This is a genomic window from Silvibacterium dinghuense (assembly GCF_004123295.1).
Lineage (GTDB): Bacteria > Acidobacteriota > Terriglobia > Terriglobales > Acidobacteriaceae > Silvibacterium > Silvibacterium dinghuense.
Window position 1 is genome coordinate 749,731 of the sequence record NZ_SDMK01000002.1, and the last position, 230,686, is coordinate 980,416.

Below are 230,686 nucleotides of genomic sequence, written 5' to 3' on the forward strand. Positions count from 1 at the left end.
TACGTCCAGGGCGGAGGGCTGTTCTTTTCCGGTGTCCGCCTCGGCGTCAAGGACGAGCACTCCCGCATGGTCGAGACCCCGCTGCCCGGCCTACTCCGCGACGTCATGGGCGTCGAGCTCGAGGACTACCAGCCCATCTACACCGAGACACAAAATGTGAAGTTCTCGGGACCGCTCACCGCTCCCGATGCGCCGGTCCATCTCTGGGCCGACATCCTCGAGCCGAAGACTGCCGAGGTCCTAGCTACCTACACGGGAGGCGCTTATGCGGGCCGCGCCGCCATCACCGCTAACCGCTTCGGCCAGGGCCACGCCGTCTACCTCGGAGCTCATCTCGAAGCCCCCGAGCTGGCCCGCGTGCTGATGACTCTTCTGACCGCACACGGGATACCCCGCGCCTTCGATGCCCCGCGCGGCGTCGAGATCACCAGCCGCTCCGTCGGCCAGAACAGCTGGACCTATTTCCTCAACCATGCGCCGCAGCCACAGCAGGTTCCGCTCGCAATGTCCTACCAGGACGCCTTCGACAGCACGTCCGTCTCAGGCTCATTCTCCTTGCCTGGCTATGGCGTACGCGTGCTCAGGAGCACCCCCCGGAACGGATAAAAACAAAACGCGGAGGCCAAAGCCTCCGCGTCCCTTTTCCATGGTGAAGTATCCGGCTAATCCAGCTTCTCTGCCTCGATGCCGATATTCTTCTCGCCAGCTGCCTTCTTTTCGAAATACTTCTTCACCCACGCCTCGAAGGTCTTGCCGGCTGCCGTATCACGGCCGGTAAAAGCCAATGCGGCGATATCGGCATAGGGGATGCTCAGCTTCGTCCGCTCGGTCGACGGGATGACCCGCACAGCCGAATTCTGCAAATTGGTTCCTGTGCGGCGGTCAAAAATATAGCCGTTGACCTGCTGGCCGCTCTTCAGCGTCAGCGTCACGTCGCCGCGATAATCGAAGGCCTTCTCCAGCGCATCGAAGATCTCCGGTTCGGTCGCCAGCGACGGAATCCAGCCTTCGAGGTTCTCGCGATCGCGTCCGGCAATGTGCTCGATCTCGTCCGCGCTCTGGTGCTTGAGTTGCTCGATGCGCAAGTGCTCCTGCTGTTCGGTCGCCATGGTTAGTCTCCTGCCACCGAGGTTTCAAGCGAGCGTTTTTCCGACGCTGCGGACTGGATCTGCACCAGCGGATGGGAATTAGCCGGCTTCCAGTCATTCAGCAGCTTCTGCGCTTCGGGGTCCGGATAGAGCGAGGGGAACATGTACTTCTTCGCCGTCTCCCAGAAGCCCTTGAGCGAGCCGAAGTTGTAATCGACCGCCGAGGCTTCATGACCGGAGTGCACCATGCAGTTGGCGCACTGCGGATTGCCGCTCTTCGCGCCGTAATTCTCCCACTTTGTGGTTTCCATCAACTCTTTGAAGGTGTCGGCGTAGCCGTCCTGCAGCAGATAGCACGGCTTCTGCCATCCGAAGATGGAGAAGGTCGGCATGCCCCACGGGGTGCATTCAAAATCCTGCTTGCCCATCAAGAACTCGGAGAAGAGCGGATGCGTGTTGAACTGCCAGCTCTTGTTCCGGTTGGAAAGGATCATGCGGAAGAGCTTGCGCGACTTTGCCTTGCCCAGGAAGTGGTTCTGGTCAGGCGCCTTCTCATAGGTATAGCCAGGCGAGACCATCATGCTCTCAACACCAGCGGCCATCAGCTCGTCGAAGTGGGCGCGCACCGAGTTCGGATCGGCACCGTCGAAGAGCGTGGTGTTGGTCGTTACCCGGAAACCGGCAGCAACCGCCGCATGAATGCCTTCCATCGCCATGTCATGGCCGCCTTCGCGGCAGACGGAGAAGTCGTGATGCTCCTTCTGGCCGTCGACGTGGACGGAGAAGGACAGATACTTGCTCGGCTTAAAGAGGTGAAGTTTTTCTTTAAGAAGCAGCGCGTTCGTGCACATATATACGTACTTTTTGCGCGCCACCAGTCCGGCCACAATCTCCGGCATCTTGGGATGCAGCAGCGGCTCGCCGCCGGGAATCGACACCATCGGCGCGCCACACTCTTCCACCGCCTTGAAGCATTCCTCAGGCGTCAGCTCTGCCTTCAGAATATGCGCCGGGTACTGGATCTTTCCGCAGCCCGCGCAGGCCAGGTTACAGCGGAACAGAGGCTCAAGCATCAGCACCAGCGGATACCGCCTGCGCCCCTTCAGCTTCTGCTTCAATACGTAGCTGGCAACCGTCCATGCCTGTGAAATCGGTACGCCCATCGTTCTCCCCTGATCTGAAAAATCAGATCAAAAAACTGTCGATCGAAATGCATCGATCCAAAATTCAAACCCGGGCCTGCAACAAAAACCTGCCGCCCGCTCTTCCCTGAGTGCAACGACTCCGTCCGGAACTGCTAAGCCTTCTGGAGCGCCTTCTTATAGGTCGTCAGCGCAAGCAGCGGGAAGTAGTTCCGGTACAGGTGATACGCCAGATAAAACACCCGCGGGAAACCCGTGCCGGTGTAAATCGCCTGCCGATGTACGTCTTCTCCGGTGCTTTCGTCCCAGGAGCCATCTTCCTCCTGATGCGCCAGCAACCACTTGATGCCCTTGGCTACGGAATCGCTCCGGTCATCACCGGCCGCCAGCAGTCCAAGGATCGCCCATGCCGTCTGCGAAGGTGTGCTCGTTCCCACTCCGCGCGTTGCGGGATCATCGTAGCTTCCGCAGCTCTCACCCCAGCCACCGTCCGCGTTCTGCACCGAGCGAACCCACTCTGCAGCCTGCTGCACCTGCGGTTCGTGGTTCCAGACACCGATCGCCTCGAGGCCACGCAGTACCAGGAAGGTTCCGTAGAGGTAGTTCACCCCCCAGCGGCCAAACCAGCTTCCGTCCGGCTCCTGCTCACTGTAGATGAACTTGATCGCCTTCTCGATGCGCTTGTCTTTGCGTGTATATCCGTAGGCGGCCAGCATCTCGAGCATGCGGCCGGTGATATCTACCGTCGGCGGGTCCAGCATCGCGTTGTGGTCAGCAAACGGGATGTACTGGAAGATCATCTTCGTGTTGTCTTTATCGAAGCTTGCCCAGCCGCCGTTCTTGCACTGCATGGCGAAGAGCCACTCAATCGCCCGCTGCGCCACATCGTACTGATACCGCTCCCGGGGATTATCCACCTTGTTCAACGCAAGCAGAACCTGCGCAGAATCATCAGTATCCGGGTAAAACTCATTGTTGAACTCGAAATACCATCCACCCGGCTCTACACCACGGACCTTGACGGCCCAATCACCCTTATGGCGGACTTCCTTCGAGAGCATCCAGTCCACGGCCTTCAACAGGCGCGGATCGTTGCGTGAAACTCCAGCCTCACCCAGCGCATAGACCGCCTGCGCCGTGTCCCATACCGGAGAAACACAGGGCTGCATGCGGAAGGTCGGCTCGGCATAATCCGGCGTACCGTTCGGCGCATCAATCCCCAGCTTCTCAAACTCATCGATCGCCCGGATCACCTGCGGGTCATCGAGCGAGTAGCCGAGGCAGCGCATGGCGATGATCGAATTCAGAATGCCCGGGTAGATCGCACCGAGACCGTCCGACATCTCCAGACGCTCCAGCATCCACTTCTCGGCTTTCTTGAGCGCAACCTTGCGCAAGGGCCGAATGTGAATCCGTTCCATCCAGTGCGTCATGCGGTCACAGACCAGGAAGAAGTTCCGCCAGCTGATCAGTTTCTTGCGATCGAACTTCAGACGGAGATCGGCATTCTCGCGACCACCGACGAAGAGCTCATCGATGCCCTGCTCGGCAGGAATCTTCTTGAACGGCTTCTTCGCGTACGCGATCGAAAGCGGCACCAGGATGGCGCGCGACCACGACGAAATCTCGTACAGGTTGAAGTAAAACCAGTTCGGAAAAAGTACGATCTCCGGCGGAATAGCCGGTACGGCGTCATAGTCGTACTGGCCGAGAGCGCAGAGATAGATCTTGGTAAAGGTATTACACTCGGTGACGCCGCCATGAGCGAGGACCCACTCCCGGGCCTTCGCCATGGCTGGATGATCGGGGCTCATCCCCATCAGCTTGCCGGCGAAATAGCCCTTCACCGACAGACTGATATTCGAGGGTCCGCCCGGATAATTCGACCATCCGCCATCCGCGTTCTGAAAACGGAGAATCTCCGTCATGGCGCGTTCCATCTTGCCCGCATCGCCACTGCCCAGCAGTACGTGCGCGAAGATGTAGTCCGCCTCGAGCATGGAGTCCGCTTCCAGCTCGCCGCACCAGAACCCGGCCGGGTCCTGCTGCGAAAAGAGATAGTCACGCGACCTTCCGATGGACGACTCTACATCCGCCAGGTCCGCATCAATGCGTCCAAAACGAACCCTGCCCGCTGCGGCAGGGTTCGTGGCCGATGCTGTACCTTTCGTCTGTGTCTCCGCCCCTCGCGTCTGGTGCCCCTTTGCGGGATCGGGGTGCTCGGGTGCGCCGGATTGGGGAAATTCGAATCGTGTACTCATTCTGTCCGAAGCGCCGGCCTGACCTGCGCCAGCTTATGCTGCTTACGGTTAGACCGTCGCCGAGGTTCCACCGGGAGCTGCCTGGATCGCCTGAACGATCTCCGGCGGCAGACCGAAACGTACATTTTCCGGCATGACCTCAACTTCTTCGACCGAACCGTAGCCGCGTTCTTTCAGATAGGCGACCACGTCCTCCACCAGAACCTCGGGAGCCGAAGCACCCGCCGTCACAGCTACCGTCGAGATACCTTCCAGCCATGCAGGATCGATGGCCGTCGAGTTTTCGATGAGATAGCCGTTGGTGCCCAGGTTTTTCGAAACTTCTACCAGACGATTCGAGTTCGAGCTGTTCTGCGAACCCACCACCAGTACCAGGTCGGCGTTGTGAGCCACGTTCTTCACCGCCGTCTGGCGATTTTCGGTCGCGTAGCAGATGTCCTGCGAATGCGGACCGGCAATGTTGGGGAATTTTTCCTTGAGCGCCTGGATGATATCCCGCGCCTCGTCGAGCGAGAGCGTCGTCTGGGTCAGGTAGGCTACGCGGTTCGGATCGGGAACCTGGAGAGCCTGCACTTCTTCGACATTGGAGACCACCTGGGTCACGTCGGGCGCCTCGCCCATCGTGCCTTCAATCTCATCGTGGTCGCGATGGCCGACCAAAACCAGCGAATAGCCCTGCTTGGCAAACTTGATCGCCTCGACGTGGACCTTGGTCACCAGCGGACAGGTCGCGTCGATCACCTTGAGCTTGCGCTCCTTCGAGTGTTCACGCACCGCCGGTGAAACGCCGTGGGCCGAGTAGATGACACGCATGCCCTCGGGCACCTGGTCGATATCATCGACAAAAATCGCGCCCTTTTCCGCTAGTTCATTCACAACAAAGCGGTTATGGACGATTTCCTTGCGGACGTAGATCGGCGCGCCGAAGGTCTCCAGCGCAATCTTCACGATATCGATCGCACGCACCACACCGGCGCAGAATCCGCGCGGCTTGAGCAGGAGAACACGCTTGTCGTTCGAAGAATCGTTGGTCGCGAGACCGGTAGGCGTAAGGGTATCAATGCTAGTGGCTGTCACATCTCTTAGTATACCGTTCTACGCGGGAACGGGACAGTGGCAAACCGCCTACACCCTGAAAAGGTCCTCTGGGCTAAGCTATAGTTCCAGGCCCTGATTTTCCTTGTATTTACGAGAAGACCGGATCTAGCCTTGGTGGCATCATGATCCGCGACCGGTTCACTCCTCTCGCAATCCTTCGGGCATTTGTCGGCGCTTCGGTTGTGCTGCTCCTCTGCGGGCTCTTTGTACCTGCACTTTCGAAAGTCCACGACTTCCTCATTGGCGCGGCCACCGGCGTCCTGATCGGCGCATTCGTTCAGCTGATGGCGCTCGACTCTGTCACCACGAAAGACGATGTCCATAGGCGCGAATCCGAACTCCAGTCCCTGCGCCTGAGTTAAGGTTTGTCTCCGGACCACTTCTGTCCGCCATGACCGGCTGCCCACATGGCCGCCCCGATCTCGTCAAAGAGCCCCATCCGGTCCTTGTCGACACGATAGAGATCGAAATGCGTCCGTCCATCGACAAACCGGAACTCGGCATCCCCACCCAGCTTCGTCAGCACCGCATCCAGCCGGTGCGCTGCCCCATCGAGGTAAAAGGTATCCGCTGTCCCGACGTAGAGGTGAATCTTGCCCTTGAGCGCCGGTCCCCGGTCTGCCCAATCGGTTTCAAGCTCGTGCGCGAGGTCGTAATGGTCGCGCCAGTAGGCAACCACCTCCGGATTGACTGCCCCGGTCTCCCGGTCAAACATCGGAAGCGGTCTCCCATTCGCGCCTCGCGGTGAAAAGACCCACTCGAAAGAGCCGATTTGGCCGCCGTAGTCGCCCAGCACGCGCTCGAGTCGGGCAAAGCTCTCAAAGGTACCGACAACCTTGCCGTCCATGCGGACGAGAGGGTATGGCGTGCCATCCGGGCGATGGTAGACATTCGCGCCCGGTGCATAGAGATCGACACCGGTGAAGTCGTGGAAATCGCTCGGGTCCGGCGAGGTGGACCATGTCCCGCCGAAGACTGTCGGGTAATTCACCTGTAGCTGGAGAGTCGCCCAGCCGCCCGAGGAATGGCCGTTGAGAAAGCGGCCCTCGGGGGTGCCGTTCATGCGGTACTTCGCCTCGAGATACGGAATAAACTCCGAGATCAGCGCTGTTCCCCATGGGCCGTTGTTCGCCGAGTTGGCGAACTCATGGGTCCCCGTGGCCCAGGACTCATCGAGCATGACCCAGATCATCGGCGGCATTTTGTCCTGGGCCATCCGCCCGCGAATCATCTCACCCGTTGCTTTCGCATAGTCCAGACCGCCACCGAAGCCGTGTGTCCAATAGGCGGTCAGATAGCGGTCCCCGGGATGCTCCTCGTATCCCGGCGGCAGGATCACCCAGGCCCGCATGTGCACTGGCCAGCCGAAGAAAGTGCTCAATGCCGGGCTGACAAAATCCTCGAGCCGGGCCGAATCTTCGGTCGTCTGCTTTTCTTTTTCTGCCTGAATTCGCTCATGCGCGGCCACACGCAGTTCCAGCTGAGGCTCGGAACTCACGCCCGGTGTCCAGTTACGCAGCTGGGTCACTGCGCTGATCAGATCTCCCTCGCCACGCCCGGAGTAGGCATACGTGTGCCGTGTATCGAGCACCGCCTGCACTTCGTAATTTCCCGGTTTCAGCGTCGAGAAGCCTGCCGGATAGGCGAGGTCATCGGCATCCACCTCCATGCGATCGCCCGGCTTCAGTCCCACGACCTCTTTTGCGGCCACATATACCGGCTTCGGAGCGAAAGGGTTGTCGTCTATCTCTTTTGCACCTTCTCCCTCGGAAATAAAGATCAGAACACGCCCGGAGAGCGGAGCAGCCGCAGCCTCGCGGCTGAGCGAAACAGAAATAAACACATGCGGCGTAGAGCCGGCCCACACCGGGCAGGCTGCAACGATCAGGATCAGGGCAGGAAGCACACGCAAAATGCGGCAACGCATGACGAGTGATTGTATGTCAGCCGCTGTACCGCTGCAGAAAAACAGCACGACTTTCCGCATCAGGAAATCACAACGGCACAAAAGAAAACGGTCCCGGCCTGATGCAAGCCGGGACCGTCCAATCGAACACTGGATCTACACAGCAGGGGTATTCCGTTCCGTAAACTGCCGCTGGTGCCAGTAGGGATAAATCGGCGTCACCGCGCTTGCCGCATCGAGGCGAGCTATCTGCTCCTCGGTGAGGCGGAATTCCGCCGCAACCAGATTCTGCTTCAGCTGCTCCTCGTTCCGCGCACCGATGATCACGCTTGAAACCGTCGGGCGATGCAGCACCCAGTTCAGCGCGATCTGCGGCACGGTGCGGCCTGTCTCAGCGGCGATCTCGTCGAGCACGTCCACGATCTTGTAGAGGTGTTCATCGGATACCGGCGGCCCGTTCTGCGCGGTCTGCGGCAGACGGCTGTTCTCAGGAATAGGCTGCCCACGGCGGATCTTGCCGGTGAGCCGTCCCCACCCGAGAGGACTCCACACCAGCGTCCCTACCTTCTGGTCGAGGCCCAGGGGCATCAGCTCCCACTCGAATTCGCGGCCTACCAGCGAGTAGTAAGACTGCTGCGCGACGTAACGCGCCCAGCCGTAGCGCTCCGAGATGGCCAGCGACTTCATCAGGTGCCAGCCGGAAAAGTTCGAGCAGGCGATGTAGCGGATCTTGCCCGCCTGCACCAGTCCGTTCAGCGTATCCAGCGTCTCCTCGATCGGCGTCAGCGAATCCACTTCGTGCATGTGGTAGATGTCGATGTGATCCACCTTCAGCCGCTTCAGGCTTGCCTCTACGGCGTTCAGAATATGAAAACGCGATGAACCGACGTCATTGATCCCGTCGCCGAGCCGGTAGGTTGCCTTGGTTGAAATCAGCAGGCGGTCGCGCTTGCCCTTGATCGCCTCTCCGAGCACTTCTTCGGCGTGACCATCTGAATACACATCGGCCACATCGAATAAATTGATCCCCGCATCGAGGCAGATATCGATCAGCCGCGACGCCTCACTTACGCCTGTTTGTCCCCACGCGCGAAAAAACTCAGTTGAACCACCAAAGGTACCGGTGCCGAAACTCAGCGCCGAAACCTTCAGACCGGAATGGCCAAGCAGTCTGTATTCCATGTCTCAATGGATGCGGAACATGGCGTCACGACTCCCATATCCTGCAGATTCCCTGCACTCTGCGCCGCCGCACCTTGCAGCCGCGACGGGACCTTGCGTATAGTTCGACCAAGATCAGTCCTTCTCTTTAAGGAGTGTCAAGATGCCCCCGTCCGACGCAACCGGCGCCGCCTCTATCGGTAAATCTGTGCAGATTCGTGGTGAAGTGAAAGGCAGCGAAGACCTCCTCGTCGACGGCCTGGTTGAAGGCACCATCACCCTTACGGAGAGCCGGCTCACGATCGGCCCCAACGCCCGCGTCAAGGCCAACGTCTCGGCCCGCGATGTGGTGATCCTCGGCGCCCTCGTCGGTGACATTACCGCCACAGGCCGCGTTGAGCTCCGCTCGGGAGCGAACATTCTCGGCGACGTGAAGGCCGCGCGCCTTTCCATCGAAGAGAACGCCATCTTTTCGGGCAAAGTCGATCTCGTCCAGAACGGGGCGGCACCAGCCGCAGCCACCACCCAGCCCGGCGCGCTTCAGGGCGCATCCTGATCTGGAACAGCGTGAAGGCGAGAGTCCATAACGGCCACTCGCCTTCACGCTCATACAACCTGAGCGCTGCAAAGCCCAGGTAACGAGGTAAGATCAGCACGCGTGCTCCGCAGCCTCTTCAAGCGAAATCAGGAACCCGAGCGCAATAGCCCGACCATGCTCTCAGGTCCGCGTATCCCCCGCCACTCGAGCGGCTGGGCTGCCATGCTCAAACACATGAAGGAAGAGGAAGGCCTTCGCGTGCTCGACATCGGACCAACCTCGCCGCAAAATATCAACTTCATCACCGGACTGGGCCATAGCGTCTACATGGGTGATGTTGTCCATGAGGCACTGACTGGTCCCGCCGACGGCTCCTGGATTCTCCCTGTCGACGAGGCCACCGGAAAGCCTGGCTTCGATGTCACCGGCTTTTTTGAGCAGAATCTGAACTTCGGCGGCCGCGAGTTCGACGTCGTCCTGCTCTGGACTACGCTCGACTACCTACCCGAAGGGCTCATCGAGCCGCTCGTCGCACATCTCCATCACTCCGTCTCCAAGGGAGGGCGTATTCTTGCGCTCTTTCACAGCAAGCTCGCAGGCGCCACAGCCTACTGCCGCTATCACCTCACCGAAGGCGATACCATCGAGATGCAGGAGACAGAGCCGCACCCCATTCAGCGCGTCTATACCAACCGCAACATCGAGAAGCTCTTCTCGAAGTACAGCAACTATCGCTTCTTCCTCGCCAAGGACAACCTCTACGAGGTCATCATCACGCGCTGAAGCGCTTCCCTGCGCTGCGGGCCGGTACTTCTTCAGGTCCGGCTGACTTTCCGCCTTCGATCTTCACCGGGCCGCGGCGCTCCTGTTCAACGGTGAACAGCTCTCCCTGCCACGAAACCTCCGCTCCCTGCGGATCATCTCGTGGCCGCAGTCCTTCGGTCGTTCTCCGTCCCAGCCCGTATTTCTGCCTCACCACCCGCACCAGTTCCCTAAGCCGCTCCTGATATGCCTCGGAGGTGAACGCATCCGTCGCATAGCGCCGCTCATAACTGGCCAGCAGCTGCGGAAAGTGATCCTTCACAAATTCGAGAAAGGTTCCCTTCGAGCATGGCTTGAGGAATAACGGATTCGCAGAAAAGAAGCTCGCGTCCGCCTCTTTCGCCCGCCGCGCCACTCCCTCAATGGCTGTCAGGTGATCGGTAATCCCGGGCAGCAGGGGTGAGCACAGGACTCCGGTTCGCAACCGTGCTTCGCGCAGCCGCTTCACCGTCTGGAAGCGAAGATCAGGCCGTGGCGCGCGTGGCTCGAGAATACGCGCCAGCTTCGCATCGGCAGTGGTGATCGTCATGTGGATGACCAGATCATGCCGGCAGGCGATCTCCGTCAGCACATCGATATCCCGCTCAATCAGCGTCGACTTGGTGACGATCCCCAACCGCAATCCGCGCCGCTTCGCAAAGACCTCGAGAATCCCACGCGTCACCCGCGCTCTCCGCTCAATCGGCTGGTAGGGGTCTGTCGCAGTACCCAGCGCAACCTCTTCGCCTGGCTTCAACTTCGCCAGCTCCTGCTCAAGCAGCCAGCGCGCATTCTCCTTGATGAAGATCTTGCGCTCGAAATCCGCCGGGTCGCGTAACTCCAGAAACTCGTGCGTGTAGCGCGCATAGCAATAACGGCAGGCGAACTCACAGCCCCGATAGGGATTGATGCTCTTCGCGAACCAGATCCCTCGTTTTGACACGGAGTGGTTCAAGAGTGAGCGCACCGGCAGCGTCCGGAATTCGATCTGGTATCCCTCCCCAGCCTCGCTCCCCTGAGCAGCAAGACGCGCAATGCCGCTAAGCCTGGATGTCTTCTCCTCGGAAAAGCCCTGCAAATTTCCCTGTCCAAGGATTGGAAACAGCGTCTCGATTTTCGCTTTTTCTTCGCTCATGACGACAACAGTACTCCGGGGCGCGCCCACCGTCAACGGTGAATATTCTGAGGCTTTTGACTCCATCAGAATCCGGCCACGCTCCTTCCGCATCCCATGAAAGGGTAGGATTTCTTCCTATTCCTCAATGGTTTACATAAGGAGCACGCACGCGATGACCGACTTCAAGGGAACCTCTATCACCTGGCTGGGCCACGCCTCCGCCCTCATCACAACCGCTCAAGGGACCCAGATCCTCATCGATCCGTTCTTCGCTCAGAGCCCGACCTTCCCCAAGGATTACGTGCTCCCTGAGAAGCTCGATCTGGTGCTCCTCACCCATGGCCATTTCGACCATATCGCCGATGCAGAACCGCTTGCGAAGCAGTACAAGTCGCAGGTGGTGGGCATGGTCGAACTCGCAGGCTGGCTGGCCTCGAAAGGTGTGGAGAACACCGTGGGGATGAATCTTGGCGGAACATACAGGTTCAAGGATGTTGCCATCACCATGGTCGAAGCCAAGCACAGCGCCTCGATCCAGGACGGCGACAAGACTCTGTATGCCGGAGTCGCAGCCGGCTTTATTCTCACCATCGACAATGGCCCGGTGATCTATCACGCCGGCGATACTTCGCTCTTCTCCGACATGAAGCTGATCGGTGAGCTCTACCAGCCGGAGATCGGTCTGCTCCCCATCGGCGATCACTACACTATGGGACCGAAGGCTGGCGCCATCGCGGCACAATATCTCGGGCTCAAAACAGTGATTCCCATTCACTGGGGAACTTTCCCTGGACTCACCGGCACACCTGCAGAGCTTCGGAAGCATCTTGCCACCGGCATTGAGATAACCGAACTGGCTCCAGGTGAAACCGCAAAGTAAACGCTGCCCTGCAGACACCCAAAGGCCCGGCCATGACTGGCCGGGCCTTTGGGTGAAAATACCTTTATGTTACTTTCTGCCGGTCTGCTTCTTTGCTGAAGTTCGTTTCACCGCGCGTGTCCGAGGCTTAGCAGCTATAACAAGTTTCTTACGGCCGGTAGCTGACCTTTTTACCGCTGGTTTCTTCTTAGGTATAACTGGAGTGACCACGGACTTATGACGCCCGCGCGATTTCTTGGCCCATGTACCTAAGAGAGTCCTGGCCTCTTGTAAGGCGACTATCTGCTGGTCAATTTCCCGGAGAATCAACTCGATCTGCACCTGTCCTCCCATACGACTCCTGAATGAAAACGGCTTGCCGGCAACACAGATAACCATGCTGCCCGTTCAATGCTTTGGAGATACTGCGCAAGCATAACCGCGACTGAGTGTGTTGCCAAGTCCGGATGGTGTAATTTCTACGCTTGGACTTAGGTCAGCATTACGAAGGACTGCTGTTGACATTACGAACGATCTACCCGCTCTCCCCTTCTATCGTGCAAACGGATGTATTCCACCAGGAGAGCGTCGTTATTCTTCCTGTCCCGATGCCGAACGTGAAGAGCGTGGTGCCGGAATCGAATATCCGTCGCCACCATGTGCGTAATCTCGCCCTTCCCGCTCCCGCATGGCATAAACCGATGCACCAGTCGGAGCATTTCCGTCCTGCGTATAACGGCGCAGTTCTTTGACCGTTTCCACCTTGTCACGCGCATATTCGCTGGCTAACCGCGTCAACGCGTAGGTCACGATATCGCTGTGATGGAGCCCTTCCATCTCCGGATCGCGGCGGAAGTTCAGCCACAGGCGATGCACCAGCTGTACATCCTCGGCCTGCAGCTGCGGCGCATGCGGGCCGATATGGAAGGCCTGCGCCTCGCCATCCGGCATCACGACGTAGAAGGTGAACTGCCGCTTCGGTTCGGGCAGGCTCTCCCACGCCTGCCCGACATGATAGGCCTGCTCCTGTGCTGACATCTTCGTCGAGAGGCCGGAGACCAGCGCAGACGCCTCGAGCTTGCTTGCTGTTTGCACCAGAGCTGCGAAAATATCGCCCGCCGGAACCACCAACAGTGAAATATGCTTGCCGAAGCTCTCCGCAACCGACACAGCCTTGGTGAAGAGCATCTGCTCGTGCTCGCTGAAGGGTTGCTCGTCGATGATCTCCGGACCACCGGCTCCCATCATGCGCACCGTCATCACCACCACGTCCTGCTCGTCGGTGTTGGTGCGGGAGAGTGCCCACTTGAGCGCGAAGGGATTTCCCGAATCGCGCATGGTGACGAGCATGGCTCCCGGATTGATCTCCAGCGCCTCCCGGTTGATTGCCTCCGGGTGCTCGAGCTGGAAGTGCTCCTTCATCTGCGCCGCGGTCGCAGCCTGTTTCTTCAGGTTCTTCTGCTCGGAAATCGAAAAGATCACAAAGAACGTCGCCGCAAAGGCAATGCCGCTCTCTGTAGCCACACTCTTGGTGAACAGGTTCACGATCGCCGTCGTGAATAGAACAAGAAAGACGGAAAACAGTCCGACCGGAAACTCTGTCTTGCCAATCTTGAGATTGATCGGCACCTTCCAGCCGCGCTCGCCCTTGAACTTCCAACGCAGCACCAGCATGGCCAGGCTGTTGAAAGTGAAACTCCAGATCACACCGAAGGCATAGGCCTCGCCGAGCGTGATCACGTTGCCCCGGCTCACGATGATGGTGAACAGCTGCAGCGCCGTCACCAGGTTCACAATGCGGTAGCTCGTGCCGTACTTGTGATGCGGCTTGCGGAACCAGTCTGTAAGCACGCCGTCTTCGGCCACGCGCATCAGAACGCCGGTCGAGCCGATGATCGAGGTATTGATGGCGCCCGAGAGGATCAGGAAGCCGACGAGCACCACGAAGACGCGGAAGATAATCTTCAGCGTCAGCGGCCCGACCATATACATGGCCAGACCGGCGATCAGGTTGTCGCGATAGAGCGGAATGCGCACCGAATCGGGAATGATCATGACCGCCAACAGCGAGACGATGCCGGTAAAAACAAAGCTGTAGATGGCAATAACGATCGCCGCGCGCTTCAGGTTCCTGAGCTTGGGGTGTTCGATCTCGCGGTTGACCTGCGCAAGCGTCTCTTCACCGCTCATCGCCAGCACCGAGTGACCAAATGCCATCAGGATGCCGAAGAGCCCCAGGGAGCCGGCCAGTTTCGTGCCGGAGAGGAAGCCCAGGGCATCTTTCGAGAAGTGCAGATTCGACGGCACAGGCAGCGGCGGCAGGGATACGTGCCGGAGAATCGCGGTCACAATGCCCCAGCCCAGCAGCAGCACGACCATAATGGTCGTGATCTTCATCACCTCGAGAGCCTTATCGCTCGACTCCTCGATGCCCTTGATGTTCTGCCACCAGTAATAAATAGTTACGGCGATGCAAAAGACAGCAGAGGTCTCGTCCACCGGGAACTGCCAGGCCGTTTGTCCGTGCACCAGAGCCGCGGGCAGCCAGCCATGCAAGGCTCCCTGCTGCATCAGCTCATTCATCAGCCCGGTGATGTACTGGCCGGCTGAGACGCCGGAAATAGGACCGGTGAGGATGTAGTCGAACATCAGCGCCGAGACGCTGAGCTTGGCAAATGTGCCGCCGAGCGCTTCCTTGACCACGCGGTAGACTCCGCCGCGGGTAAACATGGAACAGCTCTCAACGTAGACCGCACGTACGGCGAAAGAAAAGAGCATGACGCCGAGGATGAACCACGGCGCGGCTTTACCTACCGCCTCTTCCGCGATGCCTCCGGCATAGAAAGCCGAAGAGCCCAGGTCGTTCAAAACGACCGCTGCTGCCCTCCAGAACGAAATGAAGGTCAACATGACCGAGGAGGCTACAACAAGCCTGACTCGATTCGATTGCGGAGCGGAAAAAGTTTGTCCGGATGACATGGAATGTGGGCGAAGACTGTGGGTCAGAATCGGATGCCGGTACTATCTTTCATCTACCGGCCGGCGATCTTTCGTCCTGACGCTCTCGCTGAGTGTATGACCCACCGGCGAGCACGTCAATCGAATCGTCCCCTCCGTTACTTCTCTAGCAGCTCGGCAAAATCCTCAATAAAGCTGATGACTACCACCACGGCCGCACCTGCCAGTCCCAGAAAAAATAAACCGGTCAGCAGATGCATCCCGAATTGAGCTACTGCAATCATCTGTCTGATTGTACCTCTGCTTTCTGTCTTCGGCGTCCCATCTCCGGATACCCTCGGAGATGTTACACTCGCGCTGAATGGCCGTGGCAACCGACACCAGCAAATCCAGCGTGCCGCAAGCCCTTCGCCGTAGCGGGAGATGGCCCTCCGTTACCGCTGTGGTGCTCGCCCTGCTCGCAGCCTGCCTGCTCGATCTCCCCTTCCCGATTGCCGGACCGCTGCCTCCATGGCGCGCCTCGTTTGCGTGGATCGCGCTCATTCCGCTGATCGTTGCGATTCTCCGCCCCGCAGCTTCGGGAGCCGCGCACTTTCTGCGCCGCAGCGCTCTCACCGGGTACGTCTGCGGCATTGCGTGGTATGCGCTCAATTCCTACTGGATCGAGCGCACCATGCATCTCTACGGCAATGTGCCGGTCCCTGGCGCCATCGGCATTCTCCTGCTCTATGCGTTGATTCTCGGCCTGTACTTCGCGCTCTTTGGATTCCTGCTGGCGCTGGTGCGCTCCGTTACCCGCAGCATCGTCCCGGCACTGGGGCTCGCGCCGTTTGCCTGGGCTGCAGTGGAACTGGCCGCTTCCCGCGTTACCTGTGTGCCATGGGATCAGTTCGGCTACTCGCAGGTGGACAACCTGCTCCTGACTCGACTGGCTCCCTTCACCGGCGTCTACGGCATCTCGTTTGTGCTGGTGGCCGTCAACGCAGTGCTCGCAGCCGGGTTTCTGGTGAAGCCGGTGCGCCTGCGTCTTGCGCTGGCCGCGGCTGGCATCGCAGCGGCTGCATTATTGCAGGCCGGCACATGGATGCCTGTTGCCCCCGCGAAGACAGAAGCAACGGCCGTGCTGCTGCAGCCGGACTTCAGCGTGGATGAAGACCACGACTGGCCCGGCACCGAGTGGGACCAGAACATCGGCCGATTCCTGGCACAGAGCTCCAACACGCTGACCCCGTACTACACCGGCATGCCGAGTCCGGCGAAAACATTGCATGCGGCTCCCGCCGCGCCCGCTCCACCGATCTCGCTCATTGCCTGGCCGGAGGCGCCATCCCCCTTCGAAGAAACCGATCCGCGCTTCCTCACGGCCATGCACCAGCTCGCGGCGAATACCCACGCCGGCATCATTGTCGGCCTGCCCGCCGCCGACTGGGCGACGGACAGCCGAGGACGGCAGTATGTCCAATATTTCAATTCGGCAACGATTTTCAACACAAGTGGCGACCGCATCGGGCGCTATGACAAGATTCATCTCGTGCCCTGGGGTGAATACATCCCGTTCAAAGATCTCTTCTTCTTCGCGCACAAGCTCACACGCCAGGCCGGCAACTTTACGCACGGAAATCATCGCAGCGTCTACTCACTGAATGGTCATCGCTACGGAGTTTTCATCTGCTATGAGTCGATCTTCGCGGATGAAGTCCGGCACTTTGCAGATAACGGCGCCGAAGTCTTCGTCAATATTTCCGATGACGGCTGGTACGGCGACACCAGCGCCCCGTGGCAGCACCTGAACATGGCCCGCATGCGCGCCATCGAGAACCACCGCTGGCTGGTGCGCGACACCAACACCGGCGTCACCAGCGTCATCGATCCCGAAGGCCGCCTGCTGACCAGCGCGCCGCGCGGCATCTTCACCTCGCTTGCCGTGCAGTACGGTTTCCGGAACGACGTGACCTTCTATACCCGCCACGGCGACCTCTTCGGTTACACGTGTGTGATAATCACACTGGGCGTGGTGCTGCTGCTGGGTAAGCGGCGCATCCGATTCCAGCCCTGAAGACAGGTCCCGATCTCGTGTTGAACGATCTCGAATTCGCCTACGCTCCGGTACGCGAAAAAGTCCGTGGCCTGCGGGAGTACCTTTGACCCCGCCCGCCTCAAGTCTGATCTAGCCGAGATCGAGCAGAAGCTCTCCGATCCCAGCCTCTGGTCGAACCCCCAGCTCTCACAGCCGCTCATGCGCGATCGCAAGCGTTTTGAAGCGCTGCTGGCCGATGACGCGGAACTAGAGCGCCGTTCCGGCGATGTCGATGCGTATTTCGATCTGGCCCGGGAAGGCGAATCTGTCGAAGCCGAGCTCAAGCGCGAAATCAATTCGCTGAACGAATTTGCCGAGGCCATGGAGGCCCGCACGCTCCTCTCCGGCGAAACCGATGCGCTCAACGCGATTGTGACCGTGCATCCCGGCGCCGGCGGCACCGAGAGCCAGGACTGGGCCGAAATGCTGATGCGCATGTACCTGCGCTGGGCCGAACAGCAGGGCTTCAAGACGGAAATGAACGACTACCAGGATGGCGAAGAGGCCGGCATCAAATCCGCGACCTTCACCATCACCGGGGAATACGCCTTCGGCATGCTTTCCGGTGAAACCGGCGTGCATCGCCTGGTCCGCATCTCGCCCTTCGATCAGGCGAAGCGGCGGCACACTTCATTCGCGTCGGTCTTCGTCTCGCCGGAAATCGACGACTCGATCCAGATCGACATCAAACCGGATGAACTTCGCACCGATACGTACCGCTCCGGCGGCAAGGGCGGCCAGCATGTGAACACCACGGACTCGGCTGTGCGCATCACGCATCTTCCCACCGGCATTGTGGTGCAATGCCAGAACGAGCGCTCGCAGCACAAGAACCGCGAGAAGGCAATGAAGATGCTGCGCTCGCGCCTCTACGAGTACGAGCTCGAGAAGAAGAACGCAGAGACGAAGAAGCTCGAAGACTCGAAGCTGGACATCAACTTCGGCTCACAGATTCGCTCGTATGTGCTGCAGCCCTATCGCATCGCTAAGGATCACCGCACCAAGGTTGAAGTGGGCGACGTGGACCGTGTGCTCGACGGCTATCTCGAGCCCTTCATCCGCGGGTACCTGCTGCTCCGCCGCAATGGCGGCGTGCCGTCGGTGGTCGATAGCGGCGACGATCTGGAGTAATTGCGATGAATGAGCCCCAGCTGATCCAGCAGATTCTCGAGACGACGAAAATCATCGCCGTGGTCGGCCTGAGCGACAATCCTGCGAAGGCCTCGCACGGGGTCTCGAAGTTCATGCAGTCGCGCGGCTACCGCATTGTCCCGGTCAATCCGGCGATCGAAAGTGCACTCGGCGAAAAGTCCTACCCTTCGCTCGAAGAGGCCGTCGTGGCACTCGCTGCGGAAGGCATGAAGGTCGATCTCGTGAATATCTTCCGGCTGCCGCAGCATCTTCCACCGATCATTGACGATGTGATTCGCCTCAATCTGTCTGCCATCTGGATACAGGAAGGCATCGTGAATGAAGAGGCAGCGGCGAAAGCAGAGGCGCATGGCGTGAAGGTGGTGATGGACCGCTGCATTCTCAAAGACCGCATGGCTGCCGGATGGCAGTAGGACTGAGCACAGTCTCCGCACCATCTGCGACAATGTTGCTGCTATGACCCAGAGCCATTCCTCGCAGCCTGTCCTTAAGCCAATTCGCGCCGGCGTTATCGGCTTCGGTCTCGGCGGACGTATCTTTCATGCCGCCGTCATCGCCGCTACGCCTGGCCTTGAGCTTGCCGCTGTGGTGCAGCGCAGCAGTAAATCCGCGGCAGAAGTCTATCCTGACATCGCCATTGCTCATTCCCTCGATGAGCTGCTCGCGGACGATTCGATCCAGCTGGTTGCGGTCAGCTCACCCAGTGGCGACCACTACGCGCATGCGAAGCAGTGTCTCGAGGCGGGCCGGCACGTCATGGTCGATAAGCCCTTCACCCTGACCTCGGCCGAAGCACGCGATCTGATCGATCTGGCAACAAGCAAGGGGCTGGTCCTCGCGCCGTATCAAAACCGCCGATGGGATGGCGACTTCGTCACGCTGAAGCAGGTCCTGGCCTCAGGCGCGCTTGGACGCATCGTCACTTACGAATCGCACTTCGACCGCTTCCGCCAGGAATCGCGCACCAACTGGAAGGAAAACGGTGTGCCCGGCGGCGGGCTGCTCCTCGACCTCGGCCCGCACCTCATCGATCAGGCTTGCTCGCTCTTTGGCAATCCTGAAAGCGTCTGGGCCGATGTGCGCATCGACCGCGAAGGCAGCATGGTCGTGGATGCTTTCGACATCGAATTGAAGTTTGCCCACGGCCTCTCGGCATGGCTGCGTTCTTCGCTCACCGCATGCTTCCGCGGACCGCGCTTCCTTGTTCATGGCACCCAAGGGAGCTTTGTAAAGTGGGGACTCGACCCACAGGAGCCGCAGCTTCTTGCGGGTATGGAGTTTACCGATGCGGGCTTCGGCGAAGAACCGGAATCCGACTGGGGCACACTCCACATCGACGGCAAAGCAGACGAGCGTGTCCCGACCGTGCGCGGCGACTACCGCAGTATTTATGCCAATCTCCGGGATGCCATCCTGGGCATCGCACCGCTCGAGGTTACGGCTGAGCATGCCTGGCGTACCGCACGCATCATCGAACTGGCCATCGAATCCAGCCAAACCGGCCGGCGTTTCACTTATCCGGATTGAGCCCTGCAGCAGGAACCTACTGCGGGCCCTTAGCCTTCGCTTCTTTCAGGCGGCGGATCTCCTCCATCCGCTGCCCGAGAAGTTTTTCGCGGCCTTCCGCAGTCGGGTGATACCAGCGCCGTCCGCGCAGGCGATCAGGCAGGCACTCCATATCTGCCACCTTGCCCGCTTCGTCATGCGCATATTTATAACCGTGACCGTAGCCTAATGTTTTCATCAGGCCGGTTGGCGCGTTGCGAAGGTGCAGCGGAACAGGCTCAGCGCGGTTGTGCTCGATCTCATCGAGGATTTCGCCATAAGCCGTGTAGACAGCATTCGACTTCGGCGCCAGGGCAAGATAGACGACGGCCTGCGCCAGCGCCAGATCACCCTCCGGCGAGCCGAGAAACTCCATCGCTTCCCGCGCAGACAGGGTCAGGTTCAACGCCTCGGGCGAGGCAAGGCCGATATCTTCGACGGCCATGCGCACCACGCGGCGAGCAATGTACATCGGGTCTTCACCAGCCTGCATCATGCGCCCTAACCAATAGAGCGCCGCATCGGCATCGGAATTGCGCACCGACTTATGCAATGCAGAGATGAGGTTGTAGTGTTCCTCACCCTTCTTGTCATAGAGCAGTACACGCTGCTGCAATGCTTCGACAGCAAGATCCTTCGTGATGGTCTTCTCGCCGCGCGCCTCGGCCAGCTTTGCCGAGACTTCGAGAGCATTCAGCGCATTGCGCGCATCGCCGCTTGAGTACGACGCCAGCGTAATCAGCGCATCATCCTCCGCGCCGATCTGCATCCGCCCGAGACCACGCTCTTCATTTTCGAGAGCGCGGCGCAACAGTGTGAGCAGTTCTTCTTCGCTCAGCGCCTGCAGCGTGTACACGCGGCAACGAGAAAGCAGCGCGCCGTTGATCTCGAACGAGGGGTTCTCGGTCGTCGCGCCGATGAGACGAATCGTCCCGTGCTCCACGTAAGGCAGAAAGGCATCCTGCTGCGCGCGGTTGAAGCGGTGAATCTCGTCGATAAAGAGGATGGTGCGCGAGCCGAACTGCGCGGCCTTCTCCGCATCGACCATCACCTGCTTGATTTCCTTGATCCCCGACATGACCGCCGAGAACTCGATGAAGGTGGCATGCGTGGCATGGGCGATGATCTTGGCCAGAGTGGTCTTCCCTACGCCGGGAGGCCCCCAGAAGATCATGGATGCAGGATCGTCGCGCTCGATCTGCACGCGCAGCGGTTTGCCCGGCGCAAGCAGATGCTTTTGCCCTACATACTCTTCAAGATTGCGTGGACGCATGCGCTCGGCCAGCGGCGCAGCGAGATTGCCGGAAGAGGCCAGATCCGGTGTCGGTTGAAAGAGGCTCATCGCGCACCTCCACGCTGGCGTGCTGCTTCATAGAGCAGCACGGAGCCCGCAACGGCTACGTTCAGCGATTCGACAGGACCAGGCATGGGAATAGTCACACGTGCATTTGCCCGCTCTACGAGCGAAGCTGCCAGGCCTGCGCCTTCGTTGCCCAGCAACAAAGCAGTTGGCTGCGTAAAATCCCAGCTTGTGGCAGAGCCGCCATCGACTGCCACCGCGGCTACCGTCTTGATGCCCCGTGCTTCCAATGCTGCAAAGAATTCACTTTCCTTTGCCGTCACGCACGACAGACGGAAGGCTGACCCGGCTGATGCACGCAAAACTTTCTGATTAGCTACGCTCACGGTGCCTGGCAGCATGACAAATCCTGTAGCGCCAAATGCCTCCGCCGAGCGGATCAGAGTGCCGAGATTTCCCGGGTCCTGCAGACCACCCGAGACCATCACCAGCGCCGGTCCTCTACGATCGAGCACCTGGTTCAACGTCCAAAGCGGCAGCCGCACCAGCGCAGCCACGCCCTGTGGCGACTCAGTATGCACGGCGCTGGCAAAAACATCCGGAGCAACAGCCAGCAGTTCCGCATCCGTGGGCAGGTGCAGCCGTGCGAGCCTGGCCTCCTGCCCCTGCTCCACGAAAACAGTCGAAAACTTCAGCCCGCTTGCAGCGGCTTCGGCGAGCAGATGCTCGCCTTCGATTGCGATATCCCCGGCAGCCGACACGCCCGCGCGCAATTCCTTCACACGTGCATTCTGTCGGCTCTGGATCAATCGTGGCGCGGCCATGGGCATTTATGGATTCTATCGCTCCCAGCCCCTGCCCCTCTGTGGACAGCCTGTGGCATAGAATTGACGTGTCGTACCTGTTCCGGACGGATGCCGTCCTCGAGAAGCCCAAGAACCGCCGGACAGCCATGTTTTCTTTGAATGGGAGCCACCTTGTCTGCAGAGATTCTGCGCATCCATCCGGATGAGCCCGAGCCGGATCGCGTGCAATACATTGCTTCGTGCCTGAAAAGCGGCAAAGTTGTCGCCATGCCCACGGATACGTTCTACGGGCTGGCTGTCGACCCCGTGAACCTTCGCGCGGTCGAGCGTATTTACGAGATCAAACGCCGGCTCAAGCACAAGCCTCTCTCTCTGCTCATCGCCAATGTGTCTCAAGCCTACGAACTGGCGAGAGAGACCGGCTCCACGCTTGACCGCCTTGCCGAGCGCTTCTGGCCTGGCCCGCTGACGCTGATCGTCAAGGCCGGCTCCAAGCTGCCGCTGCGCAGCACTGCCAACACCGGCAATGTGGCTATCCGCGTGCCCGATGCCGCTATCCCGCGTGCCGTGGTCGAGGCCTTCGGCCTGCCCATCACCGCGACCTCGGCCAATCTGCAAGGCATGCCCGAGTGCACCTACGCAGCAGGCGTCCGCGATCAGATCGGCGACCGCATTCCTGTCATCGTCGACGGCGGCCCGACCGGACGCAGCCTGCCCACCACCATCGTCGATCTTTCCGGCGGCGAAGGTACCTGGCAGATTCTCCGCGAAGGCGCCATCCCGACCCACGAGATCGCTCTCGCTCTACAAGCCTGATCCACCCCGCGTCTTCGCATGATCGTCCCGGCTTCCAATCTTCGACATCTCCACTCGCCGGCGGGTTCAACCCGCCGGGGCCGAAGCCGGGGCAAAATGATTGCCCTGCTCCTCCTGCTGCTGTTCGTCGCAGCGCTGGGCTGGACTGCCTGGGTCTACAGCCAGGTTCTCAACTATGCTCACCGCGACGAGGCCCGTCCGGCCGACGCGATCGCCGTCTTCGGCGCAGCCGAGTATGACGGCCGGCCCTCGCCCGTGCTTAAAGCCCGCCTGGATCACGCTCTGGCGCTCTACCAGGAAAAACTCGCGCCCATCATCGTCACCCTCGGCGGAGGCGATCCCGCAGACCTTCATTCCGAAGGCGGAGTAGGCCATGATTACCTGCTGGGCCACGGCGTGCCGGAACGCGCCATCATCGCGGAAACCGAAAGCCGCAATACGGAACAATCCACCCGCCGTCTCGCTGTCATCGCCCGCGCAAACCAGTTGCACACGATCGTAGTGGTCAGCGACGGCACGCATCTCTTCCGCACCCATGCGTTGTGCGAGAGCCTTGGTCTCACCGTCTTCACTTCTCCCCGGAGCATGGGCAAAGGCCTGAGCCGGCAAGAAGAAGCGGAACGCATCGGGCACGAGGTTCTCAGCTATACGGCATGGCGTTTGCGGCGGATGATCGGCTTCGATCGCACTCCGCCGGGAGCACCCTAACTAAGACGTATCTACCTATAGCTACAAGAAAGGGTTGTCATTTCGACCGGAGCAGGACGGTTTTTGGTCCTGCGGAGTGGAGAAACCTGCAGTTCTGCCTGGGCCGGAGAAAACTGCAGGTTCCTCCGCTACGTTCGCCTTACGGCTCACTCCGGTCGGAATGACAATGCGCAATAAATATAAGTCGCTTATTTTCAGTCTGGATATAGGGGGATACGCCCTAAAACGAAAGCATCCCCGCCAGCAGGAATCCGGCCAGGGCCGCCGCGCAGGTGGAGAGAAAATTCACCGCATCGTTATTCAGCCGCCCTGCGCGCTCGAGCGTCGCACCGAGCAGGCTATCCACAAAGAGCCCCAGGATTCCTGCTCCGGCCGCAATCGCAGCCTCCAGCGGGCGCAGCGGCAGGACCAGACCCGCCAGCAGCGCGATCGCCATAGCTCCAAGGCAGCCTGCTAGCGTCCCTGCCACAGAAATCGCGCCGTCGGTGCCCGGAGCGACCCGCCTCCCGGTCGTGATCATCAGTGGTTCGCCACCCAGCACAGCTCCCAGTTCCGAGGAAAGCGTGTCCGCCGTCGCCTCGGCCATCGCTGCGACCGAGGCCACCAGCAGCGGCCTCCCCAGGATCGCCAGTACCGGGACCGCACCACGTAACCAGACCACAGGCATCACCACCAGTGCGGCCATCCCCAGATTTGCCGCCACCTGCGAGGCCGAACGACCACCATGGCCCTCGGCAACGGCCAGCTTTTCCTTCTTCGTTTTTCCAAACTTTGTCGCCGCAAAGGTCAATACAAAAAGCGCCGCCAGCGGCCACAGAAGCGTCCTCCAGCCTGGCTGAGCCAGGTAAAGTGTCACAGTAAACAGGCCGCCCGTCGCAGCCGCCCCGGGTGTCGCGGCCCGCAGCCCAAGCACCAGCAACGCAAATCCGGCCCCAATGGCTACTGCCTGCCCGAAGAGCCATAAGCCGGCCGAATTCCGCGCTTCCAGCACACCCGGAACAGAGGCCAGCGTTCCCAGCAGGCACACCGCCAGCACTGCCCATGACTGCCAGCTCAGGGATTGCAACCCTGCTACCGTTCGCACCTGTTCCTGCTTCTCCACGCGCTTTTACCTCTTATCGGAATCGCCGCCTGCTAACTTTTCGGCGGCCAGGATTTACCTTCTCAGCTTTCCTTCCCCCCTTCTGTTAAGTCAAACCCTACGGTGATTTACAATCGAATTTCCATCGGGTTTCGCTCTTCTATTCACGGAAGGCGGCGGGCATCGATCCGGAACGATCGTGGAGTGAGGTATTTACGAGTGCAGAGTATGAAATGGCTGGCAGCCGCGTCGCTGCTGGTTCTGGCCGGTCTCACGGGTTGCGGTAGCCAGTATCGTCCCGTTATCAATCAGGTAACCGGCACAGGTCCCGCGTCGGAGCCGACAGCCTATGCCGTGGTCGTTTCGCAGCCTGAGCTGACCCCTCCCAGCAGCCTGGCCACCACCAAGCCGCCCTGCCCGACCACGCAATATTCCGATGCGGGCATCGTCACTCTGTACGATTTCTCCGGCGACAGCGTCATGGCGCAGGCTCAGCTCGGCACAGGCCCGCTCGGCTTTGCCTTCAATGCCTCCGGCAGCGATGCCTATACGCTTAACTGCGACAACACGATGAGCACCATCCCCATCTCCCAATCGCTGCAGACGAAGAACGTGCTGAGCAGCACCTTCTTTTCCGGCGCCGCGCCGATCAATGCCCTTGCTGCCAGCGCCAGCGAGTATGTCGTCGAAGAGGCCCGCGACGCCGTCGCTGCCTACAGCGGCAGCCCTGCTGCGCTCGTCCAGGAAGTCACGGTTGCGCCCTCCGTGGTCAACGTCACCGGCATCAATTCCGGCGCCCGTATTTATGCCATCAGCCAGGGCAACAGCTCCAACAGCCTGGCCTGGGGAAGCTGCTCCGATCCGTCTTCCGTCTCGACGAACGGTGAGGCAGACGGCATCGAAGTCTCTACGAACACCGTCTCTTCGCAGCTCCAGCTCGGCATCTGCCCGGTCTACGCTGTTACTTCGGCGGACGGCCTGCGTACCTTTGTGCTGAACCGCGGCAGCGGCACGGTCACAGTCATCAATGCGCAGTCGAATTCGCTCGATACGAATTCGAACTCCTCCTATCTCGGCTCGACTGCCACCATCAATCTCTGCAACACCTCTAATTCCACCAGCGGCATCACCGCTTCCTGCGGCGCACAGCCTGTCTACGCCGCCTTCTACACGCTCGGCGACCTGCTGGTGACTGCCAACTACGGCAACAACACCATGAGCGTCATCGATGTCTCCACGGATATCTACGGCAACGACAGCTCAACCTTCGGCAAGATTGTCGGCACGATCAGCACCGGCGCCAATCCCGCTGCTCTCACCATCCTCGGCGACGGCAGCAAGGTCTACTCGGCAAACGAGGGTGACGGCACGGTGACTGTCGGCAGCCTCACCAGCTACACGGCGCAGTCGACCATCACGCTGCTTGGAACAGCCACCTCCAACAACACCATCTCGGACACGGCCATCCTGCAGCCCCGAGTCATCGACTCGATCTACAACTACCCCTCCGGCCGCGTTTATGTCGGCGCTCCGAACAGCGAGTATCTGAACATCATCGATACGGAATCCGACACGATCACCGCCTACCCGGCGGTAGAAGGCCAGATCGTCGATCTGCACACGACCACGCAGTATGCCGGCGGCACCTGCACGGCAACTTCAACCACTGGCGCTGAAACCTATTGCAATCAGATCCTGACCAGCCATAGCTACGGCTCTGGTACTCCATAGCCAGAAACTTATGGAAAGAACAAAGGGCGGCCGAATGGCCGCCCTTCTCTTTTCTCCGAAGTCGGGAGACTCTACATCAGGTTCACCGCATCCACATCCACAATCAGGTTTCGCCGTGGAACTCCAGCCGCATCGGCATGCGCCAGCATCATCCGCAAGGTGCGAGCCAGCGCTGAACGCTTCTCTGCCTTCAGCACCAGGTGAAAGCGGTAGATCCGCTTGATCCGCGCCAGCGGAGCCGTCGCAGGCCCAAGCACCCGCACACCGTCGAGTTGCGTCTTCTGGAACCACCGCCCCAGCGTCGCCGACCAGCCGGCGGCCTCTTCCAGGTGTGGGCTCTGGATGATCACATTTGCCAACGCTGCGTAAGGCGGATAGTGCATCCAGCGCCGGTATTTCATCTCGCGCTCCACAAAACCATGAAAGTCATGCTTCGCCGCACACTGCACGGCATAGTGGTCGGGATGGTAGGTCTGCACCAGCACCGTACCGGGCAGTTCACCGCGTCCGGCGCGGCCTGATACCTGCGTCAGCAGCTGAAAGACCCGCTCCGCAGCACGAAAATCCGGCATCCCCAGCGCGTGATCGCAGCCAACTACGCCGACCATCGTCACACCGTGAATATCGTGCCCCTTGGCGATCATCTGCGTGCCGACGAGGAGGTTGATTTCGCCTGAGTGCAGCCGCATCAGCAGCCGCTCCATGTCATTGCGCCCGCGCACGGTATCGCGATCCATCCGTCCGATACGAGCACCGGGGAAAATCTCCTGCAGCCGCTCCTCGCCCTGCTGCGATCCCACGCCAAGAAAATATAGGTGCTCGCTCTCACATTTGGGGCAGCGCGGCGGCACGCCGGTTTTGTAACCGCAGTAGTGACATTCGAGGCGCTGGCCCACCGGCGCAATCCCGTCTTCACCCGTCACCTGCTTGTGATAGGTCAACGCGATCGAGCAGTTCTCGCACTCCAGCTTGTCGCCGCAGGAACGGCACATGACCACGAACGAATACCCGCGCCGGTTCAGGAGAATGATCGCCTGCTCTCCACGCTCGAGCGTGGCCTGCGTTTTCTCGATCAGCGCTCGCGAAAAGATATGCTCCTGCCCGGTTTCCTGGAACTCCTGCCGCATATCCACCAGCTCGACCTTGGGCAGCGGACGATTCTGCACGCGCTCGTGCATCTCGATGCGCGCATACTTCCCTTCTTCCGCATTTCTCCACGACTCAAGCGACGGCGTGGCCGAGCCCAGCACGACCGCCGCGCCGGCAAGCTTTGCGCGCACCACGGCCGTGTCCCGCGCGTGATAGCGCGGCATCGACTCCTGCTTGTAGCTCGAATCATGCTCCTCGTCGACAACGATCAGGCCGAGATTTTCAACCGGCGCAAAAACAGCAGAGCGCGTCCCCACCACCACGCGCGCCTCGCCACGCCGGATACGATGCCATTGCTCGCTGCGCTCCTCCGGCGTGAGCGCGGAGTGCAGCAGAGCCACTTCGCGGCCAAAGGCATGATGCAGCTGCGCGGCCATCTGCGGCGTGAGGCCGATCTCCGGCACCAGCAGAATCGCCGTACGCCCGCGATTCAGCGTCTCGCGCATCGCGGCAAGATACACCGCCGTTTTGCCCGAGCCGGTAACCCCATGCAATAAATGCGGCCGGAACTCGCCGGCATCGACCGCTGCCGTCATCACCGCCAGGGCACGCTGCTGCGCTTCATTCAGCTCGTAGGCTGCCTTCTTCATCAAAGAGAGATGCGTGAGGTGAAAGTCGGCTGGACGCTCCTCGATACGCACCAGTTCACGTTTGACAAGCGTGGCAAGCGTAGACTGCGGCACCTCGAGCTCACGCAGTTCGGCCACCGGAAGCTCGCCCCCGCTGCCTGCCAACTCCGCGAGGATAGCCTGCTGATTGTCATTGAGCTTCGGCAGTCGCGTCCCTTCGACCAGCACCGCGTAGCGCACCAGCCGACGCGCATCGCGCTGTGCCGCCGCAGTCTCGCGCACGATCCACTTCTTGCGCAGCATCCCGGCGAGGAGCTCGCGGCTGATGCCGGTAGCCGAACGCAGGGCCGTCGCCTTCGCTGCTTCACCGTTCTCCAGGTAATTCAGCGCCTTGTACTCGGTGTCCTGGTCTTCCGGAGAGAGCTTCGACCGGCGCGAGCTGCCGCAATCAGCGCCATCGAAAAGCGCGGCACGCCCCGCATCCGTGATGCGGTAGAGAATCTGCTTTTTGACCTCGCTCATCAGGGGAAGCATGGCCCGCAGCACCTCCCCGAGAGGCGCGACATAGTAGCCTGCGATCCACTGCGCAAGCTCCAGGAGCTCAGGCGAAACGATCGCCTCTTCGTCCATCACCGCGACCAGAGGCTTGGCCTCGACCGGCGGCGGCTCGTCATGCAGCCGCACCACGACCCCGGCCATCTTCTCGTTGCGGAAGGGCACCAGAACCCGCCCACCAATCGGAGGATCAGCCGCGCCGACCGCATACGTAAAGACACGGTCCAAGGGCACGGGCAGGGCTACATCACAAAAGGCTGACACTGTTTCAGGGTACTAGAGCCTGCTACTTCGCTGGCTTCAGCCCCAGTTCCTTCATCGCAATCTGCAGGTCCTTCCAGGCTTCTTTCTTCTGGTTGGGATCGCGCAGCAGGAAGGCGGGGTGATAGGTGACGATCAGCTTGGAGCCGCGCAGAGAATGGATTCGGCCGCGCCAGCTGGCGAGTGATGCCTTCTGCCCCATCAGGTACAGGATCGCCGTCGCGCCCAGCGCCACAATGACCTCAGGCCGAATGATGTCGATCTGCTGCCAGAGGAATGGCATGCAGGTATTCGCCTCTTCCGGTTCCGGCTGGCGATTCTTCGGCGGCCGGCATTTGACCACGTTTGCGATGTAGACCTCTTCGCGCTTCAGCCCCATGGCCGCGATCATGTTGTTCAACAGTTGGCCGGCCTTGCCCACGAAAGGCACCCCCTGTGCGTCTTCATCCGCGCCCGGGCCTTCGCCTACGAAGAGAATCCGCGCATTCGGATTGCCGTCACCGAAGACGATCTTGTGGCGTCCCTGGAAAGCCAGCGGGCACCGCGTACATTCGCCGATCTCGGCGCGGACCGCCTCGAGCGCCGCGGGGCGTGCGGCTGCGGGCAAAATCTCCGGCACAATCGCCGGCGGCTGTGGAAGGGGCTTGCGAGGAGGAATAGCAGACTCCGTTTCAGACAAAAGTTCAAATGCCGGCGCCAGCACCGGTTCGGCGGGAATTTCTTCCACCGCAGCGGCAACTTCCACCACCGTGGGAGCAGGCTCGGGTGCCATTTCTGTAACCACCGCAGGCACATACTCACCGCGACGATAGAAATCGTACACGCCCAGGTCGCGAAAATACCGCAACCGCGCAGCTAGCTCCAGCTCCTGTTCTGGCGTAAGAAAACTCATGCGTAGCAATGCTCCGAGGACATAGGCTCGAGGCAAATCCCAGTGTAAAAGCAAACAGGGTGTGGATGTTCGTGCATCCACACCCTGCTTCCAGGTCTGTTTCTTACTCTATTCAACCAGCGGCCCGGTCTCCGCGACCACCTGCTGCGGCCGACGCAGCCCGAGAACCTCTTCGAGAATTCGATCGGCAATATCCCGCTTGGCCATCTCCGGCAGATCCAGCGCCCGGTGCGGCGTGAGAAAGGTGACCGCGTTGCGGTCGGAGTCGAAGCCAATGCCCTCGCGGGAGACATCGTTGAGCACGATCGCATCCGCGCCCTTGCGCAGCAGCTTATCCCGCCCATGAGCAACGGCATTCTCGGTCTCTGCCGCGAAGCCGATGATCAGCTGCCCCGGATGCCGGTGCGAAACCACTTCTGCGAGGATATCTTCCGTCGGTTCCAGTTCCAGAGACAGCGGCCCCACACGCTTCATCTTCTGCTCGGCCTGCTGCTTGGGGCGATAGTCCGCAACCGCGGCCGCCTTGATGACAATCGAAGCCTGATCGGTACGGTTGAGCACCTCGCGGCGCATCTCTTCCGTGGTGATCACCGGCACCAGCTCCACACCCGCCGGTGGCCGCAGCGCTGTAGGCGCCGAAACCAGAATGACTCGTGCACCGCGCCGTACCGCGGCTTCTGCCAGCGCGTAACCCATCTTGCCGCTCGAACGATTACCCAGGAAGCGCACCGGATCGAGCGCCTCACGCGTGCCGCCGGCGGTGATCAGCACAGTCTCGCCGCTCAGATCATTGCGATGGTGCAGCACGCCCAGCACTGCATCGACAATGCGCGGCATCTCGGCCAACCGGCCGCTGCCGGTCATGCCACAGGCCAGGTAGCCTGACTCCGGCTCCACGATGCGTACACCGCGGCTGGCCAGCGTCTCCAGGTTGGCGCGCGTCGCCGGATGGTTCCACATGTTCACATTCATGGCCGGAGCAACGATGACGGGAGCCGTCGTCGCCAAGTAGAGCGTCGTCAGGAAGTCATCCGCAATGCCATTGGCAAACTTGGCAAGAATGTTTGCCGTTGCCGGTGCTACGACGAGCGCGTCTGTCGACTGCGCGGCTTCGATGTGCTCAATCGCCGAAGAGAGGTTGTCGTCCGGAACCTCGGGCAGTGTCCACAGGCTGGTAATCACCTTGTGTCCACTGAGCGCGGCAAACGTGACCGGCTGCACGAACTGCTGCGCCGATTCCGTCATGACCACATGCACATCCAGGGCCTGCTGCTGCAGGGCACGGACCAGTTCCGCTGCCTTGTAGGCAGCGATGCCACCGGAGACTCCGACGGTAACCTTCATAGTCAAATTCTAAAAGGAAAGCGCGCTCAGTCCGTGGACAAATTTGGTCCTATTTTTCGGACACAGGGAGACCCATCCGCCGCGAGCAGCGGGTCTCTCCAGCCGATGACGAAAATGTAAGCTAGGAGGCGGCGAACTTCGGGATATCGGGAGCTGCAACTTCGGGCTTATGCACCGGAGAGCCCATGGTTACATAACCCACCTTGCCAGCGGCGATTTCATCCTGGGCGACCCGGCAGGCCTTGCGCGAGCGGGAGTCCACCAAGGGCTGCGAACCATTTTGAAGCTGACGGGCCCTGCGAGCGGCCACCATGACATAACGGAAATTGCTATCGAATCCCTGCTCAACGCTCATGGCTTCTCCTGAAGTTACCGATCCGCCAAGGCGCCCTCCACAGGTGCAGCCTCGGCATTCCCTACACCGAAGGCCTGAAGCACCGGCTTGATCCGGACTTCAGAGTTTCGCTGCCGGCATCGTTCTGCAATTTCTTGTAGTCGTCGGTCTTCTTCGGTGACGGGGCCCGTACCGCGGCTGAGCCGCTCCGAGGAGACGATCGCTGACATCTCTTCTACTGCAATATCGAGGACGTCGTTGACGAGAATATATCCATATTCCCGGTAATTCTCAATCTCCAGCCGCGCCTTGGCCAGCCGCCGCCGGATAACCTCTTCATCTACTACGCCCTCGGCCCGGCTGCGGCCACGCAGCCGCGTCTCCAGAATCTGCGGCGAGGGGGGCATCAGAAAGATGCTCACCACCTCCGGCAGCCGTTCACGCACCTGCCGGGCACCCTGCACATCGATATCGAGCAGCAGATCGCGCCCCGCCCGGAAGGCGTCCTCGAGCGAATGCCGCGCCGTGCCGTAGTAATTACCGAAGACCTCGGCATGCTCCAGGAATGCGTCCTCGGCGATCATCTGCTCGAAGCGCTCCCTGGTAACAAAGTGATACTCCTGTCCATCGCGCTCCGAGCCGCGCGGTGCGCGGGTCGTGTACGACACCGAAAACTCGAGGTCCGTCACCAGCGAGTGCAGCCGGTTCACCACCGAAGACTTCCCCGAACCCGAGGGAGCTGAAATCAGAAATAAAATGCCGGCCAAAACGCTGCCGCCTCCTTCATGCAAACTATCCGCTTCGCCTCGGACCGCGGCTCCTGCACAGGACCTGCGCTTACTCCAGATTCTGGATCTGCTCGCGCGCTTTTTCGATCTCCGCCTTCATGCCCAAGCCAATCTCGGTAACCCGCGCACCGTTGCCGGCCACGCCTCCTGTCTTCGAGAGCAGCGTGTTTGCCTCGCGGTTCATCTCCTGCAGCAGAAAATCCAGCTTCTTGCCGATCTCTCCGCCTTGCGCCAGCAGCTCTCGGAAGTGCCCGATGTGCGCCCTGAGCCTCGCGACCTCTTCTTCGACATCACTCTTTTCGGCCAGCAGCGCCGCCTCCTGTAGCACCCGCTGCGGATCGAAGGCATCGCCCACCATTGCTTTCAATCGCTGCGCCACGCGTTCGAAGTAAGCCTGCTGCACATCTTCGCGCAGAGCTGCGGCTTCGGCAACCAGGGCCTCCAGGCGATCGAGTCCGGCGCGAAGCTCCGCAGCGAGCACACCGCCTTCGCGGGCACGCATCTCATTCAATGCTTCCACCAGAGCAGGGAGTTCGGCCAGCACCGCTACTTCCATCGCCTTGGCCTCTTCTTCTGAATTGCGTTCTCCCTGCGCCCGCTCGCCGCGGTTTTCTCCGAACACACCCGGCATGCGAAAGATCTCATTCAGGTCCGGCTCGCACACCAGCCCGTGCTCCGCCGCTGTCTTGCGAAAGATTTCCAGGTACGCTGCGACCTGCGACGCATCGTAGGCCAGCTCGCTCTTGATCGTGCGGTCCAGATTCAGCGTCACTTCGACGTGCCCACGGGAAAGCCGCGCCTTCAGCTCGCGCCGCAGCTCCATCTCCAACGCGTCTGTATTCGAAGGCAGGCGCAGATGCAAATCGAGAAAGCGGTGATTGACACTCTTCAGGCTCAGCGTAAACCCCAGCAGGTCGGAGACACGCCCGTTGCGCCGAGCGAAGCCGGTCATCGAATACACAGGGGGGACCTGGCCGTTCTGGGAAGCCGCAGCAGCGGCCTGCTTGGCAGTCTTCATGAGTCAGTCCTCACGCTCAGCACAGGCTCATGTGCCTCGGGAGTCGAGGCATCCATAAACTGCAGCCTGTAGAGCTTCTGGTAGGTCGGCGAAATCTGCAGCAGCTCTTCATGAGAACCAATCGCCGTGATACGGCCACGCTCGAGCACCGCAATCCGATTGGCACGCCGCACGGTTGAGAGCCGGTGCGCAATCACAAAGCTGGTGCGGTCCTGCATCAGGTTATTCAAGGCACCCTGCACCAGCGACTCGCTTTCGGCATCGAGCGAGGAGGTCGCCTCATCGAGGATCAGGATCGGCGCATCTTTCAGGATGGCCCGGGCAATGGCGAGGCGTTGACGCTCGCCGCCCGAGAGCCGAAATCCCTTCTCTCCGATCACCGTGTCGTAGCCCTCCGGCAGCCGCTCGATGAAGTCATGCGCCAGCGCCGCTTTTGCCGCTTCGATCACCCTGGCCAGCGGCACATCCGGCTGCCCATAGGCAATATTGTTGCGCACTGTGTCGTTGAAGAGAATGATTTCCTGCGTCACCTTGCCGATCTGGTCGCGCAGCGAGCGCAGACTCACATCGCGCAAGTCGTGGCCATCGATGAGAATCCGTCCCGAGGTCGCATCAAAGAAGCGCGGAATAAGATTGACGAATGTTGACTTGCCAGCGCCGCTGGGACCCACCAGCGCCAGCACTTCGCCACGCGGCACGGTGAGGTCGATATCGTGCAGCACCTGGCTTTCACCCTCATCGCTTCGATAAGCAAAACCCACATGCTCGAAGCGAATGGATTCCTTGAAGCTCTTGATCTGGTGCGGATGTTTTTTCTCCTGCACCTCGTCACGATCGTCCATGAAGTCGAAGACCGCCTGGGATGCACCCATCGCCTGCTGAAAGCTGTTGTAGTACACGGCCGAGCGACGGATCGGATCATACATCTTGAACAGCGCGATGATGAAGGTGAAAAACATGCCCGACGTCATGCGATGTGAGTTGATGGCATTACGGCCCACAAGCAGCAGCAGCGCGATGGCGATAGCGCCGATCAGGTCCATCAGCGGCGAGCTGATAGCCTGCGCGCGCACCGAGTTCAGGTTTGCACGGAACAGGCGCCTGGCCGCCTTGCGGAAGCGCAGCAGCTCCCAGAACTCCATGTTGAAGGCTTTCACGATGCGATTGCCCGTGATCGTTTCATGCAGGATGTTCTGGATCTCGGCCAGCTTGTCCTGGCCCTTCCGCGTCGTCTGGCGCACACCGCGGCCAATCTTGCGGATCGACCCGGCAACCACGGGCACAAAGATTAGCAGGATCCAGGCCAGGTTGCCGCCGATCTTGATCACCACAGCCGCAGTGAAGGCCAGCGTGAAGATTTGCTGCAGAAAATCGGAGAGTACGGACGACATGGCCGATTGCATCCGCTCGATGTCATTAATCAGCGCGGAAAGCAGCGTGCCGGTGGCGTGCTTCTGAAAGAAGGAGATCGAACGGCGCAGGATGACCTCGTAGAGGTCATCGCGCAGGTCCGTGATGATTCCGAAACCTGCATAGTTGGCCAGGTAGGTCCCGACGTAATCGCACAGGCCCTTGAGCAGCGTGGAAAAGACGAACGCAAATGCCACCACACTCCACGGATTGTGGAGATGCGAGGGCACCAGCTTCATGAGATAGTCCTGCAAATGAGCGCTGAAGGCAGAGAAGTTGCCCTGGCTGTGCTGCTCGCCGGGGCTCAACACGGTATCGAAGATCGGGCCAATCAGCAGTACGCGGAACGCGTCGAAGAAGCCGACGCCAGCTGCCAGCAACACGGAGGTGATCACCTGCAGCCAGTACCGCCGTGCATAGTAGAGGAGTCGCCCTACGCGCTTCATGCGCGCACCGGGAGAGTCGGCAGTTGCCGGTCTTGCTGGGCCATCGTTCTATTTTAGACGGTCTCTCCCCGGTGGAAGTTCAGTGCCGGCCTTCGAGCGATGCGGCGATGTTGGCCTCGTCCGCGTTGCAGTCCTTCACGCCCATCTGCGGAATGATCCACACCACGGTGACCACGGAATTCAACGCCAGGGAAATCCATGGACGATAGTAGGCCACGGCAATCGAAACGAGATAAAGCAGGAGGCTGAGACGGTGCTTCCAGAATTCGTTCCGGTCGCCGACGGTCAAGACTCCGATCCTCGCTTGCATTTTCAATATCGTCCAGCGCAGAACGTAGAAGGCAAAGCCCGCAAACAGCATCGCAATCTCGTAAAGCACGGTTGCAAATGAGCTGAACTGCTTGTCGTCCAGGTAGTCGACAAAATATGGGATCAGAGACAGGGCGAAGAGGAAGACCAGATTTGCCCAGAGCATGGGGTAATCGGCCTGCTCGGTGCGGCGCAGCAGCTCGTGATGGTTAATCCAGTAGATACCTACAGCCAGGAAGCTCAGCAGATAAATACCCAGCCGCGGTGCTACCGACCATAGGCCGGCAATGCCGTCCTGATGCGGAACGTGCAGCTCGAGCACCATGATGGTGATAATCACGGCGATCACACCATCGGAAAATGCCTCCAGCCGCGAGGTCTTCATCGCTGAATTCTCTGCCGTCACCCTGTCCTCCTAGCGTCTGAGCTTATCGCGCTCTGCTACGAAAGAAGAAGCCGGTCGGCCATTTCCTGCGTCTACTGATTCATAGGCATTTATTTTTCGGGGTTGCGCCTGCCCGCGACTGACGCCGCCCGATCCTTCTGTCGCCGGAATCCTTCCGGCCCGAACATGACCGGAGAGCCGATGAAGACATCGGAGCTGCTGCAGGCCTGGTCTCGTATCCTCACAGGCCGAGCCCCCTCGCTTTCGATTGAAATTACCAAGGAATGCCCGCTGCGCTGCCCAGGCTGCTATGCCTTCGACGACGATCACCTGGGCACAGGCACCAGCATCCGCTCCCTCGCCGACTACAAAGGCGAAGAACTCATTCAACGTGTCCTTGCCCTGGTCGATGAAAAGAAGCCGGTGCATCTCTCCATCGTGGGCGGCGACCCTCTGGTCCGCTATCGCGAGCTCGACTCGCTGCTGCCCCAGCTCGGTGCGCGCGGCATCCACGTGCAGCTCGTCACCAGCGCCTTCCGCGTCATCCCCAAAGAATGGATGGAGATTCCCGGGCTCTATGTGGTTGTCTCCATCGACGGCCTGCAGCCCGAGCATGATGCCCGCCGCAAGCCGGCTACCTACGAGCGCATTCTGAAGAGCATTGCCGACGCGCGGGTAACCATTCACTCGACCATCACGGCGCAGATCGCAGGCCGCCCCGGCTATCTCGAAAAGTTCCTGCGCTTCTGGAGCGCCCAGCCGCAGATTCAGCGGGTCTGGTTCAGCCTCTTTACCCCGCAGCGCGGCGCGACCGACCCCGAAATCCTCTCCCCCGCCCAGCGTGCCGAGGTCGCAGTCGAGCTCAAGCGCCTGCGCCGCCTCTTCCCGATCCTCGAAATGGGCGATCAGCTCATCGACGAGATCCATACCCCGCCTTCAAGCCCTGACCAGTGCATCTTCGCCCGCACCACCGAGACCATCTCCGCGGATCTCAAGACCCGGATCACCCCCTGCCAGTTCGGTGGCGACCCCGACTGCTCGCAGTGCGGCTGCATTGCTTCGATGGGCCTCGCGGCAGTCGGTCATCACGGACTGGTCAGCAGCCTCACCGTCGGTGATCTCTTCCTCGCCTCTGACCGGGTCGGCCAGGCCTGGAAAAGAGTGCAGGAATGGTTCCAACCCGCCCCCACAAATCAACCTGAGCTTTCTCCATTCAAAATCCTGTAAAGTATCGCCGGGGTTCCCCGGTGCACCATAAAGGAACGTACATGGAAGATCGCAGCGAAGCCTCCCACGATGCCGCTCTGCCCGGCTCGTTCTTCCCCGCCGAGTCCTCTGCTCGGTATGAAGCTACCGTGCGCCGGGATATCGTCCGTTTCGGACGCTGGCTTGCACGCCTCGGCTATACTCCCGGCACCTCGGGTAACCTTTCTGTCCGCATGCCTGGCGGAAACATCCTCGTCACGCCTACCGGGGTGAGCAAAGCGCTCCTGCGCTCCGCCGACATGGTCCTCGTCGATCCGGAAGGCCGTCATCTCGCCGGCAAGCGCAAGGCGACCAGCGAGCTCGGCATGCATCTCGCGGTCTACCATCTGCGGGAAGACGTCCGCGCCGTCGTCCATGCCCATCCGCCGCTGGCCACCGCCTTTGCCTGTACGGGCCGGGCACTCGACGAGATGCTCTGCCAGGAAGCGGCTATGGCTCTCGGACCAGTTCCCCTCGCGGTCTATGCCACGACCGGCACGGCCGAGGTCGCGGCCAGCCTCGAACCGCTCATCCCTGGTCACCAGGCGATTTTGATGGCCAACCATGGGGCAGTGAGCTACGGCACATCGGTCGCAGACGCCTTCTACAAGATGGAGACCGTCGAGCACCTCGCCCAAATCCGCCTCGCGGTTCACCAGCTTGGCACCCCGCAGCCGCTCACCCAGCGTCAGCTCGAGCAGCTCGTCTTCGCCCGTCACCGATATATGCAGAATGCGGGCTGAGGGCTACTGCAGCCGCAGAGCCCTCCCCGTCTGCTCCGTGATCTTCACATCGACCCTCGTAAAGCGCGGGAACTCCACTTCCCTCCCGCGCCGCAACCAGCGGCGGTAGACTGAGACAGCCGCGCCGTAAAATCCGATGCCCGCAGCCAAATTGCGCGAGGCCGAGGCCATCCCCACCACGCGGCCAATGAGCCCGATCCCGTTCGAGCCGACCGTCGCTCCGGCCAATTGATTTCCGTCTGAATCGAGCGGCCGGCTGGCCAGAAAAACCATGGCCAGCGGCACAATCACCCTGCTCGGAGCCTGAGGCTTCACTTGTCCCTCTCCATCTAATTGGAGGCTCCCTGACGCGGTTGTCTCCACGCCGGTCAGCGAACCGGTCACGGCCTTCCGCTCGCCCTCCGGCAGCCTCAGCTCCCGGAAATCGAAGCGCAGCACTCCCGCCCGTCCGAACGACTTCGCGGGGCGGGCGCGAGTCACCATACCGACCAGCACCGATCCCTGCGGCACCAGGGCCTTACCTCCTTCGGCCACAGGCTGCGTCAGTGTCGCCTCAAACGTGCTCCCCGCTTTTGCATCCTTGGAACTCAGAGCCCGGTCAAGATATGCATGGAGCAGCATCGTCTTACCCGAAGCGCCTACGGTGGACGGCGTGCCGGAGGCCGAATCAGAAGGGGTATGGGAGAGTGACGGTACTGGAGCTGCAGGCTTCGCGGGCAAAGAGATATCCACCGGCTGCGTCAATTCGACACTCCAGCTCGTTCCGGCCTGCAACCGCTCCGGATGATACGGAAGCTGGCTGTAGAGAAGCTGCTTCAGCCGTTCTCCCTTGCCCGGCGCAGTCAGCTCTTCTCCCGCACCGCGCAGGATGCCGATCCCCGCGTCCCATTCCTGATGAATGATTCCGCCGTGCTGCGGAGCCGGTGCCAGACTCAACAAAGGAGCGCCGTCATTTGCCGTTGCCGTCACCAGCGGCACGGCTGCGCCATCAGCCGTCCAGAGCTCGTCCAGCTGCACTACCGCCTTGTGAAACGGCGTGAAGTCTCCGTTGAGCCGCGCATCCACTCTGCGCGAATGGTCAGGAGGAAGCTCTACGATCCGTCCATGCACGCGCGTACCTGCTGGCAGCACCAGAGCCCCATCCACATACACTGGGAAGACCAGCGTAGTTGCCAGATCCTCGCCCTGCCGCACTGGAACAGCCCGGACCAGCCTGACCTGCAAAGGTGTCCCCGCGGGAATCGTCGTGTGCATTCCCACCTGCCCCATGCAGGGCCATGATGCCGCGCATCCGGCCAGCGGAAGCATCAGCCATCGAGCATTTTTAGACATCTGAATCCTCGAAGAGCCGACGCTATCGAGAGCGACAGCAGAACATCCGCACCTGGCCCTTTCTCAAAATCTAGCGATGCCTCCTGAAGACAGCCTTAAGACCTGCTTACGATTCTTCAGCATGCCCGCGTTACCCTGAAGACAGCATGAAACTCACCGTCGCCATTACCGGTGCCAGCGGCTCGGTTTTTGCCCGCGAACTTTTGCGCGCGCTCGACGCCGATCCGCGCGTCGTACACATGGACTTCGTCGCCTCGCAAAGCGCCCTGCGCGTCGCCGCAGAAGAACTCGCATTCAGCGGGCGCAATGATTTTGTCGAGAAGCTGCTCGGACACGCCTCGGAGAAGATCGTCCAGCACAATGACTCCGACATCGGAGCCTCGATCGCCAGCGGCAGCTATCCTTCCGACGGCATGATCGTACTGCCTTGCAGCATGGGCACACTGGCCTCGATTGCCAACGGCCTCGCGCAGTCACTCATCGAGCGAGCCGCAGACGTTGTCCTCAAGGAGCGCCGGCCGCTCATCCTCTGTGTGCGCGAGACACCTTTCAACAAGATTCATCTGCGCAACATGACTCTGGCCGCCGATGCCGGAGCCACAATCTTCCCGGTGATCCCTTCGTTCTACAACCAGCCTGTCGACTCGGATGAGATGGCGCGCCAGTTCGTCTACCGCGTCCTGGCCCATCTTGGACTCCCTCAATCCGATGCCTATATATGGAAAGGGACGCCGTAACGGTGCATGTTCTACCGCCGCAAAAAACGGCGCCGCACCAGCACCAGTACAACCACCACGGCAAACAACAGCAACACTGGCCGAAGCCGCATCTCTCACTCCCCTTTACATTCCCGGCTCGCGCAATTCCTGCAGGTGGAACAGCATGCTGCCGGGCGGTGCCGTTTCATCCTGAACACCGGGCTTCAACACGACATTCACCTTACCGGTACCTGCAGATACATGGTTCACCAGCACCTGCGCACTCTGCGCCTGCAGATACACCAGATCTAACTCGCTATTGCCCGACCAGCGGAGATCCACGCCATAGGCACGGTCGTTACGCATGGCTCCGGCCAGGTGCGCCACAAGCTCTGTCTGCCCACCGCTCCTCAGCAGGACATCGTAGAGAAACGAGGCTGAGCCCTTTCCTTCCGCCTCATAGAGCAATGCCGTCGCCTTCCCATCCGGCGACTCCAATCTCGCAACTTCATTCCGTGCCAGCGGCTCATGCCTGTATTGCTCGCGGATCAGCACGGCCAGCACCAGCGCTGCCAACAAACCTAATCCAGTGAGAACAACGGAAAGACGGTAAAAGCTGGATGGCCGCTTCACAACACACTCTGTGACAGAGTACATATGCGCGCCTTGCTCCTCTCATCAGCAAACCCGACGGGTCAGCGCGGCATATCGCGATGATGCGCCTTCACGCGATATCCCTCGCGCACAAGACGCTTTTTCATCTCCTCGGCAATCATCACCGAGCGATGCTGCCCGCCTGTACAGCCAAAAGCCACCGTCAGGTAGCTCTTGCCCTCGTGGATGTAATGGGGGAGCAGAAACAACAACAGGTCCGTTACCTTGTCCAGGAACTCCCGCGTTTGCGGGAATTGGCCCACATATCCGATGACCTTGGGATGACGCCCGGTTAACTTGCGAAACTCTGGCACAAAATGGGGATTTGGGAGGAAGCGTACATCAAAAACCAGGTCCGCCTCAAGCGGAATCCCATTCTTGTAACCGAAACTTAGCGTAGAGATCAGCAGCCCCTTGCCGTCGCTCTCCCGCTTGAACTGGTTCTGCACATACGCCCGCAACTCGTGCACATTGAAGCGCGAAGTGTCGATGAGAATATCTGCGACATTGCGCACAGGGTCCAGCAGCTTGCGCTCCGCGCGAATGGCCTCGCCCACGCGCTCCTCGCGTCCCAGCGGATGCGGCCGCCGTGTCTCCGAGAAGCGGCGCAGCAGCACGGGCTCCGAGGCCTCGAGATAGACAACCGTCGTATCCAGCTGCTGTCGCAGGTCCTTGAGTGTTGCTGGAAACCGCTCCAGCCGCTGCCCCTCGCGCACGTCCACGACCAGCGCAGCACGCGTGATCTCCATCGACTGCGCGACCAGCGCAGCAAAATGCGGCAACAGTTCCAGCGGCAGATTGTCCACCGCGTAGTAGCCAAGGTCTTCAAAGGCCTTCAGCGCCGAAGCCTTGCCCGAGCCGGAAAGCCCGGTCAGAATCACCAGCTCGCGCTTCGCCTCGCCATGCGCCGGTAAGACTACTGACGCGGCAACGGCGCTCTCCGGCTTCTGCTCGCTGTTCTGCTTCCTGCTCTGCTTTGCAGCCAGCCGTGGCTGGCGCCTCACAACAGCCTTCTTCGGAGGACGGGCCATGCAAAAATCCTAGCAGCAACCAGGCAACTCATCACAGAAAGAGCAAGGGCGCGAACCCGGCGTTCGCGCCCGTTGCCCTGCCCCTTGATTCCCTGATCTGTCTGCCTGCTTTTACGGCTCTTCGATCAGCTCCATCTTGCCGTCCCGTTTGCGGTGCAGCACCTTGACGTGCCCCTTGTTATCGCGGAAGACGAAGACCTCGCGATCGCGGAACTCCGCCTCCTTCACCGCCTCCTCCAGCGTCATCGGACGCAGCGCGACGCCATCGGTCGAGCGCACGATGTGCGGCTCGTGGATCGGCGTGCGCGAGGGGAAGCTGTGCACCGTCACCGGAACCGTCACACTGGACGCTCTCCGGCCGTTGCGAGTGCCATTCACCACTGCAGGCACCTCATCCAGATCCTCCACAGACCGCGGCACCAGCTTGGCCGCCTTACGCGCCGGACGAAGCAGCTGGGTCTCGGCCGTCACCTTCTCCACCTTGGGCGTGCGTTTCTTCGCCTCCAGTTTCTTCTTGCACTTGATCGCCTGGGTCTCGGCCTTGTCGAGCGCTTCGCGCAAGGCCGTCTCCATATTGGTTGACTCCGAGATTCCAAGGAACTCGTGCAGCCGCGTCTTAATGGTCACCTCCGCCGTCTGCCGGTATTTCTCGGCGCTGAGGGTCACATGCACACTGGTAATCCGCGGGAAGAGCTTGGCGATACGCTCCACGCCCTCCTCGGCCAGCGTTCGAAAAGTACTGCTGATGGTCACCTGCCTGCCGGTGTACTCAACCTGCATGGTCAAAGCTCCCTTCTGTCACAACAGGGTAAAAAAATCGCGATTCGGTACTGCGGCCCGCTGCCGGAAACAGGTCGCCCTTCAGGAAGAAAAGAGGCATATCCCTGTAAGAAGACACAGGAACAAAAGAGGATGGTTGGAGAGTTGGTTCAGAGCAGGAATCTGGACAGGGATCGGGGAAGGATCGAGGGGAAAGCGTCGGAACCGTGCTGGCGCTCAGTTCGGAAATAGGAGAAGCTCCCGTACTTCGGCTCCGGAAAGAACCGTTGAGACATTATCCTCGCACACGACGCTGATGTGTGCTCGGAATTCTCATATCTTCGCGATATTTTGCCACCGTACGTCGCGTCACCTCAATGCCCTGCCCCTGCAGCATCAGGGCGATCTGGTCGTCGGTGAGCGGTTTGCGGGGGTCTTCCTCTTCAATCATCTTCTTCACCTTGCGTTTGAGCAGCATCAGAGGCGTCGCCGCGCCCTCGCGGCCATTCACACCCTCGGAGAAGAAGAAGCGCAGCTCATAGACACCCTGCGACGTGTGCACATACTTGTTCGAGACAGCCCGGCTTACCGTCGAAGGATGCACGCCGATCTCCTCGGCCACTTCCTTGATCATCATCGGCCGCAGGGCCTCGACCCCCTGCTCGAGAAAGTCATACTGGCGGCGGACGATGGCCTCGCAGGTGCGCAGGATCGTGTTCTTCCGCTGCTCGATGTTGCGCATCAGCTGGAGCGCCGATCGGTAGCGCTCCTTCACATAATCCTTGACCTCTTTTTCCGCGCCTTCCTGGGTCAGCATGCGCCGGTAGCCCTGGTTCAGGCGGAGATTCGGCAGGTCCTCCTCGTTCATCACCACGACGTATTCGTCGCCGCGCTTCACGAAGACCACGTCCGGCTCGATCAGCCGGGCATCCGAACGATTAAAGCGTTGCCCCGGACGTGGATCGAGCGTGCGAATGAAATCAATGGCCAGCTGCACCGCATCCGCCGGCCGGCCGATAGCCCGTGAGAGTTCACGCGGATCGCGCTTCTGCAGCAGGATCAGGTGCTTATCGACAATTTTTTCCGCGTTCTCGAAGAGCTCCACCCGCGGATCGGGCGGAGGGGCAGCTGCGGCATCGGAGGCTGAAGAATCCGTATGAGGATCGGCAGTAGCCTGCGCTTTCGTCCCCTCTTCGGGGGCAACCAGCTCATCTTCGTCTTCCGCAGAGGCTGCTTCGGCCTGGCGTGCCGCCAGCCTCTGGCTCATCTGCTCGTATTCGTTGCGATGCGCCTCGATCTGCACCAGCAGGCACTCGCGCAGATCCCGTGTCCCGACGCCGATGGGATCGAGCTGCCGCACGATCGAGAGTCCGGCCTCAAGGTGCGCACGCGCCCGGCTGAGCATCGGCGCAGGCAGGGCTGCCAGCGCGGCATGAAGCTCCCCATTGCGCAGCTCTGCACCACCCGACGGAGAAAGCTGCTCGCGCAGATAACCTTCAAGCAACTCTTCTTCAGTCGCGGTTAAATACCCGTCTTCATTGAGGTTACCAATAATATACTCGGCCGCGTCCCGGACCGCGGGCGTCACACTTATCGACCCCAGCTGCCAGGACAGGTGATCGCTCAGCGTCCCCGGGGCGGTGAGGTAGTTCTCAATCGACGGCGCCTCGGTAATCTCAAAACTGTTCGGCGAGCGGAAACCCGGATCGAGGTACTCCTGGAAGTACGAACCGAAATCGATCTCCTCGAAGGGATCGGTTTTCTTCTCCGGCTCAGCCTCGGCAGCCCGCAACTCGATGGCACGATCATGCTCGATTTCCTGGCTCGTCACCTCGTCGAGCATCGGCACCGATTCTTCAATCTCCTCGAGTATTGGATTCTCGGTGATCTCGGCGTTGATCATCTCCTTCAGCTCAAGCTTGTTCAACGCCAGCACGCTGACCATCTGCATGAGGCCAGGGGTCAGGATCTGCCGTTGGGCGACCTTCAAGCTCAGCTTGGGTTGAAGAAGTGCCATGGTATGGTTTGCTGCGCTAAATCCTTAAAAGTATGCTCCAGTGTACATGCGAAGAGGAATGCCCCATCCTCGCGCCGCCGCTCCCGGCAACCACCCCGGAACACCGCAGCCACCAGTATTCCGGCTCGCTCCCCTGCTCTGCTACCCGGGCTAGTTGAGCGTAAAGCCCTCGCCGAAGTACAACCGCTTCACATCCGGGTTGCTTGCGAGAGCATCCGGCGTGCCATCAGCAAAGATTCGGCCTTCGCTGATCACGTATGCCCGGTCGGTTACGGAAAGAGTCTCACGAACATTATGGTCCGTAATCAGGACACCGATACCACTCGATTTCAGATTCGAAATGATCTCCTGAAGATCGATGACCGCAATGGGATCAATTCCCGAAAAAGGTTCGTCGAGGAGAATAAACGATGGCTGGATGCACAGGCAGCGTGCAATTTCCACGCGCCGGCGCTCGCCGCCTGAGAGCGCAAACCCATTCGTTTTGCGAATATGCCCCAGGTTCAGCTGCTCGATCAGCTTTTCCGTTCGCGCCCTGCGCACCTGCGGCGGCAGATTCTGCACCTCAAGCACGGCGAGAATGTTCTCTTCGACCGTCAGCTTGCGGAAGACCGAGGGCTCCTGCGGCAGATAACTGATTCCAAACTGGCGCGCCCGCAGGTACATGGGCACCCGCGTGATGTCTTCGCCATCGGCCAAGATGCGCCCCGAATCCGGCGTCACCAGTCCTACGATCATGTAGAAGCTCGTCGTCTTGCCGGCGCCGTTCGGGCCCAGAAGCCCGACCACCTCACCCTGGCTGACGTGCACGCTGACGCCGCGAACCACCTGGCGCCCCTTGTATGACTTGCCTATTTCGTCCGTAGAAAGCTTCTGCATTTACTTGGGTGCGCGCGTGTCGGTAACGGCCCCGGACGGCCCCCCGCTCACCACGACGCTATCATCCTGACTATGGAAAATCAATCGAGCCCCGGTCGTCGTACCCTTTAACTGATCGTATACATGCGGCAATTTTGTTGCATTTCCAGTTAACACATACTGACCATCTTCCGCGGTATAAACGAGCCGCTCGCCCTCGGCCTTCCGGCCAGGCTGCGTCATCACGACGTTGCCTGTCGCCACGATGTGATCAATCTGAGTTTGGCCGTTCTGCGTCTCGCCATTTTGGGTCTGGACGCTCGTCTGCGGCTGCCCGTTCTGGGTACCGGTCTTTGCCGCCGGTTTCGGCGTAAGGAAGACCTCCGCCTGATCGGAATGAATGATGCCGTCCGGCTCCTCGGCTACGACCGAACCTTTAAAGACTCCTCGCCTCTCGGCATCCGCATAATCGAGGGTCTTCGAGTGGATACGCACCACGCTCGGCTGATGCTTCGCGCCCAGGTTCGAGGTCAAATTGGCTGAGACGGGTGTTCCCGTGCTGCCCGGTGCGCCATAAGCCTTCAGTGTCTGCGGATTCTGCGACAGCTCGAGCACCGGTGCCGCAATGGCATGATCGCCCTGCCACATCCGCGCCGGAACGGACGGTGTTCCATAGAAGTAGCTGATATTCTCAGCGTGCTTCAGGTTCGCATGGTCCGCTGTGATCGATACCGGCCCATTGCCTCCGAGGTCCGGACCCGGGTTCACAGGCGGATTCTTCGCCTGTGCCTGCTGCGTATTCTGATTCTGCGTCTGCCGGTAGACAGCCTTCACCGCGCCGGTAGCCGTCGCGTCGCCTGAATCCTTGTGATAGTCGATCAGCCCGGCCGAGAGCTGCATCGAATCGCCGTCTTTGAGCCGAGGGCTGCCGGTCAGATGCAGAATCTGGTCCACTGCATGATATTCCGCATGATTGGCCCACGCCGTGAGCGTATCCGGATCGGTCTTCGCGCCGGGCTTCTTTGCCGGAGTCTGCGTCATGATGACGTGGCCGTCCTGAATCGCGGTTTCGATCTGCGACACCTCGGAATCGTTGCCCTTCTTCGCAGGCTTAGCAGCAGGCTTCGCGCCGGCCGTCCTGTCGCTCTTCGCGGGCTTGGCCTGCGGCGCAAACACGACATGCAGCGTGTCACCCGAGCTGGTATTGTGCGAGCCGTCCTTGGCAAGATCGGTGACCTTCGTATGTCCGGTACCGTCCAGCGTCTTGATCGCCGTTCCCGAATCATCCATGATCGCCAGCAGCTGATCGCCCTTGATGTTCGTCAGCTCCTGACCACCGGTCGACGGAATCGTATGCAGGTTTACTTCGGCTGAGCCGGTACCCAGCGCCTTCTGCGCCACAGCTTTTTTTCCGTCCGGACCAGGCACGAAGTCCACATCCAGCTGCGAAGCCTGCACCTGACGTGAAGCCGTTCCCTTCGGGTCGTCCGCCAGGCTGAGGATCTGCTCCACGAAGTTCACCGCGTCATTGCAGCGCGCATGCTTCAGCATCTCCTTCGGCCCATAGGTCAGCGAGCAGCGAACAGCGGTCCCGTGCATGCTGGAGTTATCGCCATTCGAAACGAAGTTCACACCTCCGCCAGCATCGGTCTGCGTCGGCTGGCTCTTCGCGTCCATCTGGGTGAGCGTATTCTCCGCCGTCAGGACAGCGCCGCTGTCCGTGGTCATGTGCACATGACCCTGCGCATGAATCTGCGAGGTCGAGCCATCCTTGCGGAAATAAACCGTCGCCTGATCTGCCGAACTCTTCTCGCTCTGATAATCAGTCACGGGATTCAGAAGAAAAGCCTGCATCGAGCTGCGCAGCAGCGTGGCATGCGTGGCGTGCACCACCGCCTGGTTGCCGTCACTGCTGGTCGTCAGCACCACATCCTTGTCCAGCACCAGCAGGCCGGTCTTCGAGTTGTAGTTCGCACCGGTCGAGCTCCCGGCCGCGCGCGGGAAGGTGAACTCCGTATGCTCGCTGGTAACCGCATCACCCGTCTTCTGATTGAAGGTAAGGCCGCTGGTCTTGATATGCACATCGCCCTGACGTGCAGCGGCAGTCTCGTCATCCGCCTGCGGTGAGGAAGCGGGGGGCGTCTGTGCCGGCTTCGCGGCCGGATTGTTGTTGGCGCCGTTGTCGCCATTCAGGCTCGAAAGATCAATCTGGACATCGCCCTTTGCCGTCACAATCCCGGCTTCTTTGTCGTAGTCGAATTCCGAGCCATAAATATGGTCCTGCCGGTTCGAACCTGGCGCGCCATAAAGGGTGATCTCGACATTGTGCAGCGTCGCATGACCGCCTGACTTGTACTGGAAGAGCTTCGAGGCGTGGATGGTGTACAGCGTGTGCCCCTGGCTCGACTGCGAATACGTGAAACCGTCCGCCGTCTGCTCGATGTTGACTCCGAGACGCCCCGGAAGATCCTTTTCGATGTGCCGGAAGCGATTGCGCGCGTAAAAGAAGAACCCCGCCAGAATCACAAACAAAAGGCAGGCCAACACCACAATTCCCTGGCGAAGCCTCGCCACCGTCACGCGCATATCGTTATTTTCTCAGACCAATCGCAACAAAGATTCAGGGAACGCAGAACAGATCCAGATACAGGAGGGACAGGCGAGCCTCCCTGGAGACACAGGAAGACTCTCGCCGCTCAAACCCGGTTTCTACGGCAATGTTTCGCAGCCCGCCAGTACGGTAGACGGCAAAGCCTCAATTCACGCTCTGCAGACGCGCAATCAGCTTCTGCGCCAGCGTTTCCCCGGACTCCGACCAGAGCAGCCGGCTGGAGATGCCTCCCTGCTGCTGCACCGCGTTTGTGAAATCCACCAGCATCTGCACATTCTGCTTCACACGATCGGCAGCTTCCGAGTCCAGATCCACATCCTCCTGCAGAAAGTACGTATCGGAACCAAAATCAATGCGGACGTGTCCGTTCTGCTCGTATGCGCCCTCGTCGAACTCCGGCCCGAAGCCGATGATCCGCACCACCGAGGGCGTCTTCTTCCACGCCGTCTCGAGGCCGCCGCCGCTTTCAGGCGTCCACAGCTCCCAGGCCAGCTCGAACTCGTAGGCAAAATCGTCGTGGATGCTCTCCATGGCGTCGGCAATCGCGTTACGCGGCTCGGAGGCCTCGAGATCCGGCGCGTGCTCCTCGTCGTAGACACGCTGGTAGGCCGCCGGCTCATGCCAGGAGATGGGGTAGACAGTGACGGCGCGCACATGCGCCGATCCGGCGACACGGCCGAACAGCTCCATGACCTTGTCGAGCGCCGCAGGCAACGCGGCCAGTCGGAAGTTCGGATACCAGAGACTCAAATACAGCTGATCAGACATAACAAACCATTAGACGCCAAATCCCCCGGCGAACGATTCTCAGAGGGAAGATTTTTCTATCGTCAAAACCCGAAGGTGGCCCATCCAAGCCTCTTTTACCTGGGTAATGAGCACACAGCACTCCGCATCCGTTCTCAAAATGACAAGCCCCACGCTCACGCGCGGGGCTTGTCATTCTCTTCAGAAACAGGGCTTACTGCATGCGGGCCATGATCTCGTCCAGCACCTGCTTCGAGGGGCGGGTGCGCTCCTCGGGCAGCGTGGCGAGGGGCTCGTCCACCGTGTTCAGCATGTCCGTGAAGCTGGGCTTCTCGGTATCGAGATAGAAGATGCCGGTCAGGACTTCGCCCTTCTCATGCGCTTCCATCAACTGCTTCACGGCGGTCACGCGGTCGGTCGGGTTGTAGTCCTCGCGCAGCTTGCGCAGGCGCAGCTGCGAGCCGTCGTGCATGCGCACGTCGTAGCTCGTACCCTCTTCGTAATCCACGGCGATGTCTTCGAAGTGGGGAACGAAGCCGATCTCGTTGATCGCCTCTTCGTGCTCCTGCATGTACTTGTAGCTCTTGGTCGAGCCTTCGTGATCGTTGAAGGTCACGCAAGGCGAGATGACGTCGAGCATCACCGTGCCCTTGTGGGCAATCGCGGCCTTGAGCATCGCGAGCAGCTGCTTCTTATCGCCCGAGAAAGAGCGGCCGACGAAGGTCGCGCCCAGCTGGATGGCGAGCGAGCAGGTATCGATCGCGGGCAGGTCGTTGATGACACCCGTCTTCAGCTTCGAGCCGAGATCGGCGGTGGCCGAGAACTGGCCCTTGGTCAGGCCGTACACGCCGTTGTCCTCGATGATGTAGATCAGCGGCAGGTTGCGGCGCATCAGGTGCACGAACTGGCCCATGCCGATTGACGCGGTGTCGCCGTCGCCGGAGACGCCGATGGCCTGCATGGTCTTGTTCGCGAGCAGCGCGCCGGTGGCGACCGCGGGCATGCGGCCGTGCACCGAGTTGAAGCTGTGCGAGCGCGAAAGGAAGTACGCCGGGCTCTTCGACGAGCATCCGATGCCGGAGAGCTTCATGATGCGCTCGGGCTGGACACCCATCTCGTAGAAGGCATCGATGATGCGCTCGGAGATGGCGTTGTGGCCGCAGCCGGCGCAGAGAGTGGTCTTGCCGCCGCGGTAGTCGAGGATCGGCAGGCCCAGGCGATTGACCTTGGGCGCGGGAGTCGAAGTCGTTGCCATGATTAGATTCCCTCCTGCAGCACGAGCTCGTCGGTGACGGAACGCGCATCGATGGGCAGGCCGTTGTAGTGGCGGATGCTGCGCAGCTTGAGGGTCTCCCCGGCGGGCAGATCGAGCTTGAGCAGGCTCAGCAGCTGAGCGTCGCGGTTCTGCTCGACGACATACACACGCTCATGCGAAGCCACGAAGTCCTGCACTTCCTTCGAGAACGGGAAGGCGCGGATACGCAGATAGTCCGTATCGAACTGGTACTCGTTCTTCAGCTGATCGCGGCTCTCCGTGATAGCGAAGTCCGAAGTACCGAAGGCCAGGATGCCGATCTTCGAGGTGCCGTTCGCAACCACGACCGGCGCCGGAACCAGCGTGCGCGCCGTTTCGAACTTGCGGTCGAGACGCTCCATCATGTTCTGGTAATCGTCCGGCTTTTCGGTGTAGAGAGCCTTCTCGTTGTGACCCGAACCACGCGTGAAGTACGCAGCCTGCGGATGATCGGTGCCCGGCAGCGTACGGTACGGAATCGCGTCACCGTCCACGTCCTTGTAGCGGGCAAAGCCGCCCAGACGGGTGAGGTCTTCGGCCGTCAGCACCTTGCCGCGATCGAGCGGCTTCGTCGGATACTCGAAGGGCTCGGACATCCAGTTGTTCATGCCGAGATCGAGGTCGGAGACCACGAAGACCGGCGTCTGCAGGCGTTCCGTCAGATCGAAAGCAGCTGCGCTGAACTCGTAGCACTCCTTCACCGATCCCGGCAGCAGCATAACGTGCTTGGTGTCGCCGTGCGAGAGGTAGGCGATCGAGAGCAGGTCGGCCTGCGCGGTACGAGTCGGCAAGCCGGTCGAAGGACCGACACGCTGAATGTCGAAGATCACGCCCGGCAGCTCGGCCCAGTAGCCAAGACCGGCGAATTCGGCCATCAGCGAGATGCCAGGGCCTGAAGTTGCGGTCATCGAACGGGCACCAGCCCAGCCGGCGCCGAGCACCATGCCCACGGCAGCCAGCTCATCTTCTGCCTGAACGACAGCAAACGAAGCCTTGCCATCCGGCTCGATGCGGTACTTCTTGAGCAGATCGATCAGCGACTCGACCACCGAGGACGACGGGGTGATCGGATACCAGGTGACGACCGTGACACCGGCGAAGAGCGCGCCCAGCGCGCAGGCGGCGTTGCCGTCAATGATGATCTTTCCGTCGGTCGCGTGCATCGGCTCGAGCACGAACGGATCCTGCTTGGTGAAGGTCTCGGAGGCGTAGTTGTAACCGGCCTCAACGGCGGCCCAGTTCAGGTCGGCAGCCTTCTGCTTCTTGGCGAACTGCTTGCGCAGCGCCTTCTCGACGGCCTTCATGTCCAGACCGATGATCTTCGCGACAACGCCGACGTAGATCATGTTCTTGACCAGCTTGCGCAGGCGCGCTTCAGGGCACACAGCGGCGGTCAGCTTGTCGAAGGGTACGGGATAACAGGTAACGTCGGAGCGGTACTGCTCGAGCGCGAACGAAGCCTCGTAAACAGCCACGCCGCCGGTGGGCAGCGAGAGGATGTCGTCCTTGGCCGTCTCGGCGTTCATCGCCACGACGATGTCGATATCCTTCTTGCGCGCGACGTAGCCGTTCTTGCTGGCGCGGATGGTGTACCAGGTTGGCAGGCCGGCAATGTTGGACGGAAAGAGGTTCTTACCGCTCACCGGAATGCCCATGCCGAAGATGCTGCGCAGCAGGATGCTGTTGGCCGACTGTGATCCGGAGCCGTTGACCGTGGCTACCTGGATGCTGAAGTCGTTAATAACGGGCTTGCGCCCGGAAAGATCGCTATTCGTGCCTGTACTGGGCTCTGGATTGCCCAAGGCAACGTCGCCTGTCGCCATTTGGCGGTGTTCCCTTCAGAAAGTAGATGGAAAGAAATCGGTTCTCTCTGAGTGACTATTATAGCGACGCTTACAGCCAGCGTAGACCTGAGCGGCGCGAACGGGCACTCAGCCCCGCTCAGCGGCGCAAATGCGTCGCCGAACGGAGATACATTGGTTGTATACATTGCAGAAATTATTTTATTGGGGCGAATATACCCCATTGATCCAATGTGTTGCGCCGACATACCTCAGTCTGTTTCCAGGTACATCCATCCCACGCGCAGCATGATGTTGTGCTGCTGCGGATTGGCAAAAGTCCAGTAGTCGCGAAGCTCGATGCGCAGGCTGTTACCCAGAGCACTCTGCTTGGCGGAGCGAGGCAGAGCCAAAGCAATGCCATAATCCAGCGCATGCCCGGTTTCAAAGAGGCGGCTATAGCCTGCGATTGCGATGGGCACATATTTGGCCGAACTCTTGAAGAGAGGAACGTTCACGTCCGCGCTCATATAGCCGGTCAGATAACTTCGGTTAGCCTGAGGACCCATCAGGCCGAACTCTACAAATACAGGTAAGGGCACAAAGCTCATACCAGCCCCACAGCCAACAGCCGGTTTCTTCCCCACCGGGGAATTACTCGCTCCCATTCCGCACAAGACACCGATATGCGTGAGATAGCTTGCACTCGCTGCGTCAGTCCATGCCTTCGGAGCCGATGGCGGCTGGGCTTGGGGAGCATCGGGAATGGACACGCTCGTAGAGGAGCTTTGAGACTGGTTCTCAGGCGTCGAGGTTTGCGCGGCGGCACAGGCAGGCAGACCAGAAGAAAGCGCAGTAATGAGCACCAGAAGAAAGCAGCGTTTCGCCGCTCTCCTGACCGAGCAGCCACGGAGCAAGAATAAAACCGCGAAAGTAGCATGGACGATTTGGCTGAACATGGAGGCATCCTGTCACAGTTCGTGGCAGCCTAACCATGCAACGCCGCTCGAATTCGCCTCAAACCTGGCTCACCGTACAAGTCGCTTTGCTCCAACGAGTTAGCACCCTCTCTCCAATGTTTTTTGGAAGCACTTTTGAGCATTCTTTCGATACACTGGGCGATTATGGGCGGCTCTGGCACGACATTCCATTATCGATTCGGCGAATTTGAGGTGTCCGTAGAGGCAGGAGAACTGCGCCGGCGCGGTGCGCTGATCAAGCTGCACACTCAACCCTTCCAAGTTTTACTTCTCATGCTGAAGCAACCGGGCGAGACTGTCACGAGAGAAGAGATCAGCCGTGTGCTCTGGCCCGATGGCGTCTTCGTCGACTTCGACCACGGCATCCACTCTGCGATCAATCGGCTACGAGCAGCTTTAGGCGATCAGGCGGCACGCCCACGCTACATTGAGACCGTCGCACGGCGTGGATATCGATTTCTCGGACCGGTTGAGGCAAAAGGCACCGCCACAATCACAAATAGCCTCCGGGCCTACTCACCGCCTGCAGCCGAGCAGGAAATTCCATCCTTGCGAAGATCGATACTTGCGACCCAAGCCGATCTGCCGAAGACACCACAAAGAGTCGTCTCTATCCTTTTCCTGCTCCTACAAGGCATGTACCTCGGCTTCTATGTCGGAGCGCTCACCAATCTCGATGAGATCCGGCAGTTGTTTGTCGAGTATGGGCTGGATTCTCGACTATGGCTCATTGTGATGACCACGGCAGCGTTGCTAATACCAGTAAGAGCATTCCTGATATGTGGAACCCTGTTTCGTGCTCCTCGCATGCAGGAGCATTATCTGCGGGCCTGGTGGGCTCTGATGATCTTCGACTGTGGCTGGGCGCTCTCGCCGTTCCTTCTGCTCCATCACATCCAGTATGGTCTTGCTGTGGCTTGCATGGCACCCCTTGTCTATGCGCCGTTCGCCCAGCGCTCGCTCATGCTGATGGGCGCAGCGAGCCAGCCCAGGCCCGAAGTAGAGGCAGACCTCGGCCTGCTCTAACCTGTTGCCTTACCTGGGCCACATCCCGCAGTGGCTCAATTCCGCAGGTCGCGCATCACCTCGGCCACCTTTGCTTTCGTCTCCGCGTCGAGCGGCAGCATGGGCAGGCGCGGCACGCCTCCATAGAAGCCGTTCAGATCGCAGGCGTGCTTGATGGCGGGCACACCGAGTTTTGCTACGACATACTGTGTTGCCGCTACTAGACGCTTCTGCTTGAGCGCGGCCAGTGCAGGATCGCGATCCTTCCACGCCATCTGCACCTCGAGGCAGGCCTGCGGCGCGCAGGCGGCCAGACCGAGGATCGATCCGCTTGCACCGGCTTCGAGCGAGGGCAGAATCTGGTCCGAGGCTCCGCTCAGCACCTGGAAACCGATCGACTTCTTGCGTGAAGGCCGTTGCGGAATCACCGGCAGCGTCGTGAACATCGACGTGCCTGTCAGGATCTCAGCCGAGATCATATTCTCCGCAGCAAACACCGGCTCCATCAGCATGCGCCCGGTCATCGCCTCGAAGGTAGGCGTCACCGTCACCTCGCGCCTGGGTGCATTTGCGGTGGCCGCCACCAGTTCGCGGATGCGCTCCACGCTGCCGCTCGAATCCTTAATGCCGATGATATTCGGATGCTGTGCCAGTTCCCCGACGAGCGCGGGCGACAGGTCATAATGCGTGTACTTCGGAATGCTGTAGAGGATCACCGGCAGCGGCGAGCGGTCGGCCAGCGTGCGGTAGTAGGTCAGCAGACCCAGCGAATCCTCGCGCTCGCCATTGCTCGAAGCATATTGCGGTGTGTAGTAGTGCGGTGTGCGCACCAGCACCGCATCGTAGTCATGCGACGCGGCGAATTCGGCCAGCCGCAGTGTCTCGACGAGGCTCTCCCGGCCAATCCCCGCGATCAGCACCTTTTCATCCAAAGCACTGTTGCGCGCGTGGCGCAGCACATCGCGCGTCTCGTCATCGCTCAGCATCACAGCCTCGCCCGTCGAACCGAGCACGGTCAGTCCGCTCAGCGGTGTGCGGGAATAATGCTCTCCATTCTCTTCGAGTTTGTGCAGATAGAGGCGGCCATCGGTGTGAAAAGGCGTCGTGATTGCGGCAAAGATTCCTTCGAGCAGCATGGCTCGATTGTACGGCGCAATGACGCAGCGGAGCAGCCTCCCACGAAAGAGGGAGCCTGCTCCTCTTTTTCCTGGCGGGCAGATTCGCTACCCTATAGGCCTGGGTTGGCAGATCGGCGCCTCGGTGCCAAAATCGTGTGCAGGAGCAACGAGATGGCAGGCATTCAGCCCGAACGGATCAACCTGAGCAGCGCGGAAATGGTGCGCCAGGCAGCGTGGTTTCTGCTCCATTCGCTCTTCGGGCTGCTGGCCTGGGCCGTGATGATGGGCGTGGTAACGCTCTTCCATCCGGAATCCGTACCAGCGATCGTCACGCTCGCGCTTTCCTTCCTCATACCGCTCGCTGCGGGCTTCCTCATCGTCAGGATGCGGGCCAGCAACGTCGCCACCCTGACCTGGCTGGCCGGGCTGGTGTGGTTCATGATCGTAGGACTGTGGGTTCTCGATATGCCCACGGGACCGGATGCCTGCTATCGCTGCGGGCCGGGCGACAAGCTGTGGTTCACTTTCTTCAGCCTGCACTGGGATAGCGGCATGGCCGATGGGCAGGGGCGTTTCCTGGGCACCTGGCCGGCCACCGCCATGCTGGCCTACTCCATCGGAGCGAAGCTGGCCATGCGAGAGCATGCGCCGGAAGAAGTGGTTCCGCTCGAAGAAGACATCCCTCAGCTGCAGTAGAGCGGAATCACCACGCAGTCACCGCGCAACGGAGAGTGGAATCTCCGGCAGCTCCTGCCAGCAGACACGGTTTCTGCCGCCGCGCTTAGCCTCGTAGAGCGCCTGATCTGCAGCTTCGAGCAGCATTCCTGAAGCAACTCCTGCTACCGGCGTCATCGTTGCCACCCCGATACTCACCGTCAGGCGTTTGGCGTAGGGAGAATCGAGATTCACGATGGACGCCATGCCCACCGCGCGATGCATGCGCTCGGCAACGATACGGGCGCCTTCAAGATCTGTATCCGGCAAAAGCAGCACGAACTCCTCACCTCCATAACGCGCCAGATAATCTCCGGCTCGCGCTCCCTGCAGCAGCAGGATACGGGCGACCGATGCCAGGCATTCGTCTCCATAGGTGTGACCATGACGGTCATTGACCGCCTTGAACCAATCAAGATCGATCATCAGCAAGGACACCGGGCACTGCTCGCGGACAGAGTGCGCCCAAGTATCCTCTAACGCCTCGGAGAAACCACGCCGGTTGGCGACGCCGGTCAGCGGATCGATATGCGAGAGATGCAGGAGTCCGGCATTCTCCTCCTCAAGCCGCTGCTCGCGCTCAAGCAGCAACTGCTGCCCGGAGTGATAATTCATCTGCACCACCCCGGCATGCAGCCCCTGCAAGACCAGCAGCCCGAGAATGGAATATCGCGCCAGCAGCGGATGGGAGCCAAGCAGCATCGCGGCCAGCACAAACAGAGCAATCGTAACCAGCATGGGGCAGAGGCTCTGCAGCAGGCGCGCCGTACGAGGCGACAGGATATTCTTCTCCGTCCTGCTTGCATCAACAGGAATGCTGAGCGCTCGCCAGCCCGCAAAGGCAAACGGCAAACTCCACAGGAGATCCAGCAGGGTTCCCGTGCGCAGGTGCCAGTGTGCCGTGGCGTAATCCATGCCGAACTCGATGGGCGCATAGCTCCAGACAGTTACCACCATCCATTTCATACGTTTCCGCTCTTCACGGGAGATCCAGCAGAAGAGGCGCAGCGTGGAGGCGAGCACAAGAAACACACATTCCCAGGCGTAAATCGCGAGCATCACGCTCGACGCCATACTGTTACTCTGCGGCACACGGAAGACGCGGTAGTAAATCAGCAGAACAGCCAGTCCGAACTGCACGAGGTTGAGATACAGAACGCCTGGAACAGCCTCGTTCTCGGCCGTATTGCTGACGGCCAGCAGTACCGGCAGCGCAGCGCTCAGGTAAAAGAGATCAGAAGCATCGACGCTGAGATTGCTCGCCGCGGCAGCACCGGGCATGAGCGTCTCAACAACCTGTCCCAGCGCCCAGAGCAGCAGGGCCAGCGCCATCCAGCGCCAGGAGACGCGCTCACGCGCTTCGAGCAACCTGCTTCGCCAGAGCACGCAGATCGCAGCTATCACCGGCACCGCAGCGGTAAACAGGCGCGAGATGCTGATAGCATGGCCGGCAAAAAGCAGCTGGATTGTATGCAGGAAGAGCACCAGCAGAAGCGCCCACAGGAGCGGAGTCCCACCGGGAATCAGAACAGAGCGGTGCTTGCGATCGACATCCGATGCCATGCTGCACTTCTTCGCCGTCACCGTTGAAAGAGCGGAATCAGAGAACCGTTCACCAAAAATCAGAAAGACAATCGCCTCAACAACCTGGCAACCAGAGCGCCCAATGAAAAACGGGTGCGGTCCGTACCTCGATTATTGCCAGTCCTCAGGCTTCTGCAAACAAAATTCTGGGCCGGCCATGCAGAGCGGCCTACGGCTTCTCTCCGGGAAACGGCGTGGTCTGCTGCGTGATCACGCTGACCACCTGCGCGCGGATCAGGTCGTAGTCCGGCAGCCCGGAAAACATGTGGTAGTCGGTGTGTACATCCGTATCCTCACCCACGATCTGAAACTGCCGCTTTCCTTGTGCGGCTTCTTCGGGATGCGCCCCGGCCCAGGACTTCTGATCGAAGTCATTGCTCTCGGCGTCGATCTGCCAGACGCGGCGGCCTTCCGCATTACGGATCACGAAACGATAGTAGACATGGAAACGACCGACCGGCGTGAAGTATTCGACCGCATCGACGTGATACTGCTTCACCGGAAACATCTCCACCAGGAAGCCCGAGGTCTGCATGGCTTCGGGCGCGTGCGGGTCGGCGTGCAGCTTGCGCAGAATATCGCGCTCCTGGTCCCGCTGCTGCGTCTTCCCTGCCTCCGCATACGCGGCCACCAGCGCGGTGTGCACCTTCCAGTTGTCGGGTTGGAGCTGGCGTGCCTTTTCGGCATACTGGACGGCGAGATCACTCTTGTAGAGACTGAGCGCGGCAGTTGCGGCCAGAAGGTTTGCAGCCGGGTCATCCGCATTCAACGCAAGAGCCTTCTGGAAGGCGTCGAGCGCCTGCTGCGGCTGGTTCTCTTTGAGTGCAGCCAATCCCTGATGTTCGAGATCATCTACGGAAGGAGCAGAGGCTGTGGGCGCAGGCGTAGGAGCTGGTGCAGATTGCGCAAAAGCAGAAGCGGAGAGTGTGGCGGCAAGCAAAAGAATCGCGGAGCGGAGCGACGGAATCATCACCTCTGCAGTGTAAGGTCTGCGCGTAGCGCTCGAAAACAAAGCCGCCGCCCGGATGGCTCCGGCGCGGCGGCTTTGCGGTTACTGGTGCTGTCCGCTGTGCTCCGGGGTTGCCCCCGGTTCAGGAAAGTCGGAGTCCGCACCGTCCAGATCTTCAGACTTCCGATGTGGAAGCTGATCGGCGAGCGTGCTGTGCAGATCGGGACGAGGGGGCGTGTCGTTCGGAGACTGGCTCTCGACGGCGCCCTTCTGCGCGTCGGCGTCGGGATGGCGAAGCTTGTCGGTCATGGCTGCTTTCCTTCGATGCGACTTGCTGCATGCGCGTACGCAGTTCGGAGCGAAATTTACCGTTCGGCTGCCGGCTCCGCAGTCAGCGATAAGCCGAGGGCTTGGCGGCTACGATCCGGACCCCCATGCCGTTCAGACGGCTGCGGGCCTGCGCGGCTTCCGGAGTCTGAGGATAGCGCTGAATCAGGCTCCGCAAATCACGGATGCCAGCATCCTTCTGATTCGCGGCAATCTCGGCCAAGCCCTTCCGCAACTGTGCCGCCGGCGCCTTGGAGCTTCCCGAGAACTGCTCGAGAACCGCATCGTAGTTCTGGATCGCGGTCGGGTAATCACCCTTGCGATAGGAGATCTCGCCGAGGTAGAAGTAGGCGTTCCCAGCCATATCGTCCTGCGGGTAGTACTTGATCACGTCGCCGAACTCGCCGCTGGCCAGGTCATAGCGGGCGCTGGTGTAGTCACGCAGCGCGGACTGGTAAAGCTGGTCCACGGGCGGAGCCTGGGGCTGCTGCGGTGCCGGAGCAGCGCCCATGGCCTGCGGCTGACCTGGCTGCGCATTCCCAGGCTGCGCGCCGGGCTGTCCCGGCTGCCCTGCGGGCTGCTGACCGGCTGGCTGTGACTGGATGTTCTGCAGCTGCGACTGGATATCCTGCAGCGTCTTGTCGAGCTTCGCCATCCGGGTTTTCATCTCGTCGATGGAATCATTGACGCCCTGAATCTGGCCGGAGAGCTGGTCCACCTTGCCACCCTGTCCGTTCTGCGCCTCAACCTGCTGCTGAAGGGTGTTGAGCGTCTGCGACATGCGGTTGACGCTATCGGCGGTCTGTTCCACAAGGTGCTGCAGAACTCCCATGCTCTGGTCGTTCGAGGTTTGCAGATGCTGGATCATGTCCTGCAGCTGTTGAACCTGGGTCTGGAGCTGGACCATCTCCTTGGAGACGGCATGCGCCGGCGGCGCGGGGAGCATCAGCGCCAAGGCGGCCACGGCAGGAAGCGGAATCAGGGACTTGCGCATAGGAATCATTCTCCGGAATCCGCTCCCCGATGACACGTTTCGTATCGCTCAGCCGTGGCGGGAAGCGGTGGTGCTGGTAAGACAAAGGGCAGCACCGCGATACTTTGCGGTGCTGCCGGTAGTTGCGCGGAAGATCCGCGGTTTAGCGATCGAGCGAGAACTGCGCGCGACGGTTCTGCTGCCAGCAGGCCTCGTCGTGATCGGTGCAGAACTGCTTCTCCTTACCATAGCTGACGGTGCGCAGGCGCGATGGGCTCACACCCGCTGCCACCAGGGCCTGCTTGGCAGCGTTGGCGCGGTTCTCGCCGAGGGCCAGGTTGTACTCCACCGAGCCACGCTCGTCGCAGTAGCCGCCGATGACCACCTTCAGCTCCGGATGCTGGTTCAGGAAGCTCGCATCCTGTGAGATCACCGACTGCGACTGCGCATTCACGTCGTAGCTGTCGTAGTCATAGAAGATGTCCTTCACGTTCTGGTGGAAGGTCGCATCGTCGATGTTCGACTCGGCCGGAGCACTCGGAGCCGAAGGCGCTGCCACGGTAACGGTTGCGGTCGCATCGGTCGAGCCGCCTTCGCCACGGGCAATCAGGTGATAGCTGGTCGTCTGTGTGGGACGAACCGACTGGGTGCCCGAGCTCGGAACTTCGCCAATGCCTTCGATCTGAATGTTGTTCGCGTTCGAGGTGTGCCAGGTCAGCACTACGCTGTCGCCGGGCGCAATCTGCGTTGGTGTCGCGGTAAGATCGGCCGTCGGTGCGGCGGCGCTGCTGGTGAGCGGCGGAGGCGGCGGAGGCGGCGAAGTCTTCTTATGGCACCCGGCCACAAACAGCAGGGTGGACACGCCGGCGACAAGAGCAAGCGTCCGGCTGCGGGATTGACGATTGAGAGCAGTACGAAGTTGGAAAGACACGATCTCCTCCTCGGGAGCTTTTGTTGTATGGCCTTACGGCCATTGGGTGGTTCAACCAAGGCAACAGGCGGAAAACTCCGCCTGCCTTACAGCAAACTCGTTATTTCCAGCTCCAGTTCGGCATCGAGTTGCTACCACGATGCGTGAGCTGTTGCTGTTCTGTTCCATCGGCCAGCATCGACCAGATCTGCGTACCGCTCTCGTCTTCGCGCTGAAAGACGATATGGCGGCCATCCGGAGACCAGGATGGAAAATCATTACGGCCGGCATCGTGGGTCAACTGCGTCCAGCGCTTGCTGGCAATGTCCATGATGTAAATATCCTGCCCGCCCGGAGCGCCGGGACCGTACTTGCGGTTCCAGGCAAACGCCAGAAACTGTCCATTGGGCGACCAGGAGGGCGAAGTCGCGTAGCCGCCGTCCGTCATGCGCATGACGTTGGCACCGTCGGAATCCATGATGTAAATCTGCGGCAGGCCGGTGCGTCCGCTCACCCAGGCGATCTGCGAGTTCGACTTCGGGTTCCAGGTCGGCGAAACGTCGGGACCGCGGAACGCAGTAATACGATGGGCTCCGCCGCCGCTGGCGTCTGCGGTGTAAATTTCCGGATCGCCGCTGATGCTCGACGAGTAGGCAACCTTGCTGCCGTCACTCGACCATGCCGGGGAAAGCGTGGTGCCGCCCGGCGCATTGAAGTTCACCATGCGGTTGAGCACCAGCGAATACATCTTGATCGTCCAGCCGTTGCGGCCGAGCGAGGAGAAGGCTACGCGAGTGTTATCGGGCGAGACGCGCGGAGAGAGCGAGATGCTGCCCAGATGTGTCACGGCGTGCGGAGCAGCACCGTCATAATCCATCGCCCAGATTTCCTTGTTGCCGTCACCGCTGCGGGCCACGAAGTAGATCTTCGTCTCGCAGATGCCGTTGATGCCACCGCCCAGCTGGGTAATGATCTCATCGGCGAAGCGATGCGCGATCTGCCGCGCATTCTCATCGTTTGCATTATCGGAATACTGTTTGCCGAGAATCTGCGGGCTCTCGGTATTGTGGGTGTCGAAGACAAAGCCACGAACATTGATGCGGCCGCCATCCACCGAAAACGATCCGAAGACCACCATCTGCGCACTCGCCGGAGCCGCGGCCCACTGCGCGAGGTTGATCTCCTGTGGACCACCGGGCGTGGCCTCGGGCGCCATGCTCTTGGCCACCATATCGAAGACACCGGCATTCTTCAGATCGCTGAAGAGTACCGTGTTGAAGGTCGCGCGCAACGGCACGGCCTGCGGATCGCCGGACGCCAGCTTGAAGTCGGCGGCAGCAATACGGATGCGTTGCACGCCGAGATTCGTGCCGGTACGGACCCAGTCCTGCGCGCGGGCCATAGGGGCAGCAAGGATGAAAAGAACGAGGAGAGAAAAAACGTACAGGGAGGTCGGATACTTCTGATACTTACCGGTCATCGTGCCTCTGCGCTTGCATCGGTGGCAAATGAATGAACTGGTGAACGATCGGCGGCTCATTTTGCCTGCTGATCGTAGGTAAAAGTGTACTCCACGGAGACACTCGACTTGTTGTATCCCGGGGGCAGCGGCCCAAAGCTCTCGATGCGCTGAACAGCACGAACAGCAGAAGTATCAAGAGTCGGCGAACCGCTGCTATGGGAGATGCGGATATCGCTGGGCGTGCCGTCCCGGGCAATGGTGAAAGTTACGTGCGCCTGGCTGCCCATCGGCGTCGAAGGCGAAACCTCGTAGAGGTACCAGGCCTGCTGCACTTTACGCTGGATAATCCCCACGTAATACGGGTAGTTGAAGCCCTCCCCGCCGCCGGTGACATTCACCGGAGTGGGAGGACCGGGATTATTCACCATCGAGCGCGGCACCTGGGCGGGCGCAGCCTCACCATACTGGGCGCGGTGCTCCGCCGGGGTCGGCTGCACGTGCTTCGGAGTCTCTGGCTGCGGCTTCTTCTCTACCTTCTGCTTGGGCGGCGGTGGCTGCTTGACCGGGATGGGTACGGCATCCGGCGGTGGCGCAACCGGCTTCGGCTGAGGCTTGGGCGGCGCGGGCGAAGGCTGCTCGGTGGCCAGTACATTCGGCGTCGGCGGCTGATCCTGCGGCAGCGGAATGGCCGGCGCAGAGCTTACCAGTGTGGCCTGAATTGCGCCCGGAGCCTTGTTGTCGCCCCACTCCTGCCCATGAAAGCGCCCGGAGAAATACGTATAGGCCGCGAGCAGCACCACAATCAGCACATGCAGGCCAAAAGACTTGGCCATGGGCGTGCCGAGCGGCTCGCGCTCCAGATCGATTGTCGTCCGCTGCGCCATCTCCCGATTCCCCGCCCTACCGTGCTCGGCCGTTCTGCATGGGCTGGGTGACAATGCTGATATTGGTGATGCCGGCCTGTTTGACCGCATCCATCACCGAGGCAAACGCACCGAAGGGCACTTTCTCATCCGCCTCGAGATAAATCACCTGGTGTGCGGGGTCCTTGCCCGAGCTCAGCAGCCTGCTGGTGAGATCGTTCAGGTTAATCGGCTTGTCCTGATAGAAGATCTCCGAGTCGCGGTTGATCGTGACGACCACGCGCTGCTCGGTGATCTCCTTCACTGTCTTGGTTTTCGGGACATTGACCTCGATCCCCGACTGCAACACCGGAGCCGTCAGCATGAAGATGACGAGCAGCACCAGCACCACGTCGACCAGCGGCGTGATATTGATTTCCGACAGCGAGGTCTGAGTCCGCCCGTTGTTACTGGTGAAGGCCACGCGCGGCCTCCCTCTCGACAGGATCCTGCCCAGGCCGGAGCGAAACCTCTTCCATGCTGTTCAGCAGTTCACGCGCAAAGTCGTCGTTGCGCGCAGCGAAGTCACGGCAGCGTGCCGTGAACTGGTTGTAGGCCACCACAGCCGGCACTGCGACCAGCAGGCCCGCAGCGGTTGTGATCAGCGCTTCCGAGACACCCGGCGCGACGGCACGCAGTGTGGCCGTTCCCGCCTGGCCAAGACCGTGGAAGGCCTCGACGATGCCCATCACGGTGCCGAACAATCCGACGAACGGCGAGATCGACGCAATCGTGGCCAGCCATGTCAGCCGGCTCTCCAGCGTCGTCAGCGATTCACTCGAAGCGGTCTGCGCAGCACGCTCAAGCGCGGTGATATTCCGCGGAGCGCCATAGCCGCCTGTCTGGCGCTTGTAGGTCTCATAGACCTCGTCGAAGACGCCGACCAGCGGACTGGGCTTGAATTGTTCACTCACCGTGGCAATTTCCTGCAGGCGCGTCGCTTTGCGGAAAGCACGCAGGAATTTGCGGCTTTGCGTCGCGGCACGGCGGAAGCTGCTCCACTTGCCGAGGATGATGGCCCACGACCAGATACTGGCAATGAGCAAAATTCCGAGCACGGCAAGAGCGAGCGGGCCGCTATTGCGGAGCATCTCGAGGATGGCGCTTCCGCTATTGGTAACCGGAGGCGCGCCGGCATCGGCGTCGGATTGAAGAAGGAAGAAGGCTACTGTCGCAAACAGGGGTGTCATCGCGCTCTTATATGTCCACGTTACCAGACGCGGAGAAGCCAGACCAAGTTGTCTCCGGCGCGGTCCACGATTGATTAACAGCGACGGAAGCGGGCAGAAAATACAGCAGAAAAATTACAAAAAAGTGATATTAGGCCACGTCAACGCAGCCTGTAGTCCGTGTCGAAAACGACACAGCTACGCTGTTCGATTAGACGCAGTTACCTTGCAAAGGATAGCAGTTGTTACAGATATGTACACGCTCGCCTGCTATGCTGAGCGAGGATTCACCTCAAGTCACCTATGCTGCTGGAATTGCGCGCGGAAAACTATGCGGTGATCGATCATGCGGTCGCCGTCTTCGGGCCGGGCTTGAACCTGCTGACAGGCGAAACAGGCGCCGGAAAATCCATCCTTGTCGATGCCCTGGCGCTGCTGCTCGGCAGCAAAGCGTCGAGCGATGTCGTTCGCCACGGCGCGGACCGGGCAGTCGTCTCCTGTGTCTTCGAAAGCACACCCGCCGCCGAGGCCGTCCTCGATGCCAACGGCCTTGACGCCGAAGGCACGGAAATTATCCTGCGCCGTGAAATCCTCGAAAGCGGGAAGGCGCGCGTCTACGTCAACAATCAGCCGGCAACCGTCGCTGTCCTCCGGCAGCTGGCACCGGAACTCGCGCTCGTCCATGCGCAAAACGAGACCATGGGCGCCTTCGACCAGCTGCAGCAGCGCCTGCTCCTCGACCGTTTTGGCGTCCTCAGTACCGATGCCGTCACAACCGCCTATGCGCGCTGGAAACAAACGCTCGAGAAGCTCGAAGAACTCGAACGCGACGAGCAGGACCGCCTCAAGATGCTCGACCTGTGGAGCTTTCAGCATCGCGAAATTGAAGGCATAAAGCCCGAACCTGGCGAAGACGAAGCCCTCGAGACCGAGCGCCGCGTGCTCTCGAATGCGGAAAAACTCTATGCCGCGTCCATGAGCGCCTACGATCTACTCTACGACGGCACAGGCTCAGCCGAGGCCACACTCCGCGCCGCACTGAAGCAGGTGGAGGAGCTGTCTCGCTACGACACGAAATTCACGGAGGCGGTGCAGCAGCTGACCTCGACGCTCGCGGTCGTGGAAGATGTAGGCGCAACCGTGCGCGATTACGCAGAAGGGATTCAGGCCTCGCCCGATCGCCTCGCTGAAATCGAGGACCGCCTTGCGGCGCTGGGTCGCCTGAAGCGCAAGTACGGAGCCACGCTCGCCGAGGTCATCGCCTACGGCGAAGAGGTGCGCCGCAGACTCGACGAGATCGAGAATCGCGACGAAATGCTCAAATCGCTCCGCGAAGAGCTGGCAGGCGAAGCGGCCGCCTATCGCAAGGCTGCGGCTGCCCTGCACCAGGAGCGCGCCGCCGCGGCAAAACAGCTCGAGAAACTCGCCGAAGCACAGATCAACGATCTCGCCATGCGCGTACGCTTCTCCATCGCCGTCACCGCCAACGAAAACGAGCCTGCCTGGTCCGCACACGGCTGGGACACGGTTGAATACCGCATTGCCACCAATGCCGGCGAGCCTCTGAAGCCGCTCGAAGAGATCGCCTCCGGCGGCGAAATGTCGCGTGTGCTGCTGGCGCTCAAGGTGAGCGTGGAAGAGGGTGCGGCACGCGGCAAGAAGAAGACCCAGGTGCCGCGCACACTGGTCTTCGACGAAATCGACATCGGCATCGGCGGCCGCGCCGCGGAAGCCGTCGGGCAGAAGCTCAAAGCGCTCTCGCGCGCGCAACAAGTGCTCTGCGTCACCCACCTCCCGCAGATTGCCGCCTTCGCCGACCAGCACTTTCTCATCGAAAAGAACGAAAAGCAGGGCCGCACGCGCACCTCGGTCCGGCTCATCGGCGATAAGGAGCGCACCGAGGAGATCGCCCGCATGCTCTCCGGCGCCAAACTCACCGACACCTCGATCAGGCACGCGGAACAAATGCTCAAAGCCAGCCGGGACTGATTATCCCGATATACTCCTTCGGCTGCTCCGCGCAGGGCGAACCGCCTTCGGTCTCCGATCCCTTCGGTCGCGATCAAGGAACAACGCTCCCGCCAGTTGTCATCCCGACCGGCACGAAGTGAAGTGGAGGGACCTGCGGTTTTCACCAGTACAGACGGGAAAAACAGGTTTCTCCGCTTCGCAGGACGACAGCAGTCCTGCTCAGGTCGAAATGACAAGTTGGTTTAGGGCTCAATCAAAAACCAGGCGGCCCATCTTGATCGCGACCAGTGGGAGCGCCGGGGGAGCGTAGCGGCAGCAATGCGCCGAAGGGAATTCGCTCTGAGCGCAGCAGTCAGCCCTTCGGATAAGCCTCCGCAATTTTCGCCGCACGCAGCATCATCATCTGCGCGGCCATGTCGTGGAGGAGATAGAGATCACGCCGCCGCGTCCACGGCTGTCCGGACTCCGCATCATACTCGACCGGGAGCGACACCTCTTTCGCTACCCACGCGTCCATACCCCGTCCGCGTGAGGTGAGCACGCAGCGCTTGGCATGATCGCGATGCCCTACGACCGCAACCGGTCCTATCGCCGCAGTACCGCCTGCCCGCTTGACCGCAGCCTCAGCCACGCCATCCGTGCTCAGGTACGTCACCGTGCCATCGGCTGCAATCACCGGCTCGATGCTGACTACATCCTTAAAGCCATATTTCGCAGTGAGAAAGTGCGCGATCTCCCACTGCGCATAAATACGGGAGCCGGATGGCAATAGCTTATGCACGCGAACCACGGTATCGGCCAATACCTCATTCACGGGGCCAGGCTCAGGCTGAGCCTTCGGATCTGCCGCAAGCCGATTGCCAAAGCTATAGGCGATTACAGCGCGCAGATCCGCGGCCGGACGCATTGGTGATGTCCATTCGAAACCGACGTTGAGGATGGAAGGAGCCAGCGTGGCAGCGAGGGCAGGATCATCCAGCTCCCGCGCCAGTCTGGTTCGCATCGATGAAAGAAGCTCAGGATCGGAATCGCTCGAGGATGGAACCTTCTGTGCGTGGATCACAGCAGGCATGGCGGCAGCAGTAAGAACGATGGAGCGGGCTAGGAATCTACGACGGTCGACCATGCCCTTTATTCTGCCGGGCACAGATCAATTTCCTGTTATCCGCTGCTCTTGCCGGCAAAAACAGAGAGCGGTGGAGAGCGCAAGAAGAACGCTTTCTCCACCGCTGCATTCTGGTGCAAGTAGAGTTAGTTGCTCGATGGCGGTGGGGGTGGCGGAGGCCCCGCAGGACCATCAGCCAAGGTATAGATCACATGGATCTGGGTTTCTACTTGCACCGGATCGCCGTTGAGCAGATATGGCTTGTAGGTCCAGTCCTTGACAGCATCCAAGGCTGACGACTGCAGTTCCTTCGGGCCTGATACTACTTTCAAGCCTTCGATCTTGCCATCCTTGCCGATAACCGCCTTGAGCACGACTGTGCCTTGAATCCTCTCCTTCTTTGCCTCTTCCGGATACTTCGGCTGGGTTCCGTTGATCTTGTTTCCGGCCATGACACCAGGTGCAACTGCAATCTTCTTCGGCGTTTTCGTCGGAGCCGCATCCTCGCTCTGCGCCGATATGGTGCTCCCATGCATCCCCAGCGCCAGGGCCGATCCGCACACGCCGACACCAAATGTTGCACAGGTGAGAACAATGGCCAGCCGCCGCGATCCGCGGATCTCATCGCGCTTTGCTGTCAATTTCATAAGTCTCCTTTCGAGAACGTTGGCATCGAAGAGCCCGATGGCGTGAGGGATAGGCAGCGGTGCGCCTTCGAGCAGAAGGGCAGCCAGCCGCAGGAGCGATCGCGCGTAATCCTTCGGCCCCGCAATCCCGGCGGCCATGGCATCGCAGACCATCTCCCGGGTCTCGGCAAGCCGCGTCCGGGTGAGAGCTGCGAGCGGGTGATAGCTCACCGGCAGCGCAACCAGCTGTAGAAGCAGGTTCACGAGGTAATCGTTGCGGCGCAGGTGCGCACACTCGTGCGCAAGTACCGCACGAAGGTCGCTTGATGGCAGATCAGAGAGCATTCCAGGAGGCAGAAGCACCCACCCGCGCCGTCCGCCGAGCGCCACCGGACCGTAGACCTTCGCAGATACCGCGATGGTCGCGTCTGTAACCTCGAAACGACCGGTACAGAGCGCCCAGGCCGAAGCCGCCTCGTCTCTAAGCTCGACGGGCGTGGCATCATGGCGGACACCCTCCAGCTTCCACCAGCTCCAGAGGAAACGGGCCGCGAACCACGCCATCGCCAGCGTATAGACAGCCAGCACCGTAGACAGCAGCGTTAACGAGAGGTGAGGCCCTCTGAGGATGGTCCCCGGCCCCTGCTCCACCGTGACCGCTGCCCCAAGCCGCACATTGCTGCCGCTCCAGAGCATCAGCCGATGCAGCCACTGCCACTCCTGCTGCCCGATATGCTCCCAGGGCAACATGGTCAGCGCCGGCAGCATGGTCTGGAGGAGCACCACGCACAACCAGACGGCATGCTCCGCCGCGGCTCCGATGCGTCTCGCCAGCCGCGCCGCCACCCAGCCTGCACCGAGCAGCAGCGGCACCTGCCACAGCGAGTTCACGAGGTAGATCAGAATCCAGGATTCCACGCTCTTCATCAGGCTTCCTCCTCGCTGTCCAGCTCGCGGTGGAACTTCTCTGTCAGCTCGGCCAGCTTTTTCGCGTCGATCTGCCGGTTCTTGAGCAGGCTCATCACCAGCTCTTCGCTCGAGCCGCCGAACATGCGGTCTACCAGGTCGCGCACGCTCTGCCCCAGCGCCTTGGTCTCGGTCACGCGCGCCGAATACACATAAGCGCGCCCCTCGAGCTCGCGCTTCAGCTTGCCCTTGCGCTCGAGAATGTTCAGCATGGTCTGCACCGTGGTGTAGGCCAGCGGCGGCTCGAGCTCCGCCTGCACAGCACTGACCGTGCTCGCGCCCAACCGCCAGATCACCTGCATGATCCTCAACTCCAGCCGCGTCAGCTCCGCCTTCTTTGCCTCTTTCGTCACGACACCTCCTAACGAATTAGGACATTAGGCGCGGACAGCAGCCCCTGTCAACTAAATTCTTAGGACTTATTGAAACAGGAGCAAAGCGAAACGCTCTCGCGGACGGAAAGAACCGGGAAAATCCTCGCATCCCGGCGCCGGGGCGAACCATTTTCACGCCTTTTTCACCCTGCTATACTTTGGAGTTGCGGGAGTAGCTCCAAAGCAGCAATGTTTTCCAGCACTTCGCGGCAAAAATCAATCTACACAGACTCCTGAGGTCCCTATGTCCGGCCATTCCAAATGGGCGACAATCAAGCATAAGAAGGGCGCACTGGACGCCAAGCGCGGCAAGATTTTTACCCGCCTGATCAAGGAAATCACCATCGCGGCACGCGCCGGCGGCGGCGACCCGGACGGCAATCCCCGTCTGCGCACCGCCATTGCCGCGGCCAAGGCCGAGAACATGCCGGCCGACAACATCAAGCGCGGTATCCAGCGCGGCACTGGTGAAATCCCCGGCCTGCAGTACGAGGAGATCTCCTTCGAGGGCTACGGTCCTGGCGGTGTAGCCGTCATTGTGGACTGCACCACCGACAACCGTAACCGCGCGGTAAGCGAAATCCGCCATGCCTTCTCGAAGAACGGCGGCAACCTGGGCGAGCCGAACTCGGTGCGCTTCATGTTCTCGAAGAAGGGCGTCATCGCCATCGCCAAGGAAGCGGCGAACGAAGAGCAGCTGATGAACATCGTGCTCGAGGCCGGCGGCGACGACCTGAACGACGAAGGCGAAAACTGGGAGATCATCACCGAGCCCTCGGCGTATGAAGCGGTGGCGCAGGCGGTGAAGGATGCCAAGATCGAAACTGTGATGTCCGAGGTGACCATGATTGCCTCGACCTACACCAAGCTCGAAGGCGCAACCGCTGCCCAGATGCTTCGCCTGCTCGACGCACTCGAAGATCACGACGATGTGCAGAATGTCTACTCGAACTTCGATATGGACGCCAACCAGCTCGAAGAGATCGCAGGCTAAGTTCGGCTTAACTCGGATGAAAAGGTGGGCCGCCGCTCAGGCGGCCTCACTTTTGCCGGAGGCCAGTAGGGCCGGCGCATTTTTTAAAAGAGAGAAGATACGATTCGGATGCGGATGCAATGGATGTGTGCCCTGGGTGCAGCGCTGCTGGCTGCGACCACGCTGAACGCGCAGACTTCGACACCCCAGAGCCAGACGCAGAGCCAGATCCTGGCCAACGATGCGCCGGCAAAGGCAGCCCTGGCTTCGCGGCCCTGGGAATTCGGCCCCTTCCTGCAGGGCGGCATCGGCGAAGGCGACCGCGACGACTTCAAGTTCCTCTCCGGAGGCGTGCGTCTGGGCAAGGTCATCACCGACCCGCATCTGGGCAGCATCTTCCGCGGCCAGTTTGAATACGCCGGCGAGATCATGCCCTACTGGCAGGCCTTCACTCCCGCGCCGCACACCCAGCTGACCAAGGTCTACAGCCAGACGGGCCAGTATCTCTATTCCGCCTACCTGCCCTACGGCGGCGGCACCTACACCGGTGTCAGCATCACGCCCATCATCCTGCGCTGGAATTTCACCCCGACGAGAAAGTTCGCTCCCTGGGTTCAGGGCGCCGGCGGCCTGATCTACACCACGCACAAGTTTCCGCCGGACATTCTGGTTGAGCATGGCCAGCCGGGCGGCACGAGCGTCTTTAACTTCACGCCGCAGTTTGGCGTCGGCTTCCACTATTTTGTGAAGCCAGGCCAAGCCATTGACTTCGCCGCGAACGCGATTCATATTTCGAGCGCCTCTCTTGGCGACCGCAACCCCGGAGTGAATGCCAGCGTGCAGTTCCAGATTGGCTATTCCTGGTGGAAGAAGTAAGCAGGCGGCATTGCGGGGACAAGGTGTACTGTATTCATCGCGTCCCCGGCGCTGCTGCATCCGTCAAGGTACCTGACGCACTGTTTTCTTATGCCTGAGCCCCTGATCGAATGTGTTCCGAACTTCTCCGAAGGCCAGCGGCCGAAGATCGTTGAGGCGATCGTCGCAGCCATGCAGGTGGAGGGCGTTTCCCTGCTCGACTACTCGCTGGATGCAGATCACAACCGTTCGGTCGTCACCATCGTCGGACCGCCGGCGGCAGTCGTCGAATCGGCAGTACGCGGAGCGGGCAAGGCAGCGCAGCTCATCGATCTCACGCAGCAGGAAGGCGTCCATCCCCGTATTGGTGCCGCAGACGTTATCCCGTTCGTGCCCGTACAGGGAATCTCCCTCGAGCAATGTGTCCTTTTCGCCCGGCAGGCTGGCCGCCAGCTCTGGGACCGTTATGGCATCCCTGTCTACTACTACGAAGCAGCGGCTGCACGGCCGGACCGCGCCCTGCTCGAAGATGTCCGCCGTGGCCAGTTTGAGGGACTGCGGGACACCGTGCGCAAGGAAACGGCGCGCCAGCCTGATGTAGGCGGCCCGGATCTGCACCCAACGGCCGGGGCTTCGGCAGTCGGAGCGCGACGCTTCCTGATTGCCTATAACCTCTATCTGAATACCGCCGATGTGGCCAAGGCGCGCGCCATTGCCCGAGAAATTCGTGCCTCCGGCGGTGGCCTGACCGGGGTAAAAGCCATGGGAGTACTGGCACACGGCGAAGCCCAGATCTCCATGAATATCACTGACTTCCGCCAGACTCCGGTCAGCGAGGTCTACGCGGCGGTGCGCGACAAAGCGGCCCGCTTCGGGGTTGAGATTAACCGTGGCGAACTGATTGGTCTGATCCCGGAAGCCGCAGCTGAGCAGGAAAGCGAATGGATGCGTCTTTTCCATGAGTTCGATCCGGAAGAGAAGATTCTGGAACGCAAACTGGAACATCCTCGACCGTGGCCGGGACCAACAAAAGGCTCACGAGTCTAAGATAGAAGCGCGCACCAGAGACGCGCATGCGTGGAAGCCCGCAGCAGGCGGGTATGGAAGATCAGGCCGAGCGGAATGCTGTGAAAGAAGCGCCGGCTGAAGGAGTGAAACGATGAGGCTTAGTAAGCAGGTCAAACGGCTAACAATGGCAGCGCTTCTGGCAGTGGGCACAGCGGCTCTGGCCCCGATGGCGGCCATGGCCGCGCAGCTCGATAACGACGCACGCTCGGTGATCCCGAAGAATGTGCAGCAGATCATTGTGGTGGATTACCGCGCCATGCAAAATTCGCAGGCCGCCATGGATCTGAAGGCACGTGTTCTGCCGCCGCCGCTCAAGCAACTCGAAGAGGCGATGAAGAACTCGGGTTTCAATGAGAACCATGATGTCGAAGAGCTGGCTTTCGCGGCTTTCCGGGTGAGCGAGCAGGACACCAAGACCATCGGCATCGCACAGGGACAGTTCGATCTGCCTGACATCATGGCGACCTTGAAGAAAAACAAGATCAAGCCGCAGGTCGTCCGCGACAACAAACTCTACCCGATGGGCAAGAGCGGCATGCTGGTCGTCTTCCTGAACCCGACGACCATGGTCTTTGGCTCGAGCGACTCGCTCAAGCTGGCGATGGATGTGCGCGACGGCCTGGCGCCGAGCCTGCTGACCAATAGCTCCATGCTGCAGCAGATGACCTCCGTGGACACGGAGCCGCTGTGGAGCATCATGGACGACCAGGGCACGCAGTTCATGATGCACGGCCTGCTGGGTGAGGCTTCGCAGCTCACCGACTACAACTCCATCAAGAAGCGGCTGCTCGGCTCGCGCTATACGATGAACTTCCAGAACGGCGTGAAATTCAACCTGGTCGTCTCGACGCCCGATACCTTCACCGCAGCGACGATGTCTTCCCTGCTGAACGCCGCCGCGATGTACAAGAAGGTGAGCGGCACGGCGGTTGAGAAATCCGCCATCGACGACACCACCATCGACTCGAGCGCCGGCGATCTCGAGGTGAGCTTTGCCGCCTCTGACAGCCAGTTCTCTACCCTGCTGCAGTCACCGCTCTTCCATTCCGTGGTTCAGTAACACACTAGCGCTGAGGCCATACAAATAGAAAGGCTCCCCTTTGGGGGAGCCTTTTACTTGTCCGCAGTATTGAGTCAATTGGAGCCGGCGGTAAAGCTAGCAAGCTGTGGTTTCACAACTGCCGGGTCACCCACCACCACCAGCGTCATGCCTTCGATATGCAGATACTTTTTCGCCATCTCCTGCACCTGCCCGGGAGTCACCGCGTTGATACGGTCTACGTACCCGGTCAGGTAGGAATCCTTGAGATGATGAAAGTCTACGAAGCTGAGGTTCGAGAGAATCCCCTGCCGCGAAGAGTTTCGCAGGATGAAGACACCATCCTCGTAACGCTGAATATTCTGGAGCTCGGTGGCCGAAGGCGGTTCATCCTGCAGCCGCTTGATCTCCTTCTGGATTTCGGTGATCGCCGGACCAGTGGAAACCGTGGTGATCGCAGCCGACTCAGCCCAGATATTCGTGCCGTATCCCTGCGACAGAGAACTGTAAGGCGAATAGGTGTAGCCCTTCTGCTCGCGAATATTCGCCGTGATGCGCGAACCGAATGATCCGCCGAGCAGTGAGTTCATCACTTCCAGCTGAGTCGCGTCCGGCGAGTCGACATTCGCGACCGGGATACCGTAGATGACATTGCTTTGTGCTGCGCCCGGCTGATCGATGAAGGCAAAGTGTGCACCGCTCGCCGCCTTCTGATCGGGCCACGCAACGGCCGGACCACGCTCCCACCCCTTGAAAGCCTTCTCGATCGCAGCGCGCACGGCCTTCTCATCGAAATGCCCCACCACGTAGATCGTAGTGCGCTGCGCGCCGAAGTTAGCCTTATAGAAACCGTGCACGTCGTCGAGCGTGTAGCTCTTCAACATCGCCTCGCTCGCTACAAGGCGTCCGTAGGCCTGGTCGCCGTACATGATCTCGGCAAACTTCTGGCGACCGAGGAAGCCGGGATTCGCCAGCGCCGTCGCACGCTGACGCAGCGCATCGGTACGGTGACGCTCGAAATCTTTCTCTGGGAAGGCCGGATGCTCGAGCACATCGCCGAGCAGTCCGATGGCCTCTGCCGCGTTATTGCTGAGCACATCCATCGCGAAAGAAGATTGATAAGCGCCGCCGCTGGCCGAGAGCGTCGAACCCATGTCGCCGGCGCGCTGCGCGATCTGCTCGCCGGTAAGGCTGGTCGTGCCCTCGGACATCAGCTCCGCCGTAAGCACCGAAAGATTGGTGTGCTGCGGGTCCTCGTTCACTTTGCCGGCCGCTACATCAACATCGATATAGACCTTCGGCACCGTGCCGTATTCGAGCAGGTTTACCGTAAACCCGTTGGGCAACGTGTAGCGCGTGCGCGGCGCGAGGTGAAAGGGGCGTGCCGGTGCGGGTGCGGGCGGCTGCTCTTTGATGTGCGCAGGAGCAGCTTCCTGAGCGATAGCCGAAGGCAGCACCGGAGCAGCGAAAAGGGCGAGCGAAAGCGGAAGAGTCAGAGCGCGGACGTGCATCAGTTGCCTCCCTTGGCGCCGGCGGGCGCTGCGGCTTGCTTCGCAACGGTGATCTCGAGAACCGTACGGTTCTGTGGACGAAGATACTTTGCGGCTGTCGCCTGCAGATCGGCCGGCGTCAGCTTGTCGAAGTTCGCAACCAGCGTATTGATCTTGCCTGGATCGTCGTCAAAGAGCGCGAAGCTCGCAAACAGGTCTACCTTGCCAAGGCCAAGATTGCCTTCGTCGTCATAGAGCGAGGAAACCAGCTTGGTCTGAGCGCGGCGCAGCGTCGTCTCGTCCACCGGCTTGTCGATGACGCCCTGCACCACCTTGTCGACCGCGCCCATGATCTGCTCTGTCGATACGTTATCGTCGTGGATCAGGCTCGCCGTGAAGAGCATCGGCCCGCGATAGTCGTACATGTTGCCGAGCTCATTGATGCCGCCATCCACCGAAGCGGCATAGCCGTCTTTTTTCACCAGTTCCTGCACCAGCAGGCTGTCATCGCCCTGCAGAAGAATCTGGTTGAGCAGACCCATCGCGTACCAGTCTTTGCTGAGGCGCGGAGGCATGTGATAGGCAAAGGCCAGCGCCGGCTTCTTCGCCAGCTTGTCTTCTTTGCTGGCGTGCTTCTCCGCTGTCTGCTCCGGCTCCGTCAGGTCCGGCAGCGGTGGAACATTGGCTGACGGAATGGAGGCGAAATACTTCTCGATCCAGCTCTTTGCCTGCGCGGTCTCGAAGTCGCCGACCACCACCAGCACCGCATTGTTCGGCGCGTAGTAGGTCTTGAAGAAATTTTTCACATCTTCGAGCGTTGCCGCCTGGATATCCGCCAGATCACCATAGAAGTTATGGGCGTTATACCAGTTGGTATTCGCATACTGCGGCATGTCGAGCCATGGGAAACCGCCGTAGGGCTGGTTGATCACATTAACCTTGACCTCGTTCGTCACCACCCCCTTCTGATTGGTCAGGTTGGCCTCGGTGATGTCGAGGCCGCGCATGCGATCGGCCTCCGCCCACAGCACCGTCTCGAGCGTGTTCGAAGGCAGCACCTCGAAGTAGTTGGTGAAGTCAAAGCGCGTCGAGCCGTTGAGGATGCCGCCGTTTTTCTGGATGAGCTGAATGAACTGCATCTTGCCCAGGTTCTGCGAGCCCTGGAACATCATGTGCTCGAAGAGATGAGCGAACCCGGTCCGGTCCTTCGGTTCAATGCGGAAGCCGATCTGGTAGTAGACACCGACGGCAACGGTAGGCGCCGTGGAGTCCTGCGAGAGAACGACCTTCAACCCATTGGGCAACTTGTAATAGGTGTAAGGCACCTTCTCTCCGGCGGTCTGAGCGCCGGCGGTTACAGCAGCCATACCGAGGGCGACGGCCGCGGTCCAGCGTTTCCAAAGCCTCATCGTGCGTGCTCCATTCCGTGTAAGTTACTGCGGGTGTACGACAGTGTATAAGCTGCTACGTTGCCTGCGATCCCCCTGTTCCCGTGTCTGCAGGATTTCGGTCGCGAAGCCTGCACCGGGGAGTGTAGAGTAAATGGGCAGCTATATCGATTTATCAGCCTGGAGTAATGGCGTGTTTCTTGGTCTGGATATTGGAACGGGTGGCACCCGCGCGGTGCTGGTGGATGAACGTGGACGGGTTGTGGCATCAGCCTCGGAAGAGCATGTCCCTTTTGCCAGTCCCCAGCCCGGCTGGGCCGAGCAGGATCCCGAAGACTGGTGGCGGGCGGCCCAGAAGGCGATCCGCGAGGTGATTGCCGCTGTACCCGGCGCCAAGATCGAAGCCGTCGGCCTTACCGGCCAGATGCATGGCGCGGTCCTGCTCGACGAAAATGGCAAAGTCCTCCGCCCATCCCTGATCTGGTGCGATCAGCGCACCGATGCGCAGTGCGACTGGCTGCATCGCGAGATCGGACGCGAGCGCCTCATCGAGCTCACCGCCAACCCGGCACTGCCCAACTTTACGCTCACCAAACTTCTCTGGGTGAAGGAACACGAGCCGGAGATCTTCGCGAAGACCCGGCACATCCTCTGCCCCAAGGATTACGTCCGCCTCCGTCTCACCGGAACCTACGCCATCGATGTGCAGGAAGCCTCGGGCACGCTGCTGCTGGACGTCGCCAACCGTCGCTGGTCCTCGGAAGTCGCGCGCATTGCCGGCATCCCCGAGTCCTGGCTGCCGGAGCTCTTCGAATCGCCCGAAATCTGCGCTCGCATCTCGCCTGAAGCCGCATCCATCACCGGCCTCACCGCAGGAACGCCTGTCGCTGCCGGAGCCGGCGATCAGGGCGCCGGAGCAGTGGGCATGGGCATCCTCCAGCCAGGCTCGGTCTCGGCCACCATCGGCACCTCGGGCGTGGTCTTCGCCGCGACAGCGGCACCGACCAAAGATCCGCTGGGCCGCATGCACACCTTCTGCCATGCCGTTCCGGGACGCTGGCACGTCATGGGAGTCACACAAGCCGCAGGGCTCTCGCTGCGCTGGCTGCGGGAGACGATCGCGGCCGGCGAGTCTTACGACCAGCTCACCGCGGAAGCGGCAAAGATTGCAGCCGGCAGCGATGGTCTGCTCTGGACGCCTTATCTGCTCGGCGAACGTACGCCGCACCTCGACTCGCAGGCTCGCGCGGCCTTTGTCGGACTCACCGCTGGACACACGCGTAGCCATCTCGTGCGCGCCGTACTCGAAGGCGTAGCCTATTCGCTGAAGGATACCTTCACCCTCTTTGCCGAGCTCGGCATTCCAGTCAAGGGTGTGCGCCTTGGCGGCGGCGGAGCCCGCAGTCCGCTCTGGCGCTCGATCCAGGCCTCGGTCTACGGCTACCCGGTCGACGTACTCACTGCAGAAGAAGGTGGAGCCTTCGGAGCGGCCCTGCTGGCCGGCGTGGGCGCTGGCGCGTGGCGGGACACCGACGCGGCCTGCGCGGCAGCGATCGAAGTGGCAGAGCAGATTTCGCCTGACGCCGCAGCATCTGAGCGGTATGCTGAAGGCTATCAAGGCTTCCGGCAGGTGTATCCGGCGCTTCGCAACATTCGGGGATAAGAGCCTCCGGTGTGCGGCCGGTACGCAGGCCGCACACCGTTCCGAGGCGAGTCACTTTCGTGTTGAGCGAATTAGGCAAATTCGCTTCCCTGCTGCTCAGCCTCCTCTCACTGGAGTCGCTGCTGGGGAGCGCCTTTCTCGTGCCTGGAATGGGATGGGAAGACCGGCTGCTTCGCTCGCTGGGACGGATCGTTCTGGCAGGATGCGTCTGTTTTGCCAGCGGACTTCTTTTCGAACAACGGCCACCGGGGCATGGCCCCGGTGCAGGGATTCTGCGCACTCTGCCAGTCCGGCTCTATCTCTGGTCTCTTGCCGGAATGGCAATCCTGTTCGTCCTGAGCTGGTATCTTGTGACCTATTATTTGCCCACGATATGGAAAAATCAGCCATACTAATTCGCTCACTTCTGCCCAATGCAGCACCGCACCACGCTGCGTCATCGTAGAAACGTTCGATCCACAAAAGGAGGCTCTGCCTACATAGAGAAGATGGCGACTTCAAATTGGATTTTTCTGCAGAACCGCTTCATCGACACAAGCAGGGGCAGGGATGGAAGCAAAACAGCTGACGCTCATGCGTGATTTAGTCCGGCTTGCTTTTCTGCTGATCCTGGCAGATCTCGCTGCTTCCCTGGTGAACCTGGCGAGCTGGCATGCAGGCGGCGTCACCGTTCTCTGGCCGACCAATGCCCTGTTGGCAGCATATCTGCTGAGCTCGCCCCGGGGATGGAAGCACGCATCGGCCTGTCTCGCACTGGGCTTCAGCATCGACCTCGCAGAGAATCTGGTGCTCGGCTGGCACCTGGAATCATCGTTTTATCTTGCCTGCTGCAATCTCATGGAAGTCGTCGTGGCATGGCTGCTGATCCGCCGGGTCACGGGTTCGCGGCCGGATCTCACCAACCTGCGGCATCTGTTGGCCATGCTCCTCTATGGGGTGGGATTGGCCTCCGCCGCAACCGCCATAGCAGCATCCTTCCTCACCAGCCCCCCATCGAGCACCCTCGCGACGCTGGTCACCGTGCGCAACTGGTATATGCCGGACATGCTGGGCATGGCGACGGTGCTGCCGCTTTATCTAAGCTACCGGCTGCGCACCGGCCTGCGACTCTGGTCCTGGACAGAAGCAGCCGGCCTGTTCTCACTGGTCATCGCGGCCACCCTCTTCGTCTTCGGGCAGAACCGGTATCCGCTGCTTTTCCTGCTGACGCCGGTACTGCTGTTCGTCGGAGTACGCATGGGACTGGCCGGATCGGCGATGGCCCTGCTGCTGATTGCCGTCATTGGAGGCATCCTCACCTCGCGCGGTCACGGGCCAACCATGCTGATCCATGGCGCCACCATCGCGCAGCGGGACATGGCGCTGCAAGCCTTCATTGCGCTCACCATGCTGACCCTCTATATCCTCGATGTCGTGGTGGTCAGCAGGCTGCGCCTGCAACAGAATCTCGATGTCAACGAGACCCGGTTCCGCATGCTGGCCGAATCCTCGCGCGACATCATCGTGCTCACCGATCTCGCAGGGAATCGGCAGTATGTCTCGCCCGCAGCGCTCGAAGTTCTCGGCTGGTCGCCCGAAGAGCTCATCGGCGGCTCTTACCAGGAACTGGTGCACACCGAAGACATAGAACTGTTCCAAAGGATGCTCGAGGATTGCCGGGAAGGTCGTCCCATGCCGCCTACGACCTATCGCCAGCGTGCGAAAAACGGAAGCTATCGCTGGCTGGAATCGAACCCGCGCCTGCTGCTCGATCCGGCAACCGGAGAAGCCACCGGCTATGTAGCCGTCGTGCGCGACATCACCGACCGCAAAAAAGTGGAAGAAGAACTGGCGCGAGCCTTTTCCCTGGTGGAGACACTGGCCAGCGTGGACGGCCTGACAGGATTGGCCAATCGGCGGCGTTTCGATGAAGTTCTGGAACAGGAGTGGCTGCGCACCGTACGGGAAGGCGGCCAGCTCTCGCTGCTCATGCTCGATGTCGATCACTTCAAGCATTACAACGATCTATACGGTCACCTCTCCGGCGATGAATGTCTGCGGCAGGTCGCCGAGGCCATCCAGGAGACCCTGAATCGTGCGACCGATCTTGCCGCACGCTACGGCGGCGAGGAGTTCGCGGTGATTCTTCCCAACACCGGCCACACCGGAGCGCTAATGGTCTGCAATGAGATTCTCAAAGCAGTCCGCCTGCGCGGTGTCGCACACAGCGCCAATCCTCCGGGAGTCGTCACGGTAAGCGCCGGCTGTGCCTCTATGAGCGCCACCGTTCATGGCAGCTGGCTCGCGCTGCTCCGGGCTGCCGACGCAGCTCTCTATCAGGCTAAGGCGCAAGGGCGCGATCAACTCCAGATCGCGGGAGACCTCGAAACCGCCTGAATGAAACAACCCGCATGGAGAACATCCATGCGGGCTATCTCATCCTGATTGCGGAACTCTTACTGCACGCTCTGCACCAGCTGCGTCAGCGGCTCCAGCACAGTAAAGCGCACCTTGCCGATCGGCTCCTTCGCGCTCTTCAACAGAGCCAGCGACTGATCCTTCCATCCCGCCGGTGCAGCCTGCTTCGCATCCAGATACTTCAGCGCATCCAATCCAAGCTGCCCCAGTTGGCCGAACTGCTCAGCCTTGGGCGCGGCCTCCTGCAACAGAGGCGCCTTCATCAGCGGAGCCAGCTGTGGCGCAGTGGTTACCCACTGCTGGAACCACGCTTCAAGCTGCGCATGCGCAGGTGAATCGGCCGAAGGGTGCTTCAGATACTCAGCAACAGCCGCTTCCACCTCGAATCGCGAGGGTGGATCGGGGCGCACCGCATCGATGAGGTGATCCATCGGGGTGAGCTGCGAGGTATGCTGCAGCTGATAGCGTTCATCGAATCCGACAGGCTGAAGCACGCTGGCGAAGATGCGCAACGGCGCCACCTGATCGGGAGTGGCAATCTCCGGAGCGGCGAGTTTGCGGAGCGCCATGTCTTCGGCAGAAAGATGCTGCAGGCCAAAGTCTTCCAGACGCACCGATTCCACCCAGAGGCGGCGATACATATCACTCACATCGCTCACCGACTGCGGCGACCATAGCCGCTCCGCAACTACCGCAGTCCGCGGCCAGATGCGTGAATCGACGCTGCGCGGCGAGAGATGCTCGCTCCACATGCAGGCTTCGCCGCCGAAAATGCGCGCTGCCTGCTCGGCGGTCAGATCGCTGCCAGCGGGAATGGGATCGACTGCATAGTGCTGCTCGGCAGAATCGATGTGATCAAGATAGTAGCCGGCCGAGAGGATACCGCCGTAGCCTGCCTTCGCCGAAGCGGCCAGCGAATCGAAACCGCGCCACGACTGGATCACAGCATCCTTATCAAGGCCCGGTGCAAAAATCTCATCCCAGCCGATCATCTTCTTGTGGTTCTTCTTCAGAATCGGTAACAGTTTCTGGTTGAAATAGGTCTGCAGCGCCGCGGTGTCCTTCAGATCATGCGCCTTCATAAAGGCCTGAATGCGCGGATTGTTCTTCCACTGCACGCCGTTGTTCTCGTCGCCGCCGACATGGAAGTACGGATCGGGAAAGAGCGCAGTCATCTCGCTGATGAACTTATCAAGGAACTGGTATGTACTTTCGCGCGTGGGATCGAGCACCGGATCGAAGACCCCATATTCGCGGCTGATGGCATACGGCCCCTGGTGATTTCCCTTGCCATCCGTGCCCACGCCGCTCGCGAGATCGGGATAACCGACCAGCCACGAAAGCGCGTGTCCAGGAATGTCGAACTCCGGCACCACACGGATGCCGCGATCCCGCGCATAAGCAATCACCGAGCGCACCTGGTCCTGCGTGTAGTAATCACCGTCTGAACCCAGCTCCTGCAGCTTGGGAAAGACCTTGCTCTCAATGCGGAAGCCCTGGTCGTCGCTGAGATGCCAGTGGAAGACATTCATCTTCACCGCAGCCATGCCGTCAAGCGTGCGATAGATCACATCGATCGGAATCCAGTGACGGCTGGAGTCAATCATGAGACCACGCCAGCGAAAGCGCGGCGCATCCTGGATCGAAACCGCAGGCATCACCCATCCGTCGCCTGCCGCCTGAACAAGCTGGTAGACGGTGGCAAGACCATGAATCGCGCCCACCACGGTCGCGGCATGCAGATGCGCACCGTCCCCTGTCACTTCCAGCGAATAGGATTCGTCTTCATCATCCGACTGAATGGCTTCGCCTGCACCATCCACGCTTACGGTCAGCGTTGCCGAACATGCACCCGGAGCAGTAGCGATCTGCAAACCGGTCTCGCTCTTGAGCCGGACAAGCAGGCGGCTGACGGCGCGATCGAGACGGCCATCGTGAAATTTATCTTCGCAGGCCGTGAACTGCGTGCCGAGCGCGAGATTGCCGCTGCCCTCCGAGATGTGTGCGGGCTGAGGCATCAGCGTATTGACGAACGGCACCGGCTGAGCCTGCAGTGGGGTAAAACTCATGGCAAGTCCGATCAGAATACCGGCAGAACAAAAACGATCCAAAACGCGCACACTACCTCCGCACAGATGTTGGTGAATGGGGTTATTTTCGGCACGGACAGTATACCTGTCTAGACCTCGCAGGCTCTTTCGCAGCCAAAATCCTCCCTAAAGAGCACAGGCACATCGAATTCGATGTGCCTGTGCTCTTCCCTACTCTGCCTTCTTCTCGTTATTACTGCGATCGTCATCGGGCAGAACATGATCGGGATCGATAAGCACCGAGGCGATTTTTTTGCCGTTATCCGGCGCCCACACCAATGTACCCTTCGAGAGCCAGGTCTCGACCGGCAGCTGGTGGCGTTCGCTTGTGCCGTCGGCGAACTTCACCTCGAAGGTCGCCGGAAGAACAAGCTGTCCACGATTGCTGATGGTGACCTTGTTATCCGCCACGCTGTCTACCGCAAGATCGAACTTCCAGTTGTTCATGTACCAGCCACGCCAGAAGTACGACAGGTCTTCCCCGCCCTCGCTTTGCATCTCGCGGAAGAAATCCGATGGAGAGGGGTGCTTGAATGCCCAGTCGCGAATGTACTTGCGGAAGGCCCAGTCGAAGCGCTCGGGACCGAGGATCTGTTCGCGCAGCAGCACCATGCCGTACGCGCCTTTGAAGTAGCTCACCGGATGGCCAAGCATCATTGGATAGCTGTCGGCCGTGGCCATCACCGTCGGCGCATCGGGGTTGTCGAGCACCTTCAGGATCATGTCTGGCGGCTCGCCGCCGGCCGAGTATTCGGAGTCACGCTTCGGCCCATACTTACCGCCGGCAAAGGTCGCAGACTCGTCGATATCGATGAAGGTATTGAAGCCTTCATCCATGAAGGCATGGCGACGCTCGTTCGAGCCCACGATCATCGGGAACCAGTCATGGCCGATCTCATGCGCCGTCACCCAGAAGAGAAACGCACCGCTGTCCGGAATGCCGTCGAAGACGATGCCCGGATACTCCATGCCCGTCGAGAAGCCCGCCACATTAATCGCCGCCGGCCACGGGTAGGGATACCACTGCTTCGAGAAGTGCTCGACCGTGTCCTTCACATATTCTGTCGAATGCGCCCACGCATCCTCGCCTTTGCTGTTCGGACCCACACTCTCCGGCGGATAGAAGCTCATCGCAAGCGATGACTTGCCATCCGGAAGATTGATCCGTGCAGCATCCCACACGAAGACCGGCGAAGCCGACCATGCCACATCGCGCGTGTGTTCCATGCGGAAGTGCCAGGTCAAATCGCCTGACTGCTTCGGACGGCTCGCGGGCGAAGTGACTTCCGAAGCACCGCGAATCACGACGGTCTTGTCGCTCTTGCGCGCCTCGTCGAGCCGCGCCATCTCCTGGGCCGTGAGCACGTCCTTCGGGTTCATCAGCTCACCCGATCCCGCAACAATCATGTTTGCAGGCACGGACACGTAGTAGTCGATGTTGCCGTACTCGAGATAGAACTCGCTGCCGATATAAGGCAGCGTGTCCCAGCCGCGAAGATCATCGTACACGCACATGCGGGGAAACCACTGCGCCATGTCGTAGATATCGCCCTTCGGCAAATTGCCAGGCTTGTCGTCCACCGAACCCGTCGTTGTAGCCCATGAAGTGCGTCCACCCCACACACCAGGAATCTGATAGTGATAATCGATGCGGATACGAATCTGCGCGCCGTGTCCACGCAGCGGCTCAGGCAGACGCACCTGCATGCGCGTGTCGGAGACAACATAATCCACCTTCTCCGCTTTGCCCTGCGTCTCCACGGTGACCGAGTCGAGCACATACCCGTCGGTTGAAGGCTGCGGACCATCCTCAGGCGTCGTCGCACGACGCCGCATCCGCATGCTGCCACTCATTTCATGTGCGCGCGAATCCTTCCGGTAGATGTTCTGGTCCAGCTGAATCCACAGGCTCGGCAGCGTATCCGGCGAGTTGTTGGTGTAGGTAATGACTTCATGCGTGTGCAGCACCTTCGCCGCCGTATCCAGCTGCGCGTGCAGTTCGTAGTCGGCCTCATTTTGCCAGTACGCGGGCCCGGGTGCGCCATTGCTCGAGCGATAGACATTCACCGGATCGGGCAATGCGAGCGGCGCAAAGGTAAGACGCGGATCATATGGATTCGCATTCTGCGCAAAGGCTGGAGCAACAAGACTACACGCAGCAACGAAGAAGAGCGGAAGCGAGCGGCGGTGCGGCATAGAGCAGGACTCTCTTTCTACAGAAATGAAATTCGATCAATAGAAGGAATGAAATAAAAACAGTTTCAAGAATGAGATAAGAACAATTGCAGGAGGAGAAGATTCCGGCAACTATCCTCCATACTTCTTTCACTACTTATTCCCCGTACTTCTTCAACCACTTCAACTCATCGCGAACCTTGATGTACCCATGCCATGGATTCCTATCCAGCGGATGCCCTTCCCCCGGAAAGACCAGTAGCGTGTGCGGTACATTCAGCCGCTCGAGAGCGCGCTCAAGCACCACCTGCTCAAAGTAGCTCACGCGAATATCGGCATTGCCGCCGACGATGTGCGTAGGCGTCGTGACTTTGTTCATCTGAAAGAGAGCCGCTTCCGACTGGTAAAGCTCCGGCTTCTCCCACGGCGCGCCGGAGAGATACCACGCATCGTCATAGGTCAGATCGTCGTTACCCCAATTCGCGGCATGCTCCACGGCACCTGCTCCGGTAACCGCAGCCTTGAAGCGTGTGGTCTGCGTGATCAGCCAGTTGGTCATGTAGCCACCGTAGCTATAGCCACCGATGGTCAGGTGATCGGGATCGGCGATGCCGTCCTTCACCAGCGCGTCCACGCCGGACAAAATATCCTGTCCCGGAGCCGAGACAAGATGCGGCTGAATCGCCAGCATGAAGGCATCCCCGTATCCGGTCGATCCGCGATAATTCGGGCGAAATACGAGCCAGCCATTTGCAGCCGCAAGCGTTGCCCAGTCGTACCAGTCCGCGCCGAAGCGATCGCCGTCCGCATCCTCAGGGCCCCCATGGATCAACGTCAGCATTGGCAGATGCTTCGCATCCGTCTTTCCTGGCGGATAAATCAGCACGCCTTCCACACTGGTGCCATCCGGAGACTTCCACCGATAAGGCTTCCAGCTCGCCTGAGCGCGCTGCTTGAAAACCGGATTGAACTCCGTCACGGCCTTCGCATCGTTCAACGCCGACGGTTGCGAAGCGACAAAGACCTGTGTGGGATCGTTGATGGCGGAATGGGTATAGAGAACGGCGGAACTGTTTCGCGCCGCCTCTAAATGCGCATCATTGCCCGGCTGCGAAGCAAGCAGAGTGAATTTGTCACCGTCGATGCGATAAATCTTCTGGTCCATTCCGGTTAGCCCGGTCGCCAGCACCTCATCCTTCGCCGTCAGCGTGAAGTCATCCCACGATCCCTGAAAATCAGTGCCCTGGCGCGTAATCTTCGTGGAAGCGGGATCGATGGAGTAGATTCTTCCCTGCACATCCTGATACGCGCCCTCCATCGAACCACCGCCTGCACGCACGGTGAAGTAGAGCTTGTTGCCGGCATGATTCCATTGCAGGTGGCCTTCGAGTCCCTGGTTATGCGTCAACTGGCGAAGGTCGCCGCCATGAGCAGGCACCATGTAGATCTCATAGTCTGCGGGGTTCTCCTCCCGGTGCGAGATCGGTCCCGACTCCACGGCGATCACATCACCCTTGGGCGAAGGCGCGATCTCATCGATCTCCAGCGAGCTGTGGCCAATGGTCACGGCATCCGCCGGCAAAGCAGGCTTATCGGCTGGCGCATCGTCCTTCGCATGTGCCTCAGGAGTAGCCTGGCTATGCCGGCGCGCCGCATCCACAGAGATCGAAAGCAGCAGGTCGCCGCGCTCCTGTTCGCGCCAGCGGATCACATCCTTCCATTCCGACTTATTGGCTTCTTCCTGATTTTTCGAGAGCGGCTCGGTGGACGAGAATAGAAGGCTCGTGCCATCCGCCGACCACGCAAGGGCATGAGCATCCAGCTTATCGGTGTAGAGCGGAAAGGCCTCGCCGCCATTGAGCGGCAGGATCCACACGCGGCTCGGCTCATCATCCTTGCCGGCATTGTCTTCTTCTGCTGCAGCCACCGGCCGATCCGAGAGGAATGCAATGTACCGGCCATCGGGCGACCAGAGCGGCGAAGAATCATGGCCGGAATGCGTGAGCGAAATCAGCTTACCGCTCGCTTTCGACCACAGCCAGAGATCCTCGCGGAAGCGATTGTGCTGCCAGTCCGGCGCACCGGTAGCAACCACTGCGGCGCTGCCATCGGGTGCGATGCGGGCATCGCGAATCTCGGCGGCATTCATGAACTCGTCCAGCGAAATCGGCGCCTGGGCACGAGCGGCAAGCGGCAGAAACACCAGGGGCAGCAGAGGCAGCGCGTGAAAACTCTTCATGGCGGAATGGAAACACTATAAATGCAGAGCACGGCGCAGGCGGATTGTTTGTTAGAGTGGCAAGCAACCGATCCGGTTCAAGCAGGAAGCAGGAGACAACAGGCGAATGGTACGAGGGAAACGGTTTTTTCTGGCGCGGGCGCTGCCCGCTGTAGCGCTGTGCACGTGGCTGGCGGGCAGCGCATCGATGCAGGCGCAGGCTCCGACCCCGCTCGATGCGGGCACGCGCAAGCTCGCGCATGACATCTTCCAGCAATTGATCGAGATCAACACGACAGACTCGGTGGGCAACGTAACCACCGCCTCGAAGGCCATGCAACAGCGCCTGCTCGACGCGGGCTTTTCAAAAGACGACATGTTCCTCGGCGGCCCGAACGAGCGCAAAGAAAACCTCGTAGTGCGCTATCACGGCAGCGGCAAGAAGAAGCCGATTCTCTTCATCGGGCACCTCGACGTGGTCGAAGCCAAGCGCAGCGACTGGACTACCGATCCTTTCCAGTTTGTCGAAAAGGACGGCTTCTATTACGGACGCGGCACGCAGGATATGAAGGAGAGCGACGCTATCCTGGTAACGACCTTCATCCGTCTGAAGCAGGCGGGCTATGTGCCGGACCGCGACCTCATCCTGGCCCTGACCGCCGATGAAGAAGGCGGCAAGTCAAACGGCGTTGATTGGCTGGTGAAGCATCATCGCGACCTCATCGATGCTGAGTATGTACTCAACCCGGATGGCGGTGGCACGGATCTCGACCACGGCAAGCCGGTCTCGGTCGATATCGACGCGACCGAAAAGCTCTACGGCGACTATCAGCTGAGCGTGACCAATCCCGGGGGCCACAGCTCCCTGCCTGTGCCCGACAATGCGATCTACCACCTTGCCGGAGCCCTCACCAACCTGCAGCATTATCAGTTTCCGTTCGAGCTCAATGCCGTCACGCGCGCTTATTTTCAAAAGCTGAGTACGCTCGAGCAAGGTCAGAAGGCCGCCGACCTCAAGGCCATGCTTGCCACTCCACCCGATACCGCGGCCATCGATCGCCTCTCCGCACAAAGCCCGGAGTGGAACTCGATGATGCACACCACCTGCGTCGCTACACGCCTCGAAGCGGGCCATGCCAACAATGCACTGCCGCAACTGGCGCAGGCGAACGTCAACTGCCGCATCCTGCCCGGCTACACACTCGAAGACATCCGCCAGCAGCTCATCCACATCTTCAACGATCCAAAAGTGACGGTGCGCTATGTGGACGACGCTGGGAATGTCTACGAGCACGCTCCAGACCGGAAGCAGCTGCCGCCTGCGGCGATCCATCCTGAAGTGATGTCTGCCATGGAGAAGCTGTCCGCCTCATTCTGGCCCGGAGCACCGGTCATTCCCACGATGGCGACCGGCGCCTCCGACGGCGTCTACACCATGGCTGCCGGATTACCGACCTATGCCGTCTCCGGCATCGCTCTCGAAACGAACGATGTCCGCGCACACGGGCAGGATGAGCGCCTGCCAGTCGAAGCCTACTATCGGGGCGTCGATTTTTACTATCAGCTGGTCAAGATGCTGACCAGCGGAGAATAACTATCCGTTACAGTGACAGATACAGAAGGCCGCCCTCAGGCGGCCTTTTCTGCTACGCACGCCTCAGCTCTTCTTCAGAACCATGTGCGTGGCATTTTCTCCAGGAAATGCCTCCACTTGCCCGAATCCCAGCTGCGGCAGGTTCAGTCCCCCAAAGAGATGCTCTCCTTCGCCTAAAAGAACGGGCGAGAGCACCAGGTGCATCTCGTCGATCGCGCCCATTCGCAGATACCCGCGAATGGTGGAAACACCCCCACCAATGCGCACATCCTTTCCGTTGGCGGCCTCTCTTGCCTGCTCAAGCGCAGACTGCAGGCCGTCTGTAACGAAATAGAAAGTTGTGCCACCGTTCATCACCAGCGGGGCACGGGCATAATGCGTCAAAACGAAGACCGGCGTGTGATAGGGCGGCGTATCTCCCCACCAGCCCTTCCAGGACTCATCTCCCCATGTGCCGCGGATCGGGCCAAACATGTTGCGGCCGAGAATCCATGCCCCAACGTTCTCAAAAGCGCGGGATGCAAAGTCATTGTCGACTCCGGCCGCTCCTCCACTCTGACCATGCATGGCCTGAAAAACCTTTGTCTCAAAGAACCAGCGCATGATCTCGAGCCCCCGCACTCCGATGGGATTCTCCAGATCCTGATGCAGTCCGGCTCCGTAGCCGTCAAGCGAAAGAGAAAATCCCGCGACTCTGACTTTTCCCATGCTGCCTCCGCTGGCCATTTTATGCTGATGCAGAAGGCAAACAGTGAATCGCGACGACGCTACTTCCCTGTGTAGTTCTTGAAAAGCTCGGGAAACTGTTCCTTGAGCGCTTCAATCCTGGGGCGATCGCAGACCTGGATATAGGGATTGTCCGGATTGTGCAGCGCGTAGTCCTGGTGATAAGCCTCAGCCGTGTAAAAGGCCTTGAGCGGAACCACCTGCGTCACAATCGGCTTTGGAAAGACATGCTGTGCGTCGAGCTGCGCGATGTAGGCATCGGCAAGGTGGTGCTGCTGCTCATCCGCATAGAAGATCACCGAACGGTAGGAAGTGCCGATATCCGGCCCCTGGCGATTCAGCTGTGTCGGATCATGCGCGACCGAGAAAAAAATACGTAACAGTTGCCCGTACGTTATCTTTGCCGGGTCGTAGATGACCTTCACCGACTCCGCGTGGCCGGTCGTCTCCGAGGAGACTTGATCGTAAGTCGCCGTTGCAGCCGAACCTCCGGAGTAGCCGACGGTGGTATCGAGCACTCCCTTCACCCGCTCAAAGACTGACTGCGTACCCCAGAAACATCCCCCAGCGAAAACCGCAGTCGCGCGACCGGAGTGAGCTGCGAGGCTCGCATCGGCCTGGAGAGGAGGAATCGGAGGATGGGTGGCAGCACCGGCGCATCCAGCGAAAAGAAGCGCGGCGAACAGCGGCAGAATTCGAATCGATCTCATCAGCAAAGAGCCCTCTGAGCGATAGGACGCACAATCCCGGCGGCGGTTACAGACTGCCCATGGCACGGTGAACCGCTGCGAACTACTTGGTATTGCGCCACTTCCAGGCGACAAAGGCGAAGTAGGCCAACTGCACGGCCCAGGTGACGATATATGCAGCCACCAGATGGCGGTGAAAGAGTGCGTTCATATCGTTCATGCGGCCTCCAGAGCTGCCACCGCGGCAGATTCCGCTCCACGCTGGGCGCGAATTTCAGCGGCGTATCGCAGGCTGACGATCAGGCATCCCCACATGATCCATCCGGCCATGTTCCAGAAGAGCGCGGGAAGCATGCTCGGGTCCAAACCCGTATTCGGCCCACCAAAAAAGACAGGCGCCGGATGCTGAGTACGGAACCAGCGGGTGGTCATGTAGACGATCGGAATATCCGCATACCCGAAGATCGCCAATACCGCGGCGAGGGTGCGCATTTCAGGGCCGGAAGCAAAGCGCCGGAGCAGCAGGTAGGCGATGTAAATCAGCCAAAGAATGAGAGTTGTGGTCAGGCGCGCGTCCCAGGTCCACCAGATGCCCCAGGCCGCCTTGCCCCAGATCGATCCGGTAGCCATGCCGATCAGGCAATACACCACGCCCATCTCGGCTGAAGACACCGCCAGCGCATCCGCGCGCAAGGCAAGACTGCGGTTACTTTGCCGCACCACGAGATACACGATTGAGCACAAAAGATTGATGGCAAAGAAGATCGCCATACCGCACCAGGTGGGCACGTGATAGTAGAGGATGCGCGAAAGATCGCCCTGATCGCGATCCGCGGGAACTACATACATCGCTACCCGGAAGCCATTAGCCAGCACGGCCATCGTGACCACGGCCCACACCCAGCGAAACCACTTCATCATCCGTCCTCGAGTGCTTACTTTACAGAGTTTACCGGAACGGCTCAGCGCGCTTGCGCTTTTATGAAAAACCTGAATTTAGCCCTTTTCAACTCTTCGACGGAAGGAGTAGAAGATTCGGCCATGGCATGGATGACCCTTATTATTGGCGGCATTATCCTGCTGGCCGGACTCGTCGGTCAGTACGTCTTTCTGCGGCACAGAGATCCCCGGCACCCTCACGATCGTCAGGCGCGGAGGCTGGTGGTCACCATCGGCTCAGCGGTTGTCGGCCTGTGGCTGGTTGCCTTCTCTGCAGTTCAATTACTTCACCTGCATCACACGGGCCACTGGTAAACAGCAAACCGCGGCAAGCCGTTGCGCTGAAAGAGCTGAGAAGATCAACGAGAGCGTTCTACGCGGGGATTGCCGCGGGTTTGCTTTAAAACATCAAGCAGGAAGAACTTAATCCTCAGCCTGGAGGATGGTTTCAAACAGCATCACACTGAGCAGCGTGAAGATCATGTCGTAACCGACAAGAATTTTGATCCAGAGTGATGGGTCTGTTTCTCCGCTCAGGATCGCGCTGATCGCCTGCACCATGGCCAGCAACGCCGGCAGGAAGATCGGAAAGAGGATCAGCGGCAGCAGAAGTTCCCGATTGCGCGCTCGAATCGAGAGCGCAGCAAAGAATGTGCCGTTCACCAGGATGGCCCAGGTGCCAAGCGGCACCGCGAGCAGCAGCAGCCACGTCTGCCCCAGCGCATGCAGGTTGTAGAAAATCACGAACAGCGGCGCCAGCACTGCTTCCACCACTGAGACAAACAGAAAGTTCGCGATGACCTTGCCCAGAAAGAGCGACCCGGCAGGCGCCGGTGCCATGCGGTGCGCTTCGAGCACGTTGTGCCGCAGCTCCCGCGCCCAGGTCTGATTCAACGCGCTCACCGCCGCAAACAGAATCGCCACGCAGAGCACGGGCGAGGCAATCTGCCGCGCGAAGGAACGCGTCGGATCGAAGGCCAGCGAGAAGATGACCACCACCAACAGTGCGAAAAACAGCATGGAGTTAATCGCATCGCGCGACCGCCACTCCAGGCGCAGGTCCTTGCGCAGGTGGATGAGGAACCAGGGCTGCTTCACGCCCAGCTTCCTCCTGCAGGCTGCGGGTCTTTGGTGATGCCTGCGATCTCGGCTCCGAGAGCACGCGCATTCGCAGCACGCAGGTAGTCTTCCGGCGAAAGAAGCATCTGCAGTCCGCGTGTACCGGCTGAAACCGAGATGACGTCGAAGAGCTCCAGCGTCTCGTCGACATACGCCGCATAATCCTTGCGCGCGCCGAAAATCGTGACGCCGCCGCGAATGTAGCCAGTGAGTGGTTCGACCTCTTTCAACCCCACCATCTCGGCCTTGCGCGCCCCCGCGGCACGGGCCAGCTTCTTGAAATCCAGCTCCTCATTGCCGGGAACGACGGCAAAGACATGCTCGCGCTCACCGGTCATGCATAGCAGGGTCTTGAACACCTGCTCCGGCGGCAAACCAATCTTCTCCGCAACCACAATGGCCGAAAACTCCTCCGGCGCGACCTGGTATTCGCGGAGCTCGTAAGGAATCTTCAAGGAGTCGAGAAAGCGCGCAGCATTCGTTTTCATATCTATATATGAGCTTCAGTGTTTCTCGTGTGCAGGCGCCCGTTCGCCGCTCCGGCAAGCAGCGATGCCACGCGGCCAGCCTGTAGTGTAAGCAGAAAATCAGCCACCGGCTCAGCCAGCTCACGCTGGTGCGTCGTCAGCAGGATCGTCTTGCCCGCGGCACGCAGCCCCGCGACGAGAGCCAGCATCTGGCGGGCACTGGCCGCATCCATATTCGAAAAGGGTTCGTCGAGCAGAAGCAGCTCGGGTTTGGACAAGAGCACACGGGCCAGCGACGCACGCTGCCGCATGCCCTGCGAGAACTGGCCGACCGCACGTGGAAGCGCCGGATCAAGTCCGACGGCGCGCAGAGCCTCCTCAGGAGCGAGGCAGGCCTGCTCGCGATACAGGCTGGCAAAGTATTGCATGTTTTCAAGCGCAGTGAGTTCTTCGTAGAGCATCGGCGCATGGCTCATGTAGCCAATGGAGTGACGGGCCGCGGCCGGCGGCTGCACAGCCGCATCGCGCACAATATGGACCGAGCCATAGGTAGGCCGCAGCAGCCCCGCAACCATGCGCAGGAGCGTCGACTTCCCTGCTCCGTTTTCTCCGAGAAGCACATAGCAGCAGCCAGCCTCGAAGCGCAGCGAGACCTTGCGCAGCGCGGCAAAGCTGCCGTAGACCTTGGAAACCTCTTGCAACTCAACCGCGCAGGACATGCTCTTCGGAGTATACCGAGCATGTCCTGCGCATATCCGTCAGTGCAGGGCTAACTGGCTCTATATCCCCACTTCCGGCGGCACATAGCCGAAGAGCCGCAGGCGCTCGCGTTCCCGGCCAATCGACCGCGCTCTCACGCCGATCAGGTTTCGAAGCGATAACTCCCCGCATACCAGTCCGGTCGCGCGATCCACCACCGCAAGTGTCTCCAACCCTTCGGTCGCCATGATCTCCGCAGCGCCTCGCGTCGTGGAATCCTCATACGTAAACGCAGTCAGGGTCGAAGCAGGAACAGGAGCCTCCGAATCACGAGGCGACATCACCTCGCGCACCAGCACCAGTTCCAGCGGATCAACACCGTATTCGCGGCTCAGATGCGTGCCCCGGCGGCCAAGCTTCTCAGTGAGAATCGACCGCGGCATGATGAGCGCCGTCACCAGGTACGACGCAATGCAGGCCACCGCCAGCGGCAGCAGCGCGGGCAGGCAGTGCGTCACTTCCAGGCTGAAGAGAATCGCAGTAAGAGGAACGCCCAGTGCACCCGCCAGCATCGCTCCCATGCCGATCAACGCCCAGAATGCCTGCGTCTCAACCGGTGCATGAGCCAGATGTCCAACCAGTGCCCCGACGGCGCCGCCAATCATGAGCAGCGGCGCGAGCACGCCGCCGGAGGTTCCCGAGCCCAGAGAAACAGCCCACATCAGCGACTTCGCCAGCAGGATACCGACAATCAGCCCGATGGTCGCATTTCCATGCAGCAGCTCTGCAATGTTGTCGTAGCCGACGCCAAGGCCGCGCGGGAAGAAGAGTCCGCCGATGCCGATGCCGATGCCGCCGACCGCCGGCCACCACATCCAGTGAAGATGCAGGTGCTCGAAGAGGTCTTCGATGGCATACATCATGCGGCTCATCACCGCGGCAACAAGTCCCACCACCGCGCCAAGAAAGAGTGCCCCGACGACAAAGGAAGCGTGCGGTGTGCCGATCCCAACGGGCATCCCAAAGAGCGGCCCTGAACCAAGCCAGTAAGTGCGAAGCAGCGCGGCGGTCACGCTGGCCATCGCCACAGGAACCAGGCTTCTCGGCCTCCACTCGAAGAGCAGCAGCTCCACGGCCAGCAGAATCGCCGCAACCGGCGTGGCAAAGACCGCCGACATGCCCGCCGCTGCTCCGGCAACCAGCAGCGTGGTCCTTTCCGCGTCGGTTACATGCATCCACTGGCCGATCAGCGACCCGGCAGCGCCGCCCGTCATAATGATGGGACCTTCCGCGCCGAAGGGTCCGCCCGAACCGATGGCCACGGCCGCAGAAACAGGCTTCAGCAGCGCGATCTTCGGAGCAACCTTGGCGCGATTCAGCAGGATCGCCTCAATGGCCTCCGGAATGCCGTGTCCGCGGATCTTGTCCGAGCCGAACCGCGCCATCAGGCCGACAATCAGTCCTCCGATCACCGGAACAACCACCATCCAGTACCCCAGCGGGCTGCCTGCCGGAGACACCGGAGCGATGCTGAAGCGGTGGTAATAGAACAGGTTGGTCGAGAATGCGATACAGCGCAGCAGGAAGACGGCCAACAGGGTTGCGATGGCGCCAATGCCAACAGCCACGCCGGAAAGTAACCAGACCCGTTTGTTGACCGTGAAGTCCCTGAGTATGGATGGTTCTGCTTGCAAGTGTTCCTCTTTTATCTGCGAAATATTTACCGCAAGTCTTATCTGCGGGATACCGGCCCGCAAACCGTTTACGGTTAGGCGTTGCGAATGCGCGTGAGCGCCTGGATCAGGTCCGGCGCCAGCTCGCGGAGCTGCTGTGCATGCACATCGGAGAGCTGACGCAGAGCGCGTTGCCCCTGCGCTGTCAGTTCCAGCAGCACGCAGCGGCGATCGGCCGCATCATGCGTTCTGCGCACCAGGCCAGCTGCTTCGCACCGCTTGCTCAGCTCCACTACGCTGTGGTGCCGAAGCCCCATCATTTCTGCGATATGGCCGACTGTCACCATGGTGCCGTCCGGCGCTCCGGCAATCTGCAGGAGCATCTGGTGTTGCTGTGGCTGCAGGCCGGCGGCGGTGGCAGCCTGTTCGCTGAACTGCAGAAACCGCCGGATTTCGCGGCGGAATTTCGCCAGAAGCTGAATTTCGTCATGTTCAAGCGCAGTCGTCATCTTCACTATAAATATCGTATCACGATATTTATAGTGAAACGAAACTGAGTGCCCCGCCCAAGCAGAGCTTGGACGGGACACCCATGGTTTCGAAAGGGAAAGAATGCTCTAACGCGCAGCCGGTAGAACCACGGCAGCAGTACTCGCCGGAGCAGCGGCAGCACCCGGCTTGGAACCCGGAGCGGGAGCATATTTTGAAGCGCACTTGGCCTGCAGCTGCGTGGCGTGGAAGACGCCATCGCGGCCATAAGTACCGATCGCCAGCGCCTGCGAGTCGTCTTTGAAGGTATCCGGTGGCGGCTCATCGCCTTCGTAGGAGACACGGAGCTGGTTGGCATTCTCCACCAGAACAAAATCGGCATTGGCGCCGTTGTGCACGATCGAGCCGGGTAGAACATTGCCTGCCACGCGCAGGTTCCGCGTATAGGCCTTGCCGCCCATGGCGTGCAGTTCCTGGATGGTGACGTAATAGCTCTTGGTCGCGTTGGCGCCGGTGACGGCGAGCCACGCGACGACGCCGAGAATGACGACGACGGCGGCGCCAATCTTGATTTGGGGTTTGGTCAGGGCCATCTGCTGGTAGCGCTCCTCAAACTCTCCCAGTGTACCGCTGCTTTACCGGCGCTTCCGGCAATTTATAATCTCGGGAAGCATTGCACGAAGTCATGGTGCCGGCAGACGCGCCAAACTCGAGCCGAAAATAAACGGCTATCCGAGCGCACCAGCCATCTTAAATACGTACAAGTCTTCCGCAGCGCGTCCGGCAAGCGATGACCCAACGATCGAGTTCTCAGAGGTGATAATGACGACCAACGGCCATACCAAGAACGACACCCTCGAAATCCTCAAGCCACGCGCCGAATGGATCGTAAAACGCAAGGAAGAAGCCGCGCGCACCGGCGACACCAACATGTCACAGATGCACTTTGCCCGCCTCGGCAAGATCACCGAGGAGATGGACTACGTCGCCAAGCGCGAGAACCTGCCCGCCGAGCTGATCCGCTCGGAGATCGCCAAGGGCACACTCATCATCCCGGCGAACATCAACCATCCCGAGCTCGAACCCATGGGCATCGGCGTGGCCACCAAGTGCAAGGTCAACGCCAATATCGGCAACTCGGCCATCACCTCGAACATCGATGAAGAGCTGCGCAAGCTGCACACCGCCGTCCAGTTCGGCGCGGACACGGTCATGGACCTCTCGACCGGCGGCAGCATTCCCGAGATTCGCGACGCCATCCTGCGCCACTCGCCCGTGCCGATAGGAACGGTCCCGCTCTACGAGGCGCTCGGCCGCGTGAAGAAGGTCGAAGACCTCAACATCGACCTTTACCTTGAGGTCATCGAGGAGCAGGCGCAGCAGGGTGTGGACTACTTCACCATCCACGCCGGTGTGCTCATCCAGTACGTACCGATGGTGGCCCGGCGCATCACCGGCATCGTCAGCCGCGGCGGCGCCATCATGGCGCAGTGGATGACCGCGCACCACAAGCAGAACTTCCTCTACGAGAACTTCGACCGCATCACGAAGATCATGGCCAAGTACGACGTCAGCTACTCGCTCGGCGACGGCCTGCGCCCTGGCTCGGTGGCGGATGCCAGCGACGAAGCCCAGTTTGCCGAGCTGAAGACCCTCGGCGAGCTGACCCGCCAGGCCTGGAAGGACGACGTCCAGGTGATGATCGAAGGCCCCGGCCACGTGCCCATGGACAAGATCAAGGAGCAGGTCGACAAGGAAGTGGAGCTCTGCGACGGCGCTCCGTTCTACGTACTCGGCCCGCTCGTCACCGACATCGCTCCCGGCTACGACCACATCACCTCGGCCATCGGTGCAGCCATGATCGGCTGGCACGGCGCGGCCATGCTCTGCTACGTCACGCCCAAGGAGCACCTGGGCCTGCCCAACGAGAAGGACGTGAAGGACGGCATGATCGCCTACAAGATCGCCGCCCACGCTGCCGACATCGCCCGCCACCGCCCCGGGGCACAGGACCGCGACGACGCCATCAGCTATGCCCGCTACACCTTCGACTGGGAGAAGCAGTTCGCCCTCTCGCTCGATCCGGAGACGGCGCGCTCGATGCACGACGAGACCCTGCCCGACGACTACTACAAGGAAACCGCCTTCTGCTCCATGTGCGGACCGAAGTTCTGCTCCATGAACTGGTCGGCCAAGGTCGACGAGTTCAACAAGAGCGTGCACGGCCTGGAGAAGAAGGACCTCAGCCAGCTTGTGGTTCTGCAGGCGCAGCAGTTGGCGGCAAAGAACTAATCTTTCTGCATTTCCAAAACGCGCAGGCCCGGCTTTCACCGCCGGGCCTGTGCCTGTTTACGGCTCAAAATGGCATAGTACGCGCGAAAATCAGGCCGATCCTGCAACCCCTGGGTGGCTGCGGCGTATCTCAATGCGGGTATAGCTAAATGTGAAAGGAGCGCCATCATGAATGCGATCAAGTTCTGGGCAGTGTTTACCGTGGGGGTGGCCGCCGGCGCGGCCGTTGCGTTGATCTATGCGCCGCAGTCGGGAGAAAAGACCCGGCGTCAGCTCAAACGCAACTTCGAGGATGCAACGGACTACATCAAGGACGCAGCCGACACCCTCGGCGATCACGCGGAAAAGTATGTGAAAAAGGGCAAGGGGCTGGTAGATGACGTCGTGGACTCCGCCTCGAACGCTGTCAGCGCGGCAAAGAAGGTTGTACAGATTTAATGCCGAAAGCGCTCGCAGAAAACAGAAAAGCCAGACCCGCGCGGGTCTGGCTTTTCTGTTTTCTGTTTGAAGACGTTGCGCTACGAGACCTGTTGGACTGGTTCCTGTTTTACGCTGGCCACGCGCGAAGCCGCCACCGACTGCGCATGGGCGCGAAAGACGGTGAAGGCCAGCCTGCAAATCCCGTAGGCCGCCAGGACCCCCAGGGCCAACGAGGCGACACTGGCACATACAAGCATCAGGGTATTCATCGCATCCTGCATCATAACTTCCGACTCTGCCTTTGTTCTGCTCGTCCGTAAATGTCCGATCCACCCACAGGCCGGATCGCGGCAGGTTTCTCCGTCTCAACAGAGAGCCTTACCCCTTACGATGACATTGTGGCAGAGAGAGTGCTCCGGGCGGCTATAAATTGACCCAACTTTCTGTTGCCGAATAAGATACCGGAAGGGGATCTGAGGCCATCTTCAAGCTTCCGCTGAAGTTTTGCAACGTCCTGAACCGCCTTCCAGCGCGTGTCGACGAAAATTCATAATCGCCGGGTCCCGATCAATTCCATGTCCATTACACACATCACGGTGCGCGGGGCGCGGCAGCATAATCTTCGCGACATCAGCGTTCAAATTCCACGCAACACGCTCACGGTCGTCACCGGACTCTCGGGCTCGGGCAAGTCTTCGCTCGCTTTTGACACCATCTACGCCGAGGGCCAGCGCCGTTATGTGGAAACGCTATCGGCCTACGCGCGCCAGTTTCTCGACCAGATCGAACGGCCGGACGTGGACTCGATCGAAGGCCTGAGCCCGGCTATCTCCATCGAGCAGAAGACCACCAGCCGCAGCCCGCGTTCGACCGTCGGCACCATCACGGAGATCTACGACTACCTGCGCCTGCTCTACGCCTCGGTCGGCTCGCCCCACTGCCCCAACTGCGGCAAGGAGATTTCGCGCCAATCAGCGGAGCAGATCGTCGAGCGCATTCTCGCCCTCGGCCAGGGCGAGCGCGTCACCATCTACGCGCCCATCGTGCGCGGCCGCAAGGGAGAATTCAAAGATCTGCTCGACAAGATCGAGCAACAGGGCTTCCGCGCTCGCATCGACGGCGAGCTGCGCGATCTCTCCGAGCCCATCGCGCTCGAAAAGCGCAAGAACCACACCATCGAGGCCGCGGTCTATCGCGCCGTCCTCAAGCCCGGCATCGAGAAGGCGCTCGAAGCCTCGGTCGCCAAGGCTTTGCAGATGGCCAACGGCCTGGTGCTCGTGGCCACGCAACACAGCGAGCAGCTCTACTCCTCGTCGATGGCCTGCCCCGACTGTGGCCTCGACATCCCCAAGCTCGAGCCGCGAAGCTTCTCGTTCAACTCCACCTACGGCGCATGCCCCGAGTGCCACGGCCTGGGCAGCATCTACGACTTCGATCCGGCGAAGATCATCAACGACTGGTCGAAGCCGCTGCTCGACGGCGCGCTCGGGCCAGGATCTTCATCGCAGTATTTGCTGAAGCTGATCAAGCTCGCCGCCGACCGCTACAAGATCGACCTGAAGAAGCCCTTCGACCAGCTCACGGAAAAACAGCAGGAGTTGCTGCTCTACGGGCCTCCGAAGAGCGAAGCGCCGCGCACCGGCTTCCACGGTATCCTCGCCTACCTGCGCGACTCACTCGAGGAGTCGAAGTCCGACGCCTACCGCGAGTGGATGATGCAGTACATGTCGGCCTCCACCTGCCCTGTCTGCAAAGGCCGCAGGCTGCGGCCGGAGTCGCTCGCCGTCAAGGTGGGCGGGCTCTCCATCGCTGACTTCACTGCCCTGCCGCTGAACCGCGCCCTCGACGCCGCCCGCGCCATCTCCTTCTCTTCGCGCGACGCTCTCATCGCAGAGCGCCTCCGTCGCGAGGTCGTCGAACGCCTCGAATTCCTCGTCGCCGTCGGTCTCAGCTATCTCGCGCTCGACCGTAACGCCGCGACGCTCTCCGGTGGCGAAGGCCAGCGCATCCGGCTTGCCACGCAGATCGGCTCACACCTCCGCGGCGTGCTCTACGTGCTCGACGAGCCCTCTATCGGCCTGCACCAGCGCGACAACCAGAAGCTCATCGTGGCCCTCGAATCGCTGCGCGACCTCGGCAACACCGTCCTCGTCGTCGAGCACGACGAAGACACCATTCGCCGCGCCGACTACGTACTCGACCTCGGCCCCGGCGCGGGCAAACTGGGCGGCCACGTCGTCGCCGAAGGCACGCCGGCCGAGATCATGGGCACAGCAGCCTCGCTCACCGGCCGCTATCTCTCCGGCGAGACGGCGATCCTGCATCGCGAAGCACCTCGTCCGCTGGCAGACAAATGGATCACCGTGGAAGGCGCGCGCAGTCACAATCTCAAGGACCTGACAGCGAAGTTCCCCCTCGGTATCATGACTGTGGTGACCGGCGTCTCCGGCTCCGGCAAGAGCACGCTGGTTAACGACATCCTCTACCGCGCGCTCGCCAAGGAACTCTACGGCTCACGCGAAGAACCCGGCGAATACAAGAAGGTCACCGGCTTCGAGAATATCGACAAGGCCATCCGCATCGATCAGTCGCCCATCGGTCGCACACCGCGCTCGAACCCTGCGACCTACACCGGAGTCTTCACCGCTATCCGCGATCTCTTCGCCATGCTGCCCGAGTCGCGCGAGCGCGGCTACAAGGCCGGTCGCTTCTCCTTCAACGTGGCCGGAGGACGCTGCGAAGCCTGCCAGGGCGACGGCCAGCGCCGCATCGAGATGAACTTCCTGCCCGACGTCTACGTGCAGTGCGAGGTTTGTAACGGTCGCCGTTACAATCACGAGACCCTGGCCGTGAAGTTCAACGGCTACTCCATCGCGGACATCCTCGACCTCGCCATCGAAGACGCTTTGCCCGTGCTCGCCGACATTCCGCAGGTCAAGATCAAGCTGCAGACGCTGGTCGATGTCGGCCTCGGCTACATCCATCTCGGCCAGGCGGCAACCACGCTCTCCGGCGGTGAGGCGCAGCGCATGAAGCTGGCCCGCGAGCTCTCCAAGCGCCAGACCGGACGGACGCTCTACCTGCTCGACGAGCCAACCACCGGACTGCACTTCGACGATGTGCGCAAACTGCTCGAAGTACTGCACCGCCTCACCGACCTCGGCAATACGATCCTCATCATCGAGCACAACCTCGACGTCATTCGCAACGCCGACTGGCTGGTCGATCTCGGCCCCGAAGGCGGCGAAGGCGGAGGCCAGATCATCGCTGAGGGCACACCCGAGCAGGTGGCACAGATAAAAGGCTCGCACACCGGCGAGTTCCTGAAGCGCTATTATGAGGCGACCGGGATGGAGACCGCTGCGCCGAAGAACGCTCCCAAACGGCGCAAGGGAACAAAGAAAGACTGGGTGCAATGACGCCGCTCGAGGATGACCTGCAGACAGAACATCCCCAGGAAGCCTCCGGCTTCCCTGCTGTAGCCGTTCCCACGCCCACATTTGGCACTGTATCCGGCGAGAACGTGCCACCATTCCCCGCCGAGTTCTTCCGTCCGCGGATGACCCCCAACATCGGCCACACCGCACTCTTTTTCTTGCTCGCGTTTATCGCGCTGCTCATCGGCCAGAGCCTTGGGATATTCCTCTTCCAGCAGCTGCATTTCTTCGGCCACCAGACACTCCGCCAGCTGGCGAATGCCGCGCAGGACGATCCACGTGTCAGCCTGCCGGTGCAGGGCTTCTCTTACGCGCTGGTTGCACTCGTGGTGATTCCCACCTTCTCCCTGCTGTGGCATGAGCCATTTCGCATCGGCATTCACTGGAACGCCGACGTCGCCCGGCGGCGTTTCCTCATACTTGCCCTCGGCGGACTCGGTTCGGGCTTCGGTATCGGTCTCCTCGGCAACTTTCTACCCATGCCGAAAGATCCGCCCATCATGCAGGACATCATGCATTCGCCCCTCGGCGCATGGATGATGCTCATCTTCGGAGTCACCATCGCGCCATTGCTCGAAGAGCTGGCCTTCCGCGGCTTCCTGCTGCCCAGCCTGGTCAACGGCGTCCGCTGGCTCGAGCGCGAGCAGATCATCGGCCCGGCAGCGGCACGCCTCGTCGGCATCCCTGTCTCCATATTGATCACCAGCCTCGGCTTTGCCATCATGCACTCGCCGCAGGTTTCGCATGCCTGGGGACCGCTGGTGCTCATCGGCGGCGTCAGCATTGTGCTGTGCATCGTGCGCCTCACCCTCGACTCGCTTGCCGCCTCCGTAGTCGTGCACGCGGCCTACAACTTCACCCTCTTCGCGGGCATGATCGCCGCTACCGGCGGCTTCCGGCACCTCGAACGGCTTACGACGTAAACCTGCGCCGGGCTACAATTTCTCTGATGACTACCAGCAACCGCGACGCGCTTCTGCACCTGCTCTCCCGGATTTCCTTCAAGCTTGGCGATTTCACGCTCTCTTCCGGCGCGAAGAGCGACTATTACATCGACTGCCGCATCACCACACTGCACGCTGAGGGAGCGCGCCTCACCGGCCTGGCGCTGCTCGACCTGCTGCACCAGCACAAGCTGAGCCCAGCAGCCGTGGGCGGCCTCACCATGGGCGCCGATCCGGTCGTCTCCGCCGTCTCGATCGCCAGTGCGTGGCGCGCCGCCGAACACCCCAACAACCATCATCCGCTGATACACGGTTTCCTCGTGCGCAAGGCCGAGAAAGCCCACGGCACCGGCCGCCGCATCGAAGGCTTCTTTGAAGAAGGCGCCCCCGTAGTCATCGTCGATGACGTCTGCACCACCGGCGCTTCCACCATCAACGCGATTGATGCCGCGAAGCAGGCTGGCATGAAGGTGATCGGCGCTCTCTGCCTGGTCGAGCGTGAAGCCAAAGGCCGCGCCGCGGTCGAGGCCGCCTGCGAAGGTGCGCCCTTCCTCAGCCTCTACACTGCGAACGATGTCCGTGCCGCGCACGTAGCGCAACTCGCGATGTAGTCTGCCTCTAAAAGCAAAAAGAAAGCGGGGCGCCGGTGACCGGCGCCCCGCTTTCTTTTTCTCTCAACACGCTCTTACAAGGCCCTACTGATTGCTGCTTTCTGCAGGCATCCTCAGGCTGCTCGTCTGCGCGGGAGCTGTAGGCTCCTGCCCAGTCATGTTCGAGAGAAGCTGAATGTCGACACGGCGATTCTTGGCCCGTCCTGCGGCCGTGGAGTTGGTAGCAACCTCCTTATCCTTGCCGATACCGATCAGGTAGAACTTATGTGCCGGAACGTTGTACTTCGACGCAAGATACTGCACCACCGCCTGGGCGCGGCGCTGGCTCAGATCGTAGTTGTAGGCCGCGGAACCCGTCGAGTCGGTGCCGCCGGTGACCTCGAGGATGTAGCCCTTCACGCCCTGCAGTTGCCCGGCAAACTGGTCGAGCTGCTGCTTATCGACTCGCGTCAACTCCGCCTTGTCGAAGCCGAAGTTCACCGAGGCCGCCGTCACCTGCTGATAGCTGTCGAGGTTCGCCACCACGCTGGCCAGTGAATCCGCGCGGTTCACTGCATCCTGCGCCGACTGCTGTGCCTGTCCTGCAGCCTGGTTCGCGGTTTGTGCCTGCTGGTTGGCCTGGTTCGCAGAGTTCTGCGCCTGCGCGATGCCCGCCTGTGCGCGCTGGTCCACGTCATGGATATTGCGGTTGTTGCGGGCGGTGGCGTCGTCCAGCTCGTTGGTCTGCTGGATGATGGGGGTCGTCTGGCTGCGGACGTAATTCTTGGTGGTGCAGCCGGTCACCAGGAAGAGAGAAAGTGCTCCCAATGCAGAGGCGCTGAAAAGACCTGGGATGTGCTGGCTACGAGTCATCTTGTCTCACTCCATTCTCCGCGGCTTCTTTCGTCGCGCCGCGCGAGTCTTATTCGTTCGGACCCTCCCTGTCTTGCATCCCGTTGATTGGAAACACACCAACGGCCGCAGGGTGCCCGTTGCCAATATGAGATGCACGACTCGGGCCAAAAAGAGAATGCTCTTATTAACTTCTTTTTCATGTATTAGATACACAAAATGACAGGTAACAGTACTACGCCCGGCTCGCCTTTATGACCGGTAATTTTTACCTGATTGATGGCAGAGTGTGCGCGAATCTCTCCCTATCGGCTCGGTCTACACTGGAAGAGAAGGCGAATGGATCTCGAGCAGAAAATCCGGACACTGCCGGCAAAACCCGGCGTTTACCTCTATAAAAATGCCGAGGGCGAGGTCATCTACGTCGGGAAGGCTAAGAACCTCCGCTCCCGCGTCCGCTCCTACCTGCTCGAAGCCTCGCAGGCCAATGCCAAAACCGGCTCGCTCATGCGCGAGGCCGTCGACGTCGACTACATCATGGTTGCCAACGAGCACGAGGCCCTCGCGCTCGAAAACAACCTCATCAAGCAGCGTAAGCCGCGCTTCAACATCCTGCTGCGCGATGACAAGACCTATCCGTACGTAAAGCTCACGCTCGCCGACCGCTATCCCAAGGTCTTCGTCACCCGCCGCCTGCGCAAGGACGGCGGCGCCTATTACGGTCCGTACTTCCCCGGCAATCTCGCCTACCGCATTGCCGAGCTCATCCATCGCAGCTTCCTGCTGCCCAGCTGCAAGCTCGACCTGCGCCGCTACTACCCGCGCCCCTGCCTGCAGTACTACATCAAGCGCTGTCTCGGCCCCTGCGTCGAGGGCCTGACTACTCCCGAGGCCTACCGCGAGTCCGTCCGCGATGCGCAGATGTTTCTCGAAGGCCGTGCCGACGATCTTGAGAAATCCTTACAACAGCGCATGGAAGAAGCCGCCATGGCCGAGCAGTACGAATTGGCGGCCAAGTACCGCGACCTGCTCATCACCATCAGCCAATTGCAGGAAAAGCAGCGTATCGCCACAGTCGAGAACGATGACGCCGATGTCTTCGGCTATCACTACGAGAACGGCATGCTCGCCGTGAACCTCTTCCATATGCGCGGCGGCAAGATCGTCGATCGGCGCGAGTTTTTCTGGGAAGACCTGCAGGAGCTCGAGCTTTTCGAGTCCGCAATAGAGGAAGACGAAGAACAGCCGGCCATGGCGGCATCAACCGATTTCCAGGCTGGAGCCGTCTTCTCCGCACTGCTCAAGCAGCTCTACATCGATCAGAATTACGTGCCACGTACGGTATATCTGCCGGTGGAGTTTGCCGACCGCCCCGCGCTCGCGGCTTTACTTGCTGAGCACTCCGGCCATCGCGTCGATATCGCTGTGCCGGTGCGCGGCGAGCGCCGCTCGCTCGTCGACCTCGCCGGTCAGAATGCCAAGCAGAGCTACGACCAGCGCTTTCGCGTGATGCAGCCGACCGAGAAGCTGATTCAGGAATCGCTGCAGGACATCCTCATGCTGCCCGAGCTGCCGCGCCGCATCGAGTGCTTCGACATTTCTCACATCCAGGGAGCGGAAACCGTCGCCTCCATGGTGGTGTGGGAGAGCGGCGGCATGAAGAAATCCGACTACCGCAAGTTCAAGATCAAAACCGTCGAAGGCGTTGACGATTTCGCCTCCATGCGCGAAGTCATCACGCGCCGCTACAAGCGGCTTCAGGAAGAAAATCAGCCGATGCCCAGCCTGATTCTCGTCGACGGCGGCCTCGGCCAATTGCACGCCGCCGCGGAGGCGCTCGAGGATCTGGGCCTCACCACGCAACCGCTCGCATCCATCGCGAAACGCGAAGAGCTGATCTATCTCTACGGCCAGGAGGACGAGCCCATCGTCCTCGAGCGCCGGTCGCCTGTGTTGCACTTAATCCAGCGCGTGCGCGACGAATCGCACCGCTTCGCCATCACCTACCATCGCAAGCGCCGCGAGATGCGCGACCGCGATTCGGAACTGCTTGGCATCCCCGGTGTCGGCGCGCGCACCCGCACCCGCCTCATCGAACACTTCGGCAGCCTGCGCAGCGTACAGCAGGCCGACCTCGCCGCCCTCACCGCAGTCGTGCCGCAGAAAATTGCTGAAGCGATCTATGCGCACTTCCATGCGGAGGAAGCAGAGGCCACGCTGCCGATTCTCGGTCAATAAGCGGTAAACAGAGCCGGACCAAACGGGTGGCCAACTCAAGCCTCTGCTGCTTGAGTGGTGAAGCACGAACCCCAACACAAACCCTGGTTCAGAGATTCAGGCCCGTTGGTCCCCCACATCTCAAAGAGCACGAGATGTGGGGGACCAACGGGTTTAGAGCATTGGGTTGTCAAAGTCCGCGATGAATTGGATTCCCTGAATATGTAACCGATGCAGTTGCTTATCGCCGGTCAAGAAAAGGTCGATCCCAGCTGAAGCAGCGCAGGCCAGGTGAATGGCATCCGGAGCTTTCAGCTTGTGCGTGGCCCGCAGTTCGCTGAAAGGTTCAACCGCACCTTCATCAAACGGCAGGTATACAAAGCCCATTTCATCCAACGTCGCGCGGATCAACTTGCGCCGCCCCTCATCCTTAGACTTCGAGCTGCCTGCCATGATCTCTCCGAGAGCCAGGTAGCTCGTATAGAGCCGATCTCCCCGTTCGTAGGCGCGCTTCAGGAGGTGAGCCATCCGAAGCCTATGCTTCGGATGGTCCTCCAGGATATAAATCAGCATCATCGTGTCCCAGTAGATGCGGCTCATCGTGCGTCCTCATCCTCCTCCGAGCGCACCCAGCGGATGAAGCCCTCCGCGCCGCCATAGCTGGCAATCTCGTCACGCAAGACGCCGCGAATCTTTGCAATGAGCCGGTCAGCCTTGTCCTTAGGCGTTTCAATGATGGAAGAGTCAGAAGGTGGCATAATCGATCTTGAAATGGAGCCTCCATTCTCCCGAATCACACGGTAATGCACGACTACCGTAGTCCCCTGCTTTTTTTCAGGCCCGTCCACACGAACAATTTCGAGATTTTGTTCGCGCAGAAACTTCTGCGCCTGAATGGCGCTGCATATCTGAGGAATGTGATTTCTGGGAAAACCCTCCCCGTCCAGTGTTTCGCTTAATCCGCGCACAGGAATCGAGAATTCGTTCTTCCCCGACTTACGTGCGGGCCGGATATACATCGAAACTGCCACTTCACGCACTTTATCGCTGAGCTTCGACATTACTCGCTCCTCCTGCAGGTAGCCTTCCGATAAGACAGTCTCATACATACAGTATTTTGTCAAAAAATATATGTATATGTTTTATATGGAACCATCCGGGAGGCACACTCGTACTGGAGCGAGTGACCGAATCCCGACTACCGCAGCCCCAACTCCGCGCCATCCTCCCGCTCGCGCTCGCCTTCGCCGCGCTGAAGATCGCCATCCACATCGTGACCAACGTGATGGCACAGCGCGCCGGCTACGGCATCTTCCGCGACGAAATGTACTACCTGATGTGCGGGCGCCACCTGGCTTTCGGCTATGTCGACCAACCACCGCTCGTCGCAGTCATGGCTCGCGCGACGGACATACTCTTCGGCTATCAGCACATGTGGTCGCTGCGGCTTTTTCCGGCCATCGCCGGCGGGGTCAAGGTGCTGCTCACCGGCCTCATGGTCTGGGCACTCGGCGGAGAACGCCGTGCAGCCGCGCTGGCCATGCTTGGCGTGACGGTTTCTGCGATCTACCTCGGAATCGACAGCTTCCTCTCCATGAACTGCCTCGACCCGATGTTCTGGCTGGCCTGCATGCTGGCTCTCCTGCGCATCGTGCAGGCGGAGTCGCCGGTTGCAGTGCGGAACTGGTGGCTGGTGCTTGGCGTGAGCGCCGGGCTCGGGCTCGAGAGCAAGGTCTCCGAAGTCTTCTTCCTCGTCTGCACGCTTATTGCGCTGCTGCTCACGCCGCAACGCCGCATTCTCTTCAACCGCTGGTTTGCCGCAGCCGTGGGCCTCATTGTGCTGCTCGCACTGCCCAACCTGCTCTGGCAGATCCACTACCACTTCCCCACTCTCGAATGGCTACGCACGGTCTCTCACAGCGACAAGGACGTGATCCTCTCCCCACTCGCCTTCCTCCAGGCACAGTGGATCATGCTGCTACCCTCCACCGTGCTGCTCTGGCTGCCGGGTGCGCTCTGGCTGCTCTTCGCACGGGCGGCCAGGCCTTTCCGCTTTGCGGGAATCACTTATGTTCTCTTCCTGCCGCTGATGATCGCACTGCACGCCAAAGACTATTACCTGGCACCGATTTACCCGGTGTATTTCGCGGCGGGCGCCGTGGCATGGTTTCGCTGGACCGGCAGGAGCCGCTGGCGTAATGCGCTGGCCGGAGCCTATGCGGCTCTCATGGTCTTCGGCTTCTTCGTCGCCTTGCCGCTCTCGATCCCCGTACTTCCGCCGCAGCAGTTCATCGCGTATGAAAAGAAGATCGGCTTCGCGCCCAAGGATGCAGAGAATCACGCTCCCACCGTGCTGCCACAGTTCTACGCCGACCGCTTCGGATGGACCGATCTCGTCGCGCAGGTCAACACCATCTATCACGCCTTGCCGCCTGCCGAACAGGCGCGAACCGGAATTCTTGCGCAGAACTATGGCCAGGCCAGCGCCATCAACATCCTTGGTGAACACGATGGCCTGCCCACCGCCATCAGCGGCCATCAAAACTATTGGCTCTGGGGCCCGCGCGGATACACCGGCGAGGAGATGATTGTGCTTTCAAAAGCCTCTCTCGCCGAGATGCAGGAGAATTATGCGTCCTGCAAGGTCGTCGGCATGCGCGATCATCCCCTGGCCATGCCCTGGGAGCGCGGACCGATCTACCTTTGCTATGGCAGGAAAACGACGTATGCGGCAGACTGGAATGAGCTTAAGTACTACTACTGATCCACCTGCCGGAGCTCCCGACCGCATTGAACGAAGCAACGCCGACGCCCGTCCACAACGAGGCTCACACCCACGAGCTTCCCCGCGTGCTGCGCACCTCGCACGCTACCGCCATTGTCGTCGGCACGCTGATCGGCAGCGGCATCTTTCTCGTCCCGCACGAGATGATGCAGGCTACCGGCTCCTCCGGTCTCGTCTATCTGGCGTGGATCGTAGGTGGCCTGCTTTCGCTCTTCGGCGCCATGACCTACGCCGAGCTGAGCACGCTGCAGCCCTACACCGGCGGCGAATACGTCTACCTGCGCGGCGCCTACGGCGATCTCACAGCGTTTCTCTACATGTGGACATGGTTCGCCGTCGCCAAGCCCGCCTCGATCGCCAGCGTCACCACCGGCCTCGCGCGCACGCTCGCTATTTTCCATGCCTTCGCATGGCTGCCCGCTGTCGCCGTGCGCATTCCCTTTGACGTCACCTGGGCGCAGCTCTTCGCCATCGCCGCCACCTGGGGCATCACCGGACTCAATTATCTTGGCATCAAGAAAGCGGGTGACTTCCAGCTCGTCTTCACCTGGCTCAAGGGCCTGCTCATCCTTGTCATTGCCGGATTCTGTTTTGCCTCCGGCATGGGGCACTGGACAAACTTCACCACCGTCTTTACTGGCGCGCATGGCGGCTTCAGCGGATTCATGGTCGCGCTCATCGCTGCGCTCTGGGCCTATGACGGCTGGAATGACCTGACCATGGTCTCAGGCGAAATCCAGCAGCCGGAAAAGAGCCTGCCTATCGCGCTCATCGCCGGTCTCGGCATCGTTGGCGTGCTGTACATGGCGACGAATGCGGCCATCCAGTACATTCTCCCGGCATCAGCCATCGCCGCCGCGCCACGGCCGGCGGTCTCCGCCCTAGCGCTGGTCACCGGACACTGGGGCGCCGCGCTCGTCTCGGCCGTCATGGCGCTGAGCATCTTCGTTACGCTCAACGGCACCATCATGTCCGGCGCGCGCATCCCTTTCGCCGCAGCCAGGGATGGCCTCTTCTTTCGCCGCATGGCGGACATCCATCCGCGCTACCAGAGCCCCTCGACCTCGCTGATCGTGCAGGCGCTGCTGACCACCGGGCTGCTGCTTGCGGTCGGACGCTTTCAGCAGCTCTTCGAGCTGGCTATCTTCGCGGAGTGGCTCTTCTACATGATCACCGCCACAACCATCTTTCACTACCGGAAGAGCGTACCGGAAGCGAAGACCTTCCGCGCCTGGGGATACCCGGTGGTGCCGCTGCTCTTTGTCGCCGCAGCCGCGGTGCTGCTCTACTTCTCCTACGTCGAGAACCTGATGAGTTCACTCCTCGGCACGGCGATCATTCTGCTCGGCATCCCGCTTTTCTTCATCATCCGCCGCAGGATGAACTAAGCGAGCGCCTCATACACCAACCGTGCCGCGGCAAGGTCTTCTGCCGCGACACCGAGCGACTTGTACACCACGCGGCTTCTCGCAGGCCTGGCAACCGTCCCCGCCAGAATCTCTCCCAGCTCTGCATAGATCGGTGCGCCAGAGCTGAGAATGTCACCGGATTCCCTGAGAGCAGCCTCGCGCGACTCCACCACGACCGGCGCCCGCATAGCCTCATCGTCGAGCTCCCGCTTTGCCGGACCGATGGCCCCCACCGCAGCGACAAATGTCTCCGCGCCCAGCCATGCACCGCGGATGAGTGGCTCCGAGAGATTCGCAACACCGAAGACGATATCTGCACCACGCACAGCCTCTTCCGCGCTCATAGCCCGGCCACCGCACTCTGCCGCAAAGCGAACGGCATGTTCCAGAGTCCGGCTCCAAATGCGCACCTCCCGCACTTCACGCACCTGCCGGATCGCCTCCAGGTGTGCGCGCGCCTGCACACCGGACCCGAGAATCGCAACCACACCCGGCACCGCGCGGCTAAAGAGACGCGCTGCGATGGCAGAAACTGCGGCCGTGCGCATCTCCGTGATCAGGCGCCCGTTCATTACCGCCAGAGGCTCTCCCGTCGATGCGCGGAAGAGCTGAATCACCGCCTGATGTGTCGGCAGGTGATGATTGTGCTCGTACACGGTAACCATCTTGAGCCCCATCAGGTCGCCGTCTACTGCGGGCATGAGCCCCATCAGCCCATGGTGCTCTGCAACGGGCAGGAGCGTTCGTACCGGTTGGCGAATCTGTCCCGTAGAAAGCCGGACAAGGGCTGCTTCCAGCGCTGGTAAAAGAGTTTCGTAGCGCAGATGCGGTCGAATCTGGGATTCCGACAGGACAAGCATGGACTTTCAACATAGCAGGACATCTTTTCGCAGTGCAGCACCTCAGACCGGAAGTGTGCTCAGGCTTTCAGAAACAATCATCACGCTGCAGAAAAGAGCCGAAATCGCCAGAAAAATGCAATTCGATGACAAACCATATCTTCGCTCCGCAGTCGATATCACAGAGCAAAACGGAGTTCAAGAATCACTGGAAGCGATCTCAATTCCCCATGCAATTCTGTTGACTTTCCCTTCTATGCCTTCCATGCTGAAGAAGTAAGCTCTAATAACTTGTTGTTAGGGCTTTCATAAAAGCGGATTCGCCGAAAACCGGCAGAATCCCTCTGCGGTACAGAAGTCCCTTTTCCGATTGCTGTCGTGGCACTCACCATCACTGCAACGGTTCTCGTAACACTGCTGCCAGGAAACATCTCGCATGAAGCTTCCGTACCTCTTCAGACCGGACCTGATCGCACTCTCCGTGCTTCTGACCATGGTCTCTTCCTATACGGCCTTTGGCTTCATCGACATCCTTTCGACGACCACGGGACGGCGCCGTCATCTCTGGCTGGTAGCCAGTGCCGCCGCCATGGGCTTCGGCATCTGGTCGATGCACTTTCTCGGCGTGCAGGCCTTTCTTCCTCACGAATCCGCCACGTATTCCATCCCGCTGGTGCTCGTCTCGCTGGGCGGCGCGGTGTTTACCGCTCTTACGGCGCTCTTCGCCGTCGTCCGCAGAACACAAACACCCTTGGTTCAGCTGACCGGCGCCCTGCTCATGGCCGGCGGCATCTTCACGATGCACATCGCCGGCGTAGCGGCCATTCAGGCTTCCCCCGCAGTGTCCTTTCATCCGACCGCGGCCCTGCTTACGGCTCTGGTTACGATTGTCGGCTGTGGAGTGGGCATCAAGCTGGCCGCGCATTCCCAGACGGATCGGGGGAAAGCTCTCCTTTCAAGGAGCATCGGCGCCGTCTTTGCCGGGCTGGGCATGGCTGGCCTGCTTTTCCTGTGCCTGGTCACTGTGTCCCTGCCTGCGCAGTTTGCGCCCCTGCTCCAGCCCTGGATGGGAAGCGCCGACTCACTGAGTGTCGTCGGAGTGGCCGGAGTGACAGCGCTGATCGCTGCCGCTGCCCTGCTCTCTACCTCGATGGACCGGTACCTGGACAAGGAAGCCCGGATCAAGACGGCGATGATCGCCCAGCTGCAAAAGTCGAATGCGCTGCGTGAGGCAATCGTAGACAGCGCTCTGCTGGCCATCATCTCCACCGACTCCAACGGCGTCATCCGTTCCGTCAACCGCGCTGCCGTGCAGATGCTGGGTTATACCGCGGAAGAGATGGTCGGCGGTATGTCCATCCTGCAGTTTCACGATCCTGCCGAGGTGGAAGAGCAGGCCATCCGGCTCAGCGTGCAGTTGCAGCGCGGCATTCCTGCGGATTTCGAAGCGATCACCACACTCACCGGCGACCAGCTGCTGGACGAACGGGAGTGGACCTACCGGTGCTGCGACGGTCACACCGTACCGGTGCGTCTCTCGGTGAGCCCTCTGCAAACCGGCAATCAGCAGAGCGGCGACATGCCCGGCGATCATGGATTTCTCGTCATTGCCCAGGACATTACCGCCCAGAAAAATGCGGAGCAGACCATGCGGCGCATGGCGCTGTACGATCCGCTCACCGGACTGCCCAATCGCACGCTCCTCGAAGAACAGATCATGCGCTCGCTGGCCCTGGCCGGACGCCATCGGCTCCAGGTCTCGCTGGCGGTGATCGATCTGGACCGCTTCAAGCAGATCAACGACTCCCTGGGACGACTGGCCGGCGATGAGGTGCTTCTCGTGCTGGCCCGGAGGCTGGAAGAGGCCGTCCGGACATCGGACATGGTCGTACGCCTGGGCAGCGATGAATTTGTGGTCCTGATGCCCGGCATCGTACACCCCCGCCAGTCACAGGACGTAATGCAGCGCGTACTGCAAGCCCTGTCGGAGCCGATCTTCCTCGAAGGTCAGGAGCTCTACGTCACACCCAGCATCGGCATCAGTGCCTTCCCGAATGACGGGCACGATCTGAACACCCTGCTGCGCAAGGCAGACCGCGCCATGTACAAGGCCAAGTCCAGGGGCCGGAACGCCGTTGCCGTCTTTTCCAGCGAGATCGAAAGTGAGCCGTCCAGCCTGCTGGCCATGGACAGCGCACTGCGGCGTGCGATCAAGCGCAATGAATTCTTCCTCGTCTACCAGCCGATCTTCCACATCGCTACCGGCAATGTCGTCGGCGTGGAAGCCTTGATCCGCTGGCAGCAGCCGGACGGCTCGGTGCTCTCTCCGGTTGAATTTATCCCTCTGGCCGAAGAAACCGGGCTCATCTTCAAGATTGGCGAATGGGTGCTGCGCACCGCATGCGCAAAGATTGGGATGTTCTCGCGGGCAGCCCGCGGCCCGCTGCGGATGGCGGTCAATATCTCGCCCTATCAGTTCCGTGATCCTCAACTGCTGAGCTGTGTGAAGGACACGATGGAGTCTACGGGCATCGAACCGGCTCAGCTCGAGCTGGAGATCACCGAAGGCGTGCTCCTCGATGACAGCAGCGAGGCGGAAGAGACCATTCACAGGCTGCGCGCACTGGGTGTGCAGATTGCCATGGACGACTTCGGCACCGGCTATTCCAGCCTTGGCTATCTGAAGCGCTTCCCTATCGATCGCCTGAAGATCGACCGCTCTTTCGTGACCGGAATGGAAAGCACGCGGAATGACCAGACGCTCACCGAAGCGGTGATCAAGATGGGACACAGCCTGAATGCGCAGGTAACCGCCGAAGGCGTTGAAACAGCGCTTCAGTGGCAGTATCTGCACGAGCAGGGATGCGACGACGCGCAGGGCTTCCACCTCGCCCGGCCGATGCGGGCCGAACAGCTGCTGGAGTTTTTGCTGGACCGGGCTGCACGTGCAGGGGAACAGGAAGCAACCGGCATTCTGGCGCACCTTCCAATCGCCGGCTTTGATGTAAACTAATAGCTGCGAGTCCGATGGTCTTCACGATCCTCCCCGGTCGAATCCCTGCCGCAATCAGGTAGCACGAAGGGTTAAGATTTCGAAGTCCGGCCGCAGTGCGCCGCGCGAACGCGTGCGCCCGACCAGTTTGCTTTGATGAGGAGACGCCTTTCATGGCCAAGATCGCCAAAACCGCAGATCGTAAGAAAGTAATGGACACGTCCAAGAGCACGGATTGTCCGAAGTGCAGCAAGCCGACCCGGATTGTGAAGCGGGTGAAGGACCGTGAGCGCGGCACCCCCGGCGGTGTTTACATTTCCTGCTCGGCCTGCGACTTCTACGAGAAGCTGTAGTCCCGGCTGGTGAAGTTCCCAAGCAAAAAGCCCGGCTTATCGCCGGGCTTTTCTGTTTGGAAAACCTGCTAAGGAGTCACCGCAGGAGCCGTCTCCACCTCTGAGCCAATGTGCAGGAATACATCCCTGCGGCGCGCCCAGAGCACGAGCGCGGCTCCGGCTACGACCGAACCGATGCTGGCCATCTGCGCATTCGTCAGCCCCCAGTAGATCGGCGGATTGATGCGGATGAACTCGACCAGGAAGCGGGCGATGCCGGTCAGGATCAGGTATTCACCCGTAAGCTGCCCGATCGGCTTCGGACGCTCGGGAGCGCCACGGCGCCACAGAAGCCACGCAATGAAGAGCGCAGCAATCAGCTCATAGATCGGCGTGGGATGAACCCGCACTCCGGCCGGCGTAGGAACCAGCCCATTGGGGAAACCCATGCCCCAGGGCAGCGTTGTGGGCTTGCCATAGTCGCCGTCGCCGGAGACCAGGCAGCCGATGCGGCCCACGCCATAACCCACCGCGGCGCATGACGTAGCCAGATCGAGCATCGCCAGCCTGCCGATGCCATAGCTGCGCCCCTGCCACATGAGAGCCAGTATCCCGACGACAAGGCCGCCGAACCAGGCGAATCCGGCGCGGTCAAAGATCGTCGCCAGCGGATGAGCCATGAGCTCATGCGGCTCCTGCAGCACATGCCAGAGCTTGGAACCGATTACGCCGGCCACCGTGCACAGCGCCACGATCCCGATCGCATCGGCATTGATCTTCCAGCGGCGGAAGTTACGGTGGAGCACGAGGCAGGCGCAGACCGCCGCCAGCCAGAGCAGAATTCCGAAGGTGCCGATGCTGAATCGGCCGATATGAATAAAGGGATACATCAGGAGTCTACTGTCTCAAGTATAGCTTTCTTCTTTCAGATATCCTAAGACGGTCGGCAGCCCCATTCCGTGAGCAGCGCTGCTGGCATACTCTTCCCTCGGAGACTCGAACGGTGAGCTCGACCTTGATCCACAAGGATTTTCCTGTCCTGTTCAGCGAAGAACAGATCCACCAGCGCATCGCTGAAATCGGTAAACAGATCGATGCCGATTACGCGGGCAAGAGTGTCGTGCTGATCGGCGTCCTGAAAGGCGCAGCCATCTTTCTCTCCGATCTCGCCCGGGCCATCACCGTGCAATGCACCTTCGACTTCGTCGCAGTCTCGAGCTATGGCAAGGGACAGCGCACCAGCGGCGCGGTCAAGCTCATCAAAGACCTCGACCAGCCGATCGAAGGCAAGCACATCATCGTCGTCGAGGACATCCTGGACACAGGACTGACGCTGAACTTTCTGCGTAGTCTTTTTGGACAGCACCGCCCAGCCAGCCTGCGCATCGCAGCGCTTCTCGATAAGCCCTCGCGCCGCCTCGAACAGATCGAGGCCGACTATGTCGGATTCAAGATTCCGAATCACTTTGTCATCGGCTACGGCATGGATTACGCCGAACGCTTCCGCAACGTGCCCGATATCCGGCTGATGCCCCCAGACTATCCCGAACTGCACTAACGCCGGAAAGGCTTCAGGCGCGGTCCGGACAGGAGTTGTTATATGTCCACCTCTACCCTCGCATCCCAGCAACTGGAATCCGGTGAATTTCCTTCTTATGACGCCGAGGCCTTTGCCCGGCAGGCATTGAGCAGCCCGGCCGCACTGGCTGCGGTCATCGACCACACCCTGCTCAAGCCCGAAGCCACGCGCGAGCAGGCTCTGAAGCTCGCCCGCGAAGCCGCCGAATTTCGCTTCGCCTGCGCCATGGTGAATCCGGTCTGGACAGGACTGGTAGCCGCTGAACTTGCCGGAACTGGTATCCCCGTAGGCGTGGTGGTCGGCTTTCCTCTCGGTGCGAACCTGACCAGCACCAAGCGCGAAGAGACGTCCGCCCTGCTGCGGCTCGGCGCGAAGGAAATCGACATGGTACTGAGCATCGGACTGTTGAAGTCCGGCGAGACGACACGGGTCGCACGCGATATCGAAGCTGTCGTCGAAGTCAGCCATGATGCCGGCGCCATCGTGAAGGTCATCCTCGAAACCTGCCTGCTGACCACCGAAGAAAAGATTCTCGCCTCTGAGATTGCCTGCGCGGCCGGTGTGGATTTCCTCAAGACCAGCACCGGCTTCTCAACCTCCGGAGCCACAGCACAGGATGTAGCCCTGCTGCGCGGTGTGGCGGGCTCACGCTGCGGTGTGAAGGCCTCCGGCGGCATCCGCACGCTGGCCGACGCGCGCACCATGCTCGAAGCCGGCGCTAACCGGATCGGCGCCAGCGCGAGCGTGGCCATTGTGCAGGCACTCACAAGCCAGGCAATCTGAGCGTTCCCTTTCAGCCCGCTTCTATTGCGTATCCAGACCGATGAGGACGCTTGCCGCGTCCTCATCGTATTTTCCCTGCCTGCGCATTGACTCTGCAGCGTCCTGCCTCCGCAGAATGCTGTGTCCATGCTTTATGATGGCTCGTCTGGAGAGTTTTCCCCCCGGCCTCGCGGTTCTGCCACAGAGCAGGCGAAGATACCTGCGCAGCACCGGGCGCATGACAGGAAACCTGTGATCGAAGAACCGGCACCGACATCTGCTCCCCACGAGGCCTACGAGGGCGATTACCGCCCCAGCGCAGCCTCGTCCGCACAGACCCAGGTGCGTGTCGAGCCGATGTCCACAGAATTCCTGATCCGTCTTGCCGACGCGCTCAACACGACGCTCGACCTCCAGACCCTGCTGCGCCGCACCGCGGACCTTGTCCGCGCAGTCATCGATTACCGCATCTTCGCCATCCTGCTGCTGAACGACCGCACGCACGATCTCCGCATGCGCTTTCAGATCGGTCACACGCCGGAGATCGAGCGCATGCGCATCAAAACCGGCCAGGGTGTCGTCGGGCAGGTCGCGCAGGAACGCCACGCCATCCTGATCAACGACGTCACGCAGTACGCGAATTACATCAACGCAAATCCCGATGTCCGCTCCGAGCTCGCCGTACCGCTGATCGTCAAGAATCGCCTCATCGGCGTCATCGATATTCAGTCCGAGCAGCCGAATTACTTCTCGCAGGAGCACCAGCGGCTGCTGATGCTCACGGCCTCGCGCGTGGGCCAGGCCATCGAAAATGCGCGGCTCTACACACGCGTTGCCCGCCAGGCGCAGACGCTCGAAGTGCTGAACGAAATCAGCCGCGAGCTCACCTCTATCCTCGACGTCGATGCCCTGCTCGAGCGCGTAGGACAGCTGATCCGCCGCATCATTGACTTCCAGATGTTTTCCGTGTGGCTGGTTAACGAAAGCGACAAAGTGCTTGAGAACCGCTACGCGGTGCGCTTCGGCGAGCGCTTCTATCCCGGAGAAAAGATTCCTCTCGACCGCGGACTGGTCGGAGCGGCCATGGCAGGCAGGCATCTCGTACATGTCTCGGACGTGCGCAAAGACAAGCGGTACCACATGATCAATCCCGAGACCCGCTCAGAAATGGCGGTGCCGCTGATCTACAAGGGCAAGGTGATCGGGGTTCTGGACATCGAGCACACCCGCACCCACTACTTCAACGAAGACCACGAGCGGGCGCTCTCGACCCTCGCTGCGCAGATCGCGATCTCCATCGAAAATGCGCAGCTCTATCAGCGCGTCATGCAGCAGGAGCAGCGGCTGGAGCGCGATCTGGCCATGGCGCGCGAGGTGCAGCTGCGCCTGCTGCCGCCGGCCAAGCCGCAGCATGAGCATGCCGAGTTCTCTGCCCGCTTCGTCCCCGCCCGCACCATCGGCGGCGATCTCTATGACTTTCTGCCCTACGATGCAAACCGCAGCGCCATCGCGCTCGGCGATGTAAGCGGCAAAGCCGCACCGGCCGCGCTCTATGCTGCGCTGGTCAGCGGCATCATGCGCAGTGAAGCAAGCCAGTATCTTTCGCCCTCCGAGCTGCTCGAAGCACTCAATGAAGCGCTGCAGGAGCGGAAAGTGGCTTCGCAGTATGTCGCCATGGTCTACGCGCTCTGGAACGACGAAAATCGCACGCTGCAGATAGCCAATGCCGGCGCAGTCCAACCGTTATTCTGTCGCAGCGGCGAGGTCGATACGATCCACGCCGAGGGCTTCCCTCTCGGCATGTTTCCGGGCGTGAAGTACGAAGAGTTCTCGCTCGCAACCCAGCCCGGCGACTCGCTGATCTTCTTCAGCGACGGCATTGTCGATGCGCAGAATATGACAGGCGAGATGTTCGGCGACGAGCGCCTGCGCACTGTGGTCATGAAGAACCACCAGAAAACTGCTTCCAAGATCGCCGATGCCATCCTCGCCGAAGTTGGAAAATTCCAGGGCGGCCGCGAACGCTTCGACGATGAAACCGTACTGGTGCTCAAAGTCCTCTAAGCCCGTTTTCAGCTTCCGCTCAAGAGAAATGCCCGCCCCGGAAATAAGGAGCGGGCATTTGTGCCTGTGACAGTTACTTGTTTCCGACTTCCGTGCTGCGGATGAAGGCAGCCACGCGATCGTGCAGCTTGGCGAGAGACGCATCGTTCACGTACACCATGTGGCCCGATTCATACCAGTCGAACTCGATGTTCGAAGTAAGTGCCTGCGGGATCGGCAGATGCTTGTCCTCATAGTAGGCCGCGTAGAACGGCGTGGCCAGATCGTAGTAGCCGCCGTTGACCATGACCTTAAGCCGCGGATTGGTCTTCATCGCCGTGGCCAGATCGCCGCTCACATTCACACCGATCGGATTGCCGTTGTGCTTCATATCCCACTCGTGGCTGCCGAAGTCGGCCTCAGGCAGATAGGTCTGGCCCTCGCCATACTTCAGATCGCGGCGCACATAGTCGTTGAAGAGCGCAACGTAAGCCGAGGAGATCGCCGAGCTCTGCGGATCATACTCCGACTCTTCGCTCAGAGGATTCAGAGAAGGCCCGGAGAAGCGTGTATCAAGGCGGCCCGTCGTCAGGTCATCATCGTCCTGGAGGTTCTTCGTGAAGCCGCCGCCGCTCACCCGCAGATCGGCCTTGAGCAGATAGGCCACGGAAAGTCCGGTGTACTCATGCAGCTTCTCCGCTACCTGCTGCTTTTCCGCCGCAGGCAGATCGGAACCCAACGCCAGGGCATGCGCGTACTCGCCAAAGGCATAGTCTTCGACTTCCTTGAGGAAGGGCTCAAGCGCAGCCGGCTGGCTCGGCAGCTTGTGGTGATACCAGGCTGTCGCAGCATAGGTCGGCAGGCCGGTTTCGAAGGGGAGATCGATGCCGGGGTTCATGCGGGCAGCATCGATATCCGCATTGAAGTTGAAGATCTGCGAGAGCAGGATGACGCCGTTGAGATCAATATCCTTCTCGTTCTCGAGAATGTTCGAGACCACGGCCGAGCGCGTAGTACCGTAGCTCTCACCAAACAGGTACTTCGGCGAATTCCAGCGGTTGTACTTGCTGATAAAGCGGGCGATGAAGCGGGCAAACGCATGGCCGTCTTCATCGATGCCCCAGAACGCCTTCTCCTTATCCTTACCGACCAGCCGGCCAAAGCCCGTACCCGGCATATCGATGAACACCAGGTCTGTGGTGTCGAGCAGACTGTATTCGTTGTCCACCAGTTTGTAGGGAGCTGCGGGCAGATGCTGGTCCGTCGCTGTCACCACATGCTTCGGCCCAAACGATCCCATGTGCAGCCACACCGTCGAGCTGCCGGGACCACCGTTGTAGAGGAAGGTGACCGGGCGATCTTCAGGATGAGCAACATCCTTCTTGAAATAGGCGACATAGAAGATGCGCGCCACCGGAGGCTTCTCCTTCGCGTCCTTGTCGGAGGCGGCATCGAGAGCGGCCTGCGTGCCGGCCAGCGGATTTCCATCCGCGCCCAGCTGTGCGTCTTCTTCTTCGGTTGCGCCGACCGTCAGAGTGCCGGCGACGGCGGTGTAAGCGATGCGCTGACCGCCTACGGTCACAGTGCCGTCCGTGCTGGAGTCCGCCGTGACAGCAGGAGCCTTGGCTGGTGTGGAGTCGTCAGCAGCGAGAGCGGAGGCAGTCAGGGCCACGCCAAGCAGCGCGGCAAAGAGTGGAGCAGATTTCGCCATCGGAATTCTTCCTCGATCGGTTGCGGAATGGAAATGCAGGTCGTCGTACGAATTGTTACGCAAAGTATAAAGCGGCCATTCCAGTGCCCGATTCTGGACACCGGAAGGCCGCTTCCGATCAGGAATGAAGCTGAAATCTAATCGTGCCAGGCGCCGAGCTGCTTGCGGATCAGCGCCAGCTGGCCGAGGTGGTAGCTATTGTGATCAGCTGCCAGCAAAACCTCGCGCAAATACGTCTGCCCGTCGCCCCAGGGAATCTTGGCGCCGAGATCCCTCTCCGGATCGCGAACCATGGCCTCGAACCCGGCCAGGAGCGTCTTCACCGCCTTCACCGAGTCCTGCCACGCCTCTTCCGTAGGAACAACGCCTTCACCGGGCCAGTAATCGTCCGGCCAGTTGGGAGCGACATATTTCGGATCGGTACAGAAGATCAGCAGATCATGCAGCGTAAACCGGATATGCTCCAGCAACTGCCATGCATGATGAGGTGCGCCCTCAGGCCGGCGGGTATAAAACTCGGGGGCAAGACCACTCACGCAGGTGTCGAAGTCTGCATGCGCGCTGCCTCCGCGCAGCAGTTCCAGCAATTGATCGCGCAACACCGCATCCGCGACGGAAGATACTTCCGGCATATGTCCTCCTCAAAACGTTTCAACCTGGAAATCGATTACGGCACTTCTTCTTATTCGCTTGGGATGCGGGATTGCGAGAGCAGGATTCGCTGATCCTTGCTCCCTGAGGATTTCCATCGAAGAAAAGCGTGGTGAGATGAAAAAGCCCGTTCCTCCGATGGAAGAACGGGCCTGCGAAAGTCAGATCGGTTCTAGACAGCAACCGCATCGCGCTTGCTGTTGAAGACATTGCCCATGCGGCGAATCTGCGCACCGACGCCGCGCAGCTTCTCCTCGATGTGCTCGTATCCGCGATCGATGTGATACACGCGATCGAGGATCGATTCCCCATCTGCCACCAGCGCCGCCAGCACCAGCGAAGCGGAAGCGCGAAGATCGGAGCACATCACCGCGGCTGAGGACAGCGGAGACTTGCCGCGAATGGTAGCCGTGCGGCCGTCGACCTTGATGTTCGCTCCCATGCGGATCAGTTCCTGCACGTGCATGTAGCGGTTTTCGAAGATGTTCTCAACTACGACCGAAGTGCCCTCGGCCTGCGTCGCCAGCGTCATGTACTGCGCCTGCATGTCCGTCGGGAAGCCGGGATACTCCTCGGTGGACATATCCGCAGCCCTCAGATTGCCTTCGCTGCGCACGCGGATCGAATCCTTGCCGATCAGCTCGATGCGCGCCCCGCACTCTTCCAGCTTGGAGATCACCGCGCCAAGATGCGCCGGGTTGCAGCTTGAAACGCAGAGATCGCCACCCGAGATGGCCCCGGCAATCAGGAAGGTTCCGGCTTCAATGCGGTCCGGGTTGATGCGATGCTTCGCGCCGTGCAGCTTGTCAACGCCTTGCACCTTGATGACCGACGTGCCCGCGCCTTCGATCTTCGCGCCCATGGCCGTCAGCAGCGCTGCCAGATCGGTGACCTCAGGCTCGCGGGCGCAGTTCTCCAGCACCGTCTCGCCCTCGGCCAGCACCGCGGCCATCAGCAGGTCTTCGGTGCCGGTCACTGTGATCTTGTCAAAGTGAATGTGTGCGCCCTTGAGCCGCTCGGCACGGGCCTCAATATAGCCGTGCTCGTAGCTGATCTTCGCGCCCATCGTCTCCAGACCCTTGATGTGCAGGTCGATCGGGCGTCCGCCAATGGCACAACCGCCGGGCATCGCCACGCGGGCCATACCCGTGCGGGCGACCAGCGGCCCAAGCACCAGTGAGGAGGCGCGCATTGTCTTGACGATCTCGTACTTGGCCACCGGGTCGGAAAGCAGGCGGCAGCTGATGCTGGTGCGATGTTGAGCGCGGCCATAGCCAAGCTCGACTTCGGCGCCCATGGAAACCAGCAGCTTGCGCTCGGTCTCAATATCCTGGACCTGCGGAATATTCTCGAGCACAACCTCTTCTTCGGTGAGGATGGCAGCAGCCATACAGGGGAGAGCCGAGTTCTTCGCACCGCTGACGCGGATCGTACCGAGCAGCGGATTGCCGCCGCGAATGACAAATTTATCCATAATTCTCCAAGACCAGCAGAACGGGGACCACCTTCCGGCTGCTTTTCCCTCTTCCAGTCGAGTGTAAATCGATTCGTGCGGTGGAGAACGAACCGCGGCGGTGGCGACCTTGAGGCCCCCGCCTGCAGGAACATAAACCGGACTCAAGGCTGCGGCGCAGGCGGCTCCTGAGATGACGACGGCTGCCCGGGCGGCTCCACCCAGTAGGCGCGCCGCGCAGTCACAACGAGCTTCGGATAATCCTTGAGCTTCACCTCGATCGCGTGCGGCCCCGGTGCCGGAGACTGCGGCCGGAAGGTCAGCACATAGCGGTTCGGAACATGGTTCGAGATCGTCGCCAGGTCCGATTGCAGATTTTTCTCATTGCTGAACTTGAAGTACTCGCCGCCGGTCATACCGGCAATGCTTTCCGGCACATTGCGCTTCAGCCCATCGATGCCCAATGCGACCACGAGCTGCGCCGCCTTCAGCGGCGGCGCGAGCAGACCAAGGCAATTCCAGAACTGCACCAGCCGATTCGGATTCTTCTCTTCGTCCGGATACTTGCCCATGCAGCCATGCGGCGGTCCCGGACGATCGTCCTGCACAATACGCGGAGCCTGTGTCTTGAAATCGCTCTTGAGCGAAGAGAAGGCCACGCTGTACACGATGGTGTTCGTATCGCTGATCGCACGCACCGTTTCGACGAGGCCGGCCTGGCTGCCGTGATCGTTGGTCTCGCTAAGCAGCAGGATCACCCGGCGATACTGCGGCGACTGGCTGCGCAGCAGATCGACCGCATACGAAACCCCGTCAAAGATGGCCGCGCCATTGTCGCCCGGCTGCAGCGAGTTCATCGTCGCGGAGATTTCCTGCCACGAAGGCGTAAACGGCTGCAACAGATAAACATGGCTGTCAAAGCCGACCACCGCAACCGTATGCGGCACAGCTCCGATCAGCCCTTCGATCAACGGCTCAAGCTGCGGATAGAGATCCATCTTGAGCACGCCGGAGCCGCCCGTCTCGATCGCCACCACCAGCGCAATCGGCTGCGAGTCATTGCCTTCTTCCAGATGGACCGTCTGCGGCGCACCGTTGTCGGTGAGCGTAAAGTCCTGCGCCGTCAGCGTGTAGACAGGATGGCCGGATTTCTCCCGGACGAGCGTGGGCACGATGACCAGAGAGGTTTCGGCATGGAATGTCGTCTGGCCGGCAGCAGCCTGATCCTGTGTCGCCTGTTCAGGCGAGGACTGCGCGTTCTGAGCGAAAGCAGCAGGCACAAAGGTGAAGACGAGTGCAAGGAGCAGGCTCGCAACCGGCGGCTTGGTCATGAATAGACTCGCAACCTTTCTCAGAAACCAGCAGAAAGGCAGAACCCGCCGCTGATCACGCGGCGGGTTCTGCCTGGAAAAAAGACCATCTGGAATAAGGCCAAACGGCGAATCGGATATCCGTATCAAAGTTCCGAGGAGTTGTCTTCGATTGCCTGCCGCACATTCCCGTTCGAATGCGTCAGACGCCGCACCGCTTCCGGCTTATCGACACCGGCCTTGAGCATCACAAGCGCCACCGGCACGCTGCGGCCGGCAGACTTGATCACTTCTACTGCCCGCTCGCGCGTAATGGCGCAGGCGCGCATCAGGATGCCGATGCCGCGTTCTACCAGCTTCGAGTTCTGCATGTGCACGTTGACCATCAGGTTCTCGTACACATAGCCAAGGCGGGTCATCGCGCCGGTGGTGATCATGTTGCAGATCATCTTCTGCGCGGTCGCGGCCTTCATGCGGGTCGAGCCGGAGATCACCTCGGGGCCGACATCGGCAATGATGGCAATATCCGATGCCTGGGCCAGCGGCGTATCCGCATTGCAGGTGATGCAGGCCGTCTTCGCGCCGCGTGCGCGGGCATAGGCCACGGCCGCAACAACATAAGGAGTCCGGCCGCTCGAAGACAGGCCGATCACCACATCCTTGCGCGTGGGACGACGACGGGCGATATCGCGCTGGCCCAATTCTTCGGAGTCCTCGTTCACCTCTACCGGCGAAGCAAGAGCCTTCGGACCGCCGGCCATGATGTACTGCACGGTCTGCGGAGAAGTCGAGAAATAGGGCGGGCACTCGCAGGCATCGAGCGAAGCGATGCGGCCGCTCGAGCCGGCTCCAATGTAGATGAGCCGGCCACCGTCCCGCAGACTTCGGGCCACGGCGTCGATCACCTGGGCAACTTCAGGCAGTGCCTTCTTGACCGCTGCGGCCACCTTGGCGTCTTCCTGGTTAATGATGCGTGCAATCTCGAGAGCCGATTTCGTATCAAAGCCCTGGGAGGCCTCGTTCGGTCTCTCGGTAACCAGATCATGAAGCTTCGGCTGAGTATGCGCCGGCGAAGCGTTGGGGACCTTCAAGCCAGCCTGGGGTTCCGTCATGGTGACCATTTTCACCTTCAGCGAACGTACGTTTGCTGCCCCATTCTAGCGCCAAAATGCATCTCTGGCATCGGAAAAGGGGCTTTGTCTAAACCGGCAGTGCAAAATGCACCGCTAAACCACAACTGTTAGTCAGATGCGGAAACGGCTTCGAGGAGCGCATCGTGAAAGCGAGGTCGAACCTGCTGAATCGCTTTTGTTTGCCGATTCGGCCATGTGCGGTTCGTAAGCAGCACCGCAGCCAGGCTGCGATCCCGGTCAATCCACAGCGAAGTACCCGCATAGCCGAGATGCCCGATAGAATGCGGACCAAAATAATTTCCCGATGACGAAGGCTGGCTCGGCGTATCCCAGCCCAGCGCGCGCGAGGTCCCAGGCGGTTCCGGCTGGCGAGCAGAGAAAAGATCCACAGTCATACCCGAAAAAAGCTGCCCCCCGTGAGAGGTTCGCCCCCCGGCAAGCATGCAGGCAGCAAATCGCAATACATCCTGCACATGCGCAAACAGACCGGCATGGCCGCTCACTCCGCCCAGCGCGTGGCAGTTCTCATCCTGCACCTCGCCCTGGATCGCGCGATGGCGATACCACGTGTCCAGTTCCGTCGGCGGAATCAAGGAACGCCAATCCTGCGGAGGATTGTACCGCGCGCTTCCGAGCCCGAGCGGTGCGGCAATCTCTCGCGCAAAGAGCGCGTCCAGGCTTTCTCCAGCAAGCACCTCCAGCGCCTTGCCAAGAAGCATAAATCCAATATCGGAATACTCCACGCGCGTGCCGGGCTCGGCTTCGAGCGGCATCTCCAGCGCAGCCCGCATCATCGCAGACGGAGTCCCGTTCTGCTCGAAGAGGCGGCCGTATCCGGGCAGCCCGGAAGCATGCGCCAACAGATGGCGCAACGTCACACGAACACGCCGCGGATCATGATGGCCACCGACGACAAAACCGGGCAGCACCTCGCCCAGCGCAAGATCGAGATCCAGGCGCCGGCGGTCATAGAGCCACATCGCAATCGCCGTCGTAGCCATCACCTTGGAGACGCTGGCCAGATCGTAGATCGTATCGTGCATGACAGCCGGCGAATCCGGCTCATAGGTAAAGCGGCCAACCGCATCGAGCGCAAGCACTTCGCCCTGATAAAGCAGGCCATAGGCCGCTCCCGGAAAGGCTTGCTCCGTAACCGCCTGCTCCAGCAAGGCGCGAGCCGCGGCAAAGCGCGTGCGGCCTGCGGCTGCGGACTCCGGGATGGGCTCGCGTAGCGCCGTCATCGGACTAGAGCCTGTTATGAACTTTCCGGCGGCCATCGCTGGGCGCCAATTTTTCTGAGGTCGAGGAGCGAGTTGCGACGGATATCGGGTTATCTCCTAGCAGCGAGCGACGAAGAGATCGGGAAAATTGGCCCCAGCCCCCTGAAAACGAATATTGGGGGGTGCGGTGAAAATCGGCCCATACTGCGTTGTCGTCCTCGCCTTGGAATGGCCAAAGCCTTCGTCCTCCGCCTCGTCTCGGCCAATTTTCTCCAGCAACGACGGCCACCCGAAAGTCCATAACAGGCTCTATATTAGCGGACATGTGTGCGAAGCTTTCAACCCTATTGTTGCTCCTCCTCAGTGCTTCTCTGCCCTGCACCCTGGCCGCCCAGCAACCGGACGCAGCCGCGCCTCACACCATGGCCGAAGATGCTCCACTCGAAGCCGCACTGCATGCTGCGATTGCAAGCCATAACGGCCACGTCGCAGTCTTCGCGGAAGACCTGGCCACCGGGCGCACGGTCGCCATCGATGCGGACACGCCGGTGCAGACAGCATCGGTGATCAAACTGGCAATCCTCTACACCGCACTCGAAGAGATTCGTGATGGCAAGGCGCACTTTGAAGACAAGCTGACATTGAAGCACAGCGACCAGGTGGCAGGTTCGGGCGTGCTGACCTTCTTCGATACACCGGTGACACTGACACTCAAAGACGCGCTCACCATGATGATCATCATGAGCGACAACACAGCCACGAACCTCGCCATCGATCATCTCGGCCTCAAAAACATCGATGACCAGATCCTCGCACTCGGCCTCAAGAACACCTGGCTCTACAAGAAGGTTTTTCTCCCTGCCGACGGACCTATGCCTGCCGACCAAAAGCAGTTCGGTCTCGGCAAAACAACTGCGAGAGAGATGGCTTCCCTCTTCGAGCGCTTCGTCACCTGCAACCTCAATCCGCCAGGAACAAACACAGCGGCAACCGCTGACGATCACGCCCTCTGCAATGCAGCCATGCACATGCTGAGCAACCAATTTTATCGCGACAGCATTCCCCGCTATCTCGAGGCGCAGGATGCAACGGAAGCACCGTCGGAGATTGCCAATAAAACCGGCGCGCTCGATGCGGTGCGCAATGACGTCGGCGTAGTCTTCACCAAAGCCGGACCGGTCGTCATCTCGATGTTTACCTGGGGCAACAAGGACACCAGCTGGACAGTGGATAACCAGGCCGAGGTCCTAATGGCGAAACTGGCCAAACAGATCGTGGGCACCTGGAGCTCGAAGTAACAAATAGAAATAGCTTTGCCAGAAAGACAAAGAAGACGGCTTGAAAGTCCGTTCAATGAACGGATGCGCTTGCCTTCCCCAGCCCCGGAGAACTATAGAAGGAACATGCGCTGGCAGCGACTGACAATCTCCGCGGTTCTATCAACAACTTGTTGCGCGTTCACCCTCGCGCAGGATCAGGCCACACCGGCATCCACGGCACCGGCTGCTGCTCCTGCCGCGCAGGCGGCAACACCGCCGACTCCCGTGGTGCAGACCGAGGGCAAGGTTGTAGTTCCGGCAGGCACCAAAGTTCTGCTCTCGCTCAAGGCCGCCGTGGACACCAAGACTGCGCAGCCCGGCGATCCGATCTTTCTGACCTCCACCTTTCCTGTCATTGTGGGTGACCGCGTCATCATCCCGACAGGCATGGATGTACAGGGAGTTATCGATAGCGTGGAGCGCCCCGGCAAAGTAAAAGGCCGCGCCAAGGTGACCATGCATCTGACCACGCTGGTCTTTCCCAACGGCTCGGTCGTACAGATTCCGGCAAGCGTGAACGCAGTGCCAGGAGCCGACGGGGCCAAGGTCCACGGCAAAGAAAACACCATTGAGCAGGATCCCGGCAACGTGCAGGACGCTAAGAATGTCGAGCACACCACCATGACTACCGCAGGCCTCGGCGGCCTCGCCACCGTCGGCGGAGGGAACACGGGTGCGGGCGTCGGATACGGCGCGCTCGCCGGCAGTGTTGGCGGCGTGGCCTACACTCTCCTCACCCGCGGCAAGGATGTGGTGCTGCCCGTGGGGCAGCCGCTCGAAATGGCGCTGCAAAGGCCGCTCATTCTCGATAAGCAGAATGTCTACGTGCCTCCGGTGAGCACCGGGGTGCAATATGTTCCGTCTCCCAACCAGCCCAAACCTCTGCCCAAGCCCAGCCCTCAGGATTAGGCTATTCACACCACATGCACGACAAACGTCGTAAAATAAAGATGGAGTCATAGGGCAGAAATGAGCGAGTCGAATCAGGAGACGCAGACGCCGGAACAAAGCGCAGACGGCGCTGCCGCAGCGGCCAATCGCGCCACTCCTTCGCATCTTCGCCTCTGGATTCGCGATGTGCTGGTCTCCGTCGCCGCCTCATTCCTGATCATCACGTTTCTCTATCAGCCGGTGCGCGTGGAAGGCACCAGCATGCAGCCCGAGCTGCGCGATCAGGACCGCCTCTTCATCAACAAGTTCGCCTATCGTTTTGAAAGCATCTCACGCGGCGACGTCGTGGTTTTTCACTATCCCCGCGATCCGCAGAAGAGCTACATCAAGCGCGTCATTGCTCTACCCGGCGACTCACTGCGCATCGATGACGGCCGCGTATTCGTGAACGGCAACCGCGTCAGCGAACCCTATGTTCCGCTCCGCTATCAGGACGAGCGCTCCATGCCTGAGATCGTGATTCCCCGCGATGCGTACTTCGTCATGGGCGATCATCGTTCCATCTCGAGCGACAGCCGCGACTTCGGCCCCGTCGATCGCGAGCTCATCTACGGCAAAGCTGCCTTCATCTACTGGCCCGCCGACAACATCGGCCTCATCCACTGAACTTACCGCTCAGGTATCCGCCTTCGGCACCCGCTCCAAATGTCTCACCGCAGCTCTAATAATGCAGAAAGGGTGCGCTAGGCGCACCCTTTGCTTTTGCGGATCGATTGTCATCCTGCCGAGTGGCCCATCCAAGCCCGAAGTTGGCTTGGGTGGGCAGGCATGAACCTCAGCAGGCAATCTCCAGCTCTCACGAGAGTTTCCATCACGCGACCAGCGGGAGCGCGTGCCGAAGGCGATTCGCCCTGCGCGCAGCAGCCGAAGGCAATTCGCCCTGCGCGAAGCAGCTATCTTTCTGCGACACGATCCAGCAGATCGAAAAACTCGGGGAACGAGATCGCTGCCGATTCGGCGCCACGGATGACGGTCTCACCCTCGGCACGCAGCGCCGCAACCGAGAAGGCCATCGCAATGCGATGGTCGCCGCCCGCGTCGATCACCGCGCCGCGCAGCTTCTGGCCGCCTGGCACATCGAGACCGTCTTCGAACTCCTCGACCTCGGCCCCCATGGCACGCAGATTCTTCGCAACCAGAGCGATACGGTCCGACTCCTTCACGCGCAGCTCCTTCGCGTCGCGAATGCGGATGCCGTTCTTCGTGTAAGGCGCAATCGCCGAGATGACCGGCAGCTCATCGATCAGCTGCGCCGCCAGCGCGCCCGAAATCGTCGTGCCTGTGAGGCCGTCCGCCGGCGCATTGACCTGCACCGTGCCGACCAGCTCGCCGTGCTTGTCTTCCAGGTTCAACACACCGATGTGCGCGCCCAGAGCGGTCAGCACATCGAGCAGCGTGGCACGCGTCGGGTTCATGCCCAGGCCGTCAAAGATCAGGTTCGACTGCGGAAAGAGCGCCGCCGCGCACAGAAAGAATGCCGCCGAGGACATATCCCCCGGCACCGCCGCTTCGATCGCCTGCAGCTTCTGCCCGCCGACAATCGAGACGGACTCAAGCGTGCGCTCCACCTGCGCCCCGAAGGCCCGCAGAGCCAGCTCGCTGTGGTCGCGCGTGCGCACGGCTTCACGCACAATCGTCGTGCCCTCCGCCTGCAGCCCGGCAAACAGAACCGCCGACTTCACCTGCGCGCTTGGCACCGGCGTGGTGTAGTCCATTGCCTTGAGAGCCTTGCCGTGGATCGTCACCGGCGCGTGCCCTTCGGTGAGCTCGATCTCCGCGCCCATCTGCGAGAGCGGCTTACGCACGCGCTCCATCGGACGGCGTGTCAGCGAGGCATCACCGATCAGCGTGAAGCTGCCCTGCTGCGGAGCCAGAAGTCCAGCGAGCATGCGCATGGTCGATCCCGAGTTTCCGCAGTCGAGCGGGTTCGAAGACGGCGTAAACACACCGCCGACACCTTCCACTTCAATCGCCTCCGCCGTGCGCGTCACCTTCGCGCCGAGCGCCTCGACGCAGGCCAGGCTGCTGGCGCAGTCCGCGCCGCTCGAAAAGTTCGTAAAGCGCGACTTGCCCGCGGCCAAGCCGCCCAACAATGCGTAACGGTGAGAGATACTCTTGTCGCCGGGCAGGCGCAGGCTGCCGAGAATGTTGCGGGCGGGGGCGACGATGCGTTCGGTCTGGACTTCGGTCGAGGACAATGCGATCTCCGGAAAAAATCTTCCTCTTATCCTAAATGCTTACGCTCCGGACCTGGGAGCAGCCGCCCTTCTCCTTCAACCCGGCCGCGCCACAAAATCTGCTTCGCCATCGGGCACCGCCGCCTTTACACTCCCGCCATGCTGAAGATTCGCCCTGCCTCGCTCGCTGCCGTCTTCGCCCTCTGCCTGCCCTTTCTCACACACGCGCAATCGGCCCGATTTTCGGTGACCTTCCCCGCCTCGCAGAGCGCCCAGCCTCTCGATGGACGCCTGCTTCTGCTGCTCTCGAACAACACGGCAGAGGAACCGCGCAACCAGATCGATGACACGCCAAAATCGCAAATGGTCTTCGGCGTAACCGTCGATCACTGGAAACCGGGCGAGCCCGTCCTCGTCGATGAGCGCGCCTTCGGCTACCCGGTCCGCAGCCTGAGAGACGTCCCCGCATCCGATGCATCGCGGCCTCGCCCCGCAGGCGCGCTGCCACCCGGTGAATACATGGTGCAAGCCGTACTCAACCGGTATGAGACCTTCCACCGCGCCGATGGCACCACCGTAAAACTCCACATGGATCAGGGTGAGGGCCAGCACTGGAACATCTCCCCCGGCAATCTCTACAGCAAACCGCAGCGCATCACCCTCAACGAGCTGGCAGGGTTACGAAAGCCCTTCAGCCTCACGCTCGATCAGCAGATCCCGCCCATTCCCGAGCCCAAAGATACGAAGTACATCCGGCACATCAAAATCCAGAGCGCGCTGCTGACAAAGTTCTGGGGACGGCCCATGTATCTCTCCGCCATCGTGCTCGTGCCCTGGGGCTTCGACGAGCATCCCGACGCGCACTTCCCGCTCATCATTTTTCACGATCACTTCGTCGACGGTTTCGACAACTTCCGCACCGAACCGCCCGATCCGAACCTGAAACCCGACTACTCCGACCGCTTTCACATCGCCGGATACAACCGCATCCAGCAGGAAGAGGCGTACAAGTTTTACCAGCAGTGGATCAGCCCCAAGTTCCCGCGCGTGCTCATCGTCAAAATCCAGCACGCGAACCCGTACTATGACGATTCCTACGCCGTGAACTCGGCCAACGTCGGCCCCTACGGAGATGCCATCGAGACCGAGCTGATCCCGGCCATCGAGAAGCAGTTCCGCGGCCTCGGCGCAGGCTGGTCTCGCTTCGTCTACGGTGGTTCCACCGGCGGATGGGAATCGCTCGCCGTGCAGGTCTTCTATCCCGACCACTACAACGGAGCCTTCGCCGCCTGCCCCGACCCCATCGACTTCCACGCCTATACCAATATCGATCTCTACCACGACAAGAACGCCTTCTATCTCTACGGCGCGAATAAAACCGTCGAGCAGCCCGCCATGCGCGACTACCTCGGCCACACCACCATCACAACGAAGCAGGTCAACGAATACGAGCTCGCCCTCGGCGATCACGGCCGCTCAGGCGAGCAGTTCGATATCTGGCAGGCCATCTACGGCCCCGTCGGCAAGGACGGCTACCCGCAGCCCATCTTCAACAAGGAGACCGGCGAGATCGATCACCAGACCGCCGAATACTGGCGTCAGCACTACGACCTCGAGCACATCCTCGAAACCAACTGGAGCACCCTCGGACCGAAGCTCCAGGGCAAGATCCACATCTACGTCGGCAGCGACGACACCTACTTCCTGAACGATGCTGTCTATCGCATGGAAGACTTCCTGAAATCCACCAGCAACCCGCCATACGACGGCGAAGTGACCTACGGCCCACGCGCCGAGCACTGCTGGAATGGCGATCCCACGCAACCCAACTACCTCTCACGCCTGCACTACAACACCATGTACCTGCCCAAGATCCTCGATCGCATCGAGAAAACCGCCCCTGCGGGCGCTGACCTCACCAGCTGGCGGTATTAGAGCCGTTCTCCTGAAGAGATAAAGTATGGCAAGATCGCCAGTGCCATTTTCTTTCAGAGAAAACGGCACCGGCACACTCTCTGGAGACTACGAAGCATCAGGAGAAAGGCTCTCAATGGTTACTTTTATGGCTGTGACTCTCGGACTCGTTCTCCTGCTCATCGCCTGCCTTGAAGCGGGCCGTCGCCTGCGCATGCGGCATACCGCAGACGAAGCCAGCTCGGGCCTCGGCGTCATCGACGGCGCCATCTTCGGCCTCCTCGGACTGCTGCTGGCCTTCGCCTTCTCCGGGGCTGACTCACGCTACGAAGCCCGCCGCCAGCTCATTGTCACGGAGACCAATGCCATCGGCACCGCGTGGCTGCGCATCGACCTTCTGCCCGCCGAAGCTCAGCCCGCGATTCGCCAGGATATGCGCTCGTATGTCGACGCCCGCATCGCCTTCTATCGCGACCTCAACGATAATCCAGCCCGCGCCCGGCAGGACGCGGCGGCCACCACTGCTCTGCAGACAAAGATCTGGGGCGAATCCACTGCGGCTGCCAGGCAATCTCCATTGGCTTCCACACTGCCACTCGTCGCGCAGTCGCTCAATGACATGATCGACATCACCACCACGCGCTCGGTCGCACTCAACACCCACCCGCCGCTCGCCATCTACATTCTGCTGCTGGTGCTCGCTGTAGCCGCCTCGCTGGTCGCCGGCTACGGCATGGGAGACAGGCGCAGACGGTCATGGCTGCATACGCTGGTTTACGCGGCTGCGCTGACGATGACCATCTACACCATCCTCGATCTCGAGTTCCCGCGCATCGGGCTCGTCCGCATCGACCGCTACGACAAGGTGCTGGTCGATCAACGCGGCAGCATGAACTAGTCGCGCTCCGCTTTATAGCGGATCTTGGCCAGCATGCCGGTCAGCGTCTCGGCATCTTTCGAGATCGGATTCAGCCGCCGCATCATGCGCCGCGTCTTCTCGGCCGTCGCCTCTTCGGTGTGCGGTTTCGTGTAGCCGCTGGTCGCCAGCAAATCGAGCAGCATTGCCGTCAGCCGCTCCAGTTCTTCCCCGCTCGCCGGCTTGCGCTCGGGTACAACCGGTGGCGCGGTCGCCTCCCGCGCCAGTTCGTAGAGCGTCACCGCTACGGCCTGCCCCAGGTTCATCGATTCATGCGCCGGCCGCGTGGGAATATGCATCAGCCAGTGGCACCGGTCGATGTCGTCATTCGAGAGCCCGCGCTTTTCCGATCCGAAAAGAATAGCCGCCGGCGTATGCTGCACATGTTCACGAATCAGCCCTGCGCCGTCATCCAGCCGACGCACCGGTACCTCGACCTGCCGAGGCCCCAATCCCGCCGTCCCCACCACCAGCGAGCAGTCGGCAATCGCATCATCGAGCGAATCGAAGAGTTCGGCCTCGCGCAGCAGCTCGGAGGCGCCCACTGCGGACTTCGCCTCGCGGAACGAGGCTTCCCAGGGCTGCACCACACGCAGACGGCGAAAGCCGAAGTTGCTCATCGCGCGCGCCGCCGCGCCAATGTTCAAAGGATTGCGCGTGGCCACCAGCACCACGCGCAGACGATCGCTGTGTTCTTCAGGAAGCAAACTACGAGTGTACGAGAATCACCCGCACCGCCCCAACTCCGCCCCCACACACTGTCATTCCGACCGGAGCGAAGTGGGGGAACCTGCAAGTTTGCCCGCACAGGCACAAACCCGACGGTGGCCCACTCAAGCATCTTTTGCTTGGGTGGGGAACATCCCACCACTACATCGGACGCTCCCAAAATGGCGGAGGCTCAATCCCCAGCACGCGCAGATACACATATCCCTGCCCGCGATGGTGGATCTCGTTGTCGATCGCATACTGAATCGTCGCAATTCCTGCATTCTTCCACTGGCCGAATGCCACATCCACTTCGCTGAACCGATGCGGCGGAATCTTCGGGAACTTCTCATCCAGCTCTGCGGTCTGCTCATCCCACAGCCGCAGCAGCTCGCTCTTGGTCGTGGGCTTCTCCGCCTTCAGCTCTTCCCACTTACCCGTGGCCACGCCATCCACAATCGGCACCGCCATGCGGATGAATTCCCACGCCATCTCCGAAAACGGCCGCATACGCCCCACTGAGAACGAAAACAGGTCATCCTCCGGGAGTGCCTCGATCACCCGGCGCGTCAGCCCTCTGTGTCCCTGCCAGTGCTTCAGAACTCCCTCAGCCGTCAGTGCGCTTACTTCCATCGTTTCCGTCGCCATGCCCTTCCTCCTTGTGATTCCTGGCCCTTTTGTGGGCTCAAACGAAGACTATCCACCATTCCCGACAGAACCTGTCGTAAATTCAAAGAAGAATTGAAATTGTATGTATGACCCGATCATGCGCGTGCTCACGGTGCTGGAGATCCTCCAGGCACGCGACCATGTCACCGGGGCCGAGCTGGCCGAGCGTCTCGAAGTCGACCTGCGCACCGTGCAGCGTTACATCGTTCGCCTCAAGGACCTGCACATCCCCGTCGATTCCTCGCCCGGCGTCGGCGGCTCCTATCGCCTGAAGCCCGGCTTCCGCCTGCCGCCGCTGCTGCTCACCAATGAGGAAGCTTTTGCGTTATCCCTGGGCCTGCGCGCCTTGCGCCAGATCGGCCTCTCGGCCTTCGCTCCAGCCACGGGAAGTGCACTGGAGAAGCTGGGGCGCGTATTGCCCGACACGCTCCGCGACAGCATCCACACCGTAGAGAACGTGATCGCCATCGAGCCGGGGCCCTGGGTCGTTCCCACCTCGGTCGAATGTCTCATCCGCGCGGCCTCGGCCATCCGCACCTCGAAGAGAATCCGCTTCGGCTATCAATCGCATCTGGAAGCGATCACCAACCGCCATATCGAGCCATATGCAGTCCTCCACACCGACGGACGCTGGTACCTGATCGGTCATTGCCTCTCGCGCAAAGCGCTGCGCACATTCCGGCTCGATCGAGTCACGGACCTGGAAGTCAGCGCTGTCGGCTTTCGCCGTCCCGATGACTTCGACGCGCGCAGCTACCTGCGGGAACGCATGCCCTTCGTGCAGTCCGAATACCAGGTGGATGTATGGATCGACATGCCTCTCGAAGAGGCCGGGCGCATGTTTGGCCCCATGCGGGTAGTCGCCGAGGCGGAAAATGGAGGCACGCGCCTGCGCTGTGGCCGCGACCGGCTGGAGATGTTCGCCGCCCTGCTGCTGGCGATGAACCGCAGGATCATCGTCCACAGCCCACCCGAGTTGAGCGACACATTCCGGGCACTGGCACAGAGGGCGATAGAGGTCGCGGAGGAATCGAGGACTCAACCGCTCTCATAGAAACAGTGGGAATCGAACCGTTCCCCGGCTTATGACTGCAAACAGAAATCCCCCGGCGATGCCGGGGGATTTCGCTGTAACGAGTGACTAGGCAGCAGCCACAGGCTGCGCGCAGTGGCTGCAGCGCCTCGCCGCCACCGGAATATCCGCCAGGCACTCCGGGCAGGGGCGCGTCTGCGGCGGTTCTGCAGCCTTGGCCGGGAAGAACTTTGCCATGAGCTTGTTGATGGGCAGTACGAAGAAGAAGTAGACGGCAGCCGCGATCAGGACGAACGAGATTACATCGTTCAGAAAGGTCCCATAAGTGATGTTGCTGCCATTCAGATCCAGCTTCAGGAAGGAAAGGTCCGGCTTCTTGACGATGGCTGCAATCAGCGGGTTAAGCAGATTCTTCACCAGTGAATTCACGATGTTGGTGAAGGCCGCACCGACGACCACGGCGACCGCCAGATCGATCACATTGCCCCTGAGAATAAAATCCCGAAATCCCTTCAGCATTTCCCTATGAACCTCTTTGTAAAATTTGCCCGGATACGGCCAATCCGCCGCTGGTCGCTGTCATCCTATCGCAGTCTACGGCTGACTCCGAATAGTTTTCCTGCAAAGATACTCCGGAACTCTGCGCCGTTGGATGCACAAATGGCTGAAAGGCTGGCCGAGCCAGTAAAAATTCGCGTATCCTGCCTCGTTCCGGCTGCGCCGGTAAAAGGAGACTGTTTTCTTGAACAAGATTGTTGCCTCAGCCGACGAGGCGGTTGCTGATATCCCCGATGACTCCATATTGATGATCGGCGGCTTCGGACTCTGCGGCATCCCGGAGAACCTGATCGACGCCCTGGTCCGCTGCCACGTCGGTCGCAATCTGCACGGTCTGCGGACCATCAGCAACAATATGGGAGTAGACGGCTATGGCATGGGCCGCATGCTCGAAGCAGGCATGATCGTAGCCCATACCGGCAGCTACGTCGGAGAAAACAAGCGCCTCGAGCAGAAGGTTCTCGCCGGCGAACTTGACCTAACGCTCATCCCGCAAGGTACGCTTGCCGAGCGCATCCGCGCCGGCGGCGCCGGCATTCCCGCCTTCTATACCCCGGCGGGGGTCGGCACTCTCGTCGCCGAAGGCAAGGAGACACGTGACTTCGACGGCAAACCATACCTGCTGGAACGCTGGCTGCGTGCCGACTTCGCCCTCGTCAAAGCCTGGAAAGGCGACCGCCACGGCAACCTCGTCTATCGCAAAACCGCGCGCAATTTCAATCCGATGATGGCCACGGCAGCAAAAATCACCATCGCCGAAGTGGAAGAGCTCGTCGAACCCGGCGAGCTCAACCCAGACCTCATCCACACCCCCGGCATCTACGTGCAGCGCATCCTGCAAGGCCCGGTTTACACGAAGCACATCGAGCGCAGAACCGTACGGCAGAACAAAGGATAAGAGCGCCTATCCCCTACACCTCGCCTCCTGTACCCTTCTTTGCGATCCGCACGGCCTCGTCAATGGCCTTCTGCGCGCGTTTCTGCCGGCTCTCCGGCGACTTGTAGTAGAAGATGCCCCACAGGTGTCCGCGCCGCTGTGCCGGGGTCATCTTTTCCCAGCCCGCGCGCGCCAGCGGAGTCCGTACAAATGCTGCTTCGAGAATCGGGGGCGTCTCGCGCTCGCCCTCCATCATGTTCAGCAGAATCTCCCCAAAGTCCTCCGCACGCCTCCTGCGCGCCGCTTCGCTCTTCGGAGCGGCTACCTGATCTGCAACATACTTGTGAAAGCTGTACGGCAGCTTCTCCCACCAGCGCCGCAGCGCTGCCTCGCCCTGAAGCACGCGCTTCATCTCCGCGGGAACCACCACCGTCCGCTCGTCTTCGTCGAGCTCCAGCGTGAACTCGGCCAGAGCCCCGGCCACAACCTTTGCCTCTTTCTGCATCCGCTTGTTTACCAACAGATAGAGCGCGCCCTTGCCATTTGAGAACAGCGAGGTCCGGAACGCGAAGCCATTGATCTCACCACGGACCTTCGGCGTCGCACCGGCATCCCAGTCGTCGGTGAACCCCGCAGGCAGATAGGCGACCGTCCAGCCGAGTCCCGATTTTTCTGCCACCAGCGTGGCCTTGAAACGCTTCTTTGCGGCCTTTGTCATGGTCGTCACTTTAGCCTAGCGACCGCCAAAATGTGAAAGGCCCGCTGCCAGATTCGGCAAAGCGGGCCTTGATCACCGGTGAACTGTGGAGATTGACCTGAGGCGCCCTCGCTATCCCTTCTGCGCTAACAGGGTGGGCCTCGGCGAGATGGTTGCTGTTCGCCAGGACTTGGGCCGCTGCCCGCAGGCGGCGGTCCCTTCAGGAGCCGAAGGCGGCTCTAAGCCTCAGTCACCTCACGTTGGGTCATGCAACTGCTACTGTCAGAAATTTTCATAGGCTGGATCATCCTCCTTTCCCGTGTACGAGCAGGCTAGTCCAGGCCGGAAAACAGGTCAAGACGCAAGCCTGATACGCGAGCCGCCTATCCCTCCAGCAGCGTCACCCGGCCCGTGCCGAGGTCATAGGTGCCTGCCACGATCTTCAGATGGTCTTCACGAACCATTTCAGCCAGCACTGGCGATGCTTCGCGCAGCAGCGTGGCCTGAATCCTCGCATTCTCCGCAATCGCCATCTCGAGGTCATGTCCCGCCTTGTCCACTGCCGGCTGAATATGCGGAAACAGCGAGCTGATCTGTCCCGGCACCGCTTTGCCCTGCATCGTCGCCTTCACGGCACCGCAACTCGCATGTCCCAGAACCAGGATCACCTTTGTCCCCAACACGGCCGCGCCGTACTCCAGGCTGCCGATGATCTCCGGCGTCGCCATATTCCCCGCCACACGGGTCACAAACAGATGCCCGATGCTCTGATCGAAGATCAGCTCCACCGGAACGCGTGAGTCCGCACAGGAGAGCAGAGCGGCGAAAGGCTCCTGCTTGTCCACGGTGTGGCTCTTCAATATCTGCAGGTCGTGCTCGAAGCTCGTCAGCCGCCCTTCGACAAACCGCGCATTGCCGTCCATCAGCTCTTTCAGTGCTTCGTCAGGGGTCAGCGGTGTCTGTGCAGAAGCTCGGGGTGCAAATGCCTCTTCCGCGGCCAGGCCCGCAATCAGCGATGCCACGCCACCCGCCAGCCCGGTGCCCAGAAAACTGCGCCGGGAGGTTCGGAAAGCCTCATTCCGTCCTTGCGCAACGCCATCATTGCATTCCATAGGAGATCTCCGTGCTTCGAGGTAAATGCGCCACATCATAGCCCGGAATGGCTCGAAAGATCGCCGCAAAAAGCAAAAGGCAGACCCGGAGGTCTGCCTTTTGCTACGAAATCTCTATGCCGTTACTTCTTCGCCGGAGCACTCTGCGTCGTCGGCGTGCCCTCGAGCACCGAGTGGCCCGACCCTGCATGCTTCTGCATCAGGATGGTGAGACCGATCGAGGTAACCATGAAGATGACCGCGGCCCAGGTCGTGGTGCGCGTCAGCAGGTTGGCCGCCGAGCGGGGACCGAAGGCTGTCTGCGAACCCTGTCCACCGAAAGCACCGGCCAGATCAGCGCTCTTGCCCTGCTGCAGCAGAATGACTGCAATCAGGAACAGGCACACAATCACATGGACCACAATGAAAAGGTAATACAGGAAGGTCATCGAATCGCTTTTCTGAGCCTGCGTTCCGGTCTCGCCCGTTGCCGCAGTTCGTGCAAATTAGACGGTCAGATGTCTTTGGTGCGGAAGGGGGGACTTGAACCCCCACGCCTCTCGGCGCCACCCCCTCAAGATGGTGTGTCTGCCAATTTCACCACTTCCGCATTCCGGTGAACTTCTGTCCTGAGAAGAGTATAGCAAAGATTCTGTGGATTTGTGACCCGTTCAGAAATGCTTGAGCAATTCCGCAAAATTCCTTAAATCCAACAACTTCTGCTCTGCGCCCGGCTTTGTCAGCGCATCCTGTTCCAGCACCCAGGTACCAGGGTGGTGGATGTAGATCGCATGCAGTCCCGCGGAAAGCGCCGGATTGATGTCCGACTTCGGGCTGTTTCCGATCATCCAGGTCGAGTGCGGCGCGAGCTCATACTTCGCCACCACGGCATGGTAGGCGGCCGCATTCTTTTCCTTCGGAATCTCGACGCCGGTAAAGTAGCTCGCCAGCCCGGAGCGTGTCAGTTTGTCTGCCTGCTCGGCCTCTGCGCCTTTGGTCATCAGAATCAGCCGGTGGCGGCTGGCCAGCTCCGGAATCGTCTCGGCGACACCCGGTAGCAGCTCAATCTCCTGATCTGCAATCGACTGTACGAAGCTCACAATCCGCTCATGCTTTTCCGGGGTGATGGACTCGCCGGAGAGCCGCTCGAAACAGGTCACCAGCGATTGCCGGAAACTGGTCAGCCCATACCCGTGCAGGCGTGTATTCTCGCGCTCCACTTCGTTGAGCTTCTCCCGAACCTCTTCGCGGGAGTACTCATGGTGATCCACATAAGAGATAAATGCGGCAATCGAGCGCTCAAAATAGATATTGTTTTCCCAGAGGGTGTCGTCGGCGTCCACCAGCAGCGTCTGCCCCGATGCGTATTTCCGGAAGTCTGTCGACATGTGCTTCGAGCTTATCAAACGGCTGCGAACGCCCTGAAGCAAAGGCTTCTCCCTCCCGCCAAACCATGTTGCATCTAAAAAATCACCGGATGAGGCCATCTTTTCCGGACGATACGGGTTTGTATGAACATCCGGCAGTGACCGGAGTGTTTTCGTTCCTGTATTACCAGGCTGCTCATAACGAGTGTCTTACGTTTTAACGAGGCTGATGATACGAAAACTACAACTCTTTGCTGTATTTCTTTTCACCGTCGCCCTGCTCCCCTCCATGGCGAGAGCGGGAGATGTTGCCTTGCTTCTCGAAGAACCCTACGGCGAGTTCGGGTTCTTTAATCCCACCGGCCACGCCGCGATCTACCTCAGCGACGTCTGCGCCGAAACGCCCACCCGGCTTCGCCGTTGCCAGCCGGGCGAGACCGGTGTCGTCCTCAGCCGGTATCACGCCGTAGGCGGATACGATTGGCTCGCCGTACCGCTGATTCCCTACCTCTACGCCGTCGATGATCCCGAACAGATTCCTGAATCCGCCGATCAGAAGATGGTGCTCCGTCTCCGCGACCGTTACCGCCGCCATCACCTTGCCGATATCGTGCCGGACGACCCAAAGCATGAGATCCCCAAGGGCGACTGGACCCAGCTCGTAGGCGAATCCTATGACCGCCGGATGTATGGCTTCGCGGTAAAAACGACAGAGGAACAGGACGGCGCGTTGATCGCCGAGTTCAACGACCGGGATAACACTTCACACTTCAACCTCTTTTTCCGCAACTGCGCCAACTTCTCCGAGGGCGTCATCAACTTTTACTACCCGCATGCCATCCATCGGAACTTCATCGCCGACGCCGGCCTGATGACACCGAAGCAGGCAGCGCGCTCACTGAACAGTTACGCAAAGAAGCATCCGGAGATGGACCTGCGCACCTTTGTGATCCCGCAGGTGCCGGGCTCGATCCGGCGCAGCACGCCGGTGGATGGCGTTGTCGAATCGCTCGTCAAGAGCAAGAAATACGTGCTGCCGCTGGCTTTCCTGCATCCCGTAGTCACCGGCACTCTGGTCGCGGTCTACTGGGGCGATGGGCGCTTCCACCCTGACCCCAAGTCGGCGGTCTTCGAGCCGACCCGCGATGAAACGCCGGTGAGCGCCTCGACGCAAACTGCCAGCTCGCAACCTGTCAACATCACCGCGACCGTGGTTCCTGTTTCCACGACGTCCGGCGAAGCCACCATCGTTCGCACCACATACCAGACCGGCGGGCAGAACTAATTTCTCAAGACCAGGCTCTCAAGCACAAAACGGCTCCGCGCTTGCGGAGCCGTTTTTATTTGATTCGAAAGAAGAAGCTTACGCCGTGGTCTTCGCGCAGTATTCGTTGAAGGCGCGAGCCAGTTCGCCCGCAATGGCCGGCGCCGTGTTCGACTCGATGACGAAGCGCTGCATCAGGTACACCAGCTTGCCGTCGCGCAGAATGGCCACAGCCGGCGAGGTCGGCGGATTGCCGTCGAAATACGAGCGGGCGCGCTCGGTGGCTTCGCGATCCTGACCGGCAAAGACCGTGATCGACTGATCGGGAACGACACTGTTCTGCAGAGCCAGACGCACGCCAGGGCGCATCTTACCCGCAGCGCAGCCGCAGATCGAGTTGACCACCAGCATCGTCGTGCCCGGCTGTGCCAGCGCTGCGTCGACGTCCGCCGGCGTGCGCGCTTCTTTGATGCCTACGCGCGTGAGCTCTTCACGCATCGGGATAACCATGATCTCGGGATACATTGCGGGTTTGTTCCTCCAGCCGATAAAAATCGCTTTCCTGATTGTACAAGTATGGGCCAGTTATGGCGTATTGGCCGGCAGACTCAGCTCCTGCTCACCGGCATGCAGGGCATGCTCCTGCCCATTCCATACCAGGCTGCCCTCCAGTCCGGCCGGCAATGTAACCTTCGCCGTCCAGCCCTGGCCATGCCGCACATAAGCCACCTGGATCTCCCCATCGCCATGCGGCATCGCTGCTTCGAGATGGCTCAGCCCGCCAAGATGCGGTGCAATCCGCACCCGCCGGAAGCCCGGCGCATCCGGCGCAATCCCTGCGACCACGGTCAGCAGGTCGAAATTCGGACTCGCAGACCACGCATGACAATCCGAGCGCGTCGGCTCCGGCATCTCCGCCCAGGTGCTCAGCCCCATCTTCAACATCTGCCGCCACGGCCCCAGTTGCTCGAGATAGAGATCACCCACGCCGGCATGCACCATGGCCCGCGCAAGATAGAAGCGGAAGTAGAAACTCATCTGGGACATCGGCGGAACAGGCTTGCCATCCAGCGTGACTGCATTTCTCTCCTGCGATGCCAGCACGCGCCGGATCACCTCGGCCAGCGATGCCTTCGGCGCCGTGTCCGTCAGCACAGCCAGCACATTCGCTTCCGTGCTGAAGCTCTTCTTCTCCGGCGTATCCGCATAAAGCCCCGATGCCGCATCGAAGCTCTCGCGATTCACCGCTTCCCTTGCCCGCTCGATCATCGCCTCATACTGCGCCGCCCGCTCGGCGCTGCCGAACTTCAGCTCCAGCTCCCGCGCCTCCTGCAGCGCTGCGACAAACTGCAGCGTGAGGAAGGTCGATCCCCCATCCGCATCCTGTGGCGGCGTGCCGTACGGATAGCCGGAGGTCCAATCTCCGAACTCCCACCACAGCATCTTGCCCAGCAGCCCGTCGGGGCGCTGCCGCGCGGTAAACCAGTCCAGCACCGTGCGTGTGTGCGGAAGCATCTGCTTCACCAGCGCCTCATCGTCCACGTACATCCAGTAGTCGTGCACCATTCCCACCCACAGCAGCGAAAAGGGAGGAATGAGCTGAGGCATGCCCGAAGGGTACCGGCTCTCCGTGATGCCTTCCGGTGTCCGCGAGTCGTCAATGTTCTCAATCGCCTGCTTCGCCAGCCGGCTGTCCCCACTCATCGCATAGGAGATCAGAGCCTGAATGCGCGTGTCGCCGACATATTGCAACTGCTCCCAGTACGGCGCATCCATGTATGTTTCATGCGCGCAGAGCCGCGCCGTGCGCCAGCCGGTTGCGAAGATCGCATCGAGCTGCGGAATATCGCCGTCGATCTTCGCCCGCTCCTCAAACGGATACGCGGTGAACCACGCCCGCAGTGCGTCGAGCTTCAGCGGCTGATCCTGCGTCGTCACATCCACCTGCAGATACCGCCATGTCCGCCACCACAAGGGTGAAAACCTGCGATGCTCGCCGCCATCGGGGAGAAATTCATCGGTGAGGCCCTGAATCTGCCTGCCCGCGGTCTCATTGCGATCGCCCTTGTTGCCCTGCGCGTCGTAAAGCGCCTCGGCATAGGTGATGTGGATGTCGGCGTCTCGCCCTCCGCTCGTGATGAGCTCGGGATACGCCGTCTGCAGCACACGATGATCGAGCAGCAGCTTCACATGCGTGTGCGCAGGAATCACCACCGGCATGCCGGGGAAGGCCTTCGCTCCCGCCAGTTCACCCTCGACACGCACCACCACGCCTGCGTCCGTCAGCCGATGCTCCATCGGAGGCAGCTCATCCGGAACCAGCTCCCAGGCTGTCGGCGCGTCTAAAGCCTCTCGCGTCGCCGCGTGCCCGATCGGCTCCGCCGTCTGCCATGTTGCTGCCGACTCCTCCGCATCCCAACGCCAGTCGAGCACCCGGCCGTCGATACGCTCGGATGGTCCAGCGCCAAAGTAGCCCGCCGAGGAATTCAGCTTCGTCTCGGCGCGGCCCTGTTCTTCGTGCACCTGCCATGCCGAGCCCGTATCCACTGCATCCTCGGCAGCCGTGTCTCCCTGCATCAGGAAGCCGGTGCGATAGCTCATCTGCGCCACCGGCGCATCCGTGCCGAAATTCCACACCAGCGCGGCCAGGGTGTTTTTTCCCGCATGCAGCAGCGGCGCCAGATCAACGGTTTCGAAGCGCCAGTGAAAGACGTCGCCGCGTGCCGGACCTTCCGCCGCATACTGCCCGTTCACATGCAGCAGATAGCGGTTATCGCCCGAAACATGCACCCAGTAATGCGCGGGGACGGCGGCCAGCGTGATCTGCCTGCGGAAGACATACACCCCGGGATCGCGCGCCGGCGCCCCAGGACAGGTAACCCACTCCGCAGGCCAGTGCGCTGCCATCAGCCGGCTATCGAGAGGCCGAGGAGTATCCTGCAGGCCAAAAGCTACGGACCCACTCGAGAGCAGCAAGGCAGAAAGACAGCGCAACCAGAAGAATTTCATACCCGGCCATCCTAGAAGAAAATCCGTAATGCCGGCACATATCGAACGCGATCAGCAGGAGCGAAGACCGAAGGCGAATCGCTCTACGCGAAGCAGTCGGGTATGCTCTCGTGTAACCCGGTTTTCATCTCCATCGCAAACGAGGTTCCCACTTGCGCCGTTCTCTGCCCGCTCGCCGCTCTCTCCTCATTGCCGCCACCACTGCTCTGCTTCCCATCGCGCTCACCGCGCAAACGGCCCTCACCCCGCCTGACTCCGTCTTCGGCTACAAGGATTTCTCCACGCAGGCAAAGATCGACCAGACCTTCCTGGCTGTACCCGATGCAAAGCTCGCCGGCGAGGAGTTGAAGACGCTCACCGCCGTGCCGCATATCGCATCCTCCAAAGAGGACTACGCCACTGCGCAGTACGTCGCCAAAAAGTTCAAGGCCGCGGGTCTCGAGACGACGATCGTCCCCTACAAGGTGTGGCTGAACCTGCCCGCCGAGTCGAAAATCACCGCCACCACCGCCGACGGCAAGCCGCTCATGTCCGGCCCCACGCCTGAGCACGTCTCGCACGATCCCTTCCAGGACGATCCCCGCGTGATCATGCCCTTCAACGGCTCGTCGGCCTCGGGCGACGTGACCGCCGACGTGGTCTACGCCAATTACGGCCGTCCCGAAGACTTCCAGAAGCTCGCCGATGCCGGCATCGATATTGCCGGCAAGATCGTCATCGTCCGCTACGGCATGAATTTCCGCGGCGTCAAGGCCTACATCGCGCAGGAGAAGCACGCCGCCGGCCTCGTCATTTACTCCGACCCCGCCGACGACGGCTACTTCCGCGGCGACAAATATCCCAACGGCCCCTACCGCCCGGACACCGGCGTGCAGCGCGGCTCCATCCAGTACATGTTCAAGTACCCCGGCGACCCGACAACGCCCGGTATTGCTTCGACGCCCGACCTTCCCATGTCGAAGCGCATTCCTCCCTCGCAGGCCACCAGCCAGCCGACCATCCCGTCGATCCCCATCTCCTACCATGATGCGGCGCCCATCCTCGAGGCCATGAAAGGTGCAACCGTGCCCCACGGATGGCAGGGCGCGTTGCCCTTCACCTATCACCTCGGCGGTGCGGGCGCGGTCAAGGTCCACCTCGTCCTCAAGCAGGACTACCAGTACCGCACCATCTGGGACGTCATCGGCAAGATTCCCGGCACCGAGGCGCCGAACGACTGGGTCGTCGCCGGCAACCATCGCGACGCCTGGGTCTACGGCGCCGTCGACCCAAACAGTGGCACCGCCGCCATGCTCGAATCGGTGCATGGCATCGGCGAGCTGCTGAAGCAGGGATGGAGGCCCAGGCGCACCATCGTCTTCGCCAGCTGGGATGCAGAGGAGGAAGGCCTCATCGGCTCGACCGAGTGGGCCGAAGGCCACGCAGACGAACTCGCGCACGCCGTCGCCTACTTCAACACCGACGTCGGCGTTTCCGGCCCCAACTTCGATGCCAGCGCCGTGCCCTCGCTTAAGGAATTCATTCGCCAGGTCACGAAAGAAGTACCGAGCCCCAAGGGAGGCAGCGTCTACGACCAGTGGAAGAAGCAGCAGGACCAGCGCCCGGCGCTCGGCGTGCAGGAACATGCCTCGAAGGAATCCGCGCATCTCGACAACGATGTCGAGATCGGAGATCTTGGCTCAGGCTCCGACTTCACACCGTTCATCCAGCACCTTGGCGTGCCTTCGTCCGATATCGGCTCGGGCGGTCCCTACGGCGTCTACCACTCGGTCTTTGATAACTACGCCTGGTTCACCATGAACGCCGACCCCACCTTCGTCTACGAACAGGAAATGGCGCGTGTCTTCGGTCTCGAAGTGCTGCATATGGCCGACGCCGACGTGCTGCCTTACGACTACGTGACCTACGCCCGTGAGATCGAGGAATACATCGGCGCCGCGAAGAAGAAGGCGCAGACTGAGGGTCTCACTCTCGACACCTCCGCCGCCGAAGACGCGACGAAGCAGTTTCTCGCAGCGGCTAAGGCGATCAAGGCAAAGCAGGATCACCCCTCCGGTAACGACGCTGCTCTCAACACCAGCCTCCGCGCCACTGAAGGCGACTTCCTCTCTGCCGCCGGCCTGCCCAACCGCCCGTGGTTCAAGCACACCGTCTACGCGCCCGGCGAATACACCGGCTACGCGGCCGTCGTCATCCCCGGCGTAAACGAGGCGCTCGACGCGAAGAAGGCCGAGCAGGCCCAGGCGCAGCTGGCCGTGTTGACCGAGGCCATCCAGCGTGCCGCGGCCACACTCGAAAAGGCCGGAGAATAGCAGGAAACACCCAAGGGTGCCCCACCCATGACAGCTTTTGTCATGGGTGGGTCTCACACGAATCCCAACCAGAGCCTCATCACCGGGTGCCCCATGTCTCGCCGTTGAGACATGAGTGCTTCTCTGTTCGAAAAACAAACCTGAATCGCGACCGGCGGGAGCACAGGCCGAAGGCGGGTCGCGCGGCGCGCAGCCGCGAAAAATCTTCTCTTTCCCTCTTGCAACCAAACGCGGACCATTTTAGTCTTATTTTAGGTCGGGACGGCCGCGGCAGTCTTTTGGCGAAGCGCCGCGGTTGCCCTGAGAGATCGACGATAACGGCTGGCGGTGCCCTTCGGGCGCTCCCGCGGTGTCGTTCGCGCAGGAGAAGCTCGGATGAGCGATCGGAAAAAATTCAAGATCCAGCGTGCGCTGGGAATCGAGCTCCCGGGGCTGGGCAAGCCCGGAGCACTGGAAAAGCGGAACTCCCCCCCGGGACAGCACGGCCGCCTCAAGAAACGCAGCAAGAGCCAGTTTGCGCTGCAGCTCATGGAAAAGCAGAAGCTGCTCTTCCACTATGGCCTGCGTGAGGAGCAGCTCCGCCGCTTCGTACGCAAGGCGCGCAGCCTGAATACGGCCAACTGGATCGAGAGCCTCATCGGCCTGCTCGAACGCCGCCTCGACAACGTCGTCTTCCGCCTCGGCTTTGCGCGCAGCATTTCTGCCGCCCGCCAGCTGGTTTCGCACGGACACGTGACCGTCAATGGCCGCCGCCAGACCATCGGCTCCATGGTGCTCCGTCCCGGCGAGGTCGTCTCGCTCTCCGAGCGTGGCCTGCAGATGGACGTCGTGCAGACATCGCTGCGCGCGCCGCGGCTCACGATGCCGTCTTTTCTTCAGTACCAGAATCCTTCCACGCCGGATCGTGGCGTGGTGTTGTCCATCCCGGGAACAGCGCATGTGCCCTTCGAATTCAACAGCAACCAGGTCGCCGAGTACTACGCCAAGCGCGGCGTTTAAACGCAGGTCCACCCCAGGTCGCGCGCGGGCGCGGCGTGTCTTCCACCGCGAACCGAAAAGCAGGAGTAGAGATGAACGACTTCAACGTGATTCTGGCGGACTTGCCCGGCCTGGGCCGCGTGCGGGTATGCGACTGCAACTCCATCCATGTCAGCGTGGGACCAGTAACCCTGAATCTTTCGCCTGAGGCCTTTGCGCAGGCGGCAGCCATGTTCGGAGACGCCATGCGCCGCTACGCCAAGCTGCTGGAGTCCCAGATGGCGACCAGTCCAGGCAGCTTTCCTGCCGCAAAAACCAGCCTCGTAACCCACTAGGTCGTATCCACATAGAGCAATAGAAAAATGGTGTCATTTCGACCGGAGCAGGACAGCTTCATCGTCCTGCGCAGCGGAGAAACCTGCGGTTCTACCTGTACCGGCAAAACCGCAGGTTCCTCCACTCCGCTTCGCTCCGGTCGGAATGACAAAGTAAGAAGGAGGCTCCGGTCGGGATGACAACGATAAGGGTACGTTCTTTACTTTCAGACCATCTCTATAGGGATACAACCTAACGCCTTCTCCCCTCTGGCCAGATGCGGACTTGAGGGGAGAATGCGAAATATCCCCGCCCCATGGCCATCCCACGAGGCCATAGTTCCTCAGAAAGCCAAAGGCCCTGTTCACCAGTGCGAACAGGGCCTTCGGCTTTTTTGCTTATGGTTCTTTAGCTAAAGAGCAGGATGCCTTCCGTCTTCTCTGCGCCTTCCTTGCCGATCGGACGATAGTAGAGCTGGTTGTTCTCGAGATAGACCTCGAGGAAGGCTGGACGCTCGGTGATGCCGCCCGCGATGAGCGCCTCCGAGAGCGGATCTTCCACGTAGCGCTGCAGAGCGCGGCGCAGCGGACGCGCTCCATAGCTGCGGTCGATCATCGTCTTGTCGAGAATCCACTTCTTCGCATCCTCCGTCACCGAGATGGTGATCGCCTTCTGCACCAGATTGGCATTGAGCTGCGCCAGCAGCAGCTCGATGATCTGAATCAGGTCGGCATCGGTCAGCGACTGGAAGAGGATGATCTCGTCGATACGGTTCAGGAACTCGGGGTTGAAGGTACGCTTCACCTCGTTCTTGACCAGCTCTTCGATCTTCTCCATCACCAGCTCTTCGCGCTCGCTCTGGAAGCCGAGACCCTGCTTACGCTGCAGGTGGCGCGCACCGATGTTCGAGGTCATGATGATGATCGTGTTCTTGAAGTCGACCGTGTTGCCCAGGCCGTCCGTCAGCTGACCATCTTCAAAAACCTGCAGCAGGATGTTGAAGACATCCGGATGCGCCTTCTCGATTTCGTCGAGCAGGACCACCGAGTACGGCGAGCGCTTCACGCGTTCCGTGAGCTGTCCGCCCTCCTCGTAGCCCACGTAGCCCGGAGGCGAACCGATCAGCTTCGAGACCGAATGCTTCTCCATGAACTCCGACATATCGAAGCGGATGAGCGACTTCTCCGAGCCGAAGAGGAACTGGGCCAGCGTGCGCGCCATCTCCGTCTTGCCGACGCCCGTCGGTCCGAGGAACAGGAACGAACCGATCGGCCGGTGCGGCGATTTGAGTCCGGCGCGCGAGCGGCGAATCGCGCGAGCCAGAGCCGAGATGGCCTTCTCCTGCGAGATGACGCGCTTGTGCAGCTCTTCCTCGACGCGCAGCAGCTTCTGCGTCTCTTCTTCCTTGATCGAGGTGATGGGCACACCCGTCCAGCGGCTCACCACGTCCTCGATATCCTCGCGCGAGACGATGCCCGCGGTCGAGTCGTCGAGGTGATACTTGTCGCGCAGCGCGCGCAGATTCTCGCGCTCCTTGCGTTCCTCGTCGGAGTAGAAGCGCGCCTTCTCGAACTCGTGGTTCGCGATGGCGTTCTCCATCCGGTGAACGATGAACTTGATCCGCTTCTGGACCTCGGTAATCTCCTCCGGCAGGGAGGTCTGGCGCAGCTTCACGCGCGCACCCGCCTCGTCGATCAGGTCGATCGCCTTGTCCGGCAGAAAGCGATCCGGAATGTAACGGTTCGAGTGCGAGACCGCGAACTCGATGGAGTCATCGGTATAGCTGACCGCGTGGAACTTCTCGTAGCGGTCCTTGATGCCCATGATGATCTTGACCGCGTCCTCTTCGTTCGGAGGCGGCACCTTGACGGCCTGGAAACGGCGCTCGAGCGAGCGGTCCTTCTCAATCGACTTGCGATATTCGGCCGGCGTGGTTGCGCCGATGCACTGAATCTCGCCGCGAGAGAGAGCCGGCTTGAGAATGTTGGCGGCGTCGAGCGAGCCCTCGGCCGAACCCGCGCCCACCAGCGTATGCAGCTCGTCGATAAAGATGATGGAGTTCTGATTCTCCATCAGCTCCTTCATGATGGTTTTGAGGCGTTCTTCGAACTGGCCGCGGTACTTGGTGCCGGCGACGATCAGCGAAAGATCGAGCGCCAGTACGCGCTTCTCCGCGAGGAAACTCGGCACGTCGCCGTCGGCAATGCGCTGCGCGAGACCTTCCACAATGGCCGTCTTGCCGACGCCCGGCTCGCCGATCAGCACCGGATTGTTCTTGGTGCGGCGGCACAGGATCTGAACGACGCGTTCGACTTCCTGGTCGCGGCCGACCAAGGGATCGAGCTGGTTGTCCATCGCCGCCTGGGTCAGATCACGCGAAAACTCCGCCAGCAGGCTCTGGTCGCGGCTGCGCTGCTGCTGTTGCGGCTTCTCCTGCGTAGTACGGGCCAGCTCTTCGCGGATGGCAATCAGCTTCAGGCCGCGCTCGTGCAGAATCTCTGCCGCGAAGCACTTCTCTTCGCGCAGCAGGCCCAGTAAGAGATGTTCGGTCCCAATGTGCTTGTGCGAGAGCCTCTCGGCCTCTTCGGCCGCATAGGCCAGCACGCGCTTGCATTCATTGGAGAGCGGCAGATCGACCGAGGTAGACACCTTCTCACGGATGGTGGTGTGGCCCTCGATCTGCTTGCGAATGGATTCCACCGAGGCGTGAGAGCGAAGGAAGCGGTTGGTCAGCGCCTTGTCCTCACGCAGAAGCCCGAGCAGCAGGTGCTCGGTTTCGATGTATGGGGACCCGAACTGGCTTGCCTCATACCGCGCGAAGAAGATGACGCGCCGTGCTTTTTCTGTATAGCGTTCGAACATGTTCCCCCTGGGAAAATCCCATGGCCTGGCCCGCCTCGCTACCGGTCCCTGCGGATTCTCCCGCCGGGTATCGGGGGCGTTGTGAGCCATCCTGCTGAGTCACCGTGCCGGACCGAAAAGTAGGTCCTCGAATCCAGCTCTGTTGGCACGGCCTTCGGGCGAAATGCGGTCGATTGCATCCCTCCCACATCCGGCTTTGGGCTTTCGCCCGCTGCCGTCACACCGGGACCGGCTCATTCGCCGGGGACCGCGGTGAAACTTCGTCCAGGCGCCCTTTCTTCAGGCGCAGAATCCTGTTACATCGTTCCGCCAACTCTGTATTGTGCGTCACAATCACTGACGTCAGATGGTGCGTATGATGCAACCTCTCGATCAGATCAAACACTACACCCGCCGTCCGGCTGTCCAAATCCCCCGTCGGTTCGTCCGCAAGTAACACCTTCGGTCCGGTCACCAGAGCCCGGGCCAGCGAAACCCGCTGCTGTTCGCCGCCGGACAACTCCCCCGCCCGATGCGTGGCGCGGTCCGCCAACTCCACCTCTGCCAGCCATTTGCGGGCTGCATCGTTGGCTTTCGCAGGGCTCTCCCCACGCGCCAGCAGCGGCATGGCGACATTCTCGAGCGCGGTAAATTCGGGCAGAAGGTAGTGAAACTGCCAGACATAGCCGACCTCGCGATTGCGAAAGGTGGCAGCCTGGCTGGAGGTCATATTTCTCAAGCGGATTGACGCGCAGTATACGTCACCGCTGGATGGGCTATCAAGGGCGCCGAGGATGTGCAGAAGCGTGCTTTTCCCCGCCCCGGACTCGCCTACGATGGCCAGCATTTCCCCGGCCGGAACCTCAAAGCTCAGACCGTCGAACAGGACCAGTTTGCCCCGCCCCGTGGTGTACTCCTTCCGCAAATCCACCACTTCGATGGCCTTTGGATGAGACGAGGGGGCAGAAGGTCGCAACGCGGGGAGCCCCTGCGGAGAAAACGACGAATCGGTCGAGGAAAGCTCCATATCTACCTGTATCACTCTTAAACGCAAAAGGGGAAAAAAGGTTTGCACCGGCCAGAGGATGAATTACGGAAAGTAGAGGCAGGCAAAAGACTTCCCTTTTGCGGATCGCTACAACCGGCACCGTCACTCCGCAGCATGCAGCGGCGCGGAAGGCATCGCATGCAGCGCGATCAGCTCCGTCTGCACCCGGCGCCACGCCTTCCGGTTCTTCCGCGTCGTAATCGGAGCGTTCGGATCGGCATAGTACGCCTCGATATCCTGCCGCAGAGACTCCGGCACAGGAACATCCGACCGTACCAGCCGGTCGAGCAGTCGCGCATAGGTCTTATCCGTCAGCGGATACGCCCCCGGCCGCACCGGGTAGCCGGTATCGAGATCGCGGTTTTCCAGCTGCATCGCCAGGCGCGGATCGACCTGGGGCTCGGCCGCAAGCCGGGCCAGGATCTGCTGATAGCGGTCTATCGTACGGTTCACGCTGACCACGTACTTCTCCTCCGTCTCCTGATTCGGTCCGCGAATCGCCAGGTACGACATCGGCCCGATCTTGGGCACGATCAGGATCAGAAAAGCCACCAGATGCGTCCGGATGCCAGGCTCTTTCCGGTATTGCTCCCAGCCATTCTGAAAGTCCGCATCGGACAACCGCTTTTCGAACTGCTGAAAATCAGGGGATGGCAGATCCGCGGGCATGCTCTTCCCGTGAAGCAGAACTTCGCCATACGCAAAATCCGGGACAAAGGTGCGGACAGCCCAGCGATAGCTCTGGGTAGCAGCCCTGCGGTCATGCACGATGCTGCGCAGTTCCAGGCCATAGGTCTCATAAAAGGCCTGGTCCAGCAGCCGCGAGGGCACGCGCAGCCCGATGTGCTGCAGGTAGGCCGAAGGCGCGAACCGCCGCTTGCTGAGCTGGTTCACATCAAAAGCGAATTCCGTCCGGACATGCCCATGCGGACTCTCGTCATAGGTGACAACCGGCCCATATTTCGCCGCGAGGCCGGGAAACTCGATCGCCGTCGAAGGATTCGTTGCATCCTGATGTCCGTAGCTGTCGCCCAGGTAATGGGAGAGCGCCCCGAGTGCGAAGGCCAGCTCGTCTACGTCGCGCGCATCGCGAATCAGCGCCGCAACAAAGTCCCCGGTGCGCACGTAGTGCGTCAGCGCGCTGAAGAACTCCTTCCCGAAGGGGTAGTAGCCCGCATCCTGGATCGCGCATCCGCCGTAAGCATAGGACTGCGCCCGGCGCAGCTCTTCTTCCGTCGTATGCGGATAGCGGCTCAACAGCACCGGCCGGATCGACTCACGCCAGGCAAGATCGACGATCTGCTGATGTGTCAGCACCGAATAACCGAAACCGGATTGCGCCATGCAGGGCAGAAGCAGTGCGGCAAGCAGAATCCGGCAGTGATGAAGAACGCGCATCGTGCACCTATTCGTAGCGCAGCGCCTCAGCCGGCAGCACGCGCGCCGCCGAGCTCGAAGGATAGAGCGTCGCCAGCAGCGAAACCCCCAACGAAAGCGCCGTCACCAATACGCCATCGGACAGTCGCGGCGCAAACGGCAGATAGTCGATCGAATACACCTCCGCCGAAAGCGGAAACCGATAGTGGCCGCCTATCCAACAGATGAGATACCCGAGAATCAGGCCGAAGATGGTACCGATCACGCTGATGAGAAATCCCTGCATCAGGAAGATGCGGCGGATCTGTGCCGGCTGCACACCCAGCGACATCAGCACCGCAATATCCTTGGTCTTCTCCATCACCATCATCGTCAGCGCGATCAGAATATTCAGCGCTGCCACACAGACAATCAGCCCGATCACGATGAAGGTCACCACCTGCTCAAGGCGCAGCGCGTGGAAGAGCTCGCGGTTCTGCTCCATCCAGTTCGTCGTCATGAAGCCCGGTCCCGCCGCCTGCTCAATCTCCTTCGCAATGCGATCGGCGTGGTAGAGATTATCGACTTTGAACGAGATCAGCGAAACCAGATCCGGCTCGCTGAAGAGCGTCTGCGCATCTTTCAGGCGCAGGAAGCCGAAATTCGAATCGTACTGATAAAAGCCGGAGTGAAAGATGCCCACAACGCGAAAGCGTTGCAGCTTGGGCAACAAACCATAGGGCGTCAGCGTCCCTTGCGGACTGATCGCCATCACCGTCGAGCCCACCGTCGCATCGATGGAGTCCGCAAGATCGCTGCCGATCACAATCGGCGGCGTCGCCTCGCCTGCGACGCTGATTGTGTCCTGCGCATCCGGCGCAAGGTCTGCAGCCGAGCCGGCCTTCAGGTGATCGAGCAAACCACTGACTGTTTTCTCATCGCCAGGAATGATGCCCTTCAGCATCGCACCGCCTGAGAGCGACCCGCGCGAAAGCAGCACCGGCTCATAAAGACCCGGCGCATCCGCCGTGACATGAGGCAGATGGCGCAACCGCTCCGTAAGCGCGCGCCAGTCGCGGATGCCGTCATTCTGCACCCGCAGCAGATCCACGTGCGCCGTCGAGCTGACCAGACGATCCCGCAGATCGCGGGTCATGCCATTCGTAATGGCCAGCGCGATAATCAGCGACGCCACACCTACAGCCACGCCCACAATCGAAATCACTGTAATAACGCCGACCACCGCCTGGCGGCGCTTGGCGCGAAGATAGCGGGCGGCAATGAAAAGTTCAAAACGCATGACTGATCTTTTTTCTCACTTCCGCGCTCTTAGCGCACCACGCTCTTTGCGGCCACCATATTGTCATAGCGGTCATATACGCGCACCGTAACCGTGTGCTCGCTCGCATTCACCGGAGCAGGCTCGCCCGGCTGTAGCGGATGCAGCGTTGCATCGAAGGCATAATGCTCGGTCAGCGAGTCGGAGATATGGCCGACCGGCTCGACATACTGCCACGGCCCTGCATCCACGGAGTACTCCGCATGATCGATCGGCGTCGCGGCATCCGTAGCTGAAAGCTCGACATGAATCCTGCCTGTAACCAGTTTCGCCGTCATGCCTGTGATATTCGGCGGCGTCGTATCGATCACAAACCGCTCGCTCACTCGCTCGCCGCTCAGCGCATCGCCCGGATTATGCGAAGGCGCATCGCTGGCCACGATCTTCAGGTGATACGGCCCATCGGGCAAAGCGGCGGCGTCAAAGGTGAGGAAGCGGTCCGTCACCTTGTCCTTCAGGAGCTGCCAGTTCTGCTCGCCATCGCCGCGATAGTAAATCGAGAAGACAAGATCGTCGCCATTGTCGTCATGCGCGAGCCAGCGCGCCGTCACTGCCGACTTGTCGCGAATGCCGGGCAACGGCTCACGCCCGGGCTCCTGTCCCAGGTTGATGATCCCTGCGTTCTGCGGTGTGGGAAAGTTGATTGTCGTAGGCTGAGGCAAGGACGGCATCGCAGCAGCCGTATTTGCTCGCACGCCCGTCTGCACCACAATCTCATCGACCACCGGAGCCACATTCACCGGCAGATAGTTCACTCCGACAGAATCCAGATTGGCGCCCGGATGCAGCACAGCCTTCCACTGTACGAAACGCGCCGCATCGACACCGATCGCACCGTCATTCGGCGTCACCTTTTTCCAGTCGCTCCAAGCTCGCTCGGGGTTTTCAATGTTTCCAGCGCGGGCATAAAGCTCAAAGGCCGAAGCCGGAGCCGCAGCGGAAGAATCCACCTCGGCGCGTCCCCACTGCGAGAAGACTCCGGCATCGAAGACATCGCTGGTGTAGCTGCCGTCTGGCGCGTCGTCATGCGAGAGCAGATAGAGCTTGCCGGTGTTCGCAGTCGCTACCCACGTCCCCCGCGCCGTGTCCGCAAAGCCCGTCGCCTGCGAGGAATCGAGGTGCACAATATCCGCAAAGGTGCCATCTTCCTGGATGCGATAGATTCGCCCGCGATTGCCGGTCGCCGCGACAAGTCCCTGCGGCGTCCAGCGCAGCGCGTAAACAATATCGTCATGCCCGGACCAGAGCTTGCGCGGCGCGCCATTCGCGGCAATCTCTACAATCTCCGAGCCATCGGGAATCACCGTGTTGCCGTTGAATGCCTGCACCGAACCCGGCTGCACAACTGTAATCGTCGCTGTAACAGATACATTTCCCTGTACCGGCAGCGTCGGCAGCGAGTTGTGCCCCTTCTCGCCCACCGCGGCGGCGTAGACCGCTCCCTGCGGTGAAACGGCTACCGAGGTGATCTCACGCTTCGGTGCGTCATAGATCACATATCCCTTGCCATTGCGATCGATGCGGTACACCAGCCCGGTGCCGTCCGAACCTGCGATGAGATTGCCATCCGGCGCAAAGGCCAGCGAGCGGATATGCTCCTCGTCGCTCTTGAAAAAGAGCTCTGGCTTGCCGCCAGGCGCAACCCGGTACACCGCCGCCGGTCCGCCGGCCGCGATGTAGAGCCGTCCCTGCGCATCGAAAGCCATGTCCCAGACATACTTCGGCTTCTCCTGCGTAGCGGCAGGATCGAAAACCAGCGTGGCATTCTCTTCGGTGCGATCCGTTGCCTGCGGATCGAGCCGGTACACCTTGCCCGAGGGCAACGTCGCCGCATACACCGCACCATCCGGCCCGACACGCACCGCCTGCACGCTCAGATCTTTCGTCGTGAAGAGCTTCGTCGTCTTGCCATCGGGAGTAATGCGCAGCACCGTAGCCGGTGTCCCGGTGGCGACATACGCGTTCCCGTCCTTATCGGCGGCAACGGACCAGAGATAAGTCGAAGGCGTCGTGGTGACAAGGCGGCTCGAAGGTCCGGCAATCAGGTGGCCGTCGCTGGTGATCGCGACCCCTTCAGGCTTTCCCTTTTCCAGCTCTTCATAGCTGGATTGCAACCAGAGCTTCGTGCCCTGCGCATGCAGGTGCAATGGGAAGAGGGAGAATGCGAAGAGAGGAAGAAGGAGTGCCGAAGACCGACGCATCATGCTGCAAAAAGTCTAGCAGTGATGCGGGAACGACCCCAATGTCTTGTCATCCCGACCGGAGCGGAGCGAAGTGGAGGGGTCTGCTGTTTTCCAGTCGCATGGGAGCAGTGGCATGAGGCGCAATCGCCCGGACGGCCAGTCCCGCGACCAGAGGGAGCGGAGGCCGAAGGCAATCCGCCCTACGCGGAGCAGCCGCCCTGAGCGGTTAGTTTCCCAGCACCGCGCGGTAGCGAAGCTGCCCCTTGCGCAGCCGTCCCAGCGCCTGGTTGGCCTCGGACATGCGGAAACTCTCAATGCGAGCCCGGATATTGTGGCGCGCGGCCACATCGAGCATCTCGGCAATGCGGCCCGGGCTGCCCGTGTTCGATCCGCAGACGCTGCGCTGCACCGAGATCAGCGGAAAGCCCGGGAGCGAGATCGGCTTCTCCGGTGCGCCGACAAAACAGAGCGTGCCATGCGGACGGAGCGTCTGCACGAATGCGGCCCAGTCAAGATCCGCTGTAATGGTCGAGATAATAAGGTCGAAGCTGCCCGTCAGCTCCTTGATGGACTTCGACTCGCGCGAGTTCACAAAATGATGCGCGCCCAGCTCGCGAGCCTCCTGCTCCTTCGAGGCAGACGTGGAAATTGCCGTCACCTCCGCGCCGAAGACGCGGGCGAACTGCACCGCAAGGTGCCCCAATCCCCCCAGGCCGATGATGCCCACGCGCGAGGTCGGGTTAATGCCCAGGCTGCGCAGCGGCGAATATACCGTGATACCCGCGCACAACAACGGCGCCGTCGTATCGCTCTCCAGCGACTCCGGCAGCGGCACCGCAAAACGCGCATTCACGCGGATCGCATCGGCAAAACCGCCATGCCGATGCACGCAGGTCGGCTGAGCGCTGGCGCAGAGATTCTCTTCTCCCTTGCGGCACCATTCGCAGCGTCCGCAGGAGTTGGCCTGCCACCCAATGCCCACGCGCGTCCCCACCTCCAGCCCGAGCACCGCCGAGCCCACCGCCGAAACCATGCCCACGATCTCATGGCCGGGGATCAGCGGATACTGGCTGATGCCCCAGTCATTGTCGATGAGGTGAGCATCGGAATGGCAGACGCCACAATGCGAGATGCGCACTTCCACGTCGTAGGGATTCAGTTCGCCGGTTTTGTACTTGAAGGGCAGGAGTTCCGCCCCGGCTGCGTGCACAGCATAGCCCTGAATGAATGACATTGCGTCCAACCTGTCGATGATGCGGATCGGAATGCCGGCTGAAAAATCCGCCGGCACGAAGGTCCAACCTATTCTACCCGGATTGCTATCACCTGCTGACCATTCAAAACAGCATCGACCGGAAGCGATGCCAGAGGAATCGCAGACTCGCCATTCAAAGACACAGAATGATGATCATGTCCGGGCTCCAGAGCGTTGGCCAGCGAAAGCGGAACAGCCGTCAGCGTACGCCCTTCCATGCCGATCTGCGGATCGGGAGCGAGCAGCGTTACATAGAGCCGGTCGCTCGCATGCTGAGCATTCAGCTGCGCAATCGTCGCCGTCACATCGAGACCGGGCCCACCCATCTGCGGCGGCTGCAGGATACGGTCGAGCGTGGCCCCATCACTCACCAGCAGGCGCACCTTGCCGCTGGGCAGGTTGGCAGGCAGCGTAATGGGGATGAGCACATTTTTCACCTCGCCATGCCAGGGCTGGAGCGTCACCTGCACGGAAATCGTACTGCCCGCCTTCGCCTCGTTCCGGTCAATGGTCGCCTGCTGAATCTCCACCGTGCGACGGCCGGGGATCGCCTCCACATCGACCGCGATGCCTTCGATCGGTGTGCGCCGCCCGGCATTCTCATACAGCTTCGTGAACGACTGCCCCAGCACCACCGCGGCCATCAGGCTTGCCGGAGCAAGATCGGAGGGAGCAATCAGGTTTTCCAGCTGCACCTCCGGATAGCCCTTAAGCCGCACCTGCGCACGAATGCGGTAGGTCGTCTCCGCGGCATAATGATTCGACTCCATCAGCCCCTGGTATACCGACACCATCACCGCCGAAGGCGTGACCTGTTCCTGATCGACAACCTCCAGGTGCAGCGTCTTCGCATCCGCTAAGCTTCCCTGCTGCGCGATATGCACCGTCAGAGGAATCATGCGCGCATCCAGATGAAACTGCCCCATGATCGCCGTCTCGCGATCCTGCGTAAAGGAGCCGATCGTCGACGTTGTGTTCACAATCTTGAAGGCGTTGTATTCCGAAGGCAGGGTCGCTACCACGTCGGCGCGCGTCATCGGCATCGAAACCGGACCGAACTGCGTAATCGGATGCCCGCAGGCCAGCAGATGCTTCGCATCCACGTAGGTCACCGTGCAGGTCGCAGCAATGTCCAGATCGCCGCGCACCAGGATCGCACTCACCGCCGAGCCCGGAATCACCGGATCACCGGCACTCGCCGCATCGTCGGCCTCTGACCCCGCCCCGCCGATACCGGCCACCGGCATCAAGCCCAGGTCGGGCGCATGCTCCTTCCAAAGCTGCAACGCCTCCGGAGCAAATCCCGAGAAGATCAGCGGTGTATCAATCGGCCGGATCAGCGAAGCACCCGGAACCAGCGCGGCAAGCGAAGCATCCCCCGTTTCTCTCCTGGACACACCCGCAGCCACCGCCTCCGATGCAACTGGAGCGCCCGCACGCGCTTCTGCCACCTGCATCGTCTCTTCAGAGACCTCGTCACGCACCTGCAGCATCTGCTCAATCGGCGTGATGCCGCAGATCGGCTCCTTGCTGAAGACGCCGATGCGATAGGCCAGCGCGCCGGCAAGCTTGCCATCTATATAGACAGGGCTGCCGCTCATGCCCGCGACCACCCCGGTATATTCCGGCTTCTGGCCATGGAGCCGCGCCAGAATCATGTCCTGATGCGGGCCGATGGCATTGTGCAGCACGCCGAGAATTTCAACATCCATGGGCTCGGGCGCTGTGCCTTCAAAGACCGTCCATGCCGTCCCATGCAGGCCGCGATGCACCTGCGACAGGGGAAAAACCGTATTGGAAGGAGGCGGAACAGGAGTCTCCGCCTGAAGCGCTGCGCAAGAAACACAGGCAAGAGCCAGCACGAGCCGGGACGTACGGCGAAGGAGGTCCAAAGTCAGACGGTGCACGCTTTTTAGACTAGAGCAAAGCAGGCTCCGAGGCACAGATCACATCCCGCTTGCTGAGAACCGGCCTTGAGACCACAATGGTGGCTAGCCATGAAATCCGTCTCCGGCCGTTTTGCAGTTGCGCTGACTTCACTGCTCGTCCTCGTTCCGGGATCAGTCCAGGCTTTGGGTCAGCAAAGTGACTCCACCACCCAGCCTGCGCAGCAGCAGACGACGCAAACCTCGACTCCGCCGCAGCAGGATCAGACTGCGCCGCAGGATGGCGGCCCGACCGGCGACAACGGCGCCATCGCCATCCCCAAGAAAAAAGAGAAGGACGATACTCCCCCCCCGCTGCCCCCGCCGCCACCGAAGAACCCCGCAGGCATGGGCACCCTCTCCCTGCGCGTAAACGTGCCGGAAGTTTCAGTGGATGTAGGCGTGATCCTTGAGAAGACGCACCAGTTCGTACCCAATCTGCAGCAGGCGAATTTCCGCGTATGGGAAGACGGGCAGCCGCAGCAGGTCACGCACTTCCAGCAGATCAAGGCGCCCATCACCGCCGTCATGCTGCTGGAGTTTGCAGCCAACAGTTATTACTTCATCAATGACATGCGCAACGCCGCCTGGACCTTCGCCCAGCAGCTGCGTCCGGACGACTATGTCGCCGTCATGACCTATGACATGCACACTCAAATCCTGACGGACTTCACCACCGACAAGCGTCAGGTCATGAGCGCGCTCAACACGCTGACCCTCCCCACCTGGCACGAGACCAATCTCTTCGACGCGCTCTACCAGACGCTCGACCGCCTCAGCCGCGTCGAAGGCCGCAAGTACATCGTGCTCATCTCCTCCGGGCGCGATACCTTCTCGAAGATCAATCTGGACAAGGTGCTGCAGAAGATCCGCGCCACCCCCAATGTCACCATCTTCACCATCAGCACCGGACAGTGGGTACGGACCATGACCGAAGGCCGCGGCGGCATGAGCGGCCAGATCCGCGACATGAACTACCTCCAGGCCGACAACCAAATGAATACCTTCGCGCGGATGACCGGCGGCATGTCCTTCTTCCCCCGCTTTTCCGGGGAGCTGCCGGATGACTTCGGCATGATCAACGAGTCGATCCGCAACCAGTATGTGCTGACCTACACGCCGACCAACCAGAAGCTCGACGGCACCTACCGCAAGATCCAGATCGAGCTGGTCGACAACGAGGGCCACCCGCTCCGCATGCAGGATGAAAAGCACAAGCCGCTCAAGTACGACATCATCTCCCGCGACGGTTACAAGGCCAAGCAGGAAGTCGAATAGCCTGAAACGGAACGCCGGAAGATAAATTTGGCCCGCCGGGGCGACTTTTGAGCGGCACTGCGGTTGGATACCATTGAGGCGCTGATTTCAGGCAGAAAAGAAGGTATCAGCGCTTGGAGCCTGCCATGCCTCTCCCCTTCCCAACACGCCGGGCCTTTCTGAAGAGCGGCGCCCTGGCTGTCGTCGGCACTGCGGCCATCCCTTCCTTTCTCACCCGTTCGGTTCTGGCCCAGGCCACCACGGCGCAGGCTCAAGGCAAGCGGCTGGTGGTCATCTTCCAGCGCGGCGCAGCCGACGGCCTGAACATCGTCGTCCCCTGGCGCGAAAAGGCCTACTACGACGTACGGCCCACCATCGCCATTCCCCAGAAGCAGGTACTCGATCTCGACGGATTCTTCGGATTCCATCCGGCCATGGCCCCTCTGAAACCGCTCTGGAACCAGAAGCATCTGGCCATCGTCCACGCCTGCGGATCGCCGGACCCGACGCGCTCCCACTTCGATGCCCAGGACTTCATGGAATCGGGCACCCCGGGCATGAAGGCCACCAACGACGGTTGGCTGAACCGCGCCCTCGCCACCGAAACCCCGGCCCATCATGGCGAGTCCCCCTTCCGGGCCGTTGCGCTCGGCACGCAGCTTCCGCGCACCCTGCAGGGCCGAATACCGGCAGTAGCCGTCAACAATGTAAAGAACTTCACCGTCGGAGCCGCGGAACCCACGCAGGATTTCTCAACCATGTACGACGAGAGCGTGAATGCCGTTCTCCACGGCACCGGGCAGGAAACCTTTGAAGCCGTACGCATGCTCAAGGCCACCAATCCGGCATCCTACGTTCCCGCGGCTGGAGCAAACTACCCGAACACCGCCTTCGGCAACAGCATGAAGCAGATCGCCCAGCTTCTCAAAGCCAATCTCGGCGTCGAGACCGCCTTCGCCGACATCGGCGGCTGGGACACGCATCAGAACCAGGGCTCCGTCAATGGTCAGCTTGCCGGCCGCCTCAAGGAGATGAGCGAGAGCCTCGCCGCCTTCTGGACCGATATGGGAGACCAGGCTGAAAGCATCACCCTGGTCACCATGTCCGAGTTCGGCCGCACCGTCCATCAGAACGGCACCGGCGGCACCGACCACGGCCACGCCAATGTCATGTTCGTCATGGGCGGGCAGGTTGCCGGAGGCAAGGTCTACGGCAAGTGGCCCGGCATGGAGAAGAACCAGCTCTACGAGGAGCGGGATCTGGCCATCACCACCGACTTCCGGCAGGTTTTAGGAGAGTCTGTCTATAAAACACTGGGAGCCCGGAATCTTAATGCCGTATTCCCCGATTCCGGCATTCAATCCAATCGTTTTCCTGGACTCCTTAAAGCATAACTTGAAGGCATCCAGCTAGTAACGACTCCGCGGCTTCTCTCAAGCGATACTTCAGAAACAGCCTGCAACAACAGAAAAGGCAGGAGCCTGGCTCCTGCCTTTCTCGTTTCTCAGACCGGGGCAGAAACCGGAGACCTCAGCCTTCCGGTTCCAGGATCTGCAGGGCGAAAGGCTTCTCCAGCAGGCAGGACATCGTCTCGATCCGGTCGAGTGCGCGCCGCAGACAGGAGCTGGTACAGGGTTCAACCGTCACCACGAACGGCAGATTCGAGGTCTCGAAGCCCGGCTTCTGGAAGATGGCGTGGATGTTGATCCCCTCCACAGCCAGCGCCTGCGCAATCTCCGCGATGATCCCCGGACGGTCGTCTACAACAAAGCGGATCGAGTGCCGCAGCAGGAACTCGCCGCCCAGTGCCGTCTTGCGGCTGGGCAGATCGACAGCCCGCGAGCCGTGCGCCATCGAAATCAGGTCTGAGACCACAGCGACCGCCGTCGGATGACCACCGGCGCCATGCCCGGAGAAGACCACGTCTCCGCCGTATTTGCCGCCCACCAGCACCGTATTCTCCGTCCCGTGCGACCAGGCCAGCGGCGAAGCCTTCGGCACCAGCATCGGTCCCACGCTCGCCAGTACATCGCCCGAGGCAAGATCCTCGCCGCGAATCTCTGCCCGCGAAATCTGCCGGATCGTGCAGTCCAGCTCCTTGGCATAGGCAAAATCAATCGCCGAAACCGCGCGAATCGACCGGCAGGGGATCTCGGACGGATCAAGGTCGGCGCGCAGCGCCAGGCGGGAGAGGATCACCAGCTTGGCACGGGCGTCGAAGCCATCCACATCCTCCGTCGGATCGGCCTCGGCATAGCCGAGCTCCTGCGCTTCCTTGAGCACGTCGGCATACTCGGCGCCCTGCTCCATCTTCGAAAGGATGAAATTGCAGGTGCCGTTCAGAATGCCCTCGATGCGCAGTACCTGATCACCGGCAAGTCCCTGCTGGAGGCCCGGAATCACCGGGATACCGCCAGCGACCGCCGCACCATAGAGCAGATGCGCACCCTTCGAGCGGGCCAGCTTCTCGAGCGCAATACCCTGTGTCGCGATCAGCTTCTTGTTTGCCGTCACCACCGACTTGCCCGAGGCCAGCGCACGCTCCACCCAGCCAGCGACGGGGTCAAGCCCGCCCATCAGCTCGACGATGACATCCGCATCGGAGCTCAGAATCGTCTCAATGTCCTCCGTCCAGCAGACCGTCGAAGGCACCCAGTCCTTCTTCTTGCGCGCGATGTTGCGGTTGTAGATGTGCGTGAGCACCAGGCCCTGGGGCTGGCGATCGACGAGAATGCGCGCGACCGAGCTGCCAACGGTCCCAAAACCAAGAACGGCGACTTTCAGAGGAGATGCAGGTGACGGCACTTCTTGCTCCGTGAGTGAGGTTTGCTCTTAGGGTATATGACAATCCGCCTTTACCTGCCCTCGCTTGCAGGCATGCTTCCGGAGAGAAAGGACTGGAGTGGAACCTCGTCATCTTCCTCGTCATGATTTTCCGCATCTGGTTCCGGCGCGGGAATCAGCGGAATACGCAACTCGGCGCGGCAGCCGTGAGGCTCGCGGTTCATCAGCTCGAGCGTTCCGCCATGCCCCTCGGCGATCTGCCGGGCTAATGCCAGGCCGACACCGCTGCCGGATTTCTTCGTGGTGTAGAAAGGCACAAAAAGATTGGACGGATTGGTAAGACCGGGGCCGTTGTCTTCAATCAGGATGGCAAGCTGCTGCGCATGCAGACGGGTACGCACCGTCACCTCGGGCACCGTAAGATGCGCATCCAGCGGCGCGGCCGCGGCATGGATACCTCCACCCTGCGCCTCCTCCGCGGCTGTCTGCGCAGCTTCCACCGCATTGCGGATCAGGTTGATCAGCAGTTGCTCCATCTGGTCGGGATCAGCCAGAACCTCAAGGCCCTGCACGTCGTCCGCAGGCTCAAGCATCACTTCCAGTCTCTGCTCGAGGCGCACCGTGCGCTCAAGCAGAGGCCATACCGCGATGGGGCGCAGTACCGGCGCAGGAAGCTGGGCCAGCTGACGATAGGCCTGCACAAAGCGATGCAATGACTCGGCGCGGCCCTCAATCACTGAAAGTCCTCGATCGAAGTCCGGAGGCACAGCCGCGGCTTCCGGTCGAGGCAGACGGCTGCGCAGGCTTCCAGCAATCGACTTGATCGGTGTCAGCGAATTACTGATCTCATGCCCCAGCACGCGAATCAGCCGCTGCCATGCCTGCCGCTCCTCTTCACGCAGCGCCGTCGAAACATCGGAGAGCATCACCAGCGTATGCGGCTCGCCGTGCTGGCGGAAGGTGCTGCGGTGCACCATCCAGCGGGTGGGCGAGCGTGCAGGCTGCCCTGCAGACGCAGGAGAGGTGCCGGGATGGCCATCGAAATGAAGGATGCCTTCATCCGGCTGCTGCAAAAGATAGTCCAGTCGCAGATGGATCGCGAAGCGTCCGAGATCGCGGGCCGGATTCAGAACAAAGAGCCGCTCCGCAGCAGGATTCACCAAACGCAGCGCCTGGTACTGGTCAAAGGCCAGCACCGGAGCATCCAGTTCGGCGATCACCCGCCGGAAGAGCGCCGCAGCCTCGAGTGCTCCCAGCCGCTGCGCCTGGTGCATGTCTGCCAGTGCGTTAATCTCAATTGCCAGGTCGCCGAAGGGATCGTCCGGCCGCGCTCCCCGTGCGCGGAAGGAATAATCCTCCTCGCGCAGTGCCGCTACCACGTTGGCCAGCGTCTGCAACGGGCGCACCACCTGATCCATGAAGGAAGCAATGGCCAGCAGCATGGCCAGCGCGGCAATGGTCATGATGCTGACAATCGCCGCAGCCGTCAGCCGCTCCACCATCAGCAGCCACAGCAGAAATCCCAGAGTCGGAAGGCTCAGCAGACAGGAATAAAGCCGCAGCCGCGCCTCGAAGCTGAGGCGTCCACTGATCGGCCGGTTGTGTTTACCCCTGTTTCGTCTCCGGGAGTTCCTAGATGCCATACTTTTCCATCCGCCGGTAGAGCGCTCCCCGGCTCAGGCCGAGGGCTTCTGCCGCCTGACTCACGTTGCCATTGGAACGCGAGAGGGCTTTGCGGATGAGGATACTCTCGACGGACTCCAGACTCATCTCTTCGAGGCTGGGACCGAGGTTGGAAGAGCCTGAAACACGACCCTGCGAGAGGCCGAGATCGATCGCTTCAATCTGCGATCCGCGGGCCATCAGCACCGCACGCTCGATCGTGTGGTCGAGCTCGCGGACATTGCCTGGCCACACATAGTGCAGCAGAGCCTGGATCGCGCCGGGGTCGAACCCCGCCACCTGCTTCCGGTAGCGCTGCGCATAACGGGCAAGAAAATGCGCGGCAAGCAATGGAATGTCCTCGCGGCGCTCGCGCAGCGGCGGCAGGTGAATCTCCACCGTATTCAGGCGGAAGAGCAGGTCGGCGCGGAAGCGTCCGGCCTCCACTTCGGCACGAAGATCGGCATTGGTCGCCGAGAGCACGCGCACATCCACGCGCCGCGTCTTCGACGAGCCCACGCGTTCCATCTCGCCTGTCTCCAGCACGCGCAGCAGCTTGGCCTGCTGCCGCATCGGGATATTGGCAATCTCATCGAGAAAGAGTGTGCCGCCGTCGGCCAGCTCGAATCGGCCAATGCGCTCGGTGCGTGCATCGGTAAACGCGCCCTTCACATGCCCGAACAGCTCGCTCTCAAAGGTTCCCTCCGGCAGCGCCCCGGTGTTCACAGCGACCAGCGTGCGCGAGGCACGCTGCGACAACGCATGCAGCGTCTGCGCTATGACCTCCTTGCCGGTGCCATGCTCACCGGTCACGAGCACATTCGCATCCGAGGGGCCGATGCGCGCCATGGTTGCCAGCACCGACTGCATTACAGGCGCAGTGGCGATCATTTCCGGCAGCCCTTGTGCGCGCAGCATGCGGTTCTCCGCCTCCAGCCGCTGGGCCCGCCGCACAGCCTCGTGCAGCTCAATCTGTGTGCGCAGAATCGTCAGCAGCCGCGCATTGTCCCAGGGCTTCTGGATGAAGTCCTGCGCACCGCGCCGCATCGCTTCGACGGCAACCTCCACGTTGGCCCAGGCCGTCATCACAATGACCGGCATCTGCGGATCGTAGGACTTGATCTGCGACAGAAGATCGAGTCCCTCCTTGCCCGAGGTCGTATCACGCGTGTAATTCAGATCGATCAGCAGCGCGTCGTAGCTCCCGGACATGAGTGCTTCCAGCACCATGTAAGGTGAGCGCGCCGTCTCCAGGCGAAAGCCCTCGGGCTCAAGAAGAAGTTCGAGGGCTTCCAGAATATGAGGCTGGTCATCGGCGACAAGCACGCAGGGCGTGCGGCGAGACTCTGCCACAACACCCGCTGCTTCAAGTTGAGAATTCATAGCCATGGACTGCTTTCAAAGACAACTCTTCAGGGTAACGCGAGACGCTACCCCCAGACAGATCTTAGTGCGTGACGACTCCGGACTTCGCATCGTCGATCGACACATCCATGCGGTCCAGCGTGCTGCCGGTTGCGCGATCGATATCGACCTTCGTCTTCTCGTAGGCGCCCTGAGCCACAGCCAGCGTTGACTCCGCAAGCGCGAGCGCCTGCTCCGAGGTAAGCGTATCGTAGCTCGACATAGCACCAAGCTGTTGCTCCTGCTTGGCAACGTCGAAGGTTTTCTGGGCCAGGTCGCGCGCCTTCTCCGCCGCCAGCACGCGGGCCTTGGCCTGCTGCAGAGCATACTGCGAGTTGCGCACGTCGAAGCGGATCTGTTTCTTTTGAGCCTCGAAGGTCAACTCCTTCTGACGATATTCAAGTACAGCACGGAACTGGTCAGCCTTTGCCACGCGGTTGCGCAACGTAAGGTTGAGCTTGAAACCGACGGTATATTCCGGCGACGAATAATTGAAGGTATCCTGTAACGCACCCCCGATGCCCCCGGGCAGTGTCGTCGAGCAGTACTCCGCGCTATAGCCGGCTTCAAGGCACGCTGGATTCAACTGCCCGCCGTAACCGGAACCATAGAAATTGCCATACAGGCTGAGCGACGGCAGCAATTCATTTTTGACCGTCTTCAGATTGTTCTGTGCAATCTGCATTGCCAGGTCGTCCATCGAGACATCCGGACGATTCTTCTCCGCCTGCTCGATCAAAGCATCGATGGGAGCATCCGAATTCGGATCGTCTGAGCCTTGCAGATCGAGCGGAATCACCGGCATTTCAGCCAGCGCCGGATCGTCCAGCGTCTTGGTCAGCGCGTCTTTGATGAGCATCTCGTTCAAATGCAGGGTGGCCTTGGCGACGGTCAGATCGCCTTCGCTGGTAGCCACGGCGGATTGATCTTTCATCACCTGCATCGCTGGAATCGCCTTCAGATCGAGCTGCTTCTGATCGTCGGAAAGCGTCTCGTTCGCATAAGCCAGCGAATGCTCCTTGATCTGCTCATCCTGATAAGCACTCACCAGATCCCAGTAGATGTTTTCCACTTGTGTCACCGTGGCGATCACCTGGGCACGGAAGCCTAAGTCGGTGAGTTGGCGATTCTTCTTGGCGATATGAATGTAGCGCTCGTTCGTGGCAAGCCCGAACCCCTGCAACAGAGGCTGATTCACGGAAAGCTCAAATGCGGAATAAATCTGCGGATTGAGAATATTTTCCGGAATGTTCGAGGTCTGCCGCTGCCCTTCATAGTTCAGACTGAAGCTCGTACCGGTCGGATACGCCTGCGAATAGCCGTAGAGAAATTCGATCGTGTTGTACTTGACAGTCGGGATACCGTAGAGGACGCTGTTGGTCTCGGTTGCCGTAGTGTGATCGACAAATCCCTGCACGCTCACAACCGGATCGAAGGAGTTGATCGCACTGCCAGCGCCGAGCGTCGAGGTCACAAGACCACCCGCACCGCCGGCGCCACCACCGCTACCAGTTGCCGAAACACCAGCGTTCGAAGAAGACGTTCCTGATGCCCCGCCCTCCGTATTCGATGAGACATTCGTAGCCACACCATTCGCCTGGCCGCCTGCCTTTGTACGGAGAATATCCGTATCGGCAATGGGCAGGTTGTAGCGATAGAACGCGATATCGAGATTGTTCTCAAGCGCCAGCGCAATCGCATCCTTCAGGGAGAGATAGAGCTTGCCGTCGCGCATCAGCGACCCGAGACGCGGTGAGTTCGTCAGGTTCGCCGCCGGCACATCACTGGCCCTGTACGGCGCAAACGGATTGTAGGAGTGCGGCAGCGTGACGTGGAAGGGCATCTGCGGCGCAGAGACCGGCCCCGACTGCTCCTGCCGTGCCATCTGCGCCTGCTGCGCAATGCTGTTGGACTGCGCCGGCTGTGTGGCTGTCGCTGCAGGCGCATTCGGAGCCTGGCTGGTGTCCTGCACCTGCGCAAAAGCCGCAGGAGCGAAACCTGAAGGCCCGAGAGCAATCGCCAGCGATGCTGCGCAGAGACGCTTCCACTGCGGCTGAGGCTGAACGCGAGACCGGGAACTGGGCCGTGAATCCTGACGAGTACCGCGCACTAGACCTTCACCTCCGTGGGAACCTGTAAACCGGGATTCGCCGAATCCATCGTCATCCAGCCATCGCGAACTTCGATCACGCGGCTTCCGAAGGCCGCATTCACCTCCGAGTGCGTTACCTGCACGATCGTGGTGCCCTGGTCATTGAGCTGCTTGAAGAGCTCCATGATTTCCTTGGCCTGGCTCGAATGCAGGTTGCCGGTCGGCTCATCGGCGAGCAACAGCGCCGGCCGGTGAATCACAGCGCGGGCAATGCCCACCAGCTGCTGCTGGCCTCCCGAAAGCTGCGAAGGATAGAGATCCTTCTTGCCGACAATCTGGAAGCGGTCGAGCGTATCGGCCACCAGCCCCTGGCGCTCATTGCGCGGCATGTTCTTGTAGGAGAGCGGCAGGTCGATGTTCTCCTGCACCGTCAGGTCGTCGAGCAGGTGATAACTCTGGAAGACCATGCCGATGTGCCGCTTGGCCAGCTCGGCGCGCTGCTTGCGGTTCATCGCGTGCACCGGCTCGTCCTTGAACCAGTACTCTCCGGCCCATTGGTCGTCGAGCAGGGCGAGAACGTTCAGCAGCGAAGACTTCCCTGCGCCGGATGGGCCCATGATGGTGAGGAATTCGCCTTCGCGGATATCGAGGTTGATGCGGCGTAGCACCCAGTTCTGTCCGGCCCCGGTCTTGTAGCTGCGCTCGATATTTCGTAACTGGATCATGTGCTTCCTTGAAAGGCGGCTGAAGACAAGCGGGTCCATGGCCGCGGGCAAAAGGGCCCGGGCCGCCTGCGCAATCCTGAAGAGCGGCAGACGGCCGGTGTATCAGAGACTCCGAACGAGCACGCGAGCCTTACCGGGCTTCGAGCGCCGGTTCGAGAGCATCGCCTTCGGCAACGACTTTGCCGTCAAAGAGGTGGATGTTGCGCTCGGCATGACGGGCAAAACGCGGATCGTGCGTCACCATGCAGATCGTCGCACCTTCGCGGTGCAGGTTCTGCAGCAGCTCCATCACGGCTTCGCCATTGCGCGAGTCGAGGTTACCGGTCGGTTCGTCCGCCAGCAGGATCGAGGGCGAACCCGCCAGCGCGCGCGCCACGGCCACACGCTGCTGCTGACCACCGGAGAGCTGCGAAGGATAGTGCTTCATGCGGTGCGCCATCGAGACACGCTCGAGCGACTCCTGGACCCGTCTTTTTCTCTCGGCAGCCGACATGCCGGTGCGATAGGTCAGCGGCAGCTCGACATTCTCGTAAACCGTGAGATCGCCGATCAGGTTGAAGCTCTGGAAGATGAAGCCGATCTCCTGGTTGCGGATGCGCGAGCGCTGGGCAAAGTTCAGGTTCTCGACCGCATGGCCGTTGAGCTGATACTTGCCTCCGGTCGGCGTGTCCAGCAGGCCGATGATCGAGAGCAGCGTCGACTTGCCGCAGCCCGAGGGGCCGGACATGGCGACGTACTCACCTTTGTGAATGTTGAGGTGGATGCCCGAGAGTGCGTGTGTCTCGATCTCGTCGGTATAGAAGACCTTGGTAAGGCCTTCGATCTCAATCAGCGGCTGCCTTGTTTCCGTCATGCCCTCTGCTCCTTCTTTCTGATCTCTCAAACTTCGCTGTCAACGCGGCGTGGTGCGGGGTTAGTCGAGCCGAACCTTATCGGTGGCGTCATACCTCGACATGTCGGAAAGAATGACGCGATCGCCTTCCTTCAAACCGTTGAGGATCTGAATCTCCGTCACCGAAGCCTTTCCTACCTTGACCTGGACCCGCGTGGCCGTCTTGCCGTCAGCATCGATGCGGAAGAGGCTGATGGTGCTGTCCGGATTGCCGAAGGCCGGTCGCCCGACATACAGCACATCCTGCAGCCGCTCCTGATCGATGGTGCCGTCCACGCTCAACTGCGGAACCGCGCCCGGGGGCAGGGCTCCATCGAGTGATACGTCAACGGTGCGCGTTCCGTTCACAACAGAGGGATCAATGCGGATCACGTGACCCTGGACGATGCCGTTATGCGTATCGACCTCGGCCGGCTGTCCGAGCTGGATATCGTGCGCCTGCGTCTCGGCGATCTGCAACGCGGCCTTGAGCTTGTCGAGCTGAACAACCTCCGCGACCGACGTGCCCACCGCCACATGCTGACCTACCTGGACCGGCGTCGCCAGCGGAGCGAGCACGCCGCTGATGCCTGCCTTCACCTGCAATGCCGCCGACTGCTTCTCGTAGAGAGCGAGCTGCGCCTTTGCCTGGTCGATCTTCGCCTGCGAAGAAGCCAGCTGCACTTCGATCGCCTTGCGGTTGACCTCGAGCTGCTGCTGGCTGAGATCGTGCTGCGTGGTCAGCTGATCGGCGGTGCCCTTGGACTTGCTGTACGCCAGTCCGGAGATCACACCCAGCTCGTAGAGCTTCTTGTCCGTCTGCGCCTGCAGCTGATCCTGAGAATAGTCGGCATTGACCTGCGCGGCCGCCGTCTTCTTGTCCATCAGCGTACTCTCAAGCGTCGCCTGAAGGCTCTTGTAGTCAGCCTCGGCGCCCTTGAGCGCCAGCTGCGCACTCAGCAGTTGCTGCTCCAGCTCCGGATCGGCAAGATCCATGAGGATCGTATCCGGCGTCACCTTGGTGCCGGGCAATACGCGGATGCGTACCACCGTGGCATCGGTCTGTGCCGGAATGAGCTCGATCGAGTCTTCGCGCGGAACCAGCGTGCCGAGACCGTGCACCTGGACCACCAGCGGGCCGCGTTTCACCGTGTCGGGCCAGATCGTACTGGCGTCAACCGGCGGAGCGGCAGGCTTGAGGCGGTACACGAAGAAGGCAACCGCTGCGAGAGCGACGACTCCGATGACAATCCACACCGCATTGCGGCGCAGCTTCTTTTTCTTGATGTCAGGCCGGGCGATATCCATTCCGACCACACCTAGTGCACGCGGTGCGCCAATCTTTTACACCACGGATGCAACGTGAATTCAATGAGTTAGCGAAGATCATCGTCGCGGCTCTCAAAACCGGCTGGCCGCTAACGGAACGGGGGTGTCCACGAATGGACACCCCCGTTCCCTGCAGGTTTTCTGAGCCCTGAGCTCGGAACCCTGACAACTGCTGTTACGGCACCAGCATCGGCCGGTTGCCCTGGTACGGAAACAACCCCGTCGGTCCAAGCTCGGATGGATACTGCGCGCGTCCGAGGAAGCGGACGAAGAAGCCGACCGTCTGGCTGGCGTAATCACGGGTATTGTTCAGGGCCAGAAAGCCTCCGATATACCAGTGATCCGTCAGGTGGTAAGCCAGCTCGCCATGGAGATCGTAGTTGCTGCCCACCACCGACTGCGCCGAATAGTACGGGTTGTCATTGGCCGTCTGCAGCGAGGGATCGAGCGGAAAGAGTGGTGTCGCCTCTTCCTGGAAGGCCTGCAGGCCGAAGGCTCCAGCCACCGTATAGTGCAGATTCACACCGTACCGGCCGCTCCAGGTCACCGGGATATTCGCCAGCATATAAGCACTGGGTGAGAAGTATCCACCCTGGCCATAGGTGAAGTAGCGCAGGTTATTGGCATAGTGCATGCCGAAGAAGTTCGCGCCGATCGTCAGGTCTCCGGTATCCGGCACAGCGAGCACGTGCCAGTACGCGCCGGCTACACCGTCGATGCGGTGATTGTCTTCGACATGGTGTCCCCTCAGCACCTGCCCACCCATGCCGATGTAGTAGCCCGACTTCGCATCGCCCTTGGCAAACTGGGCATTGAACGCGTTCGAGATGACACCGCCCCAGATATTGCCGGAGTAGGTCGCACTGGCCGAGCCGGGATCGCGCATACCGGCATAGGAGAGCTGCGAATCCTTGACCGCATCGCGATTGAAGGTGAAGGTCAACGGCCCCGCACCCGGCCGCCAGTTGAAACGGCCTGTCACGTTGCTCACCAGGAACTCATACGGCGTATACCCTACGGCGCCGCCCCAGTTCGCAGCCGAGAGCTGCAGCTCGCCGCCCACGCCCGAGGCATTCTGCTGTTCCGCAGCCGAGCCGGGAGCCAACGTGCCGAGCTGATTCGCCGTCGTGCCTCCGCCCACGGTCGTGTCGGTAGTGCTGGCGACCAGCGCGCCCGTGTCGAGGAACGACGGCGTGGTGACGACGGTCAGCCGAGCCGAGCCTCCCAGCGGAGTGGACGCCTCGAATGGAGCCTCGAAGAGCGTGAGCTGGTCGATGCCCGCGGTACCGGTGCGGTGGTTGACGAAGCCGGTGCCTCCGAGCCACGGGCTGTAACCGCCTTCGATCATGGCCAGCTGCATCGCCGCATCCTCACGCGGATCGCGCTGCCTGATGACGCGCTTCGCGCCCCAAGGGCCACGAAGCGGCGGCAGGTTCTGCTGTTGCGGCACATCCGTCAGCGGCCCCTGCTCATTTTGAGCGATGGTCGTCACCGTAGTGGTGGTCTGCTTCACCGGAGCCCATCCGCTGAGAACCTGCTGCGCTGGCGTCTGCGGAAGAGTCGATTGTGTGGTCGTCGTAGTGGTGCTGATCGGCTGCGAGAGATTCAGCTGAGACGGCAGATACGGCGTTTGTCCCGCACCGGTCCCCGATCCTGTCCAAGTCTGGGTAACCTGCTGCGGTCCATATTCCGTCTGCGGCTCAAGATACGTCGCTTCCACCGGCCTCTGGGCATCCGCGAGAGCTGCCGTTGCGGTGTTGTAAGCCTCGATCGAAGCCGAACCGCTCGGGACATACTCGATCGCGCGGCTGGAATCGAGCGTCAGCTCGACAGGCGCGGAGCTCGGCTGCGGCATCGGCGCCGGGCTGGCCACGGCGAGGGTATTCCAGTGCGCCTCCGTCGGATTGGCTGCGGTAATGCCAAGATGCAGCTGAACATTGCCTCCGCTGCCGTCCGGATTGGCAGTGGCAAGATCGGCATCGGCGCGGGCCTGCGGCAGCGCGGGCGGTGCAAAGGCATCGGAAGATCGCGCCCTCTCCGATACTGGCTGCTGCGTGATGCGCTCCCCGGGAACGGAGTCCGGCATGCGTCCGGCCTGGATCATCGGCATATGCAGCGAAGACTGCGGAGAATAGTCTCCCAGACGCCCGCCTGCCGAGGCGCGCCCGGAACTGTCCGGAGCCGTGCCAGATGAAGCAGAGCCGGATGAAGCGGAACCGGAACCGCCACTATAGATAGTCACCGTGTGCGTGGTAGTCATCGTGCGATCGCCGGAAGCATCGGAAGAAGAGCTGGCCGGACGACGGCGACGTATCTGCGTTGTGGCAGGTGAGGCCTTGGGTTCAGCGGTAGTGGTGGTAGTGATACTGCTGGAAGCGGAAGGATGAGCCACTGTCGCATGGCGTGCTGCCGTGTGCGCAGGCGCGTATGTCGTGGTCGTCGTTGTTGTCGTCGTGGTGCGGGAACCGTCGCTGATTCCCTGCCCGTTCAGGTTCACAGGCGCAGATCCGGTATGCAGCGGATCGGCTCCGAGCAGCACCGGAGTCTGCGCGGTCGCCACATCGGTTGTGCCGCTGTTGTTGTAGCCCGGAAGCGCGGGCGCAACCTGCGGCGATGTCTGTCCATCCGGATCGAGCAGGCTGGCAAGCCCGGGCGTTGAAAGGCTGCGCGACGGATTCACAATATCCGGACGGTCGAGAATGTGAGCCAGCTGGTTTGCCGGACTGACCGGAGGCATCGCGGCAATCGAGGCCTTCCAGTAGGCCGCTGCGCGCGCGTTGTCGCCGCGCGCCTGCTCAAAGCGAGCAGCCAGCGCCAGCACATTTGGATCGTTGGGATAGGTCGCCATGGCCTTGTTCAGCCAGCTCTCGGCCTGCGTCAGATTGGGCACAGCCAGCGCAGCGCCGATCATTCCCTGGTAATCGGAAACCGTCGGGTTCTGCATCGCATCGGCCAGCTCCGGCGAGTTGTAGATCGCCAGCGCCTGCTTCGGCTGCCCCGCGCGGAGATAGCCTCCTGCCAATGCTTTCGTCACATCCGGATTGCCGGGAAAGGCCTGCTGCGCAGCGGTGAGAATCTCCAGCGCCCGGTGCGAGTCATTCTGCTCCGTGGCCTGTCCGGCGCGGCGCACGCTCCACGAGGCCCAGATTGTCTGCACGCGGCGGCGCTGATCGTCGGTGAGATCGGTGCGGCTGCCCAACGCCATGAGCGTGCGATAGAGATCGCGCTCCGCCGTAAGAGCTGTCGCACCGATCGCATCATTGCCCGCATTGAACAACAGCCATGCGCCCTGAATATCCGTGTCCGCGGGTGGAGCGATGTGCCGGGCACGGTAATACCCCTGAATCCCGGTAATGATCTCCAGCGCGGCGCGCTGGTTGCCGGTCGCAGCGTAGATGGCGGCCACAGTCTGCAAATAATCGGGATCGGACTCGAGCTGGCGGCGGATCTCCGGCGGAATCTGCTGAATCTGCGCCAGCGCATCGGTGTCGTGTCCGGTCTGATGCAGAGCGGACATCAGTCCCTTCCAGCCATCAAGATGCTCCGGATGCGCAAGGAGCACCTGCCGGTAAATGGCATACGCTCCGGCCGGATCATTCTGCTCAAGCCGGATAGCGGCGATCTGCAGCTGCAACGCAATGGGAACGGTCTGTCCCTTGCTGGAAACGAGTTTTGCCGCCCGCTCGAGAAATCCCTGCGCAATATCCGGATGATTCTGCTGCTGATAGATCGCAGCCACCAGCGACAGGAATCCTCCGTCCTGCATCGCCGATTCATAGGCAGAAGGCGGCATGCGTTCGATGGTCGCAACCGCATCCTCATCGTGATTCGACTGATGCTGGACAGAAACCAGTCCCTGCCACGCCGGAACATTCATTGGATCGTCGGCAAGGATGTCGCGATAGAGCCCCGCAGCCTGCTCGTAGCGCTGGTTCGCCGCTAACAGACCGGCATACTGCAGACGCGTTGAGGTCTTCAAGCCTCGGCCGTTATCCGGGAAAGGCAGTGTCAGCGCCTGCGCCAGAACGCGCTGCGCCTCGGCATCCTGACCGGTGGCCTTGTAGGCTGCGGACAGATTCGTCAGGTACTGCGGGTCCTGCGCCAGCGGGTCGCGCACAACAGGCGGCAGGCTGCGCGCCGTCGCCAGGGCATCGCTGTACTGCGAGGACTGAACCTGTGCATCGAAGAGTCCACGCCATGCTTCGCGTGAAGCAGGCTGCAGCTTCACCAGCTTCTGGTAGACAGAGACCGCATCGACAAACTGCCCGGCCTTCATGTATGCGCCGCTCAGCCCTTCGAGCGCCTCCGGCGCATCGGGACGAAGCGCAAGCGCGGCCTGGTAGCTGGCAATGGCATCGGCCGTGCGGTTGTCATTCAACGCCGCAGTCCCCTGCTGCATCGTGTTCCAGAAGCGCGCTGTCACCAGCGAGTTCTCCACGGCATGATCGTGCGAACCGTTTTGCTCCGCCTGCTCGAGATAATGCACGGCGTCGGCGAAATTACCTTGCTTCATGCGCACAAAACCCATGCCGGCAAGAGCACGAGGATTGTGCGGCTGCTGCGCGAGCAGCGCCTGGAAACGCGACTCGGCCTCATCCGCACGGTTTGCGGAAAGCGCCCGATACGCCGCTCCCTCCGCGGCATTCTGCGCCGTAGCTGGGCTGGGAGCCGTCTGCCGCGCTTCGGCCTCGGAGAGGCTGCGCGCCAGATTTTCATCCTTATGCTCTTTGAGGTAATCACGGATGGCCGGCGCAGCGCCCGGGTTCTGCGCGTCCCAGACCAGGGCCTGGTGCAACGCAGCCTGCGCATTCGCATCCTGTCCCTGTTCCCTCAGCAGGCGCTCACCTTCCACACGAGTCTTCGGCGCGTAGGTCAGGATGCGGCCAAGCGTAATGGCATAGCGATTATCCCCGGGGTATTTGCGCACCAGCCCGCGCAGCCCTTCAATCGCGCCGTCCCGCTCCGCCGGCACGGAAGCCATGGTGTCGTAGTAGGCAAGCGCCCAGTCCCCATCCGGAGGCTGGCTGCCGAAAATGCCGCGATAAGCTGCCAGCGCCTCCTGCGGATGGCCATTCTGCGCGAGCTTCGCAGCCTCTTCGAGCCGCTGATGCTGCACCCGCGCGCTGGAAAGATTCTGAATATGGGAAATATTCGGATCGGCAGGATTAATCTGCTTCAGCCGCTCGAGATACTTCTCCGCCTGGGCATTGTTCCCGGCCAGGCGCGCCCAGCGTGCCAGCCCGGCCAATGCCTCCGTGTTATTCGGCTCGGCAAGCAGAATCTGCTGCCATGTCTGAGCCGCCAAGTCCATATGACCGGACTGTTCCTGCGAGTGAGCGCGATCGAGCAGAATCCGCACAGCAGAAGACTGTGCAACCGCAGGCAAAGTGGACGCAGTCATCAGCACCGCAAGCAGCGTAAGACGCCCGGCTGCAGCAGGCGTATAAAGAGCGGCAGTTGCGGCGCGCAGCAGGCGCACTCGCAATGGATCGATAGGCAGACTCTCAGGCATGCTCTGGCGGGTTCGGGTTTCGGGGAAGATCGGCATCATTGCTGGCAGACCTCCGTGACTGCGTTCATTGCGAAATCTCATTGCCGCAAGCTTCATTGATAAACCTGCAGTCGTTCACGGGCACGCCGCCGCAGCCACGTGCGAATCCAGATTGCGAAGACAAACGACACCACGAAGATGGCAATGGCAACCGTCCACGGCATCTCCGTGAACCAGAGGTCGAGCGCCTGCCACCAGGGCAGATAGCCCACGTGATACACCGCGTTGCCGATGCGGAAGGACTGGAATGTCGCCCCATGCAATACGCTGACGGTGCCTGTGATCTCCGACGACTGCGCAACCTTCAGGAAACGTGCCAGAAATGGTTCTGCCTCAGCAGAGTCGCGCAGGTTGATAAGGACCACAGAACGCTTGTTGGTCCATGGCGATTCGAAGCCCTCGACCACAGCCTGCGGCAGGCCAGTGATGTTGATCTCACCGGAGACCTGCTGGTCGATCTGACGAATCTTCCACCACGCCTTATGCAGCGGCGCGAAGAATCCCTCCGTATCATGCACGCTGAGACCGTTGGCCGAGAAGAGGACGGACATATTCTTCTCGCCACGATCCATCCCGGGGTTATCGTCTCCTGTTCCGATGACAAGAAAATCCCTGTCCACACCGCTCTTCATGTCCTCCGCATCACCCACGGCGACGCGCAGCACGGGAAAGCCTGTCTGTGCTCCGAAGTGCCCCATGAGCGTGAGATAAAGTTCGATCTCCTGCGCCGATGGGGTCTGTGGCAGCACTACTTCCGTCTCGCTCAGGTCGGCATAACGGGTAAACGGAAAGCCCGCGCTGGCAAAGAGATCGAGATTGGGCATCGCAGCCCAGTGAGCAAAGCCGCGCAGATCGAGATACGAGCTGCCCAGGATCGAGCCCTGCATGTTGATCGGCGTCGTGTCCTTGCAGCCTCCGGCCTTCTGTACCTGAAAGGTGTAGATGAAATCGATCGTGTCGGAGAACGGCCGCAGATCGACCACCGGCAACGCCATGGTGGCCGCAGTATTCTTCGTCGCGGACTTCCCAGGAATCAGCGGCAGAGAGCCGAGATAAGCATGGTTCACCTGCACCTGCACGCTCGAATTGGAGCCGATGGGGATCGGGTTATAGCGGTAATCGACGTGCAGGATCGTATTGTTCTTATCCGCGTAGTAAAGGTCGGGCGGAGTGCGGAAGAAGGTTTCGATCGGAGCCGAACCATCGGTCTTCAACTGCTCCGGGCTGGCATAATCGGCAATTGAGATGCGGCGGTCCGTACGCGCCCAGCGCGGCGCGTCGTCAGGACGGCGCTGCGCCGGCGGGACAAAGTTCTGCACCGTGACCGTTGCCCCCTGGATGCCGTTCCATCCGAGAGACAGAGCCTGCGCAGCAGTCAGCAACTGCTTGCTGTCCGCTCCGGTAACGATAAGCACCTTGCCATAGGGATCGGTGGGATTGGGCCGCACCGCAAGCGTGGGACCGCTCAGCACGCCAAGATTGAAACTCGCAGGCAGGCTCGCGGGATTATCGGAGACCAGAACAACATTGCCAGTCGGAAGCGCGCCGATAGAAGTGGGAAAACGCACAGAACGCGAATTGGCCTGCACACCAAAGTAAGAAGCCACGATGCCCGCTGCCTGCAAAACAGCAGGAGTCGGATTCCCGGTAAACGCAATCGGGACCACAGGAGGCTGACTGAGAACCGCGTCGAAGAACGGGAGCGGCAGAAATTTGAGATCGTCGGTCAGCGGCAAAAGATCTCCGTTGATCTGGATCGTCGAAGTCGGATCGACACGTGCCCAGAGCACAGTGTTGGCCGGGTCTTCGCAGACCATCACGTAGTGACCGATGAACTCGAAGCTGACCTGGTTGTTGCGCACCAGCAGGTCGGGAGGAAGCGTGAAGGTCTGGTCGAGGATCGCATCGCCGGCCGCTGGCATGGCCGGCGGCTGCACCACGCCGACAACCGAGCCGTTGACCATCACCTTGATGTGGCTCATGGCTGGAATGAGGCCCGGCGAAAAGTGATAGATCATGTGCAGCGAAGCCGTCTTCACGATCTGGTTCTGCGGCAGCGCAAACGGCAGGGTGAAGGTGCTGTCGATACCCCGCATCTCGACCGGCGCGCTCATGCCGAGATCGCGCAGCGTGAACGCCGAGCGGAAGCTTCCTGCAGTCTCGCTGGCAGCAGGAGCAACGGGTGCAACAGGCGCGGCATGGAGGCGGGCCGCGGCGGCAAGCAGCAGCGGAAAGAGCAGAATGGAAGCGACGTTCTTGGGCACGAGTTTTCTCTGCTTCTGAGACCTCTTCCGCCTGGGGATCAGCGTGAGGAAGGTTTCGCGAAGCCCGATGCGGGAAAGCTGCAAAATGCGGACGAAGCTGCGCCCGGGATTATCGACTTCGCGTGATTCTCCCCATTTCAGCCAGGTGTCGGCGCGCGAGTAGAGCACCATCGTCAGTAGCTCTTCTTCGGTGATCGTCAGGGCATCGAACTGCAGACGCATCGTATCCCTGTCGTGGGAGACGATCGTCGCAGGCAGCTCTGCATCTCCGAGACGCAGTGGGAACACGATACGGACGCTCTGTCCGGCAGTGAGCGGACAGGACTCCTTCATGCGCAGGGCAAAGCCGCCGCTCGATCCGTCGATCGTCTCCGCCTCGAAGCTGACCCGCCCAGAGAGCTTCACGCGCACCGGGATCGTAAAGTTGATCCGCACCTGCTGGCGCTGCTGCCGTGATTCCCTCGCCACAGCCGTCGCCACGGCCAGGATGATGATGTTGAACACCGTCCAGATGCCGTTCATGATGATCGTCCCCGGGTGCGTGCCGTCCCAGAAATAGCCGAGCCCCGGAACATGGAAGAAGCGGGGAATCACCATCAGCAGCCCGAGGAAATTGAACAGCATGAGCACCATGAACGGCTGTGCAATGCGCGAATCGAAGAAGTCCTTCTTCACCACGCCACCCTTGGCCGTCACGTCGAACTTGCCCAGCTTGGGGTTGATCAGAGCCATCATCGTCGGCAGCAGGATGTAAGGCGAAAGTACGGTTTCGTATATTTCGTTCCAGAAGGAATGGCGATGCTGTCCCTGGATGCGCGAGTTCGTCACATTCGAGAGCGTGAGGTGCGGCAGCGCGTAGGCGAAGATCGCCGCCCAGTAGCCAGGCACATTCGTGTGCGAAAGCAGCAGGTAGATCAGCGGCGAAGTAAGGAAGATCAACCGCGGCAACGCGTACATGAAATGCGTCATGGCGTTGAAGTAGCAGAGGCGCTGCGCGAGCTTCAGCCCGCGGCAGAAGAGCGGGTTGTCGGTGCGCAGAATCTGGATCATCCCGCGCGCCCAGCGAATACGCTGCTTCACATGGCCGGAGAGCCGCTCGGTGGCAAGTCCCGCAGCCTGCGGAATGTTGATGTACGCCGTATTCCAGCCATTCATTTGCATACGCAGCGAAGTATGCGCATCCTCAGTCACTGTCTCGACCGCAATGCCTCCGATCTCGTCGAGCGCAGTGCGCCGCAGCACGGCGCAGGAGCCGCAGAAGAAGGTCGCATTCCAGAAATCGTTGCCGTCCTGCACGATGCCGTAGAAAAGTTCGCCCTCGTTCGGAATCGTGCGGAACTGGTGCAGGTTCCGCTCAAAGGGATCGGGCGAATAGAAATGGTGCGGCGTCTGCAGCATCGCCAGGTTCTGATCGCGCAGGAACCACCCCATCGTCATCTGCATGAAGCTGCGCGTCGGCACGTGATCGCAATCGAAGATCGCGACATATGGGCTCTTGAGCTTCTCGAGTGCGCGATTGATGTTGCCGGCCTTGGCATGCTTGTTGTCGGTGCGAGTCATATACCCGACACCGGCCTCCTCGGCAAACTGGCGAAATTCTTCGCGCTTGCCGTCATCCAGGATGTAGACGTGCAGCTTGTCCGCAGGCCAGTCGATATTCAGTGCCGCCAGCGCGGTATAGCGCACCACGCTGAGCGGCTCATTGTAGGTCGGAATGAGCAGATCGACATCCGGCCACTCCGTGATCTCTTCCGGAAGCGGCACTGGAGCACGGCGCAGCGGCCAGATCGTCTGCATGAAGCCGAGAAAGAGAATGATGAAGGCGTAGGTTTCCGCGCCCACCAGCACAAAGATGAAGAACGCATCCAGCGGGCCCCATTTGCTGCCCGGGTCCTGAAAGAAATCGATCACCGTGCCGATGCGCCACCACGCATAGCGAAAGGTGGAGAACATCGACATCACCATCAGCGCCAGCGTGATGATGTAGGAATTCGAAACACGGTTAAGCCACAGCGCCAGAAGAATGGCCAGCAGTCCCATCACCGCCTGCTGAGGCCAGGTGAGGGGAAGAATGGCGAAGTAGATCATGCAGGTCAGGCCAAGTAGAAGCAGCGTGCCGCGTGAAAGCCGGGGGAAAAAACCCTCACCGGACTCCACGTGCTTCCAGACATCGGGTACAGCCATCTATGAGCTCCGTTCCTGCTCGCTCCAGCGGCGGCCGCGGATAGTTCCATCTGCGGGAGCCGCGAAGCGGCGTACCCAGGAGGCGAGAGAGGCATAATCTTCGGCAACTGGGGCGCCCGGCGAGTAGTCCATCACGGTCATGCCTTCCGCCAGGGCCTCGGAGAGCGCAGTCGAGCAGTGGAGCGCAAAAGGCAGAAGCCGGTCCCCCAGCCGCTGACGCAGAATCTCGCGCACCTCGACATGCAGCGGAACAGCAGGATCGAAGCCATTCAACAGATACACCGGCTCCAGAAGATGGACATCCCTCTCATCCGCATGCGTGAACATGCGCGCAAAGCACTCCTCGAGCGTCTGCAGCGAAGCCAGCGAGTGAATATCCGGAGTAAGCGGCACCAGAACCCGCGGAGAAAAACGGGCAATCTGGCGCAGAAGATCGGCCGAGGCCGTAGCGATATCGATCAGGATGCGGCTGGCACGGCCCGCATGCTGCTGTAGAAGATCGGCCAGGCGAGAAGACGGCGCACCGGTGCTCAGAAGCCGGACCGCCGCGTCCTGATCGCCGCCGGTAAAGCTGCGAACCACGCCGGGACGGCTCTCCTGCGCGCCGTAATAGAGGTGCAGCATCCCGTAGGGATTCGTGTCCACGAGCAGCACCTCTTCTCCGAAGGCAGCAAGCGCCCGTCCCAGGGTGGCCACGAGCCCCGTCTTGCCGACGCCCCCAGCCAGCGAAAAAACAGCAAGGACAGGTGTCCGAAGCCCCTGCTCCGAAACACGATACGGTTCAGGCTGACCGGCAATGCGGTTGAGCGCATACCAGCGGTCAGAGACGCGCAACCTCTCCGCCGGAGCCGGGGTGCGGAAAGGCGCCGCCGCTCGCGGCAATTCCCTTTCGAAATTCGCCGCAGGCGCAGCGGCCAGCTCTTCCCAGAAACCGCGGGACGCTGGTTCAGGAAGGGGCTCGACGACCGGAGCCGAAACCCGGGCCGGCGCAGCAGGCGGTTCAGCAGCCATAGCCGGTGCGGCGATAGGGACGCTGGCTATCGGGAGCGGAGCCGACATCTCGACGGGGATCGCGGGAGAAGCCGCTTCGGCGGCAACCGGCTTCGCCGCCTGCGCGACGACCGGCTCTGCAACCGCTTCCGGTTTTTCCAGCGCAGCTTTCCCGGTGGCGGCCTCCTCGACTGGGGGCTCGACCTCAACCCGTCGGGGACGAGGCTGAGAGCGGAACTCCTGCCGCGTGGAGCTGAAGTCGCGATACTTGATGCCGTGGAGATTGGCCCAGGAGTAAAGGGTGGCAATGTCCTCGGGTAATGCAGAAACAGATTCGGCCGCGGCCGGGGGGGTGGTGTGCTTTTCAGCGCTCATGGGATGACCCTCGTACCCGTCTCGTTCGTCATGGCTAAAAGCAAAACTGCCAGGCAAATTCCTTCAGAATCGCCACAAATCAATCAAAAACAGCCACTTGCAAGTAAATCTTGCCCAACCTCTGTCTATTCCTTAAGTCACTGCCCACTGCCTCCAGGGGGATAAGGCAGAGCCGAAAGAGGATGGAGAGAACTTCGGGCAGCCTTCCGGGGGAAACCCTGCAACTGCTTTCTTCTCCATCTTTTCCGGTCTGATGAGCGGACTCTGTACGAACAGGGGACAGGGTACATAGTAATGCGGAACACGTTACTTTTGGATAGGTTTTTCGTAAGGCCAATGACCGTGTGATAATTTGAACAAGGTAAGAGCCTGTAGCTCAGTTGGTAGAGCATCGCCCTTTTAAGGCGCTGGTCCTGGGTTCGAGCCCCAGCGGGCTCACCACGGTTTTCTAGTGGGACTTTTGAGCACATAAAAACGCCCGGAGCCATGCTCCGGGCGTTTCTGTATGCGGTAACTGCTGCTCAGCTCTGGCGGTGGCCCACAGCCCTACTTCAAGGTGAAGTGCGTGCTAGAGAGCTGTTGCAGTCGCTCGGCTGCGCCCTCGGGCGTGATATCGCGCTGTGGCATGCCCAGCATCTCGAATCCCACCATGAACTTACGCACAGTTGCCGAACGCAGCAGCGGAGGATAGAAGTGGGCATGGAAATGCCACTCCGGATGATCTGAACCGTCCACCGGCGACTGGTGGAAGCCCATCGTGTAGGGGAAGCTCACCTCGAACAGGTTGTCATAGCGGGTGGTGACCTGCTTCAGAATGTCGGCCAGCGAGGTCTTCTCACGGTCGGTGAACTCCGCCATCGAGCCGAGATGGCGCTTAGCCAGCACCAGTGTCTCGAACGGCCACACCGCCCACCAGGGCACCACGGCGGCAAAGTCCTCGTTCTCGCAGACCACGCGGGTCTTCTCGCCCAGCTCGACCTTCAGATAGTCGCAAAGCAGGCAGCTCTTGTGCTCGGCAAGATAATCGCGCTGCGCCTCTGTCTCGGCGGCCGGCTCATCCGGCACGTGCTCGGTGGCCCAGATCTGGCAGTGCGGGTGAGGATTGCTGGCGCCCATCATGGCCCCGCGGTTCTCAAAAATCTGGACGTAATTCAGCTCCGGCACAGCCGCAAGCGCGATGTACTCCTCCGTCCAGGCGTCCACGACCTTGCGGATATCCTCGAGCCGCATACGCGGCAGCGTCAGGCTGTGATCAGGATGGAAACAAAGGACCTTGCAGCGGCCGCGCTCGCGCTCGGCATGGAGCAGCGGATGCACATCCTGCGGCGGCGCAGGCGAATCGGGCAGCAGAGCTGCATAATCGTTGTCGAAAATGTACACGCTTTCATATGGAGGCGTGACATGCCCACCGGCACGCGTATTGCCCGGACAGAGGTAGCAGCTGGGGTCGTAATGCACATCGGAAAACCCCGAAGATGGGTTGACCTCACCCTGCCAGGGGCGCTGGGTGCGATGCGGCGAAATCAGCACCCATTCGCGGCGGAGAGGATTGTAGCGGCGGTGCGGGAATTGCAATGCAGAGGATGACACAGGCCTTCCTTTCAGGAACTCCCCTCGATTGAACCACGAACCGCTCCCCTTCTTCTACGGCTGCGGCTTGCGATGGAGCAATTCCCATATGTGGGCAAGGTGGTGGTCGTCGTGTTCCGCGACAAAGAAAAGGTGATCCACAAGCCGGAAAGGGGTTTTGAGACGTGGATGCGGAAGCGTATGCGCAGCGAGCGCCGGATCTAACGCCTCGACGGCATCGAACAGTGCCATGCGGGCACTGCGGAAGCCGGCAAGAATCTCTTCCAGCGGCCAGGAGTTGTAATCGGCCAGGTCTGTGGCAGCATTGGCAAGGTCGGTGGGCGTGAGGTTGACGCTGTCGCGGGCATAGTCATGCACCCGCGCAAGCCAGAGCGGCTCGAGCTGGAGAAGATGCCCTGCCTGCTCCTGTGCCGACCACTTCCCTTCCGGCTTACGCACCAGAGCCTCCCGGCTGACGCCGCGCAGAACCTCTTCCAGGCGGGCAGGAGTGCCATGCAACCGCATCCGCAGGTTGGGCAGCAACGAAACAGGAAAAGCGAAGTCGAAGCGACGCTCGAACCACGCAGGAATGCTGCTGCGGTCAGCGATAGAACTCATGATGAAAGCCAGTCTACATGCCGGCAACGAACAGGGTACGCTCCGCTACGCCGTGGGCTTATCCGGCACCGGAGCCGTCGCCAGGAAGCGCTCGGCGAACTGCGTGCTGTAATCCTCGAGAAGCGTTTTTACCCGGGCAGGATCGGGCGAGCGGAGGATCAGCCCGGCATGATGATGCTTGTCGATGCGCTCGACGATCTCCGGCGCGTTGAAGTCCGAGGTATCGGGCTGCGCCGTGCGCGCCAGGCACAGCACGCTGCCCGCATAAAGCTCTTCCTGCTTCGGCAGCGCGTAGCTCTGGTAGCGGAGATGGTTGATCTCGATGCGCGCCCACTCCGCCCATAGATCGATACCTGTGGCATGGCGAACCACATCCGAGATGAACGCACCACCTACACGAGCTGCGACCTCGAGGAAGTAGTAACGGCCGTCCTCGCCGTGGATATATTCCGCGTGGGTCACACCGCGGACCATCCCCATGCGCGGCACCAGCTCTCCGTTGATGCCGGTGAGAGCGCGGACTTCGGGCGAGGTGCGGTCGAGGATGCGCGTGGTGAAAACACCGCCCTCGTGCATCACCTTCATCGGCGGCTGGCCGTAACGGCTCACCGAGGTGAAGAGGACATCGCGCTCGCTGATGATCGAATCGACGTGATAGATCTGCCCGGGGATGAAGCGCTCGAGGAGGAAATAGCTCTGCCGGTCGCCCAATTCATCCAGAGCGCGCCAGAGCTCATCCGGTTCCATGATCCGGCGGATGCCGATGGCCGAAGCCTCGGAGCGCGGCTTCAGCAGCCACGGCCCGGGCACGGAATCCATCCACTCGCGGAGATCGTCATAGTTGAAGATGCCGATAAAGTCAGGCACCAGAGCACCGGCGCGCTCGGCCTCGAAGCGCATGGCCAGCTTGTCGCGGAAGTGCGCGGTCAGCGTGCGCCCCATGCCGGGAATGCGCATGTGCTCGCGGAGATGCGCGGCCGTCTCCATGTCGAATTCGTCGAGCGCAACAATGCGGTCGAAGCGGTGCGTGCGAGCCAGCCAGGTCACGGTATTGGTGATCTGCTCGAGCGTAAGACCGGCCGGCATGGTCTCAAAGGCTTCGAGGCTCTCGAAGGGCCACTCCGCATCGCGGTGTTTGTCGAGCGTCAGCAGGACAACCTTGCAGCCCATCGCTTCGGCCTGACGCAGAAAGGCATGGCCCTTGACATAGGAGGAGATGCAGAGGAGGCGCTCTTTCCGAGGCTGGCTCATTGGGAAGCTCCGCGAAGATGTGCGTTAGTTCTAACATAAGGGTGGGACGGTTTCGATGAGTGAATTGCAAGAGAATACGCTGGTTTCCCTGCTCGACGCGTCCGCAGTGACGGCGCTGCAGGATGCCACCACTGCGGCATGGCATGGCGAAGCGACCGGCTACCCGCTGAAACCCGCAAATGAACTGATGGCAGCGGTGCTCGAACTGCACCGCGCCAACTTCGAGCTGTGGCACATTGAGGACCAGGCGCGCGTGCCTGGAGCGAGCGACCGTCAGATTGCCGAGACCAAGCGGGCCATCGACAAGGTGAACCAGCGGCGCAACGATCTGGCCGAACAGACCGACGTGCGCCTGCTCGAGACCCTCGAAGCGCATGGGCTGCCACGCGCCGCAGCTGAACTGCACTCGGAATCGCCCGGCCTGATGCTCGACCGGCTGTCGATTTTGGCGCTGAAAATCTATCACACCCGCGAAGAGGTGCAGCGCGAGAACGCGCCCGAAGGCCACCGGCAACGCAACGAAATCCGGCTGGCGGTGTTATTGACGCAACGAGACGATCTCGCCGGATGCCTCGGCGCGCTGTGGCAGAACATCCTCAGCGGAGAACGGCGTTTCAAGGTCTACCGGCAGATGAAGATGTATAACGATCCTTCGCTGAACCCCGCGGTCTATGGCACGCAAAAAAGCCCGGCGGGGACACCGGAAGACACAGCGCAGAAGGACGAGGAAAAGAGCATCTGAACAAGAGGGACACATCGCTTTACCACTGCTCTGTACCCATGCTCCATGGCGGTGTGACCTTCCGGTTCTTGACGCAGCGCGAGACAGTACGTATAAATGCGACGATAATGGCAATTCTGCCGTAGCCGATCACGGCAATCACCGCTATCAACCAGGCTGCCCATGCGGCCTAAAGGAATAGTCTTCATGCAGGAAGCACGCTCCGCAGGCGCCAAGAATCGCGCCCAGGCGGCCGGCATCGAAAAAAAAACCAAGACGCAGAGCGCGGAGTCCGCACCCTTCGAGCAGTTTCAGCGTGCCGTTCAGCTGATGCAGGAGGGCAAGTATGACAAGGCGCGGGATCTCTTCGCACAACTGTCCAGCGAAGGCATTCCGGAGCTGGCCGACCGCTCGCGCGTCTACCTCGCGGTCTGCTCACGCTACTCCTCCCGCGAGAGCCTGAACTTCGCCAGCATGGAAGAGCGGTACGACTACGCGGTCTCGCTGCTGAACCAGGGACAGTACGAGGACGCTCGCGATCAGTTCGAAGGCATGCTGGAACGCAATCCCGACGCGGACTACGCACACTACGGGCTCGCGCTTCTGAACAGCATGACCGGACAGGCGGAGGAATGCCTCGAGCACCTCTCGCGAGCCATCGAGCTGAACTCGCGCAATCGCCTCCAGGCACGCAGCGATGCGGACTTCGCCGACATGGCCGACGATCCGCGCTTCACCGAGCTGCTGTATCCGGAGACGCAGTAGGCCACCCCGGCAGACCCGCAAAGCGACGCTGGTCGGGATACACTCATCTCAGTACATCGAGATGGAGTTCCCGACCGCCGCAATGCCCCTCGACCCTCCCCGGCCCCAAAGTCCCCAGATTGCACGGCGCAGCTTTCGCGTCGTCGCCATGGGCGGCGGAACCGGCCTCTCCACGCTGCTGCGCGGCCTGAAGAAATACGTCCCCTCGGTAACCGGAAGCACGCCCGGCAGCTGCGACGACATTCCCTGCCTCATCAGCGATCTGGCCGCGGTCGTCACCGTGACCGACGACGGCGGTTCCAGCGGGCGCCTGCGCAAGGACTTCAACATGCTTCCACCCGGCGACCTGCGCAACTGCATGGTCGCGCTCTCGGAAGACGAATACCTCCTTGCTCAGCTCTTCGGACACCGCTTTCGCAGCGGAGGCGAACTCGAAGGACACAGCTTCGGCAATCTCTTCGTTGCCGCCCTTGCGGAGATGACCGGCGACTTCGGCCACGCCGTCAAGCTCGCGGCAGAGGTGCTGGCCACGCGCGGACACATCTATCCGGCCACGGTGGCAGATGTGCGCCTGCGCGCGCGCATGGCCGACGGCACCACCGTCGAAGGCGAGACCAACATCACCGCCAGCCGCGTGCCCATCGCCGAACTGATGCTCGATCCCGCCATCGTCGAGCCCATGCCGGAGACCCTCGAGGCCATCGCCAAGGCGGATCTCATCACCATCGGCCCCGGCTCTCTCTACACGAGCCTGATTACGAATCTTTTAGTCCGCGGCATTCCCGAAGCGCTGGGCGCGGCCAAGGGCACGCGCGTCTACATCGCCAACCTGATGACGCAGGCCAACGAAAGCCTGCATCTGACTGCATCACAGCACATCGAGCGCATCTACGACCACGCCCGCCAGCCGATCTTCGACTACGCGCTGGTCAACACCGCGCCGGTCTCCGCAGCCATCCGCGAGCGTTACGCCGCGGAAGGTGCCGAGGTCATCGACGCAGATGTCGAACGCATCGAAGCGCTCGGCATCCGCTGCATCTCCGGAGACTTTGCCGCTGAAGGCAACGTGCTGCGCCACGCCGCAGACCGGGTCGCAGCCAAGGCGCTCGAACTGGCGCTGGCCGGACGCGGGTAGGCCTTCCCCTGTTTCTTTGCTCTCAGGATGCCTCTGCGTCCCGGCGGTTCTGCCACGCCAATCGAACTGCCACGGCGAACAGAAAAGCCATATCGACCCATAACGCACGATTGCCCATGTGAGGCGTCACGATCGCCCCGAGCAGCGCGCCAAAGAAGAACGCTCCACAAATCATGGCGAAGTCTTCTACTCTACGGAGTGTCTCAGGCTTGCGTTCTGCAAAGATCCAGTCGAAGATCGCCTCGCCCAATGTGCGTAGATTCCCCGTGGTGAAGGTTGAGCTGTAGCCGTGTCCATTCACCTGCCGAAAGGTAGCCACCTGCACCGAGGCGGCAAAAGCAATGCTCGTCGTAATCCAGAAATCGCGGGTAGCTTGCGGCAGCAGGCTGAGGACGCCGAGCGTAGCCAGTTCCAGCAGCAGCACGGCGAGATAGGGGAAGCGCAGGCCGCGGCGCTCCGCATAGAGATGAATGCCGCGCGCCGAGCAGATGCCGCAGAGGAACGCCGCGATCGGCGGCAGGTGGCGCAGACCTGTATGCCAGTTGTGCGAGACGCAGGAGACGCCGAGCAGAATCACGTTGCCGGTCATGGCATTGGCAAAGACATGACCATGCGCCGTGTAGGTGAAGGCGTCGAGAAAGCCGCCGGCCGTAGCCAGCAGAGACCCGGTCAGCGCGGAATGAACAAGATCCGTGCGCTCCTGAAAACGCGAATCAGCAGGAGGCAATACAGCGGCTGGATCGGGATTTGACGAAGAAGAGGGATTGTCCGGAGTGGACACAGGCAACGCAGTTTCCGGAGCGGATGCGGCGTCGCCTGGCGGGATCGGGCTCAAGCGGTCAGGCGATGTTGCGCGTACGCGGCTGGTCGTCGGAGAGCCGGTCATGAAGAAAACGCGCCTGGGCCATGCCGGTGAGGTAGACCGGTGCGGGAGTAGCGATCGCAATGAGCACCCAGCACAGCATGGAAACGAGAAGACCGGCCATCGCAGCCATCTGCAGGGTAAGAGCCACGTCGCGGTGATCGAGGTGCATGATGATCGCCCAGTTGCGTAACGGCTCGACGTGGTGGATCACCGCAATCGCAAGCAGGAAGGCGAGGATGGAAAGAGTGCTGATCGCAATCAGGGCCACATCGACTGTGCGATGCAGGCGCTGACGGCTGCGGCAATGCGCACACTCGACAAAATGCCCTTCATAATCGGTGCGCATCTCGGGCGAAATCCCGGAAATGTCATAGCGCCAACTGGATAGGATGTCGCCGATGACTGGATCAGTACAAGATTTCATCGCTTCGATACTCTCCCGGCAAGGCGTAACTCCAAATATTCGACGCCGTGAAGACCGCTGTGGCGATGCAATTCACGGGTGGCACTGCACTTGCGCTGCAAGGGACGCTTTCCAAAGTATAGCATCCTATAAAACAATAGATTCGAGAGGCGCCTGTTGGGTAGCAAGTAAAAGTCGATTCCCCAGCAAACTCATTCGATCCCGTAGCGCCCGTTCTGCAGCCAGCCGCGCCAGCTCCGGCATGTTGTTGCTTTCCGAGAGGTGTGCGAGCACGACATACGCGGCCTGCCCGTCATACCCACCCTCAAGGAATTTTGCCGCGGCATCGTTCGAGAGGTGCCCGACGCGCGACATGACACGCTGCTTCACCGACCACGGATAAGGGCCGTCGCGCAACATATCGAGATCGTGATTCGACTCCAGCATCAGCACATCGCAGCGCTTCAACCGCTGCTCGACGTGCGCCGGCATGTAGCCGAGATCGGTGGCAATTCCCACACGAATGCCATTGGCTTCAAAAACAAAGCCCACCGGATCGATCGCATCGTGAGGAATCGTAAAAGGCGTGACTGCGATATCGCCCACGCAAAAAGCCTCACCGGCCGTGAAGTACTCAACCCCGGGCAAGCGAGCTGGATCGGCTTCTGTCTTCGCCGGAGTATCCACGGCAACCGCATCCTCTTCGGCCGCAGCCTCCCGGATGGCATCTTCCCCGATGGCGTCTTCCGAGACCTCGTCCACAAACTCCGCGGAGGCAGCCAGCTCTTCCGCTGCCTGCTGGCGGCGCTGCTCCAGCCACTCGGCGTAGGTCACGCGCTTGCGCGGAGTCATCCAGCGCGCCCAGGCGCGATGCGTAGCCTCAGTAAAGTACACAGGAATGCCCAGCTTGCGGGCGGTCACGGCCAGCCCCTGCACATGGTCCACGTGCTCGTGGGTGACAAGAATCGCATCCAGCGTCCGGGGATCCTCACCGGCGGCCTGCATCCGCTTAAAAAGCTCGCGGCAGGAGAGGCCGGCATCCACCAGGATGCGCGTGCGGGAGCTGGAGACAACCGTGCTGTTGCCCTTCGAACCGCTGGCCAGCACTGTCATCCTTACCATATTCGATAAGAATACGCCCGATCGGTGTGGATCAGAACGACGGAGGAATCGAGTTGGGTATCCCACAGCATCCGGCCCTTATGATCAGAGAATGTCCCGCAAGATTTTCCTCCAGGCCGCGCTGAACGGCGACAGCAGGCATCCTGCCACTCCCCGCACACCGGAAACGATTGCCCGCGCAGCACTTGCTGTGAGCAATGCCGGCGCGCACTCCGTGCATGTGCATGCGTTCGATCCAACCGGCAGAGAAACGCTTGCAGGAGAAATGTGCGGAGACGTGCTTCGCGCAATCCGAAATCTGTGTCCCAACCTCCCGGTTTCGCTCACCACCTCCGCCAGCATTGTGAGCGACCCGCTAGAACGCCTGCATATCGTTGAGAAGTGGAACGAATTTCCCGATCTGATCACGGCCAATCAGGGAGAAGTGGGGATCGTCGAGCTCTGCCACCTGCTGCTCGCACGCGGCGTTCAGATCGAGGCAGGTCTGCTGAGTGCCGAAGATGCAAAGGCATTCGTATCGTCCGGATTGGCAGACCGCTGCCGCCGCGTCCTCATCGAGCCTCTGGACCTGAATCCTGCCATGGCTGTCGAGCATGCCGCGGCCATGGAGGAGATCGTCACGTCGGCAGGCATCGAACTTGAGCAGGTTCACCACGGCTATGGGCTTGCGTGCTGGGAGGTCAACCGGCGCGCTCTCCAGAGAGGTCACAGCATTCGCACCGGACTCGAGGACATCACGCTTCTACCCGATGGAACTCCTGCAAGAGATAACGCCGATCTGGTCGCCGCGGCAATCGAGTTGATCCGCACCCCAGCTACGCGGCTGCGGTAACCGGATGTATCAGGAATACGTGTAGAAGCCGCGTCCGCTCTTGCGCCCCAGCCAGCCCGCATCCACCATGCGCACCAGCAGCGGACAGGGCCGATACTTCGGGTCTCCAATCCCCTCCTGCAGCACACGCATAATGTCGAGGCAAACATCGAGGCCGATAAAGTCCGCCAGCGTGAGCGGTCCCATGGGGTGCGCCATACCCAGCTTGAAGACCTGGTCGACGGCTTCGGCCGTAGCCACGCCTTCCATCACCGCAAAAATGGCCTCGTTGATCATCGGCATGAGCACCCGATTCGAAACGAAGCCCGCGGCATCGTGCACTTCCACCGGCGATTTGCCCAGCGCAAGAGCAACACCATGCACGGCATCGAAGGTCGCCTGCGAGGTCTGGAGACCGCGAATCACCTCGACCAGCGTCATTACCGGAACAGGGTTGAAAAAGTGCATGCCGATCACACGGTCCGGACGCTTCGTCTGTGCCGCCAGCCGCGTAATAGAGATGGACGAGGTGTTCGAAGCGAGAATTGCCTCCTGCGGCAATGTCCGGTCAAGCTCCGCGAAGAGCGCAGCCTTCACCTCGAAGCGCTCGGTTGCAGCCTCCACAGCCAGGTCGCAGGCAGCCAATTGCGTGCGGTCGAGCGTGCCGGTGATGCGAGCCAGCGCGGCATCCTGCTCCTCCGCCGAGAGCTTCCCTTTTGCCACTTCGCGGGCAAGGTTCTTGCGCATCGTTTCAAGACCGCGATCGAGCGCTGCCTGCTGTACTTCATAAAGAAAAACCGGAAAGCCGCTGCGCGCAAAAACGTGGGCAATACCGTTGCCCATGGTGCCAGCGCCAATGACGCCGACGGTACGAATCTCAGTCATGGAATCCTCAAAAGGAAGCACGCAGCCTCGCGCACTTCCCTGCGTCAGCCACGATAACAGCTCAGAGAATCAGCCGGCGATGCGGGTAACGATGCAGGTGACGTTGTCACGGCCGCCGGCAGCATTCGCCTCGGCGATCAGAGCTTCGGAGATGGTCTCGACCGGCGCACGCTTTGCCTCAAGAGCCTGGAGCAGCTCCACGATCCGTTCATCGGAGAGCTCGCGGGTCAGTCCGTCGGTACAGAGCAGGAGCATATCTCCGGTCTCAAGGTCGAGTTCGCCCGTCTCGGCCGAAACCGTCTTCTGCGTGCCGATGGCGCGCGTGATCACATTGCGCAGCGGCGAGCGGTCCGCCTGATCGGGCGTAAGCTGGCCCAGCCGCACCTGCTCGTCCACCAGCGAATGATCGTTCGTCAGGCGGATCAGGCGTCCCAGGTGGAATAAGTAACAGCGGCTGTCGCCGACATGCGAGATCACCACGTGGTGGCCACAGATGACCGCGGCGACCAGCGTCGTCCCCATGCCGTGCAGCGAAAAATCCTTCTGCGCATAGGAGAAGACGCGGCGATTGGCCGCGGCGATAGCGCTTTCCAGCGTCTTGCGCGGCTCGGCTCCGGGCGACGCCGCACAGATACGCTCAACAACGGTGCTCACGGCAAGATGACTGGCGGTCTCACCGGCGGCAGCTCCGCCCATGCCATCGCAAACGACAAACGCACCCGCCTCCGGACAACAAGCATACGCATCTTCATTGCCGGATCGGACATTCCCTTTATGCGTGGCGGCCGCGGCCTCGAGCTTGAGTGTCGTCTGCATGGAAAAAGCAGCGGTTCGCGACCTGCTCGCGACCTGCTCCAAGATACACCACCGGCGCCAGAGAAGCAGAGCAGGATCGGAAGAAGTACACAGGAAATAGAAGCGGGCAGGAAATGAAAAGATAAGCGGCACAGAAAGGAAAAAGACCGGACTGGGCCGGTCTTTCCAAAAAACGTTGCAATCGGAACGGAGCGTTTACCCCTGCTTCTGACCGCCCTGCGCGCTCTCGAGCAAAGACTCGGCCTCGCGGATAAGCTCGTTCGCCTCGTCATACTTTTCGGCGTCTTCGCCGGCCTCGCTCCAGAGCTTCTTCCCTTCCTCGAGCTCTTCTTTGGCCTCGCCCGTATCGATGTCCTCGGGCTTCACCGCACTCTCCGCCAGGATGGTCACCCGCTCCGGCAGCACTTCGACAAAGCCGCGCGCCACATGGAAACGCTGCTCTCCGCCTTCGCCACCGTGCAGGCGAACTTCCCCCGCACCCAGCTCCGAAAGCAGCGGCGCGTGCCCGTAGAGCACTTCGAGATAGCCGGACTTGCCTGGCACTTCCACCGCATTCACCGTCTGATCGACGAGGATGCGCTCAGGAGTGACGAGCCGGACCTGGATAGTATTTGTCTCTGCCATGTTCCGTTCTCAGTTCTCAGTGACCAGTCCCCAGTGTATTGACTGACAACTGGGGACTGGCGACTCGCTCTTACTTCTGGGCCTTGAGCTTTTCAGCCGCTTCGAGCACATCTTCGATCGTGCCCTTGAGGTAGAAGGCCTGCTCAGGAATGTCGTCGTGCTTGCCTTCGATGACTTCCTTGAACGAGCGAACCGTATCCGCGATCTTGCAGTACTTGCCCGGGATGCCGGTGAACTGCTCGGCCACGTGGAAGGGCTGCGAAAGGAACTTCTGCACCTTGCGCGCGCGAGAGACGGTAATCTTGTCCTCTTCCGAGAGCTCGTCGATGCCAAGGATCGCGATGATGTCCTGCAGATCCTTGTAGCGCTGCAGAATGCGCTTCACGCCCTGGGCCACATCGTAATGCTCCTGCCCGACCACACGCGGCGAGAGGATACGCGAGCTCGACGCCAGCGGATCGACGGCGGGGTAGATACCCAGCTCGGACAGCGGGCGGGAGAGCACGGTGGTCGCATCGAGGTGAGCAAAGGTCGTCGCCGGAGCCGGATCGGTAAGATCGTCGGCCGGAACGTAGACGGCCTGCACGGATGTGACCGAGCCCTTCTTCGTCGAGGTGATGCGCTCCTGCAGCTCGCCCATTTCGGTGGCGAGGTTCGGCTGGTAGCCGACGGCCGAGGGCATGCGGCCCAGCAGCGTCGAGACTTCCGAGCCCGCCTGCGTGAAGCGGAAGATGTTGTCGATGAAGAGCAGCGTGTCCGCGCCTTCTTCGTCGCGGAAGTGCTCCGCGATAGTCAGGCCGGTCAGCGCCACACGCAGACGCGCACCGGGCGGCTCGGTCATCTGGCCGTAGATCAGAGCGGCCTTCGACTTCGAGAAATCCTTGAGATCGATGACGCCGGCTTCCTGGAACTCGAGCCAGAGGTCGTTCCCCTCACGGGTACGCTCACCCACGCCGGCAAACACCGAAAAGCCGCCGTGCTTGGTCGCAACGTTGTTGATCAGCTCCTGAATAATGACCGTCTTGCCGACGCCAGCGCCGCCGAAGAGGCCGATCTTGCCGCCCTTGAGGAAGGGCTGGATGAGATCGATGACCTTGACACCGGTCTCGAACATCTCTTCCGAGGTTGCCTGCTCGTCGAAGGCCGGAGCCTGGCGATGAATGGGGCGATATTCCTTTGCGTTCACCGGACCGAGCTCGTCGACCGGCTCGCCGATCACGTTCAGCACACGGCCCAGCGTCTCGCGGCCCACAGGAACGGAGATCGGTCCGCCGAGGTCGATGACCTTCATGCCGCGAACCATGCCCTCGGTCGACTCCATGGCCACGCAGCGCACGCGGCCTTCGCCAAGGTGCTGCTGCACTTCAAGGATGACGTTGACGGGTGACGGTACATTGAAGCCTTCGCTCACAACGCGGAGCGCCTGGTAGATGCCGGGCATCTTCGCCTCGTCGAACTGCACGTCGACGGCGGGACCGGAGATCTGAACCACTTTGCCGATGTTTTCTGCCATATGCTTCCTGCTCTGGATTCTCTGCGGCCGGAGCCGCTTCCCTCTTAATCTTTTGCGGCACGCAAACGAGTGCCGAAAACAACTGCGTCTGGCGGCTTACAACGCGGCCGCGCCGCTCACAATCTCGATAATTTCCTTGGTGATGGCCGCCTGGCGGACGCGGTTCATCACCAGCGTCAGCGAGTCGATCATCTCCGAGGCGTTGTTGGTCGCCGCGTCCATCGCCGTCATACGCGCCGCGTGCTCGGCAGCTACCGACTCGAGCATCGCGTGATAGAGCTGCGAGGTGATGTAGCGCGGCAGGATGGCATTGAAGATCTCGCGCGGCGACTGCTCGTAGATGTAATCCACGTCTGCCGTGCCGAACTTCTTCGCCTCGTCCTCGAATTCCTTGAGGTCCGCCGCGGCCTCGCCCTTCTGGGCACTGATGCCTGCGGTCAGCGCGGCTTCACCCGCACGCGCACGCTCCTCGGTCGACATCTCCTCTGCCTGCGCGATCTGCGGCTTGCCGATCTCGACGATGGGAAGAATCTTCTCCACCACCACACGCTGCGCGATCACCGACTTGAACTCGTTGTAGACCACATAGACCGCGTCGATCTCTTCGTGTGCGTAGCGCTCGACGATATCCTCGCCCACTTCGCGCACCGCATCGAAGTTCAGCTTCTCGAGCAGGCCCGTATGGTCACCGATCAGCTCGATGCCGGTTCCCCGCTGCCGCTCGGCGCGCTCGCCTTCCGCCCCGTTCTTGAAAGAGGCGGCAGGATAACGGCGGCGATAGGTATCGCGGGCCTTGCGGCCGATCGGTTCGATGTCAATCTGCTTGTCCTGGTTGGCGGCGATGAACTGGCTCGCGGCCTTCAGGATGTTGTTGTTGAATGCGCCGGCAAAACCCTTTTCACCGGAGATGACCACCACCAGCACGCGCTTCTCTTCGCGCGTGCGCAGCAGCGCATGCCAGGTGTCACCGGTCTCCGGATCGTAGGTGTCGATGCGGCGCTTCAGCGATTCGAGCACGCTGGCCAGCATCGCCGAGTAGGGGCGCGACGACATGGCGCGCTCCTGAGCACGGCGCAGCTTCGCCGCGGCCACCATCTTCATGGCCTTGGTGATCTGACGCGTGTTCTTCACGCTGCGGATGCGCCGCCGTAGATCGAGGACGTTCGCCATAGGGATGCCTTACTTCTTCGCTCCCGCCTGCTTCGGCTGCTGAATCTGCGCGTCCTGGTGCTCGGCGAGGAAGTTGGCCTTGTACTCCTTGAGCGCCTCGTGCATGCGCTTCTTGAGCTCATCGTCCAGCGACTTCTTCGTCGCGATGTCGTTCATCACCGCCGACTGCGCGGAGGCCAGGTACTTGTAGAGGCCATCCTCGAAGGCGCGGATCGACGGCACCTTGATGTCGTCAAGATAACCCTGCGTTCCGGCGAAGAGGATGAAAACCTGCTGCTCGGCGCTCAGAGGATGGAACTGCGGCTGCTTGAGCAGCTCGGTGAGACGCTGGCCGCGGTTGAGCTGACGCTGCGTCGCCGGATCGAGATCGCTGCCGAACTGCGAGAAGGCCGCGAGATCGCGATACTGCGCCAGATCCAGCTTCAGCGTCGAACCAACCTGCTTGACCGCCTTGATGGCCGCCGAGAAGCCCACACGCGAAACCGAAAGACCGACGTTCACAGCCGGACGGATACCGGAGTTGAACAGGTCGCTCTCGAGGAAGATCTGTCCGTCGGTGATCGAGATGACGTTGGTCGGAATGTAGGCCGAGACGTCGCCCGCCTGCGTTTCGATAATCGGCAGAGCGGTCAGCGAGCCGCCGCCAAGCTGGTCGTTCAGCTTGCAGGAGCGCTCGAGCAGGCGCGAATGGAGATAGAACACATCGCCCGGATAGGCTTCGCGGCCCGGCGGCCGGCGGAGCAGCAGCGACAGTTCGCGATAGGCGACAGCGTGCTTCGAGAGATCGTCGTAGATGATGACCGCGTGCTTGCCGTTGTCGCGGAAGTACTCAGCGATGGCGGTCGCGGCATAGGGCGCGAGATAGAGCATCGGCGCCGGCTCGGAGGCAGTCGCGGCCACCACGACGGTATAGTCCATGGCGCCGTACTCTTCGAGCGTCTGGACGACGGTGGCAACCGACGAGCGCTTCTGACCGATCGCGCAGTAGATGCAGATCAGGTCCTTGCCCTTGCTGTTGATGATCGTGTCGAGCGCCACAGCGGTCTTGCCCGTCTGGCGGTCGCCGATGATCAGCTCACGCTGGCCGCGGCCGATCGGAATCATCGCGTCGATGGCCTTGAGGCCGGTCATCATCGGTTCGCGCACAGGCTGGCGCGCGATGACGCCGGGAGCAAGCCGCTCCACGGGCAGAGCCTGCGTGGTGTGGATCGACCCCTTGTCGTCGATGGGCTGACCGAGCGCGTTGACCACGCGGCCGACCATCGCATCGCCCACGGGGACGCTGAGGATCTTGCCGGTGCGCTTCACCTGGTCGCCTTCGCGAATCTCGGTGTAGTCGCCGAGCAGCACCGTGCCGACCTGGTCTTCTTCGAGGTTCATGGCCAGTCCGGCCACACCGTGCGGGAATTCGATCAGCTCGCCGGCCATCACCTTGTCGAGGCCGTGCACGCGCGCAATACCGTCACCGAGGGTCACCACGGTGCCGACTTCGTCGACGCGGACCTTGGAGTCGTAGTTGGCGATCTGCTCTTTCAGGAGCGCTGTGATTTCGTCTGCGTTTATCTGAGCCATTGCGTTTTCTTAAGTCGGAACCTGCTGTGAGTTTTGCGAACCGGAGTTCAATCTGCGTTGAAGCCTGCTGCGCTGAAGCCTGGGTACATCGAAAGTATGGAGCGTGCCTGCCGGGTGGCGCTGCTAGCCGGCGATGAGCTCTTCCTTGAGGCGGTCAAGACGGCCACGTACCGAGCCATCGTACACGGTGCTGCCGATCCTGACGATGACACCGCCAAGGAGCGAGGCATCTTCCTGATAGGACGCGCGAATTTTGGTTTGCGTCATCCCGGCAATCTGTTGTTCGAGGTCGCGCCGCTGGTCTTCGCCGAGGGCGCGGGCCGAGGTCACTGCAACCACGGAGACGCCAAGCTCCTCATCCACGACTTCGTGGAATGCGGCAACGATCTCGCGGAGATCGTGCAGCCGTCCATGGTTGATGAGCACGGCGACAAAGTTACGCGCCTGCTGCGTCAGCTGGAGCTTGGTATTCAGCTTGTCGAGAATCGCGACCTTTTCGGCCACTGGGAACGAGGGATCGAGAAAAACTTCCCGCAGATCGGCGCTCGTGTTCCAGGCAGCGACAAAGTCGTCAAGCTGAGACTGGACAGGGGTCGGATTCTGATGGGCTTCGCGCAGAACTTCGGCGAGTGCGCGAGCATAACGCGCGGCAAGGGCGGACATGTTAGTTGCGCTCTCCCTTCAGGCTCTCGGCGAAACCGTGAATGAGGGCATGGTCGTCGGCATCCGTAATGCGCAGGCCATGCAGGGCGCGCTCGACAGCAAGGTCGGCGACCAGGGTCTTGAGCTCGCGGCGCGCAGCCGAGGCAGCCGCCTCGATCTCCTGCTCCGCGGAGGCGATGATGCGCTGGCGCTCTTCCTCGATCGACGCCTGGATGCGCTTCTCGTCCTCGGCCATCTCGCGCTCGGTCTGCTCGCGGAAGGCATCGATCTCGCTGCCCAGCTTCGCAAGCCGTTCTTCGACGACGGCCAGGCGCTCATTCGCCTGCGTGCTGGAGAGACGCGCTTCTTCAAGCTGCTTCTCGAGCGTGGACTGACGGTTGCGCAGGGCCTTGGGTACCGTCTTCAGCACCAGCCAGAGCACCAGCAGGATCACAATCCCCGAATTGATGTCTTCGAGGATGTTCGCCAGAGAGTTCACATCCATGTGCAGCACGGCGGCAAGCTTTTTGACCGGCGCAGCATGACGGAAGGCCTCGGTCTGCTTATTCGTCTCCGGCGCGTCCATCTTGTCCGGACGGGAGATACCATCCGGGACCGCAGGCTGCGCGAAGGCGCGCGAGCCGGTCATGACCGGAGCTGCGAACAATCCAAATAAAAGGAGAAAAGAGAAAACGGTGCGGCGGCGCAACTTCAACGGACTCCCTCCGCGCGCGCAGGCAGTACAGCCTGCAGAATCTGGGCGGCAAGCTGATCGGTCGAGGACTCGATCTTCTGGCGGGCCGAAGCGGACTCCTGCTCGATGCCCTGCCGAGCCGTGGCAACGCGCTCCTGCGTGGCCAGACGGGCAGCTCCCAGCGCCTTGTCGCGCTGAGCGTTCCATTCCTGGACACGCTGCTCCCGGGCACGAAGAATCTCTGCCCGTGCAGCACGCAGGCGCGCCTCATATTCCTGGCTCTTGCCATCAGCGGCAGCGACGGCGGCATGCGCCTTCTCTACCGCGCCGGTGGTGCGATTGCGGCGCTCGGCCAGCACACGCTTTAAAGGTCCATATAAAACGAAACGATAGGCCAGCACGAGGATCAGGAAGATGATCATCGTCGGCACGGAGCCGAGCAGAAGTTCGCCGAGTTGACGCAGAAGGTCTTGTAGCATGAAGTCGCGGACGTATGCGGTTGGATTCTACTGGAAAGCGTTCAGGAACAATTGGTTGTAACAGACGAAAATTTGCGGTGTCAAGCTGCCGGGCACACGTTTCCTGCGTCTCCAATTCTTCTTGAAACAGGCTGCAAATGACAGTCTGGAAGCCTTCGGAAATCCGCTTGACTCGGTACTGGACCGGCGTAAACTAAGTGTACCACCTATGACCCGGTTCAGGGTCGGTAGGGCCGAGCATTTGGGACGTACCTCCGCTCCCTTTTGACTCGGCCCTTTCTATTTTCATTTCTACGACTTCCAGAACCTTCGGTAGCGGCCGATCAGCGACGCCGGACCGGCCACCGTCATGCGCACCAGGTTGCCGTCGAACTCCCTTTCGCGGATCAGCGCGCCGGCCCCAAGCGCGGCCAGCACCAGCCCTTCGGACTGCGGAATCTGGAACCGCTGCTCCACAATCGGATCGGCCACCAGGGCCTGATCGAGCCGCGCCATCAGCGCTTCCACGCCCAGCCCCGTCTTGCCGGAAACCGCAACTGCGCCCGAAGCCAGCAGCGCCTCGCGCTCTTTCTCCGGCAACAGATCGATCTTGTTCAGAACCTCAATGCGAGGGGTCGAAAGCACATCCAGCTCGCCAAGCACCTTTTCCACCTCGGCCTTGTGCTCCTCCTGCATCGGACTCGTGCAGTCGCGCACATGCACCAGCACCTCGGCCTTCTGTACCTCTTCCAAGGTCGCGCGGAAGGAGGTCACCAGCGTGTGCGGCAGGTCGCGGATGAACCCCACCGTATCGGAGAGCAGCACCTTGCGGCGGCTCGGCAACTGGATCGCCTTCAATTTCGGATCGAGCGTCGCAAACATCCGCGACGACTCCAGCACCCCGGCGCGGGTGATCGTATTGAAGAGCGTGCTCTTCCCCGCATTCGTATAGCCGACCAGCGCCACCGCCGGCACCGGAACCGCCTCCCGCCGCTGCCGCTGCTGCGCGCGCACCCGGCGAACACCCTCCAGCTCCTCGCGAAGCTGCAGCAGACGGCGCTGAATGCGTCGGCGATCCGTTTCAAGCTGCGTTTCTCCAGGACCACGCGTACCGATGCCGCCGCCGAGCTGCGACATGGAGCGTCCGCGGCCGGTCAGGCGCGGCAACATATATTCGAGCTGCGCCAGCTCTACCTGCAGCTGGCCCTCACGGGTACGCGCATGGCGGGCAAAGATGTCCAGGATGAGCTGGGTGCGGTCAACCACCCGGCACGGCAGCAGGTCTTCCAGGTTTCGCAACTGGGTCGGAGTCAGGTCGTAGTCGAAAAGAACCACATCCGCGTGCGACGAGGCGACAATGCCGTGAATCTCGTCGATCTTGCCGCTGCCCAGCAGCGTGGCGGGATCAGGCTTGGGACGCCGCTGTACCACTTCGGCCAGAATCGAAGCGCCTGCGGAGAGCACCAGCTCCCGGAACTCTTCGATGGAGGCTTCGAAGTCGAAACTGCGCGTAGCCGTGGCATCGAGCCCGGAATCGTCAGCGCTTTCGCTGAGCAGCGCTGCGCTGCGTGCGAGTGAAGCCGTCCGTAGCTGCGGCCCCTTACGGTTGCCGAATTCGACGGACACCAGCACGGCGGATTCCCGCCGCGTTCCCATCTCTTGCGTATTTCCGCGCTCTGTCAAACTGCCAGTCCAGACCTCTCCCCCAGCATAAAGCCTTGCCGGGGAGAGGCGGAACAAGCGCGAAGGCTGAACAGACCGGTCCAGCTCTTCCTAGAGAACGGAAGAATCCCGGACCGGACGGCACACCCTACGAATGGGAATCGGAGCTGCCGGCTGCGGCCATGGCCGGCGCATGCGTCGGGGCATGGGCCGAGGTGGAAGCAGAGCTGGGCCGGTGATCGCTATGCAGTACGGAACGGCTGCTCACGACCGTGGAGATAGCGTGCTTGAAGATCAGCTGCTCCTGACTGTTGTTTTCGAGCAGTACCGAGTACTTATCGAAAGAACGAATCTTGCCGGTGAGCTTCACACCGCTGACCAAATAGATGGTGATGGGAGTCTTATCTTTGCGAACGGTATTCAGAAAGGTGTCCTGAATATTCTGTGCCGGCTTGCTATCCATTGCCGATCTCCTTCTCGTAATGCTCTCGGGTTGTAGTACGAAACGACGCCAGTTCTAAAGAATTAGCAACTGCGGGAGACATATTACCTGCCCCCAGCTGCAGTATGGTTTATGTTCTTGAGCATCTCAAGGTTACCGCCGCCGACGGAAATTCCGAAGAATCGGCAGGCATCCGGAAGCGCCCTCTGTATGCGTAGCCCGATAAAGTCGGCCTACTTTATAAAGAAACGCGTTTCACGGCAAAATCCCTTCGCCAACTTCTATCATTTCTTTCCGTCAGCAAAAGGCTCCTCTCCTCGAAGTACGCACGAACTTCACCTTTGGATGAGAAATTCCCGCCAGTGGGTGCATCCGCATCCTCGCGACAAAAATTTATTTCCTTTTGTAATCCATTTCATGCCGTCATTGCCAACTCCGCTCACAGCATTTTTCGCTTTCCTGCTGCGGAGTTGCCCAGAAAAATCCGAAATGCGCCGGAAACTTCCCAGGCGGACCAGAGCATTTTTACTGACGGCATGAGGTCGCCGAGGCCACACCTCGAGCACCCGGCACTCACTTCCTCCATCACCCTCTACCATCACCGACGCAGACAGCTTCTGCTCCGCTCCTTAGAGCCTGTTATGAACTTTCGCGCGAGCGGCGTTGCCGGGGAAAATCGGCCCAGACGAGGCGGAGGCCGAAGGCATAGGCTATTCCTAGGCGAGGCCGACAACGAAGTATGGGCCGATTTTCCCCGCAACCCTTCAGGGCTGGGGCCAATTTTCCCGACCTCTTCGTCGCTCGCTGCTCGGATATAGCCCGATATCCGTCGCAACTCGCTCCTCGATCTCGTAAAAATTGGCGCCCAGCGCCGCCGTGGGAAAGTCCATAACAGGCTCTTAGCCAGCATTGCAGGCAGCCGGAAGCATGAGAAGTGAGCGGCAAACACACGTCAGGCCAGGCAAAGGCCTTGGACTGCGGGGAAATCATCTACGCGTGGTGACGATGCCTTTCGCGCTCGCGGGCACGGGCCGGATGCGCACGGCGTGCCTTTTCCCGTGCCGGCGCGGTGCCGGCGGCTGGAGCGGCCTTCGGAGTCGGAGGCTCGGGCGGTCCAATCTTCTTCACCAGCGCTCCTTCGAGACGGAACGATTCGGTATCGAGATGCGCAGGCTTCGCAGCCCCCGTCGCAGGATCGATAGGAATGTCCGCATCGGCCGAGCTCTGGAAGGTAAAGACCGGCTCCTGCTGATTCTCGAAGGTACCGCTTGAGATCTTCACAGGAAGATAGCCCTGCAGGTTCCGGTCCCGGAATGCCGTCTCATAGCGATGCTTCTTCGTATTCCAGGTGAAGACACGCACCTGGTCGAAGTCATAAGGCAGCCCATCCTTCCAGGAGTTCAGCACAGTGACGTATTCCGGAGCCTGATGATCGGGAAAGCTGGAATCCGGGTCGTAGACCTTGCGCAGCAGGTATGCGCCCACATAGCGCTGTCCCTCGGAAAGGCCTGAAATCTCGTCCGGAATATCCACGTCGAGCATGCGCGACCAGATCCAGCCAGTCTCTCCCTGCGCATCACGAACCAGCCACCAGTCCTGAAGAATTGGCCCCGCAGGTTGAGCCTGCTCGGTCGTCTGTTTTCCGTCTTTGGATTTTGCGCCGGGCTTCGCGGGAGCGACAGGTACCGGAAGAGCCTGCGGCGGCATCGGCTTCGGCACCGAGGCGCGAACCAGCAACTGCAGCTTGGTGTTTTCCGGCAGCAGGTAGAAATGGTCCGCCTGCCGGCCCGGAGTCACGTGCACATAAGAGTCATCGCGCAGCACACCGGTGGCGATCACCGCATCCTGCGTATGCTGCTTGTCGAGCGCCGCAAATTGGTCATACACCTTTTGATCGATGACCATGTGGCCGTCAATCCAGCCGATCTCGCCCTTGGTGTCCTTCACCTTATAAAAGCGCCGCGCATGATCGAGCACCAGCAGCTTTTCGCCGTTGCTCACCTCACCGACGCGATTCGAGACGGCGGCGAGGCGATCGCGCAGAAAGGTGCGCTTGGCCGAGACGTAGACATACTCCTGCGCCGGCTTGGGTGAGAAGCGGGCGCAGCCGGCAACCAGCAGCGTGGCGAACACGGGCAGGAGGCCCAGGGCAGCAGATGCGGAAGACCGCGCAAAACGGCGCGGTCGAAGCCGCGAGCCAGAAACAGACGACATTGCTTTTACTCTAACGAGAGAGACCTTCGCTGTGAGCAGTCTGCGCAGATTTTTCGGCGCTTTGCAACGCGGGGAACCTGATACGAAAACCCACAGCCCGATAACTTCTGATGCAATACCCCGGCACTGAGACTATGCCGGGAACGAGTAGAAAACTATTTGGCAGAGACTACAGCCAGCGCGCCGGTAGGATCGGTACCCGTCGTGGCTGTGGCCAGACTGGTCAGAGCGCCGGTTCCGCTGCCGATGGTAAAGACCTGCAGGTCGGGTGAGCCGCCGGAATTGGCGACAGCGAGATAGGCATCGGTCTGATCTTCAACAAGGCTCGCTGGGTTAGTGCCTGTGGTAAACGGAGAGCCGCTGATCTTGCTGAGCGCCCCCGTACTGCTGGTCAGGGTAAAAGCGCTGATCGTGCCGTCCGTACGGTTGGCCACATAGACGTAGCTGCCGGTCGAATCCACCAGCACGGCGACTGGTCCGAGTCCGGTCGCATAGGGCGAACCGGAAATCTCCGTCAGTCCCCCGTTCGAGGCAATCGACAACACACGAACGCCGTTCAGGCCCGTCTCGGTGACAAACAGATACTTGCTCTCGGGATCGACGGCGAGGCCATAATCGGCATTGTTTGTGCTCTTCGGCTTGAGGATCAGGTTGCTTTTCCCGAGCGCGCCCGTCGAGGCATTGAAGGTCAGGATGTCCACCCCGCCGGTGCCCAGCGAGACATAGGCCAGCGTTCCGGCCGGGGTGAAGGTGATGGCGTTCGGACTCCCGGAGTCGAGAGCGATATTGCCCGCCGAGGTAAGCAGGCCGGTGGAGGTGTTGATCGAAAACAGGTAGGCCGTGGGCGTGAGATCGACGGCAACCAGCCACTTGCCGGTAGGATCGATGGCGATCGCATTGGGGCTGATCTGCGAAACCACGGCGCTGCCGCTGTTCAACAGCGAAAGCGCGCCGCCGGTGCCGACGGAATAGCCATAAATCGCACCGGCAAGGCTGGCGACGTAGGTAAAGGCGCCATTTGGCGTCGCTGCAATCGAGCTGGGCGCAACACCGAGGGAATAGGGCGAGTTCGAGGTCACGGCGAGGCCGCTGGAGCTGAGCGAAAACCCTGCCACTGAACCCGTCGTCGCATTCGCTACATAAAGGTAATTGCCGGTGCCGCTGCTGCCACTGCTCCCCGACGATTCCGACACAAAGAACTTACCGCAGCCGGCCATCAGCAGCAGGACGACCAACAGAACCGGAGCACCGAAGCGCTCACACCGGGATCGGAGACTGGGAGACATTGTATGCACGCACACCTTTCGACGCAGAGACGCAGCAAAGAGTCGCAGCGCTCACACAGGACACCGGTTAGACCTGTTTTCTGCCTCCTCAGTTAACACCGCTTTGCTTGGCTTTGTCTCGCCCCGGGCAGCGAAGTGCGCGGATGGGCGGCCGATACCGGATTTCCGCGGATGAAATGCACCGAAACGGGCTTGCATCGCCGGCCCATAAAAAAACAGGCCTGCCGAAGCAGGCCTGATGACTCAACCCATCATGCAGCGTTAGACGGCAGCTGTTTCCGCTGCGACTACACGCTCGGTATCGAGGACGGTGCCGATCGCGTGCAGGATCGAGGCAATGCGAACGATGGTAAGGATCTGCTCCTCACCGATTCCCTTTTCGCGGACGACCTTCTCATGCGAATCGACGCACTTGCCGCAGCCGTTGATGGCCGAAACCGCCAGCGCCCAGAGTTCGAAGTCGACATGCTCGACGCCATGCGTGCGCAGCGCGTTCATACGCAGCTTGGCGGGCAGGGTCGCGTACTTCTCGTTCGAGGTGAGGTGCAGGAAGCGGTAGTAGATATTGTTCATGCCCATCACCGCGGCAGCCGACTTGGCAGCCTCGAGCGCCTGGGCGGAAAGATGCTTGGCCGCTTCTTCGAGAGCCGCCGCGGTCAACGCGTCGTTACGGGTGGCAATGGCCGAAACAACGACCGTACCCCAGAGCTGCTGCGGGGTGAGCTCGGTGTTCTGGCGGATGAGCGAGGAGTAGTTCAGCTTGAGGTCCTTGGCGTAGGACGGCAGCGCATCAATCAGGGTATCGATAGCCATGGTGCGGTTCCTTTCTTCTTATGGGCATGTAATCGCGATCGCGCCGAAACGGCAGCGGCACCGCGGATTTACGCCTGAGAGCAGGAAGGCGGCGCCTATTGAGCGCCGCCCCTGCGGTCTGAGTTGTGAGTTTCCAGTCCTCAGTTGCCAGTCTTCAGTCCCCACTTGCGAGTCCCCAGTCCTCGGGAACTGACAACTGGCAACTGACAACTTTGTGCCCGGTTGTGCGCTTACGCGTTGAGGGTGGCTTCGCCCTTCTGCCAGTTGCAGGGGCAGAGCTCGTCGGTCTGGAGGGCGTCGAGTACGCGGAGGACTTCCTGGGGGTTGCGGCCCACCGAGAGGTCGGTGACGTAGACGAAGCGGATGATGTTCTCCGGATCGACGATGAAGGTGGCGCGCTGGGCAACGCCGGCGTTCAGGTCGAGGATGCCGAGCTGCTCGCAGAGATCACGCTTGATGTCGGAGAGCATGGGGAAGGGCAGGTCCTTCAGATCGGCATGGTTGTTGCGCCACGCGAGGTGCACGAACTCGGAGTCGGTGCTGCCACCCAGGACCTGGGCATCGCGATCGGCGAATTCGTTGTTGATCTTGCCGAAGGCTGCAATCTCGGTCGGACAGACGAAGGTGAAGTCCTTGGGCCAGAAGAAGTAGACCTTCCACTTGCCGGGATAGCTCTGCTCGGTGATGGTCTCGAAGGCCTTGGCCTGGTCGGTGCTGACGGTGGCCGTCATGTTGAAAGAGGGGAACTTCTCGCCAACTGTAAGCATGGATGACTCCTTTAAAAAGTTAGGGACAGAGGTATAAAAGTCTGGCTAGAGACAGCTGTATCGACTGCCTGTTTCGAGACAGAAAAGGGACGGATAAAAAATCGAACTTATTGTGGAGTGGGCTGCTGGCACTCGGCACAGAGGCCAAGCACATCCACGGCGTAACGCTGCACCAGGAAACCATCCGGCAGATGGCCTTCGGCAGGCGCCAGGCCCAGCTCTTCCGCATCGATATCGCGGATCGCCTTGCACTGGATGCAGACGAGATGATGATGCGGACGGGAGTTAGTCTCCACCCGAAGCGTGCCATGGTGCAGGCTCACCTCGCGGAAGACGCCGCTCTCAATAAACAGATGGATGGTCTTGTAGACCGTGGCCAGCGAGATAGAAGGGATGCGGCTGCGGACGCGGCCGTAAACCTCCTCGGGGCTCGGATGACCGTGCATGGCACACAGCTCTTCGTACACCACCTGCCGCTGGTGAGTCACGGCGATACCCGCCTCCTCACACAAGGACCGGAAGCAGAAGTTCAGAAGCTCGCTGGTATCAGAGGTTGCCATCGCTAAAATCTATTAAATAATAACTACTATTATCCGTCAAGAATTATTGGAGTTGGCGATAGCAGAGTATTTGTAATTACAAAAACAGCATTACAATCAAAGCATGCCGCTTCGGATCGAGTGGGATGAAAGCAAGAACCGGTCCAACCAGCGCAAGCACGGTTTGAGCTTTGAAGAGGCCAGCCAGGTTTTTCATGATCCCATGCAGGTCTCTATCCAAGACCGGATCGAGAACGGGGAGCGGCGTTGGCAAACCTTCGGAATGGTGCGGGGCATCCTGCTGGTGATGGCCGCGCACACGGTTCGGGACGATCCGGAGGCTGAGATGGTGATCCGGATCATCTCCGCAAGACGCGCTACGCGGCAGGAGAGACGCTTCTATGAAAACGAAAATGGTTAGCTACACACTGGAGACGCTACCTCCACTCACTCAGGCGCAGGAAACCAGCCTGAAGGCCCTGGCTGCGCGTCCCGAGAGCGAAATCGACCTCAGCGATATTCCGGAGTTAAGCGAAGAGCAGTGGAAGCATGCCAGGCGTGGCGCGTTCTACCGTCCCGTGAAGCGCCAGATCACAGCCCGCATCGACGCCGACGTGCTTGAATGGCTGAAGGCTCAGGGCAAGGGGTATCAGTCCCGTATCAATGCCATCCTACGCCGGGAAATGTTGGCAGCTTCTGGCCAACGGTCCTGACGACAGCGACTGCTTCGCTCTGGGGAATATCGACATATAGCTGTATTGGAATAGCAGGGGTTAGTCCAATGCTGTCATTCCCGACCGATGCGAGCCAAAAGCGAGCGCAGTGGAGGGATGACAATGTGCCTAATGGCTACAGGTGGATATCGCCTAGAACTAGTTCGGCCGCTCGGGCTTCGTATCCCGTGCCTTTTTGGGGCGGAAGCGGTCGTCGATGGGCTGGCGGCCTCGGAAGCCGGCGTCCAGGGTGTGCCAGAAGTCGATCCTGGCCTCTCCCATGCGCCAGCAGAGCAACACGATTTCTCCGTCCACTTCGCAGGGAAAGTCGAGCAGCCCGGTATCGAGGTCCTTTATCTGCACGCCGATGGCATCGATCTCCTCGAGCGCATCCTTAGCCTGCTGGACATGTGTTTCCATCTGCGCCCGGTCCCGTCCGACTTTTGCGACATCGACCCGCATGCCTCCGGAGAACATGATGCGGCGGGTCAGCGCCTGCAATCGCTCTTCGAGCGAGTTGGCCTGACGGCGGCTTTCCGTCGCGCGGCGCAGGAGCGATTCGACAACCGGCAGCAGGGATTGGGCTTCTTCTAAGGTGAAGGTCTTCATTCTTCTACTTCGTAATTCCGGTTTAGATGGACTACCATCGGGGTTCGTGCCCGGCTGGCCATTGTGTTCGTGCCCAACCCACCCATGACGAAAAGCTGTCATGGGCGGGGCATCCGGGTTTCTACTTACGCTTTGACTTCGAGCATGCGGGCCAGGGCGACTCGCGCCCAGTGCTTCACATCCTCGCGCACCTTGATGTGATTGACTACGCGGCCTTCGAGAAGGTTCTCGAGGGTCCAGGCCAGGTGCTGCGGGCTAATGCGGTACATCGTAGTGCAGAGGCAGCCGGTGTCGTCGAGGGTGATGATCTTCTTGCCCTTGGGGGCGAACTCCTTGGCCAGCCGGTTCACCAGGTGGATCTCCGTGCCGATGGCGAACATGGAGCCCTCCGGCGCCTGGGATACGAGCTGGATGAGCCGCTCGGTCGAGCCAAGCGTGTCAGCCTTCTGGCAGACCTCCCAGCGGCACTCCGGGTGCACGATGACCTGGATGCCGGGGTATTTCGCCCGGACCTGATCGACGTGCTGGGGCAGGAAGCGCTGATGCACGGAGCAGTGGCCCTTCCAGAGAATGACCTTGGCGGCCTTGAGCCGATCGGGCGTAATGCCGCCATTGATCTGGTACGGATCGTAGACCACCATCTCGCTCATGGGGATGCCCATGGCGAAAGCGGTGTTCCGGCCGAGGTGCTGATCGGGCAGGAAGAGAATCTTCTCGGCGCGGGCAAAGGCCCACTCGAAAGCTCCGCGAGCATTGGAAGAGGTGCAGACCAGGCCACCGCGTTCGCCACAGAAGGCCTTGATGGCGGCGGTCGAATTCATGTAGGTCAGGGGCAGGATCGAGCCTTCCCCGCTTTCGGCGCCCAGACCGGCGCGGCGGAGCGAATCCCAGCAGTCTTCGACCTGGCTGATCTCGGCCATATCGGCCATGGAACAGCCGGCGTTGAGGTCGGGCAGAATGACCTGCTGCCCGGCGCGGCCTTCGGCAGCATCGCGGCCGAGCACGTCAGCGCTCTCCGCCATGAAGTGCACGCCGCAGAAGACCAGGTAATCGGCGCTGGTTTCCGAGGCAATCTTCGAGAGCTTGTAGGAGTCGCCGGTATAGTCGGCGAAGCGGATGACTTCGTCGCGCTGGTAATGATGGCCCAGGATGATGGTAGAGGCGCCCAGTTTCTTGCGGGCAGCGGCGATCCGCTCGTCCATGCTGTGATCAGGCAGCTGGAGATAGTTCTCGAGCGAGCAGCTTTCGGACTCCGCAGCAGGAGACAGCTCCGCCTGCGGGTCGACGACAGGAACTTCCAATTCGAGTACGCTCAATGCAATTTCCGCCTTCAGTCCATCGGCAGCGGTGACCGCCGGGGACGGGGATGTTGAAAGCTCTCGGCCTAACAATCAGGTCGACTTCTATGGCGCGGCAGTCGATTCGCTGTGGCCAAAGCCACCCAATCGACGGGGATGTTGCCGTCCTCTTCCTTGGATGTGCCAGCCTGTGATTCGGTCGCAGCGTGGGGTGCGCGACATCATCGGCAAGGCCTTCCAATACAATCAGTTTAATACACCCGTAACCACGGTTGCGGCCCCGGAATACCGGTTTTCGCATGCACGCCGCCGATGCAGTTTGCACATTTGTGAGGCAGCTGGGCCACGGGTATCATGAGTTCCAATGCACTTCGCCGATTCCATTGTCATTTTTGTGCTGGCGCTGATCCTCTTCGGGCCCAAGAAGTTGCCCGAGATAGGCCGGCAGATCGGCAAGCTGCTGGTCGAGTTCCGCCGCGCCTCGAACGAGTTCAAAGCACAGATCGACGAAGAGCTGCGTACGATGGAGCAGCAGGAACGCCAGAAAAAGCTCGAAGAAGCTGCCAGCCAGAACACACCGGCGCCTGAACTCCCGGCGTCCACCGGCCCCGCCATCCTGCCGCCTTCAACCGGAACTCCGGTAGCAACCAGTGATCCGTTCGGCGCAGTGATGTCCACCGAGATGCCGCCCATTGCGGCGCCGCAGCCGGTGGACGATACCTTCCCTTCAACTCCTCATCACTCTGCCGGCACATCCGAGCCCGGAAACAGTCCTATTCCCGAAAGCCCGGCGGAAGCCGGAAGCGCGCAGGCATCAGCCCAACATGGATGACATTCTCGACCGGGCCCGGACAGCGGTAAGCGAACGCGCTGAACTGCCGGGCATGAGCCTTATCGAGCACCTGGAAGAGCTGCGCAGGCGGCTGATCCATGCGGTGATCTACCTGGTAGTGGGCTTTTTCGTGGCCTACGGCTTCCACGAAAAGATCTACCGCCTGATGCAGGCGCCCATCACCTTTGCGCTGAAGAAGCACAACCTGCCGCCGCAGCTGGTGATCCACAACCCGGTGGACGGCTTCAACATGTACCTGAAGATCAGCTTCATGGCCGGGTGCATCTTTGCGGCCCCGTTCATTCTGTACCAGGCATGGCTGTTCATCTCGCCGGGGTTGTACAAGAACGAAAAAAAGTACGTAATGCCCTTCATGCTGGCCACGGTCACGCTGTTCATGGGCGGCGCCTATTTCGGCTACCGGTGGGTTTTTCCCGGATCGCTGGACTTTCTCTTCGCTTACAGCCATGACTTTCGTCCGTTGATCGAAGTCAGCGAGTACACCGATCTCTTTCTGACCGTCATTCTCGGGCTGGGCATCGCGTTTGAGCTGCCGATCTTCGTTCTGTTCCTTTCGCTGTTCGGCATCGTGAGCCCGAAGTTTCTCTGGAAGAACATCAAGTTTGCCGTGCTGGTGGTCTTCATCATCGCGGCCATCATCACCCCCACGCCCGATCCGCTGACGATGTGCGTCTTTGCGCTGCCGCTGCTGGCGCTGTACGTGTTAAGCATCGGCGTGTCCTTCCTGGTGCATCCCGCCACGAGGCGCAAACGTAAAGAGCTCCAGGAGTCGAAAGGATGAAGATGCGTTCGATGACAGCAGTCCTCGGGCTGGTTCTGGCCGCAGGCGCGATGACCGCCCAGGCGCAGGACATCTTTAACGGAGCGAAGGCGCTTGATTACACGCGCCAGTTCGTTGCCATCGGGCCTCGCTGGAACGGCAGCCCCGGTCATGCGAAGGCCGAGGCTTTCCTCAAAAAGCAGTTTGCGCATGACCAGCTCGAGGAAGACACCTTCACGGCGAACACCGCCGTCGGGCCGCAGCTGATGCACAACTTCATCGTGCGCTTCCCCGGCAAAAAGAAGGGTGTGATCGTTCTCGCCACTCATTACGAGACGAACTATCCGCTGCGCAACATCAATTTCGTCGGCGCGAATGACGGCGGCGCAACGACAGGGCTGCTGATCGAGCTGGCGAATTATCTCCGCGGCCACGAGCAGGACGGATACAGCGTGTGGCTGGTCTTCTTCGACGGCGAAGAGGCCGTGAAGAGCTGGTCGGACTCCGACTCGCTCTATGGCAGCAAGCATCTGGCGGATAAATGGAAGGCCGACGGTACGCTGCCGCAGATCAAGGCGTTTCTGCTTGCCGACATGATCGGCGACAAGGATCTCGATATCTGCCGCGACCACAACTCCACGCAGTGGGTGCTGGATGTCGTCGAAAAAGCCGCGGAACACTTCGGCTACCAGTCGTACTTCTTCCAGCAGGAGAGCATGATCGAGGACGATCATCTGCCCTTCGTGCGCAAAGGCGTGCCGGTAGCAGATGTCATCGATCTTGACTACGGCTATAACAACTCGTACCACCACACAGCGGAAGACACGATGGACAAGCTGAGCGCGAAGAGCCTGACGATCTCCGGCGATGTGTTTCTCGAAACCATTCATCTTTTAGATCAGCGATGACCGCCAGCGCGCATGTCTTTGCAGGAGCGACTCCGGTCTTCTGGATCGCGTTCCACGCCATCGTGGCTGTGCTGCTGATTGTGGACCTTGCTTTCCTGCAGCGCAGCAAACATGTCTCGATCCGCGCGGCCTGGGGCTGGACGGTTGTACTGGCAGCCATGGCCTTCTGCTTCGCACTCTTTCTTTCGCGGACCCAGGGCAGAGAGCCGGCGCTCGAATTTCTTTCCGGCTACCTGGTTGAAGGCTCACTGAGCGTCGACAATCTCTTCGTCTTTCTGCTGATGTTCCGCTCGCTGAAGCTGGATGTCGATCAGCAGCGGCGCGTGCTGCTATGGGGAGTGCTGGGCGCCATCGTGATGCGGGCGCTGTTCATCGCGGTAGGCACTTCGCTGCTGCATCGCTTCGCATGGGTGGAGTATGTCTTCGGCGCGTTCCTGATTTATGCGGCCATCCGGCTGCTGAAGCATAAAGAAGAAGACGAAGGGCCATCCGGACCGATGCGCTGGCTGCAGCAGTGCTGCCTGCAGAATGTGAATGGCAAGCCTGCAATGTCTGCGTTTCTACTGATCGTGCTGGCGGTTGAAGCGACAGACCTGATCTTCGCGCTCGACTCAATTCCAGCGGTGCTTGCCATTACGCGCAACACCTTCATCGTCTATACGTCGAACATCTTCGCCATCCTCGGCCTGCGCTCGCTGTATTTCGCGCTCTCCAGCGCGCTCGACAAGCTGCGCCTGCTGCACTACGGTCTCGCGCTGATCCTGGCTTTCGTCGGCGTGAAGATGCTTATCAGCAAATGGGTCGATGTGCCGGTGACCTGGTCGCTGGGCTTCATCCTGCTGGTGCTGGCGATCTTCTCCATCGCCAGCCGTCTCACCGCGAAGCCTGCGTAGCTACTTTCGCAGACTGCGTGGAAGCTACAATCTCTGCAGATTGCAAGGTGCTGCCCGCTATCACGGTGTGGGTGCGGAAATGCGCGTCGTCACGCTTCGGGAAATCACTGCGGAAGTGCGCTCCGCGGCTTTCTTCGCGGGCGAGCGCCGAGCGGACGATGAGCGTGGCTACCGCATGAAGGCTGGCCAGCTCGATCGACTCGCGGCCGGATTGCGTCTCTGCCGAAACGGGGTTGGCTTCGAGATAGCTGCGCATCGACTCCAGTCCGGCACGATCGCGCAAGAGGCCGGCATCGCGCCACATGCGCTGCTGCAGCTCCTGCCGCTGTGCGGCGATACCTGAAACTGCAATTTGGGGATGCGCAGCAGTTGCCGGATTCGCCGTGGATTTCAACGGCAGCTCCTCACGCATCGCCTCGCCTGCGCGAGCTCCGAAGACGAGCCCCTCGAGCAGTGAATTGCTGGCCAGGCGATTTGCGCCATGCACTCCAGTGCAGGCCGCTTCGCCTGCGGCATAAAGACGCGGCAGGCTCGTCCGCCCATCGAGATCAGTACGGATGCCACCCATCAGATAGTGAGCCGCAGGCCGGATGGGGATGAGATCCTGCGCAAGACTGAATCCATGCCGCGCGAGAAACGCGGATATCCCCGGAAAACGCTGCACAAGATCGAGGCCGGGATGCAGATCGCGGACGTGCCGCATGTCGAGATAGACTGGCAACTGCGCTGCGGTATCGCCTTCTTTGGGAAAGCCTTCGCGGGTGATGGCACGGGCCACGACATCGCGCGGCGCGAGCTCGAGCAGCGGATGATAACGCTCCATGAAGCGCTCGCCTGCTGCGTTGCGCAGATATGCGCCTTCGCCGCGCAGAGCTTCCGAGAGCAGAAAGCGCGGCACACCGGGCAGCGAGAGTGCCGTGGGATGAAACTGATAGAACTCCATGTCGGCGATCTCGGCGCCGGCCCGCCACGCCAACGCGATGCCGTCCCCGGTGGCGACCGATGGATTTGTCGTATCGCTGTAGACCTGTCCGGCTCCGCCGCTGGCGAGCAACACGGCGCGCACCTGCATGGCGCTGACGCGGCCTTCGGCATCGATGATTCGCGCTCCGATGACTTCTCCATCCGCAATGAGCAGCTCTGCGAGTGTGGTAAAGCCGCGCAGCGTAATGCGATCATGCTGCCGCGCGCGCTCCAGCAGCGAGCGGCCGATCTCCGCGCCGGTGGCATCGCCGTTGGCATGCAGGATGCGGTTGCGGCTGTGCGCGCCCTCGCGGGTGAGCATCAGCTCGCCGTTCTCGCGATCGAAGCCGGTACCCCAGTCGAGCAATTCGTGCACGCGGAGCGGCCCTTCTTCAACCAGCACCCGCGCGGCTTCGCGATCGACCAGGCCATCGCCGGCATTGAGGGTGTCTTCGAGATGCAGCGCCACGTCCTCGTCGCCGCTGAGCGCGACGGCGATGCCGCCCTGCGCGTAATGGGTGTTCGACTCGCCCAGGGCCTCTTTGGTCACAACGAGCACGCGGCCCACTTCGGCCAGTCCCAGGGCAGCACGCAGCCCGGCAATGCCCGAACCAACGACGAGAAAATCAAAATCTGTAGCAACCACCATCACGATTACGCCTACTGTCAGCTTAATAGAGTCAACCGCGCAACTTCCTTAGACGCGGCAGGCTCGGCAAAAGGTTCGCGGCTTCGATACGATGGGGATATTGTGCGTACGATCGCTGTCCAAACCGCCTCTGCCTCCTACCCGGTGTTTGTGGGTTCAGGCCTGCTGAAGACTGTCCCTGAGAAGCTGCGTAAGCAGTTCGGGAAAGAACGCCAACGCGTCTTCGTGCTCACCTCACCGGAAATCTGGTCTCTCTGGGGCGAGACGCTTGCCGCCGGTTTCGACGAGAAGCCTTCCGTACTGTTTCTGCCGCCGGGTGAGACGTATAAGCGGATGGCGCAGATCGAGCGCCTGGCCACAGAGATGGTCGATGCCGGCGCCGACCGCTCTTCCCTGCTCATCGCCTTCGGCGGCGGCATCATCGGCGACATGGGCGGCTTTCTCGCGGCGATTTATATGCGCGGGATTCCTTATGTGCAGATTCCGACGACGCTGCTGGCCCAGGTGGACTCGTCCGTAGGCGGCAAGACAGGCTCGAATCTCGCCACGGGTAAGAACCTGATCGGCAGCTTCCATCATCCGCAGGCCGTCTTCGCCGACGTGAGCACGCTGAAGACGCTGCCTGCCCGCGAGCTGCGCGCCGGACTCTTCGAGAGTGTGAAGGCCGGTATCATCCGCGATGCGGCGCTCTTCCGTTATCTCGAAAAACAGAGCGACCTGGTTCTCAGCGGCGATGAGATTGCGCTACAAAAGGTGATTGCCGCATCGGTGGCCATGAAGGCCGAGGTCGTCGGCATCGACGAACGTGAGAGCGGCTTGCGCATGATCCTCAACTTCGGTCACACGGTGGGCCATGCCATCGAGGCCGCTACGGGATATAAAAAGCTGCTGCACGGCGAAGCCGTGGGCTGGGGCATGCTGGCCGCGCTTGAGCTGAGCCGCCGCCGCGGTGTCATTGCGGAGAAAGAAGCAGCACGCATAGAAGCCGTGATCCGCGCCTATGGACCGCTGCCGCCGTTCCGCGCAAAAGTGGACGCGCTGATGGATGCGGCCGGACGCGACAAGAAGAACAAGGCCGGTGTGCGGCGCTTTATCCTGACGGAAGGCGTGGGCCAGTCCATCGTCGTCGAAGATGTGACCGATGCGGAGCTCGAAAGCATCATCGCGTGGACGCTTGCCGAGGCAAAGCGATGAGCCCTTCGGCCAGCGGCGCAAGGCCAGCAGGCGCGACCGACGAGGTGAGCTCGGCTGCAGGCGTGCAGCAGATGTTCAACCAGATTGCGCCACGCTACGATTTGCTGAATCACGTGCTCTCCTGCAACGTGGACCGCTGGTGGTGGTGGCGTACCGCGCGTCGTTTCGATGGTGTGCTGAAGCGTTCCGATGCGGCAGTGCTCGATATCTGCTGCGGTACCGGCGACATGACACTGGCGCTCTTGAAGCGCCGTCCCCAGGGCTCGCGCCCGGTGCTGGCCGCCGACTTTTCGCATGGCATGCTGGCGCGCGGTGCGGAGAAATTTGCGAAGTTCAATACCGGCAACGGCGGCGCGGTTGCGATTGAAGCCGATGCGCTACACCTTCCTATCGCCTCCGGCTCACTCGACCTCATCACCTCGGCCTTCGGGTTTCGGAATCTGGCCAATTACGAGGCAGGCTTGCGCGAGTTCTTCCGCACGCTCGCTCCAGGCGGACAGCTCGGCATCCTTGACTTCAGCGAGCCCGGCGGTCCGCTCGGCAAGCTCTATGCGTTTTACTTCCGGCGCATCCTGCCGGCGATCGGCGCCAGGCTGAGCGGCATGGGAAGCGCATACGCCTATCTTCCCTCTTCTGTGGCCAATTTCCCACCGCCGGAGGAGATGCTGGCGCTCATGCGGAAGGTCGGTTTTACCGATGTTTCCTGGACTCCCTATACCTTCGGCATCGCGGGACTTTACCGCGCGGTGAAACGGTAGCAGCTATGCAGCAGGCCGTGTAGGCTGGAGGTTGCATGAGCTCCGCGACGCCACAGAATTCGTCTTTCGCCACCTCCGCATCGGCGGCAACAGCGTCTTCCGAGAAGCGCGCTGCGGCGGCACTATCGATCACTGCGGCAGTAGGCATTACCGCGCTGAAGCTCGCCGTGGGCCTGATGACCGGCTCGCTCGGCATGCTCTCGGATGCAGCGCACTCGGGTATCGATCTCTTCGGTGCAGCACTCACGCTTTTCTCTGTACGCGTGGCGGACAAACCTGCGGACGAGAATCATCCCTACGGTCATGGCAAGGTCGAAAACCTCTCGGGCTTCGTCGAGACTGTGCTCATGCTGTCCTCGAGCGTGTGGATCACCGCGGAGGCGCTGCTGCGCATCTTCGCGCATCCGGCTCCGGTGCGGCACAGCGTGTGGCCGTTCGCTGTCCTGCTGCTCTCGATCACAGTGGACTACTCCCGCTCCCGCAAGCTGAATGCCGTCGCCGAGCAGTACCACAGCGATGCGCTGGCGGCCAATGCCCTGCACTTCGCATCGGATATCTGGTCGAGCATCGCAGTGCTCCTCGGACTTGGAGCATCATGGGTCGGCGCCTCGCAGTTCGGCCAGCGTTCGGGGCTGAGCTGGCTTGAATATGCAGATCCGATCGCGGCCATTGTCGTCTCGGGATTCATCCTTTATTTCGGACTCGGCCTTGCGCGCAAAACCATTGGCGCACTGACCGATTCCATCCCCAGCGAAATGCACAGGCAGGTTCTTGCAGAGCTTGCAAAGATCGACGGCGTGCTCAGTGTCGACCAGGCACGCATGCGGCGTGCGGGCGGTATGTACTTTGCCGATGTGACGCTTTCACTCTCACGGCAGATGACCTTTCAGAGCTCCGAAGACGTGGTGGAGAAGGCGACCGCCGCAGTGCAGCGCGTGCTTCCCGAGGCCGACGTCGTGATCCGCGCCGTGCCTCGCTCGACGATAGCTGAGAGCATCTTCGACAAGGTGCGCGGCGTCGCATCGCGCAACAACGTCATGCTGCACGATATCAGCGTGCAGTCGTTTGAAGACGGCCTGCATGTAGAACAACATGTCGAGCTGGATGAGGCCATGCCGCTGCGTCGAGCACACGACTTTGTACGCATGCTCGAAGACGAGATTCGCCGCGAGCTGCCGCAGGTTTCCGATGTGCTCACCCATATCGAGAGCGAGCCGGCCACCATCGAAACGGCAGAGGCCATCGAACGGGATCGCGGCATCGAGGGACATCTGCGCCGCACGGCATCCACCATGCCCGACATCCTCGACATCCACCAGGTTACGGTGCGCCGCGTAAATGACCGGCTGCAGCTGGCGTGCCACTGCACGCTGCCTGACGAGATGCCGATGGCGCGCGTGCATGAGGTTATCACCACGCTGGAAGACAAGTTGAAGCTAGGCTGTCCCGAGGTCTACCGGGTGCTCATTCATCCGGAACCTGCGACAGACAACCATCATCATTAAGAGATAAGAAGGAGAAGTACAGCATGATTGCCAGCTCAGTATGGAAAGACGGACTGCTTTTCGAAGGACGCTCGGAGAGTGGCCACAGCATCACCTTTGACGCGACCAGCGAGCACGCGGATGGACCAAGCCCGATGGAAGCGGTGCTGGCGGCTCTGTGCGGCTGCACCTCGGTGGACGTGGTGAACATCCTCAAGAAGAAGCGCGAGCCCATCACCGGCCTGACGGTATCCGCCACAGCAGAACAACCTGCCGAAGCGCCGCGTGTCTTTACAAAGATTCATCTGGTCTATCGCATCGAAGGAGGCGTTTCAAAAAAAGCGGCCGAGGATGCCGTAGCTCTCTCGAAGGAAAAGTACTGTTCCGTCTCGCTGATGCTCGAAAAGTCAGTCGAGATCAGCTACTCCGTGGAGCTGGCAGGCTAAGCCAGGATGCTGCGGGCCTTCCAGTTCATACTCGTGCTGCTGATGCTGGCAGCTCTGGCGCTGATTTCCGCCGTGGTGACCATGCACTTTGCAATCCACGGCGCGGAGGTCGCGGTGCCGGACTTCAAGGATATGACCGTATCCGAAGCCACCAGCCGCGCAGCAGCGCTGGGCCTGAACGTGGATGTGGATGCTCACTCCTACAGCATCGATATTCCTGAAGGCCACGTCGATGCGCAGACACCGCGCCCGGGCACAGTGGTGCGCAAAGACTGGCATGTGCGCCTGGTCGACAGCCTGGGGCCGCAGAAGGTCGCCATCCCCAAGCTGGTTGGCGTCGATCAGCGTGTCGCAGCGATCCAGATTCGGCGCATGGGGTTGGAGCTTGGCCAGCAGGCGCAGATGCCGGATGCCTATGCCGCTGAGGGCACAGTGGTCGCGCAGACGCCGCTTCCTAACGCTTCGGGAGTCGAACGCCCCACGGTGAGCCTGCTTACCGCAACTGCCCCGGCAGAAGATACCAGCGGTTACGTCATGCCGAATTTCGTAGGACAAAGCTATGCAACGGCAGCGCTGGCGATTACCCGTGCGGGATTCCAACTCGCGCCGATGCATACCCAGGCGACGGAGTCTGCGCCTCTTCCCATCCAAGGTTCCTCTGCAACTCCCTCCGCAACCGCACAGACATCTGTTCCTGCAGCAGCACCTGCATCGGAAACCAGTCCGACTCAGCCGCAGGTCGCGATCGGCACGGTTACGTCCCAGCTGCCTGCCGCGGGCTCGCGGGTAGATAGCGGCATACCTGTCACGCTCACCGTCGCACAGTAGTTCATAAGGGGCCTGCTGCTGCACCCTCTGCCATTGCAGGCATGCAAGGCCTGCACGCTCCTCCATAAAAGCGCGATGCCGTGCGGGAATGGCTGTCACTCTTGTCGATCCGGCTCTATGATCCGGCTCTGTCAGGAGATCGGCAGGATTCCCTGCTCGATGGCTACCGTGGATGCCTCCGTGCGGTCGCCCACTTCCATCTTGGCCAGGATGCGATACACATGGTTGCGGACCGTGAACTGGCTGATCTTCAGCGCCCGGCCGATATCTTTATTCGTCAGCCCCTTCGACAGCAGTTCCAAGATTTCGATCTCGCGCGCGCTCAGGCATGGCCGATGCTGGCGTTCGCTGAGGCGGTCGGCAATCCGCTTCGGGAAATGCGTTCCTCCGGAATAGACGGCTTGGATGGCGGCGATGATCTCGTCGCGGGAGGTGTCTTTCAGCAGGTAGCCACGGGCACCCGCTTCGACGGCGCGATAGATCTCCTCGTCATATTCGAAGTTGGAGAGAATGACGACCTGCGGCGCGCCACCGATCCCGCGCAGGGCCTTCAGGGTTTCGAGACCATCCATCCCCGGCATGCGCAGGTCGAGCAGCATTACATCCGCGTCCTCGCGCTCGAGGAACTGAAGAGCCTCGCGGCCTCCGTGAACGGAGCCGATCACGCGCAGTCCGCTCTGCTTGCGCAGCATGCTGTTGAGCCCCGCGCGCACCACCGGGTGATCGTCGACGATGAGCAAGCGTGCCGTGCCTTTAGCTGGTGGTTTTTCCATGGTCATCAAGCTCCTACCAGATGCGGCGGATGTAGTACCGCCAGTGTTCCGGAATTTTTCCCTGAGGCAGCGGCGCGCGGACGTATACCCGCGTGCCCTCGCCTGCCGTGCTGTGAATCTCCAGCGAGGCACCGATGCGCTCCGCGCGTTTGCCCATGCCACGAATGCCGAAGTTCGCGGCATCCTCATTGGCCGGAAATCCTCTGCCGTTGTCCTGCACCGTCAGCCCGATTGCGGTGCGGTCATAGAGGATTACAATCTTCAGCTCGGTGGGATTTGCGTGGCGCACGGCATTGGCAATCGCCTCCTGCCCGATCTTGTAAAGAGCATCGGCGATACGCAGCGGGATTGTCCGCGCATCGCCTGTACTGGCGCAGCGGACACGGATGCATCCGCCATTGACGATTCTTCCCGCGCAGCCATCGAGCGCCTTTAGCAGGCCTTCGTGTTCAAGCGTCTCCGAGCGCAGTGCGGAGATGCTGCGCCGCGCCTCGTCATGGCTGGTGCGCACCAGCTCTGTAGCCAGGTCGAGATGCTGGTTCAGCTCGGCCTCATTTCCAATCTCGTCACGGATGGCCTGCAGTTGAAAGCCGATGCCGGCGAAGCTCTGCGCCAGCGTGTCGTGCATCTCGTGCGCCATGCGCTCGCGCTCTTCGAGGATGGCGCGCAGGCGCAGGGTGCGGATACGTCCGTGGATCGCCTGGATAGCGACCACGAGAATGAACAGCGCCATGGCCGCAGCGACGATGTGGCCGGCGCTCCACCACGGCGGACCTTTGATCATCTGGATATCGTCGATGGACGGCAGGATGATCGCGAAGGGCGTGTCGTTGTGCGTATAGGCCGGGGCCACGGTACAGATGCCGCGCATCCGCAGCCGGCTCTTCTCCTTGAGCGGCCACGGGAAACGGCTATAGTTCTTCTCGCTGGCGATGGCGCGGAAGGACTGGCTGCCATCGGTGAGCGTCATCACGATGGTGTGATCCGGCCCCTGCTCCTGCGATGCGAGCTGGCCCTCGATTTCGACGAAGGCTGAGTCGAAGTTGCCGGAGGCGGCCTGCGAAGCGGTGACCGACACGGGAGGCACGGGCACGCGCGACCATAGCACGTGAAACGAGGCGTTCTTCAGAATCGGGCTGTAGTCGCGAACAAAGAGGTCGCCGTGCGCCTCCACTTCGTCGCCGATTTCGAGTGGCATCTTCGCATCTTTGGGTTCGATGGCGAGGCCTCCGCCGGAGTCCTGAATGAAGACCACCGGCGAAGTCAGCGTCACGACGCCGTGCACCGTGACCTCCGTCGGAGCAATGGGAGAGAGCAGGCGCAGGCTGCTGATGGCCACGGCATGCGGATCGGACTGATGATCGCGCATGGCCAGGTAAAGCGGTTGAAAGTATCGGTCGTAGGTTTGGGGAATGGCTCCTGCGACCTCGAGGGTCGCCACTCCGGTGGGCGGCGGCGCCTCGCCGATCATCGCGACTTCGTCGGCGCGTGTTGCGGGGCGAATCTCGATGTTGCGCCAGATTGCGCCGGTGGCATAGGACTTCAATCCGAAGCGTCCGGAGGTGAGACAGCCTGGATCGCGGATCGCCGTGGTGGTTGTCTTGCCGGAGAGCGATCGCGCGCTGGCCACAAAATCGCAGCCATAGGCGAGGAATTTGAAGTGATACCACTGCTGCGCCCTGACCTCGGGCACCACCGGCTTGGCTACGTACTCGCGCCATCCGAAATCCGCGCGGCCCAGGATCAACGTGTTATCCAGATCGCGCAGCCCGGCGAAGTACCCGTTATAGGCATCTACGCCTTCTTCTTCATTGCGCGCACGCAGAATGAGCCCGGCGTCTCCAGACTCTCCGAGCAGCTGCAGATCCGCTTCGACCGAATAATTTTCCCAGTCTACGGCCCCGTTCATCAGCTTGGCGCCACGCTCATCCGAATTGTTGCGCATGGCGCCATCCACCGCTCCCCAGGTGCCACCGAAGGCCGTCCAGTCTTCGCGCCGGTCAATCGATACAGCGTGCGGCTGCGGTGAGGTGCGATGCGTATGCGAGACCCTGGCAAGCACGGCAAAGACCCCGCCGCACAGCAATACGCATGCAGCCGCGATCCATAACTTCACTCGTGTCGTCATGGCTATTGCTCGTTCCACCAGCGCGCAGAGAAGATCTTCTGTATCTCCGGTGTGTCCATGTTGTCGCGGGTCACCAGCTTGGGCGACACGACGGTGCGCGCTGCTACCGGCTCGCCTTTCACGCGGTCCTGTATCTCCTCGATGGCCAGATGTCCCATCTCGTAGGTGTTCTCTACGATCACCGAGTCGAGATCGCCGGTGCGCAGCGGCGGCAGAAGATCCTGATCAAAGCCCACCAGTTTGATCGCCGAGGCTTTGTGGAACTCGACCAGCGCGTAATAAGCACCGCGTGTGGACTCCGCAGAGAGCGCGACGATCGCGTCCGGAGAAGATTTGCTGCGCAGGAGCTCTTCCGCGGTCTCCTGCTCCTGGGAGACATCTGTCTGGCCCATGCGCCGGGCGACAACATGGATGCGGGGAAACTCCGCGGCCAACGCATATTCGAAGCTGCGCTCCCGCAACATGATGTTGGCGAGCTTCGGGTCCATACCCAGCACTGCGACTTCACCCTGACCATGCAGCAGCTGGCCGATGCGCCGCGCCGCGATCTGCCCGGCTGCAGCTTCGTCGCTCAGCACGTAGGAAAAATCATCGCCAGGCTGGATACCGAGCTCCGTGCCGACCACAACCAGAGGCATATGTTTCTTCAACAGCCGCTGAACGGGAGTGCGGAAGGCCAGCGACTCGTCGGGGGCAAGCACAATGCCTTCGTAAGGTTCTGACGAGACGCGCTCGACCAGCGCGATCTGCCGCTGCACATCGTTGGCACGGGTCGGCGCGTTCCAGTAGAGCGAGATACCGTGCACCCGAGCGGCGTCTGCCGCGCCTGCATGCTCCGGCTCCCACAGCGCCGTGCCGCAGGCGCGCGGGATGACGGCAATCCGCGGCGGCCCGCTGCTGCATGCGCTGAGGACTGCCGCCAGCAGCGTGGCTACGCACAGGCGCAGGACACACCTGGCATGCAGCTGTCGGGCTGGGAGTTGTCCGGCCAAGAATCTTCGTGGGTACATGTGACCTATTGCCAGTCCCGTTTCTCGCCAATAAGGTTCGGGGTGCTTGCTGAACGTCCGGAATGCAACTACGCGGAGAAAACCTTTTCCGAATCGGCAGCAGCACACGGCTCATGAGTATATGCGCCGGGCAAGAACACTGGAAACACTCTTGGAGGTTGGAATGAAACAAAATCTCAGGTTGGCTGCGAGACTGTTGTGTGTCGTCGCGCTCGCGGTCTCAAGCGCCTTCGCGCAGTTCAGCGGCAGTATGTCCGGCACCGTGCAGGACCCCTCGGGCCTGGTGGTGCCAGCGGCTTCCGTGACTCTCACCAACACCGGCACCGGGGAGCAGAAAACGGTCACTTCCGCCAGTGACGGAAGTTATCAATTCGTCAGTCTTGCCCCGGGAAATTATCAGCTCAAAGTTGTAGCCAAGGGATTCGCCGAGGCGTTGAGCTCCTTTTCGCTGACCACGAACCAGACCATGATTCTGCCCGTGAAGCTCACGCTGGGCGGAGAAAAGCAGACGATCGAGGTCACCACGCAGGCACCGCTGCTCGATACCGGTGACACCCGCCTGCAGGAGACACTGAGCACCGAGACGCTCTCATCGCTGCCGCTGGCCGGCCGCAACATGATCTCGCTTGTCACGCTCGCGCCGGGTGTCACCGGCCTTGGCGTCACCAGCAACGGCAGCCCCGGATCAGGCCGCGATAACTACTCCACGGAGACCCAGGTGGATGCCAGCGCGAACGGCCAGGGCGCGGTCGGCAATATGTATGTGGTGGACGGTCTCGACGTCACCAGCTCCATCCGCGCCGGCGTGCTCAACATGACGCCGAACCCCGACTCCATCCAGGAAACCAGCATCCAGAGCAACACGTACACAGTGGACTACGGCCGCGCCAGTTCCATCCAGATGACGATGACAACCAAGTCCGGCACCCACGCCTATCACGGCAATGCCAGCGACTACTTCACCTATCAGGGATGGCTCGCCAAAACCGAGTTCACGCAGTCCTACGCGCCCTTCCACAGCAACAACATCTCGGCCACCATCGGCGGACCGATTATGCCCAAACACAACTGGGGCTTCTTCTTTTTCGCCATTGAGCCGCTGCGCTCTTCAGCGGCATCGACCTATGGAACTACCTTTGAAGACCCTGAGTTCACAACCTTCGCACAGGCGAGTTTTCCCAGCACCGTCGGCACGACGTTACTGAGCAAGTATCCGGTCAGCAATGTGACCGGTGTTTCCGTCAGCCAGACCGCGGCCGATCTCTTCCCTTCGACCTGCGGCACATCCTCGACCAGCTATCTCCCCTGCAGCACGGCGATGGTAGACACGGGCAGCTTCTCCTCGAGCGCGTACCGCAACGGCATGCAGTACAACATCCGTCTGGACAAGGATTTTGCGCATGATCGCCTTTACGGCAACTTTTATCGCACGACGCTGAACACCAACGGCCTCGATCCGCGAGCGGCCTTCGACACCACCAGCAATTACTACCAGTACGCGTTGCAGATCAACGAGACGCATACCTTCAGCCCCACCACGCTGAATGAGGCGGCCTTTGCCGTGATGCGCGTGGAAGGCATCGAACCGGCGACCGGTCTCTTCTCCGTGCCGGTGGTCGATGTCACCAGCATCGGAACCGGCTTCGGTGCGGGCTTTGCCCAAGGCGACTTCATCCAGCACAACTATCATTGGCGCGATGTGCTCACGCACACCTTCAAGTCGCATGATGTAAAGATCGGCTACGAAGGTCTCTTCGGGGATGACATCGAAATCTTCAACGGTCCCTACGATCAGCCCACCTTCAGCTTCAACAGCCTGCTCGACCTGGCGCAGGACAATGTCTATACCGAAACGGGGCTGGCCTATAACCCGCTCACCGGACAGCGCGACCAGTACAACTGGAATGCGGCCGGCGTAACCAACGGCGCATTTATCGAAGATACATGGAAGATTTCACCGCGCCTTACTGCCAACTTCGGCCTGCGCTGGGATGACTTCGGCAATCCCTGGTCGCGCTCGTCGAATACAGCCTTCTCGAACTTTTATCTCGGAGCGGGACAGACCGAACAGGCGCAGATTGCGAACGGCGTTCTGATCCGCCACAACCATGCGCTTAACCGCGCGATCACCGATGTCTTCAGTCCGCGCGGAGGCATTGCGTGGGATATCACCGGCAACGGCAGCTGGGTCGTGAAGGGCGGCGCGGGCTTCTTTCATAACTGGCCGACCCTGGCCAATCTGCAGGAAGAGTATCGCGGCAATCCTCCGGGCGATATCTTCCCCACGTTCTACGGCGCTTCCGGTCCTGCGCCGGTCTTCGGCTTCGGTACCTCCAATGAGAAGCCGTTCAACTTCCCCGCGCCATCGATTGAAGCCTATACGCTCAACGAGAAGGGCGGCATCAATGGCCTGCAGTTCGGCATTGGAGCCATCGATCCCAACCTGCATTCGCCTGTCACTTATACCTACTCGGCTGAGATCGAGCACCAGATCTCATCCACGATCGCGGCGAGCCTGGCCTACTCCGGCGCCAATGGGCGAAGCCTCTTGTCCGGCGGCGGACAGGTCTACAACGTCAGCTATGGTCAAGACATCAACGAACTGCCAGGCGACCTGATCCTCCACAACAGCCTCACGCCGACCCGCCTCAACACCAGCTTCGGCGAGATTCTGTATACGAAGAACGATCGCGTCTCGAACTACAACGCGTTCGTGGCCGCGGTGCGCGGACGCTTTAAGCACGCCTTCTTCAACGCCTCGTATACGCGCTCGGCCTCGAATGACGATACGCAGGTCTTTCCCACATACATCAACCCACATCAGTACTACGGGCCGTCTCTCTGGGATGCTCCGAACCGCTTCTCGCTGGCGTGGAACTATGAGATCCCGGGACTTCATCATGGCCAGGGGCTCGTTGGCCGCGCTACCAACGGCTGGCTGCTGAGCGGCACGACCATTCTCCAATCGGGGACCCCGTTCACTGTCTCGACCAATGCGGCCTTCGATCCGATCACCAACGCGGACGGGACTTACATCGGTTATGCCGCGGGCAGCGGCGACTACAACGCAGACGGCGATAACTTCGACTTCCCGGATGTCTCCAGCTACCAGTACTCCACCAGCCGGTATGCCTATCGCCACGGCCTCTTCTCGAAGAGCAACTTCCCTGCTCCCTCGACCTTCGGATCGGAGGGCAATGAAAGGTACAACCAGTTCCGCGAGCCCGGCTTTGCGCAATGGGATGCGGCACTGCTCAAGAACACCGCAATCACCGAGCGCGTGAACTTCCAGCTGCGCTTCGAATTCTTCAACCTCTTCAACCGTGCCAACCTGAACTCCGTCGATAGCAACCTGCCCGACGGCAACTTCGGCCAGGCGACGGCGCAATACACTCCGCGCTTCCTGCAGATTGGCGGTAACCTGATCTTCTGACAGAAGCAGGCAGGTGGCCGGCAGAGAGAAAACTGCTCTCTGCCGGCCACTTCCTCTATCCCATCTCAAGCAGCAGGCTGAATCCTTGACCTTTTCTACTTCCAGGCGCTCCCTTCTTCTCGCATTCCTTGTCCTCCTGCTGTCCTCCGTGTCGCTCGCACAGGAGACGGAGGCGGCGCAGGCCATTACCGCGGAGCTGCGAGCCAATCAGAATGCGCAGGCATTAACAGACGCCGATAAAGTGCTGAAGGCCAGTCCTTCCGACTGCCGCATCCTCACGCTGCGCGGCATCGCGCTGCTGCGTATGGGGCAGCAAGGAGAGGCCCGGGCGTCTTTCGATCGAGCCCTGAAGTTCTGCCCTCAATCACTGCCCGCGCTTGAGGGCGCGGCGCAGATCGACTACGCCGCACATGCGCCAGACGCAGCGGCACTATTGGAGCGCATCCTCGCACAGCGGCCGGATGATCCCACGACGCATGCCATGCTTGGCGCTCTCGATTTTCAGCACGGCAACTGCGCCGCTGCCATCACGCACTTCGCCAAGAGCTCGGCATTGATAGAGCACAGCGAAGAAGCACAGCGCGAATACGCGGCCTGCCTCTTCACCGAAGACCAGCCGCAGCAGGCGATCGAGCTTTTCCAGCAGTTGGCCACGCAGGATGCGAGCGAAACCAATCTCGTCACACTCGCCTATGTGCAGTGGAAGTCGAAGGACAATGCTGCAGCGCTGCGCACCCTTGCGGCGCTGCTTGCTTCGACCGATGCGGGCAGCCGCGTCTATAGCCTGGCCGCACAGATCGCGGAGGATTCCAACGACACGCCGCATGCGGTGCAATGGCTGCGAACCGCGATTCTTAAGGACCCTCACGATCCTGAGAACTATCTTCTCTTTGCCACTCTGTCATTCAACCATGCGTCCTATCAGGTCGGCATCGATATGGTGAACACCGGTATCCAGCAGATACCCGATTCCGCGCGGCTGTTCCTCGCCCGCGGCGTTCTGGAGGTACAACTGTCCAAGATCGACGCTGCCGTGAGCGATTTTCAGAAGGCGCACGCACTCGATCCAAAACTCTCCTTCGCGCAGGATGCGATGGGAATGGTCCACAGCCAGCAGCACGATGCCGCCGGCTCGCTGGCCATCTTTCGCGCACAGGCCGCTGCACATCCCGGCGATCCGTTGCTGCAGTACCTCTATGCCGAGGCGCTCTCGGAGCAGGACCAGACTTCGGGTGAGGAGAATCTCAAGCTAGCCATTGCGGCAGTGAAGAAGTCGCTCGAGCTTGAGCCTGGTTATCAATCGGCGCGTGACCTTTACTGCAAGCTGCTGTTGCAGACGGAAAACTATAACGAAGTGATTCACCAGGCGGAGATCGCTCTGAAGAACGATCCCACCGACCAGTCGGCGCTCTATCAGCAGATGCAGGCAGAGCGCAGGCTGGGAAACAAGGAAGCCGTCACAGCGATGGTGGCGCGCCTCAATGATCTCAAGCAGAAAGAAAAAGCCGCCCAGGTGCGGTATCAACTTTCCGATACGCAGCCGCAAAACAGCACGCCATAACCTTTACGCCCGTAGCCGCTCACACGGCGAAGGAGGAAACGATGAATCCGATGGACACAGCGCAGAAGATCTCCCGACGGACGTTCCTTTCGACGACGGCTGCTGCCACGGCGGCCATGGCCCTGCCTGCCTGGGGAGCAGGCAGGGGCAGCACGGGTGTGCTCGATCCTGACTGGAAAGAGATGGGCGTGATTGCCACGCGTAAATCGCCGTATGCGAAGCTGCACAGTGTACCGGTGCGCGCAGTAACCGTCGAGACGGGGTTCTGGTCTGCGCGCCGCGAGACGAACGTAACGGCGAGCATTCCCAGCATGCGGGAAGAGCTGCTCGAACATGGCCGCATGGATAACTTCCTTCGCCTCGAGGGCAAATCCAGCGCTCCGCAGCGCGGCCCCGTGTATTCGGACTCGGATATTTACAAATGGCTGGAGGCGGTCGGCTTCGCGCTCGAATCCTCGCCTCTGCCCGAGCTTCGCGCGCAGTCCGGCACGATAATTCAACAGGTGGTGGCGGCGCAGGAGCCCTCGGGCTATCTCAACACCTACTACGTCGGTGACCGCAGCAGTCAGCGCATGCAATGGCAGGTGCAGACCACCGGCCACGAGCTCTATAACATCGGCCACCTGCTGCAGGGCGCGATTGCATATTACCGCGCCACGGGCGACCCCACGCTGCTCGAAGCCGGCATGCGCTTTGTGGATGGCTTCCTGCTGCCTGGCTATGGCCCGGGCGCGAATCAGCAGCCCATCGTGGCAGGCCATCCCGAGATTGAGATGGCGCTCATTGAGCTGTATCGCACCACGGGCAACCGGCAGTATCTCGATCTGGCCGGCTATATTCTCCACGGCGACGCACGCAAGCCGCTAACCGAGCGGCAGATCGTATACATGTTCTGCGGCATTCCTTTTACGCAGCGCACCAAGCTCGAAGGGCACGCAGTGCGCGCGATGTATGCCTGCTGCGGAGCAGCGGACTACTATCTCGAGACCGGCGATCCGGCTTACTGGAAAACCCTCAACACACTCTGGGACGATCTCGTGGCGCACCAGCTTTACGTGACTGGCGGCGTGGGTGCGCGCAGTGACGGCGAGGCATTCGGCAATGCATATGAGCTGCCGAACGAGCGTGCGTATGGCGAAAGCTGCGCAGCGATCGGCAACATGATGTGGAACTGGCGCATGCTCTCGGCCAGCGGCGATGCGAAGTTTACCGACGTGATGGAGCGCGCGCTCTACAACGGCATCAA

Annotated in this window: 195 protein-coding genes and 2 tRNA genes (2 of these 197 running past the window's edge); 72 read left to right on the forward strand and 125 right to left on the reverse strand. The window is 60.9% G+C overall.

The features are described from left to right. A protein-coding gene (locus tag ESZ00_RS12305; RefSeq protein ID WP_129208554.1) for a beta-galactosidase crosses the window boundary here: on the forward strand, positions 1-606 show its final stretch. Its footprint begins 1,545 nt before the window's first position; 606 of the gene's 2,151 nt are visible here — the last part of the coding sequence; the start codon falls outside the window, past its left edge; its stop codon occupies positions 604-606. A gap of 56 nt (positions 607-662) precedes the next feature. On the opposite strand, the gene ESZ00_RS12310 is transcribed toward ESZ00_RS12305, so the two are convergent. From ESZ00_RS12310 to ESZ00_RS12325, 4 genes are all read right to left on the reverse strand, one after another. Further along, on the reverse strand, positions 663-1,109 hold the full coding sequence (locus tag ESZ00_RS12310; RefSeq protein WP_129208555.1) for a hypothetical protein: 447 nt from the start codon (positions 1,107-1,109) through the stop codon (positions 663-665). Between the two features lie 2 nt (positions 1,110-1,111). Next, entirely contained in the window at positions 1,112-2,251 is a 1,140-nt protein-coding gene (hpnH, locus tag ESZ00_RS12315) for an adenosyl-hopene transferase HpnH (protein ID WP_129208556.1), read from the reverse strand. A gap of 134 nt (positions 2,252-2,385) precedes the next feature. Next, entirely contained in the window at positions 2,386-4,491 is a 2,106-nt protein-coding gene (shc, locus tag ESZ00_RS12320; RefSeq protein WP_129208557.1) for a squalene--hopene cyclase, read from the reverse strand. Between the two features lie 48 nt (positions 4,492-4,539). Next, positions 4,540-5,553, reverse strand: coding sequence for a 4-hydroxy-3-methylbut-2-enyl diphosphate reductase (locus tag ESZ00_RS12325; RefSeq protein ID WP_229741293.1), 1,014 nt, complete (start codon positions 5,551-5,553; stop codon positions 4,540-4,542). A gap of 158 nt (positions 5,554-5,711) precedes the next feature. Here ESZ00_RS12325 and ESZ00_RS12330 point away from each other — a divergent pair, with 158 nt between their 5' ends. Continuing rightward, the gene (locus ESZ00_RS12330) at positions 5,712-5,951 is read left to right on the forward strand and encodes a hypothetical protein (protein WP_129208559.1); all 240 of its coding nucleotides are present in this window, start codon (positions 5,712-5,714) and stop codon (positions 5,949-5,951) included. Here ESZ00_RS12330 and ESZ00_RS12335 read toward each other — a convergent pair. Next, entirely contained in the window at positions 5,948-7,516 is a 1,569-nt protein-coding gene (locus tag ESZ00_RS12335; RefSeq protein ID WP_129208560.1) for an alpha/beta hydrolase, read from the reverse strand. The genes ESZ00_RS12330 and ESZ00_RS12335 overlap by 4 nt on opposite strands. Before the next feature lie 135 nt (positions 7,517-7,651). Further along, positions 7,652-8,677, reverse strand: coding sequence for an aldo/keto reductase (locus tag ESZ00_RS12340; protein WP_129208561.1), 1,026 nt, complete (start codon positions 8,675-8,677; stop codon positions 7,652-7,654). A gap of 142 nt (positions 8,678-8,819) precedes the next feature. Here ESZ00_RS12340 and ESZ00_RS12345 point away from each other — a divergent pair, with 142 nt between their 5' ends. Then, on the forward strand, positions 8,820-9,212 hold the full coding sequence (locus ESZ00_RS12345) for a bactofilin family protein (protein ID WP_129208562.1): 393 nt from the start codon (positions 8,820-8,822) through the stop codon (positions 9,210-9,212). A gap of 102 nt (positions 9,213-9,314) precedes the next feature. Beyond that, positions 9,315-9,977, forward strand: a complete 663-nt coding sequence (locus ESZ00_RS12350; protein WP_129208563.1) for an SAM-dependent methyltransferase — start codon at positions 9,315-9,317, stop codon at positions 9,975-9,977. Here the strand turns inward: ESZ00_RS12350 and ESZ00_RS12355 are convergent. Then, complete coding sequence (locus tag ESZ00_RS12355) at positions 9,967-11,130, reverse strand: SPL family radical SAM protein (RefSeq protein ID WP_129208564.1); 1,164 nt, start codon at positions 11,128-11,130, stop codon at positions 9,967-9,969. The two genes, ESZ00_RS12350 and ESZ00_RS12355, sit on opposite strands and share 11 nt — an antisense overlap. Positions 11,131-11,284: 154 nt before the next feature. Here ESZ00_RS12355 and ESZ00_RS12360 point away from each other — a divergent pair, with 154 nt between their 5' ends. Next, entirely contained in the window at positions 11,285-11,992 is a 708-nt protein-coding gene (locus tag ESZ00_RS12360) for a metal-dependent hydrolase (protein ID WP_129208565.1), read from the forward strand. A 570-nt stretch (positions 11,993-12,562) separates the two neighbouring features. Here ESZ00_RS12360 and ESZ00_RS12365 read toward each other — a convergent pair. Further along, positions 12,563-14,950 (reverse strand): APC family permease, encoded by a 2,388-nt coding sequence (locus ESZ00_RS12365; RefSeq protein ID WP_129208566.1) that lies wholly within the window; start codon positions 14,948-14,950, stop codon positions 12,563-12,565. A gap of 137 nt (positions 14,951-15,087) precedes the next feature. Next, complete coding sequence (locus ESZ00_RS20400) at positions 15,088-15,213, reverse strand: hypothetical protein (RefSeq protein WP_268235302.1); 126 nt, start codon at positions 15,211-15,213, stop codon at positions 15,088-15,090. Between the two features lie 110 nt (positions 15,214-15,323). On the opposite strand from ESZ00_RS20400, the gene lnt reads away from it, so the two are divergent. The 4 genes from lnt (at position 15,324) to ESZ00_RS12385 (ending at position 19,685) form a co-directional block, all read left to right on the forward strand. After that, on the forward strand, positions 15,324-16,985 hold the full coding sequence (gene lnt, locus ESZ00_RS12370) for an apolipoprotein N-acyltransferase (protein ID WP_164981495.1): 1,662 nt from the start codon (positions 15,324-15,326) through the stop codon (positions 16,983-16,985). Positions 16,986-17,002: 17 nt separating this feature from the next. Next, positions 17,003-18,137, forward strand: a protein-coding gene (gene prfB / locus ESZ00_RS12375) for a peptide chain release factor 2 (protein ID WP_204520206.1) whose coding sequence is annotated in 2 segments (ribosomal slippage) — positions 17,003-17,071 and positions 17,073-18,137 — 1,134 coding nt in all. Because the reading frame shifts where the segments join, the coding sequence is not laid out codon by codon here. A gap of 5 nt (positions 18,138-18,142) precedes the next feature. Then, positions 18,143-18,571, forward strand: a complete 429-nt coding sequence (locus ESZ00_RS12380) for a CoA-binding protein (RefSeq protein WP_129208569.1) — start codon at positions 18,143-18,145, stop codon at positions 18,569-18,571. 43 nt (positions 18,572-18,614) lie between these two features. Beyond that, on the forward strand, positions 18,615-19,685 hold the full coding sequence (locus tag ESZ00_RS12385; RefSeq protein WP_129208570.1) for a Gfo/Idh/MocA family oxidoreductase: 1,071 nt from the start codon (positions 18,615-18,617) through the stop codon (positions 19,683-19,685). A gap of 16 nt (positions 19,686-19,701) precedes the next feature. Here ESZ00_RS12385 and ESZ00_RS12390 read toward each other — a convergent pair whose 3' ends face one another. Both ESZ00_RS12390 and ESZ00_RS12395 read right to left on the reverse strand, forming a co-directional pair. Next, positions 19,702-21,045: a replication-associated recombination protein A gene (locus tag ESZ00_RS12390; protein WP_129208571.1), complete on the reverse strand. Its 1,344-nt coding sequence runs from the start codon at positions 21,043-21,045 to the stop codon at positions 19,702-19,704. Further along, positions 21,042-21,785, reverse strand: coding sequence for a TrmH family RNA methyltransferase (locus tag ESZ00_RS12395; protein ID WP_229741231.1), 744 nt, complete (start codon positions 21,783-21,785; stop codon positions 21,042-21,044). The genes ESZ00_RS12390 and ESZ00_RS12395 overlap by 4 nt, the downstream gene beginning before the upstream one ends. A 195-nt stretch (positions 21,786-21,980) precedes the next feature. On the opposite strand from ESZ00_RS12395, the gene ESZ00_RS12400 reads away from it, so the two are divergent. Together ESZ00_RS12400 and ESZ00_RS12405 are read left to right on the forward strand one after the other, a co-directional pair. Next, positions 21,981-22,625: an L-threonylcarbamoyladenylate synthase gene (locus ESZ00_RS12400; protein WP_129208572.1), complete on the forward strand. Its 645-nt coding sequence runs from the start codon at positions 21,981-21,983 to the stop codon at positions 22,623-22,625. A gap of 96 nt (positions 22,626-22,721) precedes the next feature. Then, positions 22,722-23,333 carry a YdcF family protein gene (locus ESZ00_RS12405; protein ID WP_229741232.1) on the forward strand — a complete coding sequence of 204 codons (612 nt, stop codon included), beginning with the start codon at positions 22,722-22,724 and terminating at the stop codon, positions 23,331-23,333. Positions 23,334-23,553: 220 nt separating this feature from the next. On the opposite strand, the gene ESZ00_RS12410 is transcribed toward ESZ00_RS12405, so the two are convergent. Beyond that, a complete protein-coding gene (locus tag ESZ00_RS12410; protein WP_129208574.1) occupies positions 23,554-24,435 on the reverse strand; it encodes a DUF92 domain-containing protein in 882 nt (293 codons plus the stop codon). Between the two features lie 207 nt (positions 24,436-24,642). Between ESZ00_RS12410 and ESZ00_RS12415 the strand changes: the two genes are divergently transcribed. After that, positions 24,643-26,145 (forward strand): YncE family protein, encoded by a 1,503-nt coding sequence (locus tag ESZ00_RS12415; RefSeq protein ID WP_129208575.1) that lies wholly within the window; start codon positions 24,643-24,645, stop codon positions 26,143-26,145. Positions 26,146-26,216: 71 nt separating this feature from the next. Here ESZ00_RS12415 and priA read toward each other — a convergent pair whose 3' ends face one another. The 8 genes from priA to ESZ00_RS12455 form a co-directional block, all read right to left on the reverse strand. Beyond that, positions 26,217-28,682: a replication restart helicase PriA gene (priA, locus tag ESZ00_RS12420; protein ID WP_129208576.1), complete on the reverse strand. Its 2,466-nt coding sequence runs from the start codon at positions 28,680-28,682 to the stop codon at positions 26,217-26,219. Between the two features lie 22 nt (positions 28,683-28,704). Beyond that, positions 28,705-29,571: a uracil-DNA glycosylase gene (locus ESZ00_RS12425; protein ID WP_129208577.1), complete on the reverse strand. Its 867-nt coding sequence runs from the start codon at positions 29,569-29,571 to the stop codon at positions 28,705-28,707. Positions 29,572-29,679: 108 nt separating this feature from the next. Then, on the reverse strand, positions 29,680-30,915 hold the full coding sequence (gene coaBC / locus ESZ00_RS12430; RefSeq protein WP_129208578.1) for a bifunctional phosphopantothenoylcysteine decarboxylase/phosphopantothenate--cysteine ligase CoaBC: 1,236 nt from the start codon (positions 30,913-30,915) through the stop codon (positions 29,680-29,682). A gap of 121 nt (positions 30,916-31,036) precedes the next feature. Beyond that, a complete protein-coding gene (gene rpoZ / locus ESZ00_RS12435) occupies positions 31,037-31,270 on the reverse strand; it encodes a DNA-directed RNA polymerase subunit omega (RefSeq protein WP_129208579.1) in 234 nt (77 codons plus the stop codon). A gap of 14 nt (positions 31,271-31,284) precedes the next feature. After that, on the reverse strand, positions 31,285-32,016 hold the full coding sequence (gmk, locus tag ESZ00_RS12440) for a guanylate kinase (protein ID WP_129208580.1): 732 nt from the start codon (positions 32,014-32,016) through the stop codon (positions 31,285-31,287). 70 nt (positions 32,017-32,086) lie between these two features. Beyond that, positions 32,087-33,055, reverse strand: coding sequence for a YicC/YloC family endoribonuclease (locus ESZ00_RS12445; RefSeq protein WP_129208581.1), 969 nt, complete (start codon positions 33,053-33,055; stop codon positions 32,087-32,089). Continuing rightward, on the reverse strand, positions 33,052-34,911 hold the full coding sequence (locus ESZ00_RS12450) for an ABC transporter ATP-binding protein (RefSeq protein ID WP_129208582.1): 1,860 nt from the start codon (positions 34,909-34,911) through the stop codon (positions 33,052-33,054). Before ESZ00_RS12450 ends, ESZ00_RS12445 begins: the two co-directional genes overlap by 4 nt. Positions 34,912-34,990: 79 nt before the next feature. Continuing rightward, complete coding sequence (locus ESZ00_RS12455) at positions 34,991-35,626, reverse strand: TMEM175 family protein (protein ID WP_229741233.1); 636 nt, start codon at positions 35,624-35,626, stop codon at positions 34,991-34,993. A gap of 180 nt (positions 35,627-35,806) precedes the next feature. On the opposite strand from ESZ00_RS12455, the gene ESZ00_RS12460 reads away from it, so the two are divergent. Then, positions 35,807-36,832, forward strand: a complete 1,026-nt coding sequence (locus ESZ00_RS12460) for a radical SAM protein (protein ID WP_129208583.1) — start codon at positions 35,807-35,809, stop codon at positions 36,830-36,832. A 41-nt stretch (positions 36,833-36,873) separates the two neighbouring features. Further along, on the forward strand, positions 36,874-37,593 hold the full coding sequence (locus tag ESZ00_RS12465; protein WP_129208584.1) for a class II aldolase/adducin family protein: 720 nt from the start codon (positions 36,874-36,876) through the stop codon (positions 37,591-37,593). Positions 37,594-37,596: 3 nt separating this feature from the next. Here the strand turns inward: ESZ00_RS12465 and ESZ00_RS12470 are convergent, their stop codons facing one another. Further along, a complete protein-coding gene (locus tag ESZ00_RS12470) occupies positions 37,597-38,925 on the reverse strand; it encodes a hypothetical protein (RefSeq protein WP_129208585.1) in 1,329 nt (442 codons plus the stop codon). Positions 38,926-39,071: 146 nt separating this feature from the next. Between ESZ00_RS12470 and ESZ00_RS12475 the strand changes: the two genes are divergently transcribed. Next, entirely contained in the window at positions 39,072-39,662 is a 591-nt protein-coding gene (locus ESZ00_RS12475) for a UbiX family flavin prenyltransferase (protein WP_129208586.1), read from the forward strand. Between the two features lie 105 nt (positions 39,663-39,767). Here the strand turns inward: ESZ00_RS12475 and ESZ00_RS12480 are convergent, their stop codons facing one another. From ESZ00_RS12480 to ESZ00_RS20090, 10 genes are all read right to left on the reverse strand, one after another. After that, positions 39,768-40,280, reverse strand: coding sequence for a hypothetical protein (locus ESZ00_RS12480; RefSeq protein WP_129208587.1), 513 nt, complete (start codon positions 40,278-40,280; stop codon positions 39,768-39,770). A 38-nt stretch (positions 40,281-40,318) separates the two neighbouring features. Next, positions 40,319-41,308, reverse strand: coding sequence for an RNase adapter RapZ (gene rapZ, locus ESZ00_RS12485; RefSeq protein WP_129208588.1), 990 nt, complete (start codon positions 41,306-41,308; stop codon positions 40,319-40,321). A 111-nt stretch (positions 41,309-41,419) separates the two neighbouring features. Beyond that, positions 41,420-42,088, reverse strand: a complete 669-nt coding sequence (gene hpf, locus ESZ00_RS12490; protein WP_229741294.1) for a ribosome hibernation-promoting factor, HPF/YfiA family — start codon at positions 42,086-42,088, stop codon at positions 41,420-41,422. Positions 42,089-42,362: 274 nt separating this feature from the next. Next, the gene (locus ESZ00_RS12495; RefSeq protein WP_129208590.1) at positions 42,363-44,084 is read right to left on the reverse strand and encodes an RNA polymerase factor sigma-54; all 1,722 of its coding nucleotides are present in this window, start codon (positions 44,082-44,084) and stop codon (positions 42,363-42,365) included. A gap of 150 nt (positions 44,085-44,234) precedes the next feature. Then, complete coding sequence (lptB, locus tag ESZ00_RS12500; RefSeq protein WP_129208591.1) at positions 44,235-44,963, reverse strand: LPS export ABC transporter ATP-binding protein; 729 nt, start codon at positions 44,961-44,963, stop codon at positions 44,235-44,237. Continuing rightward, positions 44,964-47,528, reverse strand: a complete 2,565-nt coding sequence (locus tag ESZ00_RS12505) for an LptA/OstA family protein (protein WP_129208592.1) — start codon at positions 47,526-47,528, stop codon at positions 44,964-44,966. It lies immediately after the preceding gene. 169 nt (positions 47,529-47,697) lie between these two features. Then, positions 47,698-48,321: a hypothetical protein gene (locus ESZ00_RS12510; RefSeq protein WP_129208593.1), complete on the reverse strand. Its 624-nt coding sequence runs from the start codon at positions 48,319-48,321 to the stop codon at positions 47,698-47,700. A 193-nt stretch (positions 48,322-48,514) separates the two neighbouring features. After that, complete coding sequence (locus ESZ00_RS12515) at positions 48,515-49,555, reverse strand: 2-oxoacid:ferredoxin oxidoreductase subunit beta (RefSeq protein ID WP_129208594.1); 1,041 nt, start codon at positions 49,553-49,555, stop codon at positions 48,515-48,517. 2 nt (positions 49,556-49,557) lie between these two features. Next, positions 49,558-51,417: a 2-oxoacid:acceptor oxidoreductase subunit alpha gene (locus ESZ00_RS12520; RefSeq protein WP_129208595.1), complete on the reverse strand. Its 1,860-nt coding sequence runs from the start codon at positions 51,415-51,417 to the stop codon at positions 49,558-49,560. A 230-nt stretch (positions 51,418-51,647) separates the two neighbouring features. Next, a complete protein-coding gene (locus tag ESZ00_RS20090; RefSeq protein ID WP_164981496.1) occupies positions 51,648-51,977 on the reverse strand; it encodes a hypothetical protein in 330 nt (109 codons plus the stop codon). Between the two features lie 480 nt (positions 51,978-52,457). On the opposite strand from ESZ00_RS20090, the gene ESZ00_RS12530 reads away from it, so the two are divergent. Then, positions 52,458-53,381 carry a winged helix-turn-helix domain-containing protein gene (locus ESZ00_RS12530; RefSeq protein ID WP_129208597.1) on the forward strand — a complete coding sequence of 308 codons (924 nt, stop codon included), beginning with the start codon at positions 52,458-52,460 and terminating at the stop codon, positions 53,379-53,381. A 35-nt stretch (positions 53,382-53,416) separates the two neighbouring features. Here the strand turns inward: ESZ00_RS12530 and ESZ00_RS12535 are convergent, their stop codons facing one another. Then, positions 53,417-54,496, reverse strand: coding sequence for a dihydrodipicolinate synthase family protein (locus ESZ00_RS12535; RefSeq protein ID WP_129208598.1), 1,080 nt, complete (start codon positions 54,494-54,496; stop codon positions 53,417-53,419). 153 nt (positions 54,497-54,649) lie between these two features. On the opposite strand from ESZ00_RS12535, the gene ESZ00_RS12540 reads away from it, so the two are divergent. Next, complete coding sequence (locus tag ESZ00_RS12540) at positions 54,650-55,174, forward strand: hypothetical protein (protein WP_129208599.1); 525 nt, start codon at positions 54,650-54,652, stop codon at positions 55,172-55,174. Between the two features lie 18 nt (positions 55,175-55,192). Here ESZ00_RS12540 and ESZ00_RS12545 read toward each other — a convergent pair whose 3' ends face one another. The 9 genes from ESZ00_RS12545 to ESZ00_RS12585 all read right to left on the reverse strand — a co-directional run bounded on the left by ESZ00_RS12545 (position 55,193) and on the right by ESZ00_RS12585 (position 63,489). Further along, positions 55,193-56,755: a GGDEF domain-containing protein gene (locus tag ESZ00_RS12545; RefSeq protein WP_129208600.1), complete on the reverse strand. Its 1,563-nt coding sequence runs from the start codon at positions 56,753-56,755 to the stop codon at positions 55,193-55,195. A gap of 190 nt (positions 56,756-56,945) precedes the next feature. Next, entirely contained in the window at positions 56,946-57,608 is a 663-nt protein-coding gene (locus ESZ00_RS12550; protein ID WP_129208601.1) for a hypothetical protein, read from the reverse strand. Positions 57,609-57,827: 219 nt separating this feature from the next. After that, on the reverse strand, positions 57,828-58,034 hold the full coding sequence (locus tag ESZ00_RS12555; protein ID WP_129208602.1) for a hypothetical protein: 207 nt from the start codon (positions 58,032-58,034) through the stop codon (positions 57,828-57,830). Positions 58,035-58,116: 82 nt separating this feature from the next. Beyond that, positions 58,117-59,046 (reverse strand): tetratricopeptide repeat protein, encoded by a 930-nt coding sequence (locus ESZ00_RS12560; protein ID WP_229741234.1) that lies wholly within the window; start codon positions 59,044-59,046, stop codon positions 58,117-58,119. Between the two features lie 142 nt (positions 59,047-59,188). Continuing rightward, positions 59,189-59,956, reverse strand: coding sequence for a peptidoglycan-associated lipoprotein Pal (gene pal, locus ESZ00_RS12565; RefSeq protein WP_129208604.1), 768 nt, complete (start codon positions 59,954-59,956; stop codon positions 59,189-59,191). Positions 59,957-60,056: 100 nt separating this feature from the next. Then, positions 60,057-61,415 carry a Tol-Pal system beta propeller repeat protein TolB gene (tolB, locus tag ESZ00_RS12570; protein ID WP_129208605.1) on the reverse strand — a complete coding sequence of 453 codons (1,359 nt, stop codon included), beginning with the start codon at positions 61,413-61,415 and terminating at the stop codon, positions 60,057-60,059. Positions 61,416-61,471: 56 nt separating this feature from the next. Further along, positions 61,472-62,281 carry an energy transducer TonB gene (locus ESZ00_RS12575; protein ID WP_164981497.1) on the reverse strand — a complete coding sequence of 270 codons (810 nt, stop codon included), beginning with the start codon at positions 62,279-62,281 and terminating at the stop codon, positions 61,472-61,474. 16 nt (positions 62,282-62,297) lie between these two features. Next, positions 62,298-62,723: an ExbD/TolR family protein gene (locus tag ESZ00_RS12580; RefSeq protein WP_129208607.1), complete on the reverse strand. Its 426-nt coding sequence runs from the start codon at positions 62,721-62,723 to the stop codon at positions 62,298-62,300. Then, the gene (locus ESZ00_RS12585; protein ID WP_129208608.1) at positions 62,707-63,489 is read right to left on the reverse strand and encodes a MotA/TolQ/ExbB proton channel family protein; all 783 of its coding nucleotides are present in this window, start codon (positions 63,487-63,489) and stop codon (positions 62,707-62,709) included. Before ESZ00_RS12585 ends, ESZ00_RS12580 begins: the two co-directional genes overlap by 17 nt. Before the next feature lie 282 nt (positions 63,490-63,771). Between ESZ00_RS12585 and recN the strand changes: the two genes are divergently transcribed. Beyond that, entirely contained in the window at positions 63,772-65,457 is a 1,686-nt protein-coding gene (recN, locus tag ESZ00_RS12590; RefSeq protein ID WP_129208609.1) for a DNA repair protein RecN, read from the forward strand. Between the two features lie 334 nt (positions 65,458-65,791). Here the strand turns inward: recN and ESZ00_RS12595 are convergent, their stop codons facing one another. The 3 genes from ESZ00_RS12595 to ESZ00_RS12605 form a co-directional block, all read right to left on the reverse strand. After that, positions 65,792-66,586, reverse strand: coding sequence for a hypothetical protein (locus tag ESZ00_RS12595; RefSeq protein ID WP_204520207.1), 795 nt, complete (start codon positions 66,584-66,586; stop codon positions 65,792-65,794). Positions 66,587-66,690: 104 nt separating this feature from the next. Next, a complete protein-coding gene (locus ESZ00_RS20325; protein WP_229741235.1) occupies positions 66,691-68,097 on the reverse strand; it encodes a M56 family metallopeptidase in 1,407 nt (468 codons plus the stop codon). Beyond that, the gene (locus ESZ00_RS12605) at positions 68,097-68,489 is read right to left on the reverse strand and encodes a BlaI/MecI/CopY family transcriptional regulator (RefSeq protein WP_268235303.1); all 393 of its coding nucleotides are present in this window, start codon (positions 68,487-68,489) and stop codon (positions 68,097-68,099) included. Before ESZ00_RS12605 ends, ESZ00_RS20325 begins: the two co-directional genes overlap by 1 nt. Before the next feature lie 265 nt (positions 68,490-68,754). Between ESZ00_RS12605 and ESZ00_RS12610 the strand changes: the two genes are divergently transcribed. The 4 genes from ESZ00_RS12610 (at position 68,755) to ESZ00_RS12625 (ending at position 72,466) form a co-directional block, all read left to right on the forward strand. Further along, positions 68,755-69,504 (forward strand): YebC/PmpR family DNA-binding transcriptional regulator, encoded by a 750-nt coding sequence (locus ESZ00_RS12610; protein ID WP_129208610.1) that lies wholly within the window; start codon positions 68,755-68,757, stop codon positions 69,502-69,504. A 114-nt stretch (positions 69,505-69,618) separates the two neighbouring features. Next, complete coding sequence (locus ESZ00_RS12615) at positions 69,619-70,359, forward strand: acyloxyacyl hydrolase (RefSeq protein ID WP_129208611.1); 741 nt, start codon at positions 69,619-69,621, stop codon at positions 70,357-70,359. A gap of 90 nt (positions 70,360-70,449) precedes the next feature. Continuing rightward, positions 70,450-71,385, forward strand: a complete 936-nt coding sequence (ftcD, locus tag ESZ00_RS12620) for a glutamate formimidoyltransferase (RefSeq protein ID WP_129208612.1) — start codon at positions 70,450-70,452, stop codon at positions 71,383-71,385. A gap of 145 nt (positions 71,386-71,530) precedes the next feature. Next, complete coding sequence (locus ESZ00_RS12625) at positions 71,531-72,466, forward strand: hypothetical protein (protein ID WP_129208613.1); 936 nt, start codon at positions 71,531-71,533, stop codon at positions 72,464-72,466. A gap of 74 nt (positions 72,467-72,540) precedes the next feature. On the opposite strand, the gene ESZ00_RS12630 is transcribed toward ESZ00_RS12625, so the two are convergent. Next, entirely contained in the window at positions 72,541-73,956 is a 1,416-nt protein-coding gene (locus ESZ00_RS12630) for a M16 family metallopeptidase (RefSeq protein WP_129208614.1), read from the reverse strand. Next, positions 73,956-75,344: a M16 family metallopeptidase gene (locus tag ESZ00_RS12635; RefSeq protein ID WP_129208615.1), complete on the reverse strand. Its 1,389-nt coding sequence runs from the start codon at positions 75,342-75,344 to the stop codon at positions 73,956-73,958. Before ESZ00_RS12635 ends, ESZ00_RS12630 begins: the two co-directional genes overlap by 1 nt. A 172-nt stretch (positions 75,345-75,516) precedes the next feature. On the opposite strand from ESZ00_RS12635, the gene xylB reads away from it, so the two are divergent. Further along, positions 75,517-76,986 (forward strand): xylulokinase, encoded by a 1,470-nt coding sequence (xylB, locus tag ESZ00_RS12640; RefSeq protein WP_129208616.1) that lies wholly within the window; start codon positions 75,517-75,519, stop codon positions 76,984-76,986. Positions 76,987-77,535: 549 nt separating this feature from the next. Further along, positions 77,536-79,362 carry a sensor domain-containing diguanylate cyclase gene (locus tag ESZ00_RS12645; protein WP_129208617.1) on the forward strand — a complete coding sequence of 609 codons (1,827 nt, stop codon included), beginning with the start codon at positions 77,536-77,538 and terminating at the stop codon, positions 79,360-79,362. Positions 79,363-79,421: 59 nt separating this feature from the next. Here the strand turns inward: ESZ00_RS12645 and ESZ00_RS12650 are convergent, their stop codons facing one another. The 3 genes from ESZ00_RS12650 to ESZ00_RS12660 all read right to left on the reverse strand — a co-directional run bounded on the left by ESZ00_RS12650 (position 79,422) and on the right by ESZ00_RS12660 (position 85,887). Further along, positions 79,422-81,452 carry a beta-N-acetylhexosaminidase gene (locus ESZ00_RS12650; protein WP_129208618.1) on the reverse strand — a complete coding sequence of 677 codons (2,031 nt, stop codon included), beginning with the start codon at positions 81,450-81,452 and terminating at the stop codon, positions 79,422-79,424. A 192-nt stretch (positions 81,453-81,644) separates the two neighbouring features. Further along, complete coding sequence (locus ESZ00_RS12655; protein WP_129208619.1) at positions 81,645-83,669, reverse strand: M1 family metallopeptidase; 2,025 nt, start codon at positions 83,667-83,669, stop codon at positions 81,645-81,647. 136 nt (positions 83,670-83,805) lie between these two features. Continuing rightward, positions 83,806-85,887, reverse strand: coding sequence for a S9 family peptidase (locus tag ESZ00_RS12660; RefSeq protein WP_129208620.1), 2,082 nt, complete (start codon positions 85,885-85,887; stop codon positions 83,806-83,808). A gap of 106 nt (positions 85,888-85,993) precedes the next feature. On the opposite strand from ESZ00_RS12660, the gene ESZ00_RS12665 reads away from it, so the two are divergent. After that, positions 85,994-87,460: a M20/M25/M40 family metallo-hydrolase gene (locus tag ESZ00_RS12665; RefSeq protein ID WP_129208621.1), complete on the forward strand. Its 1,467-nt coding sequence runs from the start codon at positions 85,994-85,996 to the stop codon at positions 87,458-87,460. 63 nt (positions 87,461-87,523) lie between these two features. On the opposite strand, the gene ESZ00_RS12670 is transcribed toward ESZ00_RS12665, so the two are convergent. The 3 genes from ESZ00_RS12670 to ccsA all read right to left on the reverse strand — a co-directional run bounded on the left by ESZ00_RS12670 (position 87,524) and on the right by ccsA (position 89,871). Next, positions 87,524-88,168, reverse strand: coding sequence for a dihydrofolate reductase family protein (locus ESZ00_RS12670; RefSeq protein ID WP_129208622.1), 645 nt, complete (start codon positions 88,166-88,168; stop codon positions 87,524-87,526). A 59-nt stretch (positions 88,169-88,227) separates the two neighbouring features. After that, positions 88,228-88,896 (reverse strand): peptide-methionine (S)-S-oxide reductase MsrA, encoded by a 669-nt coding sequence (gene msrA / locus ESZ00_RS12675; protein WP_129208623.1) that lies wholly within the window; start codon positions 88,894-88,896, stop codon positions 88,228-88,230. Positions 88,897-89,091: 195 nt separating this feature from the next. Then, on the reverse strand, positions 89,092-89,871 hold the full coding sequence (gene ccsA / locus ESZ00_RS12680; RefSeq protein ID WP_308419076.1) for a cytochrome c biogenesis protein CcsA: 780 nt from the start codon (positions 89,869-89,871) through the stop codon (positions 89,092-89,094). Positions 89,872-89,916: 45 nt separating this feature from the next. Between ccsA and ESZ00_RS12685 the strand changes: the two genes are divergently transcribed. Then, entirely contained in the window at positions 89,917-90,129 is a 213-nt protein-coding gene (locus tag ESZ00_RS12685; protein ID WP_129208625.1) for a hypothetical protein, read from the forward strand. Positions 90,130-90,237: 108 nt separating this feature from the next. On the opposite strand, the gene ESZ00_RS12690 is transcribed toward ESZ00_RS12685, so the two are convergent. The 6 genes from ESZ00_RS12690 to ESZ00_RS12715 all read right to left on the reverse strand — a co-directional run bounded on the left by ESZ00_RS12690 (position 90,238) and on the right by ESZ00_RS12715 (position 94,854). After that, positions 90,238-90,912 (reverse strand): heme exporter protein CcmB, encoded by a 675-nt coding sequence (locus ESZ00_RS12690; protein ID WP_129208626.1) that lies wholly within the window; start codon positions 90,910-90,912, stop codon positions 90,238-90,240. After that, complete coding sequence (ybaK, locus tag ESZ00_RS12695) at positions 90,909-91,421, reverse strand: Cys-tRNA(Pro) deacylase (RefSeq protein ID WP_129208627.1); 513 nt, start codon at positions 91,419-91,421, stop codon at positions 90,909-90,911. Before ybaK ends, ESZ00_RS12690 begins: the two co-directional genes overlap by 4 nt. Before the next feature lie 2 nt (positions 91,422-91,423). After that, positions 91,424-92,119, reverse strand: coding sequence for a heme ABC exporter ATP-binding protein CcmA (gene ccmA / locus ESZ00_RS12700; RefSeq protein WP_129208628.1), 696 nt, complete (start codon positions 92,117-92,119; stop codon positions 91,424-91,426). Positions 92,120-92,179: 60 nt separating this feature from the next. Then, positions 92,180-93,727 carry a chloride channel protein gene (locus tag ESZ00_RS12705; protein ID WP_229741237.1) on the reverse strand — a complete coding sequence of 516 codons (1,548 nt, stop codon included), beginning with the start codon at positions 93,725-93,727 and terminating at the stop codon, positions 92,180-92,182. Between the two features lie 140 nt (positions 93,728-93,867). Next, positions 93,868-94,281: a MarR family winged helix-turn-helix transcriptional regulator gene (locus ESZ00_RS12710; RefSeq protein ID WP_129208630.1), complete on the reverse strand. Its 414-nt coding sequence runs from the start codon at positions 94,279-94,281 to the stop codon at positions 93,868-93,870. A 108-nt stretch (positions 94,282-94,389) separates the two neighbouring features. Beyond that, positions 94,390-94,854, reverse strand: coding sequence for a cytochrome c maturation protein CcmE (locus ESZ00_RS12715; RefSeq protein WP_129208631.1), 465 nt, complete (start codon positions 94,852-94,854; stop codon positions 94,390-94,392). 229 nt (positions 94,855-95,083) lie between these two features. On the opposite strand from ESZ00_RS12715, the gene thiC reads away from it, so the two are divergent. From thiC to pyrE, 5 genes are all read left to right on the forward strand, one after another. Continuing rightward, complete coding sequence (gene thiC / locus ESZ00_RS12720; protein ID WP_129208632.1) at positions 95,084-96,553, forward strand: phosphomethylpyrimidine synthase ThiC; 1,470 nt, start codon at positions 95,084-95,086, stop codon at positions 96,551-96,553. Between the two features lie 168 nt (positions 96,554-96,721). Further along, positions 96,722-96,991 (forward strand): YtxH domain-containing protein, encoded by a 270-nt coding sequence (locus tag ESZ00_RS12725; protein WP_129208633.1) that lies wholly within the window; start codon positions 96,722-96,724, stop codon positions 96,989-96,991. 557 nt (positions 96,992-97,548) lie between these two features. Then, complete coding sequence (uvrA, locus tag ESZ00_RS12735) at positions 97,549-100,392, forward strand: excinuclease ABC subunit UvrA (protein ID WP_129208635.1); 2,844 nt, start codon at positions 97,549-97,551, stop codon at positions 100,390-100,392. Continuing rightward, positions 100,389-101,333 (forward strand): CPBP family intramembrane glutamic endopeptidase, encoded by a 945-nt coding sequence (locus ESZ00_RS12740; protein ID WP_129208636.1) that lies wholly within the window; start codon positions 100,389-100,391, stop codon positions 101,331-101,333. The genes uvrA and ESZ00_RS12740 overlap by 4 nt, the downstream gene beginning before the upstream one ends. A 26-nt stretch (positions 101,334-101,359) precedes the next feature. Then, the gene (pyrE, locus tag ESZ00_RS12745; protein WP_129208637.1) at positions 101,360-101,965 is read left to right on the forward strand and encodes an orotate phosphoribosyltransferase; all 606 of its coding nucleotides are present in this window, start codon (positions 101,360-101,362) and stop codon (positions 101,963-101,965) included. An 84-nt stretch (positions 101,966-102,049) separates the two neighbouring features. Here pyrE and ESZ00_RS12750 read toward each other — a convergent pair whose 3' ends face one another. Next, positions 102,050-102,817, reverse strand: a complete 768-nt coding sequence (locus tag ESZ00_RS12750; protein WP_129208638.1) for an OmpA family protein — start codon at positions 102,815-102,817, stop codon at positions 102,050-102,052. A 318-nt stretch (positions 102,818-103,135) separates the two neighbouring features. On the opposite strand from ESZ00_RS12750, the gene uvrC reads away from it, so the two are divergent. Further along, positions 103,136-105,034, forward strand: a complete 1,899-nt coding sequence (uvrC, locus tag ESZ00_RS12755) for an excinuclease ABC subunit UvrC (protein ID WP_129208639.1) — start codon at positions 103,136-103,138, stop codon at positions 105,032-105,034. A gap of 153 nt (positions 105,035-105,187) precedes the next feature. On the opposite strand, the gene ESZ00_RS12760 is transcribed toward uvrC, so the two are convergent. Both ESZ00_RS12760 and ESZ00_RS12765 read right to left on the reverse strand, forming a co-directional pair. Further along, positions 105,188-105,613, reverse strand: coding sequence for a type II toxin-antitoxin system VapC family toxin (locus ESZ00_RS12760; RefSeq protein ID WP_129208640.1), 426 nt, complete (start codon positions 105,611-105,613; stop codon positions 105,188-105,190). Further along, entirely contained in the window at positions 105,610-106,074 is a 465-nt protein-coding gene (locus tag ESZ00_RS12765; protein WP_129208641.1) for a hypothetical protein, read from the reverse strand. The genes ESZ00_RS12760 and ESZ00_RS12765 overlap by 4 nt, the downstream gene beginning before the upstream one ends. 122 nt (positions 106,075-106,196) lie before the next feature. Between ESZ00_RS12765 and ESZ00_RS12770 the strand changes: the two genes are divergently transcribed. After that, positions 106,197-107,777 (forward strand): glycosyltransferase family 39 protein, encoded by a 1,581-nt coding sequence (locus ESZ00_RS12770; protein ID WP_129208642.1) that lies wholly within the window; start codon positions 106,197-106,199, stop codon positions 107,775-107,777. Positions 107,778-107,803: 26 nt separating this feature from the next. Further along, the gene (locus tag ESZ00_RS12775; RefSeq protein WP_129208643.1) at positions 107,804-109,186 is read left to right on the forward strand and encodes an APC family permease; all 1,383 of its coding nucleotides are present in this window, start codon (positions 107,804-107,806) and stop codon (positions 109,184-109,186) included. On the opposite strand, the gene ESZ00_RS12780 is transcribed toward ESZ00_RS12775, so the two are convergent. Then, positions 109,183-110,067 carry an ornithine cyclodeaminase family protein gene (locus ESZ00_RS12780; protein ID WP_129208644.1) on the reverse strand — a complete coding sequence of 295 codons (885 nt, stop codon included), beginning with the start codon at positions 110,065-110,067 and terminating at the stop codon, positions 109,183-109,185. The genes ESZ00_RS12775 and ESZ00_RS12780 overlap by 4 nt on opposite strands. Between ESZ00_RS12780 and ESZ00_RS12785 the strand changes: the two genes are divergently transcribed. The 3 genes from ESZ00_RS12785 (at position 110,066) to ESZ00_RS12795 (ending at position 113,391) form a co-directional block, all read left to right on the forward strand. Continuing rightward, positions 110,066-110,326 (forward strand): hypothetical protein, encoded by a 261-nt coding sequence (locus tag ESZ00_RS12785; protein ID WP_129208645.1) that lies wholly within the window; start codon positions 110,066-110,068, stop codon positions 110,324-110,326. The two genes, ESZ00_RS12780 and ESZ00_RS12785, sit on opposite strands and share 2 nt — an antisense overlap. A gap of 156 nt (positions 110,327-110,482) precedes the next feature. Further along, positions 110,483-113,059, forward strand: coding sequence for an EAL domain-containing protein (locus ESZ00_RS12790; protein WP_129208646.1), 2,577 nt, complete (start codon positions 110,483-110,485; stop codon positions 113,057-113,059). A gap of 152 nt (positions 113,060-113,211) precedes the next feature. After that, positions 113,212-113,391 (forward strand): Rcat domain-containing protein, encoded by a 180-nt coding sequence (locus ESZ00_RS12795; protein ID WP_129208647.1) that lies wholly within the window; start codon positions 113,212-113,214, stop codon positions 113,389-113,391. A gap of 68 nt (positions 113,392-113,459) precedes the next feature. Here ESZ00_RS12795 and ESZ00_RS12800 read toward each other — a convergent pair whose 3' ends face one another. After that, positions 113,460-114,260, reverse strand: coding sequence for a prolipoprotein diacylglyceryl transferase (locus ESZ00_RS12800; protein WP_129208648.1), 801 nt, complete (start codon positions 114,258-114,260; stop codon positions 113,460-113,462). A gap of 113 nt (positions 114,261-114,373) precedes the next feature. Between ESZ00_RS12800 and hpt the strand changes: the two genes are divergently transcribed. The 3 genes from hpt (at position 114,374) to ESZ00_RS12815 (ending at position 117,775) form a co-directional block, all read left to right on the forward strand. Then, positions 114,374-114,928, forward strand: coding sequence for a hypoxanthine phosphoribosyltransferase (gene hpt / locus ESZ00_RS12805; protein WP_129208649.1), 555 nt, complete (start codon positions 114,374-114,376; stop codon positions 114,926-114,928). Between the two features lie 42 nt (positions 114,929-114,970). Continuing rightward, a complete protein-coding gene (gene deoC / locus ESZ00_RS12810) occupies positions 114,971-115,732 on the forward strand; it encodes a deoxyribose-phosphate aldolase (RefSeq protein ID WP_129208650.1) in 762 nt (253 codons plus the stop codon). A 231-nt stretch (positions 115,733-115,963) separates the two neighbouring features. Further along, the gene (locus ESZ00_RS12815) at positions 115,964-117,775 is read left to right on the forward strand and encodes a GAF domain-containing SpoIIE family protein phosphatase (RefSeq protein WP_308419072.1); all 1,812 of its coding nucleotides are present in this window, start codon (positions 115,964-115,966) and stop codon (positions 117,773-117,775) included. Between the two features lie 73 nt (positions 117,776-117,848). Here the strand turns inward: ESZ00_RS12815 and ESZ00_RS12820 are convergent, their stop codons facing one another. The 6 genes from ESZ00_RS12820 to ESZ00_RS12845 all read right to left on the reverse strand — a co-directional run bounded on the left by ESZ00_RS12820 (position 117,849) and on the right by ESZ00_RS12845 (position 125,253). Beyond that, positions 117,849-119,465 carry a S10 family peptidase gene (locus tag ESZ00_RS12820; RefSeq protein ID WP_129208651.1) on the reverse strand — a complete coding sequence of 539 codons (1,617 nt, stop codon included), beginning with the start codon at positions 119,463-119,465 and terminating at the stop codon, positions 117,849-117,851. Positions 119,466-119,602: 137 nt separating this feature from the next. Beyond that, positions 119,603-120,097 carry a DinB family protein gene (locus ESZ00_RS12825; protein ID WP_129208652.1) on the reverse strand — a complete coding sequence of 165 codons (495 nt, stop codon included), beginning with the start codon at positions 120,095-120,097 and terminating at the stop codon, positions 119,603-119,605. Positions 120,098-120,288: 191 nt separating this feature from the next. Further along, positions 120,289-121,590: a UDP-N-acetylglucosamine 1-carboxyvinyltransferase gene (gene murA, locus ESZ00_RS12830; protein ID WP_129208653.1), complete on the reverse strand. Its 1,302-nt coding sequence runs from the start codon at positions 121,588-121,590 to the stop codon at positions 120,289-120,291. A gap of 143 nt (positions 121,591-121,733) precedes the next feature. Continuing rightward, a complete protein-coding gene (locus tag ESZ00_RS12835) occupies positions 121,734-122,900 on the reverse strand; it encodes a VWA domain-containing protein (protein ID WP_129208654.1) in 1,167 nt (388 codons plus the stop codon). Positions 122,901-123,025: 125 nt separating this feature from the next. Next, positions 123,026-123,991, reverse strand: coding sequence for an N-acetylmuramic acid 6-phosphate etherase (gene murQ / locus ESZ00_RS12840; protein ID WP_373283928.1), 966 nt, complete (start codon positions 123,989-123,991; stop codon positions 123,026-123,028). A 128-nt stretch (positions 123,992-124,119) separates the two neighbouring features. Then, entirely contained in the window at positions 124,120-125,253 is a 1,134-nt protein-coding gene (locus ESZ00_RS12845) for a serine hydrolase domain-containing protein (protein ID WP_164981499.1), read from the reverse strand. 329 nt (positions 125,254-125,582) lie between these two features. Here ESZ00_RS12845 and ESZ00_RS12850 point away from each other — a divergent pair, with 329 nt between their 5' ends. The 3 genes from ESZ00_RS12850 (at position 125,583) to lepB (ending at position 128,108) form a co-directional block, all read left to right on the forward strand. Beyond that, positions 125,583-126,530 carry a serine hydrolase gene (locus ESZ00_RS12850; RefSeq protein WP_229741239.1) on the forward strand — a complete coding sequence of 316 codons (948 nt, stop codon included), beginning with the start codon at positions 125,583-125,585 and terminating at the stop codon, positions 126,528-126,530. A 105-nt stretch (positions 126,531-126,635) separates the two neighbouring features. After that, a complete protein-coding gene (locus tag ESZ00_RS12855; protein WP_164981500.1) occupies positions 126,636-127,460 on the forward strand; it encodes a TrbI/VirB10 family protein in 825 nt (274 codons plus the stop codon). A 60-nt stretch (positions 127,461-127,520) separates the two neighbouring features. Then, the gene (gene lepB, locus ESZ00_RS12860) at positions 127,521-128,108 is read left to right on the forward strand and encodes a signal peptidase I (protein WP_129208659.1); all 588 of its coding nucleotides are present in this window, start codon (positions 127,521-127,523) and stop codon (positions 128,106-128,108) included. 287 nt (positions 128,109-128,395) lie between these two features. Here the strand turns inward: lepB and aroA are convergent, their stop codons facing one another. Next, a complete protein-coding gene (gene aroA, locus ESZ00_RS12865; RefSeq protein ID WP_129208660.1) occupies positions 128,396-129,700 on the reverse strand; it encodes a 3-phosphoshikimate 1-carboxyvinyltransferase in 1,305 nt (434 codons plus the stop codon). A gap of 138 nt (positions 129,701-129,838) precedes the next feature. Between aroA and ESZ00_RS12870 the strand changes: the two genes are divergently transcribed. Both ESZ00_RS12870 and ESZ00_RS12875 read left to right on the forward strand, forming a co-directional pair. Then, a complete protein-coding gene (locus tag ESZ00_RS12870; RefSeq protein WP_229741241.1) occupies positions 129,839-131,614 on the forward strand; it encodes an alpha/beta hydrolase-fold protein in 1,776 nt (591 codons plus the stop codon). A gap of 115 nt (positions 131,615-131,729) precedes the next feature. Next, entirely contained in the window at positions 131,730-132,491 is a 762-nt protein-coding gene (locus tag ESZ00_RS12875; RefSeq protein ID WP_129208661.1) for a bestrophin-like domain, read from the forward strand. On the opposite strand, the gene ESZ00_RS12880 is transcribed toward ESZ00_RS12875, so the two are convergent. Then, positions 132,488-133,216: an RNA methyltransferase gene (locus ESZ00_RS12880; RefSeq protein ID WP_129208662.1), complete on the reverse strand. Its 729-nt coding sequence runs from the start codon at positions 133,214-133,216 to the stop codon at positions 132,488-132,490. The genes ESZ00_RS12875 and ESZ00_RS12880 overlap by 4 nt on opposite strands. 163 nt (positions 133,217-133,379) lie before the next feature. Further along, complete coding sequence (locus ESZ00_RS12885; RefSeq protein ID WP_129208663.1) at positions 133,380-133,865, reverse strand: DinB family protein; 486 nt, start codon at positions 133,863-133,865, stop codon at positions 133,380-133,382. 103 nt (positions 133,866-133,968) lie between these two features. On the opposite strand from ESZ00_RS12885, the gene ESZ00_RS12890 reads away from it, so the two are divergent. After that, the gene (locus ESZ00_RS12890; protein ID WP_129208664.1) at positions 133,969-134,940 is read left to right on the forward strand and encodes a helix-turn-helix transcriptional regulator; all 972 of its coding nucleotides are present in this window, start codon (positions 133,969-133,971) and stop codon (positions 134,938-134,940) included. Between the two features lie 87 nt (positions 134,941-135,027). On the opposite strand, the gene mscL is transcribed toward ESZ00_RS12890, so the two are convergent. Next, entirely contained in the window at positions 135,028-135,438 is a 411-nt protein-coding gene (gene mscL, locus ESZ00_RS12895; RefSeq protein WP_129208665.1) for a large conductance mechanosensitive channel protein MscL, read from the reverse strand. A gap of 223 nt (positions 135,439-135,661) precedes the next feature. On the opposite strand from mscL, the gene ESZ00_RS12900 reads away from it, so the two are divergent. Further along, a complete protein-coding gene (locus tag ESZ00_RS12900; RefSeq protein WP_129208666.1) occupies positions 135,662-136,375 on the forward strand; it encodes a CoA transferase subunit A in 714 nt (237 codons plus the stop codon). Between the two features lie 13 nt (positions 136,376-136,388). Here ESZ00_RS12900 and ESZ00_RS12905 read toward each other — a convergent pair whose 3' ends face one another. From ESZ00_RS12905 to ESZ00_RS12925, 5 genes are all read right to left on the reverse strand, one after another. After that, entirely contained in the window at positions 136,389-137,072 is a 684-nt protein-coding gene (locus ESZ00_RS12905; RefSeq protein WP_129208667.1) for a YdeI/OmpD-associated family protein, read from the reverse strand. A 362-nt stretch (positions 137,073-137,434) separates the two neighbouring features. Next, entirely contained in the window at positions 137,435-138,163 is a 729-nt protein-coding gene (locus tag ESZ00_RS12910; protein ID WP_129208668.1) for a carbonic anhydrase, read from the reverse strand. Positions 138,164-138,285: 122 nt separating this feature from the next. Next, positions 138,286-138,591, reverse strand: a complete 306-nt coding sequence (gene secG / locus ESZ00_RS12915; RefSeq protein WP_129208669.1) for a preprotein translocase subunit SecG — start codon at positions 138,589-138,591, stop codon at positions 138,286-138,288. Between the two features lie 76 nt (positions 138,592-138,667). Then, positions 138,668-138,752, reverse strand: a tRNA-Leu gene (locus tag ESZ00_RS12920). 61 nt (positions 138,753-138,813) lie between these two features. Then, a complete protein-coding gene (locus tag ESZ00_RS12925) occupies positions 138,814-139,530 on the reverse strand; it encodes an HAD family hydrolase (protein WP_129208670.1) in 717 nt (238 codons plus the stop codon). Positions 139,531-139,822: 292 nt separating this feature from the next. On the opposite strand from ESZ00_RS12925, the gene ESZ00_RS12930 reads away from it, so the two are divergent. Then, entirely contained in the window at positions 139,823-140,794 is a 972-nt protein-coding gene (locus ESZ00_RS12930; protein WP_129208671.1) for a hypothetical protein, read from the forward strand. Positions 140,795-140,872: 78 nt separating this feature from the next. Here the strand turns inward: ESZ00_RS12930 and ESZ00_RS12935 are convergent, their stop codons facing one another. Continuing rightward, entirely contained in the window at positions 140,873-141,298 is a 426-nt protein-coding gene (locus ESZ00_RS12935) for a BrxA/BrxB family bacilliredoxin (RefSeq protein ID WP_129208672.1), read from the reverse strand. Positions 141,299-141,358: 60 nt separating this feature from the next. Next, positions 141,359-143,680, reverse strand: coding sequence for an alpha-L-rhamnosidase-related protein (locus tag ESZ00_RS12940; RefSeq protein ID WP_164981501.1), 2,322 nt, complete (start codon positions 143,678-143,680; stop codon positions 141,359-141,361). 254 nt (positions 143,681-143,934) lie between these two features. On the opposite strand from ESZ00_RS12940, the gene ESZ00_RS12945 reads away from it, so the two are divergent. The 3 genes from ESZ00_RS12945 to ESZ00_RS12955 all read left to right on the forward strand — a co-directional run bounded on the left by ESZ00_RS12945 (position 143,935) and on the right by ESZ00_RS12955 (position 147,407). Next, entirely contained in the window at positions 143,935-146,094 is a 2,160-nt protein-coding gene (locus ESZ00_RS12945) for a M28 family metallopeptidase (RefSeq protein ID WP_229741245.1), read from the forward strand. A 375-nt stretch (positions 146,095-146,469) separates the two neighbouring features. Beyond that, positions 146,470-147,093 (forward strand): 30S ribosomal protein S4, encoded by a 624-nt coding sequence (rpsD, locus tag ESZ00_RS12950; protein WP_129208674.1) that lies wholly within the window; start codon positions 146,470-146,472, stop codon positions 147,091-147,093. A gap of 71 nt (positions 147,094-147,164) precedes the next feature. Beyond that, the gene (locus ESZ00_RS12955; RefSeq protein ID WP_129208675.1) at positions 147,165-147,407 is read left to right on the forward strand and encodes a hypothetical protein; all 243 of its coding nucleotides are present in this window, start codon (positions 147,165-147,167) and stop codon (positions 147,405-147,407) included. Between the two features lie 388 nt (positions 147,408-147,795). On the opposite strand, the gene ESZ00_RS12960 is transcribed toward ESZ00_RS12955, so the two are convergent. From ESZ00_RS12960 to ESZ00_RS12990, 7 genes are all read right to left on the reverse strand, one after another. Then, entirely contained in the window at positions 147,796-150,249 is a 2,454-nt protein-coding gene (locus ESZ00_RS12960; RefSeq protein WP_129208676.1) for an ATP-dependent Clp protease ATP-binding subunit, read from the reverse strand. A 217-nt stretch (positions 150,250-150,466) separates the two neighbouring features. Further along, a complete protein-coding gene (locus tag ESZ00_RS12965; protein WP_129208677.1) occupies positions 150,467-151,255 on the reverse strand; it encodes an ABC transporter ATP-binding protein in 789 nt (262 codons plus the stop codon). A gap of 123 nt (positions 151,256-151,378) precedes the next feature. Next, a complete protein-coding gene (locus tag ESZ00_RS12970; protein WP_129208678.1) occupies positions 151,379-152,674 on the reverse strand; it encodes a zinc dependent phospholipase C family protein in 1,296 nt (431 codons plus the stop codon). Positions 152,675-152,681: 7 nt separating this feature from the next. After that, entirely contained in the window at positions 152,682-153,932 is a 1,251-nt protein-coding gene (locus tag ESZ00_RS12975; RefSeq protein ID WP_129208679.1) for an FtsX-like permease family protein, read from the reverse strand. 29 nt (positions 153,933-153,961) lie between these two features. After that, positions 153,962-156,085, reverse strand: coding sequence for a WD40 repeat domain-containing protein (locus tag ESZ00_RS12980; RefSeq protein ID WP_229741246.1), 2,124 nt, complete (start codon positions 156,083-156,085; stop codon positions 153,962-153,964). 295 nt (positions 156,086-156,380) lie between these two features. Beyond that, positions 156,381-157,388: an NAD(P)-dependent alcohol dehydrogenase gene (locus ESZ00_RS12985; protein WP_129208681.1), complete on the reverse strand. Its 1,008-nt coding sequence runs from the start codon at positions 157,386-157,388 to the stop codon at positions 156,381-156,383. Positions 157,389-157,456: 68 nt separating this feature from the next. After that, positions 157,457-159,271, reverse strand: coding sequence for a SpoIVB peptidase S55 domain-containing protein (locus ESZ00_RS12990; protein WP_476749593.1), 1,815 nt, complete (start codon positions 159,269-159,271; stop codon positions 157,457-157,459). A 135-nt stretch (positions 159,272-159,406) separates the two neighbouring features. Here ESZ00_RS12990 and ESZ00_RS12995 point away from each other — a divergent pair, with 135 nt between their 5' ends. Both ESZ00_RS12995 and ESZ00_RS13000 read left to right on the forward strand, forming a co-directional pair. After that, the gene (locus tag ESZ00_RS12995) at positions 159,407-160,612 is read left to right on the forward strand and encodes a VWA domain-containing protein (protein WP_129208683.1); all 1,206 of its coding nucleotides are present in this window, start codon (positions 159,407-159,409) and stop codon (positions 160,610-160,612) included. 125 nt (positions 160,613-160,737) lie between these two features. Further along, positions 160,738-161,985: a DUF1501 domain-containing protein gene (locus ESZ00_RS13000; RefSeq protein ID WP_129208684.1), complete on the forward strand. Its 1,248-nt coding sequence runs from the start codon at positions 160,738-160,740 to the stop codon at positions 161,983-161,985. Between the two features lie 136 nt (positions 161,986-162,121). Here ESZ00_RS13000 and ESZ00_RS13005 read toward each other — a convergent pair whose 3' ends face one another. From ESZ00_RS13005 to ESZ00_RS13050, 10 genes are all read right to left on the reverse strand, one after another. Continuing rightward, a complete protein-coding gene (locus ESZ00_RS13005; protein WP_129208685.1) occupies positions 162,122-163,396 on the reverse strand; it encodes a homoserine dehydrogenase in 1,275 nt (424 codons plus the stop codon). A gap of 50 nt (positions 163,397-163,446) precedes the next feature. Beyond that, complete coding sequence (locus ESZ00_RS13010) at positions 163,447-165,018, reverse strand: sensor histidine kinase (RefSeq protein ID WP_229741248.1); 1,572 nt, start codon at positions 165,016-165,018, stop codon at positions 163,447-163,449. Continuing rightward, positions 165,008-166,420: a sigma-54-dependent transcriptional regulator gene (locus ESZ00_RS13015; protein ID WP_129208686.1), complete on the reverse strand. Its 1,413-nt coding sequence runs from the start codon at positions 166,418-166,420 to the stop codon at positions 165,008-165,010. Before ESZ00_RS13015 ends, ESZ00_RS13010 begins: the two co-directional genes overlap by 11 nt. Positions 166,421-166,484: 64 nt before the next feature. Continuing rightward, positions 166,485-168,551 carry a TolC family protein gene (locus tag ESZ00_RS13020; RefSeq protein WP_229741250.1) on the reverse strand — a complete coding sequence of 689 codons (2,067 nt, stop codon included), beginning with the start codon at positions 168,549-168,551 and terminating at the stop codon, positions 166,485-166,487. Continuing rightward, a complete protein-coding gene (locus ESZ00_RS13025) occupies positions 168,551-169,258 on the reverse strand; it encodes an ABC transporter ATP-binding protein (protein WP_129208687.1) in 708 nt (235 codons plus the stop codon). The genes ESZ00_RS13020 and ESZ00_RS13025 overlap by 1 nt, the downstream gene beginning before the upstream one ends. 130 nt (positions 169,259-169,388) lie before the next feature. After that, a complete protein-coding gene (locus tag ESZ00_RS13030; protein ID WP_129208688.1) occupies positions 169,389-170,111 on the reverse strand; it encodes an ABC transporter ATP-binding protein in 723 nt (240 codons plus the stop codon). A 60-nt stretch (positions 170,112-170,171) separates the two neighbouring features. After that, positions 170,172-171,437, reverse strand: coding sequence for an efflux RND transporter periplasmic adaptor subunit (locus tag ESZ00_RS13035; protein ID WP_129208689.1), 1,266 nt, complete (start codon positions 171,435-171,437; stop codon positions 170,172-170,174). A gap of 196 nt (positions 171,438-171,633) precedes the next feature. Then, positions 171,634-176,970: a cellulose synthase subunit BcsC-related outer membrane protein gene (locus ESZ00_RS13040; RefSeq protein ID WP_164981503.1), complete on the reverse strand. Its 5,337-nt coding sequence runs from the start codon at positions 176,968-176,970 to the stop codon at positions 171,634-171,636. A gap of 92 nt (positions 176,971-177,062) precedes the next feature. Then, the gene (gene bcsA / locus ESZ00_RS13045; protein WP_129208691.1) at positions 177,063-181,457 is read right to left on the reverse strand and encodes a UDP-forming cellulose synthase catalytic subunit; all 4,395 of its coding nucleotides are present in this window, start codon (positions 181,455-181,457) and stop codon (positions 177,063-177,065) included. Then, positions 181,458-182,822, reverse strand: coding sequence for a cellulose synthase operon protein YhjQ/BcsQ (locus ESZ00_RS13050; RefSeq protein ID WP_129208692.1), 1,365 nt, complete (start codon positions 182,820-182,822; stop codon positions 181,458-181,460). It abuts the gene before it with no gap. A 365-nt stretch (positions 182,823-183,187) separates the two neighbouring features. Here ESZ00_RS13050 and ESZ00_RS13055 point away from each other — a divergent pair. Further along, positions 183,188-183,263, forward strand: a tRNA-Lys gene (locus ESZ00_RS13055). A gap of 105 nt (positions 183,264-183,368) precedes the next feature. Here ESZ00_RS13055 and ESZ00_RS13060 read toward each other — a convergent pair. The 3 genes from ESZ00_RS13060 to ESZ00_RS13070 are packed head-to-tail and all read right to left on the reverse strand — an operon-like array spanning position 183,369 to position 186,260. Further along, the gene (locus tag ESZ00_RS13060) at positions 183,369-184,412 is read right to left on the reverse strand and encodes a UDP-glucose--hexose-1-phosphate uridylyltransferase (RefSeq protein WP_129208693.1); all 1,044 of its coding nucleotides are present in this window, start codon (positions 184,410-184,412) and stop codon (positions 183,369-183,371) included. 54 nt (positions 184,413-184,466) lie between these two features. Beyond that, positions 184,467-185,009, reverse strand: coding sequence for a DinB family protein (locus ESZ00_RS13065; RefSeq protein WP_129208694.1), 543 nt, complete (start codon positions 185,007-185,009; stop codon positions 184,467-184,469). A 45-nt stretch (positions 185,010-185,054) separates the two neighbouring features. Beyond that, complete coding sequence (locus ESZ00_RS13070) at positions 185,055-186,260, reverse strand: ATP-grasp domain-containing protein (RefSeq protein ID WP_129208695.1); 1,206 nt, start codon at positions 186,258-186,260, stop codon at positions 185,055-185,057. A gap of 55 nt (positions 186,261-186,315) precedes the next feature. Here ESZ00_RS13070 and ESZ00_RS13075 point away from each other — a divergent pair, with 55 nt between their 5' ends. From ESZ00_RS13075 to ESZ00_RS13085, 3 genes are all read left to right on the forward strand, one after another. Beyond that, positions 186,316-187,002 (forward strand): DUF4254 domain-containing protein, encoded by a 687-nt coding sequence (locus tag ESZ00_RS13075; protein WP_129208696.1) that lies wholly within the window; start codon positions 186,316-186,318, stop codon positions 187,000-187,002. 186 nt (positions 187,003-187,188) lie between these two features. Beyond that, complete coding sequence (locus ESZ00_RS13080) at positions 187,189-187,746, forward strand: TPR end-of-group domain-containing protein (RefSeq protein WP_129208697.1); 558 nt, start codon at positions 187,189-187,191, stop codon at positions 187,744-187,746. An 82-nt stretch (positions 187,747-187,828) separates the two neighbouring features. Next, on the forward strand, positions 187,829-188,881 hold the full coding sequence (locus tag ESZ00_RS13085; RefSeq protein ID WP_129208698.1) for a gluconeogenesis factor YvcK family protein: 1,053 nt from the start codon (positions 187,829-187,831) through the stop codon (positions 188,879-188,881). A gap of 22 nt (positions 188,882-188,903) precedes the next feature. Here ESZ00_RS13085 and ESZ00_RS13090 read toward each other — a convergent pair whose 3' ends face one another. The 3 genes from ESZ00_RS13090 to ESZ00_RS13100 all read right to left on the reverse strand — a co-directional run bounded on the left by ESZ00_RS13090 (position 188,904) and on the right by ESZ00_RS13100 (position 191,271). Next, entirely contained in the window at positions 188,904-189,662 is a 759-nt protein-coding gene (locus ESZ00_RS13090; RefSeq protein ID WP_229741300.1) for a YoaK family protein, read from the reverse strand. Positions 189,663-189,720: 58 nt separating this feature from the next. Continuing rightward, positions 189,721-190,170 (reverse strand): hypothetical protein, encoded by a 450-nt coding sequence (locus ESZ00_RS13095; protein WP_129208700.1) that lies wholly within the window; start codon positions 190,168-190,170, stop codon positions 189,721-189,723. Positions 190,171-190,296: 126 nt separating this feature from the next. Next, a complete protein-coding gene (locus tag ESZ00_RS13100) occupies positions 190,297-191,271 on the reverse strand; it encodes an MBL fold metallo-hydrolase (RefSeq protein WP_129208701.1) in 975 nt (324 codons plus the stop codon). 91 nt (positions 191,272-191,362) lie between these two features. Here ESZ00_RS13100 and ESZ00_RS13105 point away from each other — a divergent pair, with 91 nt between their 5' ends. Then, positions 191,363-192,103: a 3-keto-5-aminohexanoate cleavage protein gene (locus ESZ00_RS13105; RefSeq protein ID WP_129208702.1), complete on the forward strand. Its 741-nt coding sequence runs from the start codon at positions 191,363-191,365 to the stop codon at positions 192,101-192,103. 9 nt (positions 192,104-192,112) lie between these two features. On the opposite strand, the gene ESZ00_RS13110 is transcribed toward ESZ00_RS13105, so the two are convergent. From ESZ00_RS13110 to ESZ00_RS13185, 16 genes are all read right to left on the reverse strand, one after another. After that, entirely contained in the window at positions 192,113-192,967 is an 855-nt protein-coding gene (locus ESZ00_RS13110; protein WP_129208703.1) for a 3-hydroxybutyryl-CoA dehydrogenase, read from the reverse strand. Between the two features lie 69 nt (positions 192,968-193,036). Then, entirely contained in the window at positions 193,037-193,783 is a 747-nt protein-coding gene (locus tag ESZ00_RS13115; RefSeq protein WP_129208704.1) for a Stp1/IreP family PP2C-type Ser/Thr phosphatase, read from the reverse strand. 195 nt (positions 193,784-193,978) lie between these two features. Continuing rightward, positions 193,979-194,407, reverse strand: coding sequence for an ATP synthase F1 subunit epsilon (gene atpC, locus ESZ00_RS13120; RefSeq protein ID WP_129208705.1), 429 nt, complete (start codon positions 194,405-194,407; stop codon positions 193,979-193,981). Positions 194,408-194,477: 70 nt separating this feature from the next. Beyond that, entirely contained in the window at positions 194,478-195,920 is a 1,443-nt protein-coding gene (gene atpD, locus ESZ00_RS13125; protein WP_129208706.1) for a F0F1 ATP synthase subunit beta, read from the reverse strand. Between the two features lie 96 nt (positions 195,921-196,016). Then, a complete protein-coding gene (atpG, locus tag ESZ00_RS13130; RefSeq protein WP_129208707.1) occupies positions 196,017-197,090 on the reverse strand; it encodes an ATP synthase F1 subunit gamma in 1,074 nt (357 codons plus the stop codon). A gap of 9 nt (positions 197,091-197,099) precedes the next feature. Next, positions 197,100-198,662 carry a F0F1 ATP synthase subunit alpha gene (atpA, locus tag ESZ00_RS13135; protein WP_129208708.1) on the reverse strand — a complete coding sequence of 521 codons (1,563 nt, stop codon included), beginning with the start codon at positions 198,660-198,662 and terminating at the stop codon, positions 197,100-197,102. A 123-nt stretch (positions 198,663-198,785) separates the two neighbouring features. Then, complete coding sequence (gene atpH, locus ESZ00_RS13140; protein ID WP_129208709.1) at positions 198,786-199,325, reverse strand: ATP synthase F1 subunit delta; 540 nt, start codon at positions 199,323-199,325, stop codon at positions 198,786-198,788. 1 nt (position 199,326) lies between these two features. Further along, entirely contained in the window at positions 199,327-200,019 is a 693-nt protein-coding gene (locus tag ESZ00_RS13145; RefSeq protein WP_129208710.1) for a F0F1 ATP synthase subunit B family protein, read from the reverse strand. Further along, positions 200,016-200,477, reverse strand: a complete 462-nt coding sequence (locus tag ESZ00_RS13150; RefSeq protein ID WP_129208711.1) for an ATP synthase F0 subunit B — start codon at positions 200,475-200,477, stop codon at positions 200,016-200,018. Before ESZ00_RS13150 ends, ESZ00_RS13145 begins: the two co-directional genes overlap by 4 nt. Positions 200,478-200,768: 291 nt before the next feature. Then, complete coding sequence (gene hflX, locus ESZ00_RS13155) at positions 200,769-202,112, reverse strand: GTPase HflX (protein ID WP_129208712.1); 1,344 nt, start codon at positions 202,110-202,112, stop codon at positions 200,769-200,771. A gap of 154 nt (positions 202,113-202,266) precedes the next feature. Beyond that, positions 202,267-202,581, reverse strand: a complete 315-nt coding sequence (gene hfq / locus ESZ00_RS13160) for an RNA chaperone Hfq (protein WP_129208713.1) — start codon at positions 202,579-202,581, stop codon at positions 202,267-202,269. A gap of 969 nt (positions 202,582-203,550) precedes the next feature. Continuing rightward, complete coding sequence (locus ESZ00_RS13165) at positions 203,551-204,774, reverse strand: SH3 domain-containing protein (RefSeq protein WP_129208714.1); 1,224 nt, start codon at positions 204,772-204,774, stop codon at positions 203,551-203,553. A gap of 155 nt (positions 204,775-204,929) precedes the next feature. Then, complete coding sequence (locus ESZ00_RS13170; RefSeq protein ID WP_164981505.1) at positions 204,930-206,009, reverse strand: lactonase family protein; 1,080 nt, start codon at positions 206,007-206,009, stop codon at positions 204,930-204,932. Between the two features lie 312 nt (positions 206,010-206,321). After that, entirely contained in the window at positions 206,322-206,873 is a 552-nt protein-coding gene (gene ahpD, locus ESZ00_RS13175; protein ID WP_129208716.1) for an alkylhydroperoxidase, AhpD family, read from the reverse strand. A 230-nt stretch (positions 206,874-207,103) separates the two neighbouring features. Further along, positions 207,104-207,640, reverse strand: coding sequence for a peroxiredoxin (locus ESZ00_RS13180; RefSeq protein ID WP_129208717.1), 537 nt, complete (start codon positions 207,638-207,640; stop codon positions 207,104-207,106). 107 nt (positions 207,641-207,747) lie between these two features. Continuing rightward, the gene (locus ESZ00_RS13185; protein ID WP_129208718.1) at positions 207,748-208,200 is read right to left on the reverse strand and encodes a Fur family transcriptional regulator; all 453 of its coding nucleotides are present in this window, start codon (positions 208,198-208,200) and stop codon (positions 207,748-207,750) included. A 103-nt stretch (positions 208,201-208,303) separates the two neighbouring features. Between ESZ00_RS13185 and ESZ00_RS13190 the strand changes: the two genes are divergently transcribed. Continuing rightward, complete coding sequence (locus tag ESZ00_RS13190) at positions 208,304-208,600, forward strand: BrnT family toxin (RefSeq protein ID WP_129208719.1); 297 nt, start codon at positions 208,304-208,306, stop codon at positions 208,598-208,600. After that, the gene (locus ESZ00_RS13195) at positions 208,581-208,892 is read left to right on the forward strand and encodes a BrnA antitoxin family protein (RefSeq protein ID WP_129208720.1); all 312 of its coding nucleotides are present in this window, start codon (positions 208,581-208,583) and stop codon (positions 208,890-208,892) included. Before ESZ00_RS13190 ends, ESZ00_RS13195 begins: the two co-directional genes overlap by 20 nt. A 159-nt stretch (positions 208,893-209,051) precedes the next feature. Here the strand turns inward: ESZ00_RS13195 and ESZ00_RS13200 are convergent, their stop codons facing one another. Next, positions 209,052-209,501 carry a DUF2203 domain-containing protein gene (locus ESZ00_RS13200; RefSeq protein ID WP_129208721.1) on the reverse strand — a complete coding sequence of 150 codons (450 nt, stop codon included), beginning with the start codon at positions 209,499-209,501 and terminating at the stop codon, positions 209,052-209,054. 125 nt (positions 209,502-209,626) lie between these two features. Then, positions 209,627-210,817 (reverse strand): quinolinate synthase NadA, encoded by a 1,191-nt coding sequence (nadA, locus tag ESZ00_RS13205; protein WP_229741252.1) that lies wholly within the window; start codon positions 210,815-210,817, stop codon positions 209,627-209,629. A 346-nt stretch (positions 210,818-211,163) separates the two neighbouring features. Between nadA and ESZ00_RS20495 the strand changes: the two genes are divergently transcribed. Genes ESZ00_RS20495 through ESZ00_RS13225 form a run of 4 tightly spaced genes read left to right on the forward strand, consistent with a single transcriptional unit; the run spans position 211,164 to position 214,213 of the window. Next, positions 211,164-211,631, forward strand: coding sequence for a Sec-independent protein translocase subunit TatA/TatB (locus ESZ00_RS20495; protein WP_129208722.1), 468 nt, complete (start codon positions 211,164-211,166; stop codon positions 211,629-211,631). Continuing rightward, positions 211,624-212,433, forward strand: a complete 810-nt coding sequence (tatC, locus tag ESZ00_RS13215; RefSeq protein WP_129208723.1) for a twin-arginine translocase subunit TatC — start codon at positions 211,624-211,626, stop codon at positions 212,431-212,433. Before ESZ00_RS20495 ends, tatC begins: the two co-directional genes overlap by 8 nt. Then, positions 212,430-213,320 carry a M28 family peptidase gene (locus ESZ00_RS13220; protein WP_229741254.1) on the forward strand — a complete coding sequence of 297 codons (891 nt, stop codon included), beginning with the start codon at positions 212,430-212,432 and terminating at the stop codon, positions 213,318-213,320. The genes tatC and ESZ00_RS13220 overlap by 4 nt, the downstream gene beginning before the upstream one ends. Beyond that, entirely contained in the window at positions 213,317-214,213 is an 897-nt protein-coding gene (locus ESZ00_RS13225; protein WP_129208724.1) for a TerC/Alx family metal homeostasis membrane protein, read from the forward strand. The genes ESZ00_RS13220 and ESZ00_RS13225 overlap by 4 nt, the downstream gene beginning before the upstream one ends. Here ESZ00_RS13225 and nadB read toward each other — a convergent pair. Continuing rightward, positions 214,194-215,825, reverse strand: coding sequence for an L-aspartate oxidase (gene nadB, locus ESZ00_RS13230; protein ID WP_129208725.1), 1,632 nt, complete (start codon positions 215,823-215,825; stop codon positions 214,194-214,196). The two genes, ESZ00_RS13225 and nadB, sit on opposite strands and share 20 nt — an antisense overlap. Positions 215,826-215,927: 102 nt before the next feature. Here nadB and aroB point away from each other — a divergent pair, with 102 nt between their 5' ends. Genes aroB through ESZ00_RS13255 form a run of 5 tightly spaced genes read left to right on the forward strand, consistent with a single transcriptional unit; the run spans position 215,928 to position 220,535 of the window. Beyond that, positions 215,928-217,019 (forward strand): 3-dehydroquinate synthase, encoded by a 1,092-nt coding sequence (aroB, locus tag ESZ00_RS13235; protein WP_129208726.1) that lies wholly within the window; start codon positions 215,928-215,930, stop codon positions 217,017-217,019. Further along, on the forward strand, positions 217,016-217,777 hold the full coding sequence (locus tag ESZ00_RS13240) for a ubiquinone/menaquinone biosynthesis methyltransferase (RefSeq protein WP_129208727.1): 762 nt from the start codon (positions 217,016-217,018) through the stop codon (positions 217,775-217,777). The genes aroB and ESZ00_RS13240 overlap by 4 nt, the downstream gene beginning before the upstream one ends. 35 nt (positions 217,778-217,812) lie before the next feature. Beyond that, on the forward strand, positions 217,813-219,282 hold the full coding sequence (locus ESZ00_RS13245; protein WP_129208728.1) for a cation diffusion facilitator family transporter: 1,470 nt from the start codon (positions 217,813-217,815) through the stop codon (positions 219,280-219,282). A gap of 23 nt (positions 219,283-219,305) precedes the next feature. Continuing rightward, positions 219,306-219,707, forward strand: coding sequence for an OsmC family protein (locus ESZ00_RS13250; protein WP_129208729.1), 402 nt, complete (start codon positions 219,306-219,308; stop codon positions 219,705-219,707). 6 nt (positions 219,708-219,713) lie between these two features. Continuing rightward, positions 219,714-220,535, forward strand: a complete 822-nt coding sequence (locus ESZ00_RS13255; RefSeq protein ID WP_129208730.1) for a PASTA domain-containing protein — start codon at positions 219,714-219,716, stop codon at positions 220,533-220,535. Between the two features lie 131 nt (positions 220,536-220,666). On the opposite strand, the gene ESZ00_RS13260 is transcribed toward ESZ00_RS13255, so the two are convergent. From ESZ00_RS13260 to ESZ00_RS13270, 3 genes are read right to left on the reverse strand one after another with little or no spacing between them, the layout of a single operon-like run. Further along, a complete protein-coding gene (locus tag ESZ00_RS13260; protein ID WP_129208731.1) occupies positions 220,667-221,308 on the reverse strand; it encodes a response regulator in 642 nt (213 codons plus the stop codon). A 13-nt stretch (positions 221,309-221,321) separates the two neighbouring features. Beyond that, the gene (locus tag ESZ00_RS13265; RefSeq protein ID WP_129208732.1) at positions 221,322-223,436 is read right to left on the reverse strand and encodes a histidine kinase; all 2,115 of its coding nucleotides are present in this window, start codon (positions 223,434-223,436) and stop codon (positions 221,322-221,324) included. 2 nt (positions 223,437-223,438) lie between these two features. Further along, positions 223,439-224,428 carry a substrate-binding domain-containing protein gene (locus ESZ00_RS13270; protein WP_164981507.1) on the reverse strand — a complete coding sequence of 330 codons (990 nt, stop codon included), beginning with the start codon at positions 224,426-224,428 and terminating at the stop codon, positions 223,439-223,441. Positions 224,429-224,609: 181 nt separating this feature from the next. Between ESZ00_RS13270 and ESZ00_RS13275 the strand changes: the two genes are divergently transcribed. The 3 genes from ESZ00_RS13275 to ESZ00_RS13285 all read left to right on the forward strand — a co-directional run. Next, complete coding sequence (locus tag ESZ00_RS13275) at positions 224,610-227,879, forward strand: TonB-dependent receptor (RefSeq protein ID WP_129208734.1); 3,270 nt, start codon at positions 224,610-224,612, stop codon at positions 227,877-227,879. 148 nt (positions 227,880-228,027) lie between these two features. Further along, on the forward strand, positions 228,028-229,440 hold the full coding sequence (locus ESZ00_RS13280; protein WP_164981508.1) for a tetratricopeptide repeat protein: 1,413 nt from the start codon (positions 228,028-228,030) through the stop codon (positions 229,438-229,440). A gap of 41 nt (positions 229,441-229,481) precedes the next feature. Then, a protein-coding gene (locus ESZ00_RS13285) for a glycoside hydrolase family 127 protein (protein WP_129208967.1) crosses the window boundary here: on the forward strand, positions 229,482-230,686 show its 5' portion. The gene runs 841 nt beyond the window's last position; only the first 1,205 of its 2,046 coding nucleotides appear in the window; its start codon is at positions 229,482-229,484; the stop codon falls past the right edge of the window.

Excerpts from the sequence above, each read along its gene's own strand:
- ESZ00_RS13025 (WP_129208687.1), bottom strand. The coding sequence starts at position 169,258 with ATGATCCAGTTACGAAATATCGAGCGCAGCTACAAGACCGGGGCCGGA.
- uvrC (WP_129208639.1), top strand. The coding sequence starts at position 103,136 with ATGGATCTCGAGCAGAAAATCCGGACACTGCCGGCAAAACCCGGCGTT.
- ESZ00_RS13000 (WP_129208684.1), top strand. The coding sequence starts at position 160,738 with ATGCCTCTCCCCTTCCCAACACGCCGGGCCTTTCTGAAGAGCGGCGCC.
- ESZ00_RS13255 (WP_129208730.1), top strand. The coding sequence starts at position 219,714 with ATGCTGCGGGCCTTCCAGTTCATACTCGTGCTGCTGATGCTGGCAGCT.
- hpnH (WP_129208556.1), bottom strand. The coding sequence starts at position 2,251 with ATGGGCGTACCGATTTCACAGGCATGGACGGTTGCCAGCTACGTATTG.
- thiC (WP_129208632.1), top strand. The coding sequence starts at position 95,084 with ATGACGACCAACGGCCATACCAAGAACGACACCCTCGAAATCCTCAAG.
- ESZ00_RS12870 (WP_229741241.1), top strand. The coding sequence starts at position 129,839 with ATGCTGAAGATTCGCCCTGCCTCGCTCGCTGCCGTCTTCGCCCTCTGC.
- ESZ00_RS13040 (WP_164981503.1), bottom strand. The coding sequence starts at position 176,970 with ATGCCTGAGAGTCTGCCTATCGATCCATTGCGAGTGCGCCTGCTGCGC.
- ESZ00_RS12365 (WP_129208566.1), bottom strand. The coding sequence starts at position 14,950 with ATGTCATCCGGACAAACTTTTTCCGCTCCGCAATCGAATCGAGTCAGG.
- mscL (WP_129208665.1), bottom strand. The coding sequence starts at position 135,438 with ATGCTGAAGGGATTTCGGGATTTTATTCTCAGGGGCAATGTGATCGAT.
- atpC (WP_129208705.1), bottom strand. The coding sequence starts at position 194,407 with ATGGCAGAGACAAATACTATCCAGGTCCGGCTCGTCACTCCTGAGCGC.
- ESZ00_RS12715 (WP_129208631.1), bottom strand. The coding sequence starts at position 94,854 with ATGGCCCTGACCAAACCCCAAATCAAGATTGGCGCCGCCGTCGTCGTC.
- bcsA (WP_129208691.1), bottom strand. The coding sequence starts at position 181,457 with ATGGCTGTACCCGATGTCTGGAAGCACGTGGAGTCCGGTGAGGGTTTT.
- ESZ00_RS12625 (WP_129208613.1), top strand. The coding sequence starts at position 71,531 with ATGGCAGCGCTTCTGGCAGTGGGCACAGCGGCTCTGGCCCCGATGGCG.
- ESZ00_RS12355 (WP_129208564.1), bottom strand. The coding sequence starts at position 11,130 with ATGAGCGAAGAAAAAGCGAAAATCGAGACGCTGTTTCCAATCCTTGGA.
- ybaK (WP_129208627.1), bottom strand. The coding sequence starts at position 91,421 with ATGAAAACGAATGCTGCGCGCTTTCTCGACTCCTTGAAGATTCCTTAC.
- ESZ00_RS12650 (WP_129208618.1), bottom strand. The coding sequence starts at position 81,452 with ATGAGTTTTACCCCACTGCAGGCTCAGCCGGTGCCGTTCGTCAATACG.
- uvrA (WP_129208635.1), top strand. The coding sequence starts at position 97,549 with ATGTCCATTACACACATCACGGTGCGCGGGGCGCGGCAGCATAATCTT.
- ESZ00_RS13220 (WP_229741254.1), top strand. The coding sequence starts at position 212,430 with ATGAAGATGCGTTCGATGACAGCAGTCCTCGGGCTGGTTCTGGCCGCA.
- secG (WP_129208669.1), bottom strand. The coding sequence starts at position 138,591 with ATGACCTTCCTGTATTACCTTTTCATTGTGGTCCATGTGATTGTGTGC.
- ESZ00_RS13265 (WP_129208732.1), bottom strand. The coding sequence starts at position 223,436 with ATGACGACACGAGTGAAGTTATGGATCGCGGCTGCATGCGTATTGCTG.
- ESZ00_RS12835 (WP_129208654.1), bottom strand. The coding sequence starts at position 122,900 with ATGACCAAGCCGCCGGTTGCGAGCCTGCTCCTTGCACTCGTCTTCACC.
- ESZ00_RS13115 (WP_129208704.1), bottom strand. The coding sequence starts at position 193,783 with ATGCAGACGACACTCAAGCTCGAGGCCGCGGCCGCCACGCATAAAGGG.
- hpf (WP_229741294.1), bottom strand. The coding sequence starts at position 42,088 with ATGCAGGTTGAGTACACCGGCAGGCAGGTGACCATCAGCAGTACTTTT.
- msrA (WP_129208623.1), bottom strand. The coding sequence starts at position 88,896 with ATGAGATCGATTCGAATTCTGCCGCTGTTCGCCGCGCTTCTTTTCGCT.
- ESZ00_RS12710 (WP_129208630.1), bottom strand. The coding sequence starts at position 94,281 with ATGACGACTGCGCTTGAACATGACGAAATTCAGCTTCTGGCGAAATTC.
- ESZ00_RS12670 (WP_129208622.1), bottom strand. The coding sequence starts at position 88,168 with ATGGGAAAAGTCAGAGTCGCGGGATTTTCTCTTTCGCTTGACGGCTAC.
- murQ (WP_373283928.1), bottom strand. The coding sequence starts at position 123,991 with ATGACGGAACCCCAGGCTGGCTTGAAGGTCCCCAACGCTTCGCCGGCG.
- ESZ00_RS13070 (WP_129208695.1), bottom strand. The coding sequence starts at position 186,260 with ATGAGCCAGCCTCGGAAAGAGCGCCTCCTCTGCATCTCCTCCTATGTC.
- deoC (WP_129208650.1), top strand. The coding sequence starts at position 114,971 with ATGTCCACCTCTACCCTCGCATCCCAGCAACTGGAATCCGGTGAATTT.
- ESZ00_RS12645 (WP_129208617.1), top strand. The coding sequence starts at position 77,536 with ATGGAAGCAAAACAGCTGACGCTCATGCGTGATTTAGTCCGGCTTGCT.
- ESZ00_RS12475 (WP_129208586.1), top strand. The coding sequence starts at position 39,072 with ATGAAACTCACCGTCGCCATTACCGGTGCCAGCGGCTCGGTTTTTGCC.
- ESZ00_RS13250 (WP_129208729.1), top strand. The coding sequence starts at position 219,306 with ATGATTGCCAGCTCAGTATGGAAAGACGGACTGCTTTTCGAAGGACGC.
- ESZ00_RS13080 (WP_129208697.1), top strand. The coding sequence starts at position 187,189 with ATGCAGGAAGCACGCTCCGCAGGCGCCAAGAATCGCGCCCAGGCGGCC.
- rpsD (WP_129208674.1), top strand. The coding sequence starts at position 146,470 with ATGAGCGATCGGAAAAAATTCAAGATCCAGCGTGCGCTGGGAATCGAG.
- ESZ00_RS13110 (WP_129208703.1), bottom strand. The coding sequence starts at position 192,967 with ATGACTGAGATTCGTACCGTCGGCGTCATTGGCGCTGGCACCATGGGC.
- ESZ00_RS12470 (WP_129208585.1), bottom strand. The coding sequence starts at position 38,925 with ATGTCTAAAAATGCTCGATGGCTGATGCTTCCGCTGGCCGGATGCGCG.
- ESZ00_RS13085 (WP_129208698.1), top strand. The coding sequence starts at position 187,829 with ATGCCCCTCGACCCTCCCCGGCCCCAAAGTCCCCAGATTGCACGGCGC.
- ESZ00_RS12425 (WP_129208577.1), bottom strand. The coding sequence starts at position 29,571 with ATGAGTTTTCTTACGCCAGAACAGGAGCTGGAGCTAGCTGCGCGGTTG.
- ESZ00_RS13200 (WP_129208721.1), bottom strand. The coding sequence starts at position 209,501 with ATGAAGACCTTCACCTTAGAAGAAGCCCAATCCCTGCTGCCGGTTGTC.
- ESZ00_RS12725 (WP_129208633.1), top strand. The coding sequence starts at position 96,722 with ATGAATGCGATCAAGTTCTGGGCAGTGTTTACCGTGGGGGTGGCCGCC.
- ESZ00_RS12630 (WP_129208614.1), bottom strand. The coding sequence starts at position 73,956 with ATGCACGTCCGCGCTCTGACTCTTCCGCTTTCGCTCGCCCTTTTCGCT.
- ESZ00_RS12740 (WP_129208636.1), top strand. The coding sequence starts at position 100,389 with ATGACGCCGCTCGAGGATGACCTGCAGACAGAACATCCCCAGGAAGCC.
- ESZ00_RS12555 (WP_129208602.1), bottom strand. The coding sequence starts at position 58,034 with ATGACCGACAAGCTTCGCCATCCCGACGCCGACGCGCAGAAGGGCGCC.
- ESZ00_RS12965 (WP_129208677.1), bottom strand. The coding sequence starts at position 151,255 with ATGGAGCTTTCCTCGACCGATTCGTCGTTTTCTCCGCAGGGGCTCCCC.
- ESZ00_RS12665 (WP_129208621.1), top strand. The coding sequence starts at position 85,994 with ATGGTACGAGGGAAACGGTTTTTTCTGGCGCGGGCGCTGCCCGCTGTA.
- ESZ00_RS12825 (WP_129208652.1), bottom strand. The coding sequence starts at position 120,097 with ATGCCGGAAGTATCTTCCGTCGCGGATGCGGTGTTGCGCGATCAATTG.
- ESZ00_RS12335 (WP_129208560.1), bottom strand. The coding sequence starts at position 7,516 with ATGCGTTGCCGCATTTTGCGTGTGCTTCCTGCCCTGATCCTGATCGTT.
- ESZ00_RS12385 (WP_129208570.1), top strand. The coding sequence starts at position 18,615 with ATGACCCAGAGCCATTCCTCGCAGCCTGTCCTTAAGCCAATTCGCGCC.
- ESZ00_RS12445 (WP_129208581.1), bottom strand. The coding sequence starts at position 33,055 with ATGAAGACTGCCAAGCAGGCCGCTGCTGCGGCTTCCCAGAACGGCCAG.
- ESZ00_RS12760 (WP_129208640.1), bottom strand. The coding sequence starts at position 105,613 with ATGAGCCGCATCTACTGGGACACGATGATGCTGATTTATATCCTGGAG.
- ESZ00_RS12995 (WP_129208683.1), top strand. The coding sequence starts at position 159,407 with ATGAAATCCGTCTCCGGCCGTTTTGCAGTTGCGCTGACTTCACTGCTC.
- ESZ00_RS12560 (WP_229741234.1), bottom strand. The coding sequence starts at position 59,046 with ATGCGCAAGTCCCTGATTCCGCTTCCTGCCGTGGCCGCCTTGGCGCTG.
- ESZ00_RS12310 (WP_129208555.1), bottom strand. The coding sequence starts at position 1,109 with ATGGCGACCGAACAGCAGGAGCACTTGCGCATCGAGCAACTCAAGCAC.
- ESZ00_RS13105 (WP_129208702.1), top strand. The coding sequence starts at position 191,363 with ATGTCCCGCAAGATTTTCCTCCAGGCCGCGCTGAACGGCGACAGCAGG.
- ESZ00_RS13095 (WP_129208700.1), bottom strand. The coding sequence starts at position 190,170 with ATGAAATCTTGTACTGATCCAGTCATCGGCGACATCCTATCCAGTTGG.
- ESZ00_RS12890 (WP_129208664.1), top strand. The coding sequence starts at position 133,969 with ATGTATGACCCGATCATGCGCGTGCTCACGGTGCTGGAGATCCTCCAG.
- ESZ00_RS12635 (WP_129208615.1), bottom strand. The coding sequence starts at position 75,344 with ATGAGGCTTTGGAAACGCTGGACCGCGGCCGTCGCCCTCGGTATGGCT.
- ESZ00_RS12465 (WP_129208584.1), top strand. The coding sequence starts at position 36,874 with ATGGAAGATCGCAGCGAAGCCTCCCACGATGCCGCTCTGCCCGGCTCG.
- tatC (WP_129208723.1), top strand. The coding sequence starts at position 211,624 with ATGGATGACATTCTCGACCGGGCCCGGACAGCGGTAAGCGAACGCGCT.
- pyrE (WP_129208637.1), top strand. The coding sequence starts at position 101,360 with ATGACTACCAGCAACCGCGACGCGCTTCTGCACCTGCTCTCCCGGATT.
- ESZ00_RS13245 (WP_129208728.1), top strand. The coding sequence starts at position 217,813 with ATGAGCTCCGCGACGCCACAGAATTCGTCTTTCGCCACCTCCGCATCG.
- ESZ00_RS12345 (WP_129208562.1), top strand. The coding sequence starts at position 8,820 with ATGCCCCCGTCCGACGCAACCGGCGCCGCCTCTATCGGTAAATCTGTG.
- ESZ00_RS13050 (WP_129208692.1), bottom strand. The coding sequence starts at position 182,822 with ATGAGCGCTGAAAAGCACACCACCCCCCCGGCCGCGGCCGAATCTGTT.
- ESZ00_RS12540 (WP_129208599.1), top strand. The coding sequence starts at position 54,650 with ATGGCAGGCATTCAGCCCGAACGGATCAACCTGAGCAGCGCGGAAATG.
- ESZ00_RS12820 (WP_129208651.1), bottom strand. The coding sequence starts at position 119,465 with ATGGCGAAATCTGCTCCACTCTTTGCCGCGCTGCTTGGCGTGGCCCTG.
- ESZ00_RS12940 (WP_164981501.1), bottom strand. The coding sequence starts at position 143,680 with ATGGCAGCGCACTGGCCTGCGGAGTGGGTTACCTGTCCTGGGGCGCCG.
- atpD (WP_129208706.1), bottom strand. The coding sequence starts at position 195,920 with ATGGCAGAAAACATCGGCAAAGTGGTTCAGATCTCCGGTCCCGCCGTC.
- ESZ00_RS12460 (WP_129208583.1), top strand. The coding sequence starts at position 35,807 with ATGAAGACATCGGAGCTGCTGCAGGCCTGGTCTCGTATCCTCACAGGC.
- hflX (WP_129208712.1), bottom strand. The coding sequence starts at position 202,112 with ATGGGAACGCGGCGGGAATCCGCCGTGCTGGTGTCCGTCGAATTCGGC.
- ESZ00_RS12610 (WP_129208610.1), top strand. The coding sequence starts at position 68,755 with ATGTCCGGCCATTCCAAATGGGCGACAATCAAGCATAAGAAGGGCGCA.
- ESZ00_RS13015 (WP_129208686.1), bottom strand. The coding sequence starts at position 166,420 with ATGAATTCTCAACTTGAAGCAGCGGGTGTTGTGGCAGAGTCTCGCCGC.
- ESZ00_RS12970 (WP_129208678.1), bottom strand. The coding sequence starts at position 152,674 with ATGCGCGTTCTTCATCACTGCCGGATTCTGCTTGCCGCACTGCTTCTG.
- ESZ00_RS12780 (WP_129208644.1), bottom strand. The coding sequence starts at position 110,067 with ATGCTTGTCCTGTCGGAATCCCAGATTCGACCGCATCTGCGCTACGAA.
- ESZ00_RS12515 (WP_129208594.1), bottom strand. The coding sequence starts at position 49,555 with ATGGCAACGACTTCGACTCCCGCGCCCAAGGTCAATCGCCTGGGCCTG.
- ESZ00_RS12390 (WP_129208571.1), bottom strand. The coding sequence starts at position 21,045 with ATGAGCCTCTTTCAACCGACACCGGATCTGGCCTCTTCCGGCAATCTC.
- ESZ00_RS12935 (WP_129208672.1), bottom strand. The coding sequence starts at position 141,298 with ATGTATCCCGAGATCATGGTTATCCCGATGCGTGAAGAGCTCACGCGC.
- ESZ00_RS12985 (WP_129208681.1), bottom strand. The coding sequence starts at position 157,388 with ATGTCATTCATTCAGGGCTATGCTGTGCACGCAGCCGGGGCGGAACTC.
- ESZ00_RS13190 (WP_129208719.1), top strand. The coding sequence starts at position 208,304 with ATGCCGCTTCGGATCGAGTGGGATGAAAGCAAGAACCGGTCCAACCAG.
- ESZ00_RS12955 (WP_129208675.1), top strand. The coding sequence starts at position 147,165 with ATGAACGACTTCAACGTGATTCTGGCGGACTTGCCCGGCCTGGGCCGC.
- ftcD (WP_129208612.1), top strand. The coding sequence starts at position 70,450 with ATGCCTGAGCCCCTGATCGAATGTGTTCCGAACTTCTCCGAAGGCCAG.
- ESZ00_RS13225 (WP_129208724.1), top strand. The coding sequence starts at position 213,317 with ATGACCGCCAGCGCGCATGTCTTTGCAGGAGCGACTCCGGTCTTCTGG.
- ESZ00_RS12330 (WP_129208559.1), top strand. The coding sequence starts at position 5,712 with ATGATCCGCGACCGGTTCACTCCTCTCGCAATCCTTCGGGCATTTGTC.
- ESZ00_RS12875 (WP_129208661.1), top strand. The coding sequence starts at position 131,730 with ATGGTTACTTTTATGGCTGTGACTCTCGGACTCGTTCTCCTGCTCATC.
- ESZ00_RS12905 (WP_129208667.1), bottom strand. The coding sequence starts at position 137,072 with ATGACAAAGGCCGCAAAGAAGCGTTTCAAGGCCACGCTGGTGGCAGAA.
- ESZ00_RS13030 (WP_129208688.1), bottom strand. The coding sequence starts at position 170,111 with ATGACGGAAACAAGGCAGCCGCTGATTGAGATCGAAGGCCTTACCAAG.
- ESZ00_RS12520 (WP_129208595.1), bottom strand. The coding sequence starts at position 51,417 with ATGGCGACAGGCGACGTTGCCTTGGGCAATCCAGAGCCCAGTACAGGC.
- coaBC (WP_129208578.1), bottom strand. The coding sequence starts at position 30,915 with ATGAAGGTTACCGTCGGAGTCTCCGGTGGCATCGCTGCCTACAAGGCA.
- ESZ00_RS12405 (WP_229741232.1), top strand. The coding sequence starts at position 22,722 with ATGATTGCCCTGCTCCTCCTGCTGCTGTTCGTCGCAGCGCTGGGCTGG.
- ESZ00_RS12495 (WP_129208590.1), bottom strand. The coding sequence starts at position 44,084 with ATGGCACTTCTTCAACCCAAGCTGAGCTTGAAGGTCGCCCAACGGCAG.
- shc (WP_129208557.1), bottom strand. The coding sequence starts at position 4,491 with ATGAGTACACGATTCGAATTTCCCCAATCCGGCGCACCCGAGCACCCC.
- ESZ00_RS12415 (WP_129208575.1), top strand. The coding sequence starts at position 24,643 with ATGAAATGGCTGGCAGCCGCGTCGCTGCTGGTTCTGGCCGGTCTCACG.
- tolB (WP_129208605.1), bottom strand. The coding sequence starts at position 61,415 with ATGACCGGTAAGTATCAGAAGTATCCGACCTCCCTGTACGTTTTTTCT.
- nadB (WP_129208725.1), bottom strand. The coding sequence starts at position 215,825 with ATGGTGGTTGCTACAGATTTTGATTTTCTCGTCGTTGGTTCGGGCATT.
- ESZ00_RS20400 (WP_268235302.1), bottom strand. The coding sequence starts at position 15,213 with ATGATTGCAGTAGCTCAATTCGGGATGCATCTGCTGACCGGTTTATTT.
- ESZ00_RS12340 (WP_129208561.1), bottom strand. The coding sequence starts at position 8,677 with ATGGAATACAGACTGCTTGGCCATTCCGGTCTGAAGGTTTCGGCGCTG.
- ESZ00_RS13035 (WP_129208689.1), bottom strand. The coding sequence starts at position 171,437 with ATGGATATCGCCCGGCCTGACATCAAGAAAAAGAAGCTGCGCCGCAAT.
- ESZ00_RS13075 (WP_129208696.1), top strand. The coding sequence starts at position 186,316 with ATGAGTGAATTGCAAGAGAATACGCTGGTTTCCCTGCTCGACGCGTCC.
- ESZ00_RS12910 (WP_129208668.1), bottom strand. The coding sequence starts at position 138,163 with ATGGAATGCAATGATGGCGTTGCGCAAGGACGGAATGAGGCTTTCCGA.
- ESZ00_RS12505 (WP_129208592.1), bottom strand. The coding sequence starts at position 47,528 with ATGCGCGTGACGGTGGCGAGGCTTCGCCAGGGAATTGTGGTGTTGGCC.
- ESZ00_RS20495 (WP_129208722.1), top strand. The coding sequence starts at position 211,164 with ATGCACTTCGCCGATTCCATTGTCATTTTTGTGCTGGCGCTGATCCTC.
- ESZ00_RS12960 (WP_129208676.1), bottom strand. The coding sequence starts at position 150,249 with ATGTTCGAACGCTATACAGAAAAAGCACGGCGCGTCATCTTCTTCGCG.
- ESZ00_RS12685 (WP_129208625.1), top strand. The coding sequence starts at position 89,917 with ATGGCATGGATGACCCTTATTATTGGCGGCATTATCCTGCTGGCCGGA.
- ESZ00_RS13185 (WP_129208718.1), bottom strand. The coding sequence starts at position 208,200 with ATGGCAACCTCTGATACCAGCGAGCTTCTGAACTTCTGCTTCCGGTCC.
- ESZ00_RS12660 (WP_129208620.1), bottom strand. The coding sequence starts at position 85,887 with ATGAAGAGTTTTCACGCGCTGCCTCTGCTGCCCCTGGTGTTTCTGCCG.
- ccmA (WP_129208628.1), bottom strand. The coding sequence starts at position 92,119 with ATGTCCTGCGCGGTTGAGTTGCAAGAGGTTTCCAAGGTCTACGGCAGC.
- ESZ00_RS12510 (WP_129208593.1), bottom strand. The coding sequence starts at position 48,321 with ATGTCTGATCAGCTGTATTTGAGTCTCTGGTATCCGAACTTCCGACTG.
- ESZ00_RS12655 (WP_129208619.1), bottom strand. The coding sequence starts at position 83,669 with ATGCCGCACCGCCGCTCGCTTCCGCTCTTCTTCGTTGCTGCGTGTAGT.
- atpH (WP_129208709.1), bottom strand. The coding sequence starts at position 199,325 with ATGTCCGCCCTTGCCGCGCGTTATGCTCGCGCACTCGCCGAAGTTCTG.
- lepB (WP_129208659.1), top strand. The coding sequence starts at position 127,521 with ATGAGCGAGTCGAATCAGGAGACGCAGACGCCGGAACAAAGCGCAGAC.
- atpA (WP_129208708.1), bottom strand. The coding sequence starts at position 198,662 with ATGGCTCAGATAAACGCAGACGAAATCACAGCGCTCCTGAAAGAGCAG.
- ESZ00_RS13240 (WP_129208727.1), top strand. The coding sequence starts at position 217,016 with ATGAGCCCTTCGGCCAGCGGCGCAAGGCCAGCAGGCGCGACCGACGAG.
- ESZ00_RS12545 (WP_129208600.1), bottom strand. The coding sequence starts at position 56,755 with ATGGCATCGGATGTCGATCGCAAGCACCGCTCTGTTCTGATTCCCGGT.
- hfq (WP_129208713.1), bottom strand. The coding sequence starts at position 202,581 with ATGGATAGCAAGCCGGCACAGAATATTCAGGACACCTTTCTGAATACC.
- ESZ00_RS13010 (WP_229741248.1), bottom strand. The coding sequence starts at position 165,018 with ATGGCATCTAGGAACTCCCGGAGACGAAACAGGGGTAAACACAACCGG.
- atpG (WP_129208707.1), bottom strand. The coding sequence starts at position 197,090 with ATGGCGAACGTCCTCGATCTACGGCGGCGCATCCGCAGCGTGAAGAAC.
- ESZ00_RS13100 (WP_129208701.1), bottom strand. The coding sequence starts at position 191,271 with ATGGTAAGGATGACAGTGCTGGCCAGCGGTTCGAAGGGCAACAGCACG.
- ESZ00_RS12360 (WP_129208565.1), top strand. The coding sequence starts at position 11,285 with ATGACCGACTTCAAGGGAACCTCTATCACCTGGCTGGGCCACGCCTCC.
- ESZ00_RS12450 (WP_129208582.1), bottom strand. The coding sequence starts at position 34,911 with ATGAAGCGCGTAGGGCGACTCCTCTACTATGCACGGCGGTACTGGCTG.
- ESZ00_RS13065 (WP_129208694.1), bottom strand. The coding sequence starts at position 185,009 with ATGAGTTCTATCGCTGACCGCAGCAGCATTCCTGCGTGGTTCGAGCGT.
- ESZ00_RS12575 (WP_164981497.1), bottom strand. The coding sequence starts at position 62,281 with ATGGCGCAGCGGACGACAATCGATCTGGAGCGCGAGCCGCTCGGCACG.
- ESZ00_RS12615 (WP_129208611.1), top strand. The coding sequence starts at position 69,619 with ATGCAATGGATGTGTGCCCTGGGTGCAGCGCTGCTGGCTGCGACCACG.
- ESZ00_RS12800 (WP_129208648.1), bottom strand. The coding sequence starts at position 114,260 with ATGTATCCCTTTATTCATATCGGCCGATTCAGCATCGGCACCTTCGGA.
- recN (WP_129208609.1), top strand. The coding sequence starts at position 63,772 with ATGCTGCTGGAATTGCGCGCGGAAAACTATGCGGTGATCGATCATGCG.
- ESZ00_RS12855 (WP_164981500.1), top strand. The coding sequence starts at position 126,636 with ATGCGCTGGCAGCGACTGACAATCTCCGCGGTTCTATCAACAACTTGT.
- ESZ00_RS12975 (WP_129208679.1), bottom strand. The coding sequence starts at position 153,932 with ATGCGTTTTGAACTTTTCATTGCCGCCCGCTATCTTCGCGCCAAGCGC.
- ESZ00_RS12480 (WP_129208587.1), bottom strand. The coding sequence starts at position 40,280 with ATGTACTCTGTCACAGAGTGTGTTGTGAAGCGGCCATCCAGCTTTTAC.
- ESZ00_RS12585 (WP_129208608.1), bottom strand. The coding sequence starts at position 63,489 with ATGACACCCCTGTTTGCGACAGTAGCCTTCTTCCTTCTTCAATCCGAC.
- ESZ00_RS12790 (WP_129208646.1), top strand. The coding sequence starts at position 110,483 with ATGAAGCTTCCGTACCTCTTCAGACCGGACCTGATCGCACTCTCCGTG.
- ESZ00_RS12925 (WP_129208670.1), bottom strand. The coding sequence starts at position 139,530 with ATGTCGACAGACTTCCGGAAATACGCATCGGGGCAGACGCTGCTGGTG.
- ESZ00_RS12750 (WP_129208638.1), bottom strand. The coding sequence starts at position 102,817 with ATGACTCGTAGCCAGCACATCCCAGGTCTTTTCAGCGCCTCTGCATTG.
- ESZ00_RS13260 (WP_129208731.1), bottom strand. The coding sequence starts at position 221,308 with ATGGAAAAACCACCAGCTAAAGGCACGGCACGCTTGCTCATCGTCGAC.
- ESZ00_RS20325 (WP_229741235.1), bottom strand. The coding sequence starts at position 68,097 with ATGAAGAGCGTGGAATCCTGGATTCTGATCTACCTCGTGAACTCGCTG.
- ESZ00_RS12785 (WP_129208645.1), top strand. The coding sequence starts at position 110,066 with ATGGACTTTCAACATAGCAGGACATCTTTTCGCAGTGCAGCACCTCAG.
- ESZ00_RS12765 (WP_129208641.1), bottom strand. The coding sequence starts at position 106,074 with ATGTCGAAGCTCAGCGATAAAGTGCGTGAAGTGGCAGTTTCGATGTAT.
- ESZ00_RS12380 (WP_129208569.1), top strand. The coding sequence starts at position 18,143 with ATGAATGAGCCCCAGCTGATCCAGCAGATTCTCGAGACGACGAAAATC.
- ahpD (WP_129208716.1), bottom strand. The coding sequence starts at position 206,873 with ATGGCTATCGATACCCTGATTGATGCGCTGCCGTCCTACGCCAAGGAC.
- rpoZ (WP_129208579.1), bottom strand. The coding sequence starts at position 31,270 with ATGAGCGTTGAGCAGGGATTCGATAGCAATTTCCGTTATGTCATGGTG.
- ESZ00_RS13275 (WP_129208734.1), top strand. The coding sequence starts at position 224,610 with ATGAAACAAAATCTCAGGTTGGCTGCGAGACTGTTGTGTGTCGTCGCG.
- ESZ00_RS13195 (WP_129208720.1), top strand. The coding sequence starts at position 208,581 with ATGAAAACGAAAATGGTTAGCTACACACTGGAGACGCTACCTCCACTC.
- lptB (WP_129208591.1), bottom strand. The coding sequence starts at position 44,963 with ATGCAGAAGCTTTCTACGGACGAAATAGGCAAGTCATACAAGGGGCGC.
- murA (WP_129208653.1), bottom strand. The coding sequence starts at position 121,590 with ATGGATAAATTTGTCATTCGCGGCGGCAATCCGCTGCTCGGTACGATC.
- ESZ00_RS12535 (WP_129208598.1), bottom strand. The coding sequence starts at position 54,496 with ATGCTGCTCGAAGGAATCTTTGCCGCAATCACGACGCCTTTTCACACC.
- ESZ00_RS13150 (WP_129208711.1), bottom strand. The coding sequence starts at position 200,477 with ATGCTACAAGACCTTCTGCGTCAACTCGGCGAACTTCTGCTCGGCTCC.
- ESZ00_RS12795 (WP_129208647.1), top strand. The coding sequence starts at position 113,212 with ATGGCCAAGATCGCCAAAACCGCAGATCGTAAGAAAGTAATGGACACG.
- ESZ00_RS12885 (WP_129208663.1), bottom strand. The coding sequence starts at position 133,865 with ATGGCGACGGAAACGATGGAAGTAAGCGCACTGACGGCTGAGGGAGTT.
- ESZ00_RS13180 (WP_129208717.1), bottom strand. The coding sequence starts at position 207,640 with ATGCTTACAGTTGGCGAGAAGTTCCCCTCTTTCAACATGACGGCCACC.
- ESZ00_RS12845 (WP_164981499.1), bottom strand. The coding sequence starts at position 125,253 with ATGACGGCGCTACGCGAGCCCATCCCGGAGTCCGCAGCCGCAGGCCGC.
- ESZ00_RS13165 (WP_129208714.1), bottom strand. The coding sequence starts at position 204,774 with ATGTCGTCTGTTTCTGGCTCGCGGCTTCGACCGCGCCGTTTTGCGCGG.
- rapZ (WP_129208588.1), bottom strand. The coding sequence starts at position 41,308 with ATGGCCCGTCCTCCGAAGAAGGCTGTTGTGAGGCGCCAGCCACGGCTG.